Origin of the sequence: Actinomadura syzygii (assembly GCF_008085905.1) — a bacterium.
GTDB classification, from domain to species: Bacteria; Actinomycetota; Actinomycetes; order Streptosporangiales; family Streptosporangiaceae; genus Spirillospora; species Spirillospora syzygii.
The window spans coordinates 227512-453535 of record NZ_VSFF01000008.1 but is presented as its reverse complement, the minus strand read 5'-3'; the positions used below and the strand labels follow the sequence as shown (position 1 = coordinate 453535).

The following is a 226024-nucleotide window of genomic DNA, read 5'->3' as shown; positions in this document are numbered from 1 at the left end:
ACCATCACGCCCTTCGGCTCGCTGGTCGACCCGGACGTGTACTGCAGGAAGGCGAGCGTGCCCCGGTCGAACTCCGGCGGCTCCCAGTCGCCCGGGTCGCCGACCGTCGTGCTCTCGGTGTCGACGCAGTGGACACGTCCCTTGAGCCCGGCGTCCGCCAGCCATGCGGCGATCCGGTCGCGATGGGCGGCGTCGGTCAGGATGAGCGAGACGCCCGCGTCGTCGATGATGCGGCGGGTGCGGTCGAAGCGTCCGGCGTCCAGGGCGGGTAAGGGCGCGGGAACGGCGACGACCCGCGCGTACAGGCACCCGAGGAACGCCTTGAGGAACTCCAACCCCTCCGGATAGAGGAGGAGGACGGCCCTGTCCCGCAACCCGCGCGACTCCAGGCGGCAGGCGAGCGCGCGGGCCATCCGGTCCAGCTCGGCGAACCCGAGGACGTTCTCTCTATATTTGCGTCCACGCTCTTCGCTGATGAAGGTGAAGGTCCGGTCGTCACCGTGTTCCCGGACGTTCTGCCGGACGAGCGACACGAAGTCCTGATGCGCATGCATCGGTCATCACTCGTCCTCTGCGTCGGGCAGCAGTTCGGCCAGGGACAGCAAGGAGAACCAGCGCCGCTCGTCGAAGCCGCGGAACATCACGTCCTCCAGCGGCGGCAGGAACTCCTCCGACAGGACCATGTCGGGCTGCGAGCGTTGCAGCAGGCGTTGCAGGCACAGCACGAGCCACTGCCCGGCGGCGAACGGGCCGCCGAACTCGTGCCGGTTGTGCAGCCAGGTCAGGACGCACGACATCATCGCGTGCAGCTCGCAGTAGCGTTTGGCGCGGCCCAGCGCCGCAACCGAGGTCGTGTCGCCCTCGTCGGCGCGGATGCCCTCCTCCAACCGGACGCGCAGGCCGCCGATCGTGGACATCAGGTCCTTCAACTCGGCCGCCACGCCGGGCGCGGCGTGCGCGTTCGCCGCCGCCAGCAGCTCCTCGGAGATCTCCTCGAAGCGCTGGCCGATCTCGTCGCGGCCCTCGTTGGTGAGCTGGAGCAGGCGGCCGTCCGGCGACCAGGCGGGCGGGGTGCGCGTCCAGCAGAACAGGTCGGTGAGTAGCGCGTCCTCCTTACCCGTCTCCTCGGGCGGACGGACCAGGAACGGCAACTGCGCCGCGACGTTGGCGAGGTTCACGTGCGTGGTGCCCTCGAAGATGCTCGCGATCGCGTGGTCGCGCTGGAGCTTCTGGAACACCCCGTGCGCGACGCCCTCGCGCAGGTAGCCGCGCGCGGCGAGGACCGTCCCGATGCTGGCGACGACCTCCTCCCCCATCACCGGGACGAAGTACTTCACGATCGACGACCACAGGCTCAGCCGCCCCGGCGCGACGGTCAGCGTCCGCGCCACCGGAAGCGTCGTGCACTCGGCGATCAGCAGGTCCAGGTGCGCCTTCACCAGATGGTCGCGGATGACCGGGATCTGGTAGATGTCCGCCCCGTACAGGGTGCGGGACCGCGCGTACTCCATCCCGATGCGGACGACCGCGTCCATCGTCCCGACCGACAGCGCCGCGATCGCCGTCCGGGTGATCTGCAGCGTCTTGAGCGTCTGGACGAGCCCGGACCCGCGCCGCCCGATCACCCGGTCGACCGGGACCCGCGCCCCGACGAACACCACGCCGCTGAGGTCGTGGCCGCGCAGCCCGACCGTCCGCACCGGCGGCAGCGTCGACCAGACCTTCGGGTCCAGTTCGCGCTTGTCGACCAGGATCAGCGAGAAGTCGCGGGCGCCCGTGCGGGCGTAGGTGGTGACGAAGCGGCCCCGGGTGGCGTTCCCGACCGGCCATTTCGTCCCGGTCAGCACCAGCTCGTCGCCGTCGAACTCCGCCTCCGACTCCGAGGCCATCACGTCGCTGCCGTGGTCGGCCTCCGAGACGCCGAAGCAGGCCAGGTCGCCGACCAGGACGCCGTCGGCGACCGTCCGGCGCTGCCGCTCGTCGCCCCACAGCCACACCGGGTTCACCGCCAGCAGCCCCGACCCGTACATGACGGCGACGGTGACGCTGCGCCGCGAGATACCCCGGGTGACGAGGAACAGCTCCTCCAGCGTGGACAGCCGTCCGCCGAGCACGCTCGGCACCAGGTACTTCGGGAAGCCCCAGGCGCGGACGGCGTCCACGGCGCCCGGCGGGATCTCGTCGCGCTCCTCCGCCTCCACGATCGCCTTGTAGGAGAACGGACCGGCCGCCTCGTCCATCGGGTCGCCGAGGTAGCCGTCCAGGTCGGCGGCGATCCGGTGCGCCGGGGACAGCCGCGCGCGCCCGGGCGGGGACGCGCGCCGCTGCGGCGCGTCCGGCGGGTCGGCGGACGGCGCGGCGGGACCGGCCGGGTCCGCCCGGTCGGCGGCGCGCACGGGGTCCGGAGGGTTCCCGGGGTGCGCGGGGTGCTGTGCGGAGTGTGCGGGGACCTTGCTGTCCATCGTTTCCTTCGACTCCCTTTGGCTGCGCCGGCTCCCTACGGCTGTGCCTGCTCCGTTGCGGGCAGGCCGGACGTGCCCCCTGTTCCCCCCGATCCCCCCGTCCCGGACGCCTCCGCCCCCTCCGCCTCCGCCCTGTTGGCGTCGGCCTCTTCCATGCGCCGCCCGACCACGCGGGCGAGCGTCATCGCGGCGGGCAGCGGGCGGACCATCACCGTCAGGCCGGTGACCAGGCCGTCCTCGCCGAACCTCAGCAGGTCGAGGCCCTGCACGGCCTTGCCCGCCACCCGCGCGGAGAACACGAGCGCCTGCGCCGGGACGTCCGGCGGGCGGCTGACCAGCTCGCCGGTGTAGCGGAACTCCTCGAACACCTCCAGCAGGACGCCCAGCAGCGCCATCACCGAGTCGCGCCCGAGGTAGGGCTTCACCATCACCGGGCTGAGGAACTCGATCCCGGGGTCGAGCGCGCCCTCGATAGCGGCGAGGTCCTTCGCCTCCACCGCCGTCCGGAACGTTCCGGAGACCGTCACCTGTGCTGCTCCCTTCGATCGCCTGGCGGACGGGTCACCGCGCGGCCCCGGCGGGGACGGCGGCGCGGGCGAGCCCCTCGGCCCAGGCCCGGTAACCGGCGGGGGACGGGTGGAAGCCGTCGGCGGCGAACAGCGCGCGGTCGCGCGCCATCGCCTCGTCCATGGGAGCGTGGACGGCGCCCGCGGCGCGGGCGGTGTCGCGCATGATCAGGTCCATCGCCCGCGCCCGCGCGCCGAGCACGAGCCGCAGCGGCTGCGGGACGGCGGGGAACCGGTGCACGGGCGGCATTCCCGCGACGACGAGCGTCGCGCCGGCGTACCGGCCGCGCAGCACGCCGAGCAGGTCGGCGAGGTCGGTCGCCCAGCGGCGCAGCGGACGCCGTTTGATCAGGTCGTTGATCCCGACCGCGAGCACCACGAGGTCGGTCCGGTCGCCGCCGGGCGGCGGGACGAGCCCGGTCGCGACCCGGCGCGCCGTCGCGCCGCTCTCGCCGGACACCGACCACGCCACGCCGCGGCGCAGCCGGTCGCGCAGCGCCTCGGCGAGGAAGCCGGGCAGCGCCTCCGCGTGCCGGGACGCGCCGACGCCCACGGCCGTGGACTCGCCGATCACGACGACGCGGTACGCGGGCCCCTGGCCGCCCGTCCCGGCTTCGTCTGTTCCGGCCTCGTCTGTCCCGGCTTCGGCTGTTGCGGCGGCATGTGCGAAGCCGTGCTCGTCCCCCGCCGCGGGGTCGAGGCGGGGGGTGCGGCGCGCCGTCCGCCATGCCTGGACGAGCAGCACCGGCGCGAGCGGTATGAGCGTCAGCGGCTGGGAAACACGGGCGAAGGTGGATTGTCCGTTCATCTCTGTCCCAGTCTTGGAATGGGCCCCGAGCTCAGATCGCCCGCTCCCCGAGCAGGCTCCGTGCGATGTCCGCGATCACCTCCGCGACATAGGCGTGTCCCCGCGGGTTCAGGTGGATCCCGTCGGCGCTCCACATCACGGGGTCGGCGACCTTCGCCACCGACTCGCGCGTCGGAAAGGGCATGCCGAAGTCGGCGCTGGCCCTGGCCAGCTCGGCGTTGAAGTCGTGAATGCGCTGGACCGTCCGCGTCTTGCGGAACTGCGACATGGGCGCGAGGTCGAGCAGCGGCGGCCGGGGCACCGGGATCGCGAGCGCGACCGCGCCGCGCTCGACGGCCCAGCCGAACAGCTCGTCCAGGCAGGCGGCGGCGACCGCCGGGTCGTAGCCGCGCAGCGCGTCGTTCATGCCGCAGCCGAGCACGACGAGGCGCGGGCTCAGCTTCCGGACGGCCGGCAGCTGGTCGCGCGCCACGTCGTCGACCTTCGCCCCCGGGTCGGACGCGTTGAGCAGCTCGTCACCGGGAACGCCCAGGTGGCGGGCCAGCCGCCCGGCCCAGCCGAGCCAGCCGCCCGCCGGGTCCGGGTCGTCCTGGCCCTCGGCCACGCTGTCGCCGAGCACCACCATGAAGGTCCGGGCGGGCCCGGCGGAGGGCGGACCGCCCATCACCCGACGAGTTCGAGCAGGTAGTCGGTGAGGGCGGTGACCGTCTCCCGGCGCCTGGCCTCGGCCACGTCGACCTCGACCTGGAGGTGGTCCTCGATGTCGCTGATGATGCTGATCGCGTACACCGAGTCGACGCCGTACCGGGCGAGCTCGACCGTCGGGTCGATGTTTTCCGCCGGCCTGTCGAGGTAGAAGGCGATCCTGTCAAGAAGCCACGATTGCAACTCATCGTGGGAAATTGTTTCCGCTCCGGTCACCGCACTCCTCCTTATGCCAGAGGATCATCTCAATAATCGCGATTGCTATCGGAAGACGAGCACACCGCAACATACCGGCAAATGCATGATGTGTCTCAGTTCCGGATGTGAACGATCGGACACAACCATGTCTCCGTTACGTAAATTAAGTCAGTACCCCGGTAAATCGGCGCAGGACTACCGGCTGGTAACCCCTTCCGTTAAGGGACCCACCACGCAGCCTGGACGGACCCTCGCGTCCCCCGCGCCCCATCGATCCGTCCCACCCCGCGGACCGCACGACGGCGCGCGACCTGCACCGTTCCCCCTCCGTCGCGATCCGGGAGGGCACCGCCCCGGCATGGCATTGCGGCACGTTCCAGGAGAATTTCGGACAACCGCCCAGCGGATACCAAACGGTCAAGTCAGGAGATGCTTACGTCCGGGTGAGAATCTCTTGGCGTGGGCGGCGAAACGGCCCGGACGGGGCGGCGAGGCCGCCCGTCCGGGCCGTTGATCAGCGATGTCGTCCGGTCGGCCCGGCCGCGTCAGCCGGCGCCGCAGACCGCGCGGTCCACCAGCCGGAGCGACGCCCTGTCCTGGGCGTCCTGGCCCGGGTCGCCGGGCCGGAACGTGGACACGGCGACGCTCGCCGCACGCCGCCCGTCCGCGCTCGCCCCGGACTCGGAGATGATCCCGAAGAAGGTGCCGCCGTGGAACCAGACCCCGCCCGCGCAGCCCTTGACGGGCCGCCAGGCGAGGCCGAGCCCGTACCGGACGCCGTCCGCGAGGATCCAGTCGTCCACCGGGACGGTCTGCTTCATCTGCGCGAGCTGCGCCGGGGCCAGCAGACGACCTCCCAGCAGGGCGCGCAGGAAGGCCGTGTGGTCGCGCGTGGTGCTGATGATCGCGCCGTCCGAGCCGCCGCTCACGCTGACCGACGTGTCGGTGAGTTCCGCGCGCCCCGGGAACCGGGTGTACGCGGTCGCGCTCGGCTGCGGGACGTAGGCCGACGTGCCGGGCGTGATCGTGTGCCGCAGCCCGAGCGGCTCGATGATCCGGTCATGGACCTCCTGCTCCCAGGGATGTCCGGTGACCTTCTCGATGATCAGTCCGGCCAGTACATAATTGGTGTTGGAGTAGCCCCAATGGGTCTCCTCGGCCGGGTTGGACATGTCCGGAACCCAGAGCGGCGGCCGCGTCATCGCCGCCGCCACCTTCTGCTGCGGAGTGGAGACTCGGAAACGGTTCTCCTTGAACTTCTCCGGGGTCAAGTCACTGCCGTCGCCGAGTTGGACCGCCACATAATCGTTCAACCCGCTGGTCTGCCGGAGAAGATTTTTGACGGTGATTCTCCGGCCGTCGTTCCCTTTCCCACGAACGACCCCCGGCAGCCATTTTTCGACGGTGTCGGTCAGCCGGAGCTTTCCTTCGCCCACTAGTTGGAGCGCGACCACCGACGTGTACGTCTTGGTGTCGCTGCCGATACGGAAATAGGAATTCCAGGGAACGGGCCGCCCCGTCCGCAGGTCCGCGACGCCGGCGCGGGCGGCGTGCCCGCCGGTGGACGTCCGCACCTCGGCGAGCACTCCCGTGGCGCCGGTCGCCCGGATCGCGTCGACGTCGCCCCGCAGACCGTCCCGGCCCGGCTGGGCAGCGGCGGCGGCCGCCGGCAGCAGCCCCGCCATCAGCGCGCCCGCGGCCAGCGCGGCGACGGCACGCCTCCTCACCGGGCCCTGCCCTCCCGGCGGACGACCCCCAGACCCCCGACGCGGGGCGCCCGATGATCCTCGCTCCGCCGCGGTCATCGGGTCCTGCCCTGCTGGGGGACGACCCCCAGACCCCCGACGCGGGGCGCCCGATGATCCTCGCTCCGCTGCGGTCATCGGGACGCCCCCGGCTTCGGGCAGTCGATGTCGGCGGCGGGCAGGACGCCGGTGCGCAGGTAGGCGTTGACGGCGTCGTCCGCGCAGGGCACGGGCGTCAGCCCGTCGATGCCGCGCGCGTACACGCCGTGCGAGCGGATGTCGGCGGAGAGCAGCCGCGAGCCTTTCAGCGCCCGGTGCAGGGAGACGGCGCCCGGATAGGGGACGTTGTTGTCGCGCCTGGCCTGCAAGATCAGCACCGGGACCCCGTTGTCGATCGCGGTGCCCGACTCGCGCGGCTTCGTCTTCCAGAACGGGCACGGGAAAATGGCGTTGGCCGTCGCCGCGAACACCGGCTGCGTGCGCCGGGCCTGTTGGATGCTCCGCCAATACTGCTCGGGATCGGACGGCCATCCCCCGGCCGGCCAGCCGCCGTCCCCGCAGAAGACCGCGTTGCCGCCGTTGAACAGGTTGTCCAATGCCGGGTCCGGCTTGCTGAACAGTTCGAGCCACATCTTCAGCTCGGGAATGGGCTGGACCTGCCGCCCCTCGGCCGCGTCCACGAAATTGCGCACGGACCGCGCGAGAAGCTCGTTGTCCTCCTCGTTGTTGACGAACTGGCGCGTGAGGAGGCCCAGTATGTTCGCGTCCACGTAATGGTCGCCGAGCCGGAGCGGGCCCCGGTCCACGCGGGCGCTCAGCCGCTCCACCGTCTTCCGGACCTGGCGGGGCGTCGTGCCGAGGCGGTACTCGGCGGCGCGCTCGGACGTCCACGCGGCCCACTCGTCCAGGGCGCGCTCCTGCGCCGGTCCCCCGGCCTGGAAGTTCTCGTACTGCGTCTTCGTCGGGTCGGTGACGCTGTCGATCACGATCCGGTCGGAGCGCCGCGGGAACATCTGCGTGTACACCGCGCCCAGGTCCCCGCCGTAGGAGGTGCCGAAGTACGACAGCTTGCGTTCACCCAGGACGGCGCGGATCAGGTCCATGTCGCGGGCGACGTTGCGGCTGGACGCGTGCGGCAGCAGCGCGGCGTTGTTCCCGTGCTCGTAGCAGCGCTGCGCGGTCTCCCGCGCGCTCCGGACGGACGTCTCGAACGCCTCGCGCCGCGAGTGCGTCTCCTGCACCTTCGGGGAGAGACCGCAGTAGATCGGGGTGCTCCGGCCGATGAAGCGCGGGTCGAAGCCGATCAGGTCGTAGCGGCCGGCCGCGTCCTTCATGACGGGCCGCAACGAGGCCGTGTAGTCGAGGCCGGGCCCGCCGGGCCCGCCCGGGTTGGTCAGCAGGATGCCGCGCCGGTGCGCCTTGTCCGTCGCCTTGATCCGCGAGACCGCGAGCTTGATGGTGGCGCCGTCCGGGGCGGCGTAGTCGAGCGGGACGGTCAGCTCCGCGCACTGCGCTCCCGCTTCCTTCAGGTCGGCGGCGTCCTCCGGGCACGCGCCCCAGTCGACGCGCTGCCCGACGAACTCGGCCAGGCCGCCGCCGGGCCCGGGGCCTCCGGACGGCGCGGCCGATGCCGTGCCCGCCCAGACGCCCGTCCAGGCGACGGCCCCGGCGAGGCCGAGCGCGGCGACCGCCACGGCGGCGCGCGGGACTGCGAAACGTTGGATGATCATGCATACGATTCCACCGCGCCAAGCGGCGGTGGGTCATTACGGCTGGCTCCTAACAAGATGGTGGGGACAGCCCCACCACCCGGCCCTCACCGGTCGTCGGGACGCGGCGCCGGCGGAACGTCCCGGACGCCGTGCTGCCGGAGCGACATCTCCACCGCGAGGTCCCACAGCCCGGACAGTTCGCGCGACATCGCGTACGCGTCGTCGCACATCGCGGCCGCGACCCGCGCCGTCTCCGGGTCGCCCGCGCGCTCGGCGACGCGGCGCAGCATCTCCCCCGCGGCGATCTGCAGGTGGGCGGCGACGTAGGCGTCCCGCATGTGCCGTCCGGCGCGGTCGCCGCGGCTGCGCCCGAGCGCGGCCTCGGCGACCGCCGCGAACAGCATTCCCGCGTCCCGGACGATGGACGGCGCGGACCCGTGCGCCCGCAACCGCGCCTCCACCTCCCGCGTGTGCGCCCGGCACCGCTCGGCGAAATGGCCGAGCGGCCGGCACATCGCGGGCTCTCCGGCCGCCGTGGTCAGCATCTCGCTGAGGGCGGCCTCCACGTGCTCCTGAAGGGCGTGCGCGTCCTTCAGGTAGCCGACGAGCTGGCGCTCGATCGTGGTCATGCGCCGGGCCCGCTCAGGCGGACTTGCGCCCGCGGCTCCGGCGGCGCGCCGGGACCTCCTTCGCGGCCACGGCTAGCACCGCGACGGCGAACAGGGCGATCGTCAGCCGCAGCAGCGCCGGGCCGACTCGCTTCCCCTTCCTCATGTCCTTTCCTCCCCCCTGCGAACTCGTGCGTGTTTCCGTTGACCGGCCGACGGCCGGACGTCTTCGTCACCGCGTTTCCCCCCGGCCCTGTCACCCGGACGAACCGTCACCCGGACGGCCGTCGTTCACCTGGACGGCTCGTCCAGCCTGGGGCGGGCGTCGCGGCGGTCCGCGAGGTCCCGCCAGGTGCGGACGGCGAGCAGCCCGGCGGCCTCGTGCCGCCAGGGCGCCTGCCCGGTGCGCGCCGACCCGTCCCCGCCGGGGTAGAACACCGTCCCGTCGAAGGCGAGGTCGAGCGGGACGTGCCCGCCCTGCAGCGCGCCCAGGTACCGTCCGGCCGCGTCCGGCATGCCGTGCCCGCACGGCAGCGCGATCGCCGTCTCGGTCCCGCCGCGGAACGTCGGGACGGTCGCGCCGACCCGCGCCCACGGCAGCCCGCCCGGCGGCCAGGTCGCCGGGGGGCCGAGCACCGCGGCGAGCCTGTCCCGCTCCGCGTCGTCGTAACCGCGGCGGCCCGCCGCGATCGTCACGGTCGCGGTGAGCAGGACGCACTGGACGGGCCCGCCGTCCAGCCGCCGCAGCCGGAGCCGCAGGCTCGGCGCCGGCGCCGAGCCGGACGTCCCGGCCTCGATCCCGAGCAGGTCCACGCCGAGTTCCGGCGGCCCGTTCATGATCGTCACGACTGCGGGCTGCCCGGCGCGCGGGCCCCGAAACACGTCCCGGCCCTGGCCCCCGCGAACAATAGGGAGATTTTCCGGTGCCATGCCGGACACCGGGCGATGCGGCGGTCTTGACCTTGAGCGCACTCCAGCGCGTAACGTCCTGGACGTCCGCCAACCGAGAGGGTTGTCCGCATGCAGTACCGCAAGCTCGGCCGTACCGGTGTCGAGGTCAGCACCCAGTGCTTCGGCGCGATGATGTTCGGCTCGATCGCCGAATCCGATCAGGGCGAGTGCGAGCGCATGCTCTACCGCGCGCTCGACGCCGGGATCAACTTCATCGACACCGCCGACATGTACTCGCGCGGTGACAGCGAGGAGATCCTCGGCCGCGCGCTCAAGGGGCGCCGGGACGACGTCGTCCTCGCCACGAAGTTCTTCAACCCGATGGGCGACGACCGCAACATGCGGGGCGGGTCGCGCCGGTGGATCTTCCGCGCCGTCGAGGACAGCCTCCGGCGGCTCGGCACCGACCACATCGACCTGTACCAGATGCACCGCTACGACTGGAACACCGACATCGACGAGACCCTCGGCGCGCTGGACGACCTCGTCCGGCAGGGGAAGGTGCTCTACCTCGGCTCCTCGTCCTTCCCCGCCGACTGGATCGTCGAGGCGCAGTGGTCGGCCGACCGCCGCGGGACGGCGCGGTTCGTCTGCGAGCAGCCGCAGTACTCGATCTTCGCGCGGTCGATCGAGGTGGACATGCTGCCCGCGGCCCGGCGGCACGGGATGGGCGTGATGCCGTGGAGCCCGCTCGCGGGCGGCTGGCTGACCGGCAAGTACCGGCGCGGCGAGCCGACTCCGGCGGGCGCCCGGTTCGGCTCGGACGGGATCATGGGCGCGTCCCCGCGCGGCATCGAGAACGACCCGTCGGTGCCCGTCCGGTACGACGCCGTCGAGCGGCTCACGAAGATCGCCGACGACGCGGGCCTGTCGCTCACCCATCTCGCGCTCGCGTGGGTCGGCGAGCACCCGGCGATCACGTCCACGATCATCGGGCCGAAGACGCTCGCGCAGCTCGACGAGCTGCTCGGCGCCGCCGACGTCCGGCTCGACGCCGCGACGCTGGACGCGATCGACGAGGTCGTCCCGCCCGGCAAGGACATGCCGAGCATCAACCACCTGACCGGGAACCCGTCCCTCCAGCCGGAGAACCGCCGCCGCTGAGCGGCCCCCTTCAGTTCAGGGGGCGGCGGCCGAGGAAGGCGACCAGCCGGTCCCCGGGCGAGGCGCCCGGGGCCGGCTCGACGGGCTCGGCGAACAGCGGCCGCCGCACCTCCGCCGGGACGACGATCGGGCACACCCGCAGCAGTTCGCCCGCCAGCGGCTCCGGGATCGGCTTGCGGCGGCCGGACGCCTGCGCGATGTCCCAGCCGTGCACCGCCACCTCGATCGCGCCCGCCGCCTCCATCAGCTCGCCCGCGACGTGCCGGTCGCCGACGTCCACCCGCTCCGGCGCCCCGGACGCCCGCAGCAGCCGCACCGCCCGCACCCGCACCGCCGACACCGGGTCGTCGTCCAGCAGGACGCTCGGGTCCGGCTCCAGCGCGACCTGGCCGGTGCTCATCCCCTCGTGCAGGGCGGCGAGGGAGTCGCGCAGGTGCAGCAGGAGCGCTTCGAGGTCCCACAGTTCGCACGGCGTCGGGCGCGCCATCATGCCGGGCGTGATCCCCTGGACGGAGGTCAGCGCGAAGCCGATCGCCCGTTCGAGCGGGCCGCCGTCCCGCGGGGCGGGCCGGGTCGCACTCGTCCGCTCGTGCATGGGGCGCTCCAATCGTGGTGCCGGGCCTCACCAGATTGGACCGCCGCGACCGTCAAAAGTCATCGCCGGACGTGCGGCGGTGGAGATCGTCCAACATCCGGCGGGGGCGGCGTCCGGCGCCGCCCCCGGGTGACCGCCGAGGTCAGGGCTTGCGGAGGACGCCGCCGTACTCGCACATGTCGCGTCCCATCTTCGACGCGCCCTCGAACGCCGCCAGCTCCGCCGGGACGGGCGGCAGCGGCGGCTGGTCGGGGTCCGGCCGCCAGTGCAGCAGGTTGTCCAGGCCCGGCTCGACGGGTTCGAGACCGTCCACGAGCAGGGCGTCGACCTCCTCGCGGCTGCGGTTCTGCCACGGGATGCCCGCCGCGTTCATGCGCTCGTCCAGCTCGGCGGCCCGCGCCGGGTCGGAGATGACGATCTGGGAGAACGCGAGGTGGCTGCCGGGGACGGCGCGGTCCATCACGGTGTGCAGGATGCGGTGCGGGCCGTCGGCGTCGAGGAGGTGGTGCCCGACGGACAGGAACAGCACCGCGAGCGGCTCGTCGAAGTCGATCAGCCGCCGCACGTCCGGGTGGTCGAGGAGCCTCTCCTGGTCGCGGAAGTCGGCGGTGATCACGACGGTGGAGCCGTCGCCCGCGAGCAGCGCCCTGGCGTGCACGAGCACGATCGGGTCGATGTCGACGTAGACGACGCGCGCGTCCGGCACGAAGCGCTGCGCGACCTGGTGGACGTTGTTGTCGGTCGGCAGCCCGCAGCCCATGTCGAGGAACTGCCGGATCCCGGCCTCCTGCGCCAGGTACCGGACGGCCCGGTACAGGAACAGCCGGTTCTGCCGGGTGATGTCGATCGACTCGGGGAAGACGGGCGCGGTCTGGAGCGCGAAGTCGCGGTCGACCTGGTAGTTGTCCTTGCTGCCGAGGGCCCATCCGTACACGCGGGCCGAAGCGGGCACGTCGTCTCGGATCTCCACCGGCTGCGGCTCACGGTCGGCGTCCACCAGTCGCTCCCGTCTCGGGGGGAAAGATCACCCTACGTTAGCGTGCGCTGGGCGGTCAGCCGGGATTGTCCCGATTTCTCGCGGGTATGGCTGACCTACCGGACGCTCAGGCCGAAGGGGGCAAGGCCATGGTTCGGAGCAGAACCGAGGGGCGCGGCAGGGCCGAGCCGTACGGGCCGGACGACGAACCGGACCTGGTCGGCCAGTACCTCACCCAGATCGGCCGGACGGAGTTGCTGACCGCCGCCGAGGAGGTCGAACTCTCCAAACGGATCGAGGCGGGCGTCTACGCCCGGCACCTGCTCGACACGGAGGGTGGCGGCACGGACGACGGCGGCACGGGCGGTGGCGACGAGAGCGTCGGCGCCGCCGGGGACCGCGCCGAACTGGAGGCGGTCGCGGGCGACGGGGAGCGCGCCAAGGACCACATGATCCGCGCGAACCTGCGGCTGGTGGTGTCGACCGCGCGCAAGTTCCCCAACCGGGGGATGTCGTTCCTCGACCTCATCCAGGAGGGCAACCTCGGGCTGATCCACGCGGTGGAGAAGTTCGACTACGCGCGGGGCTACAAGTTCTCCACCTACGCGATGTGGTGGATCCGGCAGGCGATCGGGCGCGGCCTCGCCGAGAAGGCCCGCACGGTGCGGCTGCCCGCGCACGTCGTCGAGGACCTGTCCAAGCTCACCCGGATCGAGCGGGCGCTGGAGCACGCGGGCACGGAGCCGACGGACGAGCGGGTCGCGGCCGAGGCGGGCGAGACCGTCGAGAAGATCGTCTCGCTGCGCCGGGTGGCGCGGGACGTCGTCAGCCTGGACACCGTCATCGGCCGGGACGACGACACCCGGGTCGGCGACCTGATCGCGGACCCGGCCGCCGCCGGGCCCGACCTGGTCGAGTTCCAGCAGCTCGCGGCGGAGGTCCGGGCGATGGTCGACCGGCTGCCGCCGCGCGAGGCGGTGATCCTCACGCTCCGGTACGGGCTGAACGACGGCCGCCCGCACACGCTGCAGGACATCGCGGACCACATCGGGCTGACGCGGGAGCGGGTCCGCCAGCTTGAGCAGCAGGCGCTCGCGCAGCTCCGCGACCCCCGGCACGGCGAGGCGCTGCTCACCTGGGTGAGCTGACCGCCGCGCCTTTCAGCGCGGGCTGATGTCCATTCGGATGTCCTCGGCGGCCCACAGGACGAAACGCTCGATGGGCATGACGTTCTGCCCATGTGTCGGTCGGAAGCGGAACCTTTTCAGCAGAATGGCGAGGACGAGTTGCGCCTCGACCATCGCGAGCACGGATCCCTCGCAACTGCGCGGCCCGAGCCCGAACGGGATGTAGGCGAAGCGGGGACGCCCGGCGGACGCCTCCGGCGTGAACCGTCCGGGGTCGAACCTATGCGGCTCGGGCCAGTACTCGGGGTTCATGTGGACGGCCCAGAACGGGTAGAAAATGGTCGTGCCCGCAGGGACGGCGTAATCCCCGATGATCAGGTCTTCGGTGGCCTCGCGCGCCCCGTACGGGCCGGGCGGGTAGAGGCGCATCGACTCCCTGAGCACCGAGTCGAGATAGGTCAGCTTCTTGAGGTCGCCGTATTCGGGGACGTCGCGATCGCCCAGCACCCGATCCGTTTCGGCGGCGACGCGTTCGGCTTCGTCCGGGTGCCGGGACAGGAGGTGGAGCGTCCAGGAAATGGCGACGCCGGTGGTGTGGTGGGCGGCCAGCATCGTCATCAGCACCGAGTCGCGGATGCGCGCCGGGGACTCGCCCGCCGCCACCAGCGCCGCGATCATGTCGCTGCGGTCGGCCTCGGCCGGGTTCGCGCGGTGCGCGGCGAGCACCCGGTCGACGGTCGCGCGCAGGTAGGCGAGCGCCTCGTCCGCCCTGGTCGCGCCGCTCTCACCGGTTTCGGGGGCGTCCACGTGGTAGAGCCGGGCGAGGTGCTCGGTGAGGACGTCCTCGAACGCCGTCACGACCCGTCCGGCGGACTCGTCCGAGTCCAGGCCGCTGCCGAGCGCGTATTCGCAGATCATGCGGAGCGACAGTTCGCTCAGGTCCTTTTGCAGTTTCACCGGGCCGTCGGCCGCGTGCTCCGCCCACCGGTCGGCCAGTTCGGAGGTCAGCGCGGTGAAGCGCGTGAAATGCGCCTCGTGCGACGGACGTCCGGCCAGCACCGACAGCATCACGCGCCGCCACGGTCCGTGTTCGTCGGCGGGAATGGTCTGCAGGTTGCCCGACTCCTGGAGGGGCGCGAGGAACTCGAACAGCTTCTCCGGCCGTTTGTTGATTCCCGCCGTGGCCTCCAGCAGCACCGGGTCCGCGACCGATACCGCGAGGCCGGCGCCGGGCAGCGGGAAACGCACCACGGGCCCGTATTCGGCGTGCAGCATGAGCTGGTAGTTGTGCAGCCCGCCCGCCGCGACAATGGCGGCGGCTCCGTCGTCGGTCGCGGGCGGTCCGGGGATCCGCGCCGGGGTGGTGCCGTCGCCTCGCATGTGCGCTCTCCCGCGTCGGGACTTCGGTCCGCGTGATTCTCACATGATCCACGTCCGGCCGCAGGGAAACCAGTCCGGCGTCCCCGGAATTCGAGGCGCCGGACGGAATTCAGTGCGGAATCAGCGGGATCTCCGGCGCGGCCGTCTCCAGCGGGACGGTCGGCGACCGCACCAGCCCGAGCTGGACGAGCTGCCGCGGCAGCACCGCGTTCAGCGCCCAGTCGGCGGCCGTCCGGACGCGGTTCCCCGGCAGCGACAGCAGGTGGTAGCCGCGCGTGGCGACCTTCGCGGCCGGGCCCGACAGCGCGACGCCGAGCGGGTTCGCGGCGGCCTCCGCGCCGCCGAGGTCGACGGCGAACCCGAGCTCGTGGTGCCGGTAGGGGCGCAGTACGCCCGTCCCGTAGGTGGCCGCGACGTTGCGGGCGGCCTGCCTGCCCTGCCGGACGGCGTGCTGCGCGGTCATCGGCGTCGCCTCGCCCGGCCGGTCCGGGTCCGGGACGGCGGCGGCGTCGCCGCACGCGAAGATCTCCGGGTGGCCCGGGACGTTGAGGTAGGAGTCCACGACCAGGCGGCCCCGCGCGGTCTCCAGGCCGAGCGACTCCACCAGCGGGTCGGGACGGACGCCGACGCACCAGATCAGCGACCGGGTCGGCACGTCGCGGCCGTCGGTCAGCCGCACCCCGTCCCGCGTCGCCGCCTCGACCGACGTGCCCATCCGGACGTCGACGCCGCGCCGCCGCAGCACGCGGTCCGCCGTGCGGGACAGGCGCTCGTCGAGTTCGGGCAGGACGCGGGGTGCGACGTCCAGCAGCATCCAGCGCGGCGGGTCGTCGCGCAGCCGGGGATGGCGGCGGCACAGCGCCGCGGTGAGCAGGACGCCGTGCGCCGTCACCTCCACGCCGGTGTAACCGGCGCCGACCACGACGAACGTGCGGCGCGCCGCGCGCTCGGCGGGATCCTCGGCGGCGTCGGCCAGCTCGGTCTGCCTGATCACGTGGTCGCGCAGGTAGAGCGCCTCGGGGATGCCCCGGAACCCGTGCGCGTTCTCGGCCACGCCGGGGATCGGCAGCAGCTTGTTGACGCTTCCGGCGGCGAGCACGAGGCGGTCGTAGCGGAGTTCGCCGCGCCCGTCCTCGGGGTCGGAGTAGCGGACGGTGCGGGCGTCCACGTCGATGCCGTCCGCCTCGCCGAGCACGAGCCGCACCCCCGGCAGCGCTCCGGTCAGCGACACCGCGACCCGGCGCGGGTCGAGCAGGCCCCCGGCGACCTCGGGCAGCAGCGGCATGTAGAGGAAGTAGTCGGTCGGGTTCAGCACCACCAGGTCGGCCCGGCCGCGGGCGAGCCGCGCCAGCGTGCGGGCGGCGTGGAACCCGGCGAACCCCGCCCCGACGATCACGATCCTCGGCCGTCTCACGCCGTCCCCCTCCCGGCGGGCCCCTCCCGGACTGTGACCCGAATACCCGAAGGACGTCCCGGAAAACCGCGTCCCCGCTAGTCGGCGGGCCTCTCCGATCCCGCGTCGGGTTCCCCTGATTCAGCAGCGGACGCCGCTGATTCCGCGTCGGATTCAGCGGCGGATTCAGCGGCGGATTCAGCGGCGGATTCAGCGGCGGATTCAGCGGCGGGCTCGGCCCATTCCGCGTCGGGCTCGGCCCATTTAGCGGCGCGTTCGGCGAGGTCGCGCCAGATGATCTGGCGCATGCGGTCCCGGTCGGCGTCGTCCTCGGCGAGCAGGCCGACGAGGTGCTCGACGCCGTTCTCGGCCGTCTCGGCGACGCCGTCCACGGTCGGGCGCATGGCGAGCGCGACGCCGCCGTCGTCCAGCAGGGTCGCGAGGGCGCGGTGGTGCGCGGGCGATCCGGTGACCGGGTCGCCCCCGGCCAGCCCCGCGCCGATGCCGAGCAGCGCCCGGCGCGCGGACGCGCGGGTCAGCGCCGGTCCGCCGAGCCGCTCCCCGAGCAGCCGCCGGATCGCGGCGGCGCGCGACTCGCCGTCCAGCCGGGCCTCGTCCACGCGGGCGGTGAGGTCGCCGCCGAGCCGGACCGGGACGGGCCTGCCGACGTCGAGCCGGGGTACCGGGCCCGGCCGGGCGGCGGCGGTCTCGGGGGTCCCGGCGGGGCGCGGCGGCTCGTCCACGGTCGGCCTCCTCTGCTGATTCAATGTTCAATCAATTGTCACGCTTCGGCTTTCGCGAATCCCATCGAACATTAACCGGGAGGCCCCGACAACCCCGCATTTCTGAAACGCTCCAATTAGTGTCCGAGGCGTCACGAGGAGAACTCGGCGAGTGACAAAGAATGGCATTCGGCGCCCGCGCTTCCCGCATCAGGCCAGGCCGGTGCGGGGACGGGGCGCCCGCTCCGGTACGATCGCCGGTCCGCTCTTGTAGGCTGGAATTACCGCTTCGGGTTTGCAAGCAGACGGAGAGGCGAGATGAGGGACGGACCGCGGTCGGGCTGCCCGATCAACGCGACGGTCGAGATCTTCGGCGACCGGTGGAGCCTGCTCGTGCTGCGCGACATCATGTTCGCGGGCCGCCGCCACTTCCGCGAACTGCAGGCGGGCTCGGAGGAGCGCATCGCGTCCAACATCCTGGCCGACCGGCTGAAGCGGCTGGTCCACGACGGCCTGCTCACCCGCGACGACGCCGGGCCCGGGCAGCGCGCCACCTACAGCCTGACCGAGGCGGCCGTCCAGCTCGTCCCCGTCTTCGTGCACCTCGGCGCGTGGGGGGTGCGGCACCGTCCGACGACCGAGGGGCTGCGCGTCCGCGCCGAGCTGCTCGAACACGGCGGCCCGGGGATGTGGTCCGACTTCATGGACGAGCTGCGCGAGACGCACCTCGGCGTCCCGCGCCCCGACCCGGCGGCCCCGCCGGTCGCCGAGCGGCTCGAAGCCGCCTACCGCGCGGCGGTCAACTGACGCTCATCCGCCTCATCCGGGTCTGGACGGCTTGATCATCGTTCGTTAGCTTGCGCGGTATGAAGCCGATGCGGGCGTTCGCCCGGAAGATGTCGTTCGCCGGTGTGTGCGCGGTCGTGGGCGCGTCCCTGCTGACGCCCGGGACGGCGTACGCGCAGGACGTCCGGGGCGCGAGGCCGCAGCCCGTCATCGGCGGCCCGTCCTGGCGGCTCACCCCGACCGGGTCGGACGCCCGGTTCCGCGGCCTCGCCGCCGTCGGCCGCAAGACGGCCTGGCTGGCGGGCAGCGGCGGGACCGTCCTGCGGACGACCGACGGCGGCGGCACCTGGCGGAACGTCGCCCCGCCCGACGCGGCGGGCCTGGAGTTCCGCGACGTCGAGGCGTTCGACGCGAACCGGGCCGTGGTGCTCGCGATCGGCGAGGGCGAGGCGTCCCGCGTCTACAGCACGTCCAACGGCGGCCGGACATGGACGCTCGGCTTCAAGAACGACGAGCCCAAGGCGTTCTACGACTGCGTCACCTTCTTCGACTCCCGGCACGGCCTCGCCATGAGCGACCCGGTCGACGGCCGGTTCCGGATCATCTCCACCAGCGACGGCGGGCGCTCCTGGCGCGTCCTCCCGCCGAAGGGCATGCCGCCCGCGCTGGAGGGCGAGGCCGGGTTCGCCGCCAGCGGCCAGTGCCTGGTCAGCCTAGGCAAGAAGGACGTCTGGCTCGCCAGCGGCGGCGGCGCCCGCTCCCGCGTATTCCACTCCGGCGACCGCGGCCGCACCTGGACCGTCGCCGACACCCCGCTGCCGAGCAGCCCGTCGCAGGGCGTGTTCGGGGTGGCGTTCCGCGACTCCCGGCACGGGATCGCGGTGGGCGGCGACTACCGTCCGGGCGAGCCGTCCCCGACCGCCGCCGCGACGACCAGCGACGGCGGGCGCACCTGGCGCGCGGCGGACCGTCCGCCCGCCGAGTACCGGTCCGGCGTCGTGTGGCCGCGGTTCAGCGGCCCGGTCGCGCTGGCCGTGGGCCCGACCGGCAGCGACCTCACGCTGACCGGCGGCCGGTCCTGGACGCGGTTCGACGCGGGCAGCTTCGACACCGTCGACTGCGCCCCGGACGGCGCCTGCTGGGCGGCGGGCGAGAAGGGCCGCGCCGCCCGCCTCACCGTCTCCGTCACCGAGTAGCGGCGCCCGCGGCGTCTTCGACCCGGCGAGCTGCGCTCCTCGGCGCAGGCGCTGTCCGTGACCCTCGCCTCCGGCGCCCTCCTTCCCCAGCGCCTAGGGCGCGGGCGGGTCTTGGGCGAGGGGGAGGGTCAGGACGAAGCGGGCGCCGGACGGGCTGTCCTGGATGGTCAGGGAGCCGCCGTAGACCTCGGCGATCTCGCGGGCTATGGGGAGGCCGAGGCCGGTGCCGTGCGGGTCCCTGCCGCGCGATTCGGGGAGACGGGAGAAGCGCTCGAAGACCCTCTCGCGCTCGTCCTCGGGAACGCCCGAGCCGTCGTCGAGCACCTCCAGGCGGGCTTGCCCGCCCTCCCGTGCAACGGTCACCTCGATGGCCGATCGGGCGTGGCGGTCGGCGTTGTTCAGCAGGTTGTGCAGCACCCGGCTCAGCCGTACCGGGCTGGCCCGGACGCGCACGTCCGGTTCCAGCCGGGTCGTGATCGGTTTGCCGGGGCCGCGGCGCTCGATCTCCCGGCGCGTCAGCCGGGACAGGTCGAGCGACTCGATGGGCATCGGGGCCAGCGAGTCCAGTCGGGCGAGTTCCAGCAGATCGTCCACGATGGCCCCGAGCCGCTCGACGTCGGTCAGGGCCGCGCGCATCGCCGGCCGCAGCTCGTGGTCGTCGGGGTCGTCGAGCGCGACCTCCAGCCGTGTCCGCAGCCCGGCGATCGGGTTGCGCAGGTCGTGCGAGGCGTCGGAGGTGAACCGGCGCTCACGGGTGGCCGCCTCCTCCAGCCGCGCGAGCGTGTCGTTGACGGTGTCGGCGAGCCGCCGGAAATGCCCGCCGGTCTGCGGGACGGGGACGCGGCGGCTCAGGTTGCTCGCCCTGATCTCCGACATCTCCTCCTGGATGCGGTCGACCGGTTCCAGCGCCAGCCCGATGGCCCGCCACGTCCACCAGCCGATCAGCGTCAGGAACGCCGCGAGGAGCAGCGACAGAAGCAGCGACAGCGCCCACACGCTCGTCAGCACCGGCAGCGGCGAGCCGGCGAGCACCATCACGTTCCGCCCGTACGCCGACTCCCTCATCCGGATCCCGTACACCCACGCGCACCGGTCGAGGTAGCCCGGGCACACCTTGGTGTTGATCAGTTCGGTGTCGTCCGGCACCACCAGCGCGGGACGTCCCCGCATCTTCGCGCTGGCCGCGATGACCCGTCCGTCCAGCGTCTCGACCTGGATCAGGTCCGACTGGCCCTTGCCGACCGGGACGGGATCGCTCCGCAGGCCACGGTCGATGTCGAAGATCAGCTCCTGAACGGTCCGCTCGGTCTGGTCCTGGCTCCGGTTCCTGAACCAGTCGCGCATGACCCGTCCGGTCAGGGAGAGCGCGAGGGCGAGCAGGACCGCCGAGACGAGGACGGTCACCAGGGTCGCGCGGGCCCGCACCGAATACCGCGTGCCCGATCGCCGCATGCGTCGCCTGCCCTCCCCCAACTCGCCCCGCGAACACTTCATTACCGAGTGTAGTTGTCAGGTTCGGAGGCGGAAGGCCGATCAGCGGTTGGTTCTGACCGTTCGGCGGTGCTGCGCGGCCTTGGCGCGGTTGCCGCAACCCGCCATGGAGCACCAGCGCCGCCGTCCGCCCGGCGACTTGTCGACGAAGCGTCCGCTGCAGTCCGGGCCGGGGCAGATGCGCAAGGTGCGGCGGGCGTCGGTACCGAGCAGCTCGGCGGCGTCGGCGGCGACGCGGCACAGCGCGGTGACGGCGTCCCGCGGGTCGAACCGCCGCTCCAGGGCGGGAACCCCGGAGCGCAGGACGAGGTGAGGCCGCGCCGGGCCGGCGGGCCGGTCCAGCCAGTGGTTGAGGACGTCCACGGCATCCCCGGGGACGGGCTCGTCGGCGACCGTCGCCCGGATACCCGCATCGACGGCTTCCCGGAGGTGCAGGGCGGCGTCGAACTCCGCGCCCGCGACGCCGACGCCCGTGGAGGTCAGCTTCGCGGCCGCCAGCCATGCCGCCAGATCGTCCGGCGCCTTCAGCAGCTCGCGTCCGCCCGCGAACCGGTACCGGCGGGTGTTCACGAAGTCGGTGCTCAGCCGCCCCCCGTACCAGACCCACTCGCGATCTCCGACCGCCTCCATGGACATAACCACATGATAGGTTACCCCTTCGATAACCGTATATACGGTTACTCACCCGGGGCCGGGACGAGGGGACGCTCATGAAGCACGAGCCGCAGCCCGGACACGAGGTGCCGCAGTGACGTCGACGATCCCCGAGGAGGTCGAGCCGCAGGCGGACGAGCGGTTGTCCGGAGTCCTGCTGATGCTCGGCTCGGCGGTGTCGTTCAGCACGATCGGCCTGTTCACTCGGGCGGTCTCGCTCCCCCTGGCCGACCTCCTCTTCATCAGAGGACTGTTCGGCACCCTCGCGATCTGGGTCGTCGCCCGCCTCTTCACCCGCCGGCGCGTCCTCGACCGGGCCAACTTCCGTTGGCCGTCCTTGTGCGTGGCCGGCCTCTTCACACTCGGGATGACGAGCCTCGTCGCCGCCTACCGAGTGGGAACGGTCGTCAATGTCTCGGTCGTCTACGCGATGATCCCCCTGGTCATCGGCCTGTTCCAACTGGTGTTCCTACGGCGGCGGACGTCGCCGGTCTTCTGGACGTGCGGCCTGGGAGTCGTCGCGGGCGTCGCCATCATGACCGGCGGCGGGCTCAGTACGGGCGACGCGGCGGGCATGGCGCTCGCCCTGCTCATGACCGTCTGCGTGGCGGCCATCATCATGATCACACGCGCGCACCGGGACACCCCGATGCTGATCGCCTCCGGCATGGCATGCCTGCTGAGCAGTGCCGTGGCGGCCCCGTTCGTCAGCGGCTACCGCTTCGACCCCCGCGACTTCGCGGTCTCCGCGCTCTTCGGGGCCGTGACCTTGGGGCTCGGCCGGGTGTTCCTGATCCTCGGGTCGGGCCGGGTGCCGTCCGGGGACGCCGCGCTGATCGACGTACTGGACGCCCCCATGACCCCGATCTGGACGTGGGCCGTCCTCGGCGAGGCCCCCTCGAAGCACGGAGCGGTCGGCGGCTGCGTCGTCCTCCTCGCAGTGCTCGCAGGAGTACACGTCAACCGCGAGCACTGACCACAGCGCTTCCGAACGAAGACGCGAAACAAGGTCCACACGAGGACGGATTGTTCGGTCAACCCTTCGATGTGCCCGGTGAAGATGCGCTCGATTCACGACAATTGGGTCAGAACCATTTCAATTGGCCGTCGCCAGGTGAACCCGAAATACATTCATCCCTAGCGGCGTCGAAGAGCTCACAGTTATGCCGAGGAACTTTCAAGTTCGCACGAATCCTGCGAGTTCAGCGACCCCGGGCCAGCGGAACGGCCGTATCCGCAAGATCGATCCCGCTCGGCCCGCCGCGCCCCTCCGCGCCTTGACCAGGGTGTTCGCCGCCTTGTTCAGGCTTCCGCGGCGATCGCGAGGCGCTGGACTGTTCCCATCTGCGCCTTCATGCTCGCGGTCCACTCATTACGCGCTTTTTATACTCGGCTTGGCACTCTTGCCGCGGGCCGATCGTCAAAATGAATGGCGACACTCGGAGATCATCTCGCTACCGCGGAGTAGGGTTCGGAGGGGAGGGCGGGCGTGTCGGAGAACAGGCGTCCGGTACGTGCCGTCGCGGCACTGCTGGCCGCCGTCGTGGCGCTGTTGTTCTTCTCCCATACCGCCGCCGCGTCCGACCCGCATCTGCTTGCGGGAGCGGTCGTCTCCGAGGCGCAGATGTGCGACGCCCCCTCCCGGTTCGAGGAGGCTCCCGGGCATTTGGGGCGGGTGCTCAGGCATGGCTCGTCTCTGAACCTGTCGGCGCCGCGAGGTCCCGGGACGTTGCGCCCGCCGGTAGCACCGTGCGCTTGCGGGCCTTGCCTGCGGATGCCGTGCGAGCCGGTCGGAAAGCCCCCGTCACCTGCCGCGCTGCAGGTCCTCCGCTGCTGACGGACACTCCCCGTTCCTCGTCCTCTTGAAGCCGTCCGCTCCTGGCGTGCCGCTGGTTCGCGGACGCGCCAGGGCGTGCCCGGACGCCGGGCCGGGTCCGTCCCGAACTCACGACACCGACGCGCCGCATCGGCGCGCAGGAGGCACCTGACATGCGCTCCCTCATCGACCACGCCCGCTCCTACCACCGCCGCGCCGCCGGCGCGCTGGACCGGCTGGCCGCCGGCCAGGCGCCGGAGGCCCTGTTCATCACCTGCTCCGACTCACGTGTCGTCCCCTCACTGATCACCGGAGCCAAGCCGGGTGAGCTGTTCGAGATGCGTACCGCGGGCAACATCGTTCCCCCGTACCGCCCTCAGCGGCCGTCCGGCGAGGCGGCCACCGTCGAGTACGCGGTCGAAGTGCTCGGCGTCGCCGACATCGTGGTGTGCGGCCACTCCCACTGCGGAGCGGTGGGCGCCCTGGTCCGCGGGGACGACCTGACGGCCGTCCCCGCCGTCCGGAACTGGCTGGCCCAGGCGGCCTCCCCGTTCCCGCAGGACGGCGACGGCGGGCAGCCCGCCGCGGATCTCGCCGGTCCCGTGCAGCGTCACGTCCTGGTGCAGCTTCAGCGGCTGCGCGGCTATCCGGGCGTCGCCCGCCGCCTGGACGAGGGGCGGTTGCGGCTGCACGGCTGGTTCTACGAGGTCCACACCGGGCTGGTGTGCGAGCACCGGCCCGGCGACGACGCCTTCCTGCCGCTGTGAACCGCTCCCGCCCCCACCAGACCTCGCCCCCTGCCAAGGACCTCATGAATCCCGCCATCCCGCGGCACGACATCGCCGCGTCCCTCGTCGTCTTCCTCGTCGCCCTCCCCTTGTGCGTGGGCGTGGCCGTCGCCTCCGGAGTGCCCGCCGAACTCGGCCTGGTCACCGGCATCGTCGGCGGCCTGGTCACCGGCCTGCTGCCCGGCAGCAGCCTCCAGGTCAGCGGACCCGCCGCGGGCCTGACCGTCCTCGTCTACGAGGCCGTCGAGACCTACGGCCTGCCCGCCCTCGGCGCGATCGTGCTGGCCGCGGGCCTGCTGCAACTGCTGCTCGGAGCGCTGAGATTCGGGAGCTGGTTCCGCGGCATCTCGACCGCCGTGGTCGAGGGGATGCTCGCCGGCATCGGCCTGGTCATCATCGCCGGGCAGCTGTACGCCATGGCCGGCGCCGCCGCGCCCGCGTCGGGCATCGGAAAGATCGCCGGTCTGCCCGGGCTCGCCGGTGACCTCGCCACCTCCGCCACGCTGTGGCCCTCGTTCGCCATCGGCGCGGGCACCGTGGCGTTGCTGCCGCTGTGGCAGCGCCTGCCCGCCAAGGCGCGCGTCGCGCCGGGCGCGCTGGTGGCGGTCTCCCTGGCCACCGCCGTCACCTGGCTGCTGGGCCTCCAGGTGAAGACGGTCGAGGTCCGCGGCCTGATCGACTCCGTCCAACCGCCCGGAACCGACGTGTTCGCCGCGCTCGGCCCCGGCGTGATCGGCACCGTCCTGGCCTTCACCCTCATCGCCTCCGCCGAGTCGCTGTTCAGCGCGGCGGCGGTGGACCGCATGCACGACGGCCCGCGTACCGACTACAACCGGGAGCTGATGGCCCAGGGCGCGGGCAACATCGTCTGCGGGACCCTCGGCGCCCTGCCGATGACCGCGGTGATCGTCCGCAGCGCCACCAACGTCCAGGCCGGCGCCAGGACCAAGGCGTCCCGGGTCCTGCACGGCGTGTGGCTGCTGCTGTTCGCCGCCCTGCTGCCGGCCGTCCTCGCGCTCATCCCCATCGCCGCGCTCGCGGGTGTCCTGGTCTACGCCGGGGTCAAGCTCATGCCCGTCGAGCAGTTCCCCGTGCTGTGGCGCGCCCACCGCGGGGAGGCCGTCATCCTCGCGGCGACCGCCGTGGCCATCGTCACCATCAGCATGTTCGAGGGTGTCCTCATCGGTCTCCTCCTGTCCGTGGTCAAGGCCGCCTGGCAGACCTCGCACATCAAGCTGGAGGTGACGGACGAGGGCACCGGCCCCGTCCACGCTCACCTGTCGGGCAACGCCACCTTCCTGCGACTGCCGAAGATCCTGGACGACCTGGAGACACTGCCCAAGAACCGGCCCATCGAGCTGGACCTGACCGGACTTCACCACCTCGACCACACCTGCCGCACCGCCCTGACCACTTGGACCGAACAGCACAACGCCGAAAGCACTGAGCAGGTACGGATGTCCCCCGCCCTCACCTGACCCCCCGCCGCCGGGAATGGCCCCGGCACAACCGGCAGCGCTGCCGCACCCGCCCCTCGGGCGCGGCAGCGCTCCGCCCCTCCTCGCGGTCCTGACATCGCGTCCTGCTCCCGGGGGGCTGCCGACAGCCATTTCGATCAAGAGGTCCGGGAAGGATGAGGAAGTCCAGAGTCACTTAAGAGGATGTTTCGTGCGGATGAGACAGGACACCGCGATCAGATGGGCGAGATCAGGTGAGATATGGACGGATGTCAAGAAAAGTGAAGACAGAAAGCGAGTCGAAAAAGACGACGTTGACCCGCTTCCCGAGTTGAGAATACCGTCGATGATGATCTACGGCTGGGAGCGATAGCGGCTTCGAGATTTCGGCCGAGGCGACCAGCGGACCGGACCCATCCTAATTTACCTGGAAGTCCAGGCCATGATGATTGTCAAACGAACGGCGATTGTGTTGGCGGGCGCTTTTGGCTTGCCCGTTCTGACGGCCCTCCCCGCGGCCGCGGACCCCATACCGGACGGTGTCAGCGTCGACGTGGTCGGCGTCAACGGCTCCGGCTGCCTCGCCGGGACGTCGTCGGTGGTGATGTCCAAGGACAAGACCTCCTTCACCGTCACCTACAGCGATTTCGTCGTCTACGCCGGCGGTGACGCGCCGCCGTCGGCCTCGCGCAAGAATTGCCATATCACTGTGCGGGTCAACGGCGCGGACGACTACAGCTACTCCGTCCTCGGCGTCAACCACCGTGGCTTCGCCCGGCTGGAGATGGAAGCGACCGGGGAAGAGCGAACGCACCTCTACTTCCAGGGAGGCTCTTATCCGGAGCCGATCGGCCGCACGTTCCAGGGCCAGTACATCTTCGAATGGCAGTCGGAGGACTGGGTCAGCCCGCGAGCCATGGTCTGGAAGCCATGCGGTGAGGACCGCGACCTCAACATCAACACCGAGCTGCGGGTGAAGGCGGAAGGCTCCGGCGCCGCCAAGACGAGCCTCATGTCAATGGACGCCACCAACAGCAGCGCGAGATACCTCTTCGTGTGGAGGCATTGCCCCTGAACGCCGTCCAGCCGAATTAACCTCGTCCGCCCAGGGGCGTGCGGTGCGCGCGGACCTTGCGGTGGCTGATCCGCCAGCCGCGCGGGGTGCGCAGGACGGCGTCCTCGTACGTCACGCTCCCGGTGGTGCCGTCGGCGTTGACACCGATCCCCTTGGACCGCGCGTGCACCCGGTCGTGGGCGATCTCGGTGAGGACGACGTTGGTGACGTGATGGCCGACCGGGTTGAGCTCCCCCAACGCACGTCCTGCGGCGGCGCAGGCCGCGACGCCGAGCAAGGGCTCCTGCCCGAAATCCGAGACGTCGTAGACGACGTCGGGGGTGAAGACCTCGTCCAGCCGGTCCAACTCCCCGCTGTCGCAGAGGTGGCCGTGCATGGAGATCAGCTCGGTGACCGCGACGCGGTCGTCGGCGGTGAAGGTCATCGCTCCTCCTGAGACGGCCCCGGCAGGTGCTCATCCTCGCCCGAAACGAACCGGGGACGTCCCCGGTCACCGTCTCGACTAAGCTAAGCGGGGAAGTCCCCGTTTAGCAACCCAGGAAGATCAGTGATGACGCCCCCCGCCAAACGGGCGCGCCGCGCGGACGCCGAGCGGAACGCCCGGCTGCTGATGGCGGCGGCCAGGGCGCTCTTCGACGAGCGCGGTCCGGACGTCGCCCTGGACGAGGTGGCCCGGCGGGCGGGCGTCGGCAACGCGACCCTCTACCGGCACTACCCCACCCGCGGTGACCTGCTCACCGCGGTCTACGCCGACGAGATCGCCGCGCTCTGCGACCGAGGCGACGCCCTGCTACGTGACCAGGCCCCCGGTGAGGCGTTCTTCACCTGGCTGCGAGCCTTCACCGTCCACGTGGCGACCAGACGGACGCTGGCCTTCGCCGGTACCGACAGCGGCAGCGAACGACGCACCGAGTTGTTCGCCCGCTGGCACACCTCGTTGACCTTCACTGCGGAGAAGTTGCTCTCCGAAGCCCAGGAGGCGGGCACCGTCCGCCCAGACCTCACCGTGACCGAGATACTGGCGCTTGCAAACGCGGTCGCCGTCTCAGCAGAGACCGATGTCAACCGGGTACACCGCCTAATCGACCTCCTCCGCCACGGCCTCAGCGGACCCGCTGCCCCCGACTAAAACACCGGACGGCATTCGAGGACACCACGGGCCCATGAAGGCGCCCCTCAGGTGGCGGTGAAAATGACCGCGCGGTCGGCCTTGGCGGCTCGCTGATAGAAGTTCTGGACGTCCACGAAATTCGTCCAGATGTACTCAAAGACCTCAGGGCCGTGCGCCCCGTCATAGCCGCTGGACCCCAAGGCGTCACACTGCCTCCGCAACCAGTCCCTGCCCAGAGGCCGAAGGGCTTCGGCGACGTCACGCACCTCGGCCACGGACACATGCACCACGTAGATCTCCGTATGCAGATGACGGCCACCGAGCACGGCATGCGAAAGCGGATAGCCCTCATAGTCGAGCGTGCCGTCACCCAAGCACCGATGGATGTCCTCCCACGCCTTGTCAGTGTCGACCTTGAGGTCATCGTCCCGCCAGTTCTCCTCGAGCTCTTCGAGAAGCTCCGCCACCGCGTCCTCATCCCTCGCCAACAGGGCCCGCTCCTGCTCGCCAGTGATGGCGAAATGCACTCCCAACATGACCAGCGATCGTACGCACCCAGGGAGCGGCGTTCCCGCCGATGACGTCGGCCGGTGCCGGTCTCTTGGGGCGATGCCACCGGCGACGGTGGCCAGGAGGGAGAGAAATATGGTCGAGGTTGCCCGGGTGAAGGGACATCAACGTCCTCGTTTCCTCCAGGAACAGAACGGAGCCGCCCCATGGCGGCCATGGGGCGGCTCGGCGTTTCACGGGTTCACCAGCGGAACTCAGATCCCTCTAGTGCCAGTTGCCGGCACTAGGCGGCGTAACCATCCCAAACATAATTGCCGCCTGAGAGACCCCACCAGCGATTGCCTTTTTCATTCTTGCACCACCCGGTAACCCAGAGATATTCATCACGGGTGAGCACCCATACGACGGGATTCGCTCCGTAGGGGCCTGTATGCGCCTTGGCGCCCTTCACGAACTTCTTTTGCCCGGTCTCGTAATGCATGGGGCATGAAGGCGGAAAAGAGTTCGGACTGGCGTTGGCGGGGACGCTCGGGGCGACGATGGCGCCGGTGGCGACCAGTAAGGCCACAGCGGCGCGAACGTAGTTCTTCATGGAGAGGTCTCCTGTCATTCGAGATGAGCGATTCCGATCTACGGCAAAAGCTACTTCGGCCTCCCGTCGAAGCCGTCCAGTGGTTATGCAGAGCGGCTATGAGAAGCTTGAAGCCATCCTGACCTGATGGCTATGGGTCGGATGTCCTATCTTGGCGTGGCTCGCATGAGAAAGGGTTGTGACAGAGAAAGCGTAAGTGCCCACGTTTGGGAGAGGGATAGGTCAGGTGCCTATCTTGGCGACGGGGCCTGCCCATCCTCGGATGGCGGATAGAGCGCTCGGGCCTGCTGCGCGGCGGCAGTGCGGGTGCGGGCCCCGAGCTTGCGCAGGACCGCCGAGACGTGGTGGGCGACGGTGCGCTCGGACAGATGAAGGGCGGCCGCTATCTCGCGGTTGGTGGCGCCCCGAGCGATCCAGGCGAGGACTTCGCGCTGCCGCCCGGTCAGACCGGCCGGGTTCGATCGGGTGGAGGACCGCGGGCCCCTCGGCACGGGAGCGCCCTGGGCGGCGCGTTCGCGGACGAACGCGCCGGCCGCGGCGGTGGCCCCGATGCGCTGCAGGACGCCGATCGCCTCGCGAGCCGCGAACACGTCCGTCGGATCCGCGGGCAGGGCGGCCAACGCGGCCTCGTAGGGCGCCCGGCGGCGGTGCCAGGCCCGCACGGCGCCGCGCCAGTCCCCACCGAGTTCCAGCCGGACGGGTTCCGGGAGGTCACCGGGCGGGGGCGGCTCCTCTCCGCAGCGCATCGCCCACAGCGCCAGATCCCCCGCCACGCGCGGTATCTGCCGTACCCCCGGATGGGACAGCCCGGCCCGGACATGGGCCCGCAGCGCGTCGTGGTCGCCGCGCAGCCACGCCGCCTCGGCGAGCGCGGACTCCACCAGCGGCAGCCGGTAGACGTCGGCGGAACCGGTGAGCGCGGCGTGCGCCTCCGCCAGGAGCGCGTCGGCGTCCTCTTCGCCGCCGCGTAGTTTGGCGAGTGCCTCGACCGCCGGGGCCAGGGACGCCTCCATGTGCCGGGTGCGGCGCGCCCTGGCCGCCCACTCGACGGCCTCCGGCAGCCGTCCGCGGTCCAAGAGGCTGCGGGCCAGGCACCCGGAGACCAGGTCACGGGCCCGGACGGTCTGGATCTCGGTGAAGTAGGCGAAGGCTTCGGAGCGCGTCGCGTCGACCACCGCGTGGTCGCGGTTCAGGGACGACACGATGAACACCACCGCGTAGCCGCGTGCGGCCTCGAAATGCCACCCCTCGGCGCGGCAGCGCCGAAGGCAGTCGGTGAGCGTGCCGTAATCGGGCCGGCCCCGCAGCCCCTTCGCGTGGGCGAGGCCGATCAGCACGTCGACGGCGATCTGTTCCAGACCGGCGTCGGCGGCATGGCGCGCGGCGACCGGGGCGTGCTCGATGCCGGCCGCCGGATCCAGCCCGCAGCCCTCGATCGCGACCAGGCCCGCCCAGGCCCTCGCCAGTTCCCCCTCGTCGTCGCACTGCTCCAGCAGGGAGATCGCCTCTAACAGCGCCTTGCGGGCCTCCTGCCAGCGGTCGAACTCCCACAGGGGCTGGTTCAGCAGCCGCAGCGCGCGGCCCTGGACAAAGCGATCCCCAAGCCGCCTGCCCAGCGTGGCCGCCTCCTCCAAGGCCGCCGCGGCCTCTTCCGGCTGTCCCGCCAGCCAGCCGGCATGGCCGAAGCCGGTGAGGAGCCGTGCCCGGTCGCCATGAGAGGACGGGCCCTGCGCCAAGGCGCGTTCGAACTGCCTGGCGGCATCGGCATGGCATCCCAGCAGCCAAGCCTCCCTGGCCGCCCGCCAGGCGTGGTCCAGGGCGATCCGTCGAAGGCCCGCCCGCTCGGCATGGTGGGCCAGCCGCGCATGTTCCGGCGGGTCGTCACCGTCCAGAAGAGCACGCACGACCTGGGAGTGCAGAACGCGACGCCGAGGCGCCGACACCGATCGCTCGACCGCCTGCTGGACGAGCTGGTGCTGGAACGCGACCCTGCCGTCCCCGGCGTCGACGAGCACCCCGTGCGCCAGGCATCGCTCCACCGCCTCGACCGCCTCGGGCGTCACCCGCTCCAGCAGGTCGAGCGGCGTCACCGGGCCGATCACGGCCGCCGCCTCGACGACCCGCCGGGCGCCGCCGTCCAGCCGCGCCATCCGCGCCCACGTCGCGTCGAGCACCGACCGCGGCAGCCCTCCCCCGCTGGCCACCGACTCCACCACCAGGAACGGATTCCCACCGGTGACGGCGAACAGCTCCGCCCCGTCCAGCCCGGCGGGCTCGGCGAGCAGGGCGACGGCCGCCTCGGACAGCGGGCCCAACTCGAACCGGGCGGCGGCGCCCGCCAGGTCACCCACCAGCATCGCCAGCCGCGGACGAGCGCCGAGCCCGTCGTCGCGGTACGTCCCCACCACCGTCACCGGAAGGAACCGGACACCACGCACCAGCAGGCGAAGCACGTCCAGCGTGGCCGCGTCCGCCCAGTGCAGATCCTCGATCACCACCACGGCGGGGCCGCCCCGCTCAAGCGCCGCGCACAGCGCCCCCACGATCGCCGGACGGTCACCGCCCTCAAGGCCGCCCGCGTCGGCGCCCGTGGCCTCCACCACCGCACGCACCGGCGCCAGCGGCACCGGGACCGACAGCGGCTCACAACCCGTCAGCACAAACCGGGCCAGGCGCTTCGTCCGCTCCCGCAAAGCGCCCACCAACGCGGTCTTTCCGATCCCGGGCTCACCGGAGACCAGGACGAGCCCGCCTCCGGACTCCGGGGCGCCCGCCACGATTCGGACTAACTCCGACAGCTCGCGCTCACGTTCCAGGAGCACCACGGCAACCATGCTAAAGCGATCAAGATCGGGCACGACCCCAGCAGTCCGCAGGCGGCCAACCCGCCCTCACACCAGAAGCCGACCGCCCTCCCGCCGGAGCCCGGTCACCCAAGCCAAGGCCAGGCCCTTCCGGAGCTTGGCGCGGACCAACTCGACCGCTACTGCCCGACCGCCGCCGGAGAGTCGACTGGACGTTCCGGTGGAATGGTCGAGGACGAGAACGGTGCGGCTGAACGCGGCGGGATCACCTGCCGATCTGGTCGTCGGCGGACAGGGTTTGCGCGCGGGTCTTGAGCGTCGTGCGGAGGGTCTTGGCCTCTGCCTCGATCCGCGCGGTGTCGGCGCCGGAGTTCGCCTTGTACGACCGGACGATCGAGTCGAGCAGCCGGGACAGGGTCCCGTTCGCCACCAGTTTCTGATTCAGGGCGCGGTACTGGTCGAGATAGAGCCTCTTGAAGGCGGGGGTTTTCAGGAATCTGTCCTTCAGGGCGTGGCCCATGCGGGGTCCGCCCGGCCGTCCTCCATTCTTGCCGGGCCCACCGGGGCCGCCGGGCGGTCCCTGCGGGGGCTGGCCCTGCGGAGGCTGGCCCTGGGGTTGCCGCGTCGGGTTTCGCCCGCCGGGGAAACCCATGGAGACGGTGCTTTTCGGGTCGGTCTTGGCGTCCCCGCTGAAGGCGAAGTTGAGATCCCACGTGATGACCTTGAACTTGGTGGAGGCGCGGTCGTACCACAGGTAGTAATTACGGCCCGGGCCGGCCATGTCATCGAAGTTCGTCATCAGGTTCTGCAAGGCCAGATAGCGGGCGAAGGACGCGACGTCCACCCGGCGGGCGAGTCCGGCCGCGAACTCCTTGTCGGAAGCCTTCTCGACCCATTTCACCAGGTCGATGACCGGCTGGAGGTCCGTCGCGCCGAGTTTGCTGATCTGCTTGTAGTCGGTGGTGTACTTGGTCTGGTCCTCGCCCTTGTAGGTGAAGGTGCTCGTGGCAAGCGATTTGTACAGCACTCCGTCGCCGAGTTCTTCGGCGTAGCCCTCATCGAGGTACTCCACTATCAGACGCGGTCTCGACGTCCGGCCGTTGACCGAGAAGGAGCTGTAGGCGTAGCGCTGGGTGGGTTCTCCGGCGGCGCCGACCGTCGCGATCGCCAGCGCCTCGTTCACCAAGGTCGCCGACCCCATGGCGGCCGGGCGGACGGCGATCTGCGTGCGGCCCTGGTAGCGGCGGCCCTCCACGAACTCGTCGAAGCTGATCAGCCAGGGCAGATCCTCCGGCTGCTCGGCCTTCAGCGCCGCGCCGAACCCGCCGGGGCCGTTCATCGCAGGACGGCCATTCCCCGGAGGCGGCATGCCTTCCGGAGGCTTGCCGCCTCCGGGGAAGCCGCCGGGGCCGCCGCCCGTGCGCGGGCGCGATTTGCCTTTCCACGTGAAGCCCGCCAGCGTGGAATTCCCCTTGAGCCGGATGCCGACGCTGGGAATCGTCACGCCGTCGACGGTCAGGTCCGCCTCGACGTATTCCTTCTCACCGCTCTTCCAGTATTCGTTGAGCATGTCCTTGTACGACTCGTCCCGGAAGGAGAGCTTCACCTGGTGCGGGACGGAGGCGTCGAACAGGTTCTTGTTCCCGCGGATGTCGACGGTGACCGGGTCGGACGAGTCGGCGCGGCTGCCGGTGACGTACGGGTGGATGGACCCGCTGCCGAACACGCCCCAGCAAAGGCCGAGGAAGGCCAGGGTGATGGCGACGAGGCGCCAGTTGTGTCGCAGCCGTACCGGTATCCGGTGCCGTAGGCGGCGGGTGGGAGCGCTCATCACGGGCCTACAGGTCGGTCTGGTCGTATCCGGTCAGCACCGTGACGGGCTGGCCCTGGTTCCGTTCGCGGAGCGCGGCGATGACGTCGGCCGGCTCGCTGCCCTTCTTGATCCTGACGGTGTACATCAGCTCGACGAGCGCGCCGCCCCTGATGGTCTCCATGCTGACCAGCTCGAACTCGTCGGTGTGCCGGATGAGGACGTCCTGGATGACGGGCGCGTAGTCCTCGTCCGGCGGGACCTGGACCTTGACCACCTGCCGCCGGACGCTCAGCGCGAACCAGTTGAACCGGTGCATGATCATGATGACCAGGGAGATGGCCACCGCGGCGACGACGGCCAGGGTGTAGAAGCGGGTGCCGACGGCCATCCCCACGCCCATCACGAGGAAGATGAACCCGACGTCGCGGGTCTCCTTGATGGCGTTGCGGAAGCGGACGACCGACAGCGCGCCCACCAGCGCGAACGCGCGGGCGATGTTGGAGCCGACCACCAGCATGATCAGGGAGATGAGCATGCCGAGGACGACCAGCGTCTGGACGTAGGACTGGCTGTACGACACGTTCCGGTGCGTCGCCCTGTAGATCCAACCGATCATCGCGCTGAGGGCGAACGACAGGGCCATCGCGATCGCGATGTCGGCGACGCTGAACGTGCCGGAGAGGTCCTGGAAGGAGAAGTCCATGGGGGCTCAGGCTTTCGTTGAGGCGGTGTGCAGGCCGGGCGGCGTCGGCGACTGTTCGCGTTCCGGGGCACCGGGTCGCGGGGGACGCTGATCTCGGACGCGCCGGTCGTGGACGAGGTGGGCGTCGTGGGCGTCGTGGTCCGGGACGTGGAACACCGAGCGCGGCGCGAGCCCGTAGGCCTCCACGCTCTGGCAGTACTTGGAGACCCGCACGACCTGGAGGTTCCTGGCCGCGGTCAGATCGGTCAGCCAGTACGGGACCCGCTCGTTCGCCTTGACCTCCAGGATCGCCTTGTGCGGCGGGACGATGAGCCGGTTCTCGGCGTCGGCGCCGAGGTGGAAGTCGCGGTCGCGGCCCCGGACCCGCTGGTCGAGGGTGACGCGCAGGCCGACGTCGGCGTCCTGCCCGACGAACGCCTGCCGCTGGTAGCCGGTCATCGCGGTGGGGCGCAGGTCCAGCCGGGAGACCAGGTCCAGGACCTCCTCCAGGAAGGCCCGCTGGGACGGCTCGTGCCGCACCATCTCCCGGCGGTCGCACAGGAGCAGCGCGTCCCGGTAGGGCAGCCGCACCCGGCGCTTCTGCGTGACCCGGTTGACCCGCTGCTTGATCTCGACGAAGACCGGTGTGTCGGCGTCCACGCAGAAGCGGTCGCCGTAGTGCCGGACCCGCAGTTTGCGGCGGAACCGCAGCCCTTCGATCTTCTCCCAGTAGAACCGCAGCGAGCGGGTGTCGTAGTAGACGCTCCAGACGCCGTACCCCTGGTCTCCGCTGTGCTCGTCGGGGTCGAGGCGGCGGCGGAGCTCGGCGCGGAGGTCGTCCGCGTCGGCGGCGTCGACCAGGTACTTGATCTCGTACCGGTTGAAGGCGTGCAGCGTGCTCGGCGCCCGCAGCCGGTGCCCGACCTCGCCGGTCACCGGCGGTGAATCCGGGGCGTCCTCGTCAGCTTGACCTGCGGTTTCGTTGCGTTGGCGGAATCTGCGCAGCATCTCTCTCCTCGGGAGTCCGCGCATATCCGACACTACGAAGCTGGGAACAATGTGTGAACGGAAGGCTAATCAGAGATGAATGGAAGAAGGATGCGGAAGGTCGCGCCCGTTCCGGCGCCGCTGGACGCCTCCATCCGCCCGCCGTGGGCCAGGACGAGCGCCGCCGCGATCGCGAGGCCGAGGCCGGTGCCGCCCGTCCGGTCCGTGTCCCGGGACCGGTCGGCGTCCGCCCGGTAGAAGCGGTCGAACACGCGGGGCAGATGCTCGGGCGCGATTCCCGGCCCCTGATCGGCCACCTCGATCAGCACGGCGTCCGCGCCCGGCGCGGGCCCCGAACCGGTGTGCGCGCCCGCCAGGCTCCCCGCCCGGACGCGGTCGACGCTCACCCTTACCGGCGTGCCGTCCGGCGTGTGGGTCAGCGCGTTGCCGACGACGTTGCCGATGACCTGGTGGAGCCGCCGCTCGTCGCCTCTGACCGTGACCGGGCGGTCGGACAGGACCAGCCGGACGGGCCGGTCGCCGTCGCGGGCACGGGCGGCGTGCACGGCGTCCCCCGCGAGGACGCTCAGGTCCACCACGTCCATCTCCAGGGCGGGCTCCCGGTCGAGTCGCGCGAGCAGCAGCAGGTCCTCGACGAGCCGCCCCATCCGCTCCGCCTCGTTCTCGATGCGGCCGAGGAGGCGTTCCGCGGCCGGGTCCTTGCGGCCCGCGCCGTGATGGTAGAGCCGGGCGAATCCGCGGATGGACGTCAGCGGCGTGCGCAGTTCGTGGGAGGCGTCGGCGACGAAGAGGCGCATCCGCTCCTCGGAGCGTTCCCGTTCGCGGAGCGCGTGGCCGAGGCGGCCCAGCATGGTGTTGAGGGCCTGGCCGAGCCGGCCGGTCTCGGTGCGCGGGTTGGTGTCGCCGACCCGCCGGTCGATCTCCCCGCCCGCGATGGCCACGGCCGTCCGCTCCATCCTGGTCAGCGGACGAAGTCCCAGCCGCACCACCCCCCAGGCCAGGCCGCCCAGCGCCAGCAGGACGAGCACGCCCACCGACGCCTCGATCACGAGCAACTGGTTGACCGCCGACCGCGTCGAGGCCAGCGACATGCCCGCCACCGCGCGGGTGCCGTCCGGAAGGCGCACGACCAGGACCCGCCACTCGGCGCCGCCGGTGCGGCCGGCCACGGTGAACGGCCCGTCCGGCGCGCCGGCCACCGCGGCCGCGGACAGCGCCGGGCCCTCGCCGGCGTCGTCGGGCACCTCGCGCAGCAGCGTCCCCGACGCGTCGTGGAAGGCGATGCGGAACTCGGTCGGCAACTTCACCTCGCGCGAGTCCGCGGACCTCGGCGCCGGCGGCGGCCTGCGGTGCAGCGGGGCCGTCATGTCGGCCAGTTGGACGTCCACCCGGTGCACGAGCGACCGTTCCAGCAGCAGCACCCCGGCGACGGCGAACCCCGCCACCGCCGTTGCCGACAGCACGAGCATCGCGGCCAGCAGCCGATGCCGCAACGGCCACGACCGGCGCCACGACGTCACCGCGGCTCCTGCAACCGGTAGCCCACCCCGCGCAGGGTGTGGATGAGCGGTGGACCCGAGGCGTCGACCTTGCGCCGCAGATAGCTGATGTAGGACTCCACGACCCGGCTGCTGCCGTCGAAGTCGTAGTCCCAGACGCGGTCCAGGATCTGCGCCTTGCTCACCACCCGCCCGGCATTGATCATCAGATAGCGCAGCAGCGCGAACTCCGTCGGCGACAGATGGAACGACCGCCCCGCCCGGTGGGCCAGCCGCGCCTCCTCGTCCAGTTCGAGATCCGCGTAGCGCAGCACCCCGTCGCCGGACCGGCCGTCCGGGCGTCCGGTCCGGCGCAGGATCGCGCGGACCCGCAGGATCACCTCGTCCAGGTCGAACGGTTTGGCGACGTAGTCGTCCCCGCCCGCGGTCAGCCCGGCGATCCGGTCGGCCACGGCGTCCTTCGCGGTGAGGAACAGCATCAGCGGCGCGTCCGCGCGCGCCCGCAGCCTGCGCGCCACCTGGTAGCCGTCCACGTCGGGCAGCATCACGTCCAGCACGACGAGATCGGGGCGGACCCGGTCGACGGCGTCCAGGGCCCTGCCCCCGCTGGCGGCGGTGGTCACGCCGAACCCCTGGAGCTGGAGCGCCTCGGCCAGCAGCTCCCGGATGCCGGGCTCGTCGTCGACGACGAGGACTTTGGCACGGTACGACTCGTCCATGCCAGAGTCCTACACGCGGAATCTGAAAACTCTCTATGAGATTCCTGCCGTCGTCGCCTGACCCGGTCAGTCGCCGGGGTCGGGGGTGCCGGGGAGGTGGATGCGGGCGAGGGTGCCGCCGCCGTCGGCGGGTTCGAGGTGGACGGTTCCGCCGGTTTCGGTGATGACGCGGGCGACGATGGACAGGCCGAGTCCGGAGCCGGGCAGGCTGCGGGCGGACGGTGATCGCCAGAACCGGTCGAAGACGTGGGGGAGGTCTTCGGCGGGGATGCCGGGTCCGTGGTCGCGGACGGTCAGTTCCCCGCCGGTGAGGCGGACGTCGACGGTCCCGCCGGGTGGGGAGAATTTGACGGCGTTGTCGAGGAGGTTCACGGCGGCGCGTTCGAGGGAGGCGGGGTCGCCGTGGACGTACCAGGGTTCGGTGTGGGCGCGGATGGTGAGGCCGGGGCCGCGGAGCCGGGCGCGGTCGACGGCGCGGGTGACGGCCTGGTGGAGGGGGACGGTTTCGCGGACGGGTCTGGCCTCGTCGGGGCGGGCGAGTTCCAGCAGGTCGCCGACGAGGCTGGTGAGTTCTTGCATTTGTGCTTTGACGCTGGTGAGGAGGTCGTGGCGGGCGGGGGCTGGGAGGTCGCGGCCGGTGGCTTCGGCGCGTAGGAGGAGGTCGATGTTGGTGCGGAGGCTGGTGAGGGGGGTGCGCAGTTCGTGTCCGGCGTCGGCGATGAGTTGGGATTGGTGTTCGCGGGAGGCGGCGAGTGCGGCGGTCATGGTGTTGAAGGACCGGCCGAGGCGGGCGATCTCGTCGGTGCCGTGGGCGGGGATGCGCACGGCGAGGTCCTCGGTGCGGGCGATGTGCTCGACGGCGTCGGTCAGCTCGTCCACGGGCCGCAGCGAGGCGCGGGCGATCATCAGCCCGGCGCCCGCCGAGGCCAATACGCCGAGGGCGGTGACGGCGGCCAGGAGCAGGGCGAGGTTGTCCAGGGGGCCTTGGACCTCGTCCAGCGACAGCGCGAACGACACCGCGGCCTGCTCGCCGGTGTCGGTGCGGATCGGGCGGGTGAGGACGCGGACGTCGTCCTGGGTGCGGTCGGCGGTGCGGCCGGTTCCGTCGCGGTAGAGGGGGCCGCGCTCGCCGCGGGCGACCGCCGCGTCGGCGGCGGTGGTGTCCAGGGATCCGGCGCCGGGGACGGTGCAGATCCGTCCGCGGGCGTCGATGAGCTGCACAATGGCGAACGGGCCGGGCGGCCGGGATCCGTCGCCCGGCGACGGGGTCGCGGAGCAGGCGGCGAGCGCCTCGGCGAGCTGCCGGGACATCGGCGGGCGGAACGGCCGGTCGCCCTCGGGGCCGGGCCGCTCGCCGGACCCGACGGTCAGCCGCCGGTCCAGTTCGCGGTAGAGCTGGTTGCGGGTGATCAGCCACCCGGCGGTCGCGCAGGCGGCGACGGCCAGCGCCACGGCCACCGCGGTCAGCAGCGCCATCCGAGCACGCAGGGTCAGCCGCCGGGTGACCGGCGGACGCGACGCCCGGGTGGTCATCGGGTGGCCGCCGTGCGGAGGACGGTGTGCGGGAGGCGGGGGTGGGTCAGGTCGATGAGGCGGACGGCGGCCTCGCCGTCCGCGCTCAGGACCCGCGCCTCCCCCGGCATACCCCGCTCCACGCGTTCACGATAATCGGCGCAGGTCATGGTCGGTCCCGGATCAGGTACCCGGGGTCGGGGAGCCGCTCCGCCGGGGCAGGAGGGGCTGACAGGTCTTGAGGGCCTTGGCGATTTTGGGATCGGCGGTCTTGAGGTCCGACGGCCGAGTGTTCTCGGGGATCTCGGCGCCGTTCTTGGCCATGCAGTCACGGAACGCGGCCATCGCGTCGGCGTTTCCGGGGCCCTGCCCGCCGCCGGGGCCTTGGCCGTTGCGGGGCGAGGGGCGCAGCGACGCGCACGCCTCGAACGCCTTCCGCTGCTCGGGCGGAAGCGAACGCATCCCGCCGCCGGGGCCGCCTGACGGGCGCCCGGTCGGACGTCCGCTGGGAGCACCGGTCGGGACGCCTTGCGAGGGTCGGCCGGACGGCGGGCCGCCCTCCGGACCCCGGCCTCCGCCCTGCGGCATCTGGACGCCCTGTTTCTTCAGGCACTCCTGGAACGCCTGCATCGATTCGCCGGCACCGCCGCCGGCCGGGGAAGCGGACGTCTTGTCGTCGCTGCCACCGCAGCCGGTGAGCGTCACCGCCATGGCCAGGGCCGCGAGACCGGTTCCCAGGCGGATCGGTGAAAGCCGTGCGGTCATGTTCGTGATCCCTTGGTCGTAGGGGGTTGGGGATTGGGGGAATCAGTTGCCCGGACGGGACCCCTGGGTGATGGAGGTAGCGGAGATCTTGCCGGCGGAGCCGGCGGAGCCCTGCACGCTGACCGTCGATCCCGGTTTCAGGTCGGACGCCTTGCCCGCGCGGCTGATCTGGATCTTGGTCGAACCGCTGGTCTCGACGGTGACCAGGCTGCCGTCCACGGTCTGCACGTAGACGGTGTCGCCGCTGACGAGCTTGACGGTCCCGACGGTCATGCCGCCGCCCTGCGACCCGCCTTGTGCCCCAACCTGGCCGCCGCCCGCCGTTCCTCCCGGACCGGCGCCCCTGCCTCCGGGGTAACCGGCCGCGGGCCCGCCGCCGGGCAGGCCGCCGGGCAGGCCGCCGGGCAGGCCGCCGCTCGTTCCGTTGCGCGCGCCCACGGCGGCCAGACCGGGCGAGGACCCGTCCGGGCCCCACCGCTTGTTCGCCTCGATCCCGCCGACGAACCCGGCGGCCAGCAGCAGTCCGCCGACCAGCACGAGGGTCAGCGACGGCCGGGGGCGCTCCCTGGGCGCGGCGTCGAGCGCCGTCTGCACGTCGTCCTCGAAGGGGGACGAGCTCAGCACGTCCTCCAGGTCGTCCGCCGGGGCGTCGCTCGGGCGGACGGGTCGTCTCACGGCCACGAGGGCCTCCTCATCAACAGGACCACGGGTGGCGTCGGTCTCTCGGGCGGATCACTCATGGCGGATCACTCATGGCGGAGCGCCTCGATGGGACGCAGCCCGGCGGCGCGTCCCGCGGGGAAGCCGCCGAAGAACAGGCCGATGCCGACCGACACGCCCAGGGAGAGCAGGATCGAGCTCGGCACGATGACGGGGTCGACGCCGAGGACGGTGAACTGGCTGCCGACGACGCCGACCGCCACCCCGCTCAGCCCGCCGACCAGGCTGAGCACGATCGCCTCCGCCAGGAACTGGCCGAGGATCGCACGGCGCGGCGCGCCGATGGCCTTGCGGATGCCGATCTCCCGGGTCCGCTCGGTGACGGTGACCAGCATGATGTTGGTGATCCCGATCCCGCCGACCAGCAGGCTGATCGCGGCGACCGCGCCGAGCAGCACGGTGAACGTCTCGCTGGACTCGCTGGCCGTCTCCTGCAGGCTGGCCTGGTTCTGGACGCTGAAGTCCGCCGTCGACCCGGTCCCGACGCCGTGCCGCTGGTTGAGGATCTGGGTGATCTCGGCTTCCGCGCCGTCGGTGGCGTCGGGTCCCGTGGCCTGGACGACGATCTGGTCGAGGCCGCCGAACCCGGTCAGGCTCTGCCGGACGGCGTCCAGCGGGGCGATGGCGAGGTCGTCGGAGTCCTGGATGCCGGACGAGCCCTTCTCCTTGAGCACCCCGACCACCGTGAAGGGCACTCCGTTGACGGCGATCTGCTTGCCGACCGGTCGCACCGTGCCGAACAGCTCGTCCACAACGGTCTGCCCGATGACCACGACCTTGCGGGCCTGGTCGACATCCGCCTGGGTGAAGGCGGAGCCGGTGCCGACCGCGTTGCTGGTCGCGTCGAAGTACGCCGGGCCGCTGCCGACGAACTGCGCGATCGCGTGGCTGCTCCCCTCGTAGGCGGCCGTGGCCGACTGCGCCGTCACCACCGGGGACGCCGACTTGACCGACGGGGCGGCGGCCTTGTCGGCGAGCGCCTTGGCGTCGTCCACCGTCAGGTCCTTGGCCTGGATCCGGGGCCCGGAGCTCTGCTGCTGGCCGCCGCCCGCGAGGCCGGGGAACCCGCCGCGCGGCCCGGCCCCGCCCGGACCGCCCCCGCCCGTGGTGGACGGACGGACGGTCAGCGTGTTCGAGCCCAGCCGCGCGATGCTCTCCTGGATCTGCCGGGACGAGCCGTTCCCGACCGCCACCAGCAGGATGACGGCGGCGACGCCGATCAGGATGCCGAGCGTCGTCAGCCCGCTGCGCAGCTTGTTGGCGGACAGCCCGCGCAGGGCGAACCGCACGATGTCGCGGTTCACCTCACCACCCCCGCTCAGCGGGACCAGAGCCGGATGCGGGCTCCGGGCCGGGGTCGGTGGCGTCGGCGGCGGCTGCCAGGCCGGGCGGCGGGCCGTTCACCGGGGCGTTGCGGACGTCCTCGACGATCCGCCCGTCGACCAGCCGCAGCGTCCGCTTGGCGTGGGCGGCGACCTCGGTCTCGTGGGTGATCACGACGACGGTGCGCCCCTGGGCGTTGAGGCGGTCGAGGATCGCCAGCACCTCCGCGGTCGAGGCGGTGTCGAGGTTGCCGGTCGGCTCGTCCGCCAGCAGGAGCGCCGGAGCGGTCACCAGCGCCCGCGCGACCGCGACCCGCTGCTGCTGCCCGCCGGACAGCTCGTTCGGCTCGTGGCCGACGCGCTCGCCCAGACCGACCAACCGGAGCGCGGCCCGCGCCCGGCGCCGCCGCTCGGACGCCCCGACCCCGCCGTACGCCAACGGCAGTTCCACGTTCGCCAGCGCGCTCATGCGCGGGATGAGGTTGAACGACTGGAAGACGAAGCCCAGTTTGCGGTTGCGCAGGACGGCGAGCTGGCCCTGCGTCAGCTCGCCGACGTCGGTGCCGTCGAGCAGGTAGCTGCCCGTGGTGGGCACGTCCAGGCAGCCGAGGATGTTCATCAGCGTCGACTTGCCGGACCCCGAGGCGCCCATGAACGCCACGTAGTCGCCGCGGTGCACCTCAAGGGACACCCCGCGCAGGGCGTGCACGGCCGTCTCGCCATGCCCGTAGATCTTGACGACGTCCCGCGCGTCCAGGACGGGGGCCGCGCCGTCGTGGGGGGAGGTCACGGGCGCCCTCCCCCGCCGCCTCCGCCGAGCCGCGTGCCGCCCGGGCCACCGCCGGGGAATCCGCCGCCGGGGAACCGGCCGTTCTGGCCGCTGGAGCCGGTGGTGGTCGTGATGAGGACGGACTCGCCCTCGGCCAGACCCGACTTGATCTCGGTGCCCTGGTCGCCGGTCAGTCCCGTCTGCACCGTCTTCACGGTCTGCGTCCCGTTCGCGACCACCGTGACCGTGCTGCGCCCGCCCGCCGTCCGGACGGCGGCGGCGGGCACGTACAGGACGTTCTCCGCCTTGCCCGTCGTCACCTGGACCTGCGAGGTCTGGCCGAGCCGAACCCCGTCCGGACGCTCGGTGAGGGCGATCCGCACCCCGTACCGCACCACGTTGTTCTCCGTCGTGGACGTCTGGTCGATCGCCGTCACCGCACCGGAGGCGGTCACGCCCGGCAGCGCGTCGAACGTGATCGTGGCGGGCCGGCCCTTCTTGATCTTGGTGATGTCGGCCTCGGTGAAGCTCGCGCCGACCTCCAGGTGGGACGTGTCGGCGATCGTCATGAACCCGGATCCGGAGCCGCTCGACGACGAGCCGCCCGACGAGCCCGACCCCCCGGACCCACCGGTCCCGCCGGACCCGCCGGACCCGCCGGACCCGCCGCCGCCCGGCTGCCCGCTGGACGAGCTCGTGGATCCGGTCGTCCCGGTCGATCCGCTCGACCCGCCGGAGGGCCCGCCGACCGTGCCGTTGACCGCGGTGATCGTTCCGGCGTAGGGCGCCTTCATCGTGGACCCGGCGAGCTGCCGGAGGGCGTCGTTGTACTGGGCTTTCGCGGACACGTAGGTCGAGTAGCCGGACGCCGTCGAGGTGTCGCCCTCGCTCGCCGCGTCCAGGGACGCCTTGGCGGAGCGCACCGAGTCCCGGGCGGCGGTGTCGTCGAGGGTGGCCAGCACCTGCCCCTTGGACACCGTCTCACCGGCCTTGACGTCGACGGACTCGACCGTCCCCGACGCCCCGAAACTGAGGTCGGCGGTCTTGGCGCTGGTCACCGAACCCGACGCGGAGACCGTGGCCAGCAGCGTCCCGCGGGAGACGGTGCCCGTGCGGGTCTGGGCGGCGGGCTCCCCGTCGTCCGACAGCGCCAGGTAGCCGTACCCGCAGGTGGCCAGGAGGACGGCCGCGAGCACGCCGTTGACGACCGCCTTACGGCGGTTGACCGGCCTCCCGCGGCGATGCCCGGCCTGTCCCCGCCCGGGCGGGGACGGCGGCGCCTTCACCGGCGGCGGCTTCCCCGGAGAGATCTGCGCATCCACCCGGAGAACAGTGCCGGACCTGCGGCGGCGGACTCTGAATCCCGTCTGAGAAAACCGTTAAAGCGGAGACGGCGTTTCTCACCGCATTCTCAGCCGTCCGCAAAGGGACCGCGGGCACGGGTGCGGCATTCTCGACTGCCATGAACCCACTCGCCCTGGCACGGCGGCTCCGCCGTGTCCCTACCCCGGTCTGGCTGGCGTTCACACTGCTGATCGTCATCGGAGTCCCGCTGGTGTGGGCGAGTGGACGCGGGAAGGCGTCGCCCGCGTCCTCCCGGGGACCCGTCCCGGCACAGGCGTCCGACGGCGTGGCCGCCGCCGGGACGGTGCGGAGCGCCGACACCCGCGACCTCGCGTTCGGCACGGCGGGCAAGGTCGTCGCGCTGGGCGTGCGCGTCGGCGACAAAGTGCGGGCGGGCCGGGTGCTGGCGCGGCTGGACGACACTCAGGCAAAAGAGCGGCTCCAGGTGGCCGAGGCGGCCCTCGACGCCGCCGTGGAGTCGCGGGACACGCCTCAGCGGCAACCGTCCGGCGGCTCCGGCGGCTCGGCCGGTTGCACCGTCGCGGCGGCGGCCTACGGCATGCCCACGCGAACGCCCGTGACGACCTCGCCGACACCGGCGCCGTCCGCGACCGGGTCGCGGACGCCATCCTCGAAACCGAGCCCCACGCCCACGCCCACCACGACACGGCGCGCGCCGAGCGGCGGCTGCGACGCCCAAGGGCAGCCGAGCCCGTCCTCGTCCGGGCAGAACGGCTCGTCCGGACGGCAGAGCCAGGCCGAGGCGCAGGTCATCCGCGCCGAGACCGAACTCAAGGAAGCGCGGCGCGCGCTCGCCGGGACCCGCATCACCGCGCCCATCGACGGGACGGTGCTGACGGTCGCGGGCACCACCGGCGCGCAGGTGTCCGGCGCCAGCTCCGGCGGCTTCATCACGCTCGGCGACCTGAGCGAATTGCAGGTGGAGGGCATGTTCTCGCAGAGCGACGTGGCCCGGCTGAAGGTCGGGCAGGACGCCTCGATCACCCTTCCCGTGCGCCCCGGCGCGAAGTACACCGGCAGCGTCGTGCACATCGACCCGTCCGCCACCACGGACGGCGACCTCGTCCGCTACGGCGTGAAGATCGCCTTCGACGACGCCCCGGGCAACGTCCTCATCGGCATGAACGCCACCGTGACCGTCACCCCCTGACCGACGACACGGCTCAGGCGAAAGAACGGGGGCGGCCCGTGTCCCACGTGGTGGCGGCCCGCCGCCGGCGACGGGCCGTGGGGCTCGGCGGGCCCGACCACGCACCTGGCCCCCATCCCTGATGGGATCTGGGCCGTGAGTGTCGGATGTGCCGCGCGTCGAGCCGGACGGTTCCGGACTTGCGCGGGGGTGGGGCCCGCTAGGTCCGCCTTGATGCCGTGGCCGTATTTCGCTGCTGTACGGAGAGCAAAAAGGCCGGTTCCCCTTGTGGGACCGGCCTTTGACCTGGGTGGAGCTGAGGGGATTTGAACCCCTGACCCCCTCGATGCGAACGAGGTGCGCTACCGGACTGCGCTACAGCCCCGAGGACTCCGTAAGGTTAGCAAACATCGAGGGGTGGTCGCGCACCGGTTATTCGCCGACGGCGCGGCGGTCGTCGGCGTACTGGTCGAAGACGTCGTCGGGGGCGACGAGTTCGATCACCTCGGCGGACTCAGGCGTCTCGGCGGGCTCCGCGGCCTGAGCGGCGGCGCGGGCGGCGCGGGCCTGGGCGCGGGCCAGGGCCGCCGCGGCGCGGGCCTCGTGGGCGGCCAGGCGGCGGGCCGTGTCCATGCCCACGGCGACGCGGAGCAGGGTGAGGTGGCCGGCGAACAGGACGGTCGGCGGCGCGATCACCCACCACGGGGCGACGCCGGACGCGACGACGGCCCCGGCCGTGACGACCAGGGCCGCGAGGCCGGTGGTGCGGCGGCGGCGCCGGGCGATGACGGCGGCGCGGGTCGTCCGGCGGCGGGGGCGCGGTCCCGGGACCGCTTCGGGCGCGGTCTCCGGAGCAGGCCCGGCCCCGGGTTCGGCGTCCTCCGCCTCCTCCTCGTCGGCGCGTTTGTGGAGGAGCCGGGTGATGCCCGTGTTCTCGGTGTCGCGGCGCAGCCACATGGGTACGAGGACGACGGCCCACACGGCGACGATGGCGAGGTAAAGGACCGCGCTGCTCATCGGCTCCACCGCCCCAGGGCACGCCCGATCGGCGGGCCGACTTTCGGCGCGCGAGCGTGCAATGGGAGCAGGGTCACGCCCCGCACGGTACGAGGGCCTGTCAGAGGTTGACGAGCATAAGGGGCGGTGTGTCGCGAGATCGAGCTCGCCGTTACTCTCCGTTTGCCGTGGCTTCTCAGTCGCAGGATTCTTACGGACGGAAAGTCAGCGCCGACTCAAGTGCGCCGGGGAAATGCCTGTTTACGCTCGGCGAGCCAGCGTGCGCGCAGGCCACCGGGGACGTCCTCGACGGTGAGGGCGTAGCAGATGTGGTCCCGCCACGCTCCGTCGATGTGCAGATGGCGGCGCCGAATTCCCTCTTCCCGGAATCCGAGCTTTTCGACGACCCGGCGGCTCGCGGTGTTCTCCGGACGGATATTCGCCTCAAGCCGGTGGAGTCCGACGGTGAAGAAACAGTGGTCGACGGCGAGCGCGACGGCGGTGGGAATGACGCCCCGTCCGGCGACCTGCTTGTCGACCCAGTAGCCGATCTGCGCGGACCGCGCCGAGCCCCACACGACGGCGCCGATGGTGAGCTGTCCGGCGAACCGGTCGTCGTAGGTGACGACCCAGGGGAGGGCGAGCCCCTGCCGGGCCTCGCGGCGCATGGTGTGGACCATGCTGAGGTACGGGCCGAGTCCGCTGCGGAACAGCGGCGTCTCGGGGTTGGTGGGCTCCCAGGGCCGGAGCCAGTCCGCGTTCCGGACGCGCAGTTCCCGCCATACCGCGGCGTCGCGGTGCCGGAGCGGCCGCAGGCCCACGGGACCTTCGGCGAGGGTGACCGGCCATCCCCGCAATCGTTCCACGGTTCCATGATTCCCTGGTCGGACGTCCGGACGCCATCGATTGTCACCGAGAATTCGGGCACTCGACGCGGCGGCCGCGTTTCATGGCCCAAACGACGCGGAGGTCGTCGTCCAGGACGACGAGGTCGGCGTCCTTGCCCGGCTCCAGCGAACCGATCCGCGAGTCGAGGCCCAGCGCCCGCGCCGGGGTGAGCGACGCGGACTCGGCCGCCTCGTGGACGGGCAACCCCGCGCCGACGACGGCGCCGCGGAACGCGTCGGCCATGGTGATGGTGCTGCCGGCGATGGACGTCCCGCCGACGAGCGTGGCGCGGCCGCCGCGGACCTCGACGTCCATCACGCCGAGCCGGTAGTCGCCGTCGCCCATCCCGGCGGCGGCCATGGCGTCGGTGATGAGCGCGACGCGGGACGGCCCGGCCGCCGCGAACGCCAGCCGCGCGACCGACGGCTCGAGGTGCACCCCGTCGTTGATCAGCTCGACGGTCACGCGGGGGTCGGTGAGCGCGGCGACGGCAGGTCCGCCCTCGCGGTGGTGCGGCGGGCGCATCGCGTTGAACAGGTGCGTCGCGACGCGGGCGCCGAGGTCGAACGCGGCCCGGGACGTCTCGCCGGTGGCGTCGGTGTGGCCGACGGCGGCGATCACTCCGGCGTCCACCGCGTCCCGGACGAGGTCGAGCGCGCCCGGCAGCTCCGGCGCGATCGTGATCATGCGGACGTGCCCGCGGCCGAGGCGGACCAGTTCGCGGAACTCGGCGCGGTCGGGCAGGCGCAGCAGCGCTGGGTCGTGGGCGCCGCAGCGGGCGCGGGCGAGGTACGGGCCTTCCAGGTGGACGCCCGCGATGAGACCGTCCGCGGCGAGGTCGGCGAGGCTCGCGACGGCGGTCGCCAGTTCTTCGGGCGAGCCGGTGACGAGACTCGCCATGGTGGTCGTCGTCCCGTGGCACAGGTGGAACCCGGCGGCGCGGCGGGCCTCGTCGGGGCGTCCGAGCTGGTAGGACGCGCCCGCCCCGCCGTGGACGTGCATGTCGACGAACCCGGGGACCAGGTAGCGGCCGCCGACGTCGATCACTTCGCCGTCGGTCGTTCCGTCGGTCGCCGTCGGCGTTCCGGGCTCGGCGATCACGCCGTCCGAGATGTGCAGGTCACCTTCGTGGACGCCGCCGGGGAGCACGATCCGGGCACCGGCGAGGACGGTCATGGGACGTCCCGGAGAGCGGCGCGGCCATCGGTCAGCATCGAACCTCCCTGTTGATCGTTGTTGATTGTTACATGGCCTGAATGTGCATTAAAGGCCATGGGTGTGCATGGCTAGAATCCCGTGGTGCAGCTCTTCCCCGCTCTTTCCGGCCTTTTCCCCGCACGCCCGTCCGCATGATCCGCATGATCCCCTTGAGAGGGGGCCGGTGTGACCCGGCATGAACGCTGGAACTCGCTGCTGGAACTCCTCGCGGACGCCGGCCGGCTGTCGGTCGAGGAGGCGTCCACGCGGATGAACGTGTCCGCCGCGACGATCCGCCGCGACTTCGACCAGCTCGCGCAGCAGCAGATGCTGACCCGCACCCGCGGCGGCGCCGTCGCGCAGAGCGTCAGCTACGACCTGCCGCTGCGGTACAAGGCGGCGCGGCACGCGACGGAAAAGCAGCGGATCGCGGCGGCGACGGCGGAGCTCGCGAAGCCCGGCTCGATCATCGGGCTGAACGGCGGGACGACGACGTCCGAGGTGGCGCGGGTCCTCGCGACGCGGGCCGACCTGCACGCGGAAGGGGCGTCCCCGGCGATCACGATCGTGACGAACGCGCTGAACATCGGGAACGAGCTGGCCGTCCGGCCGCATGTGAAGATCGTCCTGACCGGCGGGGTGCCGCGGCCGCAGTCGTACGAGCTGACCGGACCGCTGGCCACCGGCATCTTCGACCACGTGACGCTGGACGTCGCGATCCTCGGCGTGAACGGGGTGGACGCCCGGCACGGCGCGACCTGCCACAACGAGGGCGAAGCGGACGTGAACCGGCGGATGGCCGAGCGCGCCGACAAGGTCGTCGTTGTCGCGGACGGCTCGAAGGTGGGACATCGGGCGTTCGCCCGCATCTGCGACATCACGGAGATCGACATCCTGGTGACGGACGCGAAGGTAGCCGATGAGGACGTGGCGGCCTTCACCGAAGCGGGCGTCCACGTGCTACAGGCGTAGCCGACACCGACCAAGCCTCATCCGCCGCTGGCCAAACGCAGCCAGCGGTGCCAGCGGAGTTTTCCACAGGTGGCGGTTCTGCTTCCCCGGAGCCTGATGGGGCTTGACGATGGAGGTATTGGGGCCTGCCCCCGGGCGGGAGGGGCCTGCTTTCACAGGGGCGAGGTGGAGCGCTCGGGCTGGCGGGCGCGGTCAGGTTTGGGGGCGGGGATGGTCGCCGCCTTTGATTTGGTCCACGGCGTGGGACAGGACGCGGCCCAGGACCGTCATCCCGTCGCGGACGCCGCCCGTCGATCCCGGCAGGTTCACGATGAGCGTGCCGCCCGCCACCCCGGCGACCCCCCGCGACAGGATCGCCGCGGGCACCGCGTCGCGCCCCTCCATCCGGACGGCCTCCGCGATGCCGGGGATCTCCCATTCGAGCACCCGGCGGGTCATCTCGGGGGTCTGGTCGGTCGGGGTGAGCCCCGTCCCGCCGGACGTGACGACGACGTCGTACCCGGCGGCGACCGCGTCCCGCAGGACGTCCGCGACCGGCTCCCCGTCCGGTACGACGACCGGGCCGTCCACCTGACAGCCGAGATCTTCCAGCATCTCGACCAGCACCGGTCCCGACTTGTCGGCGTAAATCCCAGCGGCGGCTCGGTTCGACACGGTGACGGCCATCGCCCTGATCGCGACCGACCCGGCCCCGGCCACCGGCGCTCCACTCATCGGCACCCCACCCTCATCGACGCCCGTCACGCCCGTCACGCCCGCTCACCGGCACACCGCTCACCGTCGCCATGTCCCGGTCTTGCCGCCGGTCTTCTCCTCGACCCGAACGTCCGTGATCACCGCGCCCGGGTCGACGGCCTTGACCATGTCGACCAGCGCGAGTGCCGCGACGCTCACCGAGGTCAGCGCCTCCATCTCGACTCCCGTCCGGTCGGCGGTGCGGGTCACGGCGGTGACCGCCACGCCGTCCTCCCGGATCTCCAGGTCGACGGTGACGCCGTGCAGCGCGATCGGATGGCACAGCGGGACGAGGTCCGGCACCCGCTTGGCCCCCATGATCCCGGCGATCCGCGCGACGGACAGGGCATCGCCCTTGGGAATGTCACCCGCCCGCAGCAGCGCGACGCATTCAGACGACAGCCGAACGAATCCGGTGGCCGTCGCCGTCCTGGATGACACGTCCTTCGCGGACACGTCGACCATCCGCGCCGCGCCCGCGTCGTCCAGGTGGGTGAATTCGGAAGAACCCTTGGCACTCACGACGGCAATCTCATCACGTCGACGTGCGACCCAGCCGGGAGGGCCTCCACATCCTCTGGCAATTCGATGAGCGCGTTCGCCGTCGCCAGGGAGCCGAGCTGGTGCGAGCCCTGCACGCCTGCGGCGGTGACGGTGTAGAAGCCGCGGTTGAACGACAGCCTGCCGCGCAGGAAATGACGAAGCCCCGCAGGCGATTTGACGTCCTCGCCCAGAACAGCGCTCACCCGCGCAACCGGATCAGGCGGCAACCCCTGCATGGCCCGCAGCGCGGGACGCACGAAAACCTGGAACGACACATACGCGCTCACCGGATTACCAGGAAGCGTGAATATCGGCGTTCCTTCCAGCAAGCCGAACCCTTGCGGCTTGCCAGGACGCATCCGCACCTTGTGAAAATTCACTGTCCCGGTGCCCGCGAGCACTTCCTTAACAACGTCCCGGGTGCCCATGGAAACACCACCCGTGGTGACGATGGCGTCGGCCCGGACGAGCTGGTCTTCCAGCATCTCCATGACCTTGCGGGGTTCGTCCTCCACGGTCGCCTGCCGGTAGCCCACTCCCCCGGCCTCGATGACGGCCGCGGTGAGCATGTAGGCGTTGGACTCCCAGATCTGCCCGGGCGCGAGCTGCTCGCCCGGTTCGCGCAGCTCGTCCCCGGTGGAGACGACCACGACCCGCGGTTTCGGCCGGACGGTCACCCGGGGCCGGCCCACTGCGGCGATCATGCCGAGCTGCGTCGCCCCGAGCAGCGTGCCCGCCTCCACCACGACCTGGCCCGCGATCACGTCCTCGCCCGCGCGGCGGATGTAGTTGCCGGGCGGCGCGGCGCGCGAGATCCGGACGGTGGCGTTGCCGCCGTCCGTCCACTCGACCGGGACGACCGCGTCGGCCCCGGCGGGCAGCGGCGCGCCCGTCATGATCCGGGCGGACAGCCCGGATCGGATCGCCGCCACGCCCGTGTCACCCGCGACGATGTCGCCGACGACGGGCAGCGCGACCGGCTCGGCCTCGGTGGCGGCGGCGATGTCGGCCGCGACGACCGCGTAGCCGTCCATCGCCGAGTTGTCGAACGGCGGCAGCGGCACCGGGGCCGTCACGGGCTCGGCGAGCACCGCCCCCTGGGCCTCCAGCAGCGCGAGGTCGAGCGGCGGCAGGACCGCCACGCCGCCGAGGATGTCCGCCAGGTGCTCGCCGACCGTGCGCATGCCCGCCGTTCCCGTCCCGCTCGTCACGACTCCCCGGAGGCGTCCCGGCCGCGGACGAACTCGCGCAGCCAGGGCATGAACTCCGGCGCCAGGTCAGGACGTTCCGCCGCGAACTGGACGACCGTCCGCAGGTACTCCAGCTTGTTCCCGGTGTCGTAGCGGCGGCCCCTGAACTTCACGCCGTATACGCCGCCGCCCTGCTCGGCGGGCATGTCGGCGAGGGTGCGCAGCGCGTCGGTCAACTGGATCTCGCCGCCGCGGCCGGGCGGGGTCTTCTCCAGGACGTCGAACACCGCGGGATCGCAGACGTACCGGCCGATGATGATCCAGTTGCTGGGCGCCTCCTCGATGGACGGCTTCTCCACGAGGTCGGAGATGCGGACGACGTCGTCCTCGTCCGTGGGCTCGATGGCCGCGCACCCGTACGCCGAGACCTGGTCCGGCTCGACCTCCATCAGCGCGATCACGCTGCCGCCGAACTGGTCCCGCACCTCGATCATGCGCCGCAGCAGCTTGTCCCGGGCGTCGATCATGTCGTCGCCGAGCAGCACCGCGAACGGCTCGTGGCCGACGTGCTGCCGCGCGCAGTGCACGGCGTGCCCGAGCCCGCGCGGCTCGCCCTGCCGCACGTAGTGCATGATCGCGAGGTCGCTCGACTCGTGGACGGCGTCGAGCCGCTCCGCGTCGCCCTTGGCGCGCAGCGCCTCCTCGAGCTCGTAGGCTCGGTCGAAGTGGTCCTCGATGGACCGCTTGCTCCGGCCGGTGACCATGAGGACGTCGCTCAGCCCGGCGTCGACCGCCTCCTCCACGACGTACTGGATCGCCGGTTTGTCGACGATGGGCAGCATTTCCTTGGGAGTCGCCTTGGTGGCGGGCAAGAATCGGGTACCGAGGCCGGCCGCCGGGACGACCGCCTTGAGCACAGGTGTGATGTCGGCCATGTAGAGACCCTAACCACCCACGAGGACGCCAGCGTGCAGGACATCCTTTCAAAGACCGACCTCCGGGCCGCGGTGCTGGACAGACGTGCCGCGATGCCGCCGGAGGCCCGCTCCGAAGCCGGCCGGTCGATCCGGGACGCGCTGCTGTCCCTGCCGGAGGTCGAGATGGCGGGGACGGTCGCCGCCTACGTCTCGGTGGGCGCCGAACCCGACACGCGCGGCCTGCTGTTCGCGCTGTGGAAGCGCGGGACGTACGTGATCCTCCCCCGCCTGCTCCCGGACGGCGACCTCGACTGGGCGTCCTACGAGGGGCCGGACTCGCTCGTCCCGGGGCCGCGCGGGTGCCTGGAGCCGTCCGAGCCGCCGCGCGGCGTCGGGGCCGTGGCCAGCGCGGACGTCGTCCTCGTCCCGGCGCTCGCCGCCGACCGGACGGGCCTGCGGCTCGGCCGCGGCGGCGGCTCCTACGACCGGGCGCTCGCGCGGGTCGGCCCGGCGATCCTGACGGTGGCGCTGCTGTACGACGGGGAGATCGTCCCGGCGCTGCGGTCGGAGCCGCACGACCGGGCCGTCCGAGCGGCCGTGACGCCTTCGGAGGGCCTCGTCCGGCTCGGCTGACCACCTGACCCGGTCGAGGGTTCGGCGGCCGTGCGGGCTGTTCCGTTCGCCTTTCTGGGCGGCCCATAGAGTGAGGGGCAAGATCGCGGCTCGGGGGGACGCGGTCCGGCGGAGGTCAGAGCGGGAGGTTCGAATATGACGGCGCCGTGGCGGATCCTTTCCCTGCCCCCGATCGACGAAGACCTCGTCCGGGGCCTGTTCGCCCCGCTCGCCGATACCGCCGAGATCGCGTTCCCGGTGACGCGCGACCGAGCGGCCCTGCTCGACGCGCTGCCCAAGGCGGACATCGTGATCGCCGACTTCAGTGCACGGCTCGCGCTGGACGCCGAGGCCGTCGCCGCCGCGTCGCGGGTGGCGTTCGTCCAGATGCCCGCCGTCGGGACGGACAGCATCGACGTCGCCGCCCTGACGGCCGCCGGGGTTCCCGTGGCGAACGCCGCCGGATTCAACGCGCGGGGCGTAGCCGAGTGGGCGTTGGGCGCCGCGTTCTCACTGTGCAGGAACCTCGCCTGGGGCGACCGTGCGGTCCGTGCGGGCGAATGGCCGCAGATGGAGATGACCGCAAGGACACCACGTGAAATCCACACGCAGCGGGTCGGCATCGTGGGTTTCGGAGCGATCGGCTCTGAGGCGGCACGGCTTTTCACCGCGCTCGGTTGCACTGTGTCCTACTGGACGAGGCGGAAGCGTCCAGACGCACCAGCGACGTACCGCGACCTGGACGACCTCATGGCGACGTCCGACATCCTCGTCATCGCCCTGCCCCGCACCGACGAGACCAAGAACCTGATCGGTCCCGAACGTCTCGCCCTGATGCCGGACAACGCGTTGCTAGTAAATGTGGCCCGTGGCGGTATCGCGCCTGACGACGCCGTCCTCGACGCACTCAATTCCGGACGTCTCGCTGGCGCGGCCCTGGACGTGTTCGACCAGGAACCCCTTCCGGTGGAGCATCCGCTCCGTTCCCACGAGAACGTCCTGCTGTCGCCGCACGCGGCCGGGGCATCCGTCCAGTCCCAACTGAACCTGGCGGTCCTGGTTCGCGACAACGTGACCGCGGCCGTCGAGGGCTGGGACGTCCGCCATATCGTGAACGGGATGAACCCGCAGGTCAGACGGCGATAACGAGCGTTTCCGACATGCCGACCATCAACCGAAAATACGCGATCGACCGATGAATCTGTAGGATTCCTCAACGATCAACTTTGACGACCTCGAAGGGTGGGATGTGCATCTCGACCTCTGGCTACTCCTCGGGGCCACGCTCGTACTCTGCGCCATCGTCGCGGTCAGGCTGTCGCACCAGGCGGGCCTCCCGACCCTGCTGGCGTACATGGGCCTCGGCCTTCTCATCGGCGAGTCTGGCCCCCTCCACATCAACTTCGACGACGTCGAGCTGGCCGAGACCCTCGGCCTCGCCGCGCTCGTCCTGATCCTCGCCGAGGGCGGCCTCACCACGAGCTGGCGGCACGTCCGCAAGGCCGTGCCCGCGGCGATCAGCGTGTCCATCGTCGGCACGCTGGTCAGCATCGTCGTGGTCGGCCTCGCCGCCATGTGGCTCGTCGGCCTGGACTGGCGGCCCGCGTTCCTGCTCGCCGCCGTGCTCGCCCCGACCGACGCCGCCGCCGTGTTCTCGGTGCTGCGGCGGCTGCCGCTGCCGTCCCGACTGTCCGGGCTGCTGGAGGCCGAGTCCGGCTTCAACGACGCGCCCGTCGTGATCATCGTGGTGACGCTCAGCACGCACACCGGCGTCCCCAACCTCGCCGAACTGTTCGGCGTCATGGTGTACGAGCTGGCCGCGGGCGCGATCATCGGCATCGTCGTCGGCTGGCTCGGCGCGCAGGGGCTGCGCCGCGTCGCGCTGCCCGCGTCCGGCCTCTACCCGATCGCGGTGCTGTCCCTGTCGATCGGGTCGTACGGCGCGGCGACGCTGCTGCATGCCAGCGGGTTCCTCGCCGTCTACGTCAGCGCCGTCGTGCTCGGAAACGCGCGACTCCCCCACCGTCCGGCCACGCGCGGCTTCGCCGAGGGCGTCGGCTGGCTCGCCCAGATCGGGCTGTTCGTGATGCTGGGGCTGCTTGCCTCGCCCAGCGAGCTGCCCCGGCAGATCGTCCCCGCGCTGGTGGTCGGGTTCGTGCTGCTGCTGATCGCGCGTCCGGTGTCGGTCGTGGTCTCCACGATCGGGTTCAAGATGTCGTGGGGAGAGAAGCTCTTCGCGTCCTGGGCGGGGTTGCGGGGCGCGGTCCCGATCGTCCTCGCCACCATCCCGATGGTGCAGGACGTGCAGAGCGCCGACCGCATGTTCGCGATCGTCTTCAACATCGTGGTGGTGTTCACCCTGCTGCAGGGGCCCACGCTGCCCCTTGCGGCGAAGTGGTGCCGGTTGGAGAGCGACGAACAGACCCGCGAACTGGACGTCGAAGCCGCTCCCCTGGAGGAACTGCACGCCGACCTACTGGAAGTACGAATACCGGTCGACTCGATGCTGAGCGGAGTGGAGATATTCGAGCTGCGGCTGCCTCCGGGTGCGTCCGTCACGCTCATCGTCCGGGACGGGACGAGTTTCGTCCCAGAACCCACGACGCCCCTCCACGCGGGTGACACCCTCCTGGTCGTCACCACCGACGCCGTGCGGGAGTCGACCGAACGCCGCCTGCGCGCGGTGAGCCGCAGGGGAAAGCTGGCCGGCTGGTTCGGCGAGCAGGGAACGTGACCATTCTGGCGGTTCGCCTGGTGACGGGCCCGATGACCGGTTCGGGAACAGGCCGGGGGCGAATCCTGTTTGAAGGATCGGTACCATTAGCAGTCGTTCAGAGTGAGTGCCAGCCCGCGGATCCGGCAGGCTGAGTCAACGAGGAGGAACCGTGCCGACGTATCAGTACGTTTGCACCGAGTGCGGCGAGCCTCTGGAGGTCGTGCAAAAGTTCAGCGATGACGCGCTGACGGAGTGCCCGGCCTGCAGCGGCAAGCTCCGCAAGGTCTTCTCGGCGGCGGGGATCATCTTCAAGGGTTCGGGCTTCTACCGGACGGACAGCCGCTCGGGTTCCGGCAAGTCCTCGACCACGAGCGCGTCGTCGAACGGCTCGTCGTCGAACGGTGAGTCGTCCAAGTCGGACTCGTCCTCGACGTCGTCCGACTCGACCTCTTCGTCGTCCTCGTCTTCGTCTTCGTCTTCTTCGGGCTCGTCTTCGTCTGGGGGCGACTCGTCGTCCTCCAGCAAGTCGACGTCCGGCAAGTCGTCGTCCAGCAAGGTCGCCTGACCTTCAGGCCCCGGCACCACCTAGCCGGAGGGTTCGTCCGGGACGTCCGTCCAGGGATGTGATCCTCCGGCTTTAGGCATGCACGCATGCCCTCACGCCATCGCGGCTGTTCCTTTCGCGGCGCGCCCGTCCCTACGGGGGGCGCGCCTTCTACATCTCAAGAGGTAGCCGCACCGCTCCCCATGCCCCAGAGGGCGTAGCGCGGATCGCTCCTCCCGCCCGACGCGCGATCGAGTACCCCCTCGCGACGATTGAGGAGCTTTGAGGGAGCGCGAATCTCCTGGCCGCTCTCCCGGTTGACAGATAGCTCTACTTTAGAGAAACTCTTTTATAGAGAAACTCGTCCAGATGCTCCAGATCTCGCGATACTACTTGACATGTCTCGACCTTCGAGACATCCTACCCAGGACGCGACATATCTTGACTGCCCGCGCACAGGAGAGGAACCATGAGCGGACACAGCCCGGCTCCCCCCAGGTCGGAGGCCCCGAGGTCGGCGGCCCACCGTCTGGCCGGACTCATCGCCGGACGGCGCACGAAATGGGCCGTCCTGGCCGTGTGGGTCGTCCTGCTGGTCGCCCTCGGACCGCTCGCCGGCAAACTCGGCGACGTCGAGAAGAACGACGCGGCGTCCTGGCTCCCCGAAGGGGCCGAATCGACCCAGGTAGTGGAACTCGAAGAACAGTTCCGCAAGGACGAGACCATGCTCGCGGTCATCGTCTACGAACGCTCTGGCGGAATCACCGCACAGGACCGTGCTAAGGCCGCGTCGGACGTTCCCGCTCTGCAGAAGCTTCCCGGTGCGCAGAAGGCACAGGGGCCGTTCCCGTCCAAGGACGGCAAGGCGTTGCAGACCCTCGTGCCCCTCACCGACGAGGACATCACCGGCGCCGTCGACCAGGCGCGCGACCTCACCCAGCGCGGGCCGCCCGGACTGACCGCGCACGTCACCGGTCCCGCGGGCGGCGGCGCCGACCAGTTCGAGGTCTTCCAAAGCCTGGACGGCTTCCTGCTCCTCGCGGCGGGCGCGGTCGTCATCGTCCTGTTGCTCATCATCTATCGCAGCCCTGGGCTCTGGTTCGTCCCCGTACTGAGCGCGGTGTTCGCGCTTGGGCTCGCCCAGTCGTTGGTGTATCTGCTCGCCAAGTACGGCGACCTCACCGTGAACGGACAGAGCGCCGGAATCCTGACCGTTCTCGTGTTCGGCGTCGCCACCGACTACGCGCTACTGCTCGTCGCCCGCTACCGAGAAGAACTGCACCGGCACGAGGACCGGCACGAGGCCATGGCGTACGCGCTGCACCGCGCGGCCCCCGCTGTCATCGCGTCGGCCGCCACCGTCGCCGTCGGCCTGCTGTGCCTGCTGCTGGCGGAGATGAACTCCACCGCGGGCATGGGTCCGGTCGCCGCAGCGGGTGTGCTCACCGCTCTCGCCGCTATGACGACCCTTCTTCCCGCGCTTCTCGTCATCTTCGGCCGGTGGCTGTTCTGGCCGCTGATCCCCCGCTATGACGCCAAGTACTTGCAGCCAGAGGCATATGAGGCCGAGCACGGGGTGTGGAGCAGAATCGCCGGTCTCGTCGCGAGGCGCCCGCGCGCGCTCTGGGCCCTCACCATGCTCGGCCTGATCGGCCTCACCCTCGGCCTGGGCTCGCTCAAGGCCGACGGGCTGTCGAACGCGGGACAGTTCACCGGACGTCCGGACTCTATCAAGGGCGAGGAGGTCGTCGCCCGGCACTTCCCCGCGGGCTCCGGATCCCCCGCCGTGATCATCGCCAAGGCCGGGGCGTCCGACCGGGTCGCCGAGACCGTTCGGGGGACCGCCGGGGTCGCCGAGGTCGGCCCGCCCGCCACCGCGAACGGCCTGGTCAAGTACGAGGCGACGCTCAAGTACCCGGCCGACAGCGACGCGGCGCGCGGCACGATCGACCGGCTGCGGGACGGGGTGCACCGCGTCCCGTCCGCGGACGCCAAGGTCGGCGGCATGACCGCGACCGCCCTCGACATCAAGCGGGCCTCCGCCCGCGACAACAAGGTGATCATCCCGATCGTGCTGGGCGTGGTGTTCCTGATCCTCATCGCGCTGCTGCGCGCCGTCGTCGCGCCGCTGCTGATGATGGGCACCGTGGTGCTGTCGTTCCTCGCCTCGCTGGGCGCCTGCGCGCTCGTCTTCCAGCACGGGTTCGGGTTCGAGGGGACAGACTCCGGGTTCCCCCTGCTCGCCTTCATCTTCCTGGTCGCGCTCGGGGTCGACTACAACATCTTCCTGATGCACCGCGTCCGGGAGGAGTCGCAGTCCCTCGGGACCCGGCGCGGCATCCAGCGCGGCCTCACCGTCACCGGCGGCGTGATCACCTCGGCCGGGCTGGTGCTCGCGGCGACGTTCGCGTCCATGGTCACGCTGCCGCTGGTGTTCATGGTCGAGATGGGCTTCGCGGTCGCGTTCGGCGTCCTGCTGGACACGCTGGTCGTCCGGTCCCTGTTGCTCCCGGCCCTGTCGTACGACATCGGCCGCCGCATCTGGACGCCGGGACGCCTCGCCAGGGACACCCCGTCCGACGACGACCGGCAGAAGGTGCTCGACCCGGTCGGCTGACACCCGCTCTGGTCGGTGTCCGGCCTGGTGGAAAAGGGTTTGGGGGCCCGGCGCAGGCGACTGCGCCGGGCCCCATCCCGCTGAGTTATCCACAATCGGCGGACGGTCTCCCGGAGGGCCGTGGGCGGTGGCTAGTGTCGGCGGCATGTCCACTCAGCCTTCCGGTTCCGAGCCCGCCGCCGAGATCGGGGTCATCGGCGGCTCCGGGTTCTACTCCTTCCTCGACGACATCGAGGAGGTGCGGGTCGAGACCCCCTACGGCCCGCCGAGCGACCCCGTCGCGATCGGCGAGCTGGCGGGGCGGCGCGTCGCGTTCGTCCCCCGGCACGGCCGCGACCACCGTTTCCCGCCGCACAAGATCCCCTACCGGGCCAACCTGTGGGCGCTGCGCTCGCTCGGCGTCCGGCAGGTGCTGGCGCCGAGCGCGGTCGGCTCCCTCACCACCGACCTCGGGCCCGGCACGCTCGCCGTCCCCGACCAGCTCACCGACCGCACGTCCGGACGCGAGCAGACCTACTACGAGGCGGGCGGCGCGGTCCACGTCTCCTTCTCCGACCCGTACTGCCCGGTTGGCCGCCGCACCGCCGTGTCCGCCGCGCGGGCGTCCGGCTGGGACGCGGTCGACGGCGGCACCCTCGTCGTCATCGAGGGGCCGCGCTTCTCGACCCGCGCCGAGTCCCAGTGGTTCGCCTCCCAGGGCTGGACGCTGATCGGGATGACCGGCCACCCCGAGGCCGTCCTCGCCCGCGAGCTGGCCCTCTGCTACACGCCTTTGTGCCTCGTCACCGACCTCGACGCCGGGATCGAGGAGGGCGAGGGCGTCACCATGGACGAGGTGCTCCGCGTGTTCGGCGAGAACGTCGGCCGCCTCCGCGCCGTCGTGGCCGACATCGTCGAAGCGCTGCCCGCCGAGCGCGACTGCCCCTGCCCGAACGTCCTGGACGGCATCAAGCTCCCCCTGGAGCTGCCGTGAACGCCCGGTTAGCCCGCCTGCGACGGCCGCTGGCGGCGCTGTTCGCCGCGGCCGCCGCGGGGCTCGCGCTGCCGGCACTGCGGCCCGGGCCGCCGCCGTCCGTCGCGGTCCTCGCCGCCGCGCGCGACCTGCGCGCCGGGGCCACGCTCACCGCGTCCGACCTGCGGCGGGTGCGGCTGCCGCCGGGTGCCGTCCCGTCCGGCGCCCTCCGTTCCCGGGCCGCCGGGCGCGTCCTCGCCGGGCCGATGCGGCGCGGCGAGCCCCTCACCGACGCGCGCCTGGTCGGCGACGGGCTCCTGCGCGGCTACGGCCCCGGCACGGTCGCCACCCCGGTCCGGATCGCGGACGCCGGGGCCGTCCGGCTCGTGCGGCCGGGCGACCGCATCGACGTGCTCGCCGCTCCGTCCCCGTCCGCTGCGTTGGACGCGGTGCCCGCCGCTTCCTCCGGCGGGGCCCGGTTGGTGATCTCCTCGGTGCCGGTCGTCGCCGTTCCCCGCCGGGACGCCACCGATGATCACGATGGGGCACTGGTGGTCGTGGCGACCGACCGAGCCCAGGCGGTGGCGCTCGCCGGCGCCGCCGCCCCGCTGACCTTGACGATCACCGGCCGCTGATCCCTCCGGAGGCTTCTCTGCCGATTTGGCGAACCTCAGCAGGTTTCATTACGATCCGTAGCCGTCCCTGTGCGGCCGTAGCCGGGACGCACACCCCCGACACCCCTGGAGCCCGTCATGAGCGGATTCAAGAAGTTCCTCATCCGCGGAAACCTCGTCGAACTCGCGGTCGCGTTCGTCGTCGGAGCCGCCTTCGCCGGACTCGTGAAGGACTTCGCGAACTCCTTCATCACCCCCCTCATCGCGCTGCTCGGCGGCAAGCCCGACTACACGGGCCTCGCCGTCACGGTCGAAGGCACCAAGTTCCCGTACGGGGTCTTCCTGACGTCCGCGATCGCGTTCTTCATCACGGCCGCGATCGTGTACTTCCTGGTCGTCCTCCCGACCGCCAAGCTGATCGAGCGGATGGACCGGGGCAAGGAGGCCACCGAGCGCGAATGCCCGGAATGCCTGAGCGAGATCCCCATCAAGGCCACCCGCTGCCGCTACTGCACCGCCGAAGTCTCCCCCGTCGCCGAGGTCGTCCACTAACGAACCACACCACCCCGAACCGCACCGTCCGAAAGGCGCACCGTCCGAAAGCGCACCCACCTGGAAGCGCACCCACCTGGAAGCTCGGCCCCCGCCAAGCCGCCTCCCGCTAAGCCGCCCTCGCGCCCCCGCCAGGCCCCCGGCGGGACCATTCCTGCCAGGACCTCGGCGGGGTCCTCCACAGCTACAGGGGCGGGTCTAGAGGGACGAAAGCTGAACTCGTTCGCGGGCTGCGGTTTCCAGGGCAGGGTTGCCCTCCTCGTACATCACTCGGACGCGCGAGGAGCATGCTCTCCATTCACCGTCCTCCTGTTTGAGGCCGATGGTGTAGTGGCAGCCGATCACCCAGATGGGGGCATCCGCGGTTTCGGTGAGCACGTGCGTGACACGGGCGTCGAACCGTGCCGTCGCCGTGAATTCCTCGCCCAGTTCGACCACGATCGGTCCCAGCAGGTGCTGCGTGGCATCGAAGCCTGGCAGAAAACTCTGCAGCCCGGCTACGAAATCGTCCGTGGACACCAGTTCCGGGCCGCCCTGTTTCGACGGGTAATCGAGATCGATGGGCTCCACTGCCAGTGCGGCAATCGTTTCCCAATCACGCGCGTCCAGCGCGTGAAAGAGCCGCGTCACCGCCTCGGCGACCGCCACCTTTTCAATGGGATGCACCATGTCGCTCCTCCATTTAGATAGCCGCTGACCAGTCGCATGGACATCACTGACCGGATGTCCGGGGCGACTCACCGGGCCTGGCCCGCGGCCCTGCACACTGGGATGTGACGGCAACACTAAGGAGGCCCTACGTGGCTCACCAAACGGTCAGTGACGCGGCGACCGAGCTCCTCGACAGCTGCCAGGGCCCGGTGGTCGAGCCCGACCCGTCGTGCCCCGTGGAGATCACTCTCGCCGCGTTGCGCGGACGCTGGACCGCCCTGGTCCTCCTCGAACTCCTCCACGGTCCACGCAGCTTCAGCCAGCTGGCACAGGCCCTGCCGACGCTCTCCGACAAGGTGCTCACCGACCGGCTGGGCCAACTGGTCGAGGCCGGTGCGCTCGACCGGCACCGCACGCCGGGCTGGCCGCCAAGGGTGCGCTACGTCCTCACCGATCGCGGCCGTGCGCTCGCACCCGTCCTACAGGCGCTCTGGGACTGGGGCTCGAACACCACACCCGCTCAGGCCCGCTAGGCCGCTGACCGAGACATCGAGGCACCCGTAGAGGGGACGCTCTCACCGTGCCGCCGCCATTGATTCAACGCAGAGTCGCGAGGCGGTCGGTCACTCGTCGGTTCCGAACTCCCAGTGCCACGGCTCGAACGGGTTGCTGTATGCCCACGCCGGGTGCACCCAGCCGTATTTCCCGGCGTTGGCCTCCATCCAGTTGAACTGAATGGAGCCCGAATTCTGCACACCGCCGCACAGGTCGGTCGCCTGGCCCTTGCCGTGGTTGCTCGTCCCGGGCACGGCCGCGAATCCCGGCCGTTGGGCGTAGATCTGGTGCTGCTCCGACAGATTCCGGTATGCGTCCCTGACGCACATCTGGCGGCCGAACCGGCGCTTGTAGGCTTCGTTGAGCTTGTAGAAGGCCAGCGCCGCGTCCGCCCGGAGCTTGAAGCCCTTCTGCGGCAGGACGCACAGGTATTTGGCGGGAATGAGCCCGTTCGGGAACTTCTTCGCGTCCGCCGCGAGATCCTTGTCGCATCCGAACTGCAACCGCCTGAGGCTGCCCGCGGCAAGCTTTTCGAGCATCTTGTTGAGCTGCTGGGTCAGCTCCGCCGACTTGTTCTTCAACCCGTCCACGTCCTGCTGGAGGCGCGTCTGCTCGACCGCGTTGCGCGACTGGAGGTCCTGGGCGGTCGACGCGAGCCGCTTCCGCCTGTCCTGCAACTCGTCGGCACGGTCGACCAGCGCCTGCTGGGACTGGGCGAGCAGGGTCACGTCCGCCGTCGAACGCAGCGCCTCGCTCGGATCGCCGCCGCCGAAGATCGCCATCGACCCGGCGGCGCCGCTCTGCTGGTAGGAGCTGTTCGCCAGCCTGGCCAGCGGCTCCCGGATCCGGTTCAGCTCCGCCTCCGCGCCCGCGAGGTCCGCGAGCGTGCCCCGGAGCTTGACCTGGGAGGCGGCGAGGTCCTTCTTCCGGTCCTCCATCTTCTGCGTGGCCTTCTCCAACTCGGCGCGCGCCTTGGACGCCTCGCGGCGCAGCGCGTCGAGGGTGTCGGCCCGGCCCTCGGCCACACAGAGCGGCGAGATCATCGTCATCACCAGGAAGACCGCTGTCAGCGCCGCCGACCGGGGATTCGGCACGGTGGTTTTCCTCCTGATGCCCGAATGCGGATCAGCGGCAGAACGCTACTACAGGTTCTACGGTGACCCGTCAGTAATCAGTTCAGCGACCACGGTAACCGTTCCGCTCACACCACCGGTGCAGCCACCAGACGTCGTCCCAGCCCGGCGGACACGGCCGCCGCGTCCGGCTGCCCGGGGCCTGCTGCGCCGGCTTCCGCTTCCGCGGCGTCGTCACCGGCGCCGGCGCCCGCTTCGGCGCCTTCGTCGCGGCCTGCGGCTCCGCGTCGGGCGGCACGTACTCCCCGTACGTCGGCTCGCCCTCGGGCGTGGCCGTCGGCGTCATCGTCTGCTGCCCGGAGGCCGCCGCCTCGGGCCGCTCCCGCGCCGGCTCGTCCCGCAACCCGAACGCGACGACCGAGGCCACGACGATGGGCACGATGAAGGCCCCGGCCACGATGCCGATCCGCCTGCCCCGGGACGACCGCTCGTCCACCTCGTCCACTTCGTCCCCGGCAGGCCGGTCCTTCGGCTGCCCACGATGCCGACCCGTCACGGCACCGAAGCGTACCGACACCGCCCCCACGCGGCCTAGAGCCCCGGGGCCGCCCCATAAGAAGGAGCGCCCGGCACGCCCCGTCCCCTACCCTGTAGGTGCCGTCCGCTACGCTCTTGCCGCAGCGACGACATGCCTCCGTAGCTCAGGGGATAGAGCACCGCTCTCCTAAAGCGGGTGCCGCAGGTTCGAATCCTGCCGGAGGCGCCCACAACCAAGGCACTGACCTGCCGAAACGCAGCACGATCCGGAGCGGGACCCGCCAACGAAGATCATCGTGGGCCGCGATGGCACATTGATGGCACCACCGGTCTACGGCCGATCGATGAACTGCTCGATAGTGCAGCCGCCTGCCGAGCGGTGACGGCGGATCGCGTTGTACCGGCGGATCAGCCGGGCCACGAGCCGCGGCCTCTCTCCCGTCGATTTAGACCATGTCCTCGAAGGGGTCGGGCCACAGCAGGCCGTGACCCTTCGCGCTCAACTGTCGCTGTCTCACCTGACCTTTTGGATCAGCCTGTGGTTTTCGGACGAGGTTGCCGTCCCGGGCGCATACTCGTGACTGGTTAAGATCCGGACGAGGTGATGAGATGCGAGCCTTTTTGGGAACGATGGCCGTGGCACTCTTAGTTGTCCTGGTCGGTACGGGCTGCGGCGATCGCCATGCGCAACAGCCAGCGTCGACGGGGTCGCAGGGGACATTTAAGTGGAAGACCTTCAGCATCGGTGATGTGGCGCAGGTGCGGTCCGAAAAGGGCGGGAGGGTGCTCGCGCTGGACTTCGAGGTCCCGTCCGGCCGTGACTGCTACCGGAACGTGCAGGCGCGTGCGGAGCAGTTCGAGAAGACATTCGTTCGGGTGGACATCCGCTTCGAGGCGCTCGAGAACGATATGGGAAGGACCGACGAGAAGCGATGCCGCCCGACCGGCGTACCGCCGAAGACGCTCGCCACCGCCAGGGTCTCCCTCCCCGAGCCTTTCGGGAAACGGTCGATTGTGATCAGCCAGTCCAGCGAGAAGCAGTTCACGGCCGCCTCATCCGCGGACGGCCCACTGCGGCGATGCGGCCAGGACGGCTGCCATCCCGCGCCGACCGCCTGCACTGAAGCCTCGTACCAACAGACCATCCGCAACGCCGACATCCCGCGCCACACCTACACGCGGGAGCACTGCTCCGGACATTGGCTGGTCATCGACTTCTCCATGCCCATGGGACCGGCCTGCGGCGACATGCCTCCCAGCACCTGCGACCGGCACGCGGTGAAGCGGCGGACGTTCTACCGCTACAGCAAGACGGGCTGGGTCGCCATCACCTCCACGACCAAGGCGGGCTGCCAGGAGATCCTGCGAGTCGAGCGGCGTTTCCCACGGAAACTCTGCGCGAAGCATAAGTCGCAGAACTAACCCGCCGAATCCGTTCGAGCGGTAGGCGGACAGGGGCGCTGTCAGTCGTAAAGTGCGCCGAGCAGTGCTCCTTGACCGGACTGAAGAACGTGAGCCGTTTCCAGCGAGATCCAGAAGCACTCGAAGTGAGTGGCGTCACGTTCGCCGTCGTGGAGTTCTTTGCTGGCCCATCGCTGCGGGGTGGGCTCGGTGAGCTCCAGTTGGAAGACGTGGCGGCGTTGGATCTCGAATCGGTAGGGACTGATGTCGTAGGTGACCTCGCCCAGCTTTCGGACGATCCTGAATTGGGTGAGCCCCGTCTCCTCTCGTGCCTCGCGAAGGGCGGCGTCCTCCGGAGTCTCCTCCGGCCGGATGCTTCCAGCGGGGACCTGGATCCCCACCTCCTCATAGGTGCGATCGGTATGGCGGAAGACCAGCAACCGTCCGTCACGAACGATGTAGCACAGCACCTTGTCTTTGATGACTTTGACCGGAATCAGTTCTCCCTCACTCAGTCGAGGAGCGTAGGTGGGTCATGAGGGCCTTGCCGCGCGGGGAGAGTCGGTAGCCGGTCTCCAGGCTTTGGGTTAGGCCCAGGGCCTTGAGGCGGCGGACGTCGGCCTTGAAGGGGAGCTTGTCGCGGTTCAGGCGTTCGGCCAGGTCCTGGGCGCGGAGGCCGGGGTGCTCCTCGATGAGGCGCAGGATCTCGCGGGTCCAGGGGGCGCGGCGGCTGCGGGTGTCCATGGCGTCCAGGGTGGCTTTCAGGTCGGCCAACTCCTGGTCGGACAGGTCGGCGTTGTCGGCGACCTCCGAGGCGGGGTCGGGGCCGCCCAGATGGAGCATGACGCGGTGGTACCCGCCCTCCTTGGTGCTCTTGGACAGGGCGGTGAGCAGCGCCGCGCGGTCGTTGAAGCCCGAACGCAGGGCGTCCTGTTCGGTGATCTCCTCGGGGGTGACGGGCGTGACCGAGTCGATGACGATGATCCCCGCCCAGGTGCGCTGGGTGCTCCCCGCGCGGACCCGGGGCTCGGCCCACACCCGGAACACCCGGTCGATCCGCCCGCCCGCGATCCCCTCAAGGACCTCCCGCCTGAACAGCATCGTTCCCTCCCAGGGTGATACGCCTCTCCTTCCACAATCCTCTTCGGAAGTACCGGGGAAGGGCCAGAAGATTCCCAGCCGATCTTCCCCTCTGGAGGAGACACGACCGGTCCGGTTGGGTGCCTCCGGGAGCGGCGCGAATTCTGTCGCGGGCGTCAAGGACGAGGGGTGAGGGGCGGGAGGGCTTCGGCGCGGCGGAGAGCATTGATCAATTCGAGGGCCAGGGCGTGGTTGGCGGTCATGACGCTGCGGACCTGGGCCAGTTCGTCCACCACGGCCGCCGCGGGGGCGTCGGGGTCCCGCAGGCGGTCGGAGAACCCGGGGGCCTCGAAGATCTCCAGGAGGGTGGCGTGGAAGGCGCAGGCCACGGTGAGGTCCATGGCCGGCGGGCCGGGATCCGCCGCGAGGTCCTCACGGGCGGCCTTGAGCAGCCCTTGCGGTGACACCTCGGGCCACGACCTGTCGTACAGGACGGCCGCCAGGCGGCGGTGCTCGGTCGAATCCAGGCTGCTGAGGCGGCTCCGCTTCAGCGCATGGATCTCGTCGGCCACAAGTGCGCGGGCGAGGGACGTGAGGTCGCGGTCCTGTGCCTCGCGGGCGTTCTCGACCAAGGTGCGGGCCGTCCGGACCAGGTCGCGGGGCAGGCCGCCGGAGAAGCCGTGGCACAGGGCCATGAAGGGACGTGGCAGCCCCGCCACCCGTTTGGAAAGCAACTCGATGGCCGCCTTGTAGTTGAGGTAGTCCACGCGGACGATCTCGTCGAAGGCGGTGTCGAAGGCCGTCCGGAGCGTCACCGAGCGCCGTTCGAAAGCCGCAAGGGCCTCCTCGCTCACGGAGACGAGGTAGAAGCAATGCGGGACGTCGAAGACCGCCTTGACCTCGTTGAGGAAACGCTGGGCGCTTACCGGGTCGACGATCCGGTCGACCTCGTCGATGCCGATGAACAGGCGGCCCTGCCCGCCGTTGTGCGCACGCCACCAGTAGGCCACGTCCGACGCGTAACTCTGGAACTGCTGGACGAGTTCGGGGAGGGTGAGCTGCTGCTCGGCCAATTGGCGGGTGAATGAGCGACCCATGTCCGCGCCCAGCGCCGCACCGATCTTGACGGTGGCGCTGGACATCGTGGAGACCGTTTGAACGAACTGGAGTCGGCGTAGCTGCCGCTGAGTCCGTTCGGCCATCATGCCGGACTCGTTCGACGGAAGGAGTTGGACGCCGTTGCCGCCGCCATGCCCCATGGACACGAGCCCGCCGACCACCACACCGATGCTCACGATGGTGATGCCGACCAGCAACGTGACGTGCCACGGGCCAGGCTTGCCCGTCCAGGTCTCCCACAACGCGGTGACGCCGAGGAGCACGAGGCCTAGCCCCAGCGGCACCCGTAGCGCGAGCGGCGACCTGATCCACTGGCGCACCGCCGGCCGCTCCCTTTTGGCGGCGCCGCTTTCGAGGACGGCTCTGCAGAGCTGGGCGAAAAGGTGCAGGATGAACGCCCGGCCCTCGTAGTCGACCGGGGCCGACACCATGACCCGCAATTCCGGTGGCGTCGGGAGGTTCGTACGCGCCGTCGCAGAACGACCGGATCAGGGTCGTTTTCCCCACTCCTCGCGGGCCGCTGAGTCCGAGACTGCCCGCTGAGGTGGTAGAGGTGATCCGGACGATTTCGCGAATGCCCGGTGTGACGACCAAGTGCTTGGGTTCAGAACGCTCGATCAGGCCGGGTGCTATCTGCGGATCGAGGCGGGTGCGGAACAGATCGTCGGTCGCTTCCTGGGTGATCCAGGCACGCTGAAACGGTAGCAGCGCATTGTCCCGCAGCACTTCGCGCCACTGCTGACCGGCCATCCTCGCCAACTCGGCGGCCCGCCGCACCCGAGCGGTCCGCCTAGCGGGAACACGGAAGGACACGAAAATGAGGAGCATAAGGAGGACCGCGATATGGAAGCCCGTCAACTCGCGCATGTTCAGCAGCCCGTACGCGACGACGAAAACGAACACGCCCAAAGTGCTCATGTTCGCCTTGACGGCGGCCTCGCGGCGGTGCGCCGTGGCCGACACGTACGCCTGATATTCCGCCGACGCCTGCGCCAGAATCTCGGCGGTCCCGCGGGTCACCGCCGCGCGGGCGTCGTCAGGCGCGAGATGCGACCGCTCCAGCGCGTCCCTGATCTCGGCGGAGGCAAGGACCTCCTCGGTCAGCGTGTGCAGCAGGGCCTCCGGCGCACTCGTGCCGGAGTCGGGTTCGCGGGACCGCCCGCTCACCCCCTGTACCTCTCGGGGTCCTTCTCCTGCCACGTCACGGAGCCGAGTTCATCCTGCGCCACGTACAGCCCGGCGTAGGCGCTGAAGTCGGGCTGCTCCAGATCCGCGTCAAGCCGGATGACCGGAACCGGGCTGGATTCCTGGGTATGTGTGACGGCCGCGATATTCTGGAAATGCCTCCCCTGAAAGGCGCCCTGCTGCGCGTATGGTCCAGAAGGCGGAGCCCACATCAGCGTGCCGCTGAGCGGCGGCCCGGACTTGGTGAGCACCAGTGCAATATCGACGAGTTGCAGGGTCACCCCTGCTTGAAAGGTCAGGCGCTGCCTGACCTCCCATAGTTTCGCACCGCCTTGCTTCTCACAGAACGTTATACACTCGCGAAGACCATCTACGCCGCTCAGCCTTCGGCGTTCGTAGCGGTCCAGCGTAACCTTCGTCGGAAAGACGCGAGTATATGACGCCGCGTTCCCGACGGCGTCGTCCATGTCCTCGAAGGCGAAGAGCGGAAGCGTGCTCTGGCGTTTCTGCCTGGCCTGCTCCGCGCGTCTCGCCGCCTGAAACTCGGAGACCTTCGACTCGGTGAAGGTCAGCGAGCCCGCGGCCAAGAGACCGACCGCTCCGGCGCCCAGCATCAGCGCCTGTCGGCGCGTGCCGGACCACGTCACCGCGGCGAGATCGCTCTGATCGGGCCCCGGCACAGCCAATCGACCAGTCTCCTCGCGCACGTCGCACAGCATGGCAGGAGCACCGCAACCGCCCAAGCCAGGCAACTCGATCGATGTGCATCCGTGACGGTCACCCGTAAGCAAACCATCGTCGATGGCTACGCCGAAGACGGATGACTCTTTCGACGGTGTCGTTTTCCACAAAGAGAAATCGGCACGGCATATGCCATTCCGCAACGCGGACCCGGCTACGGCAGGCCGCCCCCGTTTCCGGGCCTGCCGTTGCCTGGTCTCGGCTGAACAGCACTCGCCGGGCGGCGTCCAGTGCAGGCCGTGCTCATCGTTGACGGTGAGGTTGGACGGCGCCGGGCCGTGAGTGCGCCGGTCTAGGAGCAGAGGTTGAGATTCCTGAATCGGTAGGCGTAGAACGGCCAGCCGAAGGCGGTGGTCCCGCCCCTGCTGATGGGCTTGCAGGTGGTGGTGTCGGGGTAGTCGCGGGCGTAGTACGAGACGCTCACGCGGATCGGCCGGTTGCACGAGACGTTCTGGACGTAGGTGGTCCGGCCGTTGTCCCAATGGCTGGCGCAGCCGGGAAACGCATCGGTGATCTTGGCGGGGCCGGCGTTCGCCGTGGCGACTGCGGGTGCTGCGGTGGCGAGTGCTGCGGTGGCGAGAATCGTCGAGCCGAGTGTGATGGCACGGCCGCGACGGTTCGCGGTTCTGATCGTGGACATTGCCGGGTTTCTCCGTTCGGGTTGTGGTCGGTGTCGCGAGACACGGTCTTCCGGTGAATCTGAGGCGTGGACGGTCACGAATGCGTGATGCAGCCGATGCCGTGGTAGAGGCCGTTCCGGGTGATGTCGGAGAAGTGGGTGTAGCGCGGGATGGGAACGCTGCGGCCGGTGCATCGACCGTCCTTGTATCCCTCCCAGACTCGTTGGCCCTGGTTGGTGGCGTTGTAGCCCGAAATAGCGCCGTAGTTGCTCAGGCCCACATGCCTCCCGCCCGGGACCGGGTTGATCCTCACGAGGAGTTGCCCGTCATAGTTGGTCTTTTCCCACAGGCAGAACTTGCCGGTGGTGCAGGCGCCGGTGCCTGCGGGCACCGCTGATACGGCGGCTCGGGCCGGGGCCGTTATGGCGCCTGTACCGATCGCCGTTGTCACCGCGATCAGGACGCCGACTCCCGCCCCTAGGACGCTCTTAGGTCCAATATTCACCGTTTCCCCCGCGTTGTGAGTTTCGCGTTCTTTTGACTCTCCCGAGGATCGCAGTGAAGGAACCACGAAGACCAGGCCCTTGCACGCTGACGCAAATGCGTTGACAGATCTTGTAAGGCGGGTACGCCCTCAAGTGTGAGTTTGCGTATCTTCTTCGAACCCGAAGACGTGGAGCGGACTCAGGTATCGGTCCATCCCGATGCGCTCTGGGAATTGGTGCTGAGCCTGCACCGGCTGAGGCGGCCGCGCCCGGGATTCGCGCCGCCCGCGGATGTCGCGCGGTGGCGCGCCGACACGCTGGCCGTGCTGTCCGGGCGACCGCTCGGCGCCGCGGTGGGCCGGTGCCTGCTGCCGCTGGTCCCGGACTCCTCGTACTGGCCCGACTTCCTCACCCCGCACACCGGGACCGACGGCCTGGAACCGGCCCTCGAAACCCTGCTCTCCACCCCGCGCGCACGGATCGGCCGGGAGCTGGACAGGCTGACCGGCCGCAGCGGGGCTCCGAGCTGGGGAGCCGACCTCGCCACCGGCGACTCCGGCGCCCTCTCCCTCCTGGGCGACCATCTGCGGTCCTACTTCACCGCCGCGCTGGCCCCGCGCTGGAGCGACGTCCGCAGGCACGCCGCCACCGAGCACACCCGGCTCATCGGCGCCTCAGCGAACGGCGGGCCCGAGGACGTCCTGGCGAACCTGCCGTGCGCCGTCTGGCACCCGGCCGACCGGATACTCCAGGCCCGCTACCCCGTCTCCCACGACGTCCACCTCGGCGGCCGTGGCCTGCGCCTGATCCCCTCATGGTTCTGCGCCACGGCGCCCGTGGTCCTGGCCGACACCGACCTGCCGCCCGTCCTGGTCTATCCGCTGCCGCACAGGCCCCCGCCGGCCGCCGACCCTGACGCGCTGGCCAATCTCCTGGGCGCCACCCGGGCCCGCATCCTCGCCACGATCACCGTCGCCACCACGACCGCCACCATCCACCACGAGACCGGAATCTCCGCCGCCCAGATATCCCGCCACACCGCCGTGCTGGCCGCCAACGACCTCATCCTCCAAGCCCGGCACGCCGGACACACCTTCTACACCCGCACCCCACTCGGCGACGCGCTCACAGCAGGGGCCTGAACCAGCAGAACTCCCTCGCCATGTCCGTCCCCGCGCGTCGAACTGGTCGGTGTCGGCGGCCTCCCTCGACGCCACGCCAGAGGCAATGACTGGCAAAGGTCGGGGCGTCGCAGGTGGGAGCGCTGACGTGGGTCTGGTTGGGCAGGGGCGGGCCGGGTACGGGGCGAATAGGACATTTCGAGCTAGTTGGGGAGGTAAGTCATGACTGGGAGTGTGAAGTCCCCACGCGCCCCGATGTCCGGAGTGCTGAAGGCGCCGCGCAGCCGGGGGTTGGTCAACGGGCTGCTGCTGATGCTCCTGGCGGTGTGGGGTGGGTTCATTCCGTTCGTCGGGCCCTACTTCTCCTTCGGGTTCGGGTCGAACGCGACATGGGACTACACCTCTGACCGCCTGTGGTTGTCCATCCTTCCGGCGATCGCCGTAGGGATCGGCGGGTTGATCCTGATGATCAGTGCCGCCCGTCCGGTCGCCATCTTCGGGTCGTGGCTGGCCATCGCCGGCGGCCTGTGGTTCGTCGTGGGCACCACGATCGCCCCGCTGTGGACCGGCGGTCCCGGGAGGGCGCTCGGCGGCCAGACCCGCCAGATCGCCGAACATCTGTCGTTCTTCGAAGGCCTCGGCGCGATCATCGTGCTGCTGGCGGCGATGGCGCTGGGACGCTTCCTGGTGGTCGGCGTGCGAGAGGTGCGCCGAGCGGAGGCGAAGCGCGCAGCGGCCGCAGGGCCTGCTGGGGCCGCCGGGACTGCCGGGGCTGCGGGGCGCGCCGGTCGTGGGACGGCGGTTCCCGAAGAGGACCGCAGCGCCCGCGGGTCCACCGCCGCACCCGAGTGGGAGAGGCAGGCGGCCCCCCGCCGCGAGGACGAGAGGTCCTCAGGGGCCGAGGGACAGCAATGGCGCGCGGACATGCCGCACCGCCGGTGAAACCAGAAGAGCACGACGCTCTGTTCTGAGTCACCCGCCGCAAGGACCGCTGACCACGCGAGTCGACGCGATGCCCCGCACCAACGGTCGTTACGTCGGCTTGTCGTGGGCGCCGTTCTTGACGCAGCGCAGGAATTGGCGCGGGTGTCGCGTCGCGCAGGGGCCGTTGGGCCCCCGCAAGGGGCATTGGGGCCCTAGGGCCCTAGAGGGTGAAAGCGCGAATTCATAGCGTTTGGTCTGCTCGACGGCGAAAGTATCTCCGTCAGCTCGCACTCACACCCGATGCCTTCATCTGCCCTTGTGGCCTCGAAGTCTTCGCCTATGCGGTGCAACCGGGAACCGCACTCGCCCCCCACAAAGGAATAACGTGGTGCAAAAATCGCCTCCGGGCACGGTAATCTCGTCGGGCCCGGAGGAAGGGCGAGTGCACCACCGAAATCCACTCGGACGACTTCTTGGATACGCGCTCTGGAGCGTAGGCGGCCTGATCGTTCTAGTGACCGCCCATCGTGCGCTCTCCGGGCTGCAAGGCGTTCACGGCCTGGACGACCTAGAGGTCTATCTCGGGGCCGTCGGGTCTTTTCGGCATGGTTTCGGGCTCTACACGTTCCATACCGTGGGCATCGGCGACGCTTTCACCTATCCGCCGTTCGCGGCGTTGGTGATCATGCCGCTCACCTTCATCCCCTACGGCTGGGCAGCCGTGCTGTGGACCTGTGCCTGCCTGGCGTGCACCGCACTGATCGCGGTCGTCTCGGGCAGAGAGGTGGCGAGGAACCAGGCCCCCGGCGTCCTCGGGGACGCGGTGCTCTCCAGCGGGCTGGTCCTCAGCGCCATCGCGGTCAGCGCACCGCTGGCCAGCAACCTGCGGTTCGGCCAGATCAGCTTCCTGATCGCCGCTCTCGTCCTCGCGGACCTCCTCTGCCTCAGGCGCACACGCGCAGGCGGTGTCCTGGTGGGCGTCGCGGCCGCGATCAAACTGACCCCGTTGATCTTCGTTCCGTACCTGTGGCTGACCGGCCGCCGAGCCGTCGGCGTCGCGGCGGCCGCCTTCGCCGCCTGCGCCGTCGTGGCGTGGGCGAGCATGTCCCACGAGTCCGGGGAGTTCTGGCTGTCCGTGATCTTCCAGGGGGACGAGGTGCACGCCTTCGCGTCCAAGGGGAACATCTCCCTGGACGCCGCCCTGCGACGCCTCGGCCTGCACGGCGGAGTGCACAGGGCCGTGTGGGTACCGCTATGCCTCGCCGTCGTCGTGATCTCGCTGCGCCGCGCGGCACTGGCCAGCCGCGCCGGCGACCACTTCGCGGCCGCGATCGTGATCGGAGCCGCGAGCCTGGTGGTCTCCCCCATCTCCTGGACCCACCATCAGATCTGGCTGGTCCTGGCGGCTTTCGCGGTCGTGCGCCGACCCGAACGGCGGCTCTTCGAGCGCCGCTTCCCCGTCCAAGCCCTGTGGGCGGCCGCGGTTCTGTCGATCATGACGCTGCCGCTCGCCGAACTCCGCCCCTGGCTGGCGATCGCCGTGGCCGTGCTCGTACCGTTCCAGCGGCCGGAACCGCGCATCGCCGAGCCAATGCCACCACTGGCCATCGGCGCGAAAGTCGGAGTGAGCTGAGCAGGGCGAGGCGCGGCAGCGGAACAGGACCGCCGGGTTCAGAGGTCCAGGACCAGGCGCGGGGTCAGGGAGCGGGAGACGCACGGCAGCATGATCTTGTCCGCCTCCTGCCCGCCCTCGGAGAGCAGCGAGTCGCGGTGGTCCGGCTCCCCGTCGATGACCCGGGTCTCGCAGGTTCCGCAGATTCCCTCTCGGCACGCGCTGGGCACCCAGATGTCCGCGTCCTCCAGCGCGTCCACGATGGACGTTCCGGGCCCGACGCGGACGGTCACGTCGGAGCGCTGGCAGACGACCTCGAAAGGCTCGTCGGGGCCGAAGTCCTGCGGCTTGGCCGCGAACCGCTCCAGCCGCAGGGAGCCCGGCGGCCAGTCCGCGCAGCGCTCCTCGACGGCCGCGAGCAGCGGCTCGGGACCGCAGCAGTAGACCAGGGTGTCGGACAGCGGCGCGCCGAGGAGCGCGTCCAGGTCGAGCGGGCCGCGCTCGTCCTGCGGGACGAACTCGACCCGCTCCCCGTACCCGGCCAACTCGTCCAGGAAGGCCATGGACCGCAGGCTGCGGCCGCCGTAGGCGAGCCGCCAGTCCCGCCCCTCGGCCGCCGCCTGGCGCAGCATCGGCAGCAGAGGGGTGATGCCGATGCCGCCCGCGACGAACAGGTAGCGCGGCGACGGCTCCAGGGTGAAGTGGTTCCGCGGCCCGTCTATCCGCAGCGGCTGCCCCGGCCGCAGCCGCTCGTGCACGTACTCCGAGCCGCCCCGGCTGTCGGGCGCGCGCAGGACCGCGACCCGGTAGCGCCCCTGGTCCGCGGGGTCGCCGCAGAGCGAGTACTGCCGGACGCGGTCCCCGAGGTGCAGATCGAGGTGCGCGCCCGGAGTCCAGGCGGGCAGTTCGGACGCCTCCGGGTGGACGAGCGACAGGGACAGCACGCCATCGGCCTCCCAGGTGGCCTGTTTGACCAGGACCTCCATCGGTCAGTCCCGCCCGCTCAGGAACTCGATGTTCAGCGCGTTGAAGCGGTCGGAGTGCTCGTGCTGCGGCCAGTGCCCGCACTTGGGGAAGACCTCCAGCCGGGATCCGGGGATCGCCCCGTGCATCCGCTCGGCCTCGGGGATCTCGCCGAACGGGTTCTCGGCGCCCCACACGATCAGCGTCGGCGCGGTGATGCGTCCGAGCTGCTCCTCGGTGAGCAGGTCGGGGCGCCGGTTCTCCATCTCCTGGAGGCAGAGGAGGTTGTCCAGCCCGGCCTTGAACTCGGGACGGTGGTAGACGTCGTGCCGCACCGCGACCAGTTCGTCGGTGACGTCCTTGGCCGGGTTGTGCATGAGCAGTTCGAGGCGCTTGCGCGTGAGGCCGGCGTCGTCGCTCTCCACCGCCGCGCGGGTGCTGGTCTTGATGCGTTCCATCACCGCCGGGTTGGCCACCGTGCCGCCGGGCGCGACCAGGGTGAGGCGGGCCACGCGGTCCGGGTGGTCGGCGGCGAGCCTGCCCGCGACCCAGCCGCCGAGCGACTCGCCGACCAGGTGCGCCCGTTCGGCGCCGATCGCGTCGAGGTAGGCGAGCAGGTGCTCGACGTAGCGGGCGATCCGGTACGGCGCGTCGATGCCCTGCGTATAGCCGTGGCCGAGCATGTCGATGGCGTGGCAGCTGAAGTGCTCCGCGTGCGCCGGGAAGTTCCGGACGAACGCCTCAAGGTGGCCGCTCGTCCCGTGCAGGAAGACGACCGGCTCCCCCTCCCCGGCGCGCAGCGCGCGGGTCCGCACGCCTCCGGCGTCGACGTAGTCGAGGCTGAAGGGGACCCCTGTCAGGTCGGTCCAGAACGTCATCGGTCGCCTCCCACGGAGAGAACGGCCACACCCATGCCGGTGAGCCACTGCGGAATCGGTGCGTATGCGAGGGTTCGTCCTCGCGCGGGGCCGACGGCCGCCGCCATCGCCACCCAGGACCGGATCTCCTGCCCGCCGTTGCCGGCCTCGCTCTCGATCCGGTGGTTGTCGTAGCCGAGGATCTCCCCGAGCCCGCCGTCGGCGAGCATGTCGAGGAAACGCCGGTCGAAGTCGGAGTTGATGTCGGGCGCGGCGGCCCGGATGATCTGACGGCGGCGCACCTCGTACTCGCTCCAGGAGGCGCGCCCGTTGAGCCACGCCTCGACCAGGAAGCGGTCGTCGTCGGAGAAGGTCGCGAACCACTTCGGCCACGGCAGCCGGTGCGACAGGCCGCCTGACGCGATGACCGCGACCCGCTTGGCCTCCCCGTCCGACGCGATCGCCCGCCCGATCCGCTCGCCCAGCCGGTGGCAGCGGCGCAGCGTCGGCAGCGGCGGCGCGAACATGTTCAGCACGACCGGGACGATCGGCACGTCCAGGTCCGGCACCAGGTACTGCAGGCTGTGCGTGATGCCGTGGTCCACCTGGAGGCGCAGCGAGAACGCGGCGTCGAACTCGTTCTCCAGGAGGGAGTCGACGAGGTGCCGGGCGAGGCCGGTGTCGACCGGGAGGGGACCGCCGGGCGTGCCCGACTCCCCCGCGCCGACGCACTCGCCGACCCCGATCGTCACCGCGGGCATCATGTCCAGGAAGAAACCGCGGAAGTGGTTCGATCCGATGATCACCACGGCGTCCGGCCGGGCGGCGGCGACCAGCCCGGCGGCCTCCTGGAGGCCGTCGCGGAAGGCGACCGCGTCGGGGAGGTCGGCGACCTCGTCCCAGTGGGTGTTCATCAGCGTGCTGTGCGACGCGCCGACGCCCAGGACGACCTCGCTCACCGGATCCGCCGCTGGTCGCGGACGACCGTGCCGGTGGTGAGCAGGATCAGCCGGGCCAGCCGCCGGCGGACCGGCGGCAGGGCGACGGCCGCCGCGGCCGCCAGGACCGCGAGGACGAGGGTGCGGAGCTTCATCGTTCGGCCTTCTTGCGCAGGGGGCGGGTCTGGGGGGTGGGCTTGGACTTCTCGAGGTGGCGGCGCCAGGTGGTGATCGAGGAGTCCGGCCGGTAGAGGCGCTCCGGCGGCGCGTCGGTGACGTCGACCATCCAGGCGTCCTGCTTGGTGAACTGGCCGTGGAACAGCCAGCGGATGGCGCCGAGGTACCCGGCCTTGAACGCCGTCGCGGGCAGGCCCCGCTCGAACCGGACCATCATCTGCACGTACCGGACGTGGTCCTCGTCCACCGGGACGTACCACTCGTAGTGGATGAACTTGGGGTAGGCGACCCGCAGCAGGCCGGGCAGGCGGATGGAGACGAAGCCCGGGATCTCCAGGGAGTCGATGACCGGGTTGATCTTCTTGCCCCTGCCCGGACGGTCCGGCAGCGGCATCCGCTTCCACCACCGCTTGTTCGTCCACACGCCGAGGCCCGGGTAGTTCCCCTCCCAGTGCACCTCGTCCTGGACGCGGACGAGCCACGTCCCCACCTGCTGGATCCGCGTCTTGTTCCAGGCGGGCATCACCTTGAACAGCCGCCACAGGGCGGTGTTGTGCAGGTACTTGGCGTGCCCCTCGTCGAAGCCGTTCTCCGCGGCGAAGCGCCAGTTGCCTTCCCGGACGTCGCTGCGGCCGCCCATCACGAAGTCGTTGTCGAGCAGCTCGTCGGGGATGTCCCGCTCGACCGGCGGGACCGGCCCGTCGCCGACGTAGATCCAGACCAGGCCGAGCCGCTGCTCCACCGGGTACGTCCGCACCTTGAGCTTGCCGCAGATCGGCGACTCCGGCCCGTCGGTGAGGGCGGCGCGCAGTTCGCCGCTCTGCAGGTCGAAGGTCCAGCCGTGGTAGGCGCAGCTCACCGTGTCCGGGAACTCGCGGCGGCCGAGGGAGAGCGGCACACCGCGGTGCGGGCACCGGTCGTGGAGGGCGTAGATCTCCTCGCCCTCCCGCACCAGCGCCAAGTCCTCGCCCAGAAGGCGGATCGCCTGCGGCTTGGAACCGAACCGGTCCGCCCAGCCGACCGGGTACCAGTAATTGCGCAATCCCAGCTCGGAACTGTCATAAAGGGGCCAGGCCGACCAGTCCTGCCCCTCACCCACCGGAGCCGGGCCCTCAGGCGTGTCGTTCTGCCATACCGGAGACTTCGCGGCCTCGCGTTCGATGGTCATTTATCGGAACCTCCAATCGGGTCGTTCTTTCCTGTGAAGCTCAATGCGGCCGCGCTTTCGCCGGCCGCGCGCCCGGCGGCCGCTTTCCCGCCGGCCGTGCGCGCCAGCCGTTCGAGGACGTCGTCGAGCTGGACGACGTCGGCGTACTTGGCGTCCATCTCGTAGAGGCTCACGGCGGCGGACAGGCGGGAGCGGTCGAACACCGCCTGCTCCACCACGAACGGCCGGAAGCCGTGCGAGAAGGCGTCCACCACCGACGCGCGGACGCATCCGGACGTCGTGGTGCCCATGACGATCAGGTCGTCCACGCCGAGGGCGCGGAGGCAGGTCGCCAGCGGCGTGTCGAAGAACGCGCTCGCCCGGGGCTTGGCGATGACAAGCTCGTCCTCGCGGGGCGCGGACTCGGTCACGAAGTCGACCGCGCCGGGGCGTCCGTTGACGAACTCGCCGACCAGCTCGTTCTTCACCGTGGGCCCGAGGTGCCGGGCGGCCGGGCCGGACGGGCGCAGATGCGCGACCGGCACCCCGGCGGCGCGGGCGGCGGCCAGCACCGCCGCGATCGCCGGGAGCGCCCGGTGGGCGGCGGGCCCGCAGGCGGTGGGCCATTCGGCGATCGCCGCGTCCAGGTCCAATCCGGGCGAGCCGACGAACGACCGGACGACGTCGATGACCAGGACGGCCGGGCGGTGCCCCGGGTCCTGGCGGTGCGCGAACGAGGCGTACGCGGCGCCCGCCTCACCGGCGAACGCCTCCTGCCACCAGCGGGTCACGTGAGTTCCTCCAGCTCGGAGCGGTCCCGGGTGCAGGCGTCCACCGCCGCGGCGACCAGCAGCCTGGTCAGCCGGAGCATGCTCGGCAGGGAGACCGCGTTCATGCCCATCGCGAAGTCGACCTCGGCGCCGGACGCGGCGGTGAGCCGGGGCATGCCGATCCGGGCGGTGGGAAGGCCGCGGTTGCGCAGGATGTTGCCGTCGGTCGCGCCGCTGGTGGTGCGGGCCGCCTCGTCCGGGACGTGCGGCTCGCCGGTGACCTCTTCCCAGGCCCGCACGCAGGACCGGACGATCCAGGTCGACGGGTCGGTGCGGCTCCCGGGGATGGAGAGCGTCATCTCCCAGGTCGCGGACACGTCGCCCAGCCGCGCCAGCGCCGCCGCCATGCCCTCGGCGAACTGCCGGGCGGCGTCCGCCGGGGTGGTGCGCGGGCTGATCCGCAGGTCCACGGTGAACTCGCAGACCGCCGGGCTGAACGCGGCCGTCCGCTCCCAGCCGCCGCGCACCGACGCGATGTGCCCCTGCGGGGCGACCAGGCCGGACGTGTTGCGGGCGGTGTACTCGGGGAACCAGCGCTCCAGCTCGCCGATCAGCCGGGCGGCGTCGACGACCGCGTTGCGGTACGGCAGCCGCTGCCTGCTGCCCACGTAGTTGTAGGTGCCGTCCACCCGGACGGTGAACCAGCAGAGCCCGACCTCCTCGTGGGAGACCGACCAGCCGGGCTTGGCGAGGATGGCGTGGTCGGCCCACACGCCCTGCTCCAGCATGAACGAGCAGCCGTTCCCCTGGCCCGCGTTCGCCCGGGACGCGCCCGGACGGCGGTTGGTCGGCATCCCCCCGGCGCCCAGCCCGACCAGGAGCGATCCGCGCAGCGGCAGGCCCGCCGCGGCGATCGCCGAGGCCGCCTCCACGAGGCAGGCGGCGTGCCCCTTCGGGTTGCTGGCGCCGAGGCCGATGATCGTGTCGCCGTCGAGGACGCCCTCGGTGCGCATGTCGGGGCGGAGTTCGTCGCCGACGTAGGGGACGTCCTCCTCCGCAGTGCCGACCGAGAGCGTGTCGATGGGCGCGTAGAGCAGCAGGTCGGCACCGGTTCCGTCGCCGCGCAGCCGCCCGACCGCGTTGCCCTGCCGGTCGTCGATCTCCTGGTAGGCCGCCTCCAGCCCGGCCGCGGCCAGGTGGCCGGTGAGGAAGCGGGCGAGCGCCGCCTCGTCGCCGGTCGGGCTCGGGGTCGACACCATGCGCAGCGTCAGGTCCCGGAGGCGGTCGGCGTCGATCGCCGCCCATGCCCGCCCCACAGCTCGCTCCACTGCCCGCTCCACCGGTTCGGGTGCCATCGGCCCTCCTTTCGCGTCCACCGGACTGTTCGGGTCCATAGGCTGCGGGACCGCCCGGACGCCTGACCAGCCCCGCATCCCGGTCAGTGGATGCGCACGCGAGCCGCCGGGGCCGGGGCCGACCTAGGGTGGCGGCCACGACGACGGGCACAGAAACAGGACAAAAGCCAAGTAAGCTCCACAAAACCGACGACAGGACGAAGGTCGATGATCGCCCCGATGTTCTCCCCGCACTACGCCCGAACGCGCAGCGGTCTCATGCACTACGTCGAGATGGGCGCCGGGGAGCCGCTCCTCCTGCTGCACCAGACGCCGCGGTCATGGGACGAGTTCCGGCTGCTCATGCCCCTCCTCGCGGAGCAGCGCCGGGTGATCGCGCCGGACATCATCGGCTACGGCGCGTCCGAGTCCATCCCCGACCACTCGATCGAGCGGTACGCCGACTCGGTGCTCGCCCTCCTGGAGGAGCTGGGGCTCGACCGCGTCGACCTGCTCGGCCACCAGCTCGGCGGCATCATCGCGATCGAGATGTCGCACCGGCGGCCGGAGCGGCTGCGGCGGCTCGTCCTGTCCGGGACGCCCTACGTGGACGAGGAGTTCCGCCGCGAGCGGCCGCCGATGCACCCGCTCAGCATGGTCGAGCTCCAGGACGACGGCCGCCACCTCATGGAGCTGTGGGTGCGCCGCAGCGGCTTCTACCCGCCCGCCCGTCCCGACCTGCTCAACCGGTACGTGCGGGACGTCCTCCTGCTGGAGGACCAGGCCGAGGACGGGCACCGGGCGATCAGCACGTACCGGATGGAGGGGCGGACCGGCTACCGCGGGCCCGTGCTCTGCATCGGCGCCACCGCCGACCCGATCGCCTTCCACCAGGTGCCCCGGCTGGTCGAGCGGCTGCCGCAGGCCCGGCTGGAGATCATCCAGGGCGGGATGGTGCCGCTGATGGAGCAGCTGCCCGAGGAGGTCGCGGCGCTCGTCTCCAAGTTCCTCGACGAGACGGTCCAGGCGGACTCGGCGTACGGCGGGACGCCGTGAGCATGGCGAGGCAGCGCGACCAGACCAGCGAACAGACCGGCGAACAGACCGGCGACAGGGCAAGCGAGAGGGCCTTGGCGCGGGAGGGCGACAAGCTCGACCCGCGGTCGGTGGTCGGCAAGATCGAGATCATCCTCGACGCGTTCACGATCGACGACGTCGAGCTGTCGCTGGCGGAGCTGGTGCGGCGCACCGGCCTGCCGCGCACGACCGTCCACCGGATCTGCCAGGTGGTCACCACCTGGGGGATCTTGGAACGTTCCGGCATCGACTACCGGCTCGGGCTGCGCCTCTTCGAACTGGGCCAGCGCGTGCCCCACCAGCGCATTCTGCGGGACGCCGGCCGCCCGTACATGCAGGGGCTCCTCTACCGCACCCAGGCGGTGGTGCACCTGGCCGTCCTCGACGGACTGGAGGCGCTGGTCATCGAGCGGCTGTCGCCGTTCCGGCAGCCGACCCGGCACACCCAGATCGCCGGCCGGATGCCGCTGCACTGCACGGCGGTGGGCAAGGCGCTGCTCGCCTACGCCAAGCCGAGCCTGCTCACCGAGGTGCTCCGCGCCGGGCTCCCCCGCCGCACCCCGCGGACGATCACCTCGGCGCTCCACCTGAACCAGGCGCTGGAACGGACCAGGGAGTCCGGCATCGCCACCGAGGTGGAGGAGATGCACGTCGGGTATCTCGCGGTCGCGGCGCCCGTGCTCAACTCGGAGAACCGCGCCATCGCGGCGATCTCGGTGACCTCGCCGTTGCACAGCCACAGCGCCGACCAGCTCGGCGACCTGGCGAAGGAGGCGGCCGCCGGAATCGGCGCCACCCTCCGCGCCGCCTACGGCTGACCCTCCCGCACGCCTCAGCGGGGGGCGAGGTCGGTGAGTGCGGTCTGCGCGGCGCGGCGTACGAGTACGGCGACGAGTTGGCGGGCGTACGCCTCGTCGCCGCCGGGGGCGACGGTCATCGTCTCCCCTGCGGCGGCACCGGCCGCTTCCAGCATCTCGGGTCCGGCGTCGACGGGCACGCCGACCAGCGCGTCCGCCGCAGACGGCAGCGGAGCCGGGATCGGCGATGCCGCCCCCGCGACGACCCGCGCGGCCGTCACGACCCCGTCGGCCGCGCTGAGCCGGACGGTGACCGTGGCGGCCGGACGTTCGACGAGGATGAACCGCTTGTGGGCGAGGGCCGTCCCCGGATGCGGCACCGGCACGTCCACCGCCGTGACGACCTCGTCACCGGCGAGAACCGTCTGGAACGGCGCGGGCGTCAGGTCGGCGGCGTCGATGGTGCGGGTGGTCCCGGCGGCCGAGGCGCAGGAGACGGTGGCTCCGGCGGCGATGAGGAACGTGGCCAGATCCGAATGCGGACGGCCCGACGCGAGGTTTCCTCCCACCGTCCCGGTGCCGCGGATGCGCGGGTTGGCCAGCCGCCGTTCCAGTCCCGCGAGGGCGGGGAGCACGGCGGCGACCCGCGCCGAGCGTTCGATCCGGCGGTGCGTGGCCAGGGCGCCGACCCGCAGGACGCCGTCCCGGACGGCGAGGTCGTCCAGGCCCGGCGCGCCCTTGAGGTCGACCAGGTACCGAGGGGCGGCGAGCCCGAGCTTCATGGCCACCAGCAGTTCGGTGCCGCCCGCGTACGCGGCGGCCTCCCCGGCGTGCTCGGCCAGCAGCCCGCACGCCTCCGCCACCGTGGCGGGCCGCAGGATCGTGAAGTCAGGAAGCATGGATCCACCGCCATACCCGGTCCGGTGACATGGGCAGTTCGGGGACGCTCACCCCGGCGTCGGCCACGGCGGTGACCAGCGCGGCCGTCAGGCCGCCGAAGACGCCCTCGCCGCAGCCCTTGGCGCCGAACGGTCCCGGGCCGTCGCCGTTCTCCACGATCACGCAGGTCATGCTCTGGGGCATGTCGGCGATGGCCGGGACCCGGTAGTCCAGCAGGCCGGGGTTGCGCAGGACGCCGTCCGCGCCGAAGCGCATCTCCTCGAAGAGCGCGTTCCCGACCGCCTGCAGCGCGCACCCCTCGTCCTGGCGCTCGACCAGGGCGGGGTTGACGGCGCGGCCGACGTCGGCGACGGTGACCGCGTCGCGTATCTCGATCCGGCCCGTGTCCGGGTCGACCGCCACCTCGGCTCCGGCGACGCAGACCTCCCAGAAGAGCGCCGGTCCGGCGCCCCCGCCGAGTTCCTCCGCCGAGCCCTCCCCGGCAAGGCCGCCGGGATCGAGGTCGGCGAGATCCCAGGAGCGGTCGCCGCGGACCACCCGGCCCGCGCGCAGGGCCAGTTCAGAGGCCGGTACGTCCCATTGCGTCGCGGCTGCCGCCACGATCCGCTCCCGCAACTTCTCGGCGGCCCGCTGCACGGCCAGGCCCGCGACCGTGGTGGACCGGCTGGCGCCGGTCGACCGGTCGTAGGGGGTCGTGGACGTGTCCGTGGCGGGCACGTCCACCCGGTCCAGGGGGAGGCCGAGCACCTCGGCCGCGATCTGGGCGTGCACGGTGCGGGCGCCCTGGCCGAGTTCCTGCGACCCGACCAGCACCGTCGCCCCGCCGTCCGGCCGCAGCTCGACGCGGGCCCGCGACCGGGCGGAGACGCCGCCGGGCGACACCCCGACCGAGACGCCCCGGCCGCGCCACGCGGGCAGGTCCGCGCCCCAGCCGAGCCGGTCGGCCACGGCGTCGAGATCAGCGGCGAGGTCGGCGTCCAGCGGACGGCAGCCCGGGATCACGGTCTCGCCGCGGCGCAGCAGGTTCCGGCGGCGCAGCTCCAGGCGGTCGACGCCCAGCGCCGCCGCGACCTCGTCCACCTGGGACTCCCCGACCCATTGGAGGTGGGCGGCGCCGAAGCCGCGGTACGAGCCCGCGGGCGGCAGGTGCGTGTAGACGCAGGCGGCGTCCACCCGCACACGGTCCCACCGGTACGGCCCGGTGGCCGCCATGCCCGCCACCATCGTGACCGTGGGACCGTTGTCGGCGTAGGCGCCGGTGTCCATCCAGACGTCCGCGCTCCGGGACAGCAGGCGTCCGTCCCGGTCGGCGACCGTGCGCATCCGGCAGCGCATGCCGTGGCGGCGGGTGGTGACCATCGCGTCCTCGACGCTGTTGACCAGCCGTACCGGACGTCCGGCGACGCGGGCCACGGCGACCGCGACCGGCTCCATCTTCGCGTACGACTTGCTGCCGAACCCGCCGCCCAGGAAGGGCACCCTGATCCGCACCCGCTCCGGCGGAAGCCCGAAGACCTCGGCCAACTCCTCCCGCACCAGGAACGGATGCTGGCAGGACGACCACACGTCGATGCTCTCGGCGTCGGCGGACGCGACGACCGCGTGGGGCTCCATCGCGTACTGGTAGACGGCCGGGAAGGCGTACTCCTTCTCGATCACCACCGCGTCCGGCGGGTCGGCACCGGGTGCGCGCTCCAGGTCGATCCGGTAGTGGAAGAAGGCGTTGTCGTCGTCGAAGACGGCGCCGGGCGGGCAGGAGAAGCCGGGCCGGGCGGGGGTCTCGTGTACCCGCGCGGCACCGGGCGCGACCGCGTCGCGCACGTCGACCAGGGCGGGGAGCGGCTCGTACGCCGCCTCGATCGCGCGAACCCCGGCAGCGGCGGCGGCCTCGGTCTCCGCCGCCACGGCGGCGACGATCTCGCCCGCGAACCGGACGACGTCCCGGGCGAGGATGGGACGGTCCCGCACGTAGTGGCCCCAGGTGGCGTCGAAGCCGGTCAGGTCCGCCGAGGTCACGACGGCCGCGACGCCGGGGACGGCGCGCGCGGCGGCGGTGTCCAGCGCGGTGATCCTCGCGTGGGCGACCGGGCTGCGCAGCAGCTTGACCTGGAGCGCGCCGGGCACGTGCAGGTCCGCGCCGTACTCGGCGGCGCCGGTCAGCTTCGCGGCGAGGTCGGGACGGGTGGGCGACCGGCCCACCACCTCCAGGTCCGGCGCGGTCAGGTCCGGCGCGGTCAGGTCCGGCGCGGCCAGGTCCGGCGCGGTCACGACGCGACTCCGGCCGCTTCGCAGACGGCGTCGACGATCGCCCGGTAGCCGGTGCAGCGGCACAGGTTCCCCGCGAACTCCCGCTCGACGTCGGCCCTGCTCCGCAGGGCGCCGCGAGCCAGCAGCGGCTTGAGCGTCATGAGGAAGCCGGGCGCGCAGTACCCGCACTGGAACGCGTTGTGGCGCGCGAACGCCTCGGCCAGCGCCGCGAAGCCCTCCTCGGCGGCGAAGCCCTCGATGGTCTCCACCTCGCCGTCCCGCGCGTCGTGCGCGAGGAAGCAGCACGAGCTGACCGGCTCGCCGCCGACCAGGACCGTGCAGGCGCCGCAGACCTGCACGTCGCAGGAGCGCTTCGCGCCGGTCAGCCGCAGCCGGTCGCGCAGCACGTCGAGCAGCAGGGCGTTGTCGTCGATCGGCAGTTCGTGCTCGGTACCGTTGACCTTGAGCCGGACGTCCATGCGGACAGTGAAGTGGGCCGTCCGGGCTCCGACCAGCGCGTCCGTCCGCCCAGTGGAACGCGCCGCTGCTCCTTTCGCGTCCGCGTCCTGGACCCTCTGAGGTGGGAACTTTGACGTGCCGACCTTTGGAGAACTCCCGTGCCGACCAGCTCCATCGCCACCACCTTCGCCGCCTGGGCCCGCGACCTGCGCGCGGCCGACGTCCCCGCCGAGGTCCGTCAGCGGACCGCGCTGCGGGTGGCCGACGCGGTGGGGCTGATGGCGGCGGCTTGGTCCACGCCCGCCGGGGCCGCCGTCCGCGAGGTGGCGGCCGAACTCGGCGGTGACGGCTCCCGCCTGCTGCTCGACCCGGCGCCGCTGCACCCGGCCGCCGCCGCGCTCGTCCACGGCACGCTGGTGCACACGCTGGACTTCGACGACACGTTCCCGTCCTCGGTGATCCACCCGATGAGCGTCCTGCTGCCGACCGCGCTGGCCGTGGCGGACGGCTCCCGGCCCGGCGCCGACCTGATCACGGCCGTCGCGGCCGGGGACGAACTGCTGGCCCGCCTCGGCTCGGCGGCCGGACGGGGCTTCCACTCCCGCGGTTTCCAGGCGACCGGCGTCCTCGGCCCGCTCGCCGCGGCCCTCGTGGCGGGGGTGTCGCAGGGCCGGGAGCCGGCGGCGATCGCGAGCGCGATGGGCCTGTCCGGAAGCATGTCCGGCGGCCTGCTGGAGTTCCTCAGCGACGGCACCTGGTCCAAGCGGCTGCACCCGGGCTGGGCGGCGCACGGCGGCATCGTGGCGGACGGCCTCGCCGCGCGCGGCTTCCCCGGACCGGCGTCGGTGGTCGAAGGCCGGCACGGCGTGTTCGCGTCCTTCCTCGACGTGCCCGCCGACGAGGACGCGATCACCGAGGGGCTCGGCGACCGGTGGGCGTCCGCCGAGGCGGAGGTCAAGCTCTACCCGTGCGCGCACGTGCTGCACCCGTTCATCGAGATGGCGCTCGCGCTGCGGGAACGGGTGGACGCCGCCCGGGTGGAGCGGATCGTCTGCGAGGTCGCGCCCTGGTACGTGCCGATCGTCTGCGAGCCCGTCGCCGAGAAGACGGCGCCGGTCACCGAGTACCAGGCCCGCGCGAGCCTGCCGGCGGCGGTCGCGCTCGCGCTGGTCGACGGCCGGGTCGGCGTCGCCTCCTTCGAGCCGGACAGCGTCGGCAGGGACGCGGTGCGCGCCCTCGCCCGCCGCGTCGAGTACGTCGCCGACCCCGCGCTCGCGGAAGGGTTCGGCGCCCGGATGCACGTCGTGGCCGGTGGGGAGCGGTTCGACGGCGACCCGGCCGTCCAGGTGGACGAGGCGGCCGCGGTGCGCCGCAAGTTCGACGACAACACCGGCGGCGCAGACGCCCTCTGGACGGCGGCCCGCCACCTCGACGACCACACGGTGGACGACCTGTACGAGTCGGCGGCCGAACTGACGCGCTGAGCCATGTGCCCGGCCCCGCGGAGGGGCCGGGCGTTCGTGCTAGCGGTCGAAGAGGGGCTGGATCGTCGTCGCGTCGTTGGTGCGGGTCAGGGCCAGTGCCAGGAGCAGGCGCGCCTTCCACGGGTTGAGGTCCCCGGCCGTCAGCACGCCGTCCGCGAGCGCGGCCGGGCGCGGCGTCACCAGGCCCGAGGCGACGCGGGTCGCCTGGCACACCAGCACTCCCGCCTTGGCCGCCCGCTCCACCGCCTGCTCCTCGGCCGGTGTCGGATACCCGGCGCCCGTGCCCGCGCTGACGATCCCGGCCGCGCCCGCCGCGACGGCCGCGTCGATGAGCGCGCCGTCCGCCCCGAGGTAGGACACGACGATGTCCACCCGCGGCGGCGTGCCGACGGCGTCCGGGTCGAACGTCCCCCGGGCCGCCCACGGCTCGGCGGCGTGGTGGAAACGCACCGCGCCGTCCCCCTCGACGAACCCGAGCGGCCCCAGCTCGCCGCCGCGGAACGCCGACAGGCGGTTGGCCGACGACTTGGTGACCTCCCGCGCGGCGTGGACGGTGTCGTCCAGCAGCACGAGCACGCCCCGCCCGCGCGCCGCCGGATCGGCCGCGAGCCGGACCGCGTTGAGCAGGTTCAGAGGCCCGTCGGCGCTGAGCCCGGTGGCGGGACGCATCGCGCCGGTGACGACGACCGGTGTGCCGGGCGGGCAGACCAGGTCGAGCAGGAACGCGGTCTCCTCCAGCGTGTTCGTGCCGTGGGTGACCACGACGCCCGCCGTCGCCGGGTCGGCCGCGAGATTCCGCACGGCGCGTCCGACTTCGAGCGCGCCGTCCACGCCGAGCGCGTGGCTGGGCACGTTCGGCAGCTCGACCGTGCCGATGTCCGCCACCTCGGCCAGCTCCGGCAGCTCGGCCAGCAGCGCGCCGACGGCCCGCATCTCGGCCACCTCGGGGTAGCCGGTGAGGTCGAGCCGGTCCCGGCCGACCGAGGCGATGGTGCCGCCGGTGGAGACGACCGCGACCTTCGGCCGCGCCGGGCGGCCGGTCCGCCCGTCCGCCGCGGGAGGCGTCACCAACATGACTCCAGCAGTTCCTCGATCTCCTCGACCTTCATCTCCCGGGGCAGGTAGGCCATCATCGGCTCGTGCGAGGTCGCCTCGGCGATCGCCGGGAGGTCGGCCCGGTCGACGTTCACGTCGCGGAGCCGGGTGGGGATGGGCAGCGGGGCGAACATGGCGCGCAGCGCGGCGGTGACCGCTTCCGCGTCCCGGCCGTCCGCGCCGACCGCCTCCGCGACCCGTCCGACCGCGGACCCGGCGGCGGGCAGCAGCAGGGCGGCGGCCGGGGGCAGGAAGATCCGGTGGGCGACGCCGTGCTGGAGCGCGTACCGGCCGCCGACCGCGTGCCCGATCGCGTGCGTGAGCGACACCATCGCGTTGTCCGCCGCGATGCCGGAGAGCAGCGCGCCGACCTGGGCGTCGAGCCGGGCGCCGAGGTCGCCGGGCGCCTCGATCGAGCGGGGCAGGCCGGTGGAGAGCAGGTGCAGCGCCTGGAGGGCGTAGCCCTCGGCGATCGGCTGCCGGTCCCGGGAGTAGGTGGCCTCCACGGCCCGCGCCACCGCGGTGACCCCGCTCGACGCGGTGAGCGCCGCGCCGGTCGGCACCACCAGCTCCGGGTCGAGCACCGCCACGTCCGGGACGAGCAGCGGATCGCGGAAGAGCACCTTCTCGCCCAGCTCCTCGTCCCGCACCCCCGCCCAGGGCATGACCTCGCTGGACGAGCCGGTCGTCGTCGGCACGGCGATGTGCGGGCACGCCGTGCCGTCGAGCGCCCGTGCCGGACGGCCCTCGCGGCCGCGCCCCTTCGGCACCGTGAAGCCGTCCAGCGGACCGTCCACGGTGAGCATCAGGATCAGGTACTTGGCGGTGTCGATCGCCGCGCCGCCGCCGAGGCTCAGCACCGCCTCGGCGCCGGACGCCCGGATGGCGGCGGCGGCCGCGTCCAGATGGGACCGCCCGGCCTGCGGACGGATCTCGTCGAACACCCCGACGATCGCGTCGCCGAGCACCTCGCGCAGCGCCGCGAGCTGGGGGCCCTTCCCGACCGTGCGGCCGCAGACCACGTAGACCGAGCTCGCGTTCAGGTCGGCCAGCAACTCCGGCAGGCGACGGTGGGCACCGGCTCCGGCGACCACCCGGGTGCGGGGGTGCGTCTGCTCGAACATCTCTCCTCCTCGACAAGGACGGGACGGACAATAGGAAGCGTCAACCGGACTGCTGCGTCATCCGGACTGCTGCGTCATCCGGACTGCTGCGTCATCCGGACTGCGGGGGCGGGCGACTCAGCGCGGGCACCGCCGCGAACGCCCCGACCAGCGCCATCGCCGGGCCCAGCGCGAGCAGCGGCAGCAGCGCCGCGATGCCCAGCGGCGAGGCCAGCAGCGCGACCGCCCGGTAGGTGCCGACGTCGGCCACCACGCGCCCGCGCTCGGCGGGGGCGACGGCGTAGGCGGCCAGCGACGTGCTGAGCGTCTGCAGCGCGCCCCCGCCGATCCCGCCGCCGACCAGCAGCGCGACCACGACCGCGGGCTCGCGCGGCCAGATCCCGATTCCGGCGAGCGACGCGCCGGACGCCAGCGCGCCGAGCACGTACAGCGGGCCGAGCCGGGCCCGCGGCGTGACGCCGACCAGCATCGACCCGGCGATCATCGTGGCCGAGCCGAGCCCGACCAGCAGCCCGACCGCCGAGGCGGAGTGCCCGGCCGCCGCGAGCACCACGGGGATGTACGAGCCGAGCATGCCGCGCCAGGTGCCGGTCGAGACCGCGGCCAGCAGCGACGGGCGCAGCGTCCGGCGGAACACGATCCCGGCGAAGCCGGTGGCCTTCTCGGGCGGCGGCAGCGGCAGCCGCGTCAGGCGCAGGGTGAACAGCGCCGCGACCGCCGTGACGGCGACCCCGGCGGCCAGCGCGGCGGGGACCGAGCCGCCCGCCAGGCCGATCGTCGCGGGCCCGACCACCATCCCCGCGCCGCCCGCGAGGTCGACCCAGGCCAGCGCGCGCCGCGGCTCGGGCACGCTGCGCACGACATGGGCCTGCACGCCCACCCAGAAGCAGCCGCGGGCGACGCCCTGGGCGAGGTTGGCCGCCGCGAACGCCCACATCTCCGGCGCGGGCAGCACCACCGCGCTCGACAGGCACAGCAGCGCCGCCGACGCCAGGACCAGGCCGCGCTCGGTCAGCCGGTGCGCCCAGCGGGCGACGACCATCCGCACGCCGATCTGGCCGCCGGCCGAGACCGCGACCAGGACGCCGACCGCGGTCGCCCCGTGCCCGTGGTCCACCGCCAGCAACGGCAGCGCGACCGTGTTGACGCCGAGGCCGTGGCAGAACAGGAACGTGATCAGCGCGGTCGGCGGGGCTCTCACGGCGGGCCGCGCCGGGACCGCCGGGAAGGCCGCCCGCGCGCCGCGCTCACTCAGACCTGCGCATTGCGGTCCTCGGTCCGGGTGATGGCGAGGTTGAAGATCGCGACGAGCACCAGCGCGACGGTGATGTAGGCGTACAGCTCCGGCGTCTTGAACCCGCCGGACGCGGAGGCGATCTTGTAGCCGAGCCCCTCCGTCGAGCCGAGCAGCTCACCGGCGAGGACGCCGATGAGGCAGAGCGCGGCGCCCAGCCGGACCCCGGCCAGGATCAGCGGCCTCGCCGCGGGGATCAGCACCCGCGTGATCACGTGCCGCCGGCTCGCGCCGAGCGCCGCCGCCGCGGTGAGGTAGCGCGGCGGCACGGTGGAGATCGCGAGGACGGTGTTCGCCGCGATCGGGAAGAAGCCGTAGAAGCCCCCGAACGCGAGCTTGGACATCGGCCCGATCCCGAAGATCAGGATGCAGATCGGGTAGAAGAGGATGATCGGCACCGTCTGCGCCCAGGCCAGCAGCGGCGTGGCGACCCGCGCGGCCGGCGCCCACGCGCCGACCACCGCGCCGACCAGCAGCCCGGCAGCGGTGGCGACGCCGAACGCGCCCGCCAGCTCAAGGACGGTGACCTTCAGGCTGGACCAGAAGTCGGGGTCGCGCAGCAGGTCCGGGAACTCCTCCAGGACCCGCTCCGGCTGCGGCAGCAGAATCGGGGACACCCGTCCGATGCGCGTCTGGTAGATCCAGACCGCCAGGACCACCGCGGCCAGGCCGAGCTGGATCGCGACGACGGTCAGCCGTTCCCGCCTAGCCACGGCGCCCGCCGCCCTTGCCGGACGCCTGCCCTGGATTCATCTCGGCGAGCGTCGCCGCCCGCACCTCTTCGTGCAGCAGGTCGAACAGGCCGTTGCGCAGGTCGTTGAACGCGGCCGAGGTGGAGAACCCGTCCCCGCGCGGCCGCGGCTCGTCCACCGGCAGGATCTCCTTGATCCGGCCGGGCCTGGCCGACATCACCACGACCCGGTCGGAGAGGTAGGCCGCCTCGCTCAGGCTGTGCGTGACGAACACGATGGTCTTGCCAGTCTTCTCCAGGATCCGCGCGAGCTCCTCGCCGAGGACCGTGCGGGTCTGCTCGTCCAGGGCGCCGAACGGCTCGTCCATCAGCAGGATGTCGGGGTCCAGGGACAGCGCGCGGGCGATCGCCACGCGCTGCTGCATGCCGCCGGACAGCTCGCTCGGGTAGGCGTTCGCGAACGCGCCGAGCCCCACCAGGTCGAGGTTGCGCTCGGCCCGCTCCCGCCGCTCCCGCTTGCCGGTGCCGCGGAACTCCAGCCCGACCTCGACGTTGGAGATGATCGTGCGCCAGGGGAAGAGCGTGTAGTCCTGGAAGACGAAGCCCACCTTCCGGGGGGTCGGCCCGGTGACCCGCTCGCCCTCCAGCGTGACCTCCCCGGACGTCTGCTTGCGCAGCCCGCCGAGGATGTAGAGCAGCGTGGACTTGCCGCAGCCGCTCGGCCCGATGAGGCTCAGGAACTCGCCCCGGCGGACGTCGAGGCTCACGTCGTCGAGCGCCACGACGGTGTCCCCGCGCCGCGTCCGGTAGGACATCGTCACGTTGGTCGCGGCCATCGCCGCGGCGGTGGTCGTTTCAGCCATGGTTACCTTTCCATCGGCTCAGCCGCTTCTCCTGCCACCGCCACAGCGAGCCCAGCAGGACGGCGAACAGCGCCAGACCGAAGACCAGGGCGAACACCCGGTCGGGGCGGAAGTTCGAGCTGTAGAGGTCGATGTAGTGGCCGATGCCCCGCTGGGACGCGAACAGCTCCATGATCAGGACGCCGAGCAGCGCGTGCTTCATGCCGTACCAGAGCGCCGCCATGACGGCGGGCAGCGAGCCCGGCATGACGACGCCGCGCAGCGTCTGGAGCCGCGAGGCCCCCATCGACCGCGCGGCCACCAGCAGCCGCTGGTCGACCATCCGCACGCCGGCGGTGACCGTCACCGCGACCGGGAAGAACCCGGACACGGCGCCGTAGGAGATCTTCGACGTCGCGCCGAACCCGGCGATCAGGATGAAGATCGGAATGAAGATCATCTTGGGGGTGGAGAACAGCCCGAGGACGAGCGGGTGGAACGTCCGGTAGGCGATCTTCGACAGGCCCATCGCCGCCCCGGCGAGCACCCCGGCCGCCGCGGCGATCGCGAACGCCACCAGGAACATGCCGATCGCGCTCGCGAACGCGGACCGCACCCCGGCGTCGCCCGCGAGGCCCACCATCTCCCGCACGACCTCGGTCGGCGTCGCGGCGAACGTCCGGCTGATGACCCCGGCGCGCACGGTCAGCTCCCAGCCGACCAGCCAGACCGCGAGGACCCCGGCGATGCCCAGCACGGTGCCGGACGGCCGCCACCGGGCCCGGGGGCCGCCCGCGCCGCGGCGGTCGGCCGCGGCGCCGGCGGTCGGGCGCACCGTTTCGCCGGTGCTCATCCGGCCTTCGCCACGGGCACGAACCGGCCGTCCCAGAACTCGTCGGTGGCGGGCTCGTCGTCCACCACCCCCTGGGCGACGAGCGAGGCGGCGAGCCCCTTGAGGTTGGCCTCGGGGATCGAGCCGTCACCGGAGAGGTTGCCGATGTCGTGGTCGTAGGTCTTGCCCGCCACGGTCTCGGAGACCTCGAACTTCTTGACCATGTACGCGACCGTCTCGGCGCGGTGCGCCTTCATGTAGTTGACGGTCTCGTACCAGCCCTCGAGGTACGCCCGCACCGACGCCTCGCGCTTCTTGACGGCGTCGTTGGTGGCGATGATGTTCTCGAACACGCTGTCCTTGACCACGTCGCCGAAGTCCATGAGGACGCGGCCCTTGCCCTGCTCCTCCAGCGCGAACCCGGCCTCCGCGGACCAGACGAAGGCGTCGATGGAGCCGGACTCCAGCGCGGCGAGCTGCTCGTTCAGGCCGCCGGTGTTGGCCCGCTTGACGTCGCGCTCCGACCAGCCCTGGCTCACCGCGATCATCTTGGCGAGGTAGTCGGTGAGCGAGCCCGCGGCGGAGACGCCGACCGTCTTGCCCTTGAGCCCCTTGACGTCGGTGATCGGCGAGTCCTTCGCCACGACCACCTGCATCATCTTGAAGTCCTTGCCGATCAGGCCGACGACCTTGGACGGGACGCCGCTGAGAATGGCGTCGGCGCCGGAGGAGCCCGTGGTCAGCCCGACCTGCACCTGGCCCGCGGCCATCGCCTGCGATACCTGGCCGCCGCCCTGCACGTAGACGTTCTCCACGTTGAGGCCGCGCTTCTTCCACACGCCGAGGTCGACGCCGTACTCGGCGGGCAGGAACTCGAACGTCTGCCGGGTGCCGACGCCCACCTTGATGGTGCCGGGTCCGCCGTCGCCCCCGCCGGAGTCCGACCCGTCGCCACCGCAGGCGGACGCCGTGAGCGCCAAGACAGCCGCTACGCCCGCCATCAGAATCCTACGTCTGGTTTTCACTGCTGGCCCTCTTTCACGCTCAAAAAACCGCATTCGAATCCGCCGCTTAATGGGGGGAATGCGATGGACGACAGCGTTCTATGACTCCGTTGTCCTTGGGCTGCGATTGGTGATGAAGCCAACACCTGGACCCCGAGGGCGGGCAAGAGCGCCATACCACTCAGTGGAAGGCGGCGGGGCGCCCCCGCGCCGCACGGCCCCGCGTGCGCGATCCGCCGCGCCGCCCATCAGGCGATATCCGATCGCGGCCCCTCCCGAGCCGTCACGGTCGGCGGCGAATCACTCACTCCCCGCACATGCTCCCGCGCGCGGCGAGCCGAGAATGAGCGATCGAGGCATTAAAAAGAGGAGACCGGAGATCGAATTACGGCACCGGAGGCAGTGCTTTCTACTCCGGTGCCGCCGATACGCAAGAGCAACGTAAGGAGACCGCGCGCATCTCTGAGCATAAGCCAGCAGGGGACGTGCTATATCCGTCCCGGCAAAACGCGAATATCCGCGCCGCACACGCGAAGGGACCGGGTGGGCCGTGACGGCTCACCCGGTCCCTCCTCGCCGTGCCCGTCAGTGCTGGGCCACACCCCGGTCGCGCATCGCGGCCAGGCGGCCCTCTTCCTCGATCATCGTCCAGACCTGGTCCAGATAGGCCACGAACTCCGGGTCGCGCTTGATCTGGAGCGGCCGGGGACGCGGCAGGTCGATCTTGATGACCTCGCGGATCCGGCCCGGCCGGGCGGTCATCACGACCACCTTGTCCGCCAGGTAGATCGCCTCGTCGATCTGGTGGGTGATGAACAGGGCGGTCTTGTTGCTGGCCCCCCAGATCTTCACCAGCTCGCCCTGCATGATCTCGCGGGTCTGGGCGTCGAGCGCGGCGAAGGGCTCGTCCAGCAGCAGCATCTGCGGGTCGCACGCCAGCGCGCGCGCCAGGTTGACGCGCTGCTGCATGCCGCCGGACAGCTCGCTCGGGTAGGCGTGCTCGAACCCCTTCAGGCCCACGAGCTCGATCAGGCTCTCCACCGTCCGGGCGGTGTCGTCCTTGGCCTTGCCGCGGCCGCGTCCCTGCATCTCCAACCCGTAGCGGACGTTGCCCACGACGGTGCGCCACGGCAGGAGCGACGCCGCCTGGAACACCACGCTGCGGGACTTGCCGGGCTTGGTGACCTTCTTGCCGTCCAGCTCGACCGTCCCGGACGAGATGGGCACGAGGCCGTCGATGGCCTTCAACAGGGTCGTCTTGCCGCAACCGCTCGTGCCGACCACGCACACGAACTCGCCGGCCTCGATCTCGAGGCTGACGTCCTTCAGCGCGGCCTTGACGCCCGAGCGCGCGGTCTCGTACTCGACGCTGACGCCCTTGATCGAGACGTGCGCCCCGGTCGAGGAAGCCTGCCCGTCCGTGTCGGACGGCCCGCGTCGGCTGTTCTTCGTTGGAATTCCCATTGCTGGGTTGCCCCCTTTCGGGACTGGATGGCGCGGCTTCACCGCCCGCGGCGAGCTGGGGTTACGGCTTCCGCCAGGACTCGAAGCGCTGCTCCAGCCTGGCCAGCAGCCAGGTGAAGAGCAGGCCGAAGGAAGCGATGATCACGACGCCGACGAACACCAGGTCGGTCTGGAACGTGTTGCCCGCCACCGCGATGATGTGGCCGATGCCCTGGTTGGAGGCGAACATCTCGCCGACGACGACGCCGACGAGCGAGTGGCCGAGGCCGAACCGCAGGCCGCTGAGGATGAAGGGCACCGAGCCGGGCAGCGCGATGGTCCGGAAGATCTGGAAGTCGCTGGCCTTGAACGACCTCGCCATCGTGAGCAGCTGCTGGTCGAGCGCCTTCATGCCGGCGATCGTGTTGATCAGGATCGCGATGACCGCGCCGAGGAACACGATCGTGATCTTGAGCGGGACGCCGATGCCGATCCAGATGATGAGCAGCGGCAGCAGCGCGATGCGCGGGATCGAGTTCATGAACGTCACGAACGGGCTGAACACCGCTTCGACCGGGCGGTACCAGCCGATCAGGATGCCCAGCGGGATCCCGACCACGACGGCCAGGCCGAAGCCGATCAGGAACTCCTGCGCGCTGATCCACAGGTTCGGCCAGAGCTCGCCGCGGTCCACCAGGTCGCGGAACGCCTCGACGGCGCGGCTCGGCGAACTGGTGAAGAGCGGGTTGACCGCCTCGGTGGACGCGGCGATCTGCCACGCGCCGAGAAAGACGACCACCGACAGCGTGCTGACCAGCGGCCAGATCATCTTCTTCAGCTTGCGGTTGCGGCTGCGCCGCTTCGCCGCCGCCGCGTCCGCCGCGCGCCGGGAGCGGGGCGGGCCCGCCTCCGCCGCGCTCACACTCGACGCGTCGTCGACGGACTGGACATTGGACGCCATGGTTCCGCCTTCCATTCAGGTCTTGATCAGGGTTCGTCCATGGACGAACTCGACGCTGCGGGCGAACAGGGCCGCGGCGTCGTTGTCCACCGGGACGACGTGATAGCTGTCGGAGAATTCGAGGCGTTCCCTGCTCCCGCCGGGCAGCGCGCCGTAGAGCCGCCGGCTCTGCTCGGACGGGACGACATGGTCGTGCTTGCTGCTGACCACCAGGACGGGCACCGCCGTCGCGCCGGCCGCGTCCCGCGCGGCGGCGCCGAGGCGGCGCAGCGCGGCGGCGGACCTGAGCCCGACCCGCGCGTACCCGACGTCCACCGCGCCGCGCTTCTTGACGTCGTTGGCGGTGGCCTTCACCGAACGACGGATCAGGCGCAGGATCCCGGAGGTGCCGGGCAGGCCGTCGAGGACGGCGTTGACCATGACGACGCCCGCGACGTCCGAGCGGCGCCGCTGCGCCAGGCGCAGCGCGAGGGTCGCGCCGAGGGACAGTCCCATGACGAAGACCTGCTCGTGGTCCTCGCGCAGCGCCGTCAGCGCCTGCTCGGCCGCGGCCAGCCAGTCGTCCTCGCCGGTGCGGTCGAGATCCTGCCAGCGCGTCCCGTGGCCGGGCAGGCGGGGGATCGACACCGCCATGCCCGCGTCCGCGAGCGCCTCGCCCCAGGGGCGCAGGCTGTTCGGCGAACCGCCGAAGCCGTGCAGCAGCAGCACGCCGGGGACGGGCGGGGCGTCGCCGCCGCCGGAGGCGGTGGCGGGAGCGGTGGAGTTCCCTTCGGCCGCCGCCGGGGCGGGCTTCGGCGCCGAGCCGAGCAGCGCGTCCCCGCTGGCGCAGCGCAGCGAGAGCGCCTCGACGAACTCGCCGGTCATCCGCTTGACGACGGCCGTCGCGGCGCCCTCGATGACGGAGGCCAGCTTGCCGCTGAGCTCCACCTCGCCGGTCGCCGTCACCTCGGACGAGGCGCCGCCGTCCACGGGCGTGATCTGGAAGGTGGCGTTGGCCTGGAACTTCGTCCCGCCCTGCCCGTCCCGGCCGCGCGCGTGGACCGTCCCGCTGCGCGTCCCGGGGTCGAGGTCGAGCTTGACCCGGCCCTTGAAGCTGATGCGCAGGGCGCTGAACTTGACGGTCATCATGCCGTCGAAGGAGCCGTCCTCGTGGCTGTCGCCCAGCGAGGCGCCCGCGACGCACTCCACCACCGCGTTCGGGTCGGAGAGGACCTCGTAGACCCGTTCGGGCGCGGCGGCGACCGTGAACTTCTCGTTGATGTCGATCATGACTTCGGGCCAATCGCTGATTCGTTCTTGGGCGCCTTCGACGGCGGCATGGGCGCGTTGATGGCCAGGTGGACCGTGTTGGCGTCCGTCTCGTTCCAGTTGCGGTGGGGCATCTCCGCCGGGAAGACGATGAGGTTGCCCGGCCCCACGTCGTGCCGCTGCCCGTCCACCTCGATCGCCATCACGCCGTCCAGGACGTAGAAGAGCTGCTCCCACCTGTGCGTGTGCAGGCCCCGGGGCGACCCGCCGCCGGGCGGCGTCACGATGAGGCGGACCTCGGACTGCGCGCCCCCGGAGTCGGCTCCGATCAGTACCGTCGAGAAGCGCTGACCTTCGGCCAGTTCGGGGATCTCGGCCGGACGGACGTACTGGAAGGCCGTCATGAGGCCACCTCCTTGTCGGCGCCGAAGTCGGCGGTCGCTGCCATGGGTTCGCAGATGTCGGGGGCGTCCGCGACGGCCCACCAGGCGGCGCGGATCGCCTCGCGGCGTTCGTCGCTGAGGACGCCCGCGCTGGTCGCGTCGAGCTTGGCGTCGATCTCGGCGCGGCTCATCGGGTTCAGCGAGTGGCCGCGGTGGTAGCCGACCTCCTCGATGAACGTCGCGCCGTCGACGGCGGTCACGATCAGCCGCATCCGCGGCTCGCCGGCGATGCCCTTTCCCGGCGGGCGGAAGCCGGCCGTGAACGCCTTGTCCTCGGTCACCGAGACCTTGTTCATGATCGGCCGCAGCGCCGGGTCCGCGATCCGCTCGGGGGTGAAGGTGGCGCGCACGTCGATGCCGCCGTCGACGAGCGCCGCCGCGAGCAGGTACGGCATGGAGTGGTCGGCGGTCTCGCGGGTGGTCGGGTCCCATTTGGACGGGTGCATGGCGATCTCGTGGTAGGCCTGCCAGTACGCCTCGATGCGGATGGACTCGATCTGGTCCACGCTCCGCCACTCCCGCACCCGTGGCATGAGCCCGAGCAGGGCCTGCCCGTGGGTCTCCGCGGGGAACTGCTTGAGGTGCGAGATCTCGACGACCAGCCGTCCGTCGTCGTTCGCGGGCAGCTTGGCCTCGAAGGGCCCGACGGTCTGGTCGAAGACGCCGGTCTTGCCCTCGAACGGCTCGGCGGGGCCCGTCATGCCGAGCCGCGCCAGCCGCACCGCGAAGATCGCGCTGTGCATCGCGGACGCGGTGGCCGACCCCTTCCACATCGACAGCAGGCCGGTGCGGTTCACGCGCAGCGGGACGTGCGGGACGATCGCGAGCGACACCGCGTTGGCCAACTGGTCCGCGTCCAGGCCGAGCATCCGGCCGATGCCGAGCGCGGCCGCGACCCCCATGAAGGTGCCCTGGTCGAAGCCCTTGGCGCGGGTCGGCGCCGCGTTGCCCAGCGCGCCGAGCACCTCGTAGGCGAGCGTGATCCCGAGCAGGACGTCGCGGCCGCTGGCGTGCACGGCCTCACCGGCGGCGATCACCGCGGCGATCATGTCGCTGGGGTGGCCGCCGCCCTGGGCGAGCATGCCGTCGTTCCAGTCGAACGTCCGCACCATGGTCGTGTTGGCGAACGCGGCCAGCTCCGGCGTCGTGCGCAGCCGGGCGCCGAAGACCGTGGCGGGGGCGTCGCAGGTGACGCCGCGCGCCGCCGCCACGGCGATCTGTCCGGGTTCGGATTCGTAGCCCACGATCGCGCACGCCACCGAGTCGACGACACGGTCGACGGCGGCGCGTACGACGGAGTCGGTCAGCCAGCTCTCGTCGAAACGGAGACTGAAGTCGACCAACTGGGCGGTCGTCGTGTCCAAAACTGCCACTCCTATTTACATGCCATTTGCATACGAGACGGTCTAACACGCCGGATGGGGTTCTGGGAAGAGATCAGAGTTCTCTCAACGGACTCGATGTCGGGCTCTCGCGGACTCGGTCAGTCCGCGACTATCACCGTCTTGAGCTGGGTGTAGTGCTCCAGGGCGGCGAGCCCCTTCTCCCGTCCGAGACCGCTCTGCTTGTATCCGCCGAACGGCGTCTCGACCCCGCCCATCGGATAGCGGTTGATCTGGATCTGCCCGGCCTCCAGCCGCCGCGCCAGCCGGTGCGCCGTCGCGACGTCGCGGGTGAACACCCCGGCGGCGAGCCCGTAGCTGGAGTCGTTGGCGATCGCCACCGCCTCGTCCACGTCGTCGTACGGGATCACCGTCTGGACGGGGCCGAAGATCTCCTCCCGGGCGACGCGCATGTCGTTGCGCACGTCGACCAGCACGGCGGGGCTGAGGAAGTAGCCGTCGAGTCCCTCGATCCGGGATCCGCCGACGGCCAGCCGCGCGCCCTCGGCGACGCCGGCCGCCACCGCCTCCCGGACCTTCCGCAACTGCTGCTCGGACGCGACGGGGCCGAGGTCCAGGTCTTCGATGCCCGGCCCGACCGACAGCCGCCCGATCGCCGCGGCCACCCGCTGCCCGTACTCCTCCGCGATCGAGCGGTGCACGATCAGGCGGGTGGTGGCGAAGCAGGACTGCCCGGCGTTGCGGACGACCGCGATCGCGCCGGCGGTCACGGCCGCCTCCAGATCGGCGTCGGGCAGGACGATCGTCGGCGACTTGCCGCCGAGTTCGAGGTTGCAGCCCACGATCCGCTCGGCCGCGCCGTGCAGGATCGCCCTGCCCGTGGCGACGGACCCGGTGAAGCCGATGTGCTGGACCAGCGGATGCGCGATCAGCGCGGCGCCGGTCGTCGCGCCATACCCGGCGACGACATTGCATACACCGGCGGGCAGGCCCGCCTCGACGAACAGCCGCGCCGCGGCCAGGCTCGACAGCGGGGTGACCTCGGAGGGCTTGACCACCACCGTGTTCCCGGCGGCCAGGCACGGCGCGACGCCGCGGCACATCTGGCTCAGCGGGGAGTTCCACGGGGTCACGTGGGCGACCACGCCGTAGGGCTCGCGGAGCGTGTACGTCCAGTAGGAGCCCTCGCCCGGGATCGTCTCGCCGTAGATCTTGTCCGCGTGACCGGCGTAGAAGGCGAAGTAGCGGGCCGCCGTCTCGACGTCGGACCGGGCCTGGCGCAGCGGCTTGCCGGTGTCGTAGGTCTCCAGCCGGGCGAGGCCGTCGGCGTGCCGCCGGATCCCGTCCGCCACCGCGAGGAGGATCTCCGCGCGCCGCACTCCCCCGAGGTCGCGCCAGACGTCCCGGTACGCGCGGTGCGCGGAGGCGACGGCGCGGTCGACGTCCTCGTCCGTCGCCTCGGCCACGGACGCGAGCGGCAGGCGGGTCGCCGGGTCCTCGACGACGATCTCGCCGCCGCCGGTAGCGGCCCAGGCCCCGTCGACGACGGCGCCGAGCGGCTCGTCGGCGCCGCCGAACAGGTCGGCGAAGTCCCGCACCGTGCTGACGGTCGCGCTGGACATCAGGTCCCCTTCCGTCCGGGCCACGAGACGACGTCGGCGGGCGACACGTCACCGCCGTCGAGGACTGCGCGGGCGTTCTCGTAGGCGCGGCGGATGACGCGCGGGAAGTTGTTCGCGACGGCGCCGCCGACGTGCGGGGTGAGGACGACGCGCTCCAGGTCCAGCAGCGGCGAGTCCGCGGGCAGCGGCTCCCGCGCCGTGACGTCCAGCCCGGCGCCGAGCACGCGGCCCTCGCCGATCGCGGCGGCGAGCGCCTGCTCGTCCACCAGCGAGCCCCGGGCGGTGTTCACCAGGATCAGGCCGGGCTTGGCGGCCTTCAGGAAGGTCTCGTCGACGATCCCGTCGGTGCTCGGCGTGCTCGGCAGGTGCAGCGAGATCACGTCCGCGCGGCGGAGCAGTTCGTCGCGGTCGACGTACCGGATGCCGAGTTCGCGCTCCCGCTCCGCCGGGATGCGGCGCAGGTCGTGGTAGACGATGTCGACGCCGAATCCGGCGAAGCGGCGGGCGGTCGCCTGGCCGATCGCGCCGAGGCCGAGCAGACCGACCGTCTTGCCCAGCAGCTGGAACGACTCGGCGCGCAGGTCCTCCTTGGCGACGACGCCGCGGCGGGCGGCGTCCATCGCCTTCGGGAACGCGCGGCCGACGGCGAGCGCCAGCAGCACCGCGATCTCGGCGACGGCGTCGGCGTTGATGCCCGCCGCCTTGAAGGTCGCGATGCCGGCGGCGTCCGCGGCGGCGACGTCGATCTTGTCGGTGCCGACGCCGAGCTTCTGGATCAGCCTGGCGTCCCGGGCGGCCGCGATCGTGTCCGCGTCGACCGAGCCCCACATGGTGAGCAGCACGGTCGCGCCCACGGCGGCCGCGCGCTTGGCCTCGGCGCTGTTGTCCGGGACGCACACGACGTCGAAGTCGGCGCCGAAGACGTCCGCGAGCACGGCGCGGGAGGTCTCGGGCATCGCGTCCAACAGGGCCACGACAGGACGTTCACTCATGATCAACCCGCCTCAGCCTCGGAGGAGTTCGAAAAGGACACGGGACGGCTCGGGATCGACGTAGGCCCCGACGAGCACCGGCCGGTCGCCGGACAGGCCCTTCGCGACCGCCGCCGCGACCTCGTCGGCGGACTGGGCGTCGACGCCCTCGACGCCGAGCGCGTCGCCGAGCTTCGCGCACGAGACGGGCGGCAGCGTCACCCCGACGGTGGCGAGGTCGCGGCGCTCCTGCTTGACCGAGATCTGGGTGAGCGAGCGGTCCATGATCGCCAGGTAGACGGCGCCGGGACCGGCCTCGGCGCTGACGGCGATCTCCGGCGCGCGCATCAGCAGCGAGCCGTCGCCGAGGAAGCCGAGGATCGGACGGTCCACCGCCCGGCGCAGCGCCACCGTCGTCGGGATCGTGTAGCCCATCGTGGACAGCGCGTTGGAGGCGAAGTAGGCGTCCGGCTCACTCGGCTCGGAGAGCATCGCGACCAGCGGCTTGCCGAAGCCCGCGTCCGCGACCAGGTATCCGTCCGTCGGCCATGCCGACAGCGCGGCCTCCACGGCGTGGGCGACCGAGAAGACGTCCGTCTCGGGCAGCAGCTTGGCCCGCAGCCCGGCGCGGTACTCCGCCACCGCCGCGTCCGTCCACGTGGAGGCGGCCCGGTCCTTGGAGGCGGTCAGGGCGGCGAGCACCGCCTCGGGGTCGCCGACGAACGTCTGCTCGAACGGGTTCATCCACTCGGTGAACTTGTCGTCGATGAGCGCGACGGCGGGGGCGCTGAAGTTCCAGCCCTTGTTGTAGAAGTCGAAGGACTCGGGGTCGACCATCAGGATCAGGTCGGCCTGCCCGACGAGGTCCTTCTCCAGCGTGCCGTTCAGGAACGTGCCCGCGAAATAGGCGCAGCCGCCGTCGAGCAGGCCCTTCTGCCTGGACGAGGTGAGCACCGGCACGCGGTACGCCTCGGCGAAGGCGGCAAGTGTCTCCGGGCTGAGGCGGCGCCTGCGGCCTCCAACGACCAGGACCGGGTGTTCGGCGCGGGCCAGCCGGTCGGCCAGACCGGCGACGGCGGCCGGGGACGCGGGGGCCTGCTCGGGCTCGCCCGTCCAGCGCGCCCGCAACCGGGGACCCGCGTCGGCGGCGCTCCTCGGCTCGGCGGCGCTCCTCGGCTCGGCGACGGCGACGCCGTCCGGCAGCTCGAGGTAGACCGGGCCGGGGCGTCCGGACATCGCCTCGTCGACCGCCCGGCCGAGCACGGCCGGAACGTTCATCCCGGACGTGACCTTCGCCCGCCACTTCGTCATCGGCGCGACCATCTGGGCGATGTCGAACCCTTGCCGGACGACGAAGGGAAGCGAGTCGGCCGGGTGCTGGCCGGAGACCAAGATGAGCGGGACCTCGTCCAGGTAGGTGTTCAACAGGCCGTTGACCCCGTTGCTCACGCCGGGCGCCAGCGACAGGACCGCGACGCCGGGCAGGCCGGAGACCTGCGCCTCGGTCGCCGCCATGATCACTGCGGCGGACTCGTTGAACGCGGCGCGGTAGTCGAGACCGGCCTTGGCGAACGAGTCGAGCAGGGCCATGTGGTCCTCGCCCGGAAGACCGTATACACGTCGGATCCCCAGCTCATAAAGACCCTGCGCCACTTGGTCGGCGATGATCAAGGCACGTCCCCTCAAGATTGCATGCCGATTACATACAAGATGTACCGTAGCTCACCGCCAGCGGTCAGGCAATGGCCGATTCAAGGTCGATTCCGAGGTCGTTTCGCGGTGGCCGGGCAGGTCGCGCGGCTAGTCGGCGGCGGCCGGGCCCGCGTCGGCGAGCCCCTGCTCCGGGGCGGACCCGGCGGCGGGCCCGCGGGCCGCCGCGTCCGTCCGCGCCTCGGCCGCGATGGCGTCCTCGTAGCGCCGGACGATCCCCGGCCGCAGCCGCATCAGAAGGAGGCCGCCAACCGCTGCCACCAGGGCGGAGAGGCCGCCCGCGAGCACCGACCAGCGGGCCCCGAACTGGGTGCCGAGCCACCCGACGAGCGGGGCGCCGAGCGGTGTCCCGCCTTGCAGGACGAGGACGTACAGCGACACCACGCGGCCCCGGAAACGCGCCGGCGTGGTCATCTGCACCGAGACGTTGGTGATGTTGATGAACGTGATCGCGAAGAATCCGATCGGGACCGTGGCGGCTGCATACAACCCGTACACCGGAAGCTGCGAGCCGACGGTCATCGCGACGCCGAGACCGAGTGACGCCAGGCTGACCAGCGCGATGCGCGGCCGTGTCCGCCGGGCGTTGGTGAAGGCGGCGATCAGGCAGCCGACCGCCATGCAGGTGCCCAGCAGACCATAGGCGCGCGGCCCCCGGTGGAACGCGCCGCTCGCCATCAGCGCGCCGGTGACCTGCCAGTTGAAGGCGATCGTGCAGACGAGCCCCGCGCTCGCGAAGATCATCAGCAGGTCGGGGCGGCCGCGCACGTAGCGCAGGCCCTCCCGGATCTGGCCCTTGCCGCGCGGCAGGCGGCCGCTCGTGTACATGTCCGACTGCCGCATCCGGGCGAGGCCGGTCAGCACCGCGACGAAGCTGCCGGCATTGATCAGGAAGCCCGGCCCGGTGCCCCACGCCGCGATGATCAGCCCGGCGACGCCGGGGCCGACGAGCCGGGCGATGTTCATCGACGCGCTGTTGAGGCTCACCGCGCTCGGCACGTCCGAGCGCGGCACGACCTCCGAGACGAACGCCTGCCGGAACGGCGTGTCCAGCGCCGTCCCGCAGCCGAGCAGGAACGCGCACGCGAACACGTGCCACAACTGCGCGGTGTGCGTGACGACGAGCAGCCCCAGCGTCAGCGCGGACACCGCCATCAGCGACTGGGCGCCGATCAGGACGTTGCGCTTGTTCAGCCGGTCGGCCAGCAGGCCCGCGTGCGTGGAGAACACCAGCAGCGGGGCGAACTGGAGCCCCGTGGTGATCCCGGTCGCGAGACCCGAGTGGTGCGTCAGCTCCGTGAGGACGAGCCAGTCCTGCGAGGTGCGCTGAATCCAGGTGCCGATGTTCGACAGGACCGTCCCGGACACCCAGAGCCGGTAGTTGCGGGAGTTCAGTGCGCGCAGGCTCGAACTCATCCCGCGGTCGTCCCGGCCAGCAGTCCGGTCAGCTCGCGGAGGTCCGGCAGGGCGGGCAGGCGCTCGACGAGCGCGGCCGACCGGGCGGTCGCGTCCTCGCCGAGGACGGGGACGGCGCAGTCGCGGTACTTCACCAGCAGCTCGTCCCACGGCAGCGGCGCGCCGCCGCGCGGGTCGCCGCGGGTGAACCGCACCGAGCGCGCGTGGACGGCGCCGGACCGCTCCGTGATCACGACCTCGACGCGGTCGTCCCCGTCCGGGCGGTTCACCGGACGGACCCGCCCGATCAGGCCGGCGATCCGCCGGTCGCGCACGCCCTCGTCGGTGAACGCGGCCATCGGCAGGGCGCGGTGCAGCACCGCCGCCGCGACCACGTACTGCATGCTGAACTTCGCCTCCAGCCCCGACGCGGGACGGGGGAAGGTCATCGGCCCGACGCGGCCCGCGCCGTCGACCTGGCCCGCGGGCATGCGGACCCGCACCTCGGCGATGTCGTCCGCGCGGAGGTCCAGGTTGCGGACCAGGTCCAGGACGGCGTCCGCGGTGCGGTGGCCGCGGTTGCAGCACGGGTACTTCTTGATCGCGATGCCGGGGACGAGGATCTCCCACGGCCCGTCCGGGCCGAGGGCCGCGTCCGGCTCGCCGCCGTCCGGGCAGTACACGCGGGTGAACGAGCCCGGCCCGTCCAGGACCGTCTCGGTCGCGGTCACCCCGCGCCGCGCCAGCAGCGCGGCGGCGACGCCGTCGCGGGCCGCGAACCCGGCGTGCAGGGGCTTGGTCATCGTCCCGAAGTTGCTCCGCAGCCCGCCCGCGGACGAGGCCGCGATGCCGAGCGCGTGCGCGGTCTGCCCGGCGGTCAGCCCGAACGCCCGCGCGGCCGCCGCCACCGCGCCCAGCACGCCGAGCGTGCTGGTGCTGTGGAAGCCCTGCCGGGCGTGGGAGGCGTCGAAGCCGCGGCCGACCCGGCCCGCCACCTCGACCCCGACGACGTACGCGTCCAGCAGGCCCGCGCCGTCCAGTCCGGCCTGCTCGGCGGCGGCGAGCGCGGCGGGCAGGACGCAGGCCGACGGATGTCCGCGCACGTGGCTGTGCACGTCGTCGTAGTCGATCGCGTGCGCCGACACGGCGTTGACGAGCGCCGCGTCGACGGGACCCGCCCACCGGCCCAGCCCGACGAGCGCGGCCCCGCCCGCCGACGGCGGGTGGGCGAGCACGTCTAGGGCCGCGGCGACGACGGGCTCCGCCGAACCGGCGAGCGTGACGCCGAACGTGTCGAGGACGTGGCGTCTCGCCGCTTCCAGCGCGGCCGGGGGAACCGCCGACCGCGGGGTGTCCGCGATGAGCGACGCGACTCCCGCGGTGATCGACCCGGTCGGGCCGCTCACCGGACGTGAGGCAGAACGGCCTCGCCCAGCAGCGTGACGCTGTCCGGCACGCCCTTCAGCCCGCGGTCGTGGCTCGCCATGCTGACCTGCGTGACGCCGAGCTTCTCCAGCTCGCGCAGCCGCCGCACGATCTGCTCCGGCGTGCCGATGACGCCGAACCGCCGCTCGAAGTAGTCCGTCAGCCCGAGCTCGTCCATCAGGGGGCCGTTCTGGACGGACGTCCCCTTCTCCGAGTAGTCGAAGCGCCGCGCGTACTCGCGCAGCCGGTCGTGCAGTTCGGGCGGCGCGTGCTTGCCCTCGAAACCGGCGCGGAAGACGTGGTTGCCCACCGACGCGAGGCTCTCGCGGGCGCGGTGCATCGCGTCGTCGCGGGTCAGGGCGACGCCGCTGCGGGTGTCCCACCAGATGTCCAGGTCGGCGATGGTGCGTCCGGCCGACTCGGCACCGCTCGCGATCTTCGCCAGCGCGTCGTCGACGACCTCCTGGGTCAGCCCGGCGCCGACGAACACGCCGTCCGCGATCCGCCCGGCCAGGCGCAGCATCCGCGGGCCTTCGGCGACGAGGTACAGCGGCACCTTCCGCTCGTGCTTCCCGGCCCACGGCAGGCGGACCGCACGGTCGCCGAAGGTCGCGTAGCCGGTGTTCAGCAGATCCTTGAGCGCCTGGAAGTACGCGCCGATCTGGTCGACGGTCGCCGGTCGCAGACCGGCGTTGTGGACCGCTCCATCGCCGCGCGCCAGCAGGCAGAACATCCGCCCGCCGCTGACCGCGTCGAGGCTGGCGAGCGTGTTGGCCATGACGCCGACGTCGCGCGTCACCGGGTTCGTGACGCCGGGGCCGAGCATCGCGCGCGAGCTGTGCTGCGCGGCCACGCCCAGCGCGGTGAAGCACTCCAGGTTGTTGAGCTGGGTGTCGCCCACGGAGATCCGGTGGAAGCCGTACTCGTCCGCGCGGCGGATCCGCTCGGCGAACGCGCCGACTCCCGCCGCACCGCCGTCGAAGGCGGGCGCGGCAGAGATCCGAACAGTCACCTTCATGCCGCCGCACCTTTCTGGGAGACGCCCTCCAGACCCTCGGAAGGTCGGCCATCGAACTTCGCGAGCATGCCTATCGGGCCGGCGGCGTCGGCGGCGGACTCCAGGCGCCACCACGCCTCGCGGATCGCGTCGCGCTGGGCCGCGCTCGCCACGCCCCGGCAGGCCAGCTCGAACTTGCGGTCCAGGTCGGCCCGCGTCATCGGATCTCGGAAATGGCCCTTGTGGAAGCGGAGGTCCTCGACGCGCTCGCGCCCGTCCGCCAGCCGGAAGACGGCCTTGACCGGGTGGGCGCGCGTGACGCCGTCGAACTCGGCGCGGATCTTGGTGAACTCCTCGTTCGGGCGCACCTTGATCCTTTCCATGACCGCGCGCAGCGCCGGGTCGCGGAGCCGCTCCGGACGGTACGAGTCGAGCGTGACCTCGCCGTCGGCCAGCGCCACCGCGAGCAGGTACGGCAGGCTGTGGTCGGCGGTCTCGCGGTTCCGCGGGTCGTACTTGGCCGGGTCGGCGACGTGCCGCACCGCCCGCTCGCTCATCTCCACGTCGATCGAGACGATCTCGCCGCCGGCCGCCCACGCCCGGATCTCCGGGACCTTGTCGAGCAGGCCGAGCACCTGGCTCTCGGCGGGCACCGGCTTCTGGTGCGACATCTCGATGACGCTGGGCCCGCCGGGCATGACGGGCAGCCGCGGGGTGAACTCGCCGACGATGTGCGCCAGCCCGTAGAAGCCGTCGATCGGCTCGGGCGCGGAGGTGAACCCGTCCCGGGCCAGCAGCGCGCAGAACACGCCGTTGCGGACCGACATCGCCGTCGAGGCGCCCTTCATCATGCTCAGCGCGCCCCAGCGGTGCACCGACAGCGGCATCGCGGTCGTGTAGGCGAGCGACGCCGCCTCGCCGAGCCGCTGCCGGTCCAGGCCGAGCAGGCGGCCGGCGGCGAGCGCGACGGCGCCGCCCATGAACAGGCCCTGGTCCCACGGGCCGCGTTCGACCACGACGCCGAGGCCGCCGAGCAGCTCGTACGCCAGCGCGGTCGCGACGAGCAGGTCCCGACCGGAGGCGTGCACCGTCTCCGCGACCGCCCACAGGCCGGGGATCATGTCGCTGGGGTGCCCGCCGCCGCGCGCCTGCATCCCGTCGTTCCAGTCGTAGGTGCGGACCATGAGGGAGTTGGCGAAGGCGGCCCAGTCGGGCGAGGCGGTGCGGTCGGCGCCGACCACGGTCGCGCCGGTGGTCGTCCGGTAGGCGGTGGCGAGCCTCGTCGCGATCCTGGACGACTCGGCCGTGGTGCCCGCGATCGCCACGGCGACCGTGTCGACCATGTGGTTCAGCGCCGCCTCCATCACCGGCGGAGTGAGGTCGTCCAGGGAGTAGGACAGCGCGTATTCGACGATGCTCTCGGTGGTGCGGTCCAACGCGGACTCCTGTCAGTCGGTGGCGAGTCGGAAGCGCGGGACGGACACGCCTTCGGCGACCTCGTCGAAGCAGACGGCGACGGCCGCGCCCACCCGGATCCCGTCGTCGGCCGGGCCGACGACGTTTCCGTACATCCGCGGGCCCTCGTCGAGCTGGACCAGGACCAGGTTGTACGGGACGTCGGCGGCGAAGGCCGGGTTGAACGCCCGCTGGTAGATCACCTTCGCGAAGACCTCGCCGCGTCCGGACAGGGCCGTCCACTCGGCGGAGTCGTCCAGGCACTTCGGGCAGAGCGGCTGGACGGGGTACCGGACGTGCGAGCACGACGCGCACCGCTGCATGCGCAGTTCGCCCGCTGCGCACCCGTCCCAGAACGGACGGTTCTCGTCGGTGACAGTCGGGATGGGCTTCTCGGGGGTCGTCATCGTCCGCCTCCGGTGAGCAGCAGGGCGCTCGCGGTGTTCAGGACGAGCCCGCGGCCGCCGACGAGCGCGACCTCGGCGTCCGGCGCCTGCCGGTCGCCGGACGCGCCGCGCAGCTGCTCGACGGCCTCGATGAGCGTCCACCAGCCCTGCGGGTGCCCGGCGGACAGGTGCCCGCCGTGCGTGTTGACCGGCAGCTCGCCGCCCGGACCGATGCGTCCTCCCTGCACGAACGGCCCGCCCTCGCCGACCTTGCAGAACCCGGCGTGCTCAAGCCAGAGGATCGTGCTGATGGTGAAGTTGTCGTACAGCTCGGCGACGTCGACGTCCTGCGGCCCGAGTCCGGCCATCGCGTAGGCGCGGTCCATCGCGGCCTTCTGGTGCGGGCCGTACCACCACTCCTCGCACTCGTGGTCCTGCGTGATGAAGCCCTGTCCCATGCCCGCGATCGTGATCACCGGCTGCCTGAGATCGCGGGCCCGCTCCGCGGTGGTGACGATGACGCACGCTCCGCCGTCGCTGACCAGGCAGCAGTCCAGCAGCCGGAACGGCTCGACGATCATCTTCGAGGCGTGGTGGTCTTCCAGGGTGATCGGGTTCCGCATCATGGCGGCCGGGTTCATCGCGGCGAACGCGCGGGCGCTCACGGCGACCTCGCCGAGCTGGTCGTCGGTCGTCCCGTAGAGCGCCATGTGACGGCTCGCGGTGATCGCGCTCCACGTCGCCGCCCCGAACGCGCCCCACACGCCGTTGTTGGCGGTCTCCACGCCGAGGTAGCCGCCCGCCGCCTGGAGCGGTCGGCGCTTGCCCGTCTTGGCGGCGTCACCGAAGCAGCACGCGACGTACTCGGCCATGCCGGACGTGACGGCCATCGCGGCGAGCTGCACGAGGTTGCCCGCCGTCGCGCCGCCCATCGCGAAGCTGCCGGTGTACTTCGGGTTGATGCCGAGGGCCCGGCCGAGGCGCAGGTAGTCCAGCGCCCAGTGCATGTCGGTCGTGCCCGGCTCGGAGAGCAGCCCGTCGATGTCGTCCTTGGCCAGGCCGGAGTCGGCGAGCGCCGTCTTGAAGGCGTCCGTCTCCAGCGAGAGGTTCGTCGATCCCGGCAGCTTGCCCTGCGGGGTGAGCCCCACCCCGACGATCGCCGCGCGCCTGGACGGGTTCATCCGAGCACCCCGCGTCCGGCCAGCTCGTCGATGGTCGCGTCGTCCAGGCCGAGCACCCGGGAGCAGACGTCGCGGGTGTGCTGGCCGAGCAGCGGCGCGGGCGTCCGCATGATCGCGCCCACGTCGCCGCCGTCGACGCCGCGCAGCCGGTACGGCGGGGCGTTGTATACGGACGGCCCCATCTCGGGATGGTCGAGCACGGCGAAGTGGCCCCGGTGCGCGAGCTGCGGGTCGGACTCGATCAGGTCGCCGAAGGTGTTGACCGCCGCCGCCGGCACTCCCCGCGCCTGGAGGCGGGCCGCCAGCTCGAACGGGTCGGCGGCCGCCGTGCGCTTCGCGAGGGCGGCGTCGATCTCGTCGTGCGCGGCGTGGCGGTCGGCGGCGGCCGGGTACGCGTCGGCGAGTTCGGGAACGTCGAGCTCAGCGGTGAGGCTCGTCCACTGCGCGTCGTCGAGGACGCTGATCGCGATCCAGCGGTCCTCGCCCGCGGCGGGGTAGACGCCCTGCGGGGCGGCGTAGTCCGCGCGGTTGCCCCGCGGTCCGTTGTCCCGGCCGTTCACCGAGCAGTCGAGGACGGCCGGTCCCAGCAGGGAGACCATGGTCTCGGCCTGGGAGAGGTCGATGTACTGCCCCTCCCCCGTCCGGCGGTGGTGGCGCAGCGCGACGAGGACGGCGAACGCGGAGTGCGCGGGCGCGGGGACGTGGTCGGGGTAGTTCGTCCCCGTCCCGACCGGCACCCGGCCCGGCAGGCCGGACAGGTGGTAGAGGCCGGTCAGCGCGCTGACCGTCTGGCCGTAGCCGACGACGGAGGCGTCCGGGCCGGTCGCGCCCTGCATGCCCATCTCGAGGAAGATGATGTCGGGCTTCACCGCGCGGGCCTGCTCGTAGCCGAGGCCGAGGCTTTGGAGCGTGCCAGGCGTGAAGTTGCTGGCGACCACGTCGGCGGTCGCGATCAGCCTCAGCACCAGGTCGACGCCCGCCGGGTCCTTCAGGTTGATCGTCACGCCCAGCTTGTTGCTGTTGCGGTCGGCGAAGTACCCGCTGCGGTTGACGCTGCCCTCGCGCCTGCCTCCGGCGAACGGCGGCAGGACGCGCAGCCGGTCCGTCCGCTTGGCGGACTCGATCCGGATGACCTCGGCGCCGTGGTCGGCGAGCGTCCGGGTCGTGTACGGGCCGGCGCCGAGCCAGGTGAAGTCGACGACGCGGACGCCGTCCAGCGGCAGGGCGGTGACCGTCATGACTGCGCTCCAAGGGTCAGCGGGCCGACCACGTCGGCGGTGTGCGCACCGGGCGACGGCGCGGGGACCGTCTCGGCGCGGGGGCACGCGGACAGGGTGAACGGCGTGCCGGGCATCCGCAGCGTCCGCCCGGTCGGCGGGTGCGGGACGTCGACGAAGTAGCCGCGCGCCGCGAGCTGCGGGCCGGCGATCAGATCGGCGGGCGTGTTGACCGGGCAGAGCGGCAGCCGCGCCCGCTTGGCCGCCTCGTACAGCTCCGCCTTCGTCCGGTTCATGGCGAACCGGCCGAAGATCGTCGCGAACTCGGCCTTGCCCTCGTCGCTGGAGTTGTAGGCGTCGTCCTTCCACTTCGGGTCGCGCAGCGAGGCCGCGCCCTCGACGCCTTCGGCCTCGAGCCAGCCGACGAGCTCGTCCCAGAAGACACCGAGGCCCTTGGCCAGCAGGTAGACGTGGCCGTCCCGGCACGGGTAGACGCCGACCGCGGCCTGCCGCGCCTCGCCGCCGTTGCGGCGCCGGTCGACGTGTTCGAGGGCGTACCACTGGACCGCGTTCTCGTGCGCCATGACGACGGCCTCCTGCGCCGACACGTCCACCAGTTGGCCGCGTCCGGTCCGCTCGGCCTGGAGCACCGCGAGCATCGTGCCGACCGCGGCGAACTGGGCGGCCGCGAGCAGCGCCTGGTCGCCGTATGCGCGGGTCGGGATGCCGTCGGCGTAGCCGCCGAGGCCGAGCAGCCCGCCGAGGGCCATCAGCACGAGGTCGGTCGCCTGGTGATCGGCGTACGGGCCGTCCGTGCCGAACGGCGTCACGACCGTCATGACCAGCTCTGGGCGGAGGGCGCTGAGTTGGTCGTAACCCAGCCCGAGCGCGTCGAGGTTGCCCACCACGCCGCTGCCGTCGAGCACCACGTCGTAGGAGGCGGCCAGCGCGCGGAACGCGACCCTGCCCTCCTCCGCGTCCAGGTCGAGGACGATGGAGCGCTTGTTGGCGTTGTAGTAGGCGAACGCCAGGCTCGTGTCCGGTCCCGGCTCGTCGGCCACGTACGGGGCGGCCCGCCGCGTCGCGGCCCCTCCGGGGGGTTCGACCAGCACGACCTCGGCGCCCTGGTCGGCCAGCAGCTTGCCGGCGTACTGGCCGTAGGGCCCGGGGATCTCCAGCACGCGCAGGCCCGACAGTGCCGACAGTGCCGCGGACATCAGCGCCCTCCTAGATTGCATTCTTTTTGTACACAATAGTTCCGGGCCCGGGGCGGGGCGACCGCCCGACGCCCCGGGCCCGCGGCTTCGCGCCGTCCGGTGTCCGGTGTCCGATGTCCGGTCAGGACTTGAGCTTGTCGCCCCAGACCTTGGTCAGGTAGCCCGAGTCCTCGATCGCCTTCACGAACGTGAGGTTGTACACCTTGTCCAGCTCCAGGTTCGCGTAGGCCTTGGCGTCCATGGCCTTGAGGCCGGTGACCATCGCCTGGCCCGCGGCGGCGTCGGGGGTCGGGTCCATCTGCAGCTCACCGGGGGTCGAGTAGGTGTTGTAGCCGCGGACGACGTCCGGGTCGTCGATCGGCTTCGCCTGCCACTTCGAGATCACCTTCATCGCCGCGTCCTTGTTGGCCTTGTCCTGCAGCCAGTGGATCGAGTCGACGAGGCTCTCGATGAACGCGACGACCGTGTTCGGGTTCGACTTCCCGAACTTGTTCGCGATCGTGATGCCGCTGCCGAGGAACGGCTTGTCGGTCTGGTCGAGCATCTCGCGCATGCCCGCCTTCTTCGCCTTCGTCGCCGAGGGCTCGGTGAGCAGGGTGGCCGAGACCCGGCCCGTCGTCAGGGCCGCGACCCGGTTGGACGAGTTGCCTGTCGGCAGCAGCGTCATCCCGTCGGTGGAGGACTTCAGCTCCGTGAACGCCTGCCGGGTGGCCATGTCCGAGCTGTCGCCGGCCGCCGAGATCGCAACCTTCTTGCCCTTGAGCTGCTCGACGTTGGTGATGTCGGGCCGCACGTAGAGCTTGAAGTCGCTCAGCTTGCGCAGCGCGCCGACGATCTCGAGCGGCTGGTTGCGGCTGACGGCCTGGAAGGACGTCGTCGCCTCGCCGAGGAAGATGTCCGCGGCGCCGGAGACCGTGGCGATCGCGCCGACGCTGCTCGTGCCGTGGACCACCTTGACCGTGAGCCCGTGCTTGGCGAAGAAGCCCTCGTCGGCGGCGATCCACAGCGGTGCGGTGCTCGCGGAGTCCGAGCCGTACGTCACCGTGATACTGGCCTTCTCCGGCTTCCCGCCGTTGGCCCCCGGCTTGGCGGTCCCGCCGCCGTCGTCCCCACAGGCGACGAGCGAGACGCTCAGCGCGGTGGCGAGGGCACCGGCCGCGAGGAGGCGGCCCCACGTCCTTCCGCGGGAAACGCTTACACCCATTGCTTGTCTCCGTTCACCCAGCTGCCCACCGCACAGACCGCCTGTCCGGCATTTTCCATACAGCTTGTATGCGACACCGTAGTGAGCGGCGTCACCCCTGGTCAAGAGTTTCGAGCCGCTGGTGGGGGCACGATCGCATGTCGCCCTCCAAAACGGACAGATCAGGGCACTTCCAGCTCCACGCGGCCGAGCGCGCCGAAGTCCGCGTAGTAGTTGTGTGCACCGGCCACCGGGACCGGCGCCGTGATGGACCCCGTGATGAGGTGCTGGCCCGCCTTCAGCCCCCGCCCGTTCAACGCCAGACTCCGGCACACGCGGGTCAGCGACAGGTACGGGTCGTCCAGGGTCGCGGGCGAGGTCTCGCCGGTGCCGAGCACGCCCTCCTCGCTGCCGATCTCGCCCGACAGCGCCGCCAGGTCGACCGACGCGGGATCCACCGGCTCCCCCACCACGATTCCCCAACTGTTCAGCGAGTTGCCCAGCCGAACCGCGACGGACATGCCTTTGACCAGGCGTCCCGAGTTGACCTCCAGCGCGGGGACGACGGCCTCGACGGCGTCGCGCGCCTCCTGCACGGTGACGTCGGGACCGGCCAGGTCCTTGCCCAGCACCACGCCGACCTCGGGTTCGAGCTTGAGGTTCGGGACCTCCTCGGCCACCCGCGCGCCCGACGCCAGGATCCGGCTCTCCAGCAGGAAGCCGTGCGGGCGCACCCCCTCGCCCATCCCGTCGCGCGCGCCCCGCGAGGTCAGGCCGATCTTCCAGCCGCCGAGCCGCTCACCGGCGGCCTCCCAGGCGGCGAGGACGCCGAGTTGGAGCCGGAGGCCGGTCGCGAAGCCGGCGTCCCCCACGGCCCGCAGCGCGGGCGGGACGTCCTCGCCGAACAGGTTTCCCCGCGCCAGGTGGAACAGTGCGCGCACCGCCGCGTCGTACTGCTCCTGGGACGGTTCGGTGGTCATGCCGCTGCCGGTCATCCGAGCTCCTTGATCAATTTGCATGCAATGGGTATGGAGAAACGCGGTCCCGCTAGGCGGTCCCGCTAGGCGGTCCCGCTAGGCGCTCGCGCGGCGGCGCGACTCGCGGTTGTCGTACTGGATCGACAGCACCCGGTAGACCCAGTGGAAGAACTTCGTGTACGGCGCGATCGCGAACGCGACGATGACGGTGGCGAGGTGCAGCCCGAGGACGGGCCCGAACACGGGCGTCGCCCGCAGCACCAGCACCGCCAGGCCGCTGAGCATCAGCGCGAGCAGCGCCCAGAGCAGCGCGTGGTCCGCCCTGCGCATGGACTCGGTGCTCTGCAGGACGTCCGCGCGCCGCTTGAGCACCAGCAGGCCGACGCAGCCGACCGAGGCGAGGACGCCGCCGATCGTCCCCGAGAGCACCGGGACCGACACCACGTCGTACGGCGGCGCCGAGTCGAGGAACGTCTCCAGGATGAAGGCGGAGACCGTCGAGACGAACGTCAGCAGGAACCCGTAGGCCACCATGTGGTGGAACCTGCGACGGGCGCCCGCCGGTTCCCCGTCCGGGTAGGAGCAGCCCTCCTGCCCGCCCGTCTGGTGCCGCAGCGTCGCGGCCTGCCCGAACGTCCGCGTCCACGCGGCGAGGTCGGTGAGGCCCGCGAGCGTCCCGCCGATGTCGCGCCAGTAGCGCCAGGCCGCGCGGGCCATGACCAGCAGCGTGAAGATCGTGGGGATCAGCACGATGACGGCCAGCGTGAAGTGCGGGATCAGCTCGTACGGCGAGCGCGTGTGGGATCCGTCGACCACCGAGGACTCGCCCATGAGCAGGGCCAGGACCGCGACGAGGACGGCGCTGCCGAGGAAGGCCGCGAGCACGCCGCGCCGCCCGCGCAGCGCGGCGGGCGGTTCGGCCGGCCAGACGTAGGACCCGTAGGTCTCCTCGCGCACGGACGCGAACACCTGCGGCGGGTTCACGGCGAACTCGTGGGGCGGCGAGTACATGCACGCCGTGAAGCAGTCCTGGCAGTCGTGGCACAGGTTGGACAGGTGCGTGACGTCCGTGACGGTCAGCTGGGTGCGCAGTTCGAGCGCCGGCCACACCGGGCAGTACCCCGCGCAGTAGCGGCACGAATTGCAGATGTTGAGCTGGCGCTCGGCTTCGGCGAACAGGTCATCGGAGAGCATGCCGCGCGGCCTCCCGTCCCGATATGCGGCCCCAGACGGTGCCGATGGTCATGCCGAAGCCGGCGAGGTAGCCGGAGGAGAGGACGTTGCCCGACATGATCTCGCCGGCGGCGAAGACGTTCTCCATGGTCGAGCCGTCCTCCAGGACGACCCGCCCGCCGGCGTTCACCTTCACGCCCATGTAGGTGAAGGTGATGCCGGGACGGACGGTGATGCCGTAGTACGGCGGGGTGTCGATGCGCTGCGCCCAGTTCGTCTTGGCCGGGACGACCCCGGCCGTGGCGACGCCGTCCAGGCCGCCGGGATCGAAGCGCCCGGCCGCGTCGGCGGGCGCGCCCGCGTTGAACCGCTCGATCGTGGTGCGCCCAGGCTCGGTGGGCAGGCCCATCGCGTCGAGGACCCCGGCGATCGAGTCGGCCTTGTAGACGCCGTACATCGGCGGCAGGAACAGGCCCTGCACCTTGCTGTCCCAGACGCAGTAGCCGATCTGGTCCGGCTGGCCGGCGAGGTTGCGTCCCCAGATCGCGTAGCGCTTGGGCCAGATGTCCTCGCCCTCGTCGTAGAACCGCTCGCCCTTCTTGTTCAGGACCACGCCGAACGGGATCGAGTCGATGCGGGTCGCGATGCCGCCGTCGAACTTCGGGCTGCGCGCGTCCACGGCGACGGAGTGGAACCCGCGCTGCTCACCCGCGACCGCGGCGCCGTTGTCGAGCAACTGGCGGAGGACCAGTCCGTCGTTGAAGCGCGGTCCGCGGATGTGGTAGTTCGACACGGCGTCGCCCCAGTACTCGCGCAGCCAGTCGAGGTTGGCCTCGAATCCGCCGCTGGCGCAGACGACGGCGGTGGCGGTGACCGTTACCCGCTTGCCCCCGACGTCGACGACCAGCGAGTTGCAGCGGGGGCCGTCGAATTCGAGGGACTCGACCTTGGCCTCGTACCAGACCGGGATGCCGCGGCGTTCCAGCTCGCGGTAGTAGCCGTTGATGAGCGCCTTGCCGCCGCCGAGGAAGAAGCGGTTGGTCCGGCCGAGGTGCAAGGTTCCGGCCAGCGGCTTCTGCCAGAGGGCGCCGTGCGCGCTCATCCAGTCCGGCACGCTCTCGGACTCGGTGACCGTGAGCTCCGCGAGGTCCTCGTCGCTCGGGCCGGTGCCGACGCCGCAGAGGTCCTTCCACAGCTCGTCGTAGGGGTACGCGCCGGTGTTGTAGTCGTCCGCGGACCGGTGGACGCAGCGGATGTTCCGGGTGTGCCGGCTGTTGCCGCCGCGGAACGTCCGGTCCGCCCGTTCGAGGACGAGGACCCGGGCGCCCTGGTCGTGCGCGCTCATGGCGCTCACCAGGGCGGCGTTGCCCCCGCCGATGACGACGACGTCCCACCTCTCCGGCCGGTCGGGCGCGCGCCGGTGAACTTCTGCCACCGAACTCCCTCCTTACCTAGGAGTTGCATGCAAAGTGCATACACGATGGCCACCCTGGCAAGGTCGCGTCGCCATGTCAACCAGGTGAGTGCGCTGAACAGGACGAAGACCAAATTTCATGCCGACACCGGGCGCCTGGATGGACCTTGGCCAGGATTGTATGTTACTTGTGCACAATACGCCCGTGCGGTGTCCTGCCGACGGGCGGCGCTCTCGGAGGAGGACAGCATGTACGGACACGACCTCCGGTGGTCGCTGAAGACCGTCCAGCGCAGGTGGTCCTTCCAGGACACCCTGACGCTCTGGAAGATCGCCGAGGAGTACGGCTTCCACGCCGTCTACCTGAACGACCACCTGTACGGCGACACGCTGGAGTCCTGGACGATGCTCGCCGCGATGTTCTCGCGCACCGAGACCGTCCGGGGCGGGACGCTCGTCACCTCCAACTCGTTCCGGCATCCGGCGATCCTGGCCAAGATGACGGCGACCGTGGACGTGATCAGCGGCGGCCGCCTCATCGTGGGACTCGGCGCCGGAAACGAGGCGGCCGAGTACCACGCCTACGGTCTGGACTTCCCTCCACCGGGCGAACGGGTGCGACGCCTGGAGGAGAGTTGCCAGGTGCTCGAAGCCGCGTGGTCCGGGCAGCCGAGCACGATGTCAGGGCGCTTCTACTCGCTGCGCGACGCGACCTTCGCGCCGCGGCCCGTCCAGGATCCGCGTCCCCACCTGCTGCTCGGCGTGAAGGGCGACCGGGCGCTCCGGGTCGCGGTGCGCCATGCCGACGAGTGGAACTGGAACCGCGGCCACGCCCCGACCCGCGAGTTCCTGAAACGCAACGCGCGGCTGGACGAGCTGTGCGCCGAGATGGGCCGCGACCCGGCCTCGCTGCCGCGCGGCCTCGGCTACCGGCGCCTGCTCGCGCAGATCGAGGCGGGCGAGGAGACCTTCGAGGCCGCCGTCGCCGACGCGCGGGACTGCGTGCGCGGCGGCGCGAGCCAGATCGTGTTGATGCTCGGCGCGCCGGAGCGGCAGCGCGCCGAGATCGACTTCTACCGCTCCACCTTCATCCCCGCGGTGCGGGAAGGGCTGTGACCTCCCGGTCGCGAAGGGCCGCGCAGAGTTCGCGGACGACCCGGCGCCAGTCGCCGACGATCCCGACGTCGGCGACCTCGAAGATCTTCGCGTCGGGATCCACGTTGACGGCGAGGATCCGGCCCGCGCTCACGAACCCGGCCGAGTGGTTGAACCCGCCGTTCGCGCCGATGGAGACCACGAGTTCCGGGGCCAGCGAGCGTCCGGTGATGCCGATCTGCCGGGTGCGCGGCAGCCATCCGCTGTCGGCCACCTTGCGGGTCGCCGCGAGAGGGCCCGCACCGAGCAGTTCGCGCAGCTCGTCGAGCTCCCCGTACTCGCCCGGGTCGACGCCGCGGCCCACCACGACGACGCAGCGCGCGCAGCCCAGCTCGCGGGCGTCGACGTCGGGGTCGCGCGTCGGCGAGTAGATCACCTTGGAGACCGAGGCGACCAGCACCGTCTCGATCGGGGCGCGGCCGGGGACGTCGCCCGGCGGCGGCGACCCGGCGAGCGCGCCCGACCGGACCGTGGCGAGCAGGGTGGGCGACGAGCTGCTGATCGGCACCATCGCCTGGCCGGAGAACGCGGCCTTCCAGGCGACGACGGCGCCGTCCTCGACGGTGAACCGCACGGCGTCGCCGACGAGCCCCCAGCCCAGCCGCGCCGCGATCCGCGCCGCCAGCTCGCGGCCCCAGTTCGTCGCGTCGAAGATCACGCAGTGCGGCCGCGCCCGTTCGATCTTGGCGCAGATCGGCCGGACCCAGTCGTCCGGGGCGTTCGCCCCGCAGAAGCGCAGCACGCCGTCCACCGCGCCGGCGACCGCGCCGACGTCGTCCCCGACCACGCCGACGACGCGCCGCCCGGCGCGCCGGGCCAGCGCCCGGACGGCGTTCAGCAGGTCCGGGTCGACCGGGCCCGACGTCGGGTCCGCGAGGTACCAGACGTCGCGCCCGTCCGCCGCTCGCGGGACCGCGGACCCGCCGGACGAGGAGAGGTCGACGCCGGGCGCGGGCGGCAGCGCGTCGAGAAGCCGGAGCGCCTCCTCGGCCGACGCCGTACGGGCTCCGGCCCGCCCGTTCCCGATCGCGGTCTCCAGCACGGTGCCGACCTGGGTCGGCGACGCCGCCAGCCCGACCTCGCCGGGCTGGAAGCCGAGGTCGGCGGCGGTCCGGTGGCCGATCCGGGCGGCGGGCACGGCGGCGCACTCGTCCGGCGACGCCTTCGACGGCGCGCAGAGCCGCTCGGCGGCGGACGCGACGGCCGGCAGCAGCACCTCGACGTCGGCGTAGCCGCCGTCGAGCTCGACCATCGCGACGGCGACGCCGTCGACGACGTGCAGCGTCTTGCACGGGCCGATGAACGGCAGCCCCAGCAGCTCCGCCAGCTGGGCGTTCACCTGGCCGGTCTCGGAGTCCAGGGAGTACTCGCCGGTGAGGACGAGGTCGAACTCGCCCTCCCGCTCGATGGCGCGCGCCAGCACCCGGGCGGTGATCAGGGTGTCGCTGCCCGCGAAGGCGGGGTCGCTGATCAGGACGCCGCGGGTCGCGCCGCGCGCGACCATCTCCCGCACCGTCTGCTCGGCGCTCGGCGGGCCCATGGTGAAGACGACGACCTCGCCCTGCTCGCCGGCCATGGCGACCGCCTGGGCGTTGGCCCGCCGGCAGTAGGAGTTCGTCTCCAGGCGCACCTGGTCGCGCACCAGTTGACCGTTCTCGAGTCGCATCTCGGACGGGTGCGGAATCTGCTTCGCAAGCACGGCGATTCGCATCTACGAAACCTTCCTCGTGACATGGGTAGGTCGACGACGCTCGGCGGCGCGCACGAAGACGGCGCCGGGAGCGATCGTCGGTGAGCGGCTCGAAGGGGGCTTACGGGGCGCCGGAGGGCGCGCGCATCGCGGATGCCGCGACGGACCGCGGGCACGCTGCCGCCCGCCATGGGTGGGATCTCACGCGCCGTCCCCGGCGGGGGCGGCGGAACTCGGCCTCGGAGCTTCTGGCTCCGGGCTGGTCGGCGGGCGAGCCGTCGTCAGCGGACGGCGGTCGTCAGCGAGTAGCCGTCTTCGGCAGGCGGGGCGTCGTCAGCCGGTGCCGGCCACGTCGCCGAGCTCGACGTACAGCGAGGCCACGCGCAGCTCGCGGTTCCTCCGGAAGTGGTCGGTCGTCAGCGCGGACGCCTGCTCGGCGTCGCGCGCCGCGATCGCGTCGAGGATCGCGCCGTGCCGGGCCCGCACCTCGTCGTAGCGCGCCGGCGCGGCGAGCATCGTCCGCGGCCAGAGCCGCAGGTGGCCGTCCAGCCGCTGCAGGACGTCGAGCAGCGACTCGTTGTGGGCGGCCCGCCAGATCGCGCGGTGGAACTGGGCGTTGTTGGCCGCGACCGCCTCGGTGTCGTGCGGGTCGAGCTCGTCGAACACCGCCAGCAGCCGGTTCAGCGTGCGCAGGTCGTGCTCGGTCCGGCGCTCCGCGGCGAAGCGCCCGGCGAGCGCTTCGAGCACGCCGCGCGTGTCGTAGATGTCGAGAAGCTGCTCGGGGTTCCGTTCCCGGACGAACAGGCCGCGCGGCCGGCGCTCGGCGAGACCGTCGTGCTCGAGCCGGATGAGCGCGTCACGGATCTTCGTCCGGCCCAGGCCGAAGCGGTCGGCGAGACCCAGCTCCACCAGATGCACACCGGGCTGGAGCTCGCCTTCCAGGATCGCCTGCCTGAGCACCTCGTACGCGCTCATCTGCTCCCCGACATCTTCGACACGTGCCATCGGGCTCAGTCTAGGACGCGAGTCCGTAGAGCCTGAGGGCGTTCTCGCGGGTGATCTTGCGGCGCACCTCGTCCGACAGCCCCTGGAACTGGTGGTCGTTCACCTGCTCCGACCGCGGCCACGTCGTCATCGGGTGCGGGTAGTCGTTGGCGTACATGTAGTTGTCCTCGCCGATGATGGGCGTGGCCAGCAGCCCGGTGCGGTCCTCCTGGAAGGTGAACCACACGTTGCGCTTCAGGTACTCGCCGGGGGCGAGTTCGAGGCCGAGGCGCTTGTCGTGGTTCTGCAGCCGGTCGACGACGCCCGGGACCCAGCTCGTGCCGAACTCCGCGGCGACGAGCTTGAGCCGCGGGAACCGGTCGAACAGCCCGCCGTAGATCATCTCGGCGAAGGAGAACTCGATCTCCAGCTGGCCGCCGATGAACCAGCGGGCCTGCTTGAGGCCGTCGATGGCGCCGGACGTCCGGGCGAAGGCCATGTGGCCGAGGATCTGCTTGAACCGCCCGGTGCTGGTGTGCATCGCCAGCGGCACGTCGGCCTCCTGCGCGATGGACCAGATCCGGTCGAACTTCGGGTCCGCGTAGGAGGTGCCCACCGGCACCGACGACGCGATCTGGAACGCGCGGACGCCCCGGTTCAGGTACTTCTCCATGTCCGCCGCGGCCTGCTCGGGGTTCAGGATCGAGAGCATCGGCTGGGCGATCAGCCGGTTCGGGGCGTAGGAGACGTAGTCCAGCAGCCACTCGTTGAACGAGTCCACGATGTCGTGGAAGAAGGGCTCGTTCGTCGCGCTCATCTCGTAGAGGTGGCGGAGCTGGCTCGGGTAGAGCACCTCGATCTCGACGTTGTCACGGTCCATGTCCTTGAGCCGCGCGGCGGGGTCGATGCCCGGTCCGGGGTAGTCCTCGTAGCGGAAGCCCTTGCGGAACGCCTCCGCCTCCGGGGAGCCGGTCCCGGTGTAGGTGCCGGTGGCCGAGCGCCACTTCTCCCGGGTGGTGGTCACGTCCTGGTCGAGGTTGCCGATCGCGAGCCCGACGTACTCGTGCGAGCAGTCCTCGACGTAGGCCTCCTTGCTCGCGCCGAGCTGGGTGGCCAGCGAGGCGGACTCGTGGCCCGGATGGTCCTTCCAGCCCTCGACGACGAGGAAGATGCCCTGGTCGGTCTGCACCGACCGCGGCGCGAGGTCGCCGTGCTTCTTCTGCACGCGCTCCCACGTGGCCGGCACCTCGTTGACGTGCGAATCGGCCGAGACGATCTTGTAGCTTGCCACGCTCGCTCCCTACTCCCAGTACCTCGGTGCGCCAGGTTCGGCCTTCCCTCCCGAGGTATTGTTCAGCATTGCATACAATGAAATACAGTGTCAACCATTAGTATGCAATCTGGCTTGCGGGGCCGTTCTGAAGGCGAACTGCCCGCCGCCGACCGCGACGCCGTCGACCGCCAGTTCCACGCGGGCGAAGGCCATCGCGCGTCCACGGCGCAGCAGGACGGGCCGCGCGGTGAGCACGCGCCCGGCGCCGGGGCGCAGGTACTGGTAGGTGCCGTCCGCGCACGACCACGGGCCCGGTCCGGCGACGTGGGCCGCCGCCCGCGCCGCGACCGCGTACAGCACGCCGCCCTGGACGTGGCCTACGCGGTTGCCCATCTCCGGCCCGATCACCAGGCCCGCGCGCGGCGGATCGCGGTCCGCCCACACCGGCTCGACGAGCTCGTCCTCCAGCGGCCGTCCGGTCCCGGCGGCCCGGCGCGCGGCGGAGCGGACGCTCTCCACGAACCTCCGCTCCGCCGGATCCAGGTCGTCCAGGCCGATCACCGGCAGCGGGACGGTGTGCTCCCGCTCCCAGTCGGTGGTGAGGCGCGCGCGTCCCTCGGGCGTCGGCAGCACCATGAAGCTGCCCTGGGCGTGCGCGACCACCCGGTCCCCGGCGCGGAGCACGGCGCGCGACGCCGCGAACCCGTCGACCGGGGGCTCGGCGGACGCCTCGCCGACGATCTCCCCGGACACCGGCGCATGCAGGTGCTGGACCGACAGCGACACGGTGCCGAGCCGGGCGCCCGGCCCGATGTGCGAGCGGATCGCGGCGGCGAGCACGAGGTCGGCGAACACGTCCAGGCCCACCAGCGAGACCCGGCCGGTCCGCCCGTCGGTGCCGGGCGGCGCGTTCATGGTGAGCCGGGACCGGCCGGGCGCCCGGCTCGGGCGCCCGGTGATACCCGCCAGGTGGCCGATCGGATGCAGGCCGCGGACGCGGGTGGCCGCGACGGCCGCCAGCGCGCGCCGCACGACGGCCTCGTCTGACACGCCTCCGGCTGACACGCCTCTATCCGACACGGGACGCGGTCAGTGGTCGAAGGCGAGTTCGGTCAGCTCGGCGATCTCGGCGGCCTCGAACCCCGGCGCGACCCGCTCCAGGCGGAACCGTCCCGCCTCGCGCCGCAGCACGCACAGGTCGGTGACGACGACGTCCACGCAGGCCACGCCCGTCAGCGGGAAGGAGCAGCGGCTGACCAGCTTCTGGCCGCCGTCGTTCGTCAGGTGCGGCATCGTGACGATCAGGGTCGCGTCGCCCGCCGCGAGGTCCATCGCGCCGCCGATCGTCCCGCCCGCGCGGTTCGCCGTCGCCCAGTTCGCCAGGTTCCCCTCGGCGTCGACCTGGAGCCCGCCGAGGACGGTGTAGTCGAGCTTGCCGCCGCGGATCATCTCGAACGAGGTGAGCGTGTCGAAGAAGGACGCGCCGTCCCCGAGGTGGACGTAGAAGCTGGCCGCGTTGTAGACGTCCTGGTCGTAGTCGTCCGCGGTGGCGTCCTCTCCCATGCCGAGGATGCCGTTCTCGGCCTGGGTGACGATGCCGCGCCCGGCGGTGAAGTTCGAGACGAGCGTCGGGATGCCGAGGCCCAGGTTGACGTAGGACGAGTCCGGGATGATCTCGGCGCACACCTGCGCCATCCGCCGCCGCGTCCACCCGGGCTTGCCGTTGTAGACGGCCGCCTTGTCGATGTCGGCCCCGCCCCGGCGCTTGGCGGGGAACGGGACGATCTCCGGCGCCCGCTGGACGACGCGGTGCACGAAGACGCCCGGCAGGTCCACCTGCTCGGGTTCGAGGGCGTCGACGACCTCGGTCGCCTCGACGATCACGACGCCGGCGGCCTTGGCCATGCTCGGGTTGAGGTTGCGTCCGACGCCGCGGAAGCTGACGTTGCCGTAGCGGTCGGCCCGGTGCGCCCGGATGAAGGCGAAGTCGAGCGGCAGGGCGCGCTCGAAGATGTACGCCTCGCCGTCGAACCAGCGGACGTCCTTGCCGGCGGCGACCTTCGTGCCATAGCCGGTGCGGGTGTAGAACCCCGCGATCCCGGCTCCGGCTGCGCGCAGCCGCTCCACCAGAGTCCCCTGCGGGACCAGCTCGATGCCGACCTCCCCGGAGCGGATGTACTCGTCGGCGCCCTGCGAGATCGACACCGTGATGTGGCTGATCCGGTGGGCTTCCAGCAGCGTCCAGACGGAGTTCGGGTTCCCGCCGAGGGAGTTCACGACGACGCGCAGGTCCTTGACGCCGCGGTCGAACAGCGCCGGGATGAGCGCCTGGTACGTGCGGGAGTGGCCGAACCCGCCGACGCCGAGCCGCGCTCCCGCCGGGATGTCGGCGACCGCGTCGGCGGCGCTCGCGTAGACCTTGTCGACCGTCATGCCGTCACCGGCCTGAAACGTGGCAGGGCGGCGTCCGCCGAGGCCCGGTGGAAGACCACCTCGACCTCCTGGCCGACCCGCACCGACTCGACGTCGCAGTCGACGATGTTCGTCATCATCCGCGGCCCTTCGGCTAGTTCGACATAGGCCAGCACGTACGGCGCGGCGGCGTAGTCGCCCGCCCCGCGCCGCACGACCGAGAACGTGTAGACCGTGCCGCGGCCGCTCGCGTCCTCCCACCCCGTGTCGGTCGAGTGGCAGAACGGGCAGACCATGCGCGGGTACCAGTGCGCCTCGCCGCACGCCGCGCAGCGGCGCACGAGGAAGCGGCCCTCGGTGGTCGCGGTCCAGAACTCGGCGAGCTCCGGGGCGATCTCGGGGACGGGCGTCGCGAGGGCCGGCGCCGCGACGACCTCGAAGACTCGCGCGGGGCTCACGCGGCGTCCTCCCGGCCGAGCACGAGGACGGCGCTGCGCATCCGCGCGGCGAGGTCGCCGCCGACGCCGCTCACGACCCCGATCTCGCAGTCCGGCACCTGGACGGCCGGGTGCGCCTCCGCGCGCAGTTGCCGCACCGCCTCGATGATCTTCATCATGCCCCCTCGGTTGCTGGGATGGTTGTTGCACAGCCCGCCGCCGTCGGTGTTGAACGGCAGCCGCCCGGACGGCGCCACCAGCCCGCCGTCCTCGACGAACCGTCCGCCCTCGCCCTTCGCGCAGAAGCCGAGGTCCTCGATCTGCTCGATGACGGCGATGGTGAACGAGTCGTAGATCGAGGCGTAGTCGACGTCGGCGGCCGTGATCCCGGCCTCCGCGTAGGCGCGGGGCGCGGCGTACGCGGCCCCGGAGACCGTCACGTCGACCTTGCCGCCCGCGCTGTGCCGGGGCGCCTCGCCGTGGCCGAGCAGCGTGACGCCGCGCCGCGGGAGGTCGCGCGCGACGTCCCGCGAGACCAGCACGATCGCCCCGCCGCCGTCCGTCACGACGCAGCAGTCGCCGCGGTGCAGCGGGTCGGCGACGAGCGGCGACTCGATGACGTCCTCGACCGTCAGCACCTTCCGGAGGAAGGCGTTCGGGTTGTGCTGGGCGTGCTGCGACGCGGCCGCCTTCACCATGGCCAACTGCTCGCTGGTCGTGCCGAACTCGTACATGTGCCGGCGCGCGGCCAGCGCGTAGCTCGCCATCGGCGGACGCGTGCCGAAGACGGTCTCGAACGGGTCCTCCGGCGGCGGGGTGCCGCCCATCGGCCCGCTGCGCGCCTTGCCCGCCAGGGTGATCAGCGCGACCGAGCACTTGCCCGCCGCGATCGCCGCCGCCGCGTGGCCGACGTGGTACAGCGGCGACGCGCCGCCGCTCTCGGTCGAGTCCATGTACCGCGGCCGCAGGCCGAGGTGGTCGGCGACGGAGAGGCCGCCGACGCCGGGCGCGTCCCGGCCGGTGAACAGGCCGTCCACGTCAGCGAGGGTCAGACCCGCGTCGGCGACGGCGCCGAGCGCCACCTCGGCGTGGAGCTGCATCACCGACATGTCCGGCAGCTTGCGGCCGGGATGCTCGAACGCGCCGACGATCGACGCCGTGCCGCGGATCCCGCTCATCTGTTCTCCTCGTCCTCGCTCGTGGACGGCCCCAGGTCGGCGAGCCGGCCGATGACCTCGCCCGCGTCCGCGGCCTCCGCGATCCCCCACCAGTCGGCGCGGAGTTCCGCGCGGCGCGCCGCGCCGACGACGCCCCGGGTGGCGCGGTCGAACTTGTCGTCCACGTCGTCGCGGGTCATCGGGTCGCGGAAGTGGCCGCGGTGGTAGCGGACGTCCTCGACGCGCTCGCGGCCGTCGGTCGTCCGGAACACCGCGCGGATCGGATGCGCCCTGGTCACGCCGTCGAGCCGGGCGCGGATCGCGTCGAACTCCGGGCTGGACGTCGCCCGGATCCGCCGCATGATCGGCCGCAGCGCCGGGTCGAGGACGCGTTCCGGACGGTAGGAGTCCAGCGTGATGCCGCCGTCGACGAGGGCGACGGCGAGCATGTACGGGAGGCTGTGGTCCGCCGTCTCCCTGGTCCGCGGGTCGTACTTGGCCGGGTCGCACACGTGCCGCAGCGCGTGGTCGGCCATGGTGAGCTCGATCGACTCGATCTCCTCGACCGGCGCCCACTCCCGGATCCGCGGCGCCAGGTCGAGCAGCCCGAGGCATTGGCTCTCGGCGGGATAGGGCTTCTGGTGCGCCATCTCCATCACGCTCGGCCCGCCCGGACTGACCGGCAGCCGCGGCTCGAACTCCCCGGTGACGTGGAACAGGCCGTAGTAGCCCTCGAACGGCTCGGGCGCCGACGTGAATCCGGCCTGGGCGAGCTGCGCGCAGAAGACTCCGTTCTTCACCGCGAACGCGGTGGAGCCGCCTTTCGTCATCGCCAGCGCGCCGCCCCAGCGGTGGACGCCGAGCGGCAGCGCCGTCGTGAGCGCCAGCGAGGCCGCCTCGCCCATTCGCTCCCGGTCGAGCCCGAGCAGGACGCCGCAGCCGAGCGCCGTCGCCGCGCCCATGAAGAGGCCCTGGTCGAAGTTGGCCCGGTCCGTCGCCGCCCCGAGCCCGCCGAGGATCTCGTAGGCGAGGGTGATCGCGGTCAGCAGGTCCGCTCCCGAGGAGCGGGTGACCTCGGCGGTCGCGAACAGGCCCGGGATCATGTCGCTCGGATGGCCGCCGGCCTTGGCCTGCATCCCGTCGTTCCAGTCGTAGGTGCGCACCATGACGGCGTTGGCGAACGCCGCCGCCTCCGGCGCGACGCCCCGGCGGCGGCCGATCACCGTGGCGCCCGGACTCGCCGCCGACCGCACGGCCAGGTCCGCGGCCAGCCGCGCGGGCTCGGCGGCGGTCCCGGCGATCGCCACGGCGACGGCGTCGACGAGATGGGCGGTCGCGGACTCCCGCACGGCCGCCGGGAGCTCGGTCCGGGCGGAGTCGAGCGCGAAGTCGACCAGGCGCTCGGTCGTCTTGTCCAAGCCGAAGCCACCTCTCGCGGGCCGTATGGAAGTTGCATGCTATTTGTATGCAGCGTCAGCCTAGAGACGGGATCAGCCGAACGTCAAGGTTTCTCCTGGTGCTCCGCCCTGGGCCAGCACCTCCGCGATCCCCGCGCGGGCGGCCTCCGGGTCGAGATAGCGGCCGCCCCGAGGAAATGGACGGAACCCTTCGTCGAACTCGTATACAAACGGCACACCGGTCGGGATATTGAGCCGGGCGACCTCGTCCGCGTCGAGGCCGTCGAGGTACATGCACAGCGCGCGAAGGCTGTTGCCGTGCGCCACGACGAGCGTGACCTCGCCCCGCGCGACGCCCGGCGCGACGGCGGAGTGCCAGTACGGCAGGAGCCGCCGGCGGACGTCCGCCAGCGACTCGCCGCCCGGCGGCGCGTGCTCGTACGACCGCCGCCAGCAGGCGAACAGCTCGTCCCCCGCCTCGGCTCGCACCTCGGCGCGGGACCGGCCTTGCAGCACGCCGTAATGGCGCTCGTTGAGCCGCCAGCTGCGCCGGACGTCCGCGTCGACGGCCCCCGAGCCCGCCGCGGCCAGTTCGGCGGTCGCGATCGCGCGCGACAGGCCCGAGGTGTGGATCACCCGCGGGACCACGCCGTGCGCCGCGATCAGCTCCCCCGCCCGCGCCGCGTCCCGCCGTCCGCGCTCGCTCAGGGGCACGTCGAGCCACCCGCTGAAGGCGTCCGCGCCGTTGCCCGTGCTGTGCCCGTGCCGCAGCAGAACGAGCGCCCGCCGCACAGGCGACGGTGTCATCGAGCGGATGGAACGGGCCGGCCGGTCAGCCGCTCGTGCAGGTCGAGCAGCGCGCGGGCGCGGCGGGCCACCGGGCGGTCGACGAACTCGCCCGCGTCCGTCCTGGCCGGTCCGCCCGCGGCGTCCTCGAAGGCGCCGAGGATCCCGCGCGCCCAGGCGACCTCGTCGGCGGACGGCGTGAAGACGTCGTGGATCACCGGGAGCTGCTTCGGATGGATCGCCGCCTTGCCGAAGAAGCCGAGGTCGCGCACGTGCTCGGCCTCGCGGCGCAAGCCGGCCTCGTCGTCCAGGTAGGGGTAGACGCCGTCGACCGGCGCGGGCAGCCCGGCGGTTCTCGCGGCCAGCACCACGGCGCCGCGGGACGCGAGCATGGGCATCTCGCCCGCGCCGAGCGACAGGTCGCGCCGCAGGTCCATGCCGCCGATCGACACCGACGAGCACAGGCCCGACGCGGCGATCTCGGCGGCCATCGCTATCCCGCGCGCCGACTCCAGCGCGGCCGTCAGCGGAGTGCCCGGACGGCGCTCGGCGACCCAGGCCAGGTCCTCGGGCGCCTCCACCTTCGGCACCCGGATGCCGAACGACCCTGCGGGCAGCGCGGCGAGGTCGCGCTCCGCGTCCGCGCCGCGCGCCTCGTTGATCCGGACCCGGGCGGCGCGGTCCGGCGCGTCGGCGAGGGCGGCGGCCACGTTCCAGCGCGCCTGCTCCTTCCGGTCCCGGGGCACGGCGTCCTCGAGGTCGAGGATCACCGCGTCGGCCTCGCTCGCGATCGCCTTGAGGAGCACGTCGGCACGGTGCCCGGGTGCGAACAGGTAGCTGCGCAGCATCAGATCACCCCTTCCAGTCGCAACCGCTCGATCTCGTCGGCCGACATCCCGAGCAGGCCGGAGTAGACGTCGTCGTTGTCCTGGCCGAGCCGCCGTCCGGTCGAGCGGATCCCGCCCGGCGTCTCGGAGAGCCGGAACATCACGTTCTGCATGAGCAGCGGGCCGAGGTCCTCGTCCGGCACCCGGGTGACGGTCTCGCGCTCCTGGACGTGCTTGTCCGCGACCAGCTCGCTCACGTCGTAGATCGGGACGATCGCCGCCTCCGCGTCGGTGAAGGCGGTGAGCACGTCCGCCATGTCGCGCTCCCTGATCCAGTCGGCGACGACCGCGTCGAGCAGGTCCGCGCGCGCGGCCCGCTCGCCGGCCTTGTCGAACCACGGCTCACGGGTCACCTCCTCGTGCCCGACCAGGCGCATCACCCGCCGCGCGATCGACGTCGCGCTCGCCGACACGGCGACCCAGCGGCCGTCCCGCGTCTCGTAGAGGTTGCGCGGGGCGTTGTTGGGCGAGCGGTTCCCGTTGCGGGACGGGACGACGCCGAGCTGGTCGAAGACCGAGACGGCGGGCCCGAGGATCCCGAGCAGCGGCTCCAGCAGCGAGACGTCGACGACCTGGCCGCGCCCGGTCCGCTGCCGGTGGTACAGCGCGAGCGCCACGGCCAGCGCGCCGGCGACCCCGGCGACGCCGTCGGCCAGCCCGAACGGCGGAAGGGTGGGCGGCCCGTCCGCCGGGCCGGTCTGGTGCGCGAACCCGCTCATCGCCTCGGCGAGCGTGCCGAAGGCGCGGCGCTCGGCGTACGGGCCCGTCTGCCCGAAGCCTGACACGCGCAGCATCACCAGGCCCGGGTTGATCTCATGGAGCCGCTCGGGCCCGAGGCCCCACGACTCCAGCACGCCGGGGCGGAAGTTCTCGACCAGCACGTCGGCCCGCGCGACGAAGCGCCGCAGCACGTCCTGGCCCGCCGGGGTGCGCAGGTCCAGGGTCGCCGTGCGCTTGTTGCGGCCGATCACCTTCCACCACAGGCCGTGGCCGTCCTTCGTCCAGCCGTGGGTGCGGGCCGGGTCCCCGGCCGGGCTCTCGATCTTGATGACGTCCGCGCCGTAGTCGCCCAGCAGCATCGCGGCGATGGGCGCCGCGTAGACGAATCCCAGATCCAGGACGCGGATGCCCGACAGCGGGCCGCCGGGAGCCTGTCGATCGGCGCTTCCGGCCGGTGCGTTCATGGCAGATCTTCCTTCGGCTCTGCCGGGCGGGCGCGTCCGCCCAGATTATATTCCACGAGTATGCAATCCCATCTCGTTCTGCCCCGCGGCAGCCGGGACCGCCGGGACCGCCGGGGACGACGACGGGCCGCCGCGACATCCGTCGATCGCGGCGGCCCGCCGTCGTGGCCCTCCGGTCCCGCGGCGCGGGCTCAGGCCTCCTGACCGAAGTGCAGGCGGCGGTAGGGGATGCTGATGACCTTCTCGGAGATGCGCGCGTCGATGATCGTCGGCTTGGGGTCGGCGAGCCACTCGTCGACCGCCGCGCTCAGCGCGTCCAGGTCGGTGGCGAGCGCGCCGCCGCCGCCCATCGCGCGTCCGACCGCGCCGAGGTCCGGCGTCGCGACGCGGGCGAGGTCGGGGTTGAGCCCGCCCTTGGCCACGGCCTTGTGGTACTCCGCGCCGAGCAGCTGGTCGTTGAAGATCACGATCAGCAGCGGCAGGCCGTAGCGGACGGCGGTGTCGAACTCGTTCAGGTGCATCATGAAGCCGGCGTCGCCCTCGACGAGGAAGGCGGGCCTGTCCTCGGTGGCCACCACGGCGCCGATCGCGGTGGTGAGGCCCTGGCCGATGCAGCCGAAGTGCTGGTTCGCCAGCACGTAGCGGCGCGGCTTGGTCATCAGGATCGTCGAGAAGCAGATGTTCTGCCCGCCCCCGATGATCAGGCCGATGTCGCTCGGGATGCGCTCGTCCAGCAGGCGGCAGATGTCGCGCGGGTCGAGCGTGCCGGGTTCGAGCTCGTACTCCTGCGGGTCCTCGAACGCGGTGGTCAGCCGCTCCTTGACCTCCGGCGTGCGGTAGCCCGTCTGGTGGTGGCCCCGCTCGGCGAGGACGCGGTTCAGCTCCTGCACGCCCAGCGTGGCGTCGGCGTGGACGAACACGTCGGCCGACCGGCCGTCGCCCATCACCACGTGCGGCTTGGAGTCGATCTGGATGAACCGCGCGCCCGGGTACAGGTAGCCGTGCTCGGTCGTGTACTTGTTCAGTCCGGCGCCGACGGCGACGACGGCGTCGCACTCCTGGAACAGCTCCATGGCGGTCTTGGTGGAGTACAGCCCGGAGATGCCCACGTGGAACTCGTCCTTGTCGACCAGCCAGGTCTTGACCTGCTGCGTGGTGGCGAGGATCGCGCCCGTGCTCTCGGCCAGCCGCAGCACGGCGTCGCCGGCGCCCGAGCGGACGGCGCCGCGTCCGACGATGATGACCGGACGCTCGGCGCCCACCAGGATGTCCGCGGCCTCGGCGATCGAGTCGGGGTGCGGGAACGGCGGCTTGGCGCGTGCGAGCAGCGCGGTGGAGGGCGTGTACTCCTCGTCGTCGTCGAATGCCTGCTGCTGGATGTTCATCGGAGCCGAAAGCAGGATCGGACGCGACTCGGTGCGCGCCAGGTAGAACGCCGTCTGGACGGCCTCGTAGGCGTTCTCGGCCTTCGGCAGGTGCACGAAGCCCGACTCGCATGCCTCGGCGAACCGCTTCTGGTCCAGCCGCTGGACGTAGGACTCGTCGCCGAGCGGCGCCTCGCCCACGAAGACGACGAGCGGGGTCCGCGCACGCGAGGCGACCAGCAACGTCGTCGCGAGCTGGGCGACGCCCGGACCGCTGGTGGTCGAGCACACGCCGGGCTGGCCGTCGGTGCGCGCCCACCCGTCGGCCATGGCCAGGCCCGCGCCCTCGTGCCGCACCTCAAGCTGCCGCACGCCGAGCCGGTCCAGCGCGCCGAGCCAGAACATGTTGGCATCGCCCATCATCGTGAACACCGCGTTCGTGCCCTCGGCCACGAACGCGCGCGCCAGTGCCTCGTACACCTTCATCTGGAACAGTCCCCTCTCCTACGCGATCACGACCACGATTACATGCTAACAGTATACAACCGCGAGGGCGTTGCCTAGTGCCGTGCGATCAGCTGCGCGAACATGCGCGATCGGGAGCATGCGCGGCGTCCCCCGAAGCGGGCGGATTCGCCCGACCGGCACCTGTTCTCCGAAGAGTGGTATCCAGACTGTATGTGATCAGGCGGGTGCCGGTACAGGGACCGGGAGTCCGGCCGGAGACGATCCTCGGCGGCGGCGCCCCCGCGTGCGGGCCGTCGTCATGGCCGCGGCCGTTCCGGCGCTTCCCGCGCGGACGTGATCGAGCCCGGCTGAGCGGCGGTCGGCGCGCCGGGAGGGTATGCGTGGCGGGGTGCTTAAGGAAATCGGCAGAGAGTCAGAGGACGAGCACTGCTGGGTGGAGCAGAGTCGGCTTGGTGGTTGAGCCCGTCCAGGAGGAGCGGATCCGGCGCGGGCTCACCACGGTGCATCGGGAGCGTCAGCTGGGCTGCAGCAGCATTCGGATGCGCAACTCGGACAGGTGCCGCATGTGCTCGATGGCGAGCCGTTCGGCCTTGGCGCCGTCGCCCTGGCTGATGGCGTCGGCGAGCGCCACGTGCTCGGCGATCGACTCCTCGACCCGGCCGGGCAGTCCGAGCGTCGGGTCGGGGAACCGGCGCGCGGCGTTGTGCACATGGGTGAGCGACCGTTCGAGGTAGCGGTTGCCGGCCGCGTCCCGCACGATCGCGTGGAAGTCGAAGTTCAGCTTGGACAGCTCGCGGATCTCGCCCGCCTCGCCGACGCGCTTCATCTCGGCGATCAGCTTGGAGAACGCCTCCAGGCACTGGCGCGAGGGCCGGCGCGCGGCCAGCCGGGCGGCGAGCCCCTCCAGCGCCTCGCGGAACGCGTACAGCTCCAGGACGTCGTCACTGGTTATGGGCGCGACCGACGCGCCCTGGTTGGCGTTGATGTTGACCAGGCCCTCGGCGACGAGGATCCGGAACGCGTCGCGGACGGGCGTCCGGCTGACCTTCAACTCGCGCGCGATCTCCGCCTCGCGCAGCCAGGTGCCGGGCGGGAGGGTCCCGTCCAGGATCGCCTCGCGCAGCGCTCCGGCCACCGCCTCGGGCATGTTGCCCCGGGAGGGCGCCTGCCCGTCCGAGGAGAGGGCGAGGCGCGCCAGCATGGGCGTCACATCGGAGCCGCTACCGGATTGTGTCATCGACGTCAGACCTCTTCCGTAAGGATGCCGGGGTCCACCGCGCACGGCCGGCGGCCGTACCGTCGCCCTCCGACATAGACCCTCGATCGGAGGATCTAGGATCATCGTTAAGCGATTTGACCCCTGCCCCTCCTCGATGTATTGCATACTATCAGCATACGAGCCGTCCGCCGCTCGTCCGCCGAGCGGCGGGCCGGTAAGACGCGGGTCGTAAGACGAGGGCGCGCGAGCCTCCACCCGAAGCCCTCTTCAGCAGGCTACGACGTCGGCGGCGAACGCGCGGAGATCCGCCGGACCGAGAGCCCCGTGTGTCAGCGCCGTGCGGGCGTCTGGCTCCTGGGCGGGCGAACCCTCTGGTAACTTCCTCCGGTCCAGGTGATGCGGGACCGGCCCGGGGCCGGTATCCTCCCTAAAGGTGCAGTCGATTACCTGAAAATTTCTTCGTGTTAACGTGTCGCACATCTCCCGAAGGGTGATCCGTGTGGAGTCCCCGGACGGCAAGGGCTGGACGTTCCTGACCAACCACGCCCGCGTCCTGATCACGATCGCCCGCGACCCCGAGATCCGCATCCGCGACATCTCCCACGGCATCGACATCACCGAGCGCGCCGCCCAGCTGATCATCAACGACCTCGTCGACGCCGGGTACCTGACCCGCCACCGCGTCGGCCGCCGCAACACCTACACCGTCGCCCCTGACCAGCCGTTCCGTCACCCCACCGAAGCCGACCAGCGCGTCGACGCGCTCATCACCCTGTTCGCCGACCACGACGAAGCGCGCCCCGCCGATCCCCGCACCGCCGGCCCAGGCCCCACCGGCCCGGGCACCGGCACCGACGCCGCCGCTCCGCAATCCCCCGTTCACTTCCCAGAACAGGCAGACCCCCGTGGCCGCTGAACCCGAACTGACCGTCCAGGTGTCCGACCTGGCCGGCTACGCCCTGGTCAGTGTTTCCGGATCGATCGACTACCACACGCACCCCGCCCTGGCCGAGCAGCTGGACCAGGCCATCACCGCGACCCGCCTGGCGGTGATCGTGGACATGGCCCACGTCGACTTCTGCGACTCCAGCGGCCTGAACTGCTTCGCGCGGGCCTACCAGCGCGCCCACACCCGCGGCATCAGCCTGGTCGCCGCCGGGCTACGGGACCGCGTCCACCGCGTCTTCACCATGACCGGCCTGGACTTCGGCGTCCACCTGCAACCCGACCTCGAAACCGCCGTGCGCTGGCTGGAGAACGGCTCCCGCCGCCCCTCCCCCGACTTGGCCTGACCCCACGACCTGCGGGGTGGTCGGCCGCAGGAGGTGGCGGAGTCGTCTGTTCCGGGATTCAGCCGCGCAGGGTGGTGAGGGCCTTTTCGATGCGCCGCTGGCGCGTTTCGGGCTTCTTCGCGCTTTCGACGGCGCGCACGTGTTCGCGTTTGCGGCCGGGGGCGAGCGCGTCGTAGGCGGCGCGGGCGACGGGGTCGGCGTCGAGGGCGGTGGCGAAGTCCGCGGGTTCGACGACGTCGCGCGGCTCGGTGTCGAGTTCCAGTTCGACCTCGACCTCGTCACCGATCTCGACGCCCGCGGCCGCCCGGTTGGCCTTGCTGAGGCCGAGCAGGTGGCGGCCGCGCATGATCGCGACGCGGCTCTTCCAGGAATGCCCGTTGACGGTGATCGTCACCGGCGGCCGCGCGCCCCCGCCGAGCGCCTCCACCACCTCGGGCGGTACTTCCAGCCCCCGCATCGGTTCGGGCGGCTCGACGAGGGTGCGAAACTTCACGGCTTTCTCCTTGCCGGACGGTGTGGGTCAGACGGTGTGGGTCAGGAGGCGTAGGTGGTCTTCTGTGCTTGCCGGGGTATGCCCAGCAGCAGCCCGTCCACCCGACGTCAGGTGGCTACTCCGCGTAGGGCTGGTCGGTTCCCTGGGCGCTGTAGGCGAGGCTCCAGATGTAGCCGTCCGGGTCCGCGAAGGTGCCGCCGTAGCCGCCCCACGGCAGGGGCCCGGCGGGCTTGAGGATCGTGGCGCCGGCCTTCGCGGCCTCGGCGATGATCTCGTCCACCCGCGTCTCGCTGCGGACGACATAGGTGAGCACCAGTCCGCTGAAGCCGCCGCCGTCAGGGCTCGTGCCCACCTGCTCGGCCAGGCCGTCGCGGCCGTAGAAGCCGACGGGCGAGGCTCCGTCCGACTCGAAGAACACCGAGATGCCGTAGTCGTCCTTGATCTTCCAGCCGAGCCCCTCGGTGTAGAACCGCTTGGCCGCCTCCATGTCCTGGACGCCGAGGAGGATGGAGCTGACATGCGCTTTCATAGTGTGTCTCCCTGATGTTCGAAGTGTTCGTTCCGCCTGAACCGGCGTGCCGGACAGCCAGGGCCGGGCCCCCGTCACATCGGCCGGGGTTCGCCGGTCAATCAGTAATGACCGGCTAGACGGAGGAATGTGACAGATGGTCGAGCAGGATTGGGTGGGCGAGCGGTTCGCCGAGCATCAGGACCGCTTGCACGCGATGGCCTACCGGATGCTCGGCTCCCCCGGCGAGGCCGAGGACGCGGTGCAGGAGGCGTGGCTGCGGGTCAGCCGCGCGGGCACCGGCCAGGTGGAGAACCCGGGCGGGTGGCTGACGACGATCGTCGCCCGCGTCTGCCTGAACATGCTTGAGGCACGCCGGAACCGGCGCGAGGACTCGGCCGGGGCGCTGCCGGACGAGCCGCAGACGGGCATCCGTCCGACCGGGCCGAGCGGGCCCGAGGACGAGGCGCTAATGGCCGATTCGGTCGGCGTCGCGCTGATGGTGGTGCTGGACGCGCTGACACCGGCGGAGCGGCTCGCGTTCGTCCTGCACGACGTCTTCGCCGTGTCGTTCGCCGAGATCGGCCCCATCATCGACCGCTCCCCTGCGGCGGCGCGGCAGCTCGCCAGCCGGGCCCGGCGGCGCGTGCAGGGGGCGGCGGGCGCGTCCGACGCCGCGCGGTCGGCGAAGCGGGAGATCGTCGAGGCGTTCCTGGCCGCGTCCCGGGACGGTGATTTCGCCGCCCTGGTCGAACTGCTCGACCCGGACGCCGTGGTCGGCGATCTCCGCGGCGGCGAGGAGGTGGCCGCGTTCTTCGCCGGACGGGCCCAGGCCGCCAGGCTCGCGCTGGTGGACGGCGTTCCGGCGGCCGTCTGGTCGCACCTGGGCCGTCCCAAGGCCGTCATGACCTTCACCGTCGACGGCGACAGGGTCACCCGGATCGACGTCGACACCGATCCGGACCGGATCCGGGACCTCGACATCGTCGTCCTTCCCGCCGACGGCGGGGAGCGGCGTTGACCCGCGCTGACCTCAGGCTCGCCTCGTGCGCTCTGACCGTCCACGACCTGGGCGAGGCGCTCGGGTTCTACCGCGACGTGCTCGGCTTCGTGGTGCGCGCCGACACGGATTCCGGTGGGACGCGGCGGGTGAGCGTGGGCCCGCCTTCGCAGCCGGACGTGCGGATCGTCCTCCAATCCCCTGCCGCCGACCCGGTCGTCCCGTCCGGCAACATCCTGCGCTTCACCCAGCCACGGCGAGAGATTTAGGTAGACAGCTAATTAGTTGACTGCCAAAGTGCGGCGAGCATCTGCGGGTGCTGTCCCAGGCGGGGTTGGTGCGCGGCAAGAAGACCAGGCAGTGGGTGTTCTACAAGCGCGATGAAGAGCGCATCGCGCGAGCGAAGGAGTCGCTGATCGACCATGCGCCCGAAGGGCGTACCGACCTGGTCAGCGCCCTGCGCGGACACGATGTCGCGCGGGCCGCCAAGTGCCTGGTCGTCATGGTCAAGATCGGCAAGAAGGTGACCCGGCACGTGCTGGCGGTCGTGCCCGGCGACGCCCGCCTGGACCTCCAGGCGGTCAAGGCCCTTCTGGAAGGCACCTACGCCGCCTTCGCGAGCCGGGACAAGGCCGAGGAACTGGCCGGCAGCGTCAGCGGAACCGTCCTGCCCTTCAGCTACCACCCCGGGCTGGAGGTGGTGGCCGACCCGGCGCTGCTCAAGGTCCCGGAGCTGTTCTTCAACGCCGCCCGGCTGGACCGCTCGATCGCCCTGGCCACCGACGACTACGCACGCATCGCCGCCCCCCGCATCGCACCCATCACGGTCTCACCCTGACGTAAGCGCATGCCGTTCATCCGGGCTACCTACGCCTCGAAGCCGGTTGCAGGCTTCTGACCTGCGGGGTTTTGCCTTCTGGATGCTAAGGTCACGCATGTTTTCGGGGCGGCGCGGGGAGCCGGGGGCGTCAGTCGGCAGTGGGTGCGCGCAGTACGGACTCGACGTATTCGTGGGCCGGCTTGGCCAGGCGTTCGTGGAGTTCGAAGAAGGTGTCGGCCGCGCGGACGCCGTTCCAGTCCTCGGGCAGGACCTCGACGGCGAGTCCGGGGTCGGAGTAGGGCAGGCGCCGCCAGTCCGTGAGCGCGGCCAGGTAGTCGGTGAAGGCGACGGCGGGATCGACGTCCCCGCCGCGTGCGTATCGCTCCAGCACGGGCTCGTGGCGGTCGAGGAACTCCTGGTAGAGGTGCTGGAGCCGGGTCAGGTCCCACCAGGCGGGGGCCTGTCCGGCGATGTCCTCGAACCCGACGTGCTGGGACTGGAAGAGGTTGACGTAAGAGGTGAGGCCGTGGCGCGTCAGCACGTCCCGGGTCTCTTCGAGCAGGTGGGCGGGGGCTATCCACACGCCCGCCGAGACCGTCCCGAAGCCGAGCCAGGAGAGGCGCGAACGGAGTTGGTGGCGCCTGTCTCGCTCCGTCTCCGGCACGGAGAAGACGACCAGGAGCCAGCCGTCCTCCAGGACGGCGCGGCGCCGCTCGAAGATCCGGCGGTCGCCTTCGCGCAGGATCGCGAGCCCGTCCTCCGACAGGGCGTAGCCGGCGACGCCGCCGCGCTTGCGGGAGATGAGCAGGCCCCGCTTCTTGAGCCGGAAGACCGCCGAGCGGACCGAGGGCGCGTCGACGCCGCACCCGGCGAGGAGCCTGATCACCGAGGCGACGCTCAGCCAGCCGCCGGACTCGCGCGCGTAGAGGCCGTAGACCGTGACGATCAGCGCGCGGGGCATCTGGCTTCGCCCGGTGATCTCCTCCTCGTCCGCCATGCGGCTCCGCCTTCACGTTCGGGGGCTTGCTCGACCGGTGGCACACCGTGTTACGGAGATTTAACCACCGTCAGGAAGGCGACCGTCCACAGGCGCCGGGCGCGGGCCCGGGGCGGCGCCCGCCCCGGGCCCGCGCATCCCCGGCACGCGGGCCCGTCATCCTGCGGCGAAGCCGGCGAGCATGCCGCTGTCCATCATGAACGCGGTCGAGCCGTCCTCGTTGAGGAAGGCGACGTCGCCGGAGCTGCGCATGATCATCAGGACTTCCACCTCGAAGACCACGCCGTCGTGGATCGCGTCGGCCGGCTCGATGATGTAGTCGCCCTTGTTGTAGTCGCCGGTCTGGGGGTGGTTGCCCTTGCCCTCGATGATGAAGATCTCGGCCTGCGACAGGTGCTGGTGCCTGGGCAGCACCGAGCCCGGACGGGAGTGGATCATGACGGTCCACGAGCCGCTCTCGTCGAGGTGGACGACGCGCATGTCGACGCCGGGCGCCAGTGGCTTGAACGGGATCTCTTCGGTCGCGATGGTGCGTCCGGCTTCCTGGGACACCACATACCTCCTTGGCCGCGGACCGGGAGACGGCCCGATAGTGCTCGAACTTTACGACCGTCAAGAAAAAATCACAAGAGGTCGGGCCGGACCGCCCGCGGCGGCCGCTGCGACCAGCGATAGTGCGAGATTTTGACGGTCGACACACAAGAGGAAGATGGGCTAGCGTCTGAGCACTGGCCTCAGTTGCCCCAACGAGGAGGAGCCGGTATGGCCGAGCGATCCTTTGCCCACGAGGTCCGGCAACTGCGCCACGGGGCCGGGACGACCCTGCACGTGGAGGGGATCCTCGCCGTCACCAAGGCCCTGCTCCAGTCCGGCGTCGCCTACGTCGGCGGCTACCAGGGAGCCCCGATCTCCCACCTGATGGACGTCCTGGGCGACGCTCGGGAGATCCTCCAAGAACTGGACGTCTACTTCGAGAACAGCGCCTCGGAGGCGACGGCCGCGGCGATGCTGGCGGCGTCCGTCCACTATCCCTTGCGCGGGGCGATCACCTTCAAGTCGACGGTCGGCCTGAACGTGGCCTCGGACGGCCTGGCGAACCTCGCGAGCGGCGGGGTGACCGGCGGGGCGCTGGTGATCCTCGGCGAGGACTACGGCGAGGGCTCCAGCATCATGCAGGAGCGCTCGCACGCCTTCGCGATGAAGTCGCAGATGTGGCTGCTCGACCCGCGGCCGAACATCGCCGCCATCGTGGACGCCGTCGAGACCGGCTTCGAGCTGTCGGAGGCCAGCAACACCCCGGTGATGCTCCAACTCCGGCTGCGCTCGTGCCACCTGACCGGCTCGTTCACGGCCAAGGACAACGTGCGCCCGGCCACCACGATCAAGGACGCGATCGAGAACCCCAGGCGGGACCTCAGCCGGATCGTGCTGCCGCCCGCGAGCTTCCTGCACGAGCAGGAGAAGATCAACGCCCGGCTGCCCGCCGCCGTCGAGTTCGTCCGCGAGCGCGGGTTGAACGAGGTGTTCGCCGCCGACGCCGCCGACGTGGGGATCATCGTCCAGGGCGGCCTCTACAACACCCTCAACCGGGGCCTGGAACTGCTGGGCTGCTCGGACGCGTTCGGCGACACCGACGTCCCGCTGTACGTCATGAACGTGACCTACCCGGTCATCGAGAGCGAGATCCTGGACTTCTGCCGCGGCAAGCGCGCCGTGCTGATGGTCGAGGAAGGCCAGCCCGACTACATCGAGCAGAACCTGCACGCGATCCTGCGCCGCGCGGACGTGCCGACCGCGCTGCACGGCAAGGACATGCTGCCGGTCGGCGGCGAGTACACCACCACCGCCGTCACCCGCGGGTTGTCGCGGTTCCTCACCCGCTACCTGCCCGACTCCGTCGGAGGCGCGCCCGCGCTGCTGCTGCCCGACGACGACCCGGGCAGCCCGTTCGCGCCCAGGGTCGAGCCCAAGTCCGTGCACGCCCGACCGCCGGGCCTGTGCACCGGCTGCCCCGAGCGTCCGATCTTCAGCGCGCTCAAACTGGCAGAGCGCGAGACCGGGAAGCAGCACCACATCAGCGCCGACATCGGCTGCCACCTGTTCTCGATCAACGAGCCGTTCAATCTCGGCGCCACCACGATGGGCTACGGGCTCGGGTCCGCGGGCGCCGCCGCGCTGAACTCCGCCGAGGCCGACCGCGCCACCATCGCGGTGATGGGCGACGGCGGCTTCTGGCACAACGGGCTCACCAGCGGCGTCGGCAACGCGGTGTTCAACGAAACCGACCAGGTGCTGCTCGTGGTGGACAACGCCTACAGCGCCGCGACCGGCGGACAGGACCTCCTGTCCTCCACGGCCGACAACCCGATCCGCTCCACCAGGCATCCGATCGAACGGGCGGTGCGCGGCGTCGGCGTACAGTGGGTCAGGACGGTCACGGACACCTACAACGTCGGCGCGCTGAAGAAGCTGTTCGTCGAGGCGCTCACCTCGAAGGACCGTGGTCCGAAGGTCATCGTCGCGCAGTCCGAGTGCCAGTTGAACCGGCAGCGCCGCGTCCGGCCCGAGACCGATCGGAAGATCAAGGAGGGGAGGCGGGTCGTCCGGCAGCGGTTCGGGGTGGACGCCGACACCTGCACCGGCGACCACGCCTGCATCCGGGTGTCGGGCTGCCCGTCCCTGACGATCAAGGCGAACCCCGACCCGATGCGCACCGACCCGGTCGCCACCGTGATCGACGGTTGCGTCGGGTGCGGGGTGTGCGGCACCAACGCCCACGCCGCCGCCCTGTGCCCGTCCTTCTACCGGACGGACGTGGTCGTCAACGAGACCCGGCGGGACCGGGCGGTGGCGAAGGCGCGCGGCGCGTGGATCCGGCTCCTCACCCGGCCGGTCGAGCGGCGCGCGGCGAAGTTCGAGGCGGCCTGATGGGAACGTGGCAGGACGGACGGCGCCCCATCACGATCGCGATCCTGGCGATGGGCGGCGAGGGCGGCGGCGTCCTGGCGGACTGGGTCGTGTCCGTCGGCGAGGCCGCCGGGTACACCGCGCAGAGCACCTCGGTCGCCGGTGTCGCCCAGCGCACCGGCGCCACCGTCTACTACGTGGAGTTGTATCCGCCCGCCGACGCCCCGCCCGCCGACGCCCCGCCCGCCGACGCCGCGGCGGGCGCGGTCCGGCGGGAGCCGGTCCTCGGCCTGTTCCCCACGCCCGGCGAGGTCGACATCGTGATCGCCTCGGAGCTGATGGAGGCGGGACGGGCGGTCCAGCGCGGGTTCGCCACTCCCGACCGGACGACGCTGATCGCGTCCACCAACCGGGTCTACGCCATCACCGAGCGGATCGCGCCCGGCGACGGACGGGCGTCCGGCGACGAACTCCTGACCGCCGCCCGCGCCGGGGCGAAGCGGTTCGTCGGCGCCGACTTCATGGAGCTCGCGACCAGGGCGGGCAGCGTCATCAGCGCCTCGCTGCTCGGGGCACTGGCCGGGTCGAAGGCGCTGCCGTTCGGCCGGGACGACTTCGAGGCCGCCGTCCGCCGCTCCGGCAAGGCCGTGGACGCCTCGCTGGCCGCGTTCGCCCTCGGCCACGACGCCGCGCGGGCCCCGGCTCCGGTCCCCGCTCCCGCCAGGCCCGCGGGACGCGGCCCGGTGCCGGTGACGATCGGACGCCGCCCGCCCCGCGACCCCGCCGAGGAGGCCGCGGAAGCCGAGGAGGCGCGGCACCGGGAACTCGCGGCCACCGACCCGGCGCGCCTGGTCGGCCCCGCCCTGCGCGGGCACGCCGCGAAGGTCTCCGGCTTCCCGGCACCGGCCCGGTCCATGCTGGTGCGCGGCATCGTCCGGACAGCCGTCTACCAGGACACCGCCTACACCGACCGCTACCTGGAGCGCCTCGCCCGGATCGCCGAGGTCGACGGCGACGGGTCCGCGCGGCTCACCGCCGAGGCGGCCCGGCACGTGGCACTGTGGATGTGCTACCAGGACACCGTCCACGTCGCCCTGCAGAAGATCCGGCGGCGGCGCATCACCGGCATCCGCGAGGAAGCCCATGCCGAGCCGGGGCAGCTGATGCAGGTCCGCGAGTACCTTCACCCGCGGATCGACGAGATCACCGACACCCTCCCCACCCGGCTCGGACGCCGTCTCGCCGCGTCCAGGACCTTCGGCCGGGTCGTCGCCAGGACGACCCGCGACGGGATGGTCGTCAACACCACCGGGGCCTTCGGGTTCAGCATGCTGTGGGTCATGGCGCGCATGAGGCCGCTCCGGCCCCGCTCGCTGCGGTTCGGCCGCGAGCAGCAGGCGATCGACGCCTGGCTCGACCTGGTCGTGGCCACGGCGTCCGACGACTACGGGCTGGCCTGCGAGATCGTCGAATGCCAGGGTGTGCTGAAAGGCTACGGTCAGACCCACGCCCACGGCAGCGAGAGCTTCGCCCTGCTCATCGACGCCGCCCGCACCCTCTCCGGCGACCCGCGGGCCGCCGCCGGCCTCGCCCGGCTGCGCGCGGCCGCGCTCGCGGACGAGGACGGCGCGGCGCTCCGCGCGGCCCTCGCCGCCCTCCCGGCCGACCGCCCCTCGTCCCTCACCCCCTGACCGGCCCTCACAGAACAAGGAACCTTCCATGACCGATCTCAGCGCCTTCGCCGCCGCCCTGGCCGACGGCTCCGTCGAGGTCCTCGACCTCACCTCGCCGCTGCACGCCGCCACCCCGATCCTCGGCCTGCCGCCGCAGTTCGGCCAGACCGCGACCTTCGAGCTGGAGGAGATCAGCCGCTACGACGACCGCGGACCGGCCTGGTACTGGAACAACTTCCGCACCGGCGAGCACACCGGCACCCACTTCGACGCGCCCAACCACTGGGTCACCGGCAAGGACCTCGACGACGTCTCCCAGGTCCCGGTCGGCCGCCTGATCGGGCCCGCCGCCGTCATCGACAAGACCGCCGAGGCCGACTCCGACGCCGACTACCTGCTGGACGTCGCCGACATCACCGAGTGGGAGGAGGAGCACGGCGCGCTCCCCGAGGGCGCCTGGCTGATCTTCCGGACCGGGTGGTCCGCACGCGGCGAGGACCCCGCCGCCTTCGCCAACGCCGACGAGACGGGCCCGCACACTCCCGGCCTCACCGCCGAAGCCGCCCGCTACGTGGCGGAATCGGCCGTCCTCGGCATCGGCGTGGAGACCGTCGGCACCGACGCCGGAGCCGCCCACGGGTTCGACCCGGCGTTCCCCTGCCACCGGTTCCTGCTGGGCGCGGGCAAGTACGGCCTCACCCAGCTCCGCAACGTCGACCGGCTTCCGACCACCGGAGCGATCGTCATCGCCGCGCCGCTGCCGATCGTCGACGGCTCGGGCAGCCCCTGCCGCGTGCTGGCCCTGGTGTCCCGCTGACTCCACCGCGCAGCCCCCGCCCGGGGGCTGCGCCTGGCTAGTGGCGGCTGGATCGTGGGTGGAGGAGTCGTTCGGTGACGAGGAAGCCGGAGCCGCCGCCGAGACCGGGGCCGGGGTGGGTGGACGCGCCGATGTGCCACAGGCCCCGGACGCCGGTCGCGTGGCCGGTGCCCGACGACAGGGGCCGCCACAGCGCGTACTGGTCGATCCGGCAATCGCCGCCGTAGGGATCGCCGCCGACCAGGTTGACGTTCATCTCCTCCAGCTCGACGGGGCCGAGCACCAGACGGTCGGTGAGGGCCGAGTCCAGGTTGGTGATGTGGGGCCGGAGGACGTCGATGATCCTGTCGGCGTAGGCGTCGCGGAGCCGCGGCGTCCAGGCTCCGTCGCCGGGGTCGATGGCGCCCGCCGCGTCGCCGCGGACCTGGCGGGGCAGTTCCTGGAGCTGGAGCCAGAGCAGGCCCTTGCCCTCGGGGACGCGTCCGGGGTCGACGGTGGCGGGCTGCCCGACGGCGACGGTCGGCCGTTCGGGGAGCACCCCGCGCCAGGCGGCGTTCACGGACGCCGACAGCGAGTCCAGGTCGTCGAGGACGTGGACGAGGGCGACATCGTTCAGGGACGGGTCACTCCAGCGGGCCGGCTCGGCCAGGGCCAGATGGATCTGCATGGCGGAGCGGCCGTGCCGGAAGGCCCGCGCCGCCTTGAGACGATCGGCGGGAGCACCGTCCGCCAGGAGCCGTTCGTAGAGGACGTGCGGGGTGACCGAGGCGAGGACGGCGCGTCGCGCGGGCAGCAGACGTCCGTCGGCGAGCCGGACGCCTCTGGCGCGGCCCTGTCCCACGACGATCCGGGCGACGTCGGCGCCGGTGAGGAGTTCACCGCCCGCGTCGGTGACGATGCCGACCAGCGCGTCGACGAGGCGGACGCCGCCGCCCTCGGGGACGGGCATGCCGCCGGTGGCGACCGCCGCTGCGATGACCTTGGTGATGAACGCCGAGGTCGCGTCGTCCGGGCCGAGGCCGCCGTGCAGGGCCCAGGGAGCGAGCAGGGCGCGGGTGACGGGAGAGGAGAACGTCCGCTCCAGCCAGGGCCGGGAGGGTTCGAGGACCTCCGCGCCGGACGCGACCAGGCCGCGGCGGCCGAGGCGGCGCAGCGCCCGCCACAGGAGCCGCAGCGCGCCGGGCCGCCAGAAGTCGGCGCCGAGCACGCCGAACGCCAGGTCGATCTTGCCGCCGAACTCGGTCATCATCGCCGCCCAGTTCTCGGCGTCGCCGAGATCGGCGAGGGCGGCGGTGAGGGCGTCCGGGTCGGTCGACAGGGCGGCCGCCCCGTCGCGGCACGCGACGCCGGTGGGCCGGGTGGTGTTGCGGTAGACGACGCCGCGCCGGGCGAGTTCGTCGGCGAGGTCGGCGTAGGCGGGGCCTCCGACGAACAGGGGGTGCCAGCTCGACAGCAGCTCCACGGTGTAGCCGGGGAAGACCTCCCGGCTGGTGTGGATGGCGCCGCCGGGCCGGTCCTCGCGCTCGCACACCGCTACCCGCCAGCCGCCGCGCGCGAGCCGGGCGGCGGCGACCAGGGCGTTGATGCCGCTGCCGATGACGACGGCGTCGAAGCCCGTCGCAGGAGGAACGCTCTCGCTCCGCACCATGGGTGCCTCCTTCACGACGAAGGTACCCAGGACGCTGGGAACTGTCAGCGGGGGCGGATCACGCCCTCCTGGGCGACGGTCGCCAGGTGGCGGCCGTCGGCCGTGAAGAAGCGTCCGACGCCCAAGCCTCGGCCGGATCCGGCCGCCCCGGCCTCCTGAGCGTAGAGCAGCCAGCCGTCCATCGGGGCGGGACGGTGGAACCACATCGCGTGGTCGAGGCTCGCGGTGACCAGGCCGGGGGTGGCCCAGGGAAGGCCGAGCAGCCGCAGGACCGGCTCCAGGATCGTGTAGTCGCACACGTAGGACAGGGCCGCCAGGTCGCGCTGCTCGTCGGTCAGGCCCGGGACGGGCCGCAGCGCGTCGAACGGCTTGATCCAGATCGCCTGGTGCGGGGTCGCGCCGCCCTCGACGGCCAGGTAGACCGGACCGGGCACGTGCCGCATGTCGAAACTGCGGCCGCCCGACCAGTACGCCTTGGACTCCTTGGTCATGTCGCCCGCCCGCTCCGTGCCCGGTTCGCAGGGCTGGAGGTAGTCGGCGCTGGACGGGAGGGCGTCGGGGCCGGGCAGACCGTCCGGCATCGGCGCCTCGTGCCCGCCGCCGTCCTCGCCGGTGTGGAAGGAGGCGAGCGCGACGTAGGCGAGCCTGCCGCCGGAGTAGGCGCGGACCTGCCGTGTGGAGAAACCGCGTCCGTCCCGGAGCCTCTCGACCTCGTAGCGGACTTCGCCGCCGATCTCGGCGGGCCGCATGAAGTAGCTGTGCATCGAGTGCAGGGTCCGGTCGTCGCCCGCCGACCGGATCGCCGCGACCGCGGCCTGGGCGACGAGGTCGCCGCCGTACGCCTTCGGCCACGGGCAGTCCTGCGTGGTGGCGAGGTAGGCGACGTCGCCGTGCCCGGCCTCGGCCGGGACGAGGGTGAGGGCCGCGGTGACGATCTCCGAGGTGGGGGTGGGCTCCACGGGTGCCTCCTGTTCGGGTCGAGGCTCCTCGACGCGATGCTCGACGCGGTGCATGTATCGTATCCTTCACGATCGTCAGAGAATATCAATACAACCTCTGACCGACACGACCCGGAGCGCGAGGAGCGGCCATGAAGCCCCAGCCCGTCAACCCCGTGACCCTGCCCGAGCCCCGCGGCTACTCGCACGGCACCCTGCACGGCAACACGCTCCACCTGGGCGGGCAGACCGCCCTTGACAAGGACATGCGCATCGTCGAGGGCGGCATCGTCGAGCAGTTCCGGCAGGCGTTCGGCAACGTGCTCGCGACGCTGCGGGAGGCCGGCGGCGAGCCCGCCGACCTGGTGAGCATCACGATCTACCTGACCGACATTCCGGACTACCAGGCGCACGGCAAGGAGATCGGCGCCGTCTGGCGCGAGCTCGCCGGGCCGGTCTTCCCGGCGATGGCGGGCATCGGCTGCACCGCCCTCTGGCAGCCCGAGGCGCTGATCGAGATCCTCGGCGTCGCCGTGATCCCCGACGAGCGCCTCAAGACCCCGCAGTGATATTTCGCTTCGTTGACGGTCGTTTGATTCACGCGATACTTTGAGCCCGTCAACGCTCTTCAGGAGGCATCGTGCGCATAGCGGTCATCGGAGGCGGGCCCGGCGGCCTGTACTTCGCCGCGCTCGCCAAGCAGCTCGGGCCCGCCCATGAGATCACCGTGTGGGAGCGCAACGCCGCCGACGACACCTTCGGATTCGGCGTGGTCTTCTCCGACGAGACGCTCGGCGGCATCGAGCACGCCGACCCCGGGATCTACCGGCTGATGTGCGCGGAGTTCGCCCGGTGGGACGACATCGACATCCACCACCGCGGGCGGGTCCTGACCAGCGGCGGGCACGGCTTCGCCGCGATGAGCCGCAGGCGGCTGCTGGAGATCCTCCAGACCCGGTGCCGGGAACTGGGCGTGGCGGTCCACTTCCGCGCCGAGGCTCCCGACGTCGCGGGGCTGGCCGCCACGCACGACCTGGTGGTCGCCTCAGACGGGCTGAACTCCGCGGTCCGCGCCGCCTACGCCGACTCCTTCCGGCCCGACCTGGAGCAGCGCGCCTGCAAGTACATGTGGCTGGGCACCGACAAGGTCTTCGAGGCGTTCAAGTTCTTCATCCTGGAGACCCCGTACGGCGTGATGCAGGGGCACGCCTACCCCTTCGACTCCCACGGCAGCACGTTCATCGCCGAGATGCACGAGGACGTGTGGCGGGCGGCGGGCTTCGACGCCTTCGCCGCCCGCGACTTCGCCCCCGGCGAATCCGACGACAAGTCCATCGCGAAGATCCGGGAGCTGTTCGCCGAAGCGCTGGACGGAGGCGAGGTCCTCGCCAACAACAGCAGGTGGACCAGCTTCACCACCGTCCGCAACGCGTCCTGGCGGCACGAGAACATCGTCATCCTCGGCGACGCCGCCCACACCGCGCACTTCTCCATCGGCTCGGGCACCAAGCTCGCCATGGAGGACGCGCTCGCCCTGGCCGCCTGCCTGCATGAACACGAGGGCGTCGGCGCCGCGCTGGAGGCGTACGAGGCGGAGCGCAAGCCGGTCGTCCAGTCCACCCAGCGCGCCGCGCAGGCCAGCCTGGAGTGGTTCGAGAACCTCGACCAGTACACCGGCCAGGACGCCGAGCAGTTCGCGTTCAACATCCTGACCCGCAGCCGCCGCATCACCTACGACAACCTCCGCCTGCGCGACCCGGAGTTCGTCGCCTCCGTCGACGCCTGGTTCGCCGACTACCAGGACAATCCCGGGGACGTCTTCGCGGTGCCGCCGATGTTCCGCCCCTTCCGGCTGGGTGACCTGCACCTGGCCAACCGGGTCGTGGTGTCGGCGATGGACATGTACAAGGCCGTCGAGGGGATGCCGACCGACTTCCACCTCGTCCACCTGGGCGGGAAGGCCCTCGGCGGCGCGGGCCTGGTCATGACCGAGATGGTGTGCGTCTCCGACACCGGCCGGATCACCCCCGGATGCGCGGGGATCTGGACCGACGCCCAGGCGGCCAAGTGGCGGCAGATCACCGACTTCGTCCACGCCGAGAGCCAGGCGAAGATCGGTCTGCAACTCGGCCACTCCGGCCGGAAGGGCTCCACCCGCCTCATGTGGGAAGGCATCGACCAGCCGCTGGACGACGGCAACTGGGACGTGGTCGCTCCCTCGCCCATCCCGTACGCCGAAGGCGTCAACCAGGTGCCGCGCGAGCTCGGCGCCGAAGAGATGGCCGGGATCACCCGGCAGTTCGCCGACGCCGCCCGCCGCGCCGACGAGGCCAGGTTCGACCTGCTGGAACTGCACTGCGCCCACGGCTACCTGCTGTCGTCGTTCATCTCCCCCGTCACCAACCACCGGACCGACGCCTACGGCGGCTCCCTGGACGGACGGCTGCGCTACCCGCTGGAGGTCTTCGCCGCGATCCGCGAGGTCTGGCCCGCGCACAAGCCGCTGACCGTCCGCATCTCGGCCACCGACTGGATCGACGACGGCGTCACCGGCGACGACGCCGTGCACGTCGCGCGGGCCTTCGCCGCGGCGGGCGCCGCCGCCATCGACGTCTCCACCGGCCAGGTCGCGCCGCACGAACGTCCGGCGTTCGGACGCTCCTACCAGACGCCGTTCGCCGACCGGATCCGCAACCAGGCCGGAGTCCCCACCATCGCCGTCGGCGTCATCTCCTCCTACGACGACGTCAACTCCCTGCTCCTCGCGGGCCGCGCCGACCTGTGCGCGCTCGGCCGCGTCCACCTCTACGACCCCAACTGGACCCTGCACGCCGCCGCCGACCAGGACTACACCGGCGACGGCGCCGCCTGGCCGCTGCCCTGGCGGGCCGGTCGGCGCAGGCCGCAGACCGGCCGGACCGACGGCCCGAAGCCCCGCCTCCAGCTCATCCGGGACGGGGCGACCGCGACCCGGCACGCCCGCTGGCGGCCGTGAACCGCCGTCCACGCCCGCCGTCCATCCTCAGTCAAGGAGTTGACCATGCAACCGTCCCAGCAGGACCTCGGCCACCGGCTCGAAGGCGACACCTCGATGCACGCCGACGACAGCGGCCTGGTCGTCCCCGTCGTCACCCGGGGAGGGCTGGAGTCCGCGCTGACCGGCCAGTCCGACGGCGCGACCCGGGTGGCCGGGGTGAGCCCGCAGCACACCCCGGCCACCCGCATCTGGTTCGGCAAGGTCAGCAACGACCCCGGCTACCGGTCGGTGCCCCACCACCACGGCGAGGCCGAGACCGGCGGGTACGTTCTGCTGGGCCGCGCCCGCATCTACTTCGGCGCCAAGTACGAGGACTACATCGACATGGAGGAGGGCGACTGGGTCTTCGTCCCGCCGTACATGCCGCACGTCGAGTGCAACCTCGACCGCAACAAGCCGCTGACCTGGATGACCGCGCGGACACCTGAGAACCTCGTGGTCAACCTCGCCGACGTCGCCGACGCGGCCCTGCGCGACTGGGCCAACCGGCCCTGACGGAGCTAGTGGACGGACGCGGGGTCGTCGTCCAGTGTGGGCTGCTTCTCTCGTTCGTTGGCTGGACGGTTCTTCGTGAGCGGGGCGGCGATGCACGCGGCGGCCAGCAGGATCGCGGAGGCGACGGTCAGCGCGACTGTGTAGCCGTGCACGACGGCCTCGTCCGGGGTGCGTCCGGCGCGTCCGGCCAGGTAGGACGCGGTGACGCTGGCCGCGACCGTGTTGAGCAGCGCCGTGCCGAGCGCGGCGCCGAGTTGCTGGGCCGCGTTGTAGGCCGCCGACGCGGCGCCGATGTCGTGCCCCCGCATGCCCGCCGTGGCCAGCCCGGCGGTCGGGGGCAGGACGCAGCCGAGCCCGAGCCCGGTGAGGACCAGTGACGGCACCAGGTACAGCGGCAGGACGTGGGCGCTGTGCGCGGTCAGCCGGGTCAGGACGAGCATCCCGACGGCGGCGACGACCAGGCCCGGGACGATCAGGAGCGCGGGCGCGACACGTCCGTGCAGTCTCCCGGCGATGAGCATGGAGCCGAGCAGCGCGGCGACGGCGTTGACGATGAGCGTCAGCCCCGCCTCGACCGGCGAGTAGCCCAGGACCGTCTGCGTGTAGTAGCTCATGAACAGGTAGAAGCCGAACATCGCGACGAACAGCAGCGTGATCGAGGCGAACGCGCCCGCGCGGGCCCGATGGGCGAGGACGCGCATCGGCAGCAGCGGGTGGGACGACCGGATCTCCACGGCGGTGAACGCGGCCAGCAGCACGACACCGGCCACCAGCGCCGACAGCACCCTGACCGAACTCCAGCCGTGCGGCGCGGCCTCGCTGAACGCGTAGACGAGCGCGGCGAACCCGGCGGTGCTGAGGAGCGCGCCGGGGACGTCGAGCCCGCCGCGTCCGTGGCCCGGCCGGTCCCGTGGGACGAGCGTCGCGCCGAGGACGGCGAGCAGCGCCATCGGGACGTTGACGTACAGGCACCACCGCCAGCTCGCGTACTCGGTCAGGAGCCCGCCCGCGACCAGGCCGACCGCCGATCCGGCGGCGCCGACCGCGGCGAACACGCCGAACGCCCGGCCGCGTTCGCGGTCGTCGGTGAACGTGGTGGTCAGCAGCGACAGCCCGGCGGGGGCGAGGGCGGCGGCGAACGCGCCCTGCAGCGCCCGCGCGCCGAACAGCGTCCCGGCGTCGACGGCCGCCCCGCCGAGGGCGGACGCGGCGGCGAACCCGACCAGGCCCGCGACGAACGTGCGCCGGTGGCCGAGCGCGCCGCTGATCCTGCCGCCGATCAGCAGCAGTCCGCCGAAGGCCAGGGCGTAGGCGGTGATCGCCCACTGCCTGCTCGTGTCGGACATGCCGAGCGCGTCCTGCGCGGACGGCAGCGCGATGTTCACGATCGTCCCGTCCAGGACGACGAGGAGCTGGGCCGCACTCACGGCGAGCAGCGTCCACCACCGCCGTCGCCGCAGGTCGGGGGCTGGTTTGTCTTCCATCGCCGCACTCCTGTCTACCAGTGTTCGATGTTCCCTAACAACGTTAGGTGCGATCGAACACGGTACTACACTGGGTCCGCCGGTCAGGACGGCCAGAAATGAGCGAGGTGCGATGGACAAGGCGGCGGAGCGTGAACGCGACCGGCGCAAGGAACCCCGGGCCGAACCGGGGCTCCGGAGCGTCTGGCTGCGGCCCCGCCGGACGTCCCGGGGCGAGCCGCCGCTGAGGCTCGACCGCATCGTCGAGGCCGCCGTGGCGCTCCTGGACGAGGAGGGGATCGACCGCCTCACCATGCGCCGTCTCGCCGAGCGCCTCTCGGTGGCCGCGCCGTCGCTGTACTGGCATGTCGACACCAAGGACGACGTGCTCGACCTGGCCGTCGACGCGATCTTCAGCGAGCCGCCGCCCAAGGCGGGGAGCGCGGACGGCTGGCGCGAGGACGTCTCCGCCGTCCTGACGGCGTGGCGGGCGGCGCTGCTGCGCCATCCCTGGGCGGCCGCCGTTCCGGCGCGGCGGCGGCCGACGATCGGCCCCAACTTCCTGGCCTGGATGGAGTTCCTGCAAGCGACCCTGGTCCGCGCCGGGTTCACCGGGAAGGGGCTGTCGGCGGCGACCTGGGCGCTCTACAACCACGTGATGGGTTCGACCGCGTCCGAGGCGGCCCTGCACATCACCGACGAGGAACGCCGCGTCGGGCAGGAGCGGTTGCGGGCCGACGGCGACCGGTATCCGACCCTGGCCGCCTGCGGCTACCTCTACGACGACGACTGGGACGGCAGTTTCACCACCGGGCTCCGCTACCTGCTCGACGGACTCGCCGCCCAGTTGCCGTCCGCTGGGTGAATCTCAGGTGCGGTGGACGGCGAAAGGGCCGAAACTCTGGGCGACGGGCATCAGTTCGATCGTGTTGACGTTGACGTGGGCGGGCTGGGACACCGCCCAATGCACCGACTCCGCGATGTCCTCGGGCTCGATGGGCCGCATTCCCGCGTAGACGTCGGCCGCCTTTTCCCGGTCTCCGTGGAATCGAACCGTGGAGAATTCCGTCGACCCGCCCATGCCGGGTTCGACGCAGGTGACGCGGACGCCGGTGCCGTGCAGGTCGCTGCGGAGGTTGAGGCTGAACTGCCGCACGAACGCCTTGGTGGCGCCGTAGACGTTCCCGCCGGGATACGGGTACGTGCCCGCCACCGACCCGAGGTTGATCACATGGCCTCGCTTCTTCGCCACCAGGGTCGGCAGGATCGCGCGCGTGCAATGGACGAGGCCCCTGCAATTGGTGTCGAGCATTTCGTCCCAGTCGGCCAGATCGGCAAGGTGGGCGGGTCCTAGGCCCTTGGCCAGACCGGCGTTGTTCACCAGGACGTCGATGTCGGCGAACTCCGGCGGCAGCCCGGACACCGCGTCCGCCACGGCCGCGCCGTCGCGGACGTCGAGGACGAGGGGGTGCACCGCGCCGTCCCATTCCTCGGCCAGTCGCGCGAGCCGGTCCCCTCTTCGGGCCGCGGCCACGACGCGGGCGCCGTCGGCGGCGAAACGGCGGGTGATCGCGGCGCCGAAACCGGAGCTCGCCCCTGTCACGAACACGGTCGTCGTCATCCCGTTCACTCCCCTTCGGAAACGACGTCCAGGAACGCGCGCAGGGCGGCGTTGAACTCGTCCGGACTCTCCAGGTTGGGCATGTGGCCAGCCCCGTCGATCACGACCAGTGCGGAATTCGGGATGAGGTCGTGCATCCGCCGCGCGTCCTCGACCGGCGTGTACTCGTCCTCGCCGCCGACGACGATGAGGACCGGCGCGGCGGCGTCTTCCAGCGACTCGACGTAGTCGGGACGTTCCGCCCGCCCGCGCAGCGCGGCGGCCGCGCCTTCCGGTGACGTGCCGAGCATCATGCCGAGCACGTGCTCCGCGACCGCGGGCAGTCGTTCGATGGTGGACGGGGCCACCATCTTCGGCAGGACCTCCTCGGCGTAGGGCCGGATGCCCTCGTCGAGCAGCCGGTCAGCGAGGGCGTTTCGCGACCGCCGACCGTCCTCCGTCTCCGCCCATGGCGCGGTGTCGGCGAGCACCAGCCCGCGGATCCGGTGCGGGACCTGCCGGTGGATCTCCATGACGATCTGCCCGCCCATGGAAAGCCCACCGAGGACGAAGCTCTCCACGTCGAGCCGGTTGAGCAATCCGATGATGTCGCGGGCGAAGGTCTCCAGCGGGGTCTTCCCCGGTACGACCGTCGTCTCGCCGTAGCCGCGCAGATCCGGGACGATCACTCGCCAGCCGTCCGCGGCGAAGCGCTCCACCTGCGGCCGCCACATCGACCGGTCGAACGGATGGCCGTGCACCAGCACCAGCACGGACGCGGCGGCGCTTCCCTCGTCGTCGTACGCGATGGTGACCCCATCGACGGAAAGCGTGCTCATGAATACGCGCTCCTCATCCTCTTCCCGCGTTGCCGGTTCGATGCTATTGAGAGCAATACCTCGATGCAATAGTGGAATTGTTCTCGGTGCAATATTGTGGAGTGCCATGGACGACTACCGGAAGATCGCCGACGCGCTGGCCGCGCAGATCGCCGGCGGCCGCCTCCGCGCCGGGGACCGGTTGCCGCCGCAGCGGCGGTTCGCCCGGCAGCACGGCATCGCCGGTTCGACGGCCGCGCGGGTCTACGGCGAGCTGATCCGGCGGGGGCTGGCCGTGGGCGAGGTGGGCCGGGGCACGTTCGTCCGCGCCGGGCGTCCGCCCGCCGAGCCCGCCCTCGCCGAGCCCGCCGACGCCCTGGTCGATCTGGAGCTGAACTTCTCCGTCCTCCCGGAGCAGCCCGCGCTGGTCGCGGCGAGCCTCGGCGGGATGCTGCGGCCCGACGTCCTGGAGTCGGCGCTCCGCCCGGTCGGCGCGGCGGGAACCGCTCCGGATCGGGAGGCCGCCGCGCGGCTGCTGTCCCGCGCGGGCTGGGCCCCCGACCCGGGGCGCGTGCTGTTCGCGGGCAACGGGCGGCAGGCGATCGCCGCGTCGGTCGCCGCCTTGGTGCCGCCAAGCGAACGCCTGGGCGTGGAGGCGCTGACCTATCCGGTCGTGAAGGGCATCGCCGCTCGTCTGGGCGTCACGCTCGTCCCGCTGGCGATGGACGAGGACGGGGTGACGCCGGAGGCGATCCGGTCCAGCGGACCGCTGCGCGCCGTGTACCTGCAGCCGACGCTGCACAACCCACTTGGCGGCACGATGCCCGCCCGGCGGCGGGCGGAGCTGGCCGACCTGCTCCGTGAACTCGACCTGTACGCCGTCGAGGACGCCATCTACGCCTTCCTCCGCGAGGACCTCCCGCCGCTCGCCGACCTGGCGCCCGATCACGTCGTCGTGGTGGACAGCCTGTCCAAGCGACTCGCGCCGGGTCTGACCACGGGGTTCGCGGTCACGCCGGCGCGCCTGACGGGGCGGGTCGCCGCCGCGCTGCGGTCCGGCGGGTGGTCCGCCGGGCGGTTCGCGCTCGACGCCGCGACACGCCTGCTGGCCGACGGCACCGTCGAGACCGTCCAGCGCGCCAAGTGCCGGGACGCGGCGGCGCGGCAGGCGCTCATGCGCGAGCGCCTCGCCGGGTTCGCGATCGAGGCGGACCCGCACGCCTACCACTGCTGGTGGCGGCTGCCCGAACCGTGGCGCGCCGAGACGTTCGTCGCGGCCGCCGCCCGCCGGGGCATCGCCGTCTCACCCGCCGCCGCCTTCACGGTCGGCACGGGCCACGCCCCCCACGCCGTCCGGCTCGCGCTCGCCTCTCCCGCGATGGAGACCCTGTCGTCCGCACTAGGGACACTCGCGTCCCTGGCCCGAATGGCTCCAGAGGACACCACCACGGACTGACCGCAGCGGTCCGCATCTGTTAAAAGGGACATCTGCCCCGTCACGCCGGGATCGGAGGGCCATGAGCCACGAACCAGATCCAGCCGTCCTGTATCCGGAGGTCGCCGCGCTGGGCAGCCTGGCCGCGGCGCTCCGAGCCGCGTCCGCTGATCAGGGCGTCTCGCTGACGATGGTGGAGACTCCGTCCGATCCGCTGCGGCATGCCACCGTCGCCAGCGTCCTCGCGCACCGTGCGGACCTGATCGTGACGGCCTGGCATTTCGAGCGCAAATGGCATGTCTGGGGCTCGGCGAACAACGGCATCCTGATCAGCGGGACGACGACGGACCTGCGCCAGTTGCCCGGGGTCGCGCTGGGCTGGGCCGAGGGCGCCGGTCTCGACGAGGTCGATCGGGCCGCGCCCTTCGACGTCCTGACCGGACGTTTCGAGGTGCCCGACGACGACCCCGCCGACGTCATCGAGTCGGAATGGCGATGGATGCTCAAGGACGCCGGGGCCGCCGACTGGCCCGAATACCAGGCGCTCATCGAAGCGGCGTACGCCGAACCGAGCCTTCGGCGGCTCTACCCCTACACCAGTCATTGGGCGCTCGGTTTCGCCGCCGCTCCGGATCTGCCCTTCGGCACGCCGAGCTTCGTCTCGATCGACTCACCTCGCGGCGAGGGCGATTACACCATCAGGGAATGGTGGAACGGCCCGGCTTTGATCCAGGTCGCCACCGCCGCTGAAGCGATCGCCGTCGCCGTGGACCGCATCCCGGAGCATCTTCTGCGACCAGCGCCGCACTGACCGAACCGCACAGCCCCCGGCGTTCTCAGGACGGCTTGCGCCACACGGAGATGTGTTTGGTGGAGTCAGCGGTGAATGGCGCTCCGTCCCAGCCCGCGACGCGCCGCTCCAGTTCGAGGCCCGCGATCCGTGCCATCAGGTCGAGTTCCGCGGGCCAGGCGTACCGGTGCCGGGAGTTGTCGCGTCGGTAGCGGCCGTCCTCGCCGTCGCGGATGAAATGGTGCGAGACGAGTATCTGCTCGACCAGGTCGAAGGTGTCGAGGCCGACATGCTGGTCGGAGACGTCGAACGGCACCGCCTCCTGGCCCCGTGGCAGGAAGCGCAATGGCGGCACCCCCAGCTCGATGACGAACCGGCCGCCGGGCGACAGATGGCGCGCCGCGTTGCGGAAGCATTCGACCTGCTCGTCCTGCGTGAGCAGATTCGAGATCGTGTTGTAGACGAGGTAGACGAGGGCGAACTCGCCGGGGACGACGGTCGTGGCCATGTCCCCGATGGCGACGGGAAGCGTCTCCTCGTCGACCTTCTTTCGCAGAACGGCCGCCATGTGCTCGGACAGTTCGATGCCCGCCACGGGCACGCCGCGTTCACGGAGCGGGACGCCCACACGTCCGGTTCCGATGGCGAATTCCAGCGCCCGGCCGTCACCGGCGAGTTCGGCGAGGAAGGACAGGGTCGGTTCGAGAACGGCGGCCGAGGACATCTCGGTCTCTTCGGCGTCGTAGCGCTCAGCGGTCGCGCGGGACCACGGTTCACTGCTCGTCACGGTCGGCCACTGTGCCGGGCGCGGCGGGGGTTGTCCAAGGAATTAGTCGGCGGCGTCCGTCAGACGGACGGCCGGGTCGGCGGCGCGCTCGGCGGAGAGCGGGACGCGGTCGGCGATGAGGCGGCGGGCCTCCCGGACGTCGCGCGGGTTGTCCACGGCGAGCGCCGCGCGCAGGCGGCGGCCGTCGAACCACAGCGCCGTCCACGAGTCGGACGGATGTCCGCGCAGGACGAGCCGCTCCGCGCCGTCGTGGTGGCCGACGTACTGGAGGCGGTGCCCGAGCTGGTCGGACCAGAAGTAGGGCACCGGGTCATACGGCTCGACATGGCCGAGGACGTTGCGGGCGGCTGTCTGGGCGGATGCCGCGGCATGGTCCCAGTGCTCGACCCGTATGCGTCCGCCGAAGAGGCGCGACGGCCAGCGGACGATGTCGCCCGCCGCGTAGACGGCTCCCGGTCCGGTGCGCAGTGCCGCGTCCGCGTCGACGGCGCCGTCAGGGGCGAGGGGGACGCCGCTCCCCCGCAGCCAGCCGGTGTCCGGCCGGGCGCCGATGCCCGCCACGACGATGTCGGCGTCCACTCGGCCGCCGCCCGCGAGGGAGACGCCGCGGTCGTCCAGGCCGGTGACGGGCGTGTTCAGGCGCAGGTCGATGCCCTGCTCGGCGTACCAGGGGACGAGATGCCCACCGACCGCTCCGGGAAGCGCCCGCGCGAGCGGGGTGGGCGCGGCGTCGATGACGGTGACCTTCCGGTCGAGGGCGGCGGCGCGGGTGGCCACCTCGCTGCCGATCCATCCCGCGCCCACGATCGCGACCGAGGCCGCGTCGCGCAGCGCCGCGCGCAGCCGCCGGGCGTCCCCGACCGTGCGCAGCGCGTGGACGGCGCGGGACGTCCCGCCCAGGCCGATGGGCGACGACCCGGTCGCGAGGATGACGGCGTCGTAAGGGTGGACGCCCTCGGTGCTCTCGACCGTGCCGGGACGCAGGCTAAGGGCGCGGCAACGCAGGCGGAGGTCGGCGTCAAGGTCGTCTTTGAGCGTGGTGTCGTCGACGGTCCCGGCCAGCAGTTCCTTTGACAGCGGCGGCCGGTCGTAGGGCGGGTGCGGCTCCGCGCCGAGGACGGTGAGGCCGCCGTCGTAGCCCTCGGCGCGCAGCGTCGCGGCGGCGGTGTGCCCGGCGAGCCCGCCGCCGACGACCACGACCCGGCGGGGCCCGCGCACGCCCCGGAGACCGTCGCTCACCGCATCCTCCATTCGATCGATTGACCAATTGAATAATTGGAAGCTACCAGCCGTCCGCCCGGCCCGCCAACCCGCGGAGAGCGGCAGGGGCGGCGCCGCGCCCGATCCCCGCTCTCCTCCGACCCCTGCGGCTAACCTGCGCATATGCGGGTATTGACGTTCGATCGATTGAACGATAGAAAAAATCCACCGCGGGTGAGAGGAGAACCCCATGCCTGCTCTGGACGAGACCGTCCCAGGTGACGCCCGGCCCACGGCGGAAGGCCGCCGGATCGCCACGCTCGTCGAGGCCCTGCACGACGCGGTCGCGCACGCCCCCGAGCGGACGGCGATCACGTGCGACGCCCAGACGCTGACCTACGCCCAGTACGGCCGCGCCGTGGACGCCCTCGCCGCACGGCTCGCGGCGGCGGGCGCACGCGGCCGGACGGTCGCGATCGCCATGCCCAACTCGCCGCGGATGGCCGTGGCGATCTTCGCGGTGTGGGTCGCGGGCGGACGTGTCGCCTGCCTCAACCCCGGCTACACCCCGGCCGAGCTGAGCCCCCTGCTGCGGGGATCCGCACCCGTGGTCGTGCTCACCGACGCGGAGGCGGCGACGTCCGGGCCGGAGGCGGCCGCCGCCGAACTCCGGCTGACGGTCCTCCCGGTCACCAACGCCGACCTGCGCCCGGACGCCCCCGCCGCCGGGGCGCTCCGCTCCCCCGCCCCCGGCGACATGGCCGCGCTGCTGTTCACCGGCGGCACCACGGGCCTGCCCAAAGGCGTCGAGTACACCCACGCGGCGCTGCTGCGGACCGTCCAGGGCGCCGAGACGTGCTGGCCCACGCGGCTGGACGAGGAGATCTGGCTCAACGTGGCGCCCATGTTCCACATCTGGGGCCTCGCGATCGGCTTCCTGCACGCGGTGTACGGACGGTGCGGCCTCGTCATGGTGCCCCGGTTCGTTCCGGCGACCGTCGTCCAGGAGTTGGAGCGGCACCGGGTGACGGTGTTCAGCGGCGGTCCGGCGGCCATCTACGGCGGCGTCCTGTCCGCTCCGGCGCTGGCGGAGGCCGACCTGTCGGCGCTGCGGCTCTGCCAGGGCGGCGGCTCGGCGATCCCCGCCGACCTGCAGAACCGCTGGCAGGCGGCGACCGGCCGGCCGATCTACGAGGCTTACGGGATGACCGAGCTGGCGCCGATCGCGTGCAACCCGCCCGAGCAGCCGCCGCGCCCCGGCTCGGTCGGGACCCCGACCCCGGGCGTCCGGGTCCAGGTCGTCGACCCGATCCGGCTCGCCCCGCTGCCGGCCGGGCAGACCGGCGAGATCCGCGTCCGGGCCCCGCACATGCTGCACCATTACCTCGGCCTGGACGGCGAGCCGATCGAGGCGCTCACCGAAGGCTGGTTCCACACCGGCGACATGGGACGGTTCGACGACGACGGCTACCTGCACATCGTCGACCGCAAGAAGGACATGATCATCGTCGGCGGCTTCAACGTCTACCCGCGCGAGATCGACGACGTCCTGCTGACGCACCCCGCCGTGGACGAGGCCGCCACCATCGGCGTCCCCGACGAGCGCAAGGGCGAGCGTCCCGTCTCGTTCGTGTCGGCCGCGCCGGGCGGCGCGCCGCCCGACCCGGACGAGCTGGCCGAGCACTGCGCCCGGCACCTCACCGGCTACAAGCGCCCGCTGCGGATCATCGCCCTCCCGGTGATCCCGCGCACCCCGGCGAACAAGATCGACCGGATCGCGCTGCGCCGCCATCCGGCCGCCGCGCCCGACGCGCGTCCGTCCGCGGGCTGACCGGGCCGGGCCCACCCCTGACGGAAGTGATCGCTGATGGCGGGCGGACCCCTGAGTGAAAGCGTCACCTGGGACGGCGGCGGAACCGGAGCGGCGGACCACGCGACGGCGGGCGGGGAACCCTTCCTGTCCCTGGTCACCGCCGCCGCGCGGGAGGCGTGCGAGGATCGGCGGACGGCGGTCGACAAGGCCGTCGTCCTGCTGAAGTCGATCGCCGAGCATGACACCGAGATCGGGGTGAGCGAACTCGCCCGGCAGACCCGGCTGACCAAGTCCACGACCTTCCGCCTGCTCGGCATCCTGGAGCGCAACGGACTGGTCGAGCGAGTGGACGGCGGCTACCGCCTCAGCGCGCGGCTCTTCGACATCGGCACCCGCGTCTACGGACCGGCCCCCGGGCTGCTCCGCGAACGGCTCCTGCCGTACCTGGTCGACCTTTACGACATGACGCACGAGACCGTCCATCTGGCCGTGCTGCACCGCGCCGAGGTCATGTACGTCTACAAGCTGCACGGGCACCGGTCGGCGCGCGTGCCGTCCGAGATCGGCTGCCGCCGTCCCGCGTACTCGACGGGCGTCGGGAAGGCGCTGTTGGCGTTCGACCACGACGCGGCCGAGGTCGCCGCGGGCGGCGCGCTGGCCGCACACACCCCCTACACGATCCGCGACGCCGAGACGCTGCGGCGGGAGCTGCGGCGCGTCAGGGAGCACGGGATCGCCTTCGACCGCCAGGAGACCGTCCTCGGCCTGAGCTGCGTGGCGACGCCCATCATGGGGCCGGGACGGCGTCCGGTCGCGGCGCTGTCGGTCGCCGTCGCCGACCACCGGTTCGACCCGGCGCGGATCGCGCCCGCGCTGCGCCGGGTGGCGCACCAGGCCGCCCGCGCGCTGTCGGCCGCCGCCGCGAGCGCCCCGCGACTGCCTTAGCGCCGATTCCTTAGTCGCACTTCCCTTTTTGCCATTTTTCGGAGCGTGCCACATAGCGGCACGACCGCTTTCTCTTTCCCCTTCGCCCAGTTCACAGTCGTCGTGCATGACAGCCACGCGCTCCCGAGAGGAGGGCCCGTCCAGATGTTGGAAGTCACAGACCTGACCGTGCGGTACGGCCCGCACATGACCGCCCTCGACAAATGCACGCTGGCGTGCCCGGCCGCCGCCGTGGTGGCGGTGCTGGGCAGCAACGGCGCCGGGAAGACGACGCTCATGCGGGCGGTCTCCGGTGTGCTCGACCACCACGGCGGCAGGGTCGAGACGGGCCGGATCGCCTTCCGCGGCGAGACGATCACCAGTCGGGACCCGGCCGCGATCGTCGCCTCGGGCGTCGTCCAGGTCCCGGAGGGCAGGCGGGTCTTCGCGGGCATGACCGTGGAGGAGAATCTGCGGGCCGGAGCGATGCGCGCGGGGTCGCGCTCGGTCCGCGCCCAGGCGTACGAGCGCGTCTACGCGCTGTTCCCGGTGCTGGCCGAGCGCCGCGCCCAGCGCGCGGGCCTCATGTCGGGCGGCGAGCAGCAGATGCTCGCCATCGGCCGCGGCCTGATGTCGGAGCCGGACATGCTCCTGCTGGACGAGCCGTCGCTCGGCCTCGCCCCGAAGATGGTCGCCCACATCGGACGTGTCGTCTCCGAGATCCGCGACCAGGGGACGGCCGTCCTCCTCGTCGAGCAGAACGCCTCCATGGCCCTGTCGATCGCCGACCACGCCTACGTCGTCGAGGCCGGGACGGTGGCGCTCGAAGGGCCCGCCGCGACGCTGGAGGCGTCCGAGGAGGTGCGGGCCCGCTACCTCGGCGACCCGCGCGGCCCGGAGCTGGCGGTGGCCGGCGGCGGACGCTCGCTGAGCGTGTGGGTCCCATGAAGCTCAGCCTGCGGGACGTCTCCCTGCGCTTCGGCGGCGTGCGTGCCCTCGACTCGGTGTCCTTCGACGTCGAGCCCGGCACCGTCCACGCCGTGATCGGGCCGAACGGCGCGGGCAAGAGCTCGTGCTTCAACGCGATCTGCGGCGTGTACCCGGTCGGCGGCTCCGTCCGCCTCGGCGACCGGGAGCTGACCGGGCTCCCGCCGCACGCGATCGCCCGGCTCGGCGTCGCCCGCGCGTTCCAGAACATCGCGCTCGGCGGCGCGGACACCGTCCTCGACAACCTGATGGTCGCCCGGCACCACCTCACCCGCGCCGGGTTCGTGTCCACCGGGCTCGGGCTGCGCCGCGTCCGCCGCGAGGAGGACCGGCACCGCGCGCGGGTCACCGAGATCGCCGCGTTCACCGGGCTGGACGCCGTGCTGCGCACGCCCGTCGCCGAACTGTCCTACGGCGGCCGCAAGCGGGTCGAGTTCGCCCGCGCGCTCGCGGCGGAGCCGCGGGTGCTGCTGCTGGACGAGCCCGTCGCCGGGATGACCCACCACGAGAAGGCGACGACCGTCGCCCTGATCCGGGAGACCCGCGCGGTGCTCGGCGTGGCGGTGGTGCTCGTGGAGCACGACATGCCGCTCGTCATGGGCCTGGCCGACCGGATCACGGTCCTGGACTTCGGCCGCGTCATCGCCGACGGGCCGCCCGCGCACGTCCGGGAGCACCCGGAGGTCCTCCGCGCCTACCTGGGAGCGCACTCATGAGCCGGCTGATCGAGCTGCTCGCCATCGGCGTCTCGCTCGGATCCATCTACGCGCTCATCGCGGTGGGCTTCGCGGTGATCTTCAAGGGCACGCGGGTGGTGAACTTCGCGCAGGGCTCCCTGCTGCTGCTCGGCGCCTACGTCGTCGCGGCGCTCTCCCCGCACACGGGCTTCTGGCCCGCGCTCGGGATCGGGCTCGGGGCGGGCGCGCTCGGCGGGCTCGTCCTGTACTGGCTGGTGGGGCTCGTCCCGCACGGCGAGCACATGACGCTGTCGATCCTCACCATCGGCGCGGACGTGCTCCTCGCCACCGAACTGGCCCGCCGCATCGGGTCGCGGGTCATGCCGACCGGGGACCCGTGGGCGGACGGCGTCTGGCGGGTCGGCGGGCTCGTCGTCCCGTACTCGCGCACCGCCGCCCTGCTGTCCGCGCTGCTGGTGATCGGGCTGCTGTTCGTCGTGTTCAAGCGCACGACCTGGGGCGTCTCCTGGCGCTCCGCCGCGGCGGATCCCGAGGTCGCGACGCTCATGGGGATCAGGCTGCGGCGGGTCCGCGCCGCGTCCTGGCTGATCGGCGGCGCGCTCGCCACCCTCGCCGGGCTGTTCCTCGTGGCGTTCCCGAACACCGGGGTCGAGCCGCACACCGGGCTGCTGGCGCTGCGCGCCGTGCCGGCCGTGATCATCGGCGGGCTGGACTCGCCGGAGGGCGCGGTGGCGGGCGGCATCGCGGTCGGCGTCACCGAGACGCTCGTCGCCGGATACGCCGACGAGCTGGGCTTCCTCGGCCAGGGCGCGGGGGACGTCACGCCCTACCTGCTGATGATCCTCATCCTGCTGTGGCGGCCGTCCGGGCTGTTCGGGAGCAAGGAGGCCGTCCGTGTCTAGGGTCATGCGGACCGTCGGGACGGTGGCGGCGCTCGGCGTGCTGGTCGCGATGCCCTTCTACCTCGACGCCTTCTGGTTGCAGGTCGGCGCGTTCATGATGGCGGCGATCATCGGCGCGATCGGGCTCACCGTCCTGGTCGGGACGGCGGGGCAGCTCTCCCTCGCGCACGCCTTCTTCCTCGCCGCCGGGGCGTACGGCTACGCCTTCCTGGCGGGCGAGCCGGGCGCCGGGTCCGCCGGGACGACGCTCGCCGGGGCCGGGCTGCCGACGCCGCTCGCCGCGCTGCTCGCCGTCGCGCTCGCGGGCGGCGCCGGGCTGGCGTTCAGCCCGGTCGCCGGACGCCTCAACGGCCTCTACCTCGGCGTCGCCTCGCTCGGGCTGGTGTTCCTCGGGCAGCACGTGCTGTTCAACGCGCGTCCGGTCACGGGCGGGTTCAACGGACGGTCCGTCCCCGAGCTGTCGGTGTTCGGGTTCCGGCTGACCGGCGACGAACCGGAGCTCGTCCTGCTGGGCGTGCCCTTCGGGGCCAGGGAGCGCCTCTGGTACGTGGCGCTCGCGTGCGCCGTGGCCGGCTACGTCGTCGCCGGACGGATCGTCCGCGGCAGGCCCGGACGGGCCATGCGCCTCATGCGGCAGAACCCGATCGCCGCCGCGAGCATGGGCGTGCCGCTCCGCCGGTACCGGGCGGGCGCGTTCGTCCTCTCCGCGATGTACGCCGGGCTCGCCGGGATCCTGATCGCGCTCACCGCGCGGCGGATCGTCCCCGACTACTTCGGGCTGGTGCTGTCCATCGAGTACCTCGCGATGGTCGTCATCGGCGGCCTCGGCTCCGTCCGGGGCGCGGCGGTCGGCGCGGCCTTCGTCACCGGGCTCCCGCTCGTCCTCTCCCACTACGGCGACGACATCGGGTTCCTCGCGCGGCCCGGCGAGGACGGCGTCGACGCCGCCACCGCCGTCCGCATGCTCTACGGCGCGGCGATCGTCGCCTTCGTCATCGGCTCGGCCCAGCAGGCTCGGAAAGCTCAGAAGGCTCGGAAGGGAACACCCAATGCCATCACGATCACGATGGACCGCGCTCGGCGCGCTCTGCCTGGCGGTGCTCGTCGGAGGCTGCAGCGGCAAGGCCGCTGAGGGCGGGGACGGCGCGGGCGGGGACGGAGTCCGGACGGGCCCCGGCGTCACCGCGAAGACGATCAAGCTGGGCGCGATCAGCGACCTGTCCGGCGCCGTCTTCGGTCCGCTCGGCCGCACCCAGGTCCAGGGCAACCAGCTCTACATCGACAAGGTCAACGCGGCCGGCGGAATCTGCGGGCGCAAGCTGGAACTGGTGGTCAAGGACCACGGCTACGACGTCCAGAAGGCCACCGTCGCCTTCAGCGAGCTGGAGCCGCGGGTGCTCGGCATCACGCACCTGCTCGGCTCGCCGATGACGGCGGCGCTGGAGCCGGAGATCAGGGCGAAGAAGCTGCTGACCGTGCCGTCCTCGTTCGCGTCCTCGCTGCTGTCGAGCGAGTACCTCGTGGTGCTCGGCAGCACCTATGACATCGACATGATCAACGGCCTGGACTACGTCACGACGAAGCGGAAGCTGCTCGCGAAGGGCGACACGATCGGCCACATCTACTTCGAGGGCGAGTACGGTGCCAACGCCTTCCGGGGCAGTTCGTGGGCGGCGGGACGGCTCGGCCTGACGATCAGGGGGGCGCAGATCAAGGCGACCGACGCGGACCTCACCGCCCAGGTCACCAAGATGAAGGCCGAGGGGGCGAAGGCGATCCTGCTCAGCGCGTCCGCCCGGCAGACCGCGTCCGTCGCGGGCGTGACCCGCTCGATCGGGATGGACGTCCCGATCCTGACGCAGGCGCCCGGCTTCGACCCGGCCCTGCTCGACACGCCCGTCCGCGCCGCGCTGGAGAAGAACCTGACCGTCCTGACGTCCTACGCCCCCTACGGCGCCGACGCTCCGGGGCCGAAGGAGGTGGCCGCCGCGTTCAAGGCCAAGCACCCGGACGCGCCCGCGAACGCGCTGGCCGACTACGGCTACGTCTCCGCGCAGGTGCTCGGCGAGGCCCTCAAGCGGGCGTGCGCCGAGAAGGACCTCACGCGCGAGGGGCTGCGCACGTCCTACCGGAAGCTGAAAAGCCTGGACACGGGCGGGCTGATGGCGCCGATGGACTTCACCGTCCCGGGCGCGCCCGCGTCGACCGAGACGTTCATCTCCAGGGTGGACGCGGCGGCCGAGGGCGGCCTCGTCGCGGAGACCGGCCTCTACCGCGCCCAGATCACCCCCGACTACAAGGTGGGCTGACGACGCCCTGCGGCCCGGCCTCGCCTCGCGGCGAGACCGGGCCTCAGCGCGCGCCCGTGGGACCTGTGCGCCTGTTCTGACCGATGGTCAGCTAGCGGCTTTTCGCAGTCCGCGCAGTTGGAGCCGGTTGCCGTCGGGGTCCTGGAAAATCGCGAGGCTGCCCCACGGGTACTCCATCACCTCGGTCTCGAACCGGACGCCGCGCGACGTCAACTCCTGGTGCTCCCGCTCGAAGTCGTCGGTGTCGATGGTGTAGGCCCCGGGAATGTGGCTCTTGATCGGCTGGGCCTGTCCGGGAGTTCCCGGCCAGAGGACCAACTGGAAATCCTGTCCGGGCAGGCCGACCGTCAGGAATCGGGGGCCGTCGGGCGTCGGGTTTTCGAGGCGGCGCTCGAACCCGAGAACGTTGGTGTAAAAGTCGAGCGCCTTGTCCTGGTCGCTGACGAAGACGCTCGCATAGGCGATTGCTTCCAGCATCGTTGTCCCCTCTTCGTTCGTGCGGTCACCGGTATGACCAACGGCGGCGGACGAATGTGACCGCCCCTCAGGGGCCGGTCAGTCGAGGGCGGTCAGATCGAGGCGGCGGAGGCGCTCGGGGTCGGCGAGGATGTCGATCGCGACGATCCGGCCGCCCCGGACGGTGAACCCGGCGGCCGAGGTGGCCACGCCGTCCTGCCTGGTGAGCGTCCCGACCGCGCCGCTGATCAGCACCATCTCGACGGCGGGCGCGAGGCGCGAGAAGGCCGTCGCCTGGCGGGCGATCGTCGCCGCTCCGCGGACCTCGCTCGTCCCGGAGGCGGGACCCAGGTCGGCTCTGAGGACGGCGTCCGGGTGGAGGACGCGGAGCAGCCGGTCGAAGTCCCCGTCCCGCGCGGCCGCCAGGAAGGCTTCGACGACCTCGCGCTGGGCCCGGGGACCTGAGTCGGGGACGGTCTCCTCGACCCGCACGCGGCGCCGGGCCCGGCTGGCGAGCTTGCGCGCCGCCTCCGGGGAACGGTCGACGATGGGCGCGATCTGGTCGAACGGCACCGCGAACATGTCATGCAGGACGAACGCGAGCCGCTCGGCCGGGCTCAGTGTGTCCAGCACGACCAGCAGGGCGAGGCCCAGCGAGTCGGCCAGCAGCGCTTCATGCTCGGGGTCGGCGACGCCATCGATCCGGTCGATCCGGTCGATGACCGGCTCTGGCGGGTGGACGGCGTGCAGGGGCTCCTCGCGGCGCGTCCGGCGTGAGTGCAGCATGTTCAGCGAGACGCGGGCGACCACCGTCGTCAGCCATCCGCCAAGGTTTTCGATCTTGCCGCTGTCGGCGCCGCTGAGCCGGAGCCACGCCTCCTGGACGGCGTCGTCGGCGTCGCTCAGCGAGCCGAGCATCCGGTACGCCACCGCTCTGAGCCGGGCGCGCTGCGCCTCGAACCGCTCCGCCAACCACTGCTCGTCGTCCATGCGCGCGTCACATCCGTTCGTCCGGCCGTGTCACAGCACTGACCGACGGAACACCGCGAATGTGACCTCGCGCCTCGGCGGGGGCGTCAGCCGGTCACGGGATCGGAATGGTGACGTCCGGCAGGTCGGGACGAGCGTCGCGCCATTCGCCCGACAGCAGGACCGCGAGCGTGTAGATGTGCCAGGTCTGGTTGGCCCAGCCCTTCGGGACCGAGGCGAAATGCTCCTTGGCCCTGCGCTCGTCGACGATGTCGAACAGCTCCGGCGGCGCGCTCAGGACCTGGTCGCGCAGAATGGCCAGGAAGTTCTCGTCGTAGGACTTCCGCCAGTTGAAGCCGGCGGTCCGTCCCACCGGCAGGACCGCCGCCCGGCGCCGCCAGGCGGGCCATTCGCGCAGGCGCCGCGGCGAGTTGGCCTCGAAACGCCACCGCTTCCCCTCCGGCGGGACGTCGGCGATCTCGGGGGCCAGCGTCTCGATCAGCCGGAACACGACTTCCTCGTTCGCCCGCCAGGTGGCGGGAAGCGCCAGCGCCTCCCGGACGACGCGATTGTCGAAGAAGGGATGGTAATAGGGCCCGTTCATCAGGGTGGCGGTGTGGGAGCCGACGATCCAGCGGCCCGACCGGTAGAACAGGTAAAGCAGGTCGAGCACCCCGGCTCCGTCGTTCTCGGTGCGTTCCGCCCATTCGCCGTGCAGTTCCGCCGCCCGCGCGTTGGCCTCCGGAGTGAGGAAGGCGCTGCCGGATTTGAAAATGCTCTCGACCCGTTTCCGGAGCCCGGCCGGGCTCTGGTCCTTCTGGTCGTAGAGGAAACCGCCCCGCAGAGTCTCGCCGCCCGACCCGGACGTCTTCGGGGTGAAGTTGTACGGGGCCCAGTTGTTGACGCGCTCGTACGCCGACGTCATTCCCTCGCACGTGCGGATGATGTCGTAGGCCCTGAGGAACGGGTGGGCGACATCGACGGACGTCTGGTTCTCGGCGGTGACCGTCCGGTTGACCTTGTGCTCGATGCCGAGCCGCCGGGCGATCTCCGTCCCCAGGATGACGTCGGGGTCGTCCGCGAAACCGTGGGTGGTGGCCGTCATCGGGACCTTGGCGGCCCGGAGGATGGAAGCCATGACGCGGCTGTCGCGGCCGCCCGACAGGGCCAGGTTGACGGGTTCGTCGTGCCTGGCCAGCGGCGCGGCGGCCTTGATCAGCGCCTCGGCGAGCCGTCCGACGCGCTCGCGGGCCGCGCGGGCGCCGGTCGGGGCGGGCAGCACCTCCGGCAGCGGCGCCGTGACGATGTCGGGCCGCCCGCCGGGCCGGACCGTGATCGTGCTGGCCGCGGGCAACGCGCGCACACCGGCGAACGGCGTCTCATCGTTCGTGAAGAACCCGTGCCGGACCATCGGCTGGAGCGCCATGGTGTCGAGGTCGACCGACGGCCTGGCCATGTTCGTCGCCGCCGCCCGCGCGACGAGATGGACGAGAAGGGCCCGGCTGCCCGCGACGAAGACCCCGCCCGCCTCCGCGTAGTAGACGGGGCAGACCCGCGCGATCGACGTCGCCGCCTGAACTTCGTGCTCGCCCGCGCGGAACACCGAGAAACATCCGCCGAGCGACTCGGCCGCGTCGCCCAACCGGTCGGAATCGAACAGTTTCCGCTCGTCGTCCTCGGGTTCGCCGAGATAGCCGCAGTATCCGAGCACCCGTCCACCGCGTTCGATCAGCGGCCGCGGCAGGAGTTCGTGCCGGGGCTCATTCGACCAGGACAGAAGCGCGACACCGCCGTCGCCCGAGACCCAGCGCCCGGATTCGAGATGTTCCGGCGGCACCGGAATGGAGTCGACCGCCGCGGCCTCCGCCGCCTCAAGGACCACCTCGGGCAGCCGACCTCCAGGCGATGACGCTATGACGGCGAGATATGAACGCACGGTAATCCATTCAATTATGAACCTGAGGGGACAAATAAGTCTGGCGACGAGCGACGATAGAGGGGTTAACCCAGCATGGATGGAACGTGAATACTGCGACCGGCGCGGCCGAGCAATCGACGTCGTCGCGGAGGTCCCGCTGCTCACGACGTTTCGGCCCCGGCGGCCGCGCTCCCCATCGCTCCGCCCATCGGGCCCGTCACCGATTTAGCGGCGGGGCGGAGCGCTATCGCCGCCTGCGCGACCCTCGCTAACTGAATGTCGGCTGACCGTCACCTGAAAGCGCTGATCCTGCACCGTTGATTTTCCCGGTAGCATTGTCGCCCCCGGTTGCTGGCTTGGACGATAGGGGAGTCTGCCATGCCAACGGACGGCCCCTCGATTCACGCGAATTTCTCGGTAGACGTCCCTACACCTGCGCGAATGTACAATTACGCGCTCGGCGGCAAGGACCACTACGCCGTCGACCGGGCCGCCGTGCTGGCGCTCAACGAGAGATTCCCAGAGGCGCTCGACGCGACCAGGGCCAATCGCCTGTTCCTCTACCGGGTGGTCCGCTTCCTGGCACGCGACGTCGGCATCACGCAGTTTCTCGACCTCGGCAGCGGACTCCCCACCCACCACAACGTGCATCAGGTGGCACAGCGTTTCCAACCGACAGCGCACGTGGTTTACGTCGACAACGATCCGATCGTCCTCACCCATGGCCGCGCCCTGCTCGCCGACAACGAGCACACCACCGTAATCGGCCGGGACATGACCGATCCCGGCGAAGTGCTCGACGATCTGGACACCCGTCGCCTCATCGACTTCACCCAGCCCGTCGCCGCGCTGTTCCTGTCGGTGCCGCACTCGATTCCCGACGACGCCACGGCCCATCACACGATCACCACGGTCGCGAACGCGCTGCCCTCGGACAGTTACCTCGCCCTGTCCCAGTTCATCGGCATCGACCAGCGGACGGCCGACGAATTCACCGCGACGATGCGCAGCGTCGGCATGCGCTGGAAAAGCCGCACCCCCGACCAGGTCGCAGACTTCGTCCGCGACCTGGAACCGGTCGACCCGGGCCTGGTCAACGTCGTGGACTGGCGCCCGGACACCACCCAACCGCCCCTCGAACCCGTAGACCCGGAACTGCGCCACCTCCTGGGCGCCTCAGCCGACTGGCGCCGCGCCAAAGAATTCGGCGGCGTCCTCCGCAAACCCTGACCCCGCCGACTGCACAAACCCCTACTACCATCCGGCCGCGTTCAGGCGCTGGCGCCATGGTCATCGTGTCCGGGCCGGGGACGCGGTGCGGGACGGCGGCGGCCGACGCGGACGGCGTCGCGGTCATCGTCAGTGCCGCGCGGCTAAAATGGCGATTCTGGTTGGCATGGCCATTGTTTTCTGCTTAAAAGTCCATAAACGGACGTAGTTACAGAAGGTTGGGCGGGAGAGTAACCTTCACTCGGGGTATCGTCAATGCGGTCCCCTCCCCCACGCTTTGGATGTGACCGATGGCTGATCCGTTTACCTTGGCTGTCGCGACGGCGGCGGCGGGCAGGGCGGTCGAGCTCACCGGGGAACCGGTCAGGGACGGCGTCGCCGCGCTGTGCCGGAAGGTGCGCGAGCGTTTCCGGGGACGTCCCGCTGAGGAAGAGGTTCTGGAGGGCGCGATCGCGTCCGGCGGCGGCGAAGGGCTCGCACGGTTGGCCGAGGCGCTGCGGCGGACAATGGCCGACGACTCCGGGTTCGCCGACGATCTCAAAGTCGCGCTCCGTAACGCCGTGATCGAGGACGCCGAATTCCGGTTCGAGGTCGAGAATCGCCTCAGCCAGGCACGTGTCGAAACGATGGCGAATGACGACGGCGTCACGAATGTATTCACTGGAAAAGCCGACAAGGTCGTCCAGGTGAGGGACGTGCACGGCGGTATCACCATCAACTGAGCGAATCGGCGAGGGCGGCCCAGCCCGTGACCTCGTCGCGGGCCGGGCCGGTCGGTTTCGCTAGTCGGCCGCTCTGTTCCAGTGGTCCAGGTGGGCGGCTATGAAGTCGCCCATCGAGGTCGGCTCGTGTCCGGTGATCTCCTTCACCGCCGGGGAGAGGTCGGCGAAGCCGCCGTCCCGGATGCGCTGGTGCAGGTCGTTGAGGATGTCCGCCGTCCAGGCGTCGACGTCCTGGACGGCCGTCTCCGGGGGCGGGTCGTCGGCGCGGACCCGGCGGCCGAGACGCGCGGACAGCTCCGCCGCGACCGCCGCGACCGTGAGCGCCTCCGGTCCGGTGATGGTGTGGGCGCGGCCGTTGTGGTCGTCCGGGGCGAGGAGCGCGGCGACGGCGACGTCGGCGATGTCGCGCGCGTCCACCCAGGCGATCGCGCCGCCGCCCGAGGGCAGGCTCAGGACGCCGTCGTCCCGGACGGCGTCGCGGTAGAAGCGCGGGTCGGTCAGGACCTGGTGGAACCACGACGGGCGCAGCCACGTCCAGGACGAGGCCCGTGCGGCGACCGCGTCCTCGACCCGGCGCGCCCACGCCTCCGGCGCCATGGCCTCCGCGCCCTGCTCCGACAGCAGGACGACGTGCGCGTCCGGGTTCGCCTCGACCAGTCCGGCGGCGAGCTCGGGCGCGGCGGGAATGTCGGGACGCACCAGGAAGACCGCGTCCACGCCCGCGACGGCATCGCGCCACGACGCGGGATCGTCCCAGTCGAACCGGACCATTCCCGCGCCGGGCCGCGACGAACCGGCGCGGACGTCCGCCCCCGAGCGGCGCAGCCGGGACGTCACCTCCACGCCCGTCTTGCCCCGCGCCCCGGTCACCAGCACCGTGCGGCCGGTCACGCGTCCTCCCCGGCGACCCGGACGACGACCTTCCCGACCGTCGGCGCACCACTGCGCAACAAACCGAGCAGACCTTCGGGCACGCGCTCGATCCCGTCCAGGACGGTCCGCCGGTCGACGATCTCGCCCGACCGCACCCACGGCGCGACCTCGGCGTGGAAGGCGGGCGTCTCGTCGGCGTGGTCGGTGACGAGGAAGCCGCGCGCCGTCGCCCGCTTGGTGATCAGGGTGTAGAGGTTTCGCGGTCCGTGCGGCTCGCGGCCGTCGTACTGCCCGGCCGCCCCGCACAGGGCCAGCCGCGCGCCGATCCGCAGGTGGTCGATCGCGGCCTCCAACTGGACGCCGCCGACGTTGTCGAAGACGACGTCCAGCCCGTCCGGCGCGGCCTCGGCGAGGTGGTCGCCGACCGGGCCGTCGTGGTAGTCGAAGGCGGCGTCGAAACCGAGTTCGTCCACCAGGTGGCGCACCTTGGCCGGCGAGCCCGCGCTGCCGATCACCCGCTTGGCGCCGCGCTGCCGGGCGATCTGCCCGGCGATGCCGCCGACCGCGCCCGCCGCGCCGGTGACGAAGACCGTGTCGCCCGGCCGGACCTCCGCGACGCGCGTGATGCCGAGCCAGGCGGTCAGGCCCGTCCCGCCGAGCGCGCTCAGGAACACCTCGGGAGGAAGGCCGTCCGGATCGACCGGGCGGACGTCGGCCGCGTCGAGCACGGCGACCTCGCGCAGCCCTCGGAAATGCGTGACCACCTGGCCCGGCGCCATGCCGTCCGCGCGGGACTCGGCGACGACCCCGACCGCTCCCCCGTCGAGCGGCGCGTCGAGTGCGAACGGCGGGATGTAGGACGGACGGTCGTCCATCCGGCCGCGCATGTACGGGTCGACCGAAAGGTGCGTGTTGCGCACCAGGACCTGGCCCGGCTCCAGGTCGGGGACCGGCGCCTCGACCAGCGCGAGGTCGTCGGCCGACAGCCGTCCTTCCGGCCGCCGCACGAGATGCCATTCCCGGGCCTGCCGCTTCCCGGTCTCCGTCATCGGATCGCCCCTCTCCCAAGTACTTGATGCAATCAAGCACCCAGGGTGGCACAGATACTTGAGTGCATCAAGTTCTTGGGTAACCTGGACGCATGGCCGCGCCACCGGGACCCGTCGCCGCCGCCACCGGCGCGGAACGGGCGATGTTCGACTTCGTCGACGCCTACGACCGCGCCTTCGAGCGGGCCGCGCAGGAGCACGGGCTGAGCATGGCGCAGGCGTGCGTGCTCGGCCGTGTCGGCCGCGACCGCGGGATGCGGGAGCTGGCGGACGAGCTCGGCTGCGACGCGTCCAACATCACGCAGATCATCCGGCGGCTGGAGGCGCGCGGCCTCGTCCGCCGCCGCCCGCACCCGGAGGACGGACGGTCGCGGCAGATCGTCCGGACGCCCGAGGGGACGACGCTCTACGCCGCCTTCGAGGAGTCCTTCGCGTTCGCCCGCGCCGTCACCGCCGGTCTCAGCGCGGACGAGCGCGACCAGTTGACCGTCCTGCTCCGCAAGGCCCTCGACGCCGCCTCCCGTCCGACCCCCTGATCAGGGCTTTTCCGCGTGCTCTAGCGCCGCGGCCCGGTCGGAATCCGGGAGCCAGTCGCGGTCGGGGCGGTAGTCGAGCCAGCGGCGGGCGCGTCCGACCTCGTCGAAGGCGCGCAGCACGGCGTCCAGCCGGGGCGGCGGGACGGACTCGCGCCAGGCCAGCGACCACGCGTACAGCGGGGTCGGGTCGACCAGCGGGATCGAGCGCAGGCCGGTGCCGGCGGGCAGCGGCGCGTCGGCCGGGAAGAGCGTGAAGCAGGAGGCGTCGCCGCGCAGGCGCTCGACGAGGTGCTCCAGCCCCAGGTTGGGGCCGTCCTCCCGGCGGGTGATCCAGAACTCGTCGGCGAAGTGGCGGAGGAAGTCCAGGCGGGTCAGCGGGGCCGGGCACCACAGGGTGTCGCCGCGCAGTTCCACCGGCCGGAGGGCGTCCGCGTCCGCGCGCGGGTGCGAGTCGCTGACCAGCGCGTCCACCGGTTCGAGCCGGACCAGGCGGTGGCCGAGCCCGGCGTCCGCGCCGCCCGGCAGCGGGTGGACGCGGCCGAAGCCGAGGTCGGCGTCGCCGCGCAGCAGGGCCTGGGCGACGGACGGCCAGTCGCGTCCCGCGCCCGGCTCCAGGCGCGGCGCGCCGAACGTCTCCGCGACGTGCGCGACGGTGCGCATGGGCGCGTACAGGTGTCCCCACGTGTCGACCCGGACGACCGGCTGCTCCCCGCGCGCCGCGCCGACCGCGCGTCCGCCCGCCGCCAGGGCCTCCCGCGCGGCGGGCAGGAACCGCTCGCCCGCCCCGGTCAGCCGGACGCCGCCCGCGCGCTCGAAGAGCCGCACGCCGAGCAGCCCCTCCAGCCGCGCGATCCGCTTGGACACCGTCTGCTGGCTCGTGCGCAGGGCTTCGGCGGCGCGTCCGAAATGCAGCGTCTCGGCGGTCGCGGTGAACGCGCGGACCAGCGCGAGGTCGAGGTCCATGCCGCCGACCATAGGCGACAACCCGGCGTTGTCGGACGGGCTTCCGCGTTGTTGGCCGGACGGGCGTCCCGTCCGGTGGAGTGCGGTCAGGACGCCGACGAGGAGGCGATGACGATGAAGGCGCTCGTCCCGACCGGGGACCCGGACGAACCGGTCACGCTCGCAGACGACCCCGCCGCCCTCGTCCGGCTGACCGGTGAGGGGCGCCTGCGTCCCGAGATCGGCCGGGTCGCGGGCTGGGCCGACACCGCGTCCACCCTCGTCGACCTGCGCGAACGCCGGATTCGCGGCAAGGCCGTTGCTCAGCCTCGTCCCATCCGAAGAGACCACCGGAGGTATCCGATCATGACCAGCCCGCGCGAGGTCGTCGTCCGCTACGTCGAGGCCGTCCGCGACGGCGACGCCCGTGTGATCCGTGAGAGCTTCGCCGAGGACGCGACCTGGCACTACCCCGGCAGCCTGCCGATCTCCCGGATCTGGCGGGGACGCGACGCGATCGTGGACGAGTTCCTCGGCGGCATGGGGGTGCACTTCGTCCCCGGCACGATGAAGATCGAACTCGTCTCGACCGTCGCCGAGGGGGACAGCGTCGTCGCCGAATGGACCGCCACGGCGCGGACCTTCCGAGGCGACGACTACGACAACCGCTGCATCGGCGTCTACACCGTCCGCGACGGGCGGATCGTCGAGGTCGTCGAATACGCCGACACAGCCCACGTCGCAGCGACGCTCTTTCGCCCCTGACGTCCGGCGGCGTCAGCCGACGAGGCCCCGGAGCAGGTCGCGCAGCGCCTCCTGCCGCGCCGGAGGAAGCGCGGTGAGCGGCGAGTGGGCGTTGAGCCGCGCCACGACCTCGGCCCGGCGGTCCGCCCCGGCGGGGGTGAGCACGATCCGCTTGGCCCGCCGGTCGGTCGGGTGCGGGCGCCGCTCGACCAGCCCCTGCGCCTCCAGCCGGTCGAGGACGAACGTCGCGTTGGACGCCTCGCACGACATCCGGTTCGCCAGTTCCCGCGCGGTGATCTCCTCCGACAGCTCGCGCAGCGCGATGACCTGCGTCGGGGTCAGGTCCAGGTCGTCGGCGACGCGGCGGACATGACCGTCCAGCCGCTGGACGAACCGGTGGACGAGGTGGCAGACCTCCCGGTCGACCTCCCCCGATACCGGGCCCGCCGCCGGGTTCGCCGCCGGGTCGGCTCGTTCCGCCATGCCCGGAGTCTAGTTCAACAGGTTCGAGTCATGATAGTTCTAACTATCATCATCCGAACTCGAACTATTTGGAGCCGCGCATGCCGGTTATGGTCTTCTCGCTCATGCTCGTGGTGTTCGCCCTGACCACCGGGGAGTTCGTCATCGCGGGGATCCTGCCGGACGTGGCCCGCGACCTGTCGGTGTCGATTCCAGCGGCGGGCCTGCTGGTCAGCGCGTACGCGCTCGGCATGATCGTGGGCGGGCCGGTGGTCACGACGCTGACCGCGCGGCTGCGCCGCCGCCCGCTCGTCGCGGGCCTCGTCGCCACGAGCATCGCGGGGAACGCCGTGTCGGCGCTCGCGCCCGGCTACGCCGTCCTGCTCGCCGGACGCTTCGTCGCGGGCCTGGTGGTGGCCACGTTCTTCGCCGTCGCGATCGACACCGCCGTCTCCACCGCGCCGCCGGGCAGGCAGGGCGCCATGGTGGCGCGGCTGACGCTCGGCATGAACCTAGGAATCGTCGCCGGGACCCCGCTCGGCACCTTCGTCGGCCAGAGCCTCGGCTGGCGGGCGACGTTCGGCGCGATCGCCGTGTTCACCGCCGCCGCCCTCGCGCTGGTGCTGCGGTCCGTCCCCGACCGGCCCGCGCCGGACGTCGGCTCCCTGCTCGGCGAGCTGCGCGTGTTCACCGGACGGGACGTCGTGCTGGCCATCGCCCTCACCACGGCCGGGAACCTCGGCGTCGTCACCGTCTTCAGCTACCTCGCCCCGCTCGCCACCGACGTCGGCGGCTTCTCCGACGGGGCGCTGCCGATGCTGCTCGTCCTGTACGGGACGGGCGCGGTCGCGGGCAACTTCCTCGGCGGATGGCTGGCCGACAAGGCGCTCATGCCCTCGCTCGCCGGGCTGCTGGCCGTCCTCGCGGGCGCGCTCGCGGCGGGCTGGGCGGCCGGCGGCGAGCGCGGGCCCGCGGCCGTGCTGTTCTTCGCGCTCGGGCTGCTGGCGTTCGCCATCGTCCCCGGCATGCAGACCCGGGTGGTCGGCACCGCGCAGGCGGCCCCGACCCTGGCCGTCGCCGTCAACGCGTCCGGGTTCCAGCTCGCCGCCGCGTTCGCCGGATGGCTCGGCGGACGCCTCATCGACGGCCCCGGCCCGCGCTCGATCTACCCGGTCGCCGCCGCCCTCACCATCGCGGGCCTGCTCATCGCGCTCTACTCCCTACACCGCGACCACCGTCCAATTCGCTAGCCACGAGCTATTCGCGGTCGCGCTCCACAGATGGCGTCGCCGCGCCTCATGGCGTTCGCCGTCGGTGTCGTGTGCGGGTGTGCAGGATGGCCGCGACGTTGAGGGCGGCTATTAGAACCAGGAGTGTGAGGGCCGTCCAGAAACCCCATTGGAGGCCGGCGGCCTGGCCCGACTGGTCGATCAGGGGTGCGCTTTCGCTTTTCGGGATGGTCGTGAACAGGGCGGAGAGCAGGTTTCGTACCGCGTCCTTCAGTTCCGCGGTGGCGCGCAGGCCGGTCGCCGTCAGGAGGGCGCCCGCCGTGACCGCCGTGATCGCGGCGTAGAGAGGGCGGCGCCGGGCGGGACGGGTCACGGTGATCACCGTGCCCGCCGCCATGGCCAGCAGGGTGGCGATCGCGAGGACGCGGGGGCCGGTCGTCCAGTCGAACCCGGACTGGTGCACCGCGATGTTCCCGCCGGTCGAGGAGAGGTCCAGGACCGACACCATCGTCGACAGGTCGGTCACATGGGCGGGGAGGTCCTTGTAGGACATGGCCGAGCACGGGAGGAACAGGAACGCGAGCAGGGCGATCGCGAAGCCGACCGGGGTGATTCCGCGTGTCACCAGTTTCTCGAAGGGGGATCGGGGTGCGTCGCTCACTCGCAGCACCTTAGTCCCGGCCAGACGGGGTATGCGGCCTTCGGAGAGGCGGGCCCTCCGGGGGGAGGAACGGGGTGAGCCTTCCCAAGCGGTTCCTCGTCGGCCGGCCGCTCCGCAGCGGGCAGCTCGGCCGGACGCTGCTGCCCAAGAAGCTCGCGCTGCCCGTGTTCTGCAGCGACCCGCTGTCGTCCAACGCGTACGCGACGGAGGAGATCCTGCTGGCGCTCAGCCTGGGCGGGCTGGCGCTGACCCATCTCACGCCGTGGATCGCGGGCGCGGTCGTCGTCCTGCTGACGGTGGTCGTCCTGTCGTACCGGCAGACCTGCCACGGCTACCCGAACGGCGGCGGCGCCTACGTCGTCAGCCGCGAGAACCTCGGCGTCAACGCGTCGCTGGTCGCGGCCAGCGCGCTGCTCGTCGACTACGTGCTGACGGTGGCGGTGTCGGTGGCGGCGGGGGTCGCGAACCTCGCGTCCGCGCTGCCGGGGCTGGCGCCGTACTCGGTGCAGGTCTGCGTCGGCCTGGTCGCGCTGCTGGCGCTGATGAACCTGCGCGGGGTCAGGGAGTCGGGGACGGTCTTCGCCGTCCCCACCTACGGGTTCGTCGCCGTCGTCATGGCCGTGATCCTGTGGGGCGTGGGCCGGACGCTGGCGGGTGACACGCCGCGCGCCGAGTCAGCGCACTTCGGGATTCAGCCGTCCCATGGGACGACGGGGTGGCTGGCCATCGCGCTGGTCCTGCGGGCGTTCTCGCAGGGCTGCACGGCGCTCACCGGGGTCGAGGCGGTCAGCAACGGCGTCCCCGGGTTCAAGCCGCCGAAGGCCGACAACGCGGCCGCCACCCTGGCGATCATGGGCGGGATCACCGTGACCGTCTTCGCCGGGATCACCGGGCTCGCCCTGCTCTCGGACGTGCGGATCGCCGCCGACCCGCGCCTGCTGACCGGGACGCCCGCGGGCTACGAGCAGAAGACCGTCATCACGCAGATCGCGGCGGCGGTGTCCGGCTCCGGTTCGATGCTGTTCTACCTGGTGGCCGGGTTCACCGCGGCGATCCTGGTGCTGGCGGCCAACACCGCCTACAACGGCTTCCCGATCCTCGCGTCCATCCTGGGCGAGGACGGCTTCCTGCCGAAGCAGTTCTCCCGGCGCGGCGACCGGCTGGTGTTCAGCAACGGGATCATGATCCTCGCCGTCTTCGCGAGCATCCTGATCTGGGCGTTCAACGCCAGCACGACGCGGCTCATCCAGCTCTACATCATCGGCGTCTTCGTCTCCTTCACCCTCAGCCAGACCGGCATGGTCCGGCACTGGACGGCGCTTCTCGGACGAAGCTCCGCGCGGGAGCGGGGACGGATCCACCGGGCCCGGCTGATCAACGCGGCCGGGGCCGTCCTGACCGCGCTGGTCCTGGCCGTCGTCCTGGTCACGAAGTTCACGCACGGCGCGTGGATCGTCGTCATCGCGATGCCGGTCGTCTTCATGACGATGAAGGCCATTCACGGCCATTACGCCCGGCTGGCCGTAGAGCTGGAACCCTCCGAGGAGGCCGTTTCGCTGCCGAGCCGCGTCCACGCCGTGGTGCTGGTCTCGAAACTTCACACTCCCGCGCTGCGCGCCATCGCCTTCGCGCGGGCGACCCAGCCTTCGACGCTCACCGCCGTGACCGTCCGGACGTCCGGGAGCGACACAGCGGAACTCGAAGAGGAATGGGCGCGGTTCGGGATTCCCGTGCCTCTGACAGTTCTCGACTCGCCTTACCGCGACATCACGGGGCCCGTCCTCGACTATGTCGGACGGATCCGCCGGAAGAGCCCTCGTGACGTCGTCTGCGTGTTCATCCCCGAATACGTCGTGCACCATTGGTGGGAGCAGCTTCTGCACAACCAGAGCGCGCTTCGCCTCACTGCGCGCCTGCTCTTCCGGCCGGGCGTGATGGTGACCAGCGTTCCGTGGCGGCTAGGGCCCGCCGAACAGGTCGTCAGGCGTCGAGACCGCCACGACTGACGAGCTGGCGCGTGATGACGTTGCGCTGGATCTCGTTCGTGCCCTCGCCGACGATCATCAGCGGCGCGTCGCGGAAGTACCGCTCGACGTCGAACTCCGTCGAATAGCCGTAGCCGCCGTGGATGCGGACGGCGTCCAGCGCGATCTTCATGGCGGTCTCGGACGCGAACAGCTTAGCCATTCCCGCCTCCATGTCCACGCGCCGTCCCGCCTCGCCCTCCCGCGCGGCGTAAAGGGTGAGCTGGCGCGCGGCGGTCAGCGACGTCGCCATCTCGGCGAGGTAGTTGCCGACGGCCTGGTGCCGCCAGATCGGCTTTCCGAACGACTCGCGCTCCTGGGCATAGGCGAGGGAATCCTCCAGCGCGGCCCGTCCCACGCCGAGCGCGCGGGCGGCGACCTGGAGCCTGCCCGTCTCCAGCCCCTTCATCATCTGGGCGAAGCCCTTGCCCTCCGATCCGCCGAGTACGGAGTCGAGCGGCGCGCGGTAGTCGTCGAAGACGATCTCGCAGCTCTCCACGCCCTTGTAGCCGAGTTTGGGCAGGTCACGGGACACGGTGAGGCCGGGCCCGTGCTCGACGAGGAGGATCGAGACGCCCTTGTGCGCGGGTTGGGCGTCGGGGTCCGTCTTGCACATCAGGGCGATCAACTGGGATCGCCTCGAATTGCTGATCCACGTCTTCTGGCCGTTGACGAGATAGCCGTCCGCGTCCTTGCGGGCGATGGTGCGCATCGCCTGGAGGTCGGAGCCGCCGCCCGGTTCGGTCAGCGCCATCGTGGCGCGCACTTCACCGGTGGCCATTCTCGGGAGGTAGTGGCGCTTCTGCTCCTCCGTGCCGAAGGTCAGCAGGAGTTTCGCGACCACGGTGTGGCCGCCCATGGCACCGGCGAGGCTCATCCAGCCGCGCGCCAACTCCTCGGTGACCAGGACGTAGCAGGGCAGGGACACGGGGTTCCCGCCGTATTCCTCGGGAACCGCCAGCCCGAAGATGCCGAGCTGCTTCATCTGCTCGATCAACGCCTCGGGATAGGTGTTGGCGTGCTCCAGTTCCCGGACGACGGGCTTCACCTCGTTGTCCACGAATTCGCGGACGGTCTCGACGACGAAGCGCTCGTCGGAGGACAGGATGTCCAGGGTGCTCATTGTTGTTCCTCCAGCTCTTCTGTCGTCAGATCGCGCCGTCGGCGCGCAGTGCGTCGATGTCGGCCTCGGTGCGTCCCAGCTCGGTCAGGATCCGCTCGGTGTGCTCCCCGGCGGCGGGTACCGGGTCCATTCGCGGACGCACACCGGAAATGTCCGCGGGCGGTTTGAGCATCGGCACGACCGCGCCGGGAATCGCTACGTCATGCCAGCGTCCGCGTTCGGCGAGCACCTCGTGCGCGACGAACTCGTGGACGTCGTTGACCCCGGCGTTGGCGATTCCCGCCTCGTCCAGCGTCCGCATGACTTCGGCGCTCCCGGATCGCTCGAACCGTTCGGCGATGACGGCGTTCAACTCGTCCCGGTGGGCGACGCGCGCCGATCCGGTGGCGAAACGCGGATCGTCCACCAGGTCCGGACGTTCGAGGAACCGCTCGCACAGCGCGGCCCACTCCCGCTCGTTCTGGACGGAGAACAGCACCTGCCCGCCGTCGCCCGCCGTATAGGCGCCGTAGGGCGCGATGGTGGCGTGCTGCGTGCCGATCCGCTGCGGCGGCGTCCCGCCGAACCGCGTGTAATAGGCGGGCTGGCTCATCCATTCGCCGAGGGCCTCGAAAAGCGACACCTCCACGGCGTGTGCCGTACCGGTGGTCGCGCGGGTGTAGAGCGCGGTGAGGATTCCCGAATAGGCGTACATGCCCGCCGCGATGTCGGCGACCGATATCCCGACGCGTGCGGCCTCCTCGGCGGTGCCCGTCAGCGAGACCAGTCCGGTCTGGCACTGGACGAGCAGGTCGTACGCCTTGCGGTCGGCCCACGGGCCGGACGTCCCGTACCCGGAAATCGTGCACGGGATCAGCGAGGGATATCGCGCGGTCAGCGACGCGACGTCCAATCCCAGTCGGTCGGCGGCGCCCGGAGCGAGGTTCTGCACGAATACGTCGGCTCCGGCGAGCAACTCTTCCAGAACCTGACGCCCGCCCGGAGACTTCACGTCCAGGGTCAGCGATTCCTTGGACCGGTTGAGCCACACGAAATAGCTCGACTGCCCGTGCACCGTCGTGTCGTACCGGCGCGCGAAGTCACCACCGCCGGGCCGCTCCACCTTGATCACGCGGGCGCCGAGGTCCGCGAGCTGGCGGGTGGCGAACGGCGCCGCCACGGCCTGCTCAAGGCTCACGACGGTGACGCCTGAAAGCGGACGCTCATACATGCGGTGACCTCCTCCTCGCGCGGTGACATCATCATCGTCCGTAATGTGGAGTCGAGTAAAATACCAATTGCTGATGTCTTCATGCCGGGTACGGATGGCGCGGGAGGAACCGATGGACGTCAAACAGCTCAAGGCACTCGTGACGGTGGCCGAAGCCGGGAGCGTGACGCGCGCGGCGGAACTGCTGCACCTCGTCCAACCGGCGGTGACCAGGCAGATCCGCGCGCTGGAGCGGGACCTCGGCGTCCCGCTGTTCGAGCGGACGCGGCAGGGCATGCGCCTCACCGACGCCGGGACGATCCTGCTCGAACGCGCCAGGCGCGCCCTCACCGAGCTGGAGCGCGCTCGCGCGGAGATCCAGCCGACGCCCGGACAGGTCACCGGGATCGTGACCGTCGGGCTGCTCGACAGCGCCAGCGACCTGCTCGCCGAGCCGCTCGTGTCCGCCATCGCCCGCGACCATCCGGGCATCGAGCTGCGCGTCCTCACCGCGTACTCGGGGCACCTCCAGCAGTGGCTGGACGATGGCGACCTCGACCTCACCCTGCTCTACGACCTGGCCGGGACGCCGTCGCTGAACGTCCGTCCGCTGGTGCGGGAGAAGCTTTGGGCGGTCGCGCCGCCGTCCGCCGGGCTCCGCGCCGCCGATCCGGTGCCGTTCGCGGAGGTCGCGGCGCAGCCGCTGGTGATGCCCGCGGCGGGGCACGGGCTGCGGGCGCTGATCGACGCGGCCGCCGCCCGCGCCGGGACGGCGGTGACCATCGCCGCGCAGACCAATTCCATGCACGTCCAGAAACGGCTCGTGCGGGCCGGTCACGGCTGGACCATTCTGCCCGGCGTCGGCATCGCCGAAGACGTCGCCGACGGCTCCCTCAGCGCCGCGCCATTGTCCGAGCCGACGCTGTGGCGCTCCATCGTGCTCGGCACACCCCGGACGGGACGAAAGGCGCCCGCCACCGACGTCGTCGTCAACGAACTGACCCACCAGGTCGAGTCGGCCTTGAGCCGGGGCCAATGGCCTTCCGCGGAGCTGACCGGGAATGCTCACCGGGAATGACGGCTAAATATCCGCGAACACCGTCCGCACCTCATCGATCCCGGCGCCGTTCGCGAGCAACAGGCTCAGCAGAATGCGCGCCTTCGGGCCGTTCAGGAATCCGGCCGGGATCAGCCCGCGTGCGATGAGCTCGCGTTCGGAACCGGGGAATCCGTAGGTGGCCTGGAGTATGTCGCCGCCGCCCGTCCGGGAGGCGAGCACGACGGGGATCGTCGCGGCCAGCCGCTCCAGCGCGGGAACGGTCCACGAGGGGACGTGCCCGCCGCCGAACGACTCGACGACCAGCCCCGCGTACCCCAGCGCGCCGACCTGCCCGATGAGCCGATCGCCCTCGCCTAGGGACATCGTCAGCAGCGCCACCGGCGGCACCGGCCCGGCGGGAAGCGGCACGCCGGGCAGCCGCTCCGTCCGCACCGCGAACCGCAGCCGGTCCTCGACCAGCCAGCCGACCGGACCGGCGGGCGCCGAGCGGAAGGCGGCGGGGCTGCTCGTGTGGGTCTTGGCGACGAACCGCGCCGCGTGGACCTCGTCGTTGAGCACGACCAGCGCGCCCAGCCCCCGCGCCTCGGACGACGCCGCGACCCGGACGGCCGCGCGCAGGTTCGCGGGACCGTCCGGCCCCGCCAGCGTCGGGTTGCGCATGGCGCCGGTCACGACGACCGGGTTCGGCGCGCTGACCAGCAGGTCCAGGACGAACGAGGTCTCCTCGATCGTGTCGGTCCCCTGCACGACCACCGCACCCGCCGCCCCCGCCTCGAACCGCGCGCCGATCTCCGCCGCGAGGGCGGCGAGGTCGTCGAAGGTGAGGTCGCCGGACGCGGTCCGGCGGAACGCCACCGGTTCCAGCTTGGCGAAGTCGTCCAATCCGGGGACGCCCGCGAGCAGTTCCTCAGCGCCGAGCCGGGGCGTGACCCCGTCCGTTCCCCGCGCGTTCGTCGACGCGATCGTCCCGCCGAGAGAGAACACCGCCACGAGCGGACGGTCCTGCACGGTCACCATTCCGGAGTGGCGGGCAGATCGCTGACGAACTGGTTGAGCGCGGCTTCCATCGTCCATTCCATTCCGCGCCGCAGCGCCTCCTGCGCCGCCTTGGCGTCGCGCCGTTCCACGGCCGCGTGCACCTCCTCCATCGAGGCCGCCGCGCGGTTGATCCGCTCCCCGCCGACGAGCATGAGACGGCTGTACCGGGCGGACCGCACGTACACCGTGTCCAGGCTGTTCAACATCTGCGGACGGTCGGCGAGCGAATAGAGGTACCGGCGGTAGTTCCAGCTGTGCCCAACGTACTCCGGCCATTCCGCCTGGCTGTGGGCGGCATGCTGGATCTTCTCAAGGGCGCCGCGCAGGTGCTCGATGTCGTGGTCCCGCACCTGCTCCACCGCACGCCGCGTGAGCCACCATTCGAGGCTCACCCGGATCGTCCAGACCTCCTCGAATTCCTCAAGGCTCATCGGCGCCACCCGCATACCGGAATGGGGACGGCTGACCACCAGCCCGGCGGCGGCCAGCTCGATCAAAGCCACCCGCACCGGCGTGATGCTCACCCCGAAATGCGCGGCGAGCTGGCGCAACGGCAGATGCGCCCCGGGCGCGAGGTCGCCCTCCGCGATCAGCCGGCGCAGTTCCTGCGCGATGCGCTGCTCGACCGTCTCGGTGACCTGCGGCTGGCTCCCGGCGTCGCTCGGCAGGTCCAACTTGATCGCACGCGACGACCGGTCGGACCGCGACGCCTTCGCCCCCGAGGGCGGCTCGCTGGTCATTGTCTCCTCCTACGGTGGGGGGTGCGGCTGACGCGGATCATGGCAGATGCGCCGTATCCGCGGGCAGCGGTTGCCCGGGTCAGCCGGTATCGCCGGATCGGAGCACGAAGCGCTTGATGACCTCCGCCGCCCGCTCCGGCTGCTCCAGCACGAGGTAATGGCCGCACTTCTCCAGGATGCGCAGTTCCGCGTCCGGGATGACCTTCACGGCGGTGTCGAAGCCGACGCCGCTCTCCGCCGGGACGGGCGGCGTCATCTGGTCCTCGTCCCCGCCGAGCAGGAGGGTCCGGGGCAGCCGGGGCAGCAGGTCCGACAGGTCCATCGCCTCCAGGCTCTCGGTTCCCGCGACGAACGACTCGGGCTCGTTGGAGCCCATCGCGGTCCGCAGCCGGTCGAGGATGTCGGTGGCGTCCGGACGGTCGTAGAAACTCCGCGAGAACCCGGCGGCGGCCGTCTGGTCGGCGACCTGCACCATTCCGCTGTCCATCGCGCCGCGCTTCCAGGTGTGCCGCATGTGCCGGGCCGCATTGTCGTAGCGGAAAAGGCAGCACGACAGGACGAGGTCCTTCAGCGCCTCGGGGTGGTCGGCGGCGAGCCTGGTGGCGACCACGGCGCCCATCGACGTGCCGTGCACGTACGCGGGGCCGCCGATCAGCCGCTCGATGAACTCGGCGACGTAGTTCGCCCATTCCGCGACGCCGAGCGGACCGTTCGCGGTGCTCTGCCCGTAGCCGGGCAGGTCCAGGTCGATCACGTCGAAGGAGTCGACGAGATGCGGGGTCAGCATCGCGAAGTTCCGGTAGCCGAAACCGCTTCCGTGAATGTCGACGATCGTCGGCCCGGTCCCCTCGCGCCGGTACCAGACGACGGACCCGTCACCCAATTCGAGCGTTGCCACGCTCACCTCCCGTATTCGTCGTGTCGAAGGCCGCCGGACGTCATTCGCCGCCGCCGTCGCGCAGCCGGTCCAGCGTCTCCGCGATACCGTCGCGGAGCGGGGTCAGCGGATGTTCGTCCCCGGCGAGTTTCTCGAAGGCGGTCGTGCTGAACCGGTACGGGAATCCGAGCCGTCCCGGCTCGGTGCCGATGGTCACCTCCGGGCGCAGTTCCCGGACGAGGTCCACCGCGTCCCGCATGCTCGCGACCGTCCCCGGCAGGTTGTAAATGCCCTGGTCGGTCTCGTCGCGGCCGTTGACCAGGATGAACGCCCGCGCGACGTCCCGGACGTACTGCCACGAGAAGACGTCGTCCCCGAAGGGCACCACGGAGTCCTCGCCGCGCGCCGGACGGTCGAACAAATGCTCGGTGAAAAGCCCCTCGCCGCGTTCCTTGCCCTGCCCGTACACCAATCCGATCCGGAGCCCGACGGTGTTCAGGCCGTACCGCTCCCGATAGGCGAGCGAAATCCCCTCGGCATAGGACTTGGTGGTGCCGTAGACGTTGTCGGGGCAATGACGGCTCGACTCGGTGAACTCCTCGGAGTTGTCGTCGGCCTGCGTCTGGTGGCCGAACACCGCCATCGAACTCGCCCACGCGAAATTGGTGACGCCGCACAGCAGCGCGACCTCCATCAGGTTCTGCGTCCCGATGACGTTCACTTCGAGCGCGTGGTACGGGTCGTCCTGCGAGGCCGGGGCCAGCAGCGAGGCCAGGTGGATGATCCGGTCGACCCGGTGCTCGCGGGCGACGCGCGCCAACTGCCTGAGGTCCCGGACATCGCCCTGAACCGCGCTCAGCCGGGGAGAACGCGGCAGCCCGGCGGCGGGCGCGTGGTCGAGCGCGACGACCTCGGCTCCCGCCGAGAGCAACTCGCGCACCGCGTACCTGCCGACGAAACCGGACGCACCCGTGACCAGGGTCGTCATCGAATCAGACCTTTCTCTCGCGGAGGAGCCGCCGTGGACGCGGATCGCGCGCTCACGGCTCCCCCTGTGTCTCGTTCCAGCACCGAAGCCGAGGCGCCGCTCACGGCCCACCGAGCGTCCGTGCGGAGAACCGTCCGCCGAACCGCCGCAGCAGCAGGACGAACAGCCGGTCGGCGCACAACCCGAGCGCGCCGAGGACGATCAGCGCGGCGAACACCCCGCGCACGTCGGTGTTGGCGGTCCCCTCGGTGATCAGGACCCCGAGCCCGGACTCGGCGCCGAGCATCTCGGCGGTGACGACCGTCATGAACGCGTTGCCCATCGCGATGCGCACGCCGGAGAAGACGTAGGGAAGGCTCGCGGGCAGCCGCACCGCGAAGAACACCCGGACCGGGCCCGCCCCGTAGGTGCGCGCCATCCGCACCATGTTCTTCGGGACCGCCTTCACCCCGGCCGCCGTGTTCACCGCGACGACGAACACCGACGTGTAGACGATCAGCGCGACCTTGGACGTCTCCCCCGCGCCGAGCCACAGCAGCGCCGGAGCGAACCAGGCCAGCGGCGGGATGAACCGGAAGACGTTGATGAACGGCTCGAACAGCGCCTCAAGCACGCGGCTCGACCCCGACAGCAGCCCCAGCAGGACGCCCGCGAGCGACCCGATGGCGAGGCCGGACAGGACGCGCCCGATGCTGGCGATCGCCGCGTCCGGGATGTCCCCGCCGGTCAGGCCGTCGAGCAGGGTGGATCCCGTCTCCGCCGGTCCGGGGAACAGCAGCGGCTTGCCGTAGGCGCGGGCGACCAGCTCCCAGGCGAGGAGGATCACGAGGATCCCGGCGACGGCGACGGGCGCCCGGCGGAGCGCGGCCCGCCGCGCCGGGGTCGCCAGGACCCGGCGGGACCCGGCCCGCGTGGTGGTCGTGCTCACGTGTTCACCTGCCCGGCGTAGAAGCGGGCGAGGCCGCGGTGGGCGGCGACGCTGAAGATCTTGTCGAACACCAGTCCGGCGGCGCCGAGCAGCAGGATCCCGGCGAACATCGTGGCGGTGTCGAAGAAGATGCGGGAGTTGTAGATCAGGTAGCCGATGCCGTCCCGGCCCGCGACCATCTCCGCCGCGACGACGCTCATGAACGAGTAGCCGAGCGACAGCCGCATGCCGGTGACGATGTACGGCACGGCGCTCGGAATGATGATCGACCGGTAGATGCGCAGCCGGGACGCCCCGAACGTGCGCGCCATCCGCACCTTGTTGACCGGCACCTGGGCCAGCCCCGCGAGCGTGTTGATGGTGACCGGGAAGACCGTCGCGTAGACGACGATGAACCGCAGCGACCCCTCGCCCACGCCGAGCCAGATGGTGGCGGGGACGATCCACGCCACCGGCGTCACCGACCGGAGGAAGTGGACGACCGGTTCGAGCGTCAGCGCGACGCTCCGGACGCTCCCGATCAGGCTGCCGATCACGACGCCGAGCGCGCTGCCGAGCGCGAACCCGACGACGACCCGGCGCAGCGTGATGATCAACTGGTGCCGCTGGTCCCCTTCGGACAGCACGTCGCGGAGCGCCGACAGGCTGGTTCCCGGGGTGGGGAAGACGAGCAGGTTGTCCTTCCACAGCGCCGCGACGTGCCAGGCGGCCACCGCGACCAGCACGGCGAGGACGTTCAGCCCGAGCCGCTGCCAGCGCCAGCGCCGCGCCGCCGCCGTCCGGCTCACCGCGACTCCCCAGCCGCGGCCGGTGGACGGGACTTCGCGGCCGTCACCGCGTCCTCGACCTGCTGGTACAGGTCGGCGAACTCGGCGGTGCCGCGATGGCGCGGGCGCGGCAGCGGGTTGTCCATCACCGTCTGGAGCCGCGCCTCCGGGCCGGACGTCATCACGCCGATCCGGTCGCCGAGGATGAGCGCCTCGGAGATGTCGTGCGTGATGAACAGGACGGTCCGCTGCGACTGCTCCCACAGTCCGGCGAGCGCGTCCTGCAGGTTGGTGCGGGTCTGCGCGTCGAGGGCGCCGAACGGCTCGTCCATCAGCAGGACGGGCGCGTCCACCACCAGGGCGCGGGCGATCTGGACGCGCTGCTTCATCCCGCCCGACAGCTCGTGCGGGAACTTGCCCTGCTGCCCGGCCAGCTCGACCGTCTCCAGCGCGCGTTGCACACGTTTCGTGCGCTCGGCGCCGGGGACCCGCAGCGCGCGCAGCCCGAACTCGACGTTGTGCCGGACGTTGAGCCACCCGAGCAGCGAGTCGTCGCCCTGGAAGATCACCGCGCGGTCGGGGCCGGGGCCGCTGACGGGGCGGCCGTCCACGGTGATCGAGCCCGTGGTCGGCCGCTCGAACCCGGCGACCTGGTTCATGATCGTCGTCTTGCCGCAGCCGCTCGGCCCGAGCAGGACGAAGAACTCCCCGCGCCGCAGGGTCAGGCTGACGTCCCGCAGGATCGGCTGCGAGCTGCCGGGATAGGAGAAGGAGACGCCGTCGATGACGACGAATCCCTCGTCGGACGAGCGCGGCTGCGAGCCCGTGGTCGGTTGCGTCATGCCGTCCTCTCCTCTGGGTCGTTGGGGGCGTGCGCGCTCATGGGCGTGCTCATGGGCGTGCTCATGGGCGTGCTCATGGGCGGAGCGCGGTGGTCAGCCGTTCGCCGGTGAGGGCGACGTGCGCGTCCGGGTCGGGGACGGTCGTGCTCAGCACGGCGCCGTCGATCCCGCTCTCCCGCTGGAACTCGCGGAGGCGCTCCGCGACGGCGCCCGGCGTGCCGACCGCCGCGAAACGCTCGAACAGGTACGCCTCTTCTTCGGGGTGGTCGTCCAGGAGCCGCTCGTTCGCGCCGTCCGCCTTGGCGTGCGCGGCGAAGTCGTAGCGGGCGAACGCCTGCTCAAGGCCCGGACGCAGCCGGGACGGGACGTCCCGTCCGGCCATGTCGACGCCGATCGCGTGCCGCGCCACCGCCAGGACCGAGGCCCGGACGGCCGCGCGCGCCCGCTTCACCTCGTCCTCGCGCTCCACCAGGTGGCCGATCAGGAACACCTGCGCGGTCAGCGGCCGGGGCCCGGCCGCCTCGATGAGCCGCCGCGTCCACGGGACGGACATCCCGCCGCCCAGCACCAGCCCGTCGACGCCTTCGGCCGTCGCGGCCGAGGCCGCCTTCGGCCCGCTCGCCGCGAGCTCCAGCGTCACCCCGTCCGGGGCGACGGCGCGGATCGTCCCGAGCGCGCGGCCCACGTCCTCGGCCTTGGCCGGACGCAGGCCCACGCTGTGCACGGCCGAGTCGCCGGTGCCCATCGCGACCGCGATCCGGTCCGGGGAGTACAGCGACGCCAGCGCGGCGACGTCCGCCGCGTGCACGGACGGGTGCCGCGTCACCGGGTTGGTGACGAACGGCCCGGCCTTGATCCGCGACGTCCGGGACAGGATCAGTTGCACGGTGGGGTACATCGCGCCGAACAGGTGCGACGAGTCCGCCACCCCGAACCTCGCGATGCCGGTGCTGTCGGCGATCTGGGCGAGGCGCAGCGCGCGGGACGGCGACACCGGCAGGTGTGAGATCCCGATTTCCACGACGTGCCTCCACGTGCTGTGCGTTGGTGCCCCGGACGGCGGGCCGCCCCAATGCCCGCCCGCCGTCCGGGCCGTTTTCCCGGGGGGAGGGAGAAGACCGTTACTTCTCCGACTCCGAAACCCAGCTCGCCTCGACCAGGCTCTGCGCGTCCACGCGCTCCTTGATCTGCTTGTGCTGGAGCTGGTAGTCCGCGATCTGCTGGACCTGCTCGACGCTCTTCGGGTCGAACGCGAGGCTGAAGTCGATCTGGGCGAGGATCTCCTTGATCGCGGCGTCGTCGGTCATGCCGGTGAGTTCCTTGGCGAGCTTGATGACCTCGGCCTCGTTGTTCTTCATGTACTCGGCCGTCTCGCGCAGCCCGCGCAGGACGCGCATGGCCGTGTCCTTGTCCTTGTAGACCTTCGGGCCGGCCGCGACGTAGCCGTAGAACGGGAGCAGGTTGTCGTCACCGCCCCACCAGGTCACCTTGGCGCCGCTCTTGCTGGCGACGGCCTTGGAGACGTTGGGCTCGAAGTGGATGATCGCGTTGGCCTTGCCCTGCGCGAACGTCGGGACGAGCTGCGCGAACTTGGCGTCCACGATCTTAATCTTGGAACGATCCAGCTTGTGGAACGCGACGAACTGGTCGAACCAGTAGTTCGCGGTGGAGTTGGACTGGAACCCGACCGTCTTGCCTTCGAGGTCCGACGGCTTGCTGATGCTGCCGTCGGTCACGAATCCCCACCACTTGGCGGACGTCGCGTTGTGCCCGATCACCTTCACCTGCGCCTTCCTGGCCGCGAGGCTGACCACGGGGAATCCCGCGACCGTGGTGAAGTCGGCCTGGCCGGTCGCCACAGCCTCGGTGCCCTCGACGCCGGTCGGGAACTTCTGGAGCTTGGCGTCCAGACCCTGCTTCTTCAGGAAGCCCTTCTGCACCGCGAAGTACAGCGGCACCCCGAAGAAGTCCGGCTGGGTCGCGACGGTGATCTTCTTCCCCTTGTCGCCGTCGCCTGAGTCGTCGCCCCCGCCGCATCCGGCGAGGACGAGTGACGCAGCGATCAGCACCGAGCCCAGAACGCGTGCTCGAACCTTCATGAACTCCTCGCTTTCCGCGGCGCGCCGCGGCCCGTGGCCGGGCCTCGCGCGAACTCGCTCCTCCGTCTGCGGCCGGGGCCCACCCCACGCAGGGGTGGCGCCGCTCACGTGGCGTGGATGTTGTCACATACAACATGCAACCGTCAATGGCCGGGCATGGAACGGTCAAAGAGAGCGAAGCCCGAGGTCACAGCGCCGGAGGGGCGAGAGACCGCCTACGTGAGGACGGGGTGGTTCGCGCGGAAGACGTCGTGCGGGTCGCGGGCGCGCTTCAACTCGCGCAGCCGGGCGAGGACCGGCGGGGCGAAGAAGTCGGCCGCCGTCTCGCCGGGGGCCAGCAGCGTGTAGGGCTTGCGTCCGGTGACGATGGCGCGGAAACGCTCGACGAAACGGGCCTGTCCGGCGCGGGTCGCACGCGCCAGGTCGGGGTTGGGGCCGACGCCGACCAGGTGGAGGCTATAGGGCTCGGTCAGGGCTCCGCTCGGGCCGGGGCCCGGCTCGGCCAGCGCGCCGGACAGATGCCGGACCTGGACGGAGAGCAGCGGATCGATCGGCTCCGTGGCGAGGGCGTCGTCCAGGCCGGTGAGCAGTTCCGCGCGGGGCATCGACGCGGACGGCTTGGTCGGCTCGGCGGCGATTCCGCCGAGGTCGGCGATGGGCAGCGTCCCGCGCGTGTCGCTGATCACCCCGTCGATCTTCCCGATGGCGCGGACGAGCGCGGCGCCCTCGCGCGGGTAGCCCAGGTAGGCGAGATCCAGGGCCGCCATCGGCGGGGCTCCGGGGAAGGCGAACCGGCTGAACCAGACGGCCAGTTCGCGCGGCGCGTCGGCGGTGATCGCCCGGAAGGCGTCGAACACCTCGGGGGCGCGCGCGTCCGGCCAGACCACCCGTCCGCCGTACAGGACGGGCGCCGGGTACAGGTCGAATTCGAGGGACGTCACCAGCGCGAAGTCGCCGCCGCCTCCCCTGAGCCCCCAGAACAGCTCGGGATCGGACGTCTCGGTCACCCGCGTCCGGTTCCCGTCCGCGTCGACGACGTCGGCGGCGCGGACGCTGTCGGCGGCCCAGCCGAACCTTCGGCCGAACCACGACAGGCCCCCGCCCAGCGTGTATCCGGTCACGTTGACGGCGGGCGAACTGCCCGCCAGCCCGGTCAGCCCGCGAGGCCCGGCTTCCGCCAGCACCCGGCCCCAGTCGACGCCCGCGCCCACCTGGGCGGTCCGCTCGTCCGCGCGCACGCGCAGGCCGTCGAGGCGGCCGGTGCGCAGCAAGATCACGCCTTCGACGTCGCCGGACGCGTCATGGCCTGCGGCCTGGGCGGCGACCGACAGCCCGGCGCGGCGGGCGTACCGGACGAGCGCGGCCACGTCGGCGGCGTCGGCGGCCTCCACCACGGCCGCCACCGGCTGCTCGACCGTCAGGTTCCACGCTCTGCGCGCCGCGTCGAAGCCGTCGTCGTCGCGCGTCAGGACCCGTCCCCTGACCGCCCTCCGCAGATCACCGCCGATCATCTCGCCCTCCCCCGGGCGTGTCGCGCCCTGATCGCTACCTTCCTAATTTGACAGGATGCTAGCATCCTGGCCGCGACATACCGGTTCGGTGGATTTCACATGGTCAGCGAGGCATGCCCCCCGGGCATCCCCGCGCGCGGCGCCGCCGGGCCGCAGAATCGCCTGGCGGCCTCGCTCGGCGACGAGGCGGCCAGGCGAAGCCGCCGGCCTCCCGGCGAGCGTCCGCGTCCGGTCCGGGGACCGCTAGTGCGCGGCCTCGTACTGCTCGACCACGGTGGCGGGAATGCGCCCACGGTCGTTGACCTTGATCCCGGCCTGCCTCGCCCACTCGCGGATCTCGGCGGACCGCTCGCGGTTCCCGGCGCCGCGGGCCGCGGGGCGCCCGCCCCTGGTGGCCTTCAGCCGCCGGCCGCTCTCCATGTAGGCGTGCAGAGTGCGCCGGAGTTTGTTGGCGTTCTTCTCGCTCAAATCGATTTCGTAGACCCTGCCGTCGAGGCCGAAGGAGACGGTCTCCTCCGCCGCACCGCCGTCGAGGTCGTCCGTCATGATGACTTGTACCTTCTGAGCCATTTTCTGCCTTTCATCTCGTGGCGCTACGTCACCGTTACTTTAGCGAATCGAACGCATCGTGGATCCAGAAGTATAGAGCCCGGACAGGTCGCGTAGCACGGCGGTCTTCCCGGCCGGTCGTCCGGTCCGCCATAGAAGTCGCCTGGTTACGGACTCGACTCGCCGCCGGGCGCTTACTTTCCCCGGCCGGGCGCGCCGGTGAGTTCGGCGGCGAGTTCTTGGATGCGGACGCGGATTTCGTCCCTGATCGGACGGACCGCTTCGACGCCTTGCCCCGCCGGATCGTCGAGTGGCCGGTCCTCGTGGCGTTTGCCGGGGAAGACGGGACAGGTGTCGCCGCAGCCCATGGTGATGACGACGTCCCACGCCGGCACCGCGTCGACGGTGAGGGCCTTCGGGATTTCGGCGGAGATGTCGATGCCTTCTTCCGCCATCGCCTCGGCGACGGCGGGGTTGATCCGCTCGGCCGGGGCCGATCCGGCGGACCGGACTTCGATCGCGTCGCCCGCGAAGTGGGTGAGGTAGGCGGCGGCCATTTGGGAGCGTCCCGCGTTGTGGACGCTGACGAACAGGACGCTTGGTTTGTCGTCCATGGGGTCCCCCTAAGTGCGCCGGGCCCGCAAGAAACGGCGGACCCAAAGGCCCGGCGCGCACCGGGACGACCCGGCCGGGAACTTAGCTCATGGGGCCGCGGACGGTGAAGACCAATGTCGCGCGGTGATCGTGGGGCAGGCCGATTCCGCGCCTCCGGATGAACGCACCGCCACCACATCGGCGCGCGGTAAGCCCGCAATGATAATGGGGAAGCGGCGCCGGGGTCCTCGGCAGGGAGGTCGCTGGAGCAGACGCCCGTCTCGGGCAGGTCGAGCTGGTCGCGTCCGAGGACGTCCGGCAGCGGCCCGGCGCCAGGGGTCTACAACCGGGCTGTCCCGGACCGCCTCACCCGGCTCGCGGGCCTGTTCACGCTGCCCGGATGGGCGGGGCCCGTGCGGACGGCGGGGCGTGCCGTCCGCACGGGCCTGCGGGGGGCGGGTCGCTAGCTCTCCAGACCGAGCCGGCGAGCGGCGAGCGCGGTGCCCTGGACGCGGGCGGCGATCTTCGCGAAGGCGATCTCGCGGGAGGTGGACGTGTCGTCGGCGAACGGCGAGAAGCCGCAGTCGTCGCACGTGCCGAGCCGATCGATCGGCAGGTGGCGGGCCGCGACGAGCACCCGGTCGCGGACCTCTTCCGGCGTCTCGACGCGCGGGTCGATCGGGTCGGTGACCCCGATGAAGACGCGGGCGTCGGCGGGCAGGTGCTCGGCGATGACGGCGAGGACCTTCTCCGGGTCGGCCTCGCTCGCCAGCTGGACGTAGAAGTTTCCGGCCCTGAGCTGGAACAGCCTGGGCAGCAGCCCGGCGTAGTCGACGTCCAGGCTGTGGGTGGAGTCCTGGTCGCCGCCGGGGCAGGTGTGCACGCCGATCCGGGCGCGCTCGGCGTCGGTGAAGCGCTCCAGGACCTGGTTGTTGAGCGCGATGAAGTCGTCCAGGACGCCGCCGCTCGGGTCGAGCTTGAGCGAGAGCCTGCCCTCGGTGAAGTCGAGTTGGACGGCGTGGGCCCCGGCGTCCAGCGGCCCCCGGATGTCGGCCTCCGCCTCCGAGACCAGATCGGTCACGAAAGCCTCGCGCGAATACCCGGAAACACCGGACGGTGGGTAGAGGAGGCTGAGCGCGGACGGCGCGATCACGGCCTGCTTGACGGGCACCCGCGCGTGTTCCGCCGCGACCCGGTAGAACGTGTCGGCGTGGACCTGGTACCGGAACGGTCCCTCGGTCAGCACGGGCAACTGCCGCTGGTGGCCGTCCGCGAACGGTATGACCACGCCCTCGGGCGCGAGGCCGGGGAGCCCGGCGATCGGATAGGTGGCGAAGCTCGGCTTGGCCTGCTCGCCGTCGCTGACGACCGGAGAGCCCGTCGCCTCCAGCCGCTGGATGGTGTCGCGGACCGCCGCGTCCCGCGCGGCGGCCAGATCGGCGTCGCCGACCTCGCCGGCGGCGTGGGCCGTCATCGCGGCCAACAGTTCGGGGGTCCTGGGAATGCTGCCGATCTGCTCGGTCGGTATCGCCATGCCCCCGAGCGTAGGTAACGCTACGAAGATCATCAATCACAATCGGTGAGCACGCCGATGTCCGGTAGCGGACATCCGCGACCGCCCGGATCGTTCCCGGTCACCGCCCCGGAGGGACGTCGAGCACGATCGGAGTTGCGCGCCGTCGCACCCCGCCGCCGAGGGCGACGGCGGCGGCGAAGCGTCCGGCCGACGATGAGGCTCCGTCGTAGTCTGATGACCGCATGTGACGGACGTCCGAGGGAGGCGGCGGTGGGCGACACGGCGGTGGCCGAGGTGATGGCCGAGGTGATGGCCGAGTTGGCCGGGCTGGACGATCCGAAGACGCGGGCGGTGAACGAGAGGCACGGCGACGACCACGGTGTGAACCTCGGCAAGCTGCGGGCGCTCGCGAAGCGGTTGAAGACGCAGCAGGAACTCGCGCTGGGCCTCTGGGAGACCGGCGACAGCGCGGCGAGGCTGCTGGCCATGCTGATCTGCCGTCCGAAGGCGTTCGGGCGCGACGAGTTGGACGCGATGCTGCGCCAGGCGCGCACGCCCAAGGTCCACGACTGGCTCGTGAATTACGTGGTGAAGAAGAGCCCCCATTCGGAGGAATTGCGCCTGGCGTGGTTCGCCGACCCGGATCCGGTGGTCGCGAGCGCCGGTTGGGCGTTGACCAGCGAACGCGTCCGGAAGAAGCCCGACGGCCTCGATCTCGACGGCCTGCTCGACATCATCGAGGCGCGGATGAAGGACGCGCCGGACCGCCTGCAGTGGGCCATGAACGAGTGCCTGGGCCATATCGGCATCGAGCACGCCGAGCACCGCGCCCGCGCGATCGGCATCGGGGAGCGCCTTGAGGTGCTCAAGGACTACCCGACTCCGCCGAACTGCACGTCGCCGTTCGCGCCCGTCTGGATCAACGAGATGGTCAGCCGGCGGACGCCCAATCCTTGAGGTCGTCGCGGCTCTTGAAATCGGCGACGTTCTTGTCGATGGGCTCCGAGGTGTACTGGTGGAAGAGCCACTCGTCCTGGATCTTCGGCTCGCCGGCCTTGCGGTAGTCGGCGATCCAGAGCCCGTCGGCCCTGTAGTCGGTGGTGCTCTTCCTCGTCCACAGGTCGCGGTTGCAGTAGAGGACCAGCCGGTGGCCGGGACGGAGCTTCTTCACCTCGTGCAGGAACTTGTCCTTCTGCGCGGCGGTGGGGAGGCGGCCCTTCGGGTCGGACTCCCAGTCGAGGGCGAGGATGTCGCCGTCCTCGGCGCCGCAGTGCTCGACGAAGTACTTGGCCTGGGCCTTGATCCTGGCCAGTCGGATTCCCCGGCGTCCGCGCAGGAAATGGTAGAACCCCACCGCGCATCCGGCGTCGCGGGCCCGCCTGGCCTGCTTGGCCCGGTAGGGATTGGTGTAGGTGCGTCCTTCGGTCGCTTTCACGATCACGAAGTCCACCCCTTCGGTCTTGAAGGTGGGCTCGTAGGAAGCCACGTCGATGCCGTGCAGCATGGCGGACCCTTTCGGCTCTCAGGCCGACCCCTGCGAAGACCATTCCTCCAGCGCGGAGGCCGGCCACCTGCCGCCGGGACACAAGTCCGTTCGTCCTGACCACATAGGCATGGCTTCCCGGCGGCCGGGGGACGTCAATTCCTGCGGAGGGTGAAGGAGTAGAGGCGGTCTAGGCCGGTGGCCATGAAGCCGGTGGAGTCCGGGAACCAGGTGAGCGAGGCGTAGGACACCGCCTCGGCGCGGATACCGGTGATGATCTCGCCGGTCGCGGTGTCGGCGACGCGGAGCACGCCGTCGTCCGAAACGGCGAGGAGGAGCGCGCCGGACGGGGCGATCACCGGCGGCCCCGCCAGCCAGCCCGGCGGGCCGCCGATCTCGCGCAGGACGGACCCCTCCGTGCCCCGGATCGTGAGCGTCGACCGGTCGTCGCCGGTCGTCGTGAACCACGTCCCGGCGGGGGAGATCGCGGGGTCGCGGCCGGGGACGCGGGCCCGGCGCGTCCCGTCGCGGTGCCAGAGTTCGACGGCGCCGCCGCCGTGGAGCGCGAACCAGGTGGACGCGACGACCGGCGGTACGGCGCATGGAACGCCGAGGTCGCGGGAGACGCCGTCCGCGTCGTCGATCGCCAGCCCGGACGGCCCCCAGGTGAGCAGCCCGCCCTCGGGGAAGAAGGCGTGGCCGTGCACGTCGGAACGGGTCGCGAGGTGGGCTCCGTCGTCCGCCAGCAGGGACAGCTCGCCGCCCGGGGAGAGCGTCAGGACGCGGTCGCGGTGCCGTCCCACGCGGACGAAGTCGCCGAGCCGCCCCAGCAGCAGCGTCTCGTCGCCGTCGTCGGTCCACAGCGCGGCGCCCCACCGGCCGCGCGTGGAGACGGTCACGAATCCGGGGGACGACGGATCGGCCGCCGGGCGCCTCTCCCCCGGCAGCAGCGCGACCCGCCCGCCGCTCTCGGTGCTCCACAACTGGAGCAGGTCGCCATGGACGGTGAGAATCCGGCGACCTTCGGAGAAGACGAAGAACTCGTCGTTCGCGTCCAGGAAGGGCCCGCACGTGAGGAGGACGCGGAATTGTCCGTCCGCGGCACGGACGGTCAGTTCCCAGCGCGGGCCGTGCGGCCCGCGCGGGCGACGGCCCGAGTGGCGCCGGAGCGCCTGCTCGACCAGCCACTCGCCGGACGGGAACAGCTCGGCCCGCCTGACGTCGCCGGTCCACTGCTTCGGCACCAACCGCCTGACGGCCTTGCTGTACAGGTGGATGGTGTCGCCGATCGCCACGGCGGCCGTCTCGGGGTCGGGTCCGAGCGCGGTGAGCGCGCCGAGGCGGGCGTAGCCGAGGCCGATGATCCGGTGGTCCAGATTCTTCTCCTCGCCCTGTCCGGTGAAGACGCGCGGCCCTCGCGTGGTCTCCGCCAGGAACAGGCCGGGCTCCCCCGGCACCGGTCGGGGCGCCGCCCACGGCGTGATGGGGCGGACGGTGTCGAGGGTCGGCGACCCGCGCGCCGGGGCGCTCTTCGGCCAGAGCGTCAGGGTCGTGGGCGCGCAGATGACGAGGTACTCGCCGTCCGGGGAGATCCACACGCGGGTGCCGGGCCGGACGTAGAAGTCCGGGGACTCGCGGGGCGTGCCGTCGGGATCGAGGAGCCGGAGGTCGCCGTCGTTGGTGACGGCCGCCAGCCACGTCCCGTCGGGCGCGATCGCGAGGGTGGACGGCCGGTCCAGTGGCGATCCGCGCTGTCCGTCCTCGGACTGGCGGCCGATCCGCCAACCGCTGTCGAAGTGCCGGGTGAGACTGCTCGTGGCGCGGAACCCGGTGAGGGCCGCGAAGCAGCCGAGCGGGCCGATGCCGCCGAGCAGGTCGAGCTTGTCGCGCAGCCCGGCGGCGAGGCCGCGGGCCACCACCGCGGCACGGCTCGGCCCTGACGGGTTCGCCGCCTCCAGGTGGCGGCGGTAGGTCGACCGTCCGGTGCTCAGCGCGCGGTAGGCGACCATGCCCGAGTTGGCGCCCCGGCCGCCGCCCTTGCGCAGCGTCGTCGCCCGCCAGCCGGTGCCGTCCCGGTCCCAGCGGCGGATGTTCCCGGCGGCGTCGACGGACGCGAGCCAGCCGCCGTCCGGGGAGACGGCGAGGCCCATCGTCCCGGTGCGCGGGCAGCCGGGGAGGCGGTCGAGCCGGACGCCGCGCGCCGTCCAGCAGCGGACGGTGCCGGTCCGGCCGAGCGTGGCGAGCCATGAGCCGTCGCCCGCCGCCGACCACCCGGCGAGCCCGCCGGGGTGGGCGGCGCCGAGGTCGGCGAAGTGCTCGCCGTCGCGGCCGAAGAGGTGCGCGTCGCCGCGGTCGGTGGCGACGACGAGCCAGGTGCCGTCCGGGCCGATCCGCACGGCGGCGGGGCGCGGGTCGGGCAGGTCGAGCTGCGCGCTGCCGAGGTCGGTGCCGCCGGGCGTCCACAGCCGGACGCCGCCGCGTTCGTCGACGGACGCGAGCCAGCTCCCGTCCGGCGCGAACTCCAGGCCGGTGACGTTTCCGTCGTGCCAGGTGAACCGGCGGACGAGCTTCGGGTCGGGCGCGTCGGGCAACGGCCAGCGCGCCTCCAGCAGCGCTCCGCCGCGCGCCGCCGCGTAGGCGTCGACGCGCTCGGACAGCTCGGGCACCAGCATCTTCAGGCGGCTGAGCAGCGTGCTGGTCAGCACCGCCGAGGGGACGGCGGGCTCCAGCAGGTGGGCGCTCTGCGCCAGCGCGGCGCGGACGAACTCCGCCTCCGGCGTCGTCCCGTACCGCAGGTCGCTGATCGCGGCGGCGGGCCCCAGCGTCCGGACCTTGGCGTCCAGCCAGCGGACGTCGGTGACCAGCTCGTCCACCTCGTCGGTCAGTTCCGCCTCGGACAGGTGGTGGACGAGGTACCGGAACAGGTAGCCGGGGGCGAGATCCCACCAGTCCCCCGTGCGTAAGCTCTCGACGAGCGCCCGGTGCACGGCGCGGTGGTCGGCGAGCCGCGACCTCGCGTAGTCGCGCAGGACGTCGTGCATCTCCAGCTCGCCGCCGTGCCTGCGGACGAGCGAGTGCTCCGCGAGCCGGGCGGCCAGCGCGTCGCACTCGTCCGGCGCGAGCCCGCCGGTCGCGCCCCACAGCGCGGTCACGGCGTCGAGTGGGACGAGGGCGTCCTCGGCGAAGACGCCCAGTTCGAGGTAGCGGTCGCGGAACCCTTCGCCGAGCGTCTCCAGGCTGTACTCGACGGTCGCGCGGACGGCGCGCTGCCTGCTGCCCCGGTCGTCGAGGTCCAGCGCGGCGGGCCCGGCGGCGCGCAGCCGGGCGGCGACGTCCCGGGCGACCCGCGCGGCCGGGAGACCGGTCTCGATCCGGTCCCGCAGCACGCCGTTGACCAGGGAGAGCAGCAGCGGCCACCGGCCCGTGAGGAGCAGCAGATCGCGGTGGCTGGACGGGTCGAGCGGCGGCAGCCCCTGGGTGAGGAGGCGGTCGGCGGCGTCCCGGTCCATCTGGTCGACGCGGATCCGCGCCGTCTCGCGGGGCAGGGCCTTCGCGTTGCGGGTGGTGACCAGGCGGGTGCAGTCGCCCGTCCCGCCGAGGAAGGGGGTGAGCTGGGCCTCGTCCCACACGTCGTCGATCACGAGGAGGGTCGGGCGGCGTCCGGCGAGGACCTGGCCGAGCTGGAGCCCGGCCTGCTCGGGGTCGCTGGTCGGCGCCGGCGTGCCGCCGAGCCGCGCGGTGAGCGTGCCGATCAGCTCGGCGAGGTCGGCGCCGCGCCGGTCGCGGCCGACCGTCGTCCACACGACGCCGCCCCGGTAGCGGCGCCGCACGTCGGGGTGGCGCGCCACCTCGCGGGCGAGCATGGTCTTGCCGAAGCCGCCCGCGCCGTGCAGGGCCGTGGTGAACGCGACGGTCCGGCCGCGCCGCCCGCGCAGCAGCTCGGACACGGCGGAGGACAGCTCGCGGCGGGGCACCCATCCGGCGTCCTGCGCGGGGACGTCGAACGGCGCCGAACCGCGCCGCTCGCCCCGGCCGCTCACGAACTCGACGGCCACGCCGAGCGCGATCAGCGCCAGCACGCAGCCGCCGGTGACGACGAGCCAGAACCGGAGGTCCCGGTCCCGTCCCGCGAGGACGAGATCGCTCAGCTTGTTGACCGGTATTCCGGCCAGCAGCGCGACGACCGCGACCGCGATCCCGAGGAACGCGACCAGCCAGCGGTCTCTGCCACGCAACGGACCTCCGACGACGGGTGAGGGGCCTGGTCCGGACCCCTCATCCTGGCGCATTCGGGAACGCGCCGCCACGGAAATGGTTCTCTTCGCAACCCCGGAATCGTCGCGATAACTGTGCTTTTCAATTTCCGGTTCGGGGTTATCCCGGCGCCGAGGCGCCCCCAATTCCTGACTCCCGTTTTTTACGGATCTTTGTTCTCCGGCGTCATTCATCCACTGGATGGCGTGCGCTCGCCGGGTCCTCGCCGGGACGTGTAACTGCGAAATTACCGTCCGGAGTGCCCAATTCCCCCGCAAAGGAGTGGACATGGCCCCAAGCAGAAGCGTGCTCGCGACCGTCCTCACGGGCGTCCTCGGCGCGGCCGCGATCGCGGCGGTCACGCTGCCGGGCGGCGCGGCCTCGGCGGCGGCCGACCCGGTCCTCGTCGGCGCCGGCGACATCAGCAACTCCGGCAGCGGCGACACCGCGACCGCGGCGCTGCTCGACAACATCCCCGGCACGGTCTTCACCGCCGGCGACAACGTCTACGACAGCGGCACGACCAGCGAGTTCAACACCTACTACAACCCGACGTGGGGACGGCACAAGGCCCGCACCCGGCCGTCGCCCGGCAACCACGACTACAACACCTCCGGCGCCACGGGCTACTACGGGTACTTCGGCGCGGCGGCGGGCGACCCGACCAAGGGCTACTACTCCTACGACATCGGCGCCAACTGGCACGTCGTCGCGCTCAACTCCAACTGCGGGTCGATCAGCGGCGGCTGCGCGGCGGGCGGCGCGCAGGAGCAGTGGCTGCGGGCCGACCTCGCCGCCAACCCGAAGCCGTGCACCATCGCCTACTGGCACCACCCCCGGTGGACGTCCGGCGCGAACCACGCGCCGACCACCACGGTGGGCCCGCTGGTGCAGGCGCTCTACGACAACAACGCCGACGTCATCGTCACCGGGCACAACCACCAGTACGAGCGGTTCGCGCCGATGAACCCGAGCGGCGCGGCCGACGCCGCGCGCGGCATCCGCGAGTTCGTCGCCGGGATGGGCGGGGCGAGCCACTACTCGTTCGGCACCATCCAGCCGAACAGCCAGGCGCGGAACAGCGACACGTACGGCGTCCTGAAGCTGACGCTGCACGCGAACAGCTACGACTGGCAGTTCGTCCCGCAGGCCGGAAAGACCTACGCCGACAGCGGCACCACCAACTGTCACTGACGTCCCGGGCCCGGCGCGCGACCCGCGCCGGGCCCTCCTGAGGAGCCGGCGTGTACCTTTCCACCCTCACCCGCCCGGCGAGGGGCCACCGCCGCGCGGGGCCCGTCGCCGCCAACGTCGTCGCCCTCGGCGCCGTCAGCCTCGTCACGGACGTCTCCGCCGAGATGGTCACCGCGATCCTGCCGCTGTACCTGGTGGTCGGACTCCAGTTCAGCCCGGCCGCCTACGGGGCGATCGACGGGCTCTACAGCGGGGCGACCGTCCTGCTCCGGCTGGTCGGCGGGTACGCGGCCGACCGCGTCGACCGGCGCAAGCCGGTGGCGCTGCTCGGCTACGGCGCGTCCGCCGCGGCGAAGCTCGGGCTGCTCGCGGCGGCGGGCTCCGGCATCGGGATCGGCCTCGCCATCACCGCGGACCGCGCGGGCAAGGGCCTGCGCACCGCCCCCCGGGACGCGCTCATCACGCTGTCCACGCCGCCCGACCGGCTCGGCCGGGCGTTCGGCGTGCACCGGACGATGGACGCCGCCGGGGCGTTCGCCGGTCCGCTCGTCGCGCTCGCCGTCCTCGCCGCCGCGCCCGGCTCCTACGACTCGGTCATCATGACGAGCTTCTGCGTCGCGCTCCTCGGCGTGCTGGTGCTCGTGCTGTTCGTCCGGGACACGCCGGGGCCGAAGCCGCCGCGCGAGGCGCTGCGCTGGCGGGAGCTGCTGCGCGGGCCCGCCGCGCGGCGGCTCGTCCCCGCGTCGGTGCTGCTCGGGCTCGCGACGATCGGGGACGGCTTCACCTACCTGCTCGTCGCCCAGCGCGCGGACCTCGCGCTCGGCTGGTTCCCGCTGCTCGCGGTCGCGACGAGCGGCGTCTACCTGCTGCTCGCCACGCCCCTCGGCCTGCTCGCCGACCGGGCCGGACGGCTGCCCGTCGTGCTCGGCGGCTACCTCACGCTCACCGCGACCTACCTGCTGCTCGGGCTCGCCCCGGGCGGCGGGCTCTGGCTGGTCGGCGCGGCCGTCGTCCTGCACGGGACGTTCTACGCCGCGACCGACGGCGGGCTGATGGCGCTCGCCGGGCCGCTGCTCCCCGCCGCGCTCCGGACGACCGGCATCGCGCTCGTGCAGAGCGGGCAGGCGCTCGCCTACCTGCTCTCGTCGGTGCTGTTCGGGGTGGCGTGGCAGGCGTGGGGCACCCGTCCGGCGCTGCTCGGCGCCGCCGCCGTCAGCGCCGCCGCCCTCGCCGGGACCGGTGTCCTCCTCCGCTCGCCAGAAAGGGCCGTCTCGTGAACGCTCGCTCCCGCGTCGCCGTCCTGACCGTCTCGTCCGTGCTGCTCGTGGCGGTGGCCGTCGCGTACACGGTGTTCCACGGCGCGGAGCCCGCGCCCGCCCGGACCTCGGGCGGGACGGGCGACGGCCGCCGCCTCCAGCTCCTCACCAACGGGCGGCTGTCCTACACGTCCCCGCCGGGATCGCGGCGGGTGACGCCGGTGGAGTGCGACCGGGCCTACGCCGCCGCCGGGACGGTCGCCTGCCTGCGCCCGGTCGGGGCGCTGAGCGCGGGCGCACTGGTCGTGATGGACGCCGGGCTGCGCGAGCGGCGGCGCGTCCCGCTCACCGGGTTCCCGAACCGGCTGCGGGTGTCGGCGTCCGGGCGGATGGTCGCCTGGACGCTCTTCATCGACGGCCACAGCTACGCGACCACGGGTTTCTCCACGCGGGCGGGCGTCCTCGACACGCGGACCGGGCGGCTCGTCAAGTCCCTGGAGGACTTCGCGATCACCAAGGACGGCGCCCCGTACCGGAACCGGGACGCCAACTTCTGGGGCATCACGTTCGCCTCAGACGACAACCGGTTCTACGCAACGTTGTCCACGGGCGGTAAGCGGTATCTCGTGCAGGGCGACTTCGCGGCCCGGACGGTCCGGACGCTCGCGCCCAACGTCGAGTGCCCCTCCCTTTCGCCGGACGGCACGCGCCTGGCCTACAAGTCGGCCATCGGCGGCGACCCGAAGAAGGGCTGGCGGCTGTCGACGCTCGACCTCGCCACGCTGCGGACGGCACCGCTCGCCGAGACGCGCAGCGTCGACGACCAGCCCGTCTGGCTGGACGACCGCACCCTCGGCTACACGCTCCAGCTCAGCGACGGCAAGAACCAGACGTGGGCGCTCCCGGCGTCCGGCGGCGGGCGGCCTCGGCTGCTGCTCGACAACGCGAGTTCGGTGTCGCCGGTCCCGTGAGGTCCGAGGGAACTCACGGCCGTGTGCGCGGCTGCCGGGAGATGCCGAGCAGGGCGACCCGCCGGGCGCGCGGGCAGGGCGGCTCTAGGCGCTCGGGTCCGGCGATCGTCCGGGTGCCCGCGGCGATCGCGAGGCTGGCCAGCGACAGGATCAGCGAGACGTCGGCGTGGCCGTCCATCCGGATCCGCACCCACTCCTCCCCGTCCTCCTCGGACGTGGTCGGCACGGCGGGCTCGTCCGCCGATATGGGGATGAGCTGGCCGGACTCGTGGAGCGCCGGAAGCAGCCGCCGCACCGTCGGCGCGCCGAGCCGCAGTTCCGCCTCGTGCTCCCCGGGCAGGTGGACGATCTGCCGCCCGCCCAGGGCTAAGGCCGATCCCGTGCCGCATTCCGCCGCGGATACCCGCAGCCCCGGCCAGCCGGATAGTTCGTCCACGACCCGGTCGACGAGACGAGTACCGGGTTTCGCGCCGTTCGAAAAGGGAAGCCGGTTAAGCCCGGCTCTCGCGCCCATGGGGCCATCGTTCACCCAACGCTCGCCAAAGCGGCACCCTTTGGCCTCAAATCGTTATGCCCGGCCGCATCCGGTCACTCGCGGAAATCCATCGGCGCTGGGGCGTTGCGCATCGCGCATTTCCGAGGAAGCATTTTGGACATGGACACTGCGGCGCGCGAGAAGACGGCCATGACAGAGGTCACCGCCCGGCTGATGAAGGCGTACGGCGACACGCACGACGCGGACGAGGTCGCCGAGGCGGTCAGCGCGATCCACCACCGGTTCGACGGGCGTCCGGTGCGCGACTTCGTCCCGATCCTGGTCGAGCGGGACGCGCGCCGGGCGCTGTCGGGCTGACCGCCCCGCCCCCGGCGCGGTACCGGGCGTCAGGGCTTCCAGAGCACGTCAGGGCTTCCAGAGCGCTGCGGACGGGGACGCGGGCGTCAGCGTGACCGACCCCGTCCACGCGATCCCGGACGCCTGCGGCAGGTACCCGGCGTCGAGGAAGAAGCCGCGGTTGATCGAGGTCACGGTGGCCGGGGCGCCGTTGTCGCCCGCGCCCATCGGCTGCCGGACCGCCTCGACGCTCGCGATGTCCGCGACCTTGGCGCCGGCCGGGAGTTCGACGGTGGTGGCGGCGGGCAGGTCCCGCTCGATCGACCACGACGGCGTCGAATGGTCGGAGCGGTAGAGCGTGCCCGGGTCGCGCTTGAGCCGGACTCCGATCGACACTCCGGGGATCGACCCGGTCCCGGTGGGCGCGCCGGTCTGCTTCTTGAATTCGAGGAAAAGGTAGGTGCGCTGGTCCCCCACCTGCGGGGTGTTCGGGTCGGCCGGGTTCTCGATCTTGTTTTCGCGGACCATTTCCTGGGCCATCACCGGATACGTCCAGGGCGAGCGGTCCATGACGACTTCGCGGGCGCGGTCGGCCGGACGGGTCGGCGTCGAGTCGAGGAAGAAGCGCAGTTTCGCGTCCGGAGTGACGGTGTCGCACATGTTGTTGTTCACCGTGCACGTCTGGAGGAGCGGGTGGTCGCCTTCGTAGCGTCCGGCGAACGCGAGCGTCTGGTGGTTGGGGGCCTGGTAGACGCCGGTGCCGGGGACGCGCCGCCCGGCCGCGTCCACCTCGACCCGGTACACCCATTCGATGTCGGTGGTGCGTCCCCAGCGGGCCATGAGGGCGGGGGTGTCGGTGCCGCCGTCCTCGTTGCTCCACACCACCGAGTACTCCAGGACGCGGTGTCCGGGCCTGGTCGCGGGCAGTTCCTCGTGCCAGGCGAGCAGCGGGGTGTCGGTGCGGGCGTTCTGGTAGGCGTCGCCGAGCTGCGGCAGCGTGCGGCCGACGACGATCGGGGCGTGCCGCAGCGCGACCTGGTCGGCGCGCGGCGTCCCGGCCCGCGCCCGCCGGATCGTGACGCGGCGGGCCGCCGCCGCGCTCCCGGCGCTCGCGAACGCGAAGGTCAGGCGGTGCTTTCCGGGCCGGACGGGGCCGAGCGCGACGCTGCGCGCGGTCGGCTCCGCCGAGGGGACGACGAGGTCGGTGACGTGCCGTCCGTCCACGGCGACGGCGACCACGGCGGCCTCCGCGCCCTTGCGCGCCCACGAGACGCCGGGCGCGGCGACCGTGAACGTCGCGACCGCCTCCCCGCTCCGGGACGCGACGAACGGCAGCCCGCGCGCGGGCCCGCCGCGCTGCACGACGATCGACTCGGGACCGTGCGCGGCGGCGTACGCGGGGGCGTACGCGGGGGTCGCCACCAGCGGCGCGGCCAGCGCTCCGGCCGTCGCGAGGATCACTGCGCCTGGGGAAGGTTTCATGATCGAGGACATTAGGCGGCCGAAATTGCGTCCCTGTGAATTCCGGAACGTGTCGAGGTGACAATCCGGTTCGCCGGGGCGGCGGTCGTTCAGCGGCGCAGCAGGCGGCGGCGGAGGCGTCCGATCCGGCGCCGGAGCCGGCGCTGCAACTGGGCGTTGAGCTCGGCCCGTACCGTTTTCAGCTCGCCGTCCAGGGTGTTCGCGCGGCTCTGCCACTTCGCCGCGTCGGCCTCCCATTTCTGGGCCTTGGCCTGCCAGTCGACCGGCGGTTTCGGGACGCTCTCGTCCCCGGCCGGTTCGAGCCCGTAGTCGGCGCCGTCCACGGTGTGCGCGCCGAACATCTCGGCGACGGCCTCGTCCCTGTCGCCGCCGGGTCCGGTCACGCGGGCGGCGCGGGCGAAGGCGCGGGTCTGCTCGAACCGGGCCTGGACGTCGCCCGGCAGGTCGAGGATCACCAGCCCGTACCCCTCCTTCTCCACGAGCTGGATCAGGCGGCGGAGCGTCGTGGAACCGGGCACCCATCCGGCGGGGCAGCGGAAGCGGTACGGCGCGGGGAACGAGGTGTCCGGCGCCGTCTCGACGAGGCGCACGCGGCCGTCGTCCCCGAGGCCCTCGCGGATGAGGCGCAGATCGAGGAGCGGGTCGCCGAGGATGTCGCGGCGGCCGTCGTCGAGCCGCGACCACGGCCCGGTCAGGACCACGCCCACGTCGGACACGAGGCCGGACGCGAGCCCGCTCACCGTCGCGCGGGCCTGCTCCCACGCCGCCTCGGACACGTCCACGACGGCCTCGACGCCGGGGACCTTCCACGTCCGTCCGGGGTCGGGCCTGCGCTTGCGCGGGACGAGCACCCGGTTGGCGTAGAACGGCTGGCAGTAGCGGGTGGCGCGCGCCCCGTCCGTCATGGTGGTGGACCAGCCGAGGTGCCAGCTGCTGCTCGCCGTCTCCGGGACGAACACCGCCCCGGCCTGCCCGAGCCGGTACCCGAACTCGGTGTCCTCGCCGAGGATCATGTCACCGTCGACCTGGCCCGCGTCGAGGTAGAGCTCGCGGTGGTAGGAGGCGGACGCCCCGGTGAAGATCCGGGACGCCTGCGCGCCCGCCGCGCGGAGCATGTCGGTCTCTTCGATGAACTTCTCGTAGTGGTGGAGCTCGTAGGCGTCCGACTCGAAGAGCTTCTCCGCCCCGCCGCGCGCCACCGCGTCATGGACCTCCCGCGGCGTCAGCGCGCCGGGCTGGAAGTCCACGAACCGCTTGTGCCCGACGACGGCGATGTGGTCGGCGAGGTGGTGCCAGCGGAGCTGCGCCTCCACGTTGTCGTGGAAGCAGACCATGTCGGCGTCCAGCCGGACGATCACGTCGCCCTCCGCCGCGAGCGCGCCGGAGCGGTAGGCGTGCGCGCAGCCCCAGCCGCCGGACAGGCTCGGCACGATCCGGCACAGCTCCGGCCGGATCTCCGGCAGCTTGAGCGGCGGGTCGCTGCCGTCGTCGGCGATCACGACTTCGAGCAGGCGCGAGGGGTAGGTCTGCGCGGCGAGCGCGGCGAGCGTCAGGTCGAGCTTGTCCTGCGACCCGTACGCGGGAATCACCACGCTCACCGTCAGGGTGGGCTCCCAGCAGCCGAGCTCCGCCGGCCGGAGAGAGCCGTAGTCGTTCTCCTTGACACGAGGCTGCGCGATGCGAGGCTGCGCGGTCATCGGGACTCCTTGCGTCGGCTCAAGCTTGAGGCCCTCCGGCGGGAAGCCTCCAGCAGCTTCGTGCTCAGCGGGGCTCTGAGCTTGCGCCGGAGCCGGTCCGTCTCGGCCTCCCAGCGCTCCGCCCGCTTCTTCCAGGTGAGCAGGTCCTCGGTGCGCCGGGAGGGCGGCGCGGCGTCGGCGGCGGGGACGAGGGCCCATTCCGTCCCGTCGATCCAGACCGACCCGTACGTCGCGTAGACGACGTCGTCGAGGTCCTCGCCGTCGGTCCGGACGGCGAGGGCGCGGGCGACGGCGGCGGTCCGCTCGAACCGCGCGACCTTCAGTTCGGCGGCTTCGGGCAGCGCGAGCAGGACGGCGCCGAAGTCCTCGGTCTCGGCCAGTTCCAGCAGCCGCTGGAGCGCGTCGAACGTCGGCGCCCAGCCGGGCGGGCAGGTCAGCCGGAACGGCGCGGGCGCGGACGTCGGCGCGGCCTCCTCGGCGAAGGTCACCCGCCCGTCGTGGCGGAACGCGGCACGGGTCAGCCGCAGGTCGAGCAGCGGGTCGTCGAGCGGAGCGCGGCGCTCGTCGCCCAGCTCGGACCAGGGCCCGACGATCGTCACGGCCGCGTCGGGCAGGGTGCTCGCGAGGACCGCGCCGACGGTGGCGCGCACCTCCTCGTGCGGGCGTCCGCGCGCCTCGACGACGACGTCCACGCACGGGACGAGCCACTGCCGCCCCGTGCCCCGGTGCCGCCAGTCGCGGTGCATCGGCAGCCGGTGGCTCAGGTACGGCTCGTTGTGCCGGGTCAGCCGCTCCTCGTCGCGCATCTGCGTGGACGGCCCGAGGTGCCAGCTCCGCGCCTCCGGCTCGGGGACGAACACCGCGCCGCGCTGCGCCAGCCGGTAGCCCAGCTCGACGTCCTCGCCTAGGACGAGCGAGTCGTCCATCCCTCCGGCGGCCGTCAGCAGGGAGGCGTGGACGGAGGCGGTCGCGCCGACGTGGACGCGGAAGCTGCGGGAGCCGTGTCTCCGCAGGCCGTCCGTCGCGTCGATCATGTCCTCGACCCACTCGTGGCGGCGGCTCCGGTCGAGGTCGAACAGCTTCTCCGCCGAGCCGCCCTCGACCGCGTCGAACACCGCCTGCGGGGTCGGCCAGCCCTCGTCCGCTTCGACGAAGCGCTTGTAGCCGAGGACGGCGAGGTAGTCGGCGAGGTGGTGCCAGCGCAGTTGGGCCTCGACGTGTTCGGGGAAGGCGATCAGGTCGGCGTCCAGCCAGTGGACGACGTCGCCGTCGGCGGCGAGCGACCCGGTGCGGCAGGCGTGCGCGCGTCCCCAGCCGTCGCCGCCGGTGCGGAGCAGGCGCGTCCGCTCCGGGACGATCTCCGGCAGCCGCAGCGGCGGCGCGCTGCCGTCGTCCACGACCACGACCTCCAGCAGCCGGGACGGGTACGTCTGCGCGGCGAGCGACGCGAGCGTGAGGTCCAGTTTCTCCTGGTTCCCGTAGGCCGGGATCACGACGGAGACGGACAGCCGGGGCTCCCATTCGCCGATCTCCGGCGGCGCGAGGGTCCCGTAGTCGTTGTGCCGGACGCGCGGCGCTTCGGGCGCGCTCATCGGACGTCCCCGATCACGGGCAGGGGGAACCGCTCCGGGGAGATGAGGGAGCTGAACCGGCGTCCGCGCCACTGCCGGGCCGCGGCGCGGAGGAAGTAGGTGACGGGCTGGTTCCAGGTGTGCCCGGCGGCGCGGCGGTGGAGGGCGTAGCCGAGGCTGTGCGCGCCGTAGGTCCGTCCGCCCGCCGCCGTGAGGACGTCGACGAGCGCCGCGTCGACGTGGCGCGGGACGGGCGGGAACCCTCCCACCGAGTCGAGGACGGGTCTCTCCATGACGAACGTTCCCCCCGAGATCCAGCGGCCCATCAGCTCGGAGCGCGCCTTCCGGTAGATGGTGAGGTCTATCTGCCCCAGGTAGACGAACTGAGCATGGCATCCGACCAGCTCAGCGCCGCTGTAGCCGGACGCGAGCAGCATGTCGGCGAGGAAGTCGGGGCCGTACCAGTCGTCGTCGTCCCATTTCGCCACGTACCGGCCGGAGGCCCGCGCGACGCCGAGGTTGAGCGCGACGCCGAACGGGACGTCGGCGGGCACCTCGACGACCGTGAACGGCCGGTCGAAGGCGGTGACCGCCGCCTTCACCTCGGGCAGGTCCGCCGGGATCCCGTGCAGGGTGAGGACGAGTTCCAGGTCGACGTCCCGCTGCGCGGCGATCTGCCCCAGCGCGAACCCGAGGAACTCCGGGCGGCGCGTGCACAGCACGACCGACGCGGTCGGCCGGGGCGGGACCGGGAGCCCGGCCGCCATGGCGAGGCTCCGCCAGCGCGCCTCGGTCGAGTGGCCGCGCAGCGCCGCCCGGCGGAGCCGCACGCTGTGCTCCTCCCGGCGCAGGTCGTCGGACATGACCGCGGTTGCGATCAAGGCGGCGGTGAGGTCGCGGCCGAGGGCCATCGCCCAGGGCGGCGCCTTATCCGCGCGGAGCGGGACCCCGGCGGCGGCGAGCCCGGCGACGACCCGCGCGGTCGCGAGGGGGCGCGTGCCGGTGCCCCAGTCGACGGTCACGGCGCGCACCTGGCGGAGCCGGTCGACGTCGGCGTCGGTCACGGCCCCCGACTCCGGGAACAGCACGAGGTCGTCGGAGCCCGCGCGGACGCACCAGCGGTCTTCCGCCAGGGTGAGCACGGCGTCCCCGAGTTTCGGGTCTGTGACGAAGCCGGTCGGGTTAACCGAGCGCTCGTCGACGGGCGGGACGGCGTCCATCTCGTAGAGGGTCTCGCTGCCGGACGACGGCCGGTCGATCACGATCTCGACCCTCGGATCAGCCCATTCGCCCGGGTCGGGGGACGTGCGGAGCACGACGTCGGCTGGCGGAGGGCCGTCCGGGTTCCCGAGCGGGCCGCGCGGCGTCGTCGGCGTCGCGCCGGGATCGCCGGGCCGCCAGTGCGACGCCCCGGGCCCGGCCAGCGCGACCCGCGGGCCCGGGACCGGCCGGAGCCGGTGCCCGCCCTGCCCGCGCACCAGCGCGGCGACCGACTCCCCCACCGGGCGCGGCCCGGCGAACGCGATCTCCACGGCCCACTCGCCCGCCGTCCCGCGCCGCGCCTCGAAGGAGAGCGATCCGGGAACGGATGCCGGGATGAAGGGCCGGTCGGCGGACGACACCGCCACCGCGACCACGTGCCGCGCCGCCTTCGGAAGCAGCGCCGCGAGGGACGCCGCGCGGCGGAGGTCGGTGAAGGTGCGGGCGAGCACGGCGACCGTCCCGGAGCCAACGTCGTCGGCGGGTTCTTCGACGGCGTCCAGGTCGACGACCCTGCCCGGGGCCAGTTCGCGGACGGCCGCCTCCTCCTCCGGGCGGAACCCGATCGCGAGGAGCAGCGACGGCGCTTCGGCCAGGACGCCCCGGATCAGTTCCGGGATCATGGCGTCCGCCGGGTGAACACGTGCGCGCCCTTCTCGAACGGCAGGACGGTCCGCTCGATCTCGGGGTGCTCGGCCAGCCACCGGTCGCTGATGGCGGTCTCCTCGGCGCGGCGCGAGTCGTCCAGGACGATCACCGCGTCCGCCGCGCACCGCGAGAGCAGCAGCGGGACCGCCGGGTAGCGGGCTTCGGGGCCGGTGGCGGCCGGGGGGCCGTCCACGAACAGGACCCCGATGTCGGCGAGGTCTTCCAGCGCCTCGACGGAGTACCAGGGGTAGGCGCGGTCGCCGGACGTCCAGTCGGCGAGCGGGGCGCTGCGGATCTCGACCACGCGCTCCAGGCCGTGCGCGCGGATCAGCTCGCGGGACAGCTCCCCGTACCGCTCGTCGTGTTCGAGGCACACGACCCGCGCGGACGCGAGCTGCTCGGCGAAGTACCCGAGCCACACGCTGGACGACCCGCTCCCGCACTCGACGATCAGCTTCGGCCGCCGCCGCGCGACGGCCTCGGTGAGGTGGCGCAGGACGTCCGGGGACGCCGCCCAGCCGCGCAGCGGCGGCATCGGGGCGCGCGGCCGGACGAGGCTCCGCAGGTCGATGTACGCCTCAAGCTGGTCGTAGTGCGCGGCGCTCGTCCGCGCGAGGTCGACGAGGTCCGTGGACACGGCGGACACCTCGCCGCTGAGCTTGTCCAGCCGGGGTCTCAGCCCGTCGCCCACCGCCGTGCTCACGGACGCGAGGCGCTCGTCGAGTCCGATCAGCCGGCGCGTGACGGTCGACGCCCAGCGTCTGGCCCGGCGCAACACGATCAGGACCGGCACCGCCGCCGCCGCGGATACGCCGACGGCGGCCGTGAGCCACGCCGCGTTCGCGCCATCGAGCATCCGGACAGCCTTTCCGTGGGAAACCTGCCGCCTCGTAGTATCGAGCGGCGCACGGGGCGCAATGGGCGGATGCCGCCATTGCCGAGTTACCTTTCACGAGCTATTCGCCCGTTATTTACCGGCGGCGGATGGCAACCGAAGTGTTCGCGGGAAGCCCGTCCACCAGCACGAACGCCGCCGGATCGAACTGCCGCGGCTGGAAGCGCACCACGCCCCGCGCACCGCCCGGACGCCACACCAGTTCCCCGCCGTCGCGGCGCAACACGAATACGTCGATCGGCCCGAACCGCGTTTTCGCCGAGGCGGCGGCGAAGGCCGCCGGGTCGGTGATCAGGGAGAGCCTGGTCAGCTCGGCGAACCGGTCGTCCCAGCGGGTCGGGCCCCCGGCGGAGCCGCGGTCGACGGCGATGTACCCGCGCCAGGGCAGGAACGCGAACAACTGCTCGTCGGACGACAGGGTGCGGGGCCGCGCGTCCGTCCCGAGGACGTTCTCGACCGCGCGCCGCACCGGCTCGACGGGGAACCAGGTCGGCACGCCCGCCTGCGCGGCTTCGCCGCTGAACCGTGGACGGCCGCCGTCCGGCAGCGGCTGGAGGTGGGCGCGGGCGGCCTGCCGGTTCTGCGGCCCGGCGGCGGCGAGGTCGGGGACGGCGGTGCCGTCGCGTCCCGGCGTCCAGTGGGTGACGGGCATGTTGAGCTGCCAGTACCCGTACCCGGTGAAGATCAGCACGACGGCGGCCAGGGCGGTCCCGCTGCCGCGCGGAAAGGGCGTCCCGGCCCGCCGCGCCAGCGCCGGGGCGACGTGGACGGCGGTGAGCACGGCGGCGGCGAGCAGGCACGCGGACACCAGCGGGAACACATAGTGCAGCAGCCCGGTGTGCCCGGTCGTGACGAACCGCGCCATGCTGATCAGGTAGTAGCCGTAGGCGCCGAGCACGACCGCGAGCAGGGGCGTCGCCCACCACGCCGTCCGGCGCAGCCAGACGAGGCCGACCGCTCCCGCCGCCTGCGCAACGCCGAGCGGCGTCATCGCGAGGAACGGAAGCGGGTTGGACGAGATCGCGCTCGACTCGTAGGTGTCGGCGACCTGCTGCCCGCCGTGCAGCATCGCCCACCCGTACGGGACGACGTACCAAGACGACACCGCCAGCATCACGGCGACGACGCGGGCGACGTGCCACGCGTACGCGCGGCGGTCGTCCTCGCCGCGCCAGGTGAGCCACACCAGCGCGAGGATGCCGGGCGCCGCGTACACCAGGTAGCCGAAATGGACGAGCGCCGCGAAACCCCCGGCGAGCCCGGCGGGCAGCCAGTGCAGGCGTCCGCGCGGCGGCTTCGCGACCGCTAGCAGGAGCAGCGGGACGACGACCGCGAGGGACAGGACCTCGTGTGCCTTGTCCGGCTTCCCGAACGCGGCGAGGCCGAGCGCGGCGATCGCGAGCGCCGCGCCCGGCGAGGTCAGCCGCGACCACAGCAGGAACGCCGCGACGACCGACGCCGACACGACGAGGATCAGCGCGGGCGCGACCATCCGCCACGCCGGGACGTCCAGGACCAGCGCGGACTTGCCGATCAGCCACGGCAGCAGCGGCGGGTACTCGGACGGGACGCCCGCGACGATGCCGTCGCTGCTCGCCGACCCGACCGTGTAGCGGGTGGCCATCGCGGCCATGCGTCCGGCGTCGCCGTAGACGCCTCCCGCCGGGAAGGGCGTGCCCTGCCAGGCGGTGCGCAGGAGCAGGACGGTCCAGGCGGCGAAGAGGCCCGCCGCCGCGCCGGTGATCGCGGGGCCGCCGCGCCGCCAGAGCGCGAGGCAGGCGGCCAGCGCGGTCGCGGCGCCGCCGATGGCGAGCGGGACGTCGGCGTGCGCCTGCCGGAACGGGTCCAGGCCGAACGCGGGAGGCGCGGCGGCGGCGAGCGGCGCGGCGACCGCCCAGACGAGCACAGCCCACAGCACGCCCACCCGACGCCGCCGCCTCGGCTCGTCCATGGCCTGCGTTTCTTCGCCGACCGGCTCTTCTTCGAGACTCAGCGCAGGTTTCAAGGCCGCGTACCCCCGGCACGCAACGAGGTTGGGCTGCACATGCTGCCATAGGCGCCGCGCTTCCAAACCGGTCCACGATCGAAACGGACGATGAACACGAGCCGCCGCCGTGATCAGCCAAAATGCCCATCGCGGTTGATTTCCTGACTCGACGGAAGGGCGGCTGAAATGCTCGCGCGCCCGGCGGACATCTCCCCGTCATCTGTCCCCGGCACCCGGAGGAGATGACTTGGGAAACGAACGATCGGCCCGGTTCGAGGAGCTGTACTCGGCCCACCTCGGACACGTCACCGGCTACGTGCGCAGGCGAACGGACGACCCCGACGACGCCGCGGACGCGATCGCCGAGACCTTCCTGGTCGCCTGGCGCCGTCTCGACGACGTCCCACGGGACGGCACCGCCCGCTTCTACCTCTACGGGGTCGCGCGGCGGACGCTCGCCAACCAGCGGCGCGGGGAACGGCGGCGCCGGGCCCTCGCCGTCCGGATCGGCCAGGACCTCGCCTCCGACCTGGCGGCGGAGCCCGTCCCGGACCCGGGGCGTCCGGAGATCACCGCCGCCTTCCGCGCGCTGGCGGACGCCGACCGGGAACTGCTCGGCCTCGCCACCTGGGAGGGACTCGACCCGGGCGAGATCGCCGCCGTGCTCGGCGTGTCCCGCAACGCGGCCCGGATCAGGCTGCACCGGGCCCGCCGCCGCTTCGCCGCGGAACTGGAACGCCGCGCCGACCGCCCCGCCGTCCACGCCCCCGCCGCACGCTCGAAGGGAGAGCCCGCATGAACAACGACCTGGACTCGCTCGTCCGCCGCGCCGCCCCGCTCAGCGACGAGGAGGCCGTCCGCCCGGTGCGCGCCGAGACGCGCCGCGCCCTGCTCGCCCAGATCACCGCCGAGCCGACGACGGCGCCCCGCCGCGCCCGCCGGTGGAGCCTCGGTCTCCCGCTCGTCGCGGCCGCGGGGGCCTGCGCCGTCGCCGGGGCCTTGGTCCTCGCACCCTGGCATTCGGAGAAGGACACGCGGGTCGTCCCGTCCCCACGCGCGGGCAACCCGGGAACATTCGCCCCGAGCCCCGTCGCCGCACTCAGTTTCATCCACCACAAGCGCTACATCGAAGTGAAAATCAAGGACCCGGACGCCGACCCGGAGCGCTACCGAAAGGAATTCGCGGCCCAGGGCATGAAGATCGACCTCAAAATGGTCCCGGCATCCCCGAGCGTGGCCGGTCACGTCGTCATGCAGGACGGCGGCGCGGCCATCAAGCCGATCGTGACCAAGGGCTGCTATTCCGGGGGCGGCGGCGACACCTGCGTCAGCGGGCTGCGAATCCCGATCGGCTTCAAGGACGAGGCGATGATCGCGATCGGACGTCCCGCGCGGCCGGGCGAGAAGTACAACTCCACCAACAGCGCCTTCACACCGGGCGAAGCGCTCCACTGCGTGGACATCCGCGGCCTGACCGTGGACGCGGCCCTAGAGCGCATCCAGAAACGCCACGTGAAGGCCACCGTCTTCAACTACGACAGCGGAGGCCCTGCGGGCTACGTCAACGTCGGCCGCGAAAAGATCCCCGGCAACTGGTACGTCCTAGACGCCGAACCGTGGGCCCCCGGCGAGGTAATGCTGTTCGTCCAAAAAACCCGCCCAACCGGCAAACCCCAAAACAACATCCTCTTCCAAAACTGCCCCCACCCCTAACCCCACCGAATCGCGGCGTGGCCGTGACAGGCGGGCTGAGGGTGTGAGGCAGGCGCCCTCGGCCCCGCCGGGATCAATGGCAGCGGTCGGACGTCCCGACGACGCCCCAGGAGACCATGGATGGGCCCTTCACCCACAACCCCTTGGCCAGATCGGTCCCGGCGCCAAGGTCGTACAGGGTGCGCGCCCGCTGACTCTCGTCGGTGTACCACTCCGGGACGGGCGTCAGTACCTCCGCGCGGGCCTTGAACCATTGCTCCATCGACCAGGCCGCTCCCTCCTCCGGCGTGCCGCAGGTCGCGCGGATCAGCCGGGCATTCTTCGTCAGCCAAGCCCGGACCACGGAGGGAGTGATGTCCGCTTGGTCGTCGTGGCGGAGCTTGTCGTCCGCCCACTCCTTGCCGGTGCCGCGCCAGGAGTAGCAGTGCCAGTGCAGGCCCTTGTCCCTCCACGCGGTCGGCACAGTGGCGTACATCGCGTCGTAGTCGAAGGGCGCGGCGGGTGGATCACCGTGCCCGGGTGGACGGCGATCGCGTGCAGCATGGTGAGGGCCTGGACGAGGGACCGCTCGGCGAGACCGATCGGCATGGAGTACTCGGCTGCGGCACGCGCGGCGACGCGGGCGAACAGGTCGGACGATATGAGCTTGCCCGGCAGCAGTAAGGCCGGGTCGTCGGGGCAGGTGGCCCGGTCGGTGTCGATGGTCATTGTGGCCTCCGGCAACGCGCCTCATGAACGTGCCCGCGGCCCGGGGTGCGCGCCAGTTGACCCCGGGCCGCGGAACTCTAAGACCGGCAACGGTCAGCGGTCGGGATCCGGACGCAGAGCATCTCGGGGGTCCCGAACACCTCCCTTAAGGCTCCCGCGCGTGTGAACTGGGCGAGGTGTTCGCCGTCGCAGCAGCAAACGGTGTCGCAGGTGCAGTTGCAGCCCACAGGACAGCCACAGAACTGCTCGTCATAGGGCGGAGTGTTGTTGCAACAACCCACGGGACTACCTCTCTGACAGACGAATGGGGACGGCGCGGCCGGGACCTGGGGGCGAGGTCGACCGCGGCGGCGCCGCCCCGGCTCAACGGGCGGGGTGGCGCAGCAGCCAGTTCACCGAGGTGGCAAGGTGCTCCCTGCTCGGCTCCTCGACCAGGTACGGGCCCGCGGGTCCGGGGACGATCGCCCACCAGGACCCGGTCACCCGACCATGCCAGTACGTGATCCCCTCAGGCATGGGAATGCTGACCGGCCGCGCGTCGAAGAACGTCCCGTCGACGTTCCTGCGCCTCCCACTGCCGTTGGCCGCGCTCACCGCTCCCCCTCCCGGCCCTCGCCCACCCCGGCCTCGACGCGCGGGAGCCGCAACAGCAGCAGCGCCAGCTCCTTGGGGTCGTTGCCGCGTACCTCGGTGATGGCGGCGGCACGCTCGGCGTAGTCGGCGTAGTCGGCGTAGTCGGCGTAGCTGCGCTGCCCGTGCCAGACCGGTTGCGTGTTGCACGCCTCGAACGCCCATTCGGGGAACCACTTGCGCAGGGAGGTCAGATGCTCCATGCGCTCGACGTACGGGAACGCCTCCTTGCCGGACGCCAACGCCGCCAGGTCAATGGCCTGAGCCATCAGGCGGCCCAGATAACCGGGCAGCTTGGCCTCCACCGCCGAGTGCCCGCCGATCCACCCTTGGCGCGACTCGCGAACCGCCAGCCATGGGACGGGCCTGCCCTCAACGTGGTCGATCCGCCAGCCCGGATTCTCCTCGCGGAGCCGGGTCACCTTCTCGGATATCGTCATCGTCAGCCGGACCTCCCTGTCCGGTCAGGCCCCGGGCACCCTGGTGTGACCGCACCGGGCCGGGGCCGTCTTCGTGTCGTGCGACACCTTCCGCCCACCACCAGACCGCGTCCGGCGTTAGCGTGGAAGACGCTGACCGCTGACTCCCCTGGCAGGCAGCACCCCATTCACGGGCGACCTGGGGCGAAACGGGTGAGGCGATGACCTTCGGCGAGAGACTGCACTCGCTCATGGCCGAGCGGCGGATCAGCCAGCGGAAACTGGCCGCGCTCGTACCGTGCAACAGCGGCTACCTGTCCAAACTCGCGGCCGATCTGAAACGGCCGAGCCTGGATCTGGCAGAGCGGCTGGACGAGTTACTCGGTGCGGGCGGCAGCCTGGCCGCGCATTGTCCCGCCGACCCGCCGCCACCCGGCGAGCCGCTCGACCTGGCGAGCGTGCACATCCCGGCCGCGACCGGGCGGCCCGCCGACGTCGACTACGTCGAGCAGGTGCGGCAGACCAGTCAGGCGCTGGTGCGGCTGGACACCGAGCATGGCGGCGACGATGTCCTGCCTCTGGCCCTGCGGTCGTTCCGCGCCGTCAACCAACGCCTCGGGTCGGGCTCGTACGAGTCGTCCGTCGAGCGGGACCTGATGGCCGCCGCCGGTGAGGCCGCCGAGGTCGCGGCGTGGCTGGCCTACGACGCCGACCGGCAGGACGTCTCCCGGCAGGTGATCCACGAGGCACTGATGCTGTCGCGGCAGGCCGGAGACTCGCAGATGGAACTGTTCGAGTGGACGCACCTGGCGATGCAGTCGGTCCACCTGCATCGGCCTGCCGAGGCGCTGCGGATCTCCACGGGGCTCCTCGATGACGGACTGCAGCCGCGTGCGGCGGCGCTGATGGACATCCGCAGGGGCCGGGCGCTCGCACAGCTCGGGCACCGCGGGCAGGCCATCGACACCCTCGACCGGGCGCGGGTGACACTGGCCGCCGACACTGGCGGGCGGGACGCGGCGTGGACGTGGTGGGTCACCGACGCCGAGGTGCTGTGGCACACGGGCATGGCACACGCCGAGCTCGGCGAGTGGGGTACGGCGGTGCCGCTACTGCGCGAAGCGGCCGAGCTGCGGTCCAGATACCGGCGGGCCCGCTACAACGACCTCGCGCACCTGCTGAACGCCCTCGCCCATGTGGCCGATTGGGCCGAGGTGGAGCCGGTGCTCACCGAGGTAGCCGGAGACGCGGGCGACGTCGGCTCCGGCCGAACAACGAACCTGCTGCGTCGCGTCACCGGCCGGATCCTGCGCGTCGACGCTCCATCACGAGTGTCCGACCTGGCAGAGAAGGTGCACCACGTTCTGAACGCCGCATGACGGACGTCCCCATGAACCACCGAACCTTCCCAGCAGCGTGGACGACTTCGAGCTGTTGACCGGTTGGTCCTGGACGGTGCTGCAACGACTCGACCGCGATCATCCGGACGCTGTACTGGTCGCCCGACCAGTGCGGCGACGTGACCGGGGTGATCGACGGGCTAGGGGGATGTCTCTCGCCTGAGCCACTCCAGGTACGCGGCCGAGCCGCCCTCGATCCGCGTGTACGTCACCTCGGGGTTGTCCCATGGGTGGTGCTCGATGAGGTGCTGCTCCAACTCGGCGTAGCGGTCGCTCGTGGTGCGCAGGAAGACCTGCCACTCCTCGCCGACGCCCAACTCGCCGAGATGCCAGAACGCCGACCCGGCGGGCCCCAGCACCTGGCCGGACGCCGCGAGTTTCGCGCCGACCGCGGAGCGGATGAGCTCCATCCCGACCTCACGGCTGTCGGTGGTGGTAGAGACCTGCAAGAAGTCGGTCATGCGGCAGACCATACCGACCCGTATTCGCGGGCGAGGAGCGGGCGATCTTCCTGGTTCAGAAGACAACGAGTCAGCGCAGCGAGCGTGTGCGCGGTAGGGATGGCGGAAGGGTTGAGAAAGCGCGGCCGTTCCCTGATTCTCCTTATTTCTGTGCTATCGGGGGATTACTGAGCGTGGAAGGCGCTACTCTCTGCTATCAATAGTTCTCGTTTTTCACACTTATGCACTATGGTCCCGTGATCAGGCGGGTCGTGGACGGCCCGTTGTCTTGCCCGGTCTCGGAAACGGCAGCTCCCAACGACCACCCCAGGGAGGTCACATGCACGGGGACCTGGAAGCCCTCTACGACGCCCACGCCCACCGCCTGTACGCGCACTGCTGGTCGCTGGTCGGCGACCGCGGCGCGCCGGACGCACTCCGCGACACGCTCACCGAGGCGGTGCGACATACCCCGCAGGGCGAGCTGGTGCTGTTCCTGCACCACCTGGCCCGGACGGTCTGCTCCGAGCGCGGCGCGTTCAGCCGCGGCGGCCACGCCGTGTTCGCCGAGGCCGACACCGACCCGCTGCTGAACGCGGCGGGGCGTCTGGCCGCCCACCACCGCGAAGCTTTGCTGCTGGCCGCGGGCGAGTGGCTGGACGTCCGCGACATCGCCCGCGTCGTCGGCATCGCGCCCGGCGCGGTCCGCGAGCGGCTGCACGAGGCCCGCACCGGACTGGAACGGCTCGTCCTGGACGCGCTCATGCGCGGCGCCGCCGACCCCGCCGAGCACATGGACGTCATCGCCGCTTTCGAGCAGGGACGGCTCCCCCACCTGCTGGCCCGCCGCGCGCCCGGCCTGGCGCCCGCTCCCGTCCGCGACCACGTCCTCGGCGCGGACGACGAGTACGACGTGATCGGCGACGAGCCCGTGACGCCGGGCCGTCCGCTCGTCGTGATCGGCTCGGACGGCGCCGACCGGGGGCGCAGCCGTCGCCGCCGGGCGCTCAAGGGCGTCGGCGGCGTGGCCGGTGTCGCCGCGACGGTCGCGGTCGGCCTGCTGATGACGTGGCCGTCCGCCGACGAGGGCACGGTGAACGCGCTCGGCCCGCCCGACGGCAACACCCGTCCCGGAACGACCGGCGGGATCGACGGCGGGACGGAGCGGCCCGGCGCCACACCGACGACCGCCGCCCCCGATCCGAGGCCGACGACCGAGAAGCAGAAGCCCGCCACCGACGAGCCGCCGCCCACGAACGGCGGGAACGCGACCGGGCTGCAGAAGTCCCCGGAGCGCGAGACGCCGTCCGCGCCGTCCACTCCCCCGCCGGACGCGCGGCAGAAGCCGCCCCCGCCCACCTCGGCTCCGCCCAAGCAGCAGCAACCGCCGCCGGACGACGGCACCCGCCAGGACAGCCCGCTCAAGCCCATCACCGACATCGTCGATCACCTCGCGACCCCGATCCTCAGCGGGTTGGCGGGCCAGTAGCCGAGGTCGGGGCGACGGCCCGGTCATCGCTCGTCTTCGCGCGGGCCCGAAGGTCTCCGCAGCCATGCCGGTTGGTACTCGTCGAGTGCGCTCACCACCGCAAGGCGCGGAGACCTTTTGCGTGGGCTCGCGGAGCGTTTCAGCAGGTCAGCGCCGGGACGCGCGTCCATTCCATTGATTATGGTTGTGCTCTTCTCATTCGTGGCACTCATGGGCTATGGTCCATGATCAGGTGGACCGCGGACGGACGGTCGCGTCGCCCGGTCTCCGAATGCTCTCGCCCATTGACCACCCCTGGGAGGTCACATGCACGGGGACCTTGAAGACCTCTATGACGCCCACGCCCACCGCCTGTACGCGCACTGCTGGTCGCTGCTCGGCGACCACGGTCCGGCGGACGCGCTCCGCGACACGCTCACCATGGCGATACGACGGGCGCCGCGCGGCGAGGTCGTCCTGTGGCTGCACCGCCTGACCCGGACGGTCTGCGCCGAGCGCGGCGCGTTCAGCCACGACGGCTGCGCCGAGTTCGACAACGTTGACACCGACCCGCTGCTCAACGCGGCCGACCGCCTGCCCGTCCGGCAGCGCGAGGCGCTACTGCTGGCGGCGGGCGAGTGGCTGGACGTCGACGACATCGCCTACGTCCTCGGCCTTGAGCAGGGGGCGGTGCGCGAACTGCTGGACGAGGCGCGGACCGGGTTGGAACGCCTCGTCCTGGACGACCTCCTGCGCGGCGCCACCGATCCCGCCGAGCACCCGGACATCATCGCGGCATTCGAGCAGGGACGGCTCCCCCACCTACTGGCCCGCCGCGCGCCTGGCCTGGTCCCCGCGCCGCTGCGCCAGCACGTGCTCGGCGTGGACGAACAGGAACACGAGCCCGACGAGTCCAGAACACTGGGCACGACCGGCACGCATGGCGCGTTCAGCGCGCAAAGCACGCACAGCACGATCGGTACGCACCGCGCGTACGGCGCGGTCGGGGCGATCGGGGGCGGGTCCGCGGCTTTGGAACGTTCGTTCGTGTCGAGCGAGTCCGGCACCGACGCGGGCGAGGAGCGCGGACGTCGCCGTTGGACGCTCGTGGCCGCCGGTGCCGCGGCCGGTGCCGCCGCGACGCTCGTGGTCAGCCTGCTGACGTGGCCGTCCGCGAACCACGGCGCGGTGAACGCGCTCCCGCCGCCGGACCGCACCACGAGCCCCGGAACGTCCGACGGCGGGCCCGAGCAGCCGGGCGGCACGACGCCGGAGACCGGCGCGCCCGTCCCGACGCCGACGACCGCGAAGCGCTCCGACGAGAAGCCCCTGACCAAGGACGGCCGCAACGCGAGCGGCCTGCAGAAGACTCCGCAGCCCGAGACGCCCTCCACGCCGCCACCGGACGATCCCCCGCCGAACTCGGGGTCGCCCCCGCCGGAATGGTGGCAGCAGAGCACGCCGCCGCCCCCGTCGAGCCCACCCCAGAGGCAGCAGCCACCGCCGGACGCCGACCCCGGCGCCAGCCGGGAGAATCCCAACGACTCCCGCCAGAACCAGTCCGACCCCGGCGGCACCGTCATCCGGAACGCCGCGCCTCCGTCCGTGCCCCCGTCCCTCGGCGGGTCCGTTCGCCAGTAGCCGGTCAGGGGCCCGCGAAGACGCCCGCGGCGGCCAGGACGTCGCGGGCGACGGCCGGGTCGCCGCTCGTCTCCGCGCGCACGTCCGCCGGGTCGCGGCGTCCTCCGGCCAGGAAGCAGAATTCGACGACGTCCATCCTGACCTGCACGGACGGCTGGGCATCGACGGCGTCGCGGCTCAGCGGGAGCGTCCAGCGGCCGCCGCCCGGACCGTCCAGGATCAGGCACAGCAGCCGGTCGCGGTGGTCGCGGCCCGTCAGCGCGAGCGCCCTCGGCAGGCTCCGCGCGCTGAGGTCGGCGATCGGGTGCAGGTGCTCGGCGGGCGGCGGCGGCACGGACCGGCCCGTCGCGCGGGCGATGTCGTCGGCGTGGATCCAGGTCTCGGCGGCGCGTGCCGTGAGGTGGTGCCTGACGCGCATGGGGAAGCCGCCCACCTCGACGCGGCGGTCGGCGTCGGCCTCGGCCAGGCGGTCACAAAGAGCGTCCGCCTGCCGCCGCCACGTCCGGCGGGCGTCGGCGGGCGCGAGACGGCGGCCCACCGCGTCAGCGGTCCGGGCGAGGACGTCGTCCATGGTCGACGCGCCGCCCGCGATCGCCTCCCCGAGCAGCCCGTCGGTGGCGGTGAGGTGGACGACGAGGTCGCGCGCGTCCCAGTCACCGGCGGCGCGGACCCCCCACTCGGCGTCGTCGAGCCCGCCGAGCAGCGCGTCGAGCATCGCGACGAGCGCGGCGTAGGGACGGGCGAAACCGGGCGCCGGACGAGCCGGAGGGCGGCGGGACAGCGCGGCGCGGAGGGTGCGCGCCCGCAGGTCCGGCGGCGGCTCGGTCGTCATGGGGCGCCCTCCTCCTCGGCCAGGGTGTCGGCGATGCTCCGCAGCCCGGAGCGGATCCGCGATTTGACCGTACCCTCCGGTAAGCCCAGTTCAATCGCCGCCTGCCGGTACGTCCGCCCCCGGTAGTAGGCGAGCTCGACCGCCTCGCGCAACCGCTGCGGCAGGGCCGCCACCGCGTGCCGCACCCGGACGCCCGTCTCGTCCGCGATGATCACGTCCAGGATGGGGACGGCGGGCTCCGTCCGCTCGACGGCGTCCAGCAGGCGCCGCTGCCGCTCCTCCCGCCGGACCCAGTCGACCGCGCGCCGGTGGGCGAGCATCGCGAGCCAGGTGCGCAGCGTCCCGCGGCCCGGGTCGAAGGCATAAGGGTTCTCCCACAGGTGGACGAACACGTCCTGCGTGATCTCCTCGGCCGCCTCGCGTGACCGCGTCACCCGCAGGGCGAGCCCGTGCACCAGGGACGAGAAGTGGTCGTAGGCGTGCTGGAGCGCGCCGTCGTCGCCCGCCGCCAGGCGTTGCCTGAGCCGGATGTCCCCGTCCATCGAACCCCTCTTCCCCGTGGGTCGAACGACACAGTCGTCGTCATCGAAGGTTCGTCCGCCGACACGGACGGGATGGAGCGTGGCCGACTCCGGCCGCGCCCCTGGGGATGCGTCGCCCGCGTTCAGATCGTCCACCACGGACGCCGCGCCGTACAGCCCGAGGCCGTCCCCGGCCACGCGGAGAATCACGCGCGGTTTCGACGCCATGGGCTCCCGCGTCCCACGGGATCCCATGGGACGCGGGAGAGGGCGGCGGCCGCGTCAGCGCAGCCGCGACTCGATCGACTCGATGATCCGCGGCCGCAGCTCGGCGGCGCGGACGACGGCGTCGACGGACCCGACCTCGACCGCCCGCCGGATGTCGTGCACCCGGTCGAACTCCGCCGCGACCTCGCCGAGCTTCTCCGCCCGGACCGACACGCGCAGCTCGTCCAGCTCCGCCGAAAGCGCCGCGCGGTCCGCCCCGGACGCGGCCGCGACCCGGCCCTCCAGGTCGCGGACGCGCGGGTCGTTCGCGGCGCGCGAGTCGACGTCGCGGGAGAACACGGCCGCCGCCGCGGGCGCTCCGCCGAGCACCGACGCGAACGACCCTTCAAGCGCGAGCACGGTCATGTTCGGGTTCAGCGCCTTGGAGAACACGACGAACGCGCCGCCGTGGTACCGGGAGATCACGCAGAACACGATCGGGCCGCGGAAGTTCACGATCGCGCGGCCGATCTCCGCG

General features: G+C 71.8%; 217 protein-coding genes, 2 tRNA genes and 1 pseudogene (2 of these 220 running past the window's edge). 68 read left to right on the top strand and 152 right to left on the bottom strand.

The annotated features are described in order from the left end of the window. The 11 genes from FXF65_RS22580 to FXF65_RS22535 form a co-directional block, all read right to left on the bottom strand. Positions 1-554 carry the 5' portion of a fatty acyl-AMP ligase gene (locus tag FXF65_RS22580; protein WP_148351976.1) on the bottom strand. It extends 1216 nt beyond the left edge of the window, so 554 of the gene's 1770 nt are visible here — the first part of the coding sequence; it begins with the start codon at positions 552-554; its stop codon lies off the left edge, out of view. 6 nt (positions 555-560) lie between these two features. Continuing rightward, positions 561-2462: an acyl-CoA dehydrogenase family protein gene (locus FXF65_RS22575; RefSeq protein ID WP_222868680.1), complete on the bottom strand. Its 1902-nt coding sequence runs from the start codon at positions 2460-2462 to the stop codon at positions 561-563. 35 nt (positions 2463-2497) lie between these two features. Then, positions 2498-2989, bottom strand: a complete 492-nt coding sequence (locus tag FXF65_RS22570) for a nuclear transport factor 2 family protein (RefSeq protein ID WP_148351975.1) — start codon at positions 2987-2989, stop codon at positions 2498-2500. Between the two features lie 34 nt (positions 2990-3023). Continuing rightward, complete coding sequence (locus FXF65_RS22565) at positions 3024-3836, bottom strand: SGNH/GDSL hydrolase family protein (protein ID WP_148351974.1); 813 nt, start codon at positions 3834-3836, stop codon at positions 3024-3026. Between the two features lie 31 nt (positions 3837-3867). Next, positions 3868-4500: an SGNH/GDSL hydrolase family protein gene (locus FXF65_RS22560; protein ID WP_148351973.1), complete on the bottom strand. Its 633-nt coding sequence runs from the start codon at positions 4498-4500 to the stop codon at positions 3868-3870. Next, positions 4500-4724, bottom strand: coding sequence for an acyl carrier protein (locus FXF65_RS22555; RefSeq protein ID WP_222868679.1), 225 nt, complete (start codon positions 4722-4724; stop codon positions 4500-4502). Before FXF65_RS22555 ends, FXF65_RS22560 begins: the two co-directional genes overlap by 1 nt. A gap of 560 nt (positions 4725-5284) precedes the next feature. Then, positions 5285-6466: a serine hydrolase domain-containing protein gene (locus tag FXF65_RS22550; RefSeq protein ID WP_222868678.1), complete on the bottom strand. Its 1182-nt coding sequence runs from the start codon at positions 6464-6466 to the stop codon at positions 5285-5287. A 152-nt stretch (positions 6467-6618) separates the two neighbouring features. Further along, positions 6619-8214: an alpha/beta hydrolase gene (locus tag FXF65_RS22545; RefSeq protein WP_148351972.1), complete on the bottom strand. Its 1596-nt coding sequence runs from the start codon at positions 8212-8214 to the stop codon at positions 6619-6621. 86 nt (positions 8215-8300) lie between these two features. After that, a complete protein-coding gene (locus FXF65_RS22540) occupies positions 8301-8825 on the bottom strand; it encodes a DUF892 family protein (RefSeq protein ID WP_148351971.1) in 525 nt (174 codons plus the stop codon). Between the two features lie 13 nt (positions 8826-8838). Next, positions 8839-8970, bottom strand: coding sequence for a hypothetical protein (locus FXF65_RS45930; RefSeq protein WP_281288931.1), 132 nt, complete (start codon positions 8968-8970; stop codon positions 8839-8841). A 125-nt stretch (positions 8971-9095) separates the two neighbouring features. Beyond that, positions 9096-9641, bottom strand: a complete 546-nt coding sequence (locus FXF65_RS22535; protein WP_246199015.1) for a DUF6084 family protein — start codon at positions 9639-9641, stop codon at positions 9096-9098. Positions 9642-9824: 183 nt separating this feature from the next. Here FXF65_RS22535 and FXF65_RS22530 point away from each other — a divergent pair, with 183 nt between their 5' ends. After that, the gene (locus tag FXF65_RS22530; protein WP_148351969.1) at positions 9825-10859 is read left to right on the top strand and encodes an aldo/keto reductase; all 1035 of its coding nucleotides are present in this window, start codon (positions 9825-9827) and stop codon (positions 10857-10859) included. 10 nt (positions 10860-10869) lie between these two features. Here FXF65_RS22530 and FXF65_RS22525 read toward each other — a convergent pair whose 3' ends face one another. Together FXF65_RS22525 and FXF65_RS22520 are read right to left on the bottom strand one after the other, a co-directional pair. Then, positions 10870-11454 (bottom strand): TIGR03086 family metal-binding protein, encoded by a 585-nt coding sequence (locus FXF65_RS22525; RefSeq protein ID WP_148351968.1) that lies wholly within the window; start codon positions 11452-11454, stop codon positions 10870-10872. A gap of 142 nt (positions 11455-11596) precedes the next feature. Further along, a complete protein-coding gene (locus FXF65_RS22520; RefSeq protein ID WP_148351967.1) occupies positions 11597-12451 on the bottom strand; it encodes an SAM-dependent methyltransferase in 855 nt (284 codons plus the stop codon). Positions 12452-12579: 128 nt separating this feature from the next. On the opposite strand from FXF65_RS22520, the gene FXF65_RS22515 reads away from it, so the two are divergent. After that, positions 12580-13578: a sigma-70 family RNA polymerase sigma factor gene (locus FXF65_RS22515; RefSeq protein WP_222868677.1), complete on the top strand. Its 999-nt coding sequence runs from the start codon at positions 12580-12582 to the stop codon at positions 13576-13578. 12 nt (positions 13579-13590) lie between these two features. On the opposite strand, the gene FXF65_RS22510 is transcribed toward FXF65_RS22515, so the two are convergent. The 3 genes from FXF65_RS22510 to FXF65_RS22500 all read right to left on the bottom strand — a co-directional run bounded on the left by FXF65_RS22510 (position 13591) and on the right by FXF65_RS22500 (position 17073). Next, a complete protein-coding gene (locus FXF65_RS22510; RefSeq protein ID WP_148351965.1) occupies positions 13591-14937 on the bottom strand; it encodes a cytochrome P450 in 1347 nt (448 codons plus the stop codon). Positions 14938-15046: 109 nt separating this feature from the next. Continuing rightward, positions 15047-16351: an NAD(P)/FAD-dependent oxidoreductase gene (locus FXF65_RS22505; RefSeq protein WP_148351964.1), complete on the bottom strand. Its 1305-nt coding sequence runs from the start codon at positions 16349-16351 to the stop codon at positions 15047-15049. A gap of 77 nt (positions 16352-16428) precedes the next feature. Next, positions 16429-17073 (bottom strand): hypothetical protein, encoded by a 645-nt coding sequence (locus FXF65_RS22500; protein ID WP_148351963.1) that lies wholly within the window; start codon positions 17071-17073, stop codon positions 16429-16431. Between the two features lie 297 nt (positions 17074-17370). Here FXF65_RS22500 and FXF65_RS22495 point away from each other — a divergent pair, with 297 nt between their 5' ends. Beyond that, entirely contained in the window at positions 17371-17859 is a 489-nt protein-coding gene (locus tag FXF65_RS22495; RefSeq protein ID WP_148351962.1) for a winged helix-turn-helix transcriptional regulator, read from the top strand. A gap of 59 nt (positions 17860-17918) precedes the next feature. Then, a complete protein-coding gene (locus tag FXF65_RS22490) occupies positions 17919-19034 on the top strand; it encodes a WD40/YVTN/BNR-like repeat-containing protein (RefSeq protein WP_222868676.1) in 1116 nt (371 codons plus the stop codon). A gap of 93 nt (positions 19035-19127) precedes the next feature. On the opposite strand, the gene FXF65_RS22485 is transcribed toward FXF65_RS22490, so the two are convergent. Together FXF65_RS22485 and FXF65_RS22480 are read right to left on the bottom strand one after the other, a co-directional pair. Continuing rightward, complete coding sequence (locus FXF65_RS22485; RefSeq protein ID WP_148351961.1) at positions 19128-20486, bottom strand: sensor histidine kinase; 1359 nt, start codon at positions 20484-20486, stop codon at positions 19128-19130. Between the two features lie 81 nt (positions 20487-20567). Next, complete coding sequence (locus FXF65_RS22480; RefSeq protein WP_222868675.1) at positions 20568-21161, bottom strand: CGNR zinc finger domain-containing protein; 594 nt, start codon at positions 21159-21161, stop codon at positions 20568-20570. 112 nt (positions 21162-21273) lie between these two features. Between FXF65_RS22480 and FXF65_RS22475 the strand changes: the two genes are divergently transcribed. From FXF65_RS22475 to FXF65_RS22460, 4 genes are all read left to right on the top strand, one after another. Next, a complete protein-coding gene (locus tag FXF65_RS22475; protein WP_148351960.1) occupies positions 21274-22155 on the top strand; it encodes a DMT family transporter in 882 nt (293 codons plus the stop codon). A gap of 1013 nt (positions 22156-23168) precedes the next feature. Further along, positions 23169-23762, top strand: coding sequence for a carbonic anhydrase (locus FXF65_RS22470; RefSeq protein ID WP_148351959.1), 594 nt, complete (start codon positions 23169-23171; stop codon positions 23760-23762). Between the two features lie 44 nt (positions 23763-23806). Beyond that, entirely contained in the window at positions 23807-25261 is a 1455-nt protein-coding gene (locus FXF65_RS22465) for a SulP family inorganic anion transporter (RefSeq protein ID WP_148351958.1), read from the top strand. Positions 25262-25682: 421 nt separating this feature from the next. Next, entirely contained in the window at positions 25683-26315 is a 633-nt protein-coding gene (locus FXF65_RS22460; RefSeq protein ID WP_148351957.1) for a DUF4360 domain-containing protein, read from the top strand. 16 nt (positions 26316-26331) lie between these two features. Here the strand turns inward: FXF65_RS22460 and FXF65_RS22455 are convergent, their stop codons facing one another. After that, positions 26332-26739 (bottom strand): nuclear transport factor 2 family protein, encoded by a 408-nt coding sequence (locus FXF65_RS22455; RefSeq protein WP_148351956.1) that lies wholly within the window; start codon positions 26737-26739, stop codon positions 26332-26334. Positions 26740-26865: 126 nt separating this feature from the next. On the opposite strand from FXF65_RS22455, the gene FXF65_RS22450 reads away from it, so the two are divergent. Continuing rightward, positions 26866-27444: a TetR/AcrR family transcriptional regulator gene (locus FXF65_RS22450; protein WP_148351955.1), complete on the top strand. Its 579-nt coding sequence runs from the start codon at positions 26866-26868 to the stop codon at positions 27442-27444. A gap of 47 nt (positions 27445-27491) precedes the next feature. Here FXF65_RS22450 and FXF65_RS22445 read toward each other — a convergent pair whose 3' ends face one another. From FXF65_RS22445 to FXF65_RS22385, 15 genes are all read right to left on the bottom strand, one after another. Next, positions 27492-27962 (bottom strand): YfbM family protein, encoded by a 471-nt coding sequence (locus FXF65_RS22445; RefSeq protein WP_148351954.1) that lies wholly within the window; start codon positions 27960-27962, stop codon positions 27492-27494. Positions 27963-28219: 257 nt separating this feature from the next. Continuing rightward, positions 28220-28528 (bottom strand): hypothetical protein, encoded by a 309-nt coding sequence (locus tag FXF65_RS22440; protein ID WP_148351953.1) that lies wholly within the window; start codon positions 28526-28528, stop codon positions 28220-28222. Between the two features lie 230 nt (positions 28529-28758). After that, positions 28759-31353 carry an ATP-binding protein gene (locus FXF65_RS22435; protein WP_187412456.1) on the bottom strand — a complete coding sequence of 865 codons (2595 nt, stop codon included), beginning with the start codon at positions 31351-31353 and terminating at the stop codon, positions 28759-28761. 244 nt (positions 31354-31597) lie between these two features. Then, on the bottom strand, positions 31598-33163 hold the full coding sequence (locus FXF65_RS22430; RefSeq protein WP_148351951.1) for a CotH kinase family protein: 1566 nt from the start codon (positions 33161-33163) through the stop codon (positions 31598-31600). 7 nt (positions 33164-33170) lie between these two features. Beyond that, entirely contained in the window at positions 33171-33848 is a 678-nt protein-coding gene (locus FXF65_RS22425; RefSeq protein ID WP_148351950.1) for a DUF4956 domain-containing protein, read from the bottom strand. Positions 33849-33854: 6 nt separating this feature from the next. Continuing rightward, on the bottom strand, positions 33855-34763 hold the full coding sequence (locus tag FXF65_RS22420; RefSeq protein WP_246198999.1) for a polyphosphate polymerase domain-containing protein: 909 nt from the start codon (positions 34761-34763) through the stop codon (positions 33855-33857). Between the two features lie 137 nt (positions 34764-34900). Then, on the bottom strand, positions 34901-36355 hold the full coding sequence (locus FXF65_RS22415; RefSeq protein WP_222868674.1) for a HAMP domain-containing sensor histidine kinase: 1455 nt from the start codon (positions 36353-36355) through the stop codon (positions 34901-34903). After that, positions 36352-37053, bottom strand: a complete 702-nt coding sequence (locus FXF65_RS22410) for a response regulator transcription factor (RefSeq protein WP_148351948.1) — start codon at positions 37051-37053, stop codon at positions 36352-36354. The genes FXF65_RS22415 and FXF65_RS22410 overlap by 4 nt, the downstream gene beginning before the upstream one ends. Positions 37054-37119: 66 nt before the next feature. Then, positions 37120-38586, bottom strand: a complete 1467-nt coding sequence (locus FXF65_RS22405; RefSeq protein ID WP_148351947.1) for a sensor histidine kinase — start codon at positions 38584-38586, stop codon at positions 37120-37122. Beyond that, entirely contained in the window at positions 38583-38708 is a 126-nt protein-coding gene (locus FXF65_RS45925; RefSeq protein ID WP_281288930.1) for a hypothetical protein, read from the bottom strand. Before FXF65_RS45925 ends, FXF65_RS22405 begins: the two co-directional genes overlap by 4 nt. A 40-nt stretch (positions 38709-38748) precedes the next feature. Then, on the bottom strand, positions 38749-39330 hold the full coding sequence (locus tag FXF65_RS22400; protein ID WP_148351946.1) for a hypothetical protein: 582 nt from the start codon (positions 39328-39330) through the stop codon (positions 38749-38751). A gap of 42 nt (positions 39331-39372) precedes the next feature. After that, complete coding sequence (locus tag FXF65_RS43875; RefSeq protein WP_187412455.1) at positions 39373-40011, bottom strand: single stranded DNA-binding domain-containing protein; 639 nt, start codon at positions 40009-40011, stop codon at positions 39373-39375. 65 nt (positions 40012-40076) lie between these two features. Beyond that, on the bottom strand, positions 40077-41354 hold the full coding sequence (locus tag FXF65_RS22395) for an ABC transporter permease (RefSeq protein ID WP_148351945.1): 1278 nt from the start codon (positions 41352-41354) through the stop codon (positions 40077-40079). Between the two features lies 1 nt (position 41355). Then, the gene (locus tag FXF65_RS22390; RefSeq protein WP_148351944.1) at positions 41356-42162 is read right to left on the bottom strand and encodes an ABC transporter ATP-binding protein; all 807 of its coding nucleotides are present in this window, start codon (positions 42160-42162) and stop codon (positions 41356-41358) included. Further along, the gene (locus FXF65_RS22385; protein WP_246198998.1) at positions 42159-43463 is read right to left on the bottom strand and encodes an efflux RND transporter periplasmic adaptor subunit; all 1305 of its coding nucleotides are present in this window, start codon (positions 43461-43463) and stop codon (positions 42159-42161) included. Before FXF65_RS22385 ends, FXF65_RS22390 begins: the two co-directional genes overlap by 4 nt. A 140-nt stretch (positions 43464-43603) precedes the next feature. On the opposite strand from FXF65_RS22385, the gene FXF65_RS22380 reads away from it, so the two are divergent. Continuing rightward, a complete protein-coding gene (locus tag FXF65_RS22380; protein WP_148351943.1) occupies positions 43604-44656 on the top strand; it encodes an HlyD family secretion protein in 1053 nt (350 codons plus the stop codon). A gap of 290 nt (positions 44657-44946) precedes the next feature. Here FXF65_RS22380 and FXF65_RS22375 read toward each other — a convergent pair. The 4 genes from FXF65_RS22375 to nagA form a co-directional block, all read right to left on the bottom strand. Further along, positions 44947-45020 (bottom strand) — tRNA-Ala (locus tag FXF65_RS22375). Positions 45021-45067: 47 nt separating this feature from the next. Next, positions 45068-45652, bottom strand: a complete 585-nt coding sequence (gene sepX, locus FXF65_RS22370; RefSeq protein ID WP_148351942.1) for a divisome protein SepX/GlpR — start codon at positions 45650-45652, stop codon at positions 45068-45070. A 215-nt stretch (positions 45653-45867) separates the two neighbouring features. Continuing rightward, the gene (locus FXF65_RS22365) at positions 45868-46488 is read right to left on the bottom strand and encodes a GNAT family N-acetyltransferase (protein ID WP_148352086.1); all 621 of its coding nucleotides are present in this window, start codon (positions 46486-46488) and stop codon (positions 45868-45870) included. A gap of 52 nt (positions 46489-46540) precedes the next feature. Further along, complete coding sequence (gene nagA / locus FXF65_RS22360; protein WP_148351941.1) at positions 46541-47695, bottom strand: N-acetylglucosamine-6-phosphate deacetylase; 1155 nt, start codon at positions 47693-47695, stop codon at positions 46541-46543. Between the two features lie 207 nt (positions 47696-47902). Between nagA and FXF65_RS22355 the strand changes: the two genes are divergently transcribed. Next, positions 47903-48688: a DeoR/GlpR family DNA-binding transcription regulator gene (locus FXF65_RS22355; protein WP_148351940.1), complete on the top strand. Its 786-nt coding sequence runs from the start codon at positions 47903-47905 to the stop codon at positions 48686-48688. Between the two features lie 192 nt (positions 48689-48880). Here the strand turns inward: FXF65_RS22355 and FXF65_RS22350 are convergent, their stop codons facing one another. The 4 genes from FXF65_RS22350 to galU are packed head-to-tail and all read right to left on the bottom strand — an operon-like array spanning position 48881 to position 52091. Next, the gene (locus tag FXF65_RS22350) at positions 48881-49402 is read right to left on the bottom strand and encodes a MogA/MoaB family molybdenum cofactor biosynthesis protein (RefSeq protein ID WP_148351939.1); all 522 of its coding nucleotides are present in this window, start codon (positions 49400-49402) and stop codon (positions 48881-48883) included. A gap of 60 nt (positions 49403-49462) precedes the next feature. After that, complete coding sequence (gene moaC, locus FXF65_RS22345; RefSeq protein ID WP_281288929.1) at positions 49463-49945, bottom strand: cyclic pyranopterin monophosphate synthase MoaC; 483 nt, start codon at positions 49943-49945, stop codon at positions 49463-49465. Further along, positions 49942-51150 (bottom strand): molybdotransferase-like divisome protein Glp, encoded by a 1209-nt coding sequence (glp, locus tag FXF65_RS22340; RefSeq protein ID WP_148352084.1) that lies wholly within the window; start codon positions 51148-51150, stop codon positions 49942-49944. Before glp ends, moaC begins: the two co-directional genes overlap by 4 nt. Before the next feature lie 23 nt (positions 51151-51173). Further along, complete coding sequence (galU, locus tag FXF65_RS22335; RefSeq protein WP_148351938.1) at positions 51174-52091, bottom strand: UTP--glucose-1-phosphate uridylyltransferase GalU; 918 nt, start codon at positions 52089-52091, stop codon at positions 51174-51176. A gap of 33 nt (positions 52092-52124) precedes the next feature. Here galU and FXF65_RS22330 point away from each other — a divergent pair, with 33 nt between their 5' ends. The 4 genes and pseudogenes from FXF65_RS22330 to FXF65_RS46130 form a co-directional block, all read left to right on the top strand. Beyond that, positions 52125-52706 (top strand): 5-formyltetrahydrofolate cyclo-ligase, encoded by a 582-nt coding sequence (locus FXF65_RS22330; RefSeq protein ID WP_148351937.1) that lies wholly within the window; start codon positions 52125-52127, stop codon positions 52704-52706. A gap of 135 nt (positions 52707-52841) precedes the next feature. Then, positions 52842-53831 (top strand): NAD(P)-dependent oxidoreductase, encoded by a 990-nt coding sequence (locus tag FXF65_RS22325; protein WP_148351936.1) that lies wholly within the window; start codon positions 52842-52844, stop codon positions 53829-53831. A gap of 103 nt (positions 53832-53934) precedes the next feature. Next, on the top strand, positions 53935-55419 hold the full coding sequence (locus FXF65_RS22320) for a potassium/proton antiporter (protein ID WP_148351935.1): 1485 nt from the start codon (positions 53935-53937) through the stop codon (positions 55417-55419). Between the two features lie 106 nt (positions 55420-55525). Then, positions 55526-55711, top strand: a pseudogene (locus FXF65_RS46130) (FmdB family zinc ribbon protein); the annotation flags it as partial. A gap of 14 nt (positions 55712-55725) precedes the next feature. On the opposite strand, the gene FXF65_RS46125 reads toward FXF65_RS46130, so the two are convergent. Continuing rightward, positions 55726-55956, bottom strand: coding sequence for a hypothetical protein (locus tag FXF65_RS46125; protein WP_342787469.1), 231 nt, complete (start codon positions 55954-55956; stop codon positions 55726-55728). A 458-nt stretch (positions 55957-56414) separates the two neighbouring features. Between FXF65_RS46125 and FXF65_RS22310 the strand changes: the two genes are divergently transcribed. The 4 genes from FXF65_RS22310 (at position 56415) to FXF65_RS22295 (ending at position 60680) form a co-directional block, all read left to right on the top strand. After that, a complete protein-coding gene (locus tag FXF65_RS22310; RefSeq protein WP_148351933.1) occupies positions 56415-58562 on the top strand; it encodes an MMPL family transporter in 2148 nt (715 codons plus the stop codon). 145 nt (positions 58563-58707) lie between these two features. Continuing rightward, entirely contained in the window at positions 58708-59535 is an 828-nt protein-coding gene (locus FXF65_RS22305) for an S-methyl-5'-thioadenosine phosphorylase (protein ID WP_148351932.1), read from the top strand. Further along, positions 59532-60149 (top strand): SAF domain-containing protein, encoded by a 618-nt coding sequence (locus tag FXF65_RS22300; protein WP_148351931.1) that lies wholly within the window; start codon positions 59532-59534, stop codon positions 60147-60149. The genes FXF65_RS22305 and FXF65_RS22300 overlap by 4 nt, the downstream gene beginning before the upstream one ends. A 117-nt stretch (positions 60150-60266) precedes the next feature. Next, the gene (locus tag FXF65_RS22295; protein WP_148351930.1) at positions 60267-60680 is read left to right on the top strand and encodes an MscL family protein; all 414 of its coding nucleotides are present in this window, start codon (positions 60267-60269) and stop codon (positions 60678-60680) included. A gap of 198 nt (positions 60681-60878) precedes the next feature. On the opposite strand, the gene FXF65_RS22290 is transcribed toward FXF65_RS22295, so the two are convergent. Next, positions 60879-61349 carry a nuclear transport factor 2 family protein gene (locus tag FXF65_RS22290; RefSeq protein ID WP_148351929.1) on the bottom strand — a complete coding sequence of 157 codons (471 nt, stop codon included), beginning with the start codon at positions 61347-61349 and terminating at the stop codon, positions 60879-60881. A gap of 131 nt (positions 61350-61480) precedes the next feature. Here FXF65_RS22290 and FXF65_RS22285 point away from each other — a divergent pair, with 131 nt between their 5' ends. Continuing rightward, positions 61481-61864 carry a winged helix-turn-helix transcriptional regulator gene (locus FXF65_RS22285; protein WP_148351928.1) on the top strand — a complete coding sequence of 128 codons (384 nt, stop codon included), beginning with the start codon at positions 61481-61483 and terminating at the stop codon, positions 61862-61864. 90 nt (positions 61865-61954) lie between these two features. Here FXF65_RS22285 and FXF65_RS22280 read toward each other — a convergent pair whose 3' ends face one another. Both FXF65_RS22280 and FXF65_RS22275 read right to left on the bottom strand, forming a co-directional pair. Continuing rightward, complete coding sequence (locus tag FXF65_RS22280; protein ID WP_148351927.1) at positions 61955-62980, bottom strand: M15 family metallopeptidase; 1026 nt, start codon at positions 62978-62980, stop codon at positions 61955-61957. An 82-nt stretch (positions 62981-63062) separates the two neighbouring features. After that, complete coding sequence (locus FXF65_RS22275; RefSeq protein WP_148351926.1) at positions 63063-63515, bottom strand: hypothetical protein; 453 nt, start codon at positions 63513-63515, stop codon at positions 63063-63065. Positions 63516-63649: 134 nt separating this feature from the next. Here FXF65_RS22275 and FXF65_RS22270 point away from each other — a divergent pair. Then, positions 63650-63722 (top strand) — tRNA-Arg (locus tag FXF65_RS22270). A 383-nt stretch (positions 63723-64105) separates the two neighbouring features. Beyond that, the gene (locus tag FXF65_RS22265) at positions 64106-64918 is read left to right on the top strand and encodes a hypothetical protein (protein WP_148351925.1); all 813 of its coding nucleotides are present in this window, start codon (positions 64106-64108) and stop codon (positions 64916-64918) included. Positions 64919-64959: 41 nt separating this feature from the next. Here FXF65_RS22265 and FXF65_RS22260 read toward each other — a convergent pair whose 3' ends face one another. The 6 genes from FXF65_RS22260 to FXF65_RS43870 form a co-directional block, all read right to left on the bottom strand. Further along, entirely contained in the window at positions 64960-65367 is a 408-nt protein-coding gene (locus FXF65_RS22260) for an NUDIX hydrolase (RefSeq protein WP_246198997.1), read from the bottom strand. Positions 65368-65404: 37 nt separating this feature from the next. After that, positions 65405-65998, bottom strand: a complete 594-nt coding sequence (locus FXF65_RS22255) for a hypothetical protein (protein WP_148351923.1) — start codon at positions 65996-65998, stop codon at positions 65405-65407. A gap of 155 nt (positions 65999-66153) precedes the next feature. Beyond that, positions 66154-67527, bottom strand: a complete 1374-nt coding sequence (locus tag FXF65_RS22250) for a hypothetical protein (RefSeq protein ID WP_148351922.1) — start codon at positions 67525-67527, stop codon at positions 66154-66156. Positions 67528-68259: 732 nt separating this feature from the next. After that, positions 68260-69000, bottom strand: a complete 741-nt coding sequence (locus FXF65_RS22245; protein WP_148351921.1) for a hypothetical protein — start codon at positions 68998-69000, stop codon at positions 68260-68262. Positions 69001-69314: 314 nt separating this feature from the next. After that, positions 69315-69662, bottom strand: a complete 348-nt coding sequence (locus tag FXF65_RS22240) for a hypothetical protein (RefSeq protein ID WP_148351920.1) — start codon at positions 69660-69662, stop codon at positions 69315-69317. Between the two features lie 74 nt (positions 69663-69736). After that, complete coding sequence (locus FXF65_RS43870) at positions 69737-70033, bottom strand: peptidase inhibitor family I36 protein (RefSeq protein WP_187412453.1); 297 nt, start codon at positions 70031-70033, stop codon at positions 69737-69739. A 249-nt stretch (positions 70034-70282) separates the two neighbouring features. Here FXF65_RS43870 and FXF65_RS22230 point away from each other — a divergent pair, with 249 nt between their 5' ends. From FXF65_RS22230 to FXF65_RS22220, 3 genes are all read left to right on the top strand, one after another. Further along, positions 70283-71269, top strand: coding sequence for an ArsR family transcriptional regulator (locus FXF65_RS22230; protein WP_148351918.1), 987 nt, complete (start codon positions 70283-70285; stop codon positions 71267-71269). A gap of 234 nt (positions 71270-71503) precedes the next feature. Then, positions 71504-72190: a hypothetical protein gene (locus FXF65_RS22225; protein ID WP_148351917.1), complete on the top strand. Its 687-nt coding sequence runs from the start codon at positions 71504-71506 to the stop codon at positions 72188-72190. Between the two features lie 496 nt (positions 72191-72686). Further along, the gene (locus FXF65_RS22220; RefSeq protein WP_148351916.1) at positions 72687-73805 is read left to right on the top strand and encodes a glycosyltransferase 87 family protein; all 1119 of its coding nucleotides are present in this window, start codon (positions 72687-72689) and stop codon (positions 73803-73805) included. 38 nt (positions 73806-73843) lie between these two features. Here the strand turns inward: FXF65_RS22220 and FXF65_RS22215 are convergent, their stop codons facing one another. From FXF65_RS22215 to FXF65_RS22190, 7 genes are read right to left on the bottom strand one after another with little or no spacing between them, the layout of a single operon-like run. Further along, the gene (locus FXF65_RS22215; protein ID WP_148351915.1) at positions 73844-74770 is read right to left on the bottom strand and encodes a PDR/VanB family oxidoreductase; all 927 of its coding nucleotides are present in this window, start codon (positions 74768-74770) and stop codon (positions 73844-73846) included. Between the two features lie 3 nt (positions 74771-74773). Beyond that, positions 74774-75625 carry an alpha/beta fold hydrolase gene (locus FXF65_RS22210; protein ID WP_148351914.1) on the bottom strand — a complete coding sequence of 284 codons (852 nt, stop codon included), beginning with the start codon at positions 75623-75625 and terminating at the stop codon, positions 74774-74776. Continuing rightward, positions 75622-76563, bottom strand: a complete 942-nt coding sequence (locus FXF65_RS22205) for a DODA-type extradiol aromatic ring-opening family dioxygenase (protein WP_148351913.1) — start codon at positions 76561-76563, stop codon at positions 75622-75624. Before FXF65_RS22205 ends, FXF65_RS22210 begins: the two co-directional genes overlap by 4 nt. After that, positions 76560-76697 (bottom strand): hypothetical protein, encoded by a 138-nt coding sequence (locus FXF65_RS43865; protein WP_187412452.1) that lies wholly within the window; start codon positions 76695-76697, stop codon positions 76560-76562. Before FXF65_RS43865 ends, FXF65_RS22205 begins: the two co-directional genes overlap by 4 nt. Beyond that, complete coding sequence (locus tag FXF65_RS22200; protein ID WP_148351912.1) at positions 76694-77887, bottom strand: Rieske 2Fe-2S domain-containing protein; 1194 nt, start codon at positions 77885-77887, stop codon at positions 76694-76696. Before FXF65_RS22200 ends, FXF65_RS43865 begins: the two co-directional genes overlap by 4 nt. Beyond that, positions 77884-78657, bottom strand: a complete 774-nt coding sequence (locus FXF65_RS22195) for an isochorismatase family protein (protein ID WP_187412451.1) — start codon at positions 78655-78657, stop codon at positions 77884-77886. The genes FXF65_RS22200 and FXF65_RS22195 overlap by 4 nt, the downstream gene beginning before the upstream one ends. After that, positions 78654-79991: a M20 family metallopeptidase gene (locus FXF65_RS22190; RefSeq protein WP_148351911.1), complete on the bottom strand. Its 1338-nt coding sequence runs from the start codon at positions 79989-79991 to the stop codon at positions 78654-78656. Before FXF65_RS22190 ends, FXF65_RS22195 begins: the two co-directional genes overlap by 4 nt. Positions 79992-80198: 207 nt before the next feature. Between FXF65_RS22190 and FXF65_RS22185 the strand changes: the two genes are divergently transcribed. Then, positions 80199-81026 (top strand): alpha/beta fold hydrolase, encoded by an 828-nt coding sequence (locus FXF65_RS22185; RefSeq protein ID WP_148351910.1) that lies wholly within the window; start codon positions 80199-80201, stop codon positions 81024-81026. Between the two features lie 2 nt (positions 81027-81028). Then, complete coding sequence (locus tag FXF65_RS22180) at positions 81029-81865, top strand: IclR family transcriptional regulator (protein WP_187412450.1); 837 nt, start codon at positions 81029-81031, stop codon at positions 81863-81865. Between the two features lie 14 nt (positions 81866-81879). Here the strand turns inward: FXF65_RS22180 and FXF65_RS22175 are convergent, their stop codons facing one another. Genes FXF65_RS22175 through FXF65_RS22165 form a run of 3 tightly spaced genes read right to left on the bottom strand, consistent with a single transcriptional unit; the run spans position 81880 to position 85470 of the window. Further along, positions 81880-82743 carry an FAD binding domain-containing protein gene (locus FXF65_RS22175; RefSeq protein ID WP_148351908.1) on the bottom strand — a complete coding sequence of 288 codons (864 nt, stop codon included), beginning with the start codon at positions 82741-82743 and terminating at the stop codon, positions 81880-81882. Next, entirely contained in the window at positions 82733-85012 is a 2280-nt protein-coding gene (locus FXF65_RS22170) for a xanthine dehydrogenase family protein molybdopterin-binding subunit (protein WP_187412449.1), read from the bottom strand. Before FXF65_RS22170 ends, FXF65_RS22175 begins: the two co-directional genes overlap by 11 nt. After that, positions 85009-85470 carry a (2Fe-2S)-binding protein gene (locus tag FXF65_RS22165; protein WP_148351906.1) on the bottom strand — a complete coding sequence of 154 codons (462 nt, stop codon included), beginning with the start codon at positions 85468-85470 and terminating at the stop codon, positions 85009-85011. The genes FXF65_RS22170 and FXF65_RS22165 overlap by 4 nt, the downstream gene beginning before the upstream one ends. Positions 85471-85608: 138 nt before the next feature. Between FXF65_RS22165 and FXF65_RS22160 the strand changes: the two genes are divergently transcribed. Continuing rightward, entirely contained in the window at positions 85609-86934 is a 1326-nt protein-coding gene (locus FXF65_RS22160) for an MmgE/PrpD family protein (protein ID WP_148351905.1), read from the top strand. A gap of 39 nt (positions 86935-86973) precedes the next feature. Here FXF65_RS22160 and FXF65_RS22155 read toward each other — a convergent pair whose 3' ends face one another. From FXF65_RS22155 to tcuA, 27 genes are all read right to left on the bottom strand, one after another. After that, the gene (locus tag FXF65_RS22155; protein ID WP_187412448.1) at positions 86974-88002 is read right to left on the bottom strand and encodes an asparaginase; all 1029 of its coding nucleotides are present in this window, start codon (positions 88000-88002) and stop codon (positions 86974-86976) included. Beyond that, complete coding sequence (locus FXF65_RS22150; protein WP_148351903.1) at positions 87999-89153, bottom strand: iron-containing alcohol dehydrogenase family protein; 1155 nt, start codon at positions 89151-89153, stop codon at positions 87999-88001. Before FXF65_RS22150 ends, FXF65_RS22155 begins: the two co-directional genes overlap by 4 nt. Before the next feature lie 91 nt (positions 89154-89244). Then, positions 89245-90354 carry an MFS transporter gene (locus FXF65_RS22145; RefSeq protein ID WP_187412447.1) on the bottom strand — a complete coding sequence of 370 codons (1110 nt, stop codon included), beginning with the start codon at positions 90352-90354 and terminating at the stop codon, positions 89245-89247. Between the two features lie 50 nt (positions 90355-90404). Further along, the gene (locus FXF65_RS22140; protein WP_148351901.1) at positions 90405-91160 is read right to left on the bottom strand and encodes an ABC transporter permease; all 756 of its coding nucleotides are present in this window, start codon (positions 91158-91160) and stop codon (positions 90405-90407) included. Continuing rightward, positions 91153-92001, bottom strand: coding sequence for an ABC transporter ATP-binding protein (locus FXF65_RS22135; protein ID WP_148351900.1), 849 nt, complete (start codon positions 91999-92001; stop codon positions 91153-91155). Before FXF65_RS22135 ends, FXF65_RS22140 begins: the two co-directional genes overlap by 8 nt. Continuing rightward, the gene (locus tag FXF65_RS22130) at positions 91994-92833 is read right to left on the bottom strand and encodes an ABC transporter permease (RefSeq protein WP_148351899.1); all 840 of its coding nucleotides are present in this window, start codon (positions 92831-92833) and stop codon (positions 91994-91996) included. Before FXF65_RS22130 ends, FXF65_RS22135 begins: the two co-directional genes overlap by 8 nt. Next, positions 92830-93813, bottom strand: coding sequence for an ABC transporter substrate-binding protein (locus FXF65_RS22125; protein WP_187412446.1), 984 nt, complete (start codon positions 93811-93813; stop codon positions 92830-92832). The genes FXF65_RS22130 and FXF65_RS22125 overlap by 4 nt, the downstream gene beginning before the upstream one ends. Positions 93814-94401: 588 nt before the next feature. Further along, positions 94402-95280 (bottom strand): ABC transporter ATP-binding protein, encoded by an 879-nt coding sequence (locus tag FXF65_RS22120; protein ID WP_148351897.1) that lies wholly within the window; start codon positions 95278-95280, stop codon positions 94402-94404. A 61-nt stretch (positions 95281-95341) separates the two neighbouring features. After that, on the bottom strand, positions 95342-96220 hold the full coding sequence (locus FXF65_RS22115; protein ID WP_187412445.1) for an ABC transporter permease: 879 nt from the start codon (positions 96218-96220) through the stop codon (positions 95342-95344). A gap of 15 nt (positions 96221-96235) precedes the next feature. Then, positions 96236-97489, bottom strand: a complete 1254-nt coding sequence (locus tag FXF65_RS22110) for an alpha/beta fold hydrolase (RefSeq protein WP_148351895.1) — start codon at positions 97487-97489, stop codon at positions 96236-96238. Beyond that, positions 97486-97872: a cupin domain-containing protein gene (locus FXF65_RS22105; protein ID WP_148351894.1), complete on the bottom strand. Its 387-nt coding sequence runs from the start codon at positions 97870-97872 to the stop codon at positions 97486-97488. The genes FXF65_RS22110 and FXF65_RS22105 overlap by 4 nt, the downstream gene beginning before the upstream one ends. After that, on the bottom strand, positions 97869-99275 hold the full coding sequence (locus FXF65_RS22100; protein ID WP_187412444.1) for an MmgE/PrpD family protein: 1407 nt from the start codon (positions 99273-99275) through the stop codon (positions 97869-97871). Before FXF65_RS22100 ends, FXF65_RS22105 begins: the two co-directional genes overlap by 4 nt. 119 nt (positions 99276-99394) lie before the next feature. Continuing rightward, positions 99395-100876: an aldehyde dehydrogenase family protein gene (locus FXF65_RS22095; protein WP_148351892.1), complete on the bottom strand. Its 1482-nt coding sequence runs from the start codon at positions 100874-100876 to the stop codon at positions 99395-99397. Next, the gene (locus tag FXF65_RS22090) at positions 100876-101868 is read right to left on the bottom strand and encodes an NAD(P)-dependent oxidoreductase (RefSeq protein ID WP_148351891.1); all 993 of its coding nucleotides are present in this window, start codon (positions 101866-101868) and stop codon (positions 100876-100878) included. The genes FXF65_RS22095 and FXF65_RS22090 overlap by 1 nt, the downstream gene beginning before the upstream one ends. Positions 101869-101880: 12 nt before the next feature. After that, positions 101881-103518: a thiamine pyrophosphate-binding protein gene (locus FXF65_RS22085; protein WP_148351890.1), complete on the bottom strand. Its 1638-nt coding sequence runs from the start codon at positions 103516-103518 to the stop codon at positions 101881-101883. A gap of 129 nt (positions 103519-103647) precedes the next feature. After that, entirely contained in the window at positions 103648-104973 is a 1326-nt protein-coding gene (locus FXF65_RS22080) for an MFS transporter (RefSeq protein ID WP_148351889.1), read from the bottom strand. Beyond that, a complete protein-coding gene (locus FXF65_RS22075) occupies positions 104970-106358 on the bottom strand; it encodes an MmgE/PrpD family protein (protein ID WP_148351888.1) in 1389 nt (462 codons plus the stop codon). The genes FXF65_RS22080 and FXF65_RS22075 overlap by 4 nt, the downstream gene beginning before the upstream one ends. Then, positions 106355-107395: an LLM class flavin-dependent oxidoreductase gene (locus FXF65_RS22070; RefSeq protein ID WP_148351887.1), complete on the bottom strand. Its 1041-nt coding sequence runs from the start codon at positions 107393-107395 to the stop codon at positions 106355-106357. Before FXF65_RS22070 ends, FXF65_RS22075 begins: the two co-directional genes overlap by 4 nt. After that, positions 107392-108810: an MmgE/PrpD family protein gene (locus FXF65_RS22065; protein WP_148351886.1), complete on the bottom strand. Its 1419-nt coding sequence runs from the start codon at positions 108808-108810 to the stop codon at positions 107392-107394. The genes FXF65_RS22070 and FXF65_RS22065 overlap by 4 nt, the downstream gene beginning before the upstream one ends. A gap of 12 nt (positions 108811-108822) precedes the next feature. After that, positions 108823-109236, bottom strand: a complete 414-nt coding sequence (locus FXF65_RS22060) for a Zn-ribbon domain-containing OB-fold protein (RefSeq protein ID WP_148351885.1) — start codon at positions 109234-109236, stop codon at positions 108823-108825. Continuing rightward, entirely contained in the window at positions 109233-110396 is a 1164-nt protein-coding gene (locus FXF65_RS22055) for a thiolase family protein (protein WP_148351884.1), read from the bottom strand. Before FXF65_RS22055 ends, FXF65_RS22060 begins: the two co-directional genes overlap by 4 nt. Next, entirely contained in the window at positions 110393-111634 is a 1242-nt protein-coding gene (locus tag FXF65_RS22050; RefSeq protein ID WP_148351883.1) for a CaiB/BaiF CoA transferase family protein, read from the bottom strand. The genes FXF65_RS22055 and FXF65_RS22050 overlap by 4 nt, the downstream gene beginning before the upstream one ends. Then, positions 111631-112830 (bottom strand): CaiB/BaiF CoA transferase family protein, encoded by a 1200-nt coding sequence (locus FXF65_RS22045; RefSeq protein ID WP_222868673.1) that lies wholly within the window; start codon positions 112828-112830, stop codon positions 111631-111633. The genes FXF65_RS22050 and FXF65_RS22045 overlap by 4 nt, the downstream gene beginning before the upstream one ends. Positions 112831-112951: 121 nt before the next feature. Beyond that, positions 112952-114034 carry an ABC transporter substrate-binding protein gene (locus FXF65_RS22040; protein WP_148351881.1) on the bottom strand — a complete coding sequence of 361 codons (1083 nt, stop codon included), beginning with the start codon at positions 114032-114034 and terminating at the stop codon, positions 112952-112954. Between the two features lie 161 nt (positions 114035-114195). Next, entirely contained in the window at positions 114196-115008 is an 813-nt protein-coding gene (locus tag FXF65_RS22035; RefSeq protein ID WP_187412443.1) for a 2-keto-4-pentenoate hydratase, read from the bottom strand. A gap of 78 nt (positions 115009-115086) precedes the next feature. Then, positions 115087-116184 carry a tricarballylate utilization 4Fe-4S protein TcuB gene (gene tcuB, locus FXF65_RS22030; RefSeq protein ID WP_148351879.1) on the bottom strand — a complete coding sequence of 366 codons (1098 nt, stop codon included), beginning with the start codon at positions 116182-116184 and terminating at the stop codon, positions 115087-115089. Then, positions 116171-117598: an FAD-dependent tricarballylate dehydrogenase TcuA gene (gene tcuA / locus FXF65_RS22025; protein WP_148351878.1), complete on the bottom strand. Its 1428-nt coding sequence runs from the start codon at positions 117596-117598 to the stop codon at positions 116171-116173. The genes tcuB and tcuA overlap by 14 nt, the downstream gene beginning before the upstream one ends. A gap of 228 nt (positions 117599-117826) precedes the next feature. On the opposite strand from tcuA, the gene FXF65_RS22020 reads away from it, so the two are divergent. Continuing rightward, entirely contained in the window at positions 117827-118693 is an 867-nt protein-coding gene (locus FXF65_RS22020; protein WP_187412442.1) for an LLM class flavin-dependent oxidoreductase, read from the top strand. On the opposite strand, the gene FXF65_RS22015 is transcribed toward FXF65_RS22020, so the two are convergent. The 13 genes from FXF65_RS22015 to FXF65_RS21955 all read right to left on the bottom strand — a co-directional run bounded on the left by FXF65_RS22015 (position 118665) and on the right by FXF65_RS21955 (position 134008). Continuing rightward, complete coding sequence (locus tag FXF65_RS22015; protein WP_148351876.1) at positions 118665-120443, bottom strand: FAD-binding protein; 1779 nt, start codon at positions 120441-120443, stop codon at positions 118665-118667. The genes FXF65_RS22020 and FXF65_RS22015 overlap by 29 nt on opposite strands. Positions 120444-120755: 312 nt before the next feature. After that, positions 120756-121427 (bottom strand): GntR family transcriptional regulator, encoded by a 672-nt coding sequence (locus FXF65_RS22010; RefSeq protein WP_148351875.1) that lies wholly within the window; start codon positions 121425-121427, stop codon positions 120756-120758. A 10-nt stretch (positions 121428-121437) separates the two neighbouring features. Next, positions 121438-122697 (bottom strand): amidohydrolase family protein, encoded by a 1260-nt coding sequence (locus FXF65_RS22005; RefSeq protein WP_148351874.1) that lies wholly within the window; start codon positions 122695-122697, stop codon positions 121438-121440. Positions 122698-122787: 90 nt separating this feature from the next. After that, positions 122788-123729 carry an acyl-CoA thioesterase domain-containing protein gene (locus tag FXF65_RS22000; RefSeq protein WP_148351873.1) on the bottom strand — a complete coding sequence of 314 codons (942 nt, stop codon included), beginning with the start codon at positions 123727-123729 and terminating at the stop codon, positions 122788-122790. A 39-nt stretch (positions 123730-123768) separates the two neighbouring features. After that, positions 123769-125112: a 3-oxoacid CoA-transferase gene (locus tag FXF65_RS21995; RefSeq protein ID WP_148351872.1), complete on the bottom strand. Its 1344-nt coding sequence runs from the start codon at positions 125110-125112 to the stop codon at positions 123769-123771. Continuing rightward, positions 125109-125549, bottom strand: coding sequence for a Zn-ribbon domain-containing OB-fold protein (locus FXF65_RS21990; protein WP_148351871.1), 441 nt, complete (start codon positions 125547-125549; stop codon positions 125109-125111). The genes FXF65_RS21995 and FXF65_RS21990 overlap by 4 nt, the downstream gene beginning before the upstream one ends. Beyond that, positions 125546-126706 (bottom strand): thiolase domain-containing protein, encoded by a 1161-nt coding sequence (locus FXF65_RS21985; protein ID WP_148351870.1) that lies wholly within the window; start codon positions 126704-126706, stop codon positions 125546-125548. Before FXF65_RS21985 ends, FXF65_RS21990 begins: the two co-directional genes overlap by 4 nt. After that, entirely contained in the window at positions 126703-128103 is a 1401-nt protein-coding gene (locus FXF65_RS21980; RefSeq protein ID WP_187412440.1) for an MmgE/PrpD family protein, read from the bottom strand. The genes FXF65_RS21985 and FXF65_RS21980 overlap by 4 nt, the downstream gene beginning before the upstream one ends. 72 nt (positions 128104-128175) lie before the next feature. Beyond that, a complete protein-coding gene (locus FXF65_RS21975) occupies positions 128176-128889 on the bottom strand; it encodes a 2,3-bisphosphoglycerate-dependent phosphoglycerate mutase (RefSeq protein ID WP_148351868.1) in 714 nt (237 codons plus the stop codon). Further along, complete coding sequence (locus FXF65_RS21970) at positions 128886-129716, bottom strand: HpcH/HpaI aldolase/citrate lyase family protein (RefSeq protein ID WP_148351867.1); 831 nt, start codon at positions 129714-129716, stop codon at positions 128886-128888. The genes FXF65_RS21975 and FXF65_RS21970 overlap by 4 nt, the downstream gene beginning before the upstream one ends. Then, positions 129716-130939: a CaiB/BaiF CoA transferase family protein gene (locus tag FXF65_RS21965; protein WP_148351866.1), complete on the bottom strand. Its 1224-nt coding sequence runs from the start codon at positions 130937-130939 to the stop codon at positions 129716-129718. Before FXF65_RS21965 ends, FXF65_RS21970 begins: the two co-directional genes overlap by 1 nt. A gap of 191 nt (positions 130940-131130) precedes the next feature. Then, positions 131131-132789, bottom strand: a complete 1659-nt coding sequence (locus FXF65_RS21960; protein ID WP_148351865.1) for a thiamine pyrophosphate-binding protein — start codon at positions 132787-132789, stop codon at positions 131131-131133. Positions 132790-133285: 496 nt separating this feature from the next. Next, a complete protein-coding gene (locus FXF65_RS21955; RefSeq protein WP_222868672.1) occupies positions 133286-134008 on the bottom strand; it encodes a GntR family transcriptional regulator in 723 nt (240 codons plus the stop codon). A 481-nt stretch (positions 134009-134489) separates the two neighbouring features. On the opposite strand from FXF65_RS21955, the gene FXF65_RS21950 reads away from it, so the two are divergent. Together FXF65_RS21950 and FXF65_RS21945 are read left to right on the top strand one after the other, a co-directional pair. Then, positions 134490-134906 (top strand): helix-turn-helix transcriptional regulator, encoded by a 417-nt coding sequence (locus FXF65_RS21950; protein ID WP_222868671.1) that lies wholly within the window; start codon positions 134490-134492, stop codon positions 134904-134906. After that, the gene (locus FXF65_RS21945; protein ID WP_187412439.1) at positions 134896-135282 is read left to right on the top strand and encodes an STAS domain-containing protein; all 387 of its coding nucleotides are present in this window, start codon (positions 134896-134898) and stop codon (positions 135280-135282) included. Before FXF65_RS21950 ends, FXF65_RS21945 begins: the two co-directional genes overlap by 11 nt. A 58-nt stretch (positions 135283-135340) precedes the next feature. Here FXF65_RS21945 and FXF65_RS21940 read toward each other — a convergent pair whose 3' ends face one another. Both FXF65_RS21940 and FXF65_RS21935 read right to left on the bottom strand, forming a co-directional pair. Continuing rightward, on the bottom strand, positions 135341-135775 hold the full coding sequence (locus FXF65_RS21940; protein ID WP_222868670.1) for a YdeI/OmpD-associated family protein: 435 nt from the start codon (positions 135773-135775) through the stop codon (positions 135341-135343). Positions 135776-135890: 115 nt separating this feature from the next. After that, positions 135891-136304: a VOC family protein gene (locus tag FXF65_RS21935; protein WP_148351863.1), complete on the bottom strand. Its 414-nt coding sequence runs from the start codon at positions 136302-136304 to the stop codon at positions 135891-135893. A gap of 136 nt (positions 136305-136440) precedes the next feature. Here FXF65_RS21935 and FXF65_RS21930 point away from each other — a divergent pair, with 136 nt between their 5' ends. The 3 genes from FXF65_RS21930 to FXF65_RS21920 are packed head-to-tail and all read left to right on the top strand — an operon-like array spanning position 136441 to position 138121. Next, a complete protein-coding gene (locus FXF65_RS21930; protein WP_148351862.1) occupies positions 136441-137304 on the top strand; it encodes a sigma-70 family RNA polymerase sigma factor in 864 nt (287 codons plus the stop codon). After that, positions 137301-137552, top strand: a complete 252-nt coding sequence (locus tag FXF65_RS21925) for a VOC family protein (protein WP_148351861.1) — start codon at positions 137301-137303, stop codon at positions 137550-137552. The genes FXF65_RS21930 and FXF65_RS21925 overlap by 4 nt, the downstream gene beginning before the upstream one ends. A 47-nt stretch (positions 137553-137599) precedes the next feature. Continuing rightward, positions 137600-138121 (top strand): YbaK/EbsC family protein, encoded by a 522-nt coding sequence (locus FXF65_RS21920; RefSeq protein ID WP_246198996.1) that lies wholly within the window; start codon positions 137600-137602, stop codon positions 138119-138121. Positions 138122-138251: 130 nt separating this feature from the next. On the opposite strand, the gene FXF65_RS21915 is transcribed toward FXF65_RS21920, so the two are convergent. Both FXF65_RS21915 and FXF65_RS21910 read right to left on the bottom strand, forming a co-directional pair. Continuing rightward, positions 138252-139100, bottom strand: coding sequence for a PaaX family transcriptional regulator (locus FXF65_RS21915; protein ID WP_148351860.1), 849 nt, complete (start codon positions 139098-139100; stop codon positions 138252-138254). A gap of 156 nt (positions 139101-139256) precedes the next feature. Further along, positions 139257-139652: a cupin domain-containing protein gene (locus tag FXF65_RS21910; protein WP_148351859.1), complete on the bottom strand. Its 396-nt coding sequence runs from the start codon at positions 139650-139652 to the stop codon at positions 139257-139259. 210 nt (positions 139653-139862) lie between these two features. Here FXF65_RS21910 and FXF65_RS21905 point away from each other — a divergent pair, with 210 nt between their 5' ends. Genes FXF65_RS21905 through FXF65_RS21895 form a run of 3 tightly spaced genes read left to right on the top strand, consistent with a single transcriptional unit; the run spans position 139863 to position 144497 of the window. Further along, complete coding sequence (locus tag FXF65_RS21905) at positions 139863-142028, top strand: thiamine pyrophosphate-dependent enzyme (protein ID WP_148351858.1); 2166 nt, start codon at positions 139863-139865, stop codon at positions 142026-142028. Next, positions 142028-143698 carry an indolepyruvate oxidoreductase subunit beta family protein gene (locus FXF65_RS21900; RefSeq protein WP_148351857.1) on the top strand — a complete coding sequence of 557 codons (1671 nt, stop codon included), beginning with the start codon at positions 142028-142030 and terminating at the stop codon, positions 143696-143698. Before FXF65_RS21905 ends, FXF65_RS21900 begins: the two co-directional genes overlap by 1 nt. A 28-nt stretch (positions 143699-143726) precedes the next feature. Continuing rightward, complete coding sequence (locus tag FXF65_RS21895) at positions 143727-144497, top strand: cyclase family protein (RefSeq protein WP_148351856.1); 771 nt, start codon at positions 143727-143729, stop codon at positions 144495-144497. 37 nt (positions 144498-144534) lie between these two features. Here FXF65_RS21895 and FXF65_RS21890 read toward each other — a convergent pair whose 3' ends face one another. Next, positions 144535-146145: a phytoene desaturase family protein gene (locus FXF65_RS21890; protein WP_148351855.1), complete on the bottom strand. Its 1611-nt coding sequence runs from the start codon at positions 146143-146145 to the stop codon at positions 144535-144537. Between the two features lie 44 nt (positions 146146-146189). Next, positions 146190-147104 carry an acyl-CoA thioesterase gene (locus tag FXF65_RS21885; RefSeq protein ID WP_222868669.1) on the bottom strand — a complete coding sequence of 305 codons (915 nt, stop codon included), beginning with the start codon at positions 147102-147104 and terminating at the stop codon, positions 146190-146192. Positions 147105-147235: 131 nt separating this feature from the next. On the opposite strand from FXF65_RS21885, the gene FXF65_RS21880 reads away from it, so the two are divergent. From FXF65_RS21880 to FXF65_RS21870, 3 genes are all read left to right on the top strand, one after another. Further along, the gene (locus FXF65_RS21880; protein ID WP_148351853.1) at positions 147236-147652 is read left to right on the top strand and encodes a RidA family protein; all 417 of its coding nucleotides are present in this window, start codon (positions 147236-147238) and stop codon (positions 147650-147652) included. 71 nt (positions 147653-147723) lie between these two features. Beyond that, complete coding sequence (locus FXF65_RS21875) at positions 147724-150078, top strand: bifunctional salicylyl-CoA 5-hydroxylase/oxidoreductase (protein WP_148351852.1); 2355 nt, start codon at positions 147724-147726, stop codon at positions 150076-150078. Positions 150079-150123: 45 nt separating this feature from the next. After that, positions 150124-150615 (top strand): cupin domain-containing protein, encoded by a 492-nt coding sequence (locus tag FXF65_RS21870; RefSeq protein WP_148351851.1) that lies wholly within the window; start codon positions 150124-150126, stop codon positions 150613-150615. Between the two features lie 5 nt (positions 150616-150620). On the opposite strand, the gene FXF65_RS21865 is transcribed toward FXF65_RS21870, so the two are convergent. Beyond that, positions 150621-152099, bottom strand: a complete 1479-nt coding sequence (locus FXF65_RS21865) for an MFS transporter (protein ID WP_148351850.1) — start codon at positions 152097-152099, stop codon at positions 150621-150623. Positions 152100-152211: 112 nt separating this feature from the next. On the opposite strand from FXF65_RS21865, the gene FXF65_RS21860 reads away from it, so the two are divergent. Next, positions 152212-152943 carry a TetR/AcrR family transcriptional regulator C-terminal domain-containing protein gene (locus FXF65_RS21860; protein ID WP_148351849.1) on the top strand — a complete coding sequence of 244 codons (732 nt, stop codon included), beginning with the start codon at positions 152212-152214 and terminating at the stop codon, positions 152941-152943. 3 nt (positions 152944-152946) lie between these two features. On the opposite strand, the gene FXF65_RS21855 is transcribed toward FXF65_RS21860, so the two are convergent. Next, positions 152947-153699 carry an SDR family oxidoreductase gene (locus FXF65_RS21855; protein WP_148351848.1) on the bottom strand — a complete coding sequence of 251 codons (753 nt, stop codon included), beginning with the start codon at positions 153697-153699 and terminating at the stop codon, positions 152947-152949. A 5-nt stretch (positions 153700-153704) separates the two neighbouring features. After that, entirely contained in the window at positions 153705-154517 is an 813-nt protein-coding gene (locus FXF65_RS21850; protein ID WP_148351847.1) for an alpha/beta fold hydrolase, read from the bottom strand. Between the two features lie 106 nt (positions 154518-154623). On the opposite strand from FXF65_RS21850, the gene FXF65_RS21845 reads away from it, so the two are divergent. Next, a complete protein-coding gene (locus FXF65_RS21845) occupies positions 154624-155952 on the top strand; it encodes an aminotransferase-like domain-containing protein (RefSeq protein WP_148351846.1) in 1329 nt (442 codons plus the stop codon). Positions 155953-156013: 61 nt separating this feature from the next. Beyond that, positions 156014-156742 (top strand): DUF6193 family natural product biosynthesis protein, encoded by a 729-nt coding sequence (locus FXF65_RS21840; RefSeq protein ID WP_148351845.1) that lies wholly within the window; start codon positions 156014-156016, stop codon positions 156740-156742. Between the two features lie 25 nt (positions 156743-156767). On the opposite strand, the gene FXF65_RS21835 is transcribed toward FXF65_RS21840, so the two are convergent. After that, the gene (locus FXF65_RS21835) at positions 156768-157445 is read right to left on the bottom strand and encodes a class I SAM-dependent DNA methyltransferase (protein WP_222868692.1); all 678 of its coding nucleotides are present in this window, start codon (positions 157443-157445) and stop codon (positions 156768-156770) included. 105 nt (positions 157446-157550) lie between these two features. Then, positions 157551-158747 carry an NAD(P)/FAD-dependent oxidoreductase gene (locus FXF65_RS21830; RefSeq protein ID WP_246198995.1) on the bottom strand — a complete coding sequence of 399 codons (1197 nt, stop codon included), beginning with the start codon at positions 158745-158747 and terminating at the stop codon, positions 157551-157553. 211 nt (positions 158748-158958) lie between these two features. On the opposite strand from FXF65_RS21830, the gene FXF65_RS21825 reads away from it, so the two are divergent. From FXF65_RS21825 to FXF65_RS21795, 7 genes are all read left to right on the top strand, one after another. Further along, positions 158959-160539, top strand: a complete 1581-nt coding sequence (locus FXF65_RS21825; protein WP_148351842.1) for a class I adenylate-forming enzyme family protein — start codon at positions 158959-158961, stop codon at positions 160537-160539. 36 nt (positions 160540-160575) lie between these two features. Beyond that, entirely contained in the window at positions 160576-161466 is an 891-nt protein-coding gene (locus FXF65_RS21820) for an IclR family transcriptional regulator (RefSeq protein ID WP_148351841.1), read from the top strand. A 144-nt stretch (positions 161467-161610) separates the two neighbouring features. Next, positions 161611-162393 carry an ABC transporter ATP-binding protein gene (locus FXF65_RS21815; RefSeq protein ID WP_148351840.1) on the top strand — a complete coding sequence of 261 codons (783 nt, stop codon included), beginning with the start codon at positions 161611-161613 and terminating at the stop codon, positions 162391-162393. Then, positions 162390-163148 (top strand): ABC transporter ATP-binding protein, encoded by a 759-nt coding sequence (locus FXF65_RS21810; RefSeq protein ID WP_148351839.1) that lies wholly within the window; start codon positions 162390-162392, stop codon positions 163146-163148. Before FXF65_RS21815 ends, FXF65_RS21810 begins: the two co-directional genes overlap by 4 nt. After that, on the top strand, positions 163145-164032 hold the full coding sequence (locus FXF65_RS21805) for a branched-chain amino acid ABC transporter permease (protein WP_148351838.1): 888 nt from the start codon (positions 163145-163147) through the stop codon (positions 164030-164032). The genes FXF65_RS21810 and FXF65_RS21805 overlap by 4 nt, the downstream gene beginning before the upstream one ends. Beyond that, a complete protein-coding gene (locus FXF65_RS21800; protein WP_246198994.1) occupies positions 164025-165164 on the top strand; it encodes a branched-chain amino acid ABC transporter permease in 1140 nt (379 codons plus the stop codon). Before FXF65_RS21805 ends, FXF65_RS21800 begins: the two co-directional genes overlap by 8 nt. Further along, positions 165082-166341 (top strand): ABC transporter substrate-binding protein, encoded by a 1260-nt coding sequence (locus FXF65_RS21795; protein ID WP_148351837.1) that lies wholly within the window; start codon positions 165082-165084, stop codon positions 166339-166341. Before FXF65_RS21800 ends, FXF65_RS21795 begins: the two co-directional genes overlap by 83 nt. 87 nt (positions 166342-166428) lie before the next feature. On the opposite strand, the gene FXF65_RS21790 is transcribed toward FXF65_RS21795, so the two are convergent. The 3 genes from FXF65_RS21790 to FXF65_RS21780 form a co-directional block, all read right to left on the bottom strand. Further along, entirely contained in the window at positions 166429-166818 is a 390-nt protein-coding gene (locus FXF65_RS21790; protein WP_148351836.1) for a VOC family protein, read from the bottom strand. A gap of 78 nt (positions 166819-166896) precedes the next feature. Next, entirely contained in the window at positions 166897-167787 is an 891-nt protein-coding gene (locus FXF65_RS21785) for a sigma-70 family RNA polymerase sigma factor (RefSeq protein WP_148351835.1), read from the bottom strand. Between the two features lie 94 nt (positions 167788-167881). Further along, positions 167882-169702 (bottom strand): asparagine synthase-related protein, encoded by a 1821-nt coding sequence (locus FXF65_RS21780; RefSeq protein ID WP_222868668.1) that lies wholly within the window; start codon positions 169700-169702, stop codon positions 167882-167884. 360 nt (positions 169703-170062) lie between these two features. Here FXF65_RS21780 and FXF65_RS21775 point away from each other — a divergent pair, with 360 nt between their 5' ends. Together FXF65_RS21775 and FXF65_RS21770 are read left to right on the top strand one after the other, a co-directional pair. Then, entirely contained in the window at positions 170063-170914 is an 852-nt protein-coding gene (locus FXF65_RS21775; RefSeq protein WP_148351833.1) for an SAM-dependent methyltransferase, read from the top strand. A 290-nt stretch (positions 170915-171204) separates the two neighbouring features. Beyond that, on the top strand, positions 171205-171636 hold the full coding sequence (locus FXF65_RS21770) for a hypothetical protein (RefSeq protein WP_148351832.1): 432 nt from the start codon (positions 171205-171207) through the stop codon (positions 171634-171636). 60 nt (positions 171637-171696) lie between these two features. Here the strand turns inward: FXF65_RS21770 and FXF65_RS21765 are convergent, their stop codons facing one another. Next, the gene (locus tag FXF65_RS21765; RefSeq protein WP_148351831.1) at positions 171697-172527 is read right to left on the bottom strand and encodes an NmrA family NAD(P)-binding protein; all 831 of its coding nucleotides are present in this window, start codon (positions 172525-172527) and stop codon (positions 171697-171699) included. Continuing rightward, entirely contained in the window at positions 172524-173558 is a 1035-nt protein-coding gene (locus FXF65_RS21760) for an NADP-dependent oxidoreductase (RefSeq protein WP_148351830.1), read from the bottom strand. The genes FXF65_RS21765 and FXF65_RS21760 overlap by 4 nt, the downstream gene beginning before the upstream one ends. Before the next feature lie 92 nt (positions 173559-173650). Here FXF65_RS21760 and FXF65_RS21755 point away from each other — a divergent pair, with 92 nt between their 5' ends. Next, complete coding sequence (locus FXF65_RS21755; RefSeq protein ID WP_148351829.1) at positions 173651-174094, top strand: MarR family winged helix-turn-helix transcriptional regulator; 444 nt, start codon at positions 173651-173653, stop codon at positions 174092-174094. Here the strand turns inward: FXF65_RS21755 and FXF65_RS21750 are convergent, their stop codons facing one another. Further along, positions 174095-175057: a LysR family transcriptional regulator gene (locus FXF65_RS21750; protein ID WP_148351828.1), complete on the bottom strand. Its 963-nt coding sequence runs from the start codon at positions 175055-175057 to the stop codon at positions 174095-174097. 108 nt (positions 175058-175165) lie between these two features. Between FXF65_RS21750 and FXF65_RS44750 the strand changes: the two genes are divergently transcribed. Then, on the top strand, positions 175166-175801 hold the full coding sequence (locus FXF65_RS44750; RefSeq protein WP_222868667.1) for a nuclear transport factor 2 family protein: 636 nt from the start codon (positions 175166-175168) through the stop codon (positions 175799-175801). A gap of 12 nt (positions 175802-175813) precedes the next feature. Here FXF65_RS44750 and FXF65_RS21735 read toward each other — a convergent pair whose 3' ends face one another. Then, complete coding sequence (locus tag FXF65_RS21735) at positions 175814-176263, bottom strand: MarR family winged helix-turn-helix transcriptional regulator (RefSeq protein ID WP_148351827.1); 450 nt, start codon at positions 176261-176263, stop codon at positions 175814-175816. Between the two features lie 80 nt (positions 176264-176343). On the opposite strand from FXF65_RS21735, the gene FXF65_RS21730 reads away from it, so the two are divergent. Further along, the gene (locus FXF65_RS21730; RefSeq protein ID WP_148351826.1) at positions 176344-177492 is read left to right on the top strand and encodes an MFS transporter; all 1149 of its coding nucleotides are present in this window, start codon (positions 176344-176346) and stop codon (positions 177490-177492) included. A 46-nt stretch (positions 177493-177538) separates the two neighbouring features. On the opposite strand, the gene FXF65_RS21725 is transcribed toward FXF65_RS21730, so the two are convergent. Then, a complete protein-coding gene (locus FXF65_RS21725; protein ID WP_148351825.1) occupies positions 177539-178132 on the bottom strand; it encodes a hypothetical protein in 594 nt (197 codons plus the stop codon). 74 nt (positions 178133-178206) lie between these two features. Here FXF65_RS21725 and FXF65_RS21720 point away from each other — a divergent pair, with 74 nt between their 5' ends. Beyond that, positions 178207-180138, top strand: a complete 1932-nt coding sequence (locus FXF65_RS21720; protein ID WP_148351824.1) for an APC family permease — start codon at positions 178207-178209, stop codon at positions 180136-180138. Here FXF65_RS21720 and FXF65_RS21715 read toward each other — a convergent pair. Next, on the bottom strand, positions 180113-181279 hold the full coding sequence (locus tag FXF65_RS21715) for an acyl-CoA dehydrogenase family protein (RefSeq protein ID WP_148351823.1): 1167 nt from the start codon (positions 181277-181279) through the stop codon (positions 180113-180115). The genes FXF65_RS21720 and FXF65_RS21715 overlap by 26 nt on opposite strands. Before the next feature lie 25 nt (positions 181280-181304). Further along, positions 181305-182489, bottom strand: coding sequence for a CaiB/BaiF CoA transferase family protein (locus FXF65_RS21710; protein ID WP_148351822.1), 1185 nt, complete (start codon positions 182487-182489; stop codon positions 181305-181307). A gap of 112 nt (positions 182490-182601) precedes the next feature. Here FXF65_RS21710 and FXF65_RS21705 point away from each other — a divergent pair, with 112 nt between their 5' ends. After that, on the top strand, positions 182602-183546 hold the full coding sequence (locus tag FXF65_RS21705; protein ID WP_148351821.1) for a LysR family transcriptional regulator: 945 nt from the start codon (positions 182602-182604) through the stop codon (positions 183544-183546). 3 nt (positions 183547-183549) lie between these two features. Here FXF65_RS21705 and FXF65_RS21700 read toward each other — a convergent pair whose 3' ends face one another. From FXF65_RS21700 to FXF65_RS21640, 13 genes are all read right to left on the bottom strand, one after another. Further along, positions 183550-184518, bottom strand: coding sequence for an asparaginase (locus tag FXF65_RS21700; RefSeq protein ID WP_222868666.1), 969 nt, complete (start codon positions 184516-184518; stop codon positions 183550-183552). A gap of 20 nt (positions 184519-184538) precedes the next feature. Continuing rightward, positions 184539-185306 (bottom strand): GntR family transcriptional regulator, encoded by a 768-nt coding sequence (locus FXF65_RS21695; RefSeq protein ID WP_148351819.1) that lies wholly within the window; start codon positions 185304-185306, stop codon positions 184539-184541. Between the two features lie 79 nt (positions 185307-185385). Beyond that, positions 185386-186204 (bottom strand): alpha/beta fold hydrolase, encoded by an 819-nt coding sequence (locus FXF65_RS21690; protein ID WP_187412438.1) that lies wholly within the window; start codon positions 186202-186204, stop codon positions 185386-185388. A gap of 40 nt (positions 186205-186244) precedes the next feature. Continuing rightward, complete coding sequence (locus FXF65_RS21685; RefSeq protein ID WP_148351817.1) at positions 186245-187171, bottom strand: NAD-dependent epimerase/dehydratase family protein; 927 nt, start codon at positions 187169-187171, stop codon at positions 186245-186247. A 100-nt stretch (positions 187172-187271) separates the two neighbouring features. Next, the gene (locus FXF65_RS21680; RefSeq protein WP_148351816.1) at positions 187272-188099 is read right to left on the bottom strand and encodes an ABC transporter permease; all 828 of its coding nucleotides are present in this window, start codon (positions 188097-188099) and stop codon (positions 187272-187274) included. Next, positions 188096-188887: an ABC transporter permease gene (locus FXF65_RS21675; RefSeq protein WP_148351815.1), complete on the bottom strand. Its 792-nt coding sequence runs from the start codon at positions 188885-188887 to the stop codon at positions 188096-188098. Before FXF65_RS21675 ends, FXF65_RS21680 begins: the two co-directional genes overlap by 4 nt. After that, on the bottom strand, positions 188884-189708 hold the full coding sequence (locus tag FXF65_RS21670) for an ABC transporter ATP-binding protein (protein WP_148351814.1): 825 nt from the start codon (positions 189706-189708) through the stop codon (positions 188884-188886). Before FXF65_RS21670 ends, FXF65_RS21675 begins: the two co-directional genes overlap by 4 nt. Positions 189709-189781: 73 nt before the next feature. After that, on the bottom strand, positions 189782-190729 hold the full coding sequence (locus FXF65_RS21665) for an LLM class flavin-dependent oxidoreductase (protein ID WP_148351813.1): 948 nt from the start codon (positions 190727-190729) through the stop codon (positions 189782-189784). 100 nt (positions 190730-190829) lie between these two features. Then, a complete protein-coding gene (locus tag FXF65_RS21660; protein ID WP_148351812.1) occupies positions 190830-191807 on the bottom strand; it encodes an ABC transporter substrate-binding protein in 978 nt (325 codons plus the stop codon). Positions 191808-192022: 215 nt separating this feature from the next. Then, a complete protein-coding gene (locus tag FXF65_RS21655; protein WP_148351811.1) occupies positions 192023-193318 on the bottom strand; it encodes an FAD-binding oxidoreductase in 1296 nt (431 codons plus the stop codon). Positions 193319-193561: 243 nt separating this feature from the next. Continuing rightward, complete coding sequence (locus tag FXF65_RS21650) at positions 193562-193888, bottom strand: histone-like nucleoid-structuring protein Lsr2 (RefSeq protein WP_067892072.1); 327 nt, start codon at positions 193886-193888, stop codon at positions 193562-193564. A gap of 173 nt (positions 193889-194061) precedes the next feature. Then, positions 194062-194481 (bottom strand): arsenate reductase ArsC, encoded by a 420-nt coding sequence (locus FXF65_RS21645; protein ID WP_148351810.1) that lies wholly within the window; start codon positions 194479-194481, stop codon positions 194062-194064. Positions 194482-194924: 443 nt separating this feature from the next. Next, entirely contained in the window at positions 194925-195995 is a 1071-nt protein-coding gene (locus FXF65_RS21640; protein WP_148351809.1) for a cobalamin-independent methionine synthase II family protein, read from the bottom strand. Between the two features lie 291 nt (positions 195996-196286). On the opposite strand from FXF65_RS21640, the gene FXF65_RS21635 reads away from it, so the two are divergent. Then, a complete protein-coding gene (locus FXF65_RS21635) occupies positions 196287-196934 on the top strand; it encodes a DNA alkylation repair protein (protein ID WP_222868691.1) in 648 nt (215 codons plus the stop codon). Here the strand turns inward: FXF65_RS21635 and FXF65_RS21630 are convergent. Then, positions 196909-197481 carry a glycoside hydrolase family 25 protein gene (locus FXF65_RS21630; RefSeq protein ID WP_148351808.1) on the bottom strand — a complete coding sequence of 191 codons (573 nt, stop codon included), beginning with the start codon at positions 197479-197481 and terminating at the stop codon, positions 196909-196911. The two genes, FXF65_RS21635 and FXF65_RS21630, sit on opposite strands and share 26 nt — an antisense overlap. Before the next feature lie 134 nt (positions 197482-197615). Then, entirely contained in the window at positions 197616-201695 is a 4080-nt protein-coding gene (locus FXF65_RS21625) for an NB-ARC domain-containing protein (RefSeq protein WP_148351807.1), read from the bottom strand. 307 nt (positions 201696-202002) lie between these two features. Between FXF65_RS21625 and FXF65_RS21620 the strand changes: the two genes are divergently transcribed. The 3 genes from FXF65_RS21620 to FXF65_RS21610 are packed head-to-tail and all read left to right on the top strand — an operon-like array spanning position 202003 to position 205135. Next, complete coding sequence (locus tag FXF65_RS21620) at positions 202003-202908, top strand: metallophosphoesterase family protein (RefSeq protein WP_222868665.1); 906 nt, start codon at positions 202003-202005, stop codon at positions 202906-202908. Positions 202909-202958: 50 nt separating this feature from the next. Then, positions 202959-204185 (top strand): MFS transporter, encoded by a 1227-nt coding sequence (locus tag FXF65_RS21615; RefSeq protein WP_148351805.1) that lies wholly within the window; start codon positions 202959-202961, stop codon positions 204183-204185. Further along, positions 204182-205135, top strand: a complete 954-nt coding sequence (locus tag FXF65_RS21610) for a TolB-like translocation protein (protein ID WP_148351804.1) — start codon at positions 204182-204184, stop codon at positions 205133-205135. Before FXF65_RS21615 ends, FXF65_RS21610 begins: the two co-directional genes overlap by 4 nt. Before the next feature lie 13 nt (positions 205136-205148). On the opposite strand, the gene FXF65_RS21605 is transcribed toward FXF65_RS21610, so the two are convergent. Next, on the bottom strand, positions 205149-205649 hold the full coding sequence (locus FXF65_RS21605) for a luciferase domain-containing protein (protein ID WP_148351803.1): 501 nt from the start codon (positions 205647-205649) through the stop codon (positions 205149-205151). Positions 205650-205790: 141 nt separating this feature from the next. Between FXF65_RS21605 and FXF65_RS43860 the strand changes: the two genes are divergently transcribed. Beyond that, on the top strand, positions 205791-205988 hold the full coding sequence (locus FXF65_RS43860; RefSeq protein ID WP_222868664.1) for a three-helix bundle dimerization domain-containing protein: 198 nt from the start codon (positions 205791-205793) through the stop codon (positions 205986-205988). A 48-nt stretch (positions 205989-206036) separates the two neighbouring features. On the opposite strand, the gene FXF65_RS21600 is transcribed toward FXF65_RS43860, so the two are convergent. The 6 genes from FXF65_RS21600 to FXF65_RS21575 all read right to left on the bottom strand — a co-directional run bounded on the left by FXF65_RS21600 (position 206037) and on the right by FXF65_RS21575 (position 215471). Beyond that, complete coding sequence (locus FXF65_RS21600) at positions 206037-207449, bottom strand: hypothetical protein (RefSeq protein WP_222868663.1); 1413 nt, start codon at positions 207447-207449, stop codon at positions 206037-206039. Positions 207450-207538: 89 nt separating this feature from the next. Continuing rightward, positions 207539-209146 (bottom strand): glycosyltransferase family 2 protein, encoded by a 1608-nt coding sequence (locus tag FXF65_RS44745; protein WP_222868662.1) that lies wholly within the window; start codon positions 209144-209146, stop codon positions 207539-207541. Then, positions 209143-210738: a glycosyltransferase family 2 protein gene (locus FXF65_RS44740; RefSeq protein ID WP_148351800.1), complete on the bottom strand. Its 1596-nt coding sequence runs from the start codon at positions 210736-210738 to the stop codon at positions 209143-209145. The genes FXF65_RS44745 and FXF65_RS44740 overlap by 4 nt, the downstream gene beginning before the upstream one ends. Continuing rightward, a complete protein-coding gene (locus FXF65_RS21585; protein WP_148351799.1) occupies positions 210735-212600 on the bottom strand; it encodes a glycosyltransferase family 2 protein in 1866 nt (621 codons plus the stop codon). Before FXF65_RS21585 ends, FXF65_RS44740 begins: the two co-directional genes overlap by 4 nt. After that, positions 212597-213481 (bottom strand): class I SAM-dependent methyltransferase, encoded by an 885-nt coding sequence (locus FXF65_RS21580; RefSeq protein ID WP_148351798.1) that lies wholly within the window; start codon positions 213479-213481, stop codon positions 212597-212599. The genes FXF65_RS21585 and FXF65_RS21580 overlap by 4 nt, the downstream gene beginning before the upstream one ends. A gap of 115 nt (positions 213482-213596) precedes the next feature. Then, positions 213597-215471: an arabinofuranosyltransferase gene (locus FXF65_RS21575; RefSeq protein WP_148351797.1), complete on the bottom strand. Its 1875-nt coding sequence runs from the start codon at positions 215469-215471 to the stop codon at positions 213597-213599. A 283-nt stretch (positions 215472-215754) separates the two neighbouring features. Here FXF65_RS21575 and FXF65_RS21570 point away from each other — a divergent pair, with 283 nt between their 5' ends. Then, positions 215755-216306 carry an RNA polymerase sigma factor gene (locus FXF65_RS21570; RefSeq protein WP_148351796.1) on the top strand — a complete coding sequence of 184 codons (552 nt, stop codon included), beginning with the start codon at positions 215755-215757 and terminating at the stop codon, positions 216304-216306. Next, on the top strand, positions 216303-217220 hold the full coding sequence (locus FXF65_RS21565) for a hypothetical protein (protein WP_148351795.1): 918 nt from the start codon (positions 216303-216305) through the stop codon (positions 217218-217220). The genes FXF65_RS21570 and FXF65_RS21565 overlap by 4 nt, the downstream gene beginning before the upstream one ends. Before the next feature lie 73 nt (positions 217221-217293). On the opposite strand, the gene FXF65_RS21560 is transcribed toward FXF65_RS21565, so the two are convergent. Beyond that, a complete protein-coding gene (locus tag FXF65_RS21560; protein ID WP_148351794.1) occupies positions 217294-217695 on the bottom strand; it encodes a hypothetical protein in 402 nt (133 codons plus the stop codon). A 59-nt stretch (positions 217696-217754) separates the two neighbouring features. Here FXF65_RS21560 and FXF65_RS45920 point away from each other — a divergent pair, with 59 nt between their 5' ends. Continuing rightward, entirely contained in the window at positions 217755-217883 is a 129-nt protein-coding gene (locus tag FXF65_RS45920; protein ID WP_281288928.1) for a hypothetical protein, read from the top strand. A gap of 408 nt (positions 217884-218291) precedes the next feature. On the opposite strand, the gene FXF65_RS21555 is transcribed toward FXF65_RS45920, so the two are convergent. Both FXF65_RS21555 and FXF65_RS21550 read right to left on the bottom strand, forming a co-directional pair. Beyond that, a complete protein-coding gene (locus tag FXF65_RS21555) occupies positions 218292-218522 on the bottom strand; it encodes a hypothetical protein (RefSeq protein WP_148351793.1) in 231 nt (76 codons plus the stop codon). Then, positions 218519-218998, bottom strand: coding sequence for a hypothetical protein (locus tag FXF65_RS21550; protein ID WP_148351792.1), 480 nt, complete (start codon positions 218996-218998; stop codon positions 218519-218521). The genes FXF65_RS21555 and FXF65_RS21550 overlap by 4 nt, the downstream gene beginning before the upstream one ends. A gap of 200 nt (positions 218999-219198) precedes the next feature. On the opposite strand from FXF65_RS21550, the gene FXF65_RS21545 reads away from it, so the two are divergent. Continuing rightward, positions 219199-220356 (top strand): helix-turn-helix domain-containing protein, encoded by a 1158-nt coding sequence (locus tag FXF65_RS21545; protein WP_148351791.1) that lies wholly within the window; start codon positions 219199-219201, stop codon positions 220354-220356. 161 nt (positions 220357-220517) lie between these two features. Here the strand turns inward: FXF65_RS21545 and cutA are convergent, their stop codons facing one another. Continuing rightward, positions 220518-220838 (bottom strand): divalent-cation tolerance protein CutA, encoded by a 321-nt coding sequence (cutA, locus tag FXF65_RS21540; RefSeq protein WP_148351790.1) that lies wholly within the window; start codon positions 220836-220838, stop codon positions 220518-220520. Positions 220839-221157: 319 nt separating this feature from the next. Here cutA and FXF65_RS21535 point away from each other — a divergent pair, with 319 nt between their 5' ends. Further along, complete coding sequence (locus FXF65_RS21535) at positions 221158-222306, top strand: RNA polymerase sigma factor (RefSeq protein WP_148351789.1); 1149 nt, start codon at positions 221158-221160, stop codon at positions 222304-222306. A gap of 306 nt (positions 222307-222612) precedes the next feature. Next, positions 222613-223926, top strand: a complete 1314-nt coding sequence (locus FXF65_RS21530; protein WP_148351788.1) for an RNA polymerase sigma factor — start codon at positions 222613-222615, stop codon at positions 223924-223926. A gap of 4 nt (positions 223927-223930) precedes the next feature. Here FXF65_RS21530 and FXF65_RS21525 read toward each other — a convergent pair whose 3' ends face one another. The 3 genes from FXF65_RS21525 to FXF65_RS21515 form a co-directional block, all read right to left on the bottom strand. Next, positions 223931-224758 carry a maleylpyruvate isomerase family mycothiol-dependent enzyme gene (locus FXF65_RS21525; RefSeq protein ID WP_148351787.1) on the bottom strand — a complete coding sequence of 276 codons (828 nt, stop codon included), beginning with the start codon at positions 224756-224758 and terminating at the stop codon, positions 223931-223933. Then, entirely contained in the window at positions 224755-225300 is a 546-nt protein-coding gene (locus FXF65_RS21520) for a sigma-70 family RNA polymerase sigma factor (RefSeq protein ID WP_148351786.1), read from the bottom strand. Before FXF65_RS21520 ends, FXF65_RS21525 begins: the two co-directional genes overlap by 4 nt. A gap of 261 nt (positions 225301-225561) precedes the next feature. Next, positions 225562-226024, bottom strand: partial view of an ATP-binding protein gene (locus tag FXF65_RS21515; RefSeq protein ID WP_148351785.1) — the final stretch only. 5009 nt of this gene lie beyond the right edge of the window; only the last 463 of its 5472 coding nucleotides appear in the window; its start codon lies beyond the right edge, outside the window; its stop codon occupies positions 225562-225564.

Bases quoted from the DNA above. Each gene is read 5' to 3' on its own strand.
- FXF65_RS22105 (WP_148351894.1), bottom strand. From the start codon at position 97,872: ATGACGGCCTTCCAGTACGTCCGTCCGGCCGAGATCCCCGAACTGGCC.
- FXF65_RS22010 (WP_148351875.1), bottom strand. From the start codon at position 121,427: ATGGCACGTGTCGAAGATGTCGGGGAGCAGATGAGCGCGTACGAGGTG.
- FXF65_RS22250 (WP_148351922.1), bottom strand. From the start codon at position 67,527: ATGGTGTCGGCCCCGGTCGACTACGAGGGCCGGGCGTTCATCCTGCAC.
- FXF65_RS22530 (WP_148351969.1), top strand. From the start codon at position 9,825: ATGCAGTACCGCAAGCTCGGCCGTACCGGTGTCGAGGTCAGCACCCAG.
- FXF65_RS44740 (WP_148351800.1), bottom strand. From the start codon at position 210,738: ATGAGCGCGCCCGAAGCGCCGCGCGTCCGGCACAACGACTACGGGACC.
- FXF65_RS21975 (WP_148351868.1), bottom strand. From the start codon at position 128,889: ATGACACCGTCGCCTGTGCGGCGGGCGCTCGTTCTGCTGCGGCACGGG.
- FXF65_RS21995 (WP_148351872.1), bottom strand. From the start codon at position 125,112: ATGACGGTCGACAAGGTCTACGCGAGCGCCGCCGACGCGGTCGCCGAC.
- FXF65_RS21900 (WP_148351857.1), top strand. From the start codon at position 142,028: ATGGGAACGTGGCAGGACGGACGGCGCCCCATCACGATCGCGATCCTG.
- FXF65_RS22450 (WP_148351955.1), top strand. From the start codon at position 26,866: ATGACGCCCCCCGCCAAACGGGCGCGCCGCGCGGACGCCGAGCGGAAC.
- FXF65_RS22465 (WP_148351958.1), top strand. From the start codon at position 23,807: ATGAATCCCGCCATCCCGCGGCACGACATCGCCGCGTCCCTCGTCGTC.
- FXF65_RS22325 (WP_148351936.1), top strand. From the start codon at position 52,842: ATGACGGCGCCGTGGCGGATCCTTTCCCTGCCCCCGATCGACGAAGAC.
- FXF65_RS22265 (WP_148351925.1), top strand. From the start codon at position 64,106: ATGCGAGCCTTTTTGGGAACGATGGCCGTGGCACTCTTAGTTGTCCTG.
- FXF65_RS22040 (WP_148351881.1), bottom strand. From the start codon at position 114,034: ATGGGTGTAAGCGTTTCCCGCGGAAGGACGTGGGGCCGCCTCCTCGCG.
- FXF65_RS22035 (WP_187412443.1), bottom strand. From the start codon at position 115,008: ATGACCGGCAGCGGCATGACCACCGAACCGTCCCAGGAGCAGTACGAC.
- sepX (WP_148351942.1), bottom strand. From the start codon at position 45,652: ATGAGCAGCGCGGTCCTTTACCTCGCCATCGTCGCCGTGTGGGCCGTC.
- FXF65_RS21915 (WP_148351860.1), bottom strand. From the start codon at position 139,100: ATGGCGGACGAGGAGGAGATCACCGGGCGAAGCCAGATGCCCCGCGCG.
- FXF65_RS22175 (WP_148351908.1), bottom strand. From the start codon at position 82,743: ATGCTTCCTGACTTCACGATCCTGCGGCCCGCCACGGTGGCGGAGGCG.
- FXF65_RS21600 (WP_222868663.1), bottom strand. From the start codon at position 207,449: ATGAAACCTTCCCCAGGCGCAGTGATCCTCGCGACGGCCGGAGCGCTG.
- FXF65_RS45930 (WP_281288931.1), bottom strand. From the start codon at position 8,970: ATGAGGAAGGGGAAGCGAGTCGGCCCGGCGCTGCTGCGGCTGACGATC.
- FXF65_RS22215 (WP_148351915.1), bottom strand. From the start codon at position 74,770: ATGGAGGTCCTGGTCAAACAGGCCACCTGGGAGGCCGATGGCGTGCTG.
- FXF65_RS22515 (WP_222868677.1), top strand. From the start codon at position 12,580: ATGGTTCGGAGCAGAACCGAGGGGCGCGGCAGGGCCGAGCCGTACGGG.
- FXF65_RS22095 (WP_148351892.1), bottom strand. From the start codon at position 100,876: ATGTCCAGCGCGACCGTCAGCACGGTGCGGGACTTCGCCGACCTGTTC.
- FXF65_RS22310 (WP_148351933.1), top strand. From the start codon at position 56,415: ATGAGCGGACACAGCCCGGCTCCCCCCAGGTCGGAGGCCCCGAGGTCG.
- FXF65_RS22190 (WP_148351911.1), bottom strand. From the start codon at position 79,991: ATGGCACCCGAACCGGTGGAGCGGGCAGTGGAGCGAGCTGTGGGGCGG.
- FXF65_RS21545 (WP_148351791.1), top strand. From the start codon at position 219,199: ATGACCTTCGGCGAGAGACTGCACTCGCTCATGGCCGAGCGGCGGATC.
- FXF65_RS22080 (WP_148351889.1), bottom strand. From the start codon at position 104,973: ATGAGTTCGAGCCTGCGCGCACTGAACTCCCGCAACTACCGGCTCTGG.
- FXF65_RS22255 (WP_148351923.1), bottom strand. From the start codon at position 65,998: ATGCTGTTCAGGCGGGAGGTCCTTGAGGGGATCGCGGGCGGGCGGATC.
- galU (WP_148351938.1), bottom strand. From the start codon at position 52,091: ATGGCCGACATCACACCTGTGCTCAAGGCGGTCGTCCCGGCGGCCGGC.
- FXF65_RS21955 (WP_222868672.1), bottom strand. From the start codon at position 134,008: ATGACACAATCCGGTAGCGGCTCCGATGTGACGCCCATGCTGGCGCGC.
- FXF65_RS22110 (WP_148351895.1), bottom strand. From the start codon at position 97,489: ATGATCGACATCAACGAGAAGTTCACGGTCGCCGCCGCGCCCGAACGG.
- FXF65_RS22200 (WP_148351912.1), bottom strand. From the start codon at position 77,887: ATGACCATCGAACGCGAGGCCGCGAAGTCTCCGGTATGGCAGAACGAC.
- FXF65_RS22560 (WP_148351973.1), bottom strand. From the start codon at position 4,500: ATGGGCGGTCCGCCCTCCGCCGGGCCCGCCCGGACCTTCATGGTGGTG.
- FXF65_RS21760 (WP_148351830.1), bottom strand. From the start codon at position 173,558: ATGACGGAGACCGGGAAGCGGCAGGCCCGGGAATGGCATCTCGTGCGG.
- FXF65_RS21695 (WP_148351819.1), bottom strand. From the start codon at position 185,306: ATGACCAGCGAGCCGCCCTCGGGGGCGAAGGCGTCGCGGTCCGACCGG.
- FXF65_RS21985 (WP_148351870.1), bottom strand. From the start codon at position 126,706: ATGAGCGGGATCCGCGGCACGGCGTCGATCGTCGGCGCGTTCGAGCAT.
- FXF65_RS21620 (WP_222868665.1), top strand. From the start codon at position 202,003: ATGGCCCCAAGCAGAAGCGTGCTCGCGACCGTCCTCACGGGCGTCCTC.
- FXF65_RS21845 (WP_148351846.1), top strand. From the start codon at position 154,624: ATGGACGACTACCGGAAGATCGCCGACGCGCTGGCCGCGCAGATCGCC.
- tcuB (WP_148351879.1), bottom strand. From the start codon at position 116,184: ATGCTCTCCGATGACCTGTTCGCCGAAGCCGAGCGCCAGCTCAACATC.
- FXF65_RS21960 (WP_148351865.1), bottom strand. From the start codon at position 132,789: ATGAAGGTGTACGAGGCACTGGCGCGCGCGTTCGTGGCCGAGGGCACG.
- FXF65_RS21685 (WP_148351817.1), bottom strand. From the start codon at position 187,171: ATGACGACCCTGGTCACGGGTGCGTCCGGTTTCGTCGGCAGGTACGCG.
- FXF65_RS22480 (WP_222868675.1), bottom strand. From the start codon at position 21,161: ATGTCCATGGAGGCGGTCGGAGATCGCGAGTGGGTCTGGTACGGGGGG.
- nagA (WP_148351941.1), bottom strand. From the start codon at position 47,695: ATGACCGTCCTCGCCGGTGCCCGGATCGTGCTCCCCGGCGGCGTCCAC.
- FXF65_RS22135 (WP_148351900.1), bottom strand. From the start codon at position 92,001: ATGGCTGAAACGACCACCGCCGCGGCGATGGCCGCGACCAACGTGACG.
- FXF65_RS21755 (WP_148351829.1), top strand. From the start codon at position 173,651: ATGGCCGCGCCACCGGGACCCGTCGCCGCCGCCACCGGCGCGGAACGG.
- FXF65_RS21840 (WP_148351845.1), top strand. From the start codon at position 156,014: ATGAGCCACGAACCAGATCCAGCCGTCCTGTATCCGGAGGTCGCCGCG.
- FXF65_RS21580 (WP_148351798.1), bottom strand. From the start codon at position 213,481: ATGCTCGATGGCGCGAACGCGGCGTGGCTCACGGCCGCCGTCGGCGTA.
- FXF65_RS21635 (WP_222868691.1), top strand. From the start codon at position 196,287: ATGGCCGAGTTGGCCGGGCTGGACGATCCGAAGACGCGGGCGGTGAAC.
- FXF65_RS21605 (WP_148351803.1), bottom strand. From the start codon at position 205,649: ATGGGCGCGAGAGCCGGGCTTAACCGGCTTCCCTTTTCGAACGGCGCG.
- FXF65_RS22020 (WP_187412442.1), top strand. From the start codon at position 117,827: ATGTACGGACACGACCTCCGGTGGTCGCTGAAGACCGTCCAGCGCAGG.
- FXF65_RS21795 (WP_148351837.1), top strand. From the start codon at position 165,082: ATGCCATCACGATCACGATGGACCGCGCTCGGCGCGCTCTGCCTGGCG.
- FXF65_RS21860 (WP_148351849.1), top strand. From the start codon at position 152,212: ATGGACAAGGCGGCGGAGCGTGAACGCGACCGGCGCAAGGAACCCCGG.
- FXF65_RS22430 (WP_148351951.1), bottom strand. From the start codon at position 33,163: ATGAGCGCTCCCACCCGCCGCCTACGGCACCGGATACCGGTACGGCTG.
- FXF65_RS21530 (WP_148351788.1), top strand. From the start codon at position 222,613: ATGCACGGGGACCTTGAAGACCTCTATGACGCCCACGCCCACCGCCTG.
- FXF65_RS22455 (WP_148351956.1), bottom strand. From the start codon at position 26,739: ATGACCTTCACCGCCGACGACCGCGTCGCGGTCACCGAGCTGATCTCC.
- FXF65_RS22210 (WP_148351914.1), bottom strand. From the start codon at position 75,625: ATGACGTTCTGGACCGACCTGACAGGGGTCCCCTTCAGCCTCGACTAC.
- FXF65_RS22295 (WP_148351930.1), top strand. From the start codon at position 60,267: ATGAGCGGATTCAAGAAGTTCCTCATCCGCGGAAACCTCGTCGAACTC.
- FXF65_RS22090 (WP_148351891.1), bottom strand. From the start codon at position 101,868: ATGAGTGAACGTCCTGTCGTGGCCCTGTTGGACGCGATGCCCGAGACC.
- FXF65_RS22545 (WP_148351972.1), bottom strand. From the start codon at position 8,214: ATGATCATCCAACGTTTCGCAGTCCCGCGCGCCGCCGTGGCGGTCGCC.
- FXF65_RS21645 (WP_148351810.1), bottom strand. From the start codon at position 194,481: ATGGACGACAAACCAAGCGTCCTGTTCGTCAGCGTCCACAACGCGGGA.
- FXF65_RS22185 (WP_148351910.1), top strand. From the start codon at position 80,199: ATGATCGCCCCGATGTTCTCCCCGCACTACGCCCGAACGCGCAGCGGT.
- FXF65_RS21730 (WP_148351826.1), top strand. From the start codon at position 176,344: ATGCCGGTTATGGTCTTCTCGCTCATGCTCGTGGTGTTCGCCCTGACC.
- FXF65_RS21815 (WP_148351840.1), top strand. From the start codon at position 161,611: ATGTTGGAAGTCACAGACCTGACCGTGCGGTACGGCCCGCACATGACC.
- FXF65_RS22015 (WP_148351876.1), bottom strand. From the start codon at position 120,443: ATGCGAATCGCCGTGCTTGCGAAGCAGATTCCGCACCCGTCCGAGATG.
- FXF65_RS22405 (WP_148351947.1), bottom strand. From the start codon at position 38,586: ATGACCACCCGGGCGTCGCGTCCGCCGGTCACCCGGCGGCTGACCCTG.
- FXF65_RS21705 (WP_148351821.1), top strand. From the start codon at position 182,602: ATGGACGTCAAACAGCTCAAGGCACTCGTGACGGTGGCCGAAGCCGGG.
- FXF65_RS22425 (WP_148351950.1), bottom strand. From the start codon at position 33,848: ATGGACTTCTCCTTCCAGGACCTCTCCGGCACGTTCAGCGTCGCCGAC.
- FXF65_RS22050 (WP_148351883.1), bottom strand. From the start codon at position 111,634: ATGACGGTCACCGCCCTGCCGCTGGACGGCGTCCGCGTCGTCGACTTC.
- FXF65_RS43860 (WP_222868664.1), top strand. From the start codon at position 205,791: ATGGACACTGCGGCGCGCGAGAAGACGGCCATGACAGAGGTCACCGCC.
- FXF65_RS21905 (WP_148351858.1), top strand. From the start codon at position 139,863: ATGGCCGAGCGATCCTTTGCCCACGAGGTCCGGCAACTGCGCCACGGG.
- FXF65_RS21865 (WP_148351850.1), bottom strand. From the start codon at position 152,099: ATGGAAGACAAACCAGCCCCCGACCTGCGGCGACGGCGGTGGTGGACG.
- FXF65_RS21575 (WP_148351797.1), bottom strand. From the start codon at position 215,471: ATGGACGAGCCGAGGCGGCGGCGTCGGGTGGGCGTGCTGTGGGCTGTG.
- FXF65_RS21640 (WP_148351809.1), bottom strand. From the start codon at position 195,995: ATGGCGATACCGACCGAGCAGATCGGCAGCATTCCCAGGACCCCCGAA.
- FXF65_RS21880 (WP_148351853.1), top strand. From the start codon at position 147,236: ATGAAGCCCCAGCCCGTCAACCCCGTGACCCTGCCCGAGCCCCGCGGC.
- FXF65_RS21930 (WP_148351862.1), top strand. From the start codon at position 136,441: ATGGTCGAGCAGGATTGGGTGGGCGAGCGGTTCGCCGAGCATCAGGAC.
- FXF65_RS21895 (WP_148351856.1), top strand. From the start codon at position 143,727: ATGACCGATCTCAGCGCCTTCGCCGCCGCCCTGGCCGACGGCTCCGTC.
- FXF65_RS21535 (WP_148351789.1), top strand. From the start codon at position 221,158: ATGCACGGGGACCTGGAAGCCCTCTACGACGCCCACGCCCACCGCCTG.
- FXF65_RS21770 (WP_148351832.1), top strand. From the start codon at position 171,205: ATGGCTGATCCGTTTACCTTGGCTGTCGCGACGGCGGCGGCGGGCAGG.
- FXF65_RS22290 (WP_148351929.1), bottom strand. From the start codon at position 61,349: ATGGTGCATCCCATTGAAAAGGTGGCGGTCGCCGAGGCGGTGACGCGG.
- cutA (WP_148351790.1), bottom strand. From the start codon at position 220,838: ATGACCGACTTCTTGCAGGTCTCTACCACCACCGACAGCCGTGAGGTC.
- FXF65_RS43865 (WP_187412452.1), bottom strand. From the start codon at position 76,697: ATGAAGCTCCGCACCCTCGTCCTCGCGGTCCTGGCGGCCGCGGCGGCC.
- FXF65_RS22380 (WP_148351943.1), top strand. From the start codon at position 43,604: ATGAACCCACTCGCCCTGGCACGGCGGCTCCGCCGTGTCCCTACCCCG.
- FXF65_RS22540 (WP_148351971.1), bottom strand. From the start codon at position 8,825: ATGACCACGATCGAGCGCCAGCTCGTCGGCTACCTGAAGGACGCGCAC.
- FXF65_RS22445 (WP_148351954.1), bottom strand. From the start codon at position 27,962: ATGTTGGGAGTGCATTTCGCCATCACTGGCGAGCAGGAGCGGGCCCTG.
- FXF65_RS21785 (WP_148351835.1), bottom strand. From the start codon at position 167,787: ATGGACGACGAGCAGTGGTTGGCGGAGCGGTTCGAGGCGCAGCGCGCC.
- FXF65_RS22535 (WP_246199015.1), bottom strand. From the start codon at position 9,641: ATGAACGGGCCGCCGGAACTCGGCGTGGACCTGCTCGGGATCGAGGCC.
- FXF65_RS22410 (WP_148351948.1), bottom strand. From the start codon at position 37,053: ATGGACGAGTCGTACCGTGCCAAAGTCCTCGTCGTCGACGACGAGCCC.
- FXF65_RS21850 (WP_148351847.1), bottom strand. From the start codon at position 154,517: ATGAGCACGCTTTCCGTCGATGGGGTCACCATCGCGTACGACGACGAG.
- FXF65_RS21630 (WP_148351808.1), bottom strand. From the start codon at position 197,481: ATGCTGCACGGCATCGACGTGGCTTCCTACGAGCCCACCTTCAAGACC.
- FXF65_RS21710 (WP_148351822.1), bottom strand. From the start codon at position 182,489: ATGTATGAGCGTCCGCTTTCAGGCGTCACCGTCGTGAGCCTTGAGCAG.
- FXF65_RS22525 (WP_148351968.1), bottom strand. From the start codon at position 11,454: ATGCACGAGCGGACGAGTGCGACCCGGCCCGCCCCGCGGGACGGCGGC.
- FXF65_RS21750 (WP_148351828.1), bottom strand. From the start codon at position 175,057: ATGGACCTCGACCTCGCGCTGGTCCGCGCGTTCACCGCGACCGCCGAG.
- glp (WP_148352084.1), bottom strand. From the start codon at position 51,150: ATGCGCACGGTCGGCGAGCACCTGGCGGACATCCTCGGCGGCGTGGCG.
- FXF65_RS22400 (WP_148351946.1), bottom strand. From the start codon at position 39,330: ATGACCGCACGGCTTTCACCGATCCGCCTGGGAACCGGTCTCGCGGCC.
- FXF65_RS21890 (WP_148351855.1), bottom strand. From the start codon at position 146,145: ATGGTGCGGAGCGAGAGCGTTCCTCCTGCGACGGGCTTCGACGCCGTC.
- FXF65_RS21835 (WP_222868692.1), bottom strand. From the start codon at position 157,445: ATGTCCTCGGCCGCCGTTCTCGAACCGACCCTGTCCTTCCTCGCCGAA.
- FXF65_RS21855 (WP_148351848.1), bottom strand. From the start codon at position 153,699: ATGACGACGACCGTGTTCGTGACAGGGGCGAGCTCCGGTTTCGGCGCC.
- FXF65_RS22060 (WP_148351885.1), bottom strand. From the start codon at position 109,236: ATGACGACCCCCGAGAAGCCCATCCCGACTGTCACCGACGAGAACCGT.
- FXF65_RS22055 (WP_148351884.1), bottom strand. From the start codon at position 110,396: ATGAACCCGTCCAGGCGCGCGGCGATCGTCGGGGTGGGGCTCACCCCG.
- FXF65_RS22115 (WP_187412445.1), bottom strand. From the start codon at position 96,220: ATGGCGTCCAATGTCCAGTCCGTCGACGACGCGTCGAGTGTGAGCGCG.
- FXF65_RS22350 (WP_148351939.1), bottom strand. From the start codon at position 49,402: ATGAGTGGAGCGCCGGTGGCCGGGGCCGGGTCGGTCGCGATCAGGGCG.
- FXF65_RS22470 (WP_148351959.1), top strand. From the start codon at position 23,169: ATGCGCTCCCTCATCGACCACGCCCGCTCCTACCACCGCCGCGCCGCC.
- FXF65_RS21660 (WP_148351812.1), bottom strand. From the start codon at position 191,807: ATGAAGGTTCGAGCACGCGTTCTGGGCTCGGTGCTGATCGCTGCGTCA.
- FXF65_RS21520 (WP_148351786.1), bottom strand. From the start codon at position 225,300: ATGGACGGGGACATCCGGCTCAGGCAACGCCTGGCGGCGGGCGACGAC.
- FXF65_RS22565 (WP_148351974.1), bottom strand. From the start codon at position 3,836: ATGAACGGACAATCCACCTTCGCCCGTGTTTCCCAGCCGCTGACGCTC.
- FXF65_RS21970 (WP_148351867.1), bottom strand. From the start codon at position 129,716: ATGCTGCGCAGCTACCTGTTCGCACCCGGGCACCGTGCCGACGTGCTC.
- FXF65_RS22485 (WP_148351961.1), bottom strand. From the start codon at position 20,486: ATGCGGCGATCGGGCACGCGGTATTCGGTGCGGGCCCGCGCGACCCTG.
- FXF65_RS22510 (WP_148351965.1), bottom strand. From the start codon at position 14,937: ATGCGAGGCGACGGCACCACCCCGGCGCGGATCCCCGGACCGCCCGCG.
- FXF65_RS22045 (WP_222868673.1), bottom strand. From the start codon at position 112,830: ATGTCCGCGGCACTGTCGGCACTGTCGGGCCTGCGCGTGCTGGAGATC.
- FXF65_RS22440 (WP_148351953.1), bottom strand. From the start codon at position 28,528: ATGAAGAACTACGTTCGCGCCGCTGTGGCCTTACTGGTCGCCACCGGC.
- FXF65_RS21935 (WP_148351863.1), bottom strand. From the start codon at position 136,304: ATGAAAGCGCATGTCAGCTCCATCCTCCTCGGCGTCCAGGACATGGAG.
- FXF65_RS22575 (WP_222868680.1), bottom strand. From the start codon at position 2,462: ATGGACAGCAAGGTCCCCGCACACTCCGCACAGCACCCCGCGCACCCC.
- FXF65_RS21715 (WP_148351823.1), bottom strand. From the start codon at position 181,279: ATGAGCACCCTGGACATCCTGTCCTCCGACGAGCGCTTCGTCGTCGAG.
- FXF65_RS22130 (WP_148351899.1), bottom strand. From the start codon at position 92,833: ATGAGCACCGGCGAAACGGTGCGCCCGACCGCCGGCGCCGCGGCCGAC.
- FXF65_RS22460 (WP_148351957.1), top strand. From the start codon at position 25,683: ATGATGATTGTCAAACGAACGGCGATTGTGTTGGCGGGCGCTTTTGGC.
- FXF65_RS22245 (WP_148351921.1), bottom strand. From the start codon at position 69,000: ATGCTGTGCGACGTGCGCGAGGAGACTGGTCGATTGGCTGTGCCGGGG.
- FXF65_RS22225 (WP_148351917.1), top strand. From the start codon at position 71,504: ATGTCCGGAGTGCTGAAGGCGCCGCGCAGCCGGGGGTTGGTCAACGGG.
- FXF65_RS21825 (WP_148351842.1), top strand. From the start codon at position 158,959: ATGCCTGCTCTGGACGAGACCGTCCCAGGTGACGCCCGGCCCACGGCG.
- FXF65_RS22490 (WP_222868676.1), top strand. From the start codon at position 17,919: ATGAAGCCGATGCGGGCGTTCGCCCGGAAGATGTCGTTCGCCGGTGTG.
- FXF65_RS44750 (WP_222868667.1), top strand. From the start codon at position 175,166: ATGACGATGAAGGCGCTCGTCCCGACCGGGGACCCGGACGAACCGGTC.
- FXF65_RS21550 (WP_148351792.1), bottom strand. From the start codon at position 218,998: ATGACGATATCCGAGAAGGTGACCCGGCTCCGCGAGGAGAATCCGGGC.
- FXF65_RS21585 (WP_148351799.1), bottom strand. From the start codon at position 212,600: ATGATCCCGGAACTGATCCGGGGCGTCCTGGCCGAAGCGCCGTCGCTG.
- FXF65_RS22165 (WP_148351906.1), bottom strand. From the start codon at position 85,470: ATGGACGTCCGGCTCAAGGTCAACGGTACCGAGCACGAACTGCCGATC.
- FXF65_RS44745 (WP_222868662.1), bottom strand. From the start codon at position 209,146: ATGACCGCGCAGCCTCGCATCGCGCAGCCTCGTGTCAAGGAGAACGAC.
- FXF65_RS21820 (WP_148351841.1), top strand. From the start codon at position 160,576: ATGGCGGGCGGACCCCTGAGTGAAAGCGTCACCTGGGACGGCGGCGGA.
- FXF65_RS21655 (WP_148351811.1), bottom strand. From the start codon at position 193,318: ATGATCGGCGGTGATCTGCGGAGGGCGGTCAGGGGACGGGTCCTGACG.
- FXF65_RS21670 (WP_148351814.1), bottom strand. From the start codon at position 189,708: ATGACGCAACCGACCACGGGCTCGCAGCCGCGCTCGTCCGACGAGGGA.
- FXF65_RS22305 (WP_148351932.1), top strand. From the start codon at position 58,708: ATGTCCACTCAGCCTTCCGGTTCCGAGCCCGCCGCCGAGATCGGGGTC.
- FXF65_RS21965 (WP_148351866.1), bottom strand. From the start codon at position 130,939: ATGAACGCACCGGCCGGAAGCGCCGATCGACAGGCTCCCGGCGGCCCG.
- FXF65_RS21810 (WP_148351839.1), top strand. From the start codon at position 162,390: ATGAAGCTCAGCCTGCGGGACGTCTCCCTGCGCTTCGGCGGCGTGCGT.
- FXF65_RS22240 (WP_148351920.1), bottom strand. From the start codon at position 69,662: ATGTCCACGATCAGAACCGCGAACCGTCGCGGCCGTGCCATCACACTC.
- FXF65_RS21735 (WP_148351827.1), bottom strand. From the start codon at position 176,263: ATGGCGGAACGAGCCGACCCGGCGGCGAACCCGGCGGCGGGCCCGGTA.
- FXF65_RS22120 (WP_148351897.1), bottom strand. From the start codon at position 95,280: ATGGGAATTCCAACGAAGAACAGCCGACGCGGGCCGTCCGACACGGAC.
- FXF65_RS21650 (WP_067892072.1), bottom strand. From the start codon at position 193,888: ATGGCTCAGAAGGTACAAGTCATCATGACGGACGACCTCGACGGCGGT.
- FXF65_RS21790 (WP_148351836.1), bottom strand. From the start codon at position 166,818: ATGCTGGAAGCAATCGCCTATGCGAGCGTCTTCGTCAGCGACCAGGAC.
- FXF65_RS22495 (WP_148351962.1), top strand. From the start codon at position 17,371: ATGAGGGACGGACCGCGGTCGGGCTGCCCGATCAACGCGACGGTCGAG.
- FXF65_RS21525 (WP_148351787.1), bottom strand. From the start codon at position 224,758: ATGACGACCGAGCCGCCGCCGGACCTGCGGGCGCGCACCCTCCGCGCC.
- FXF65_RS21560 (WP_148351794.1), bottom strand. From the start codon at position 217,695: ATGTACGCCACTGTGCCGACCGCGTGGAGGGACAAGGGCCTGCACTGG.
- FXF65_RS22125 (WP_187412446.1), bottom strand. From the start codon at position 93,813: ATGGCGGGCGTAGCGGCTGTCTTGGCGCTCACGGCGTCCGCCTGCGGT.
- FXF65_RS22150 (WP_148351903.1), bottom strand. From the start codon at position 89,153: ATGTTCGAGCAGACGCACCCCCGCACCCGGGTGGTCGCCGGAGCCGGT.
- FXF65_RS21775 (WP_148351833.1), top strand. From the start codon at position 170,063: ATGCCAACGGACGGCCCCTCGATTCACGCGAATTTCTCGGTAGACGTC.
- FXF65_RS22070 (WP_148351887.1), bottom strand. From the start codon at position 107,395: ATGAAGGTGACTGTTCGGATCTCTGCCGCGCCCGCCTTCGACGGCGGT.
- FXF65_RS22180 (WP_187412450.1), top strand. From the start codon at position 81,029: ATGGCGAGGCAGCGCGACCAGACCAGCGAACAGACCGGCGAACAGACC.
- FXF65_RS21805 (WP_148351838.1), top strand. From the start codon at position 163,145: ATGAGCCGGCTGATCGAGCTGCTCGCCATCGGCGTCTCGCTCGGATCC.
- FXF65_RS21870 (WP_148351851.1), top strand. From the start codon at position 150,124: ATGCAACCGTCCCAGCAGGACCTCGGCCACCGGCTCGAAGGCGACACC.
- FXF65_RS21565 (WP_148351795.1), top strand. From the start codon at position 216,303: ATGAACAACGACCTGGACTCGCTCGTCCGCCGCGCCGCCCCGCTCAGC.